The 230,686-nt window shown below is 60.2% G+C and carries 201 protein-coding genes, 2 tRNA genes, 1 other RNA gene and 1 pseudogene (2 of these 205 only partly in view); 99 read left to right on the forward strand and 106 right to left on the reverse strand.

Annotation, left to right across the window (positions count from 1 at the left end):
- The 10 genes from AB7933_RS28790 to AB7933_RS28835 all read left to right on the forward strand — a co-directional run.
- A protein-coding gene (locus AB7933_RS28790) for a sigma-54-dependent transcriptional regulator (protein WP_024077422.1) crosses the window boundary here: on the forward strand, positions 1-1,422 show its 3' portion. It extends 18 nt beyond the left edge of the window; only the last 1,422 of its 1,440 coding nucleotides appear in the window; its start codon lies off the left edge, out of view; the stop codon is at positions 1,420-1,422.
- Between the two features lie 696 nt (positions 1,423-2,118).
- Positions 2,119-3,522: a polynucleotide adenylyltransferase PcnB gene (locus tag AB7933_RS28795; RefSeq protein ID WP_024077423.1), complete on the forward strand. Its 1,404-nt coding sequence runs from the start codon at positions 2,119-2,121 to the stop codon at positions 3,520-3,522.
- 2 nt (positions 3,523-3,524) lie between these two features.
- The gene (gene folK, locus AB7933_RS28800; protein ID WP_024077424.1) at positions 3,525-4,007 is read left to right on the forward strand and encodes a 2-amino-4-hydroxy-6-hydroxymethyldihydropteridine diphosphokinase; all 483 of its coding nucleotides are present in this window, start codon (positions 3,525-3,527) and stop codon (positions 4,005-4,007) included.
- 322 nt (positions 4,008-4,329) lie between these two features.
- On the forward strand, positions 4,330-5,130 hold the full coding sequence (gene panB / locus AB7933_RS28805; protein WP_024077425.1) for a 3-methyl-2-oxobutanoate hydroxymethyltransferase: 801 nt from the start codon (positions 4,330-4,332) through the stop codon (positions 5,128-5,130).
- The gene (gene panC, locus AB7933_RS28810) at positions 5,127-5,978 is read left to right on the forward strand and encodes a pantoate--beta-alanine ligase (RefSeq protein ID WP_024077426.1); all 852 of its coding nucleotides are present in this window, start codon (positions 5,127-5,129) and stop codon (positions 5,976-5,978) included. Before panB ends, panC begins: the two co-directional genes overlap by 4 nt.
- 224 nt (positions 5,979-6,202) lie before the next feature.
- Positions 6,203-7,867, forward strand: coding sequence for a glucose-6-phosphate isomerase (pgi, locus tag AB7933_RS28815; protein ID WP_024077427.1), 1,665 nt, complete (start codon positions 6,203-6,205; stop codon positions 7,865-7,867).
- Positions 7,868-7,972: 105 nt separating this feature from the next.
- Positions 7,973-9,910, forward strand: coding sequence for an acetate--CoA ligase (gene acs, locus AB7933_RS28820; RefSeq protein WP_024077428.1), 1,938 nt, complete (start codon positions 7,973-7,975; stop codon positions 9,908-9,910).
- Between the two features lie 15 nt (positions 9,911-9,925).
- On the forward strand, positions 9,926-10,795 hold the full coding sequence (locus tag AB7933_RS28825; RefSeq protein WP_024077429.1) for an oxygenase MpaB family protein: 870 nt from the start codon (positions 9,926-9,928) through the stop codon (positions 10,793-10,795).
- 68 nt (positions 10,796-10,863) lie between these two features.
- Positions 10,864-11,880, forward strand: a complete 1,017-nt coding sequence (locus tag AB7933_RS28830) for a class I SAM-dependent rRNA methyltransferase (protein WP_024077430.1) — start codon at positions 10,864-10,866, stop codon at positions 11,878-11,880.
- An 89-nt stretch (positions 11,881-11,969) separates the two neighbouring features.
- A complete protein-coding gene (locus tag AB7933_RS28835; protein ID WP_024077431.1) occupies positions 11,970-14,903 on the forward strand; it encodes a DUF748 domain-containing protein in 2,934 nt (977 codons plus the stop codon).
- Positions 14,904-15,052: 149 nt separating this feature from the next.
- Here the strand turns inward: AB7933_RS28835 and AB7933_RS28840 are convergent, their stop codons facing one another.
- The 16 genes from AB7933_RS28840 to rlmE all read right to left on the reverse strand — a co-directional run bounded on the left by AB7933_RS28840 (position 15,053) and on the right by rlmE (position 31,276).
- The gene (locus tag AB7933_RS28840; RefSeq protein ID WP_024077432.1) at positions 15,053-15,670 is read right to left on the reverse strand and encodes a BON domain-containing protein; all 618 of its coding nucleotides are present in this window, start codon (positions 15,668-15,670) and stop codon (positions 15,053-15,055) included.
- A 296-nt stretch (positions 15,671-15,966) separates the two neighbouring features.
- Entirely contained in the window at positions 15,967-18,072 is a 2,106-nt protein-coding gene (gene pnp, locus AB7933_RS28845) for a polyribonucleotide nucleotidyltransferase (protein WP_024077433.1), read from the reverse strand.
- Positions 18,073-18,267: 195 nt separating this feature from the next.
- Positions 18,268-18,537 carry a 30S ribosomal protein S15 gene (gene rpsO, locus AB7933_RS28850; RefSeq protein ID WP_003176135.1) on the reverse strand — a complete coding sequence of 90 codons (270 nt, stop codon included), beginning with the start codon at positions 18,535-18,537 and terminating at the stop codon, positions 18,268-18,270.
- A gap of 115 nt (positions 18,538-18,652) precedes the next feature.
- Positions 18,653-19,570: a tRNA pseudouridine(55) synthase TruB gene (gene truB / locus AB7933_RS28855; protein ID WP_010562682.1), complete on the reverse strand. Its 918-nt coding sequence runs from the start codon at positions 19,568-19,570 to the stop codon at positions 18,653-18,655.
- 3 nt (positions 19,571-19,573) lie between these two features.
- Entirely contained in the window at positions 19,574-19,969 is a 396-nt protein-coding gene (gene rbfA, locus AB7933_RS28860; protein WP_024077434.1) for a 30S ribosome-binding factor RbfA, read from the reverse strand.
- Between the two features lie 159 nt (positions 19,970-20,128).
- Complete coding sequence (infB, locus tag AB7933_RS28865) at positions 20,129-22,654, reverse strand: translation initiation factor IF-2 (protein ID WP_024077435.1); 2,526 nt, start codon at positions 22,652-22,654, stop codon at positions 20,129-20,131.
- A 27-nt stretch (positions 22,655-22,681) separates the two neighbouring features.
- Positions 22,682-24,163, reverse strand: coding sequence for a transcription termination factor NusA (gene nusA / locus AB7933_RS28870; protein ID WP_008057419.1), 1,482 nt, complete (start codon positions 24,161-24,163; stop codon positions 22,682-22,684).
- Between the two features lie 47 nt (positions 24,164-24,210).
- A complete protein-coding gene (gene rimP, locus AB7933_RS28875; RefSeq protein ID WP_032865935.1) occupies positions 24,211-24,669 on the reverse strand; it encodes a ribosome maturation factor RimP in 459 nt (152 codons plus the stop codon).
- Positions 24,670-24,809: 140 nt separating this feature from the next.
- Positions 24,810-24,886, reverse strand: a tRNA-Met gene (locus AB7933_RS28880).
- A gap of 96 nt (positions 24,887-24,982) precedes the next feature.
- Positions 24,983-25,068 (reverse strand) — tRNA-Leu (locus tag AB7933_RS28885).
- Between the two features lie 22 nt (positions 25,069-25,090).
- Positions 25,091-25,474 (reverse strand): preprotein translocase subunit SecG, encoded by a 384-nt coding sequence (secG, locus tag AB7933_RS28890; protein WP_010206600.1) that lies wholly within the window; start codon positions 25,472-25,474, stop codon positions 25,091-25,093.
- Between the two features lie 4 nt (positions 25,475-25,478).
- The gene (gene tpiA / locus AB7933_RS28895) at positions 25,479-26,234 is read right to left on the reverse strand and encodes a triose-phosphate isomerase (RefSeq protein ID WP_024077436.1); all 756 of its coding nucleotides are present in this window, start codon (positions 26,232-26,234) and stop codon (positions 25,479-25,481) included.
- A 66-nt stretch (positions 26,235-26,300) separates the two neighbouring features.
- On the reverse strand, positions 26,301-27,638 hold the full coding sequence (gene glmM, locus AB7933_RS28900) for a phosphoglucosamine mutase (RefSeq protein WP_024077437.1): 1,338 nt from the start codon (positions 27,636-27,638) through the stop codon (positions 26,301-26,303).
- Positions 27,639-27,654: 16 nt separating this feature from the next.
- Complete coding sequence (gene folP, locus AB7933_RS28905; protein WP_024077438.1) at positions 27,655-28,506, reverse strand: dihydropteroate synthase; 852 nt, start codon at positions 28,504-28,506, stop codon at positions 27,655-27,657.
- Between the two features lie 8 nt (positions 28,507-28,514).
- The gene (ftsH, locus tag AB7933_RS28910) at positions 28,515-30,425 is read right to left on the reverse strand and encodes an ATP-dependent zinc metalloprotease FtsH (protein WP_032803717.1); all 1,911 of its coding nucleotides are present in this window, start codon (positions 30,423-30,425) and stop codon (positions 28,515-28,517) included.
- 200 nt (positions 30,426-30,625) lie between these two features.
- Positions 30,626-31,276, reverse strand: coding sequence for a 23S rRNA (uridine(2552)-2'-O)-methyltransferase RlmE (rlmE, locus tag AB7933_RS28915; RefSeq protein WP_015885924.1), 651 nt, complete (start codon positions 31,274-31,276; stop codon positions 30,626-30,628).
- Positions 31,277-31,381: 105 nt separating this feature from the next.
- Between rlmE and AB7933_RS28920 the strand changes: the two genes are divergently transcribed.
- Entirely contained in the window at positions 31,382-31,690 is a 309-nt protein-coding gene (locus AB7933_RS28920; RefSeq protein ID WP_024077439.1) for a YhbY family RNA-binding protein, read from the forward strand.
- A 9-nt stretch (positions 31,691-31,699) separates the two neighbouring features.
- On the opposite strand, the gene AB7933_RS28925 is transcribed toward AB7933_RS28920, so the two are convergent.
- From AB7933_RS28925 to grpE, 8 genes are all read right to left on the reverse strand, one after another.
- Complete coding sequence (locus AB7933_RS28925; RefSeq protein ID WP_041161027.1) at positions 31,700-32,104, reverse strand: hypothetical protein; 405 nt, start codon at positions 32,102-32,104, stop codon at positions 31,700-31,702.
- A gap of 28 nt (positions 32,105-32,132) precedes the next feature.
- On the reverse strand, positions 32,133-32,609 hold the full coding sequence (gene greA, locus AB7933_RS28930; RefSeq protein WP_024077441.1) for a transcription elongation factor GreA: 477 nt from the start codon (positions 32,607-32,609) through the stop codon (positions 32,133-32,135).
- Positions 32,606-35,827 carry a carbamoyl-phosphate synthase large subunit gene (gene carB, locus AB7933_RS28935; RefSeq protein ID WP_024077442.1) on the reverse strand — a complete coding sequence of 1,074 codons (3,222 nt, stop codon included), beginning with the start codon at positions 35,825-35,827 and terminating at the stop codon, positions 32,606-32,608. The genes greA and carB overlap by 4 nt, the downstream gene beginning before the upstream one ends.
- A 105-nt stretch (positions 35,828-35,932) precedes the next feature.
- Positions 35,933-37,069, reverse strand: a complete 1,137-nt coding sequence (gene carA, locus AB7933_RS28940; RefSeq protein ID WP_024077443.1) for a glutamine-hydrolyzing carbamoyl-phosphate synthase small subunit — start codon at positions 37,067-37,069, stop codon at positions 35,933-35,935.
- A gap of 258 nt (positions 37,070-37,327) precedes the next feature.
- A complete protein-coding gene (dapB, locus tag AB7933_RS28945) occupies positions 37,328-38,134 on the reverse strand; it encodes a 4-hydroxy-tetrahydrodipicolinate reductase (protein ID WP_024077444.1) in 807 nt (268 codons plus the stop codon).
- A gap of 10 nt (positions 38,135-38,144) precedes the next feature.
- Positions 38,145-39,269, reverse strand: a complete 1,125-nt coding sequence (gene dnaJ, locus AB7933_RS28950; RefSeq protein WP_024077445.1) for a molecular chaperone DnaJ — start codon at positions 39,267-39,269, stop codon at positions 38,145-38,147.
- Between the two features lie 317 nt (positions 39,270-39,586).
- On the reverse strand, positions 39,587-41,503 hold the full coding sequence (gene dnaK / locus AB7933_RS28955; protein WP_024077446.1) for a molecular chaperone DnaK: 1,917 nt from the start codon (positions 41,501-41,503) through the stop codon (positions 39,587-39,589).
- 102 nt (positions 41,504-41,605) lie between these two features.
- Positions 41,606-42,166: a nucleotide exchange factor GrpE gene (grpE, locus tag AB7933_RS28960; protein WP_024077447.1), complete on the reverse strand. Its 561-nt coding sequence runs from the start codon at positions 42,164-42,166 to the stop codon at positions 41,606-41,608.
- A 254-nt stretch (positions 42,167-42,420) separates the two neighbouring features.
- Between grpE and recN the strand changes: the two genes are divergently transcribed.
- Complete coding sequence (gene recN / locus AB7933_RS28965) at positions 42,421-44,094, forward strand: DNA repair protein RecN (protein WP_024077448.1); 1,674 nt, start codon at positions 42,421-42,423, stop codon at positions 44,092-44,094.
- Positions 44,095-44,178: 84 nt separating this feature from the next.
- On the opposite strand, the gene fur is transcribed toward recN, so the two are convergent.
- Positions 44,179-44,583, reverse strand: coding sequence for a ferric iron uptake transcriptional regulator (gene fur / locus AB7933_RS28970; protein WP_024077449.1), 405 nt, complete (start codon positions 44,581-44,583; stop codon positions 44,179-44,181).
- Positions 44,584-44,681: 98 nt separating this feature from the next.
- Here fur and AB7933_RS28975 point away from each other — a divergent pair, with 98 nt between their 5' ends.
- Positions 44,682-45,209, forward strand: coding sequence for an outer membrane protein assembly factor BamE (locus tag AB7933_RS28975; RefSeq protein WP_024077450.1), 528 nt, complete (start codon positions 44,682-44,684; stop codon positions 45,207-45,209).
- 66 nt (positions 45,210-45,275) lie between these two features.
- On the opposite strand, the gene AB7933_RS28980 is transcribed toward AB7933_RS28975, so the two are convergent.
- Entirely contained in the window at positions 45,276-45,578 is a 303-nt protein-coding gene (locus AB7933_RS28980; protein ID WP_024077451.1) for an RnfH family protein, read from the reverse strand.
- Positions 45,571-46,005 (reverse strand): type II toxin-antitoxin system RatA family toxin, encoded by a 435-nt coding sequence (locus AB7933_RS28985; protein WP_024077452.1) that lies wholly within the window; start codon positions 46,003-46,005, stop codon positions 45,571-45,573. Before AB7933_RS28985 ends, AB7933_RS28980 begins: the two co-directional genes overlap by 8 nt.
- A 168-nt stretch (positions 46,006-46,173) precedes the next feature.
- Here AB7933_RS28985 and smpB point away from each other — a divergent pair, with 168 nt between their 5' ends.
- Complete coding sequence (gene smpB / locus AB7933_RS28990; RefSeq protein WP_024077453.1) at positions 46,174-46,656, forward strand: SsrA-binding protein SmpB; 483 nt, start codon at positions 46,174-46,176, stop codon at positions 46,654-46,656.
- A gap of 36 nt (positions 46,657-46,692) precedes the next feature.
- Here the strand turns inward: smpB and AB7933_RS28995 are convergent, their stop codons facing one another.
- Complete coding sequence (locus AB7933_RS28995; RefSeq protein WP_024077454.1) at positions 46,693-47,460, reverse strand: FCD domain-containing protein; 768 nt, start codon at positions 47,458-47,460, stop codon at positions 46,693-46,695.
- Between the two features lie 259 nt (positions 47,461-47,719).
- Here AB7933_RS28995 and AB7933_RS29000 point away from each other — a divergent pair, with 259 nt between their 5' ends.
- From AB7933_RS29000 to ssrA, 7 genes are all read left to right on the forward strand, one after another.
- Positions 47,720-49,414: a lactate permease LctP family transporter gene (locus AB7933_RS29000; protein WP_024077455.1), complete on the forward strand. Its 1,695-nt coding sequence runs from the start codon at positions 47,720-47,722 to the stop codon at positions 49,412-49,414.
- Positions 49,415-49,548: 134 nt separating this feature from the next.
- Positions 49,549-50,373: a (Fe-S)-binding protein gene (locus AB7933_RS29005; protein ID WP_041161298.1), complete on the forward strand. Its 825-nt coding sequence runs from the start codon at positions 49,549-49,551 to the stop codon at positions 50,371-50,373.
- Positions 50,370-51,824 carry a LutB/LldF family L-lactate oxidation iron-sulfur protein gene (locus AB7933_RS29010; RefSeq protein WP_024077457.1) on the forward strand — a complete coding sequence of 485 codons (1,455 nt, stop codon included), beginning with the start codon at positions 50,370-50,372 and terminating at the stop codon, positions 51,822-51,824. Before AB7933_RS29005 ends, AB7933_RS29010 begins: the two co-directional genes overlap by 4 nt.
- Positions 51,824-52,495, forward strand: coding sequence for a LutC/YkgG family protein (locus tag AB7933_RS29015; protein ID WP_024077458.1), 672 nt, complete (start codon positions 51,824-51,826; stop codon positions 52,493-52,495). The genes AB7933_RS29010 and AB7933_RS29015 overlap by 1 nt, the downstream gene beginning before the upstream one ends.
- Complete coding sequence (locus AB7933_RS29020) at positions 52,492-55,302, forward strand: FAD-binding and (Fe-S)-binding domain-containing protein (protein ID WP_024077459.1); 2,811 nt, start codon at positions 52,492-52,494, stop codon at positions 55,300-55,302. The genes AB7933_RS29015 and AB7933_RS29020 overlap by 4 nt, the downstream gene beginning before the upstream one ends.
- Positions 55,303-55,438: 136 nt before the next feature.
- Entirely contained in the window at positions 55,439-55,717 is a 279-nt protein-coding gene (locus AB7933_RS29025; RefSeq protein ID WP_024077460.1) for a hypothetical protein, read from the forward strand.
- Between the two features lie 103 nt (positions 55,718-55,820).
- Positions 55,821-56,214: a transfer-messenger RNA gene (gene ssrA, locus AB7933_RS29030) on the forward strand.
- A 458-nt stretch (positions 56,215-56,672) separates the two neighbouring features.
- On the opposite strand, the gene AB7933_RS29035 is transcribed toward ssrA, so the two are convergent.
- The 3 genes from AB7933_RS29035 to AB7933_RS29045 are packed head-to-tail and all read right to left on the reverse strand — an operon-like array spanning position 56,673 to position 60,163.
- Positions 56,673-57,842, reverse strand: coding sequence for an MFS transporter (locus AB7933_RS29035; RefSeq protein WP_024077461.1), 1,170 nt, complete (start codon positions 57,840-57,842; stop codon positions 56,673-56,675).
- Positions 57,843-57,858: 16 nt separating this feature from the next.
- Complete coding sequence (locus AB7933_RS29040) at positions 57,859-59,274, reverse strand: saccharopine dehydrogenase C-terminal domain-containing protein (RefSeq protein WP_024077462.1); 1,416 nt, start codon at positions 59,272-59,274, stop codon at positions 57,859-57,861.
- 1 nt (position 59,275) lies between these two features.
- Positions 59,276-60,163 carry a hypothetical protein gene (locus tag AB7933_RS29045; protein ID WP_024077463.1) on the reverse strand — a complete coding sequence of 296 codons (888 nt, stop codon included), beginning with the start codon at positions 60,161-60,163 and terminating at the stop codon, positions 59,276-59,278.
- Positions 60,164-60,537: 374 nt separating this feature from the next.
- Between AB7933_RS29045 and AB7933_RS29050 the strand changes: the two genes are divergently transcribed.
- Positions 60,538-61,500: an IS30-like element ISPpu17 family transposase gene (locus AB7933_RS29050; RefSeq protein WP_004577240.1), complete on the forward strand. Its 963-nt coding sequence runs from the start codon at positions 60,538-60,540 to the stop codon at positions 61,498-61,500.
- Positions 61,501-61,804: 304 nt separating this feature from the next.
- Here AB7933_RS29050 and AB7933_RS29055 read toward each other — a convergent pair whose 3' ends face one another.
- Positions 61,805-62,722, reverse strand: a complete 918-nt coding sequence (locus AB7933_RS29055) for a LysR substrate-binding domain-containing protein (RefSeq protein WP_024077465.1) — start codon at positions 62,720-62,722, stop codon at positions 61,805-61,807.
- A gap of 185 nt (positions 62,723-62,907) precedes the next feature.
- Between AB7933_RS29055 and AB7933_RS29060 the strand changes: the two genes are divergently transcribed.
- The 7 genes from AB7933_RS29060 (at position 62,908) to AB7933_RS29090 (ending at position 70,970) form a co-directional block, all read left to right on the forward strand.
- Positions 62,908-64,428 (forward strand): ABC transporter substrate-binding protein, encoded by a 1,521-nt coding sequence (locus tag AB7933_RS29060; protein ID WP_024077466.1) that lies wholly within the window; start codon positions 62,908-62,910, stop codon positions 64,426-64,428.
- Positions 64,429-64,533: 105 nt separating this feature from the next.
- A complete protein-coding gene (locus AB7933_RS29065; RefSeq protein WP_024077467.1) occupies positions 64,534-65,451 on the forward strand; it encodes an ABC transporter permease in 918 nt (305 codons plus the stop codon).
- Positions 65,452-65,460: 9 nt separating this feature from the next.
- Positions 65,461-66,363 (forward strand): ABC transporter permease, encoded by a 903-nt coding sequence (locus tag AB7933_RS29070; protein ID WP_024077468.1) that lies wholly within the window; start codon positions 65,461-65,463, stop codon positions 66,361-66,363.
- A 32-nt stretch (positions 66,364-66,395) separates the two neighbouring features.
- The gene (locus tag AB7933_RS29075) at positions 66,396-67,412 is read left to right on the forward strand and encodes an ABC transporter ATP-binding protein (protein ID WP_024077469.1); all 1,017 of its coding nucleotides are present in this window, start codon (positions 66,396-66,398) and stop codon (positions 67,410-67,412) included.
- On the forward strand, positions 67,409-68,398 hold the full coding sequence (locus AB7933_RS29080) for an ABC transporter ATP-binding protein (RefSeq protein ID WP_024077470.1): 990 nt from the start codon (positions 67,409-67,411) through the stop codon (positions 68,396-68,398). Before AB7933_RS29075 ends, AB7933_RS29080 begins: the two co-directional genes overlap by 4 nt.
- Positions 68,395-69,819 (forward strand): M20 family metallopeptidase, encoded by a 1,425-nt coding sequence (locus AB7933_RS29085; protein WP_024077471.1) that lies wholly within the window; start codon positions 68,395-68,397, stop codon positions 69,817-69,819. Before AB7933_RS29080 ends, AB7933_RS29085 begins: the two co-directional genes overlap by 4 nt.
- Positions 69,816-70,970 (forward strand): M20 family metallopeptidase, encoded by a 1,155-nt coding sequence (locus AB7933_RS29090; protein WP_024077472.1) that lies wholly within the window; start codon positions 69,816-69,818, stop codon positions 70,968-70,970. Before AB7933_RS29085 ends, AB7933_RS29090 begins: the two co-directional genes overlap by 4 nt.
- A 46-nt stretch (positions 70,971-71,016) precedes the next feature.
- Here the strand turns inward: AB7933_RS29090 and AB7933_RS29095 are convergent, their stop codons facing one another.
- The 3 genes from AB7933_RS29095 to AB7933_RS29105 all read right to left on the reverse strand — a co-directional run bounded on the left by AB7933_RS29095 (position 71,017) and on the right by AB7933_RS29105 (position 73,099).
- Positions 71,017-71,439: a hypothetical protein gene (locus AB7933_RS29095; RefSeq protein ID WP_024077473.1), complete on the reverse strand. Its 423-nt coding sequence runs from the start codon at positions 71,437-71,439 to the stop codon at positions 71,017-71,019.
- A 53-nt stretch (positions 71,440-71,492) separates the two neighbouring features.
- Positions 71,493-71,945 carry a hypothetical protein gene (locus AB7933_RS29100; protein WP_024077474.1) on the reverse strand — a complete coding sequence of 151 codons (453 nt, stop codon included), beginning with the start codon at positions 71,943-71,945 and terminating at the stop codon, positions 71,493-71,495.
- Positions 71,946-72,082: 137 nt separating this feature from the next.
- Positions 72,083-73,099, reverse strand: a complete 1,017-nt coding sequence (locus AB7933_RS29105; protein WP_024077475.1) for a 1-aminocyclopropane-1-carboxylate deaminase — start codon at positions 73,097-73,099, stop codon at positions 72,083-72,085.
- A gap of 201 nt (positions 73,100-73,300) precedes the next feature.
- On the opposite strand from AB7933_RS29105, the gene AB7933_RS29110 reads away from it, so the two are divergent.
- The 8 genes from AB7933_RS29110 (at position 73,301) to AB7933_RS29145 (ending at position 82,854) form a co-directional block, all read left to right on the forward strand.
- Positions 73,301-73,810 carry an Lrp/AsnC family transcriptional regulator gene (locus AB7933_RS29110; protein WP_024077477.1) on the forward strand — a complete coding sequence of 170 codons (510 nt, stop codon included), beginning with the start codon at positions 73,301-73,303 and terminating at the stop codon, positions 73,808-73,810.
- 724 nt (positions 73,811-74,534) lie between these two features.
- Positions 74,535-75,401: a transporter gene (locus AB7933_RS29115; RefSeq protein WP_024077478.1), complete on the forward strand. Its 867-nt coding sequence runs from the start codon at positions 74,535-74,537 to the stop codon at positions 75,399-75,401.
- Positions 75,402-75,565: 164 nt separating this feature from the next.
- Complete coding sequence (locus tag AB7933_RS29120; RefSeq protein WP_024077479.1) at positions 75,566-76,090, forward strand: group I truncated hemoglobin; 525 nt, start codon at positions 75,566-75,568, stop codon at positions 76,088-76,090.
- 231 nt (positions 76,091-76,321) lie between these two features.
- Positions 76,322-76,558, forward strand: coding sequence for a nucleotidyltransferase family protein (locus AB7933_RS29125; protein WP_093235754.1), 237 nt, complete (start codon positions 76,322-76,324; stop codon positions 76,556-76,558).
- 255 nt (positions 76,559-76,813) lie between these two features.
- A complete protein-coding gene (locus tag AB7933_RS29130) occupies positions 76,814-77,746 on the forward strand; it encodes a chemotaxis protein CheV (RefSeq protein ID WP_024077482.1) in 933 nt (310 codons plus the stop codon).
- 75 nt (positions 77,747-77,821) lie between these two features.
- Positions 77,822-78,973 carry an HD-GYP domain-containing protein gene (locus AB7933_RS29135; RefSeq protein ID WP_024077483.1) on the forward strand — a complete coding sequence of 384 codons (1,152 nt, stop codon included), beginning with the start codon at positions 77,822-77,824 and terminating at the stop codon, positions 78,971-78,973.
- 131 nt (positions 78,974-79,104) lie between these two features.
- On the forward strand, positions 79,105-81,267 hold the full coding sequence (locus tag AB7933_RS29140; protein ID WP_024077484.1) for a methyl-accepting chemotaxis protein: 2,163 nt from the start codon (positions 79,105-79,107) through the stop codon (positions 81,265-81,267).
- A 147-nt stretch (positions 81,268-81,414) separates the two neighbouring features.
- The gene (locus tag AB7933_RS29145) at positions 81,415-82,854 is read left to right on the forward strand and encodes an ArnT family glycosyltransferase (RefSeq protein WP_024077485.1); all 1,440 of its coding nucleotides are present in this window, start codon (positions 81,415-81,417) and stop codon (positions 82,852-82,854) included.
- Between the two features lie 15 nt (positions 82,855-82,869).
- Here the strand turns inward: AB7933_RS29145 and AB7933_RS29150 are convergent, their stop codons facing one another.
- Positions 82,870-83,358 (reverse strand): TIGR00645 family protein, encoded by a 489-nt coding sequence (locus AB7933_RS29150; protein WP_024077486.1) that lies wholly within the window; start codon positions 83,356-83,358, stop codon positions 82,870-82,872.
- Between the two features lie 163 nt (positions 83,359-83,521).
- Here AB7933_RS29150 and AB7933_RS29155 point away from each other — a divergent pair, with 163 nt between their 5' ends.
- Positions 83,522-85,345, forward strand: a complete 1,824-nt coding sequence (locus tag AB7933_RS29155) for a hypothetical protein (RefSeq protein ID WP_024077487.1) — start codon at positions 83,522-83,524, stop codon at positions 85,343-85,345.
- Between the two features lie 6 nt (positions 85,346-85,351).
- Here AB7933_RS29155 and AB7933_RS29160 read toward each other — a convergent pair whose 3' ends face one another.
- Entirely contained in the window at positions 85,352-85,669 is a 318-nt protein-coding gene (locus AB7933_RS29160) for a hypothetical protein (RefSeq protein WP_041161302.1), read from the reverse strand.
- Between the two features lie 552 nt (positions 85,670-86,221).
- The gene (locus tag AB7933_RS29165) at positions 86,222-88,660 is read right to left on the reverse strand and encodes a Lon protease family protein (protein ID WP_024077489.1); all 2,439 of its coding nucleotides are present in this window, start codon (positions 88,658-88,660) and stop codon (positions 86,222-86,224) included.
- Positions 88,661-88,928: 268 nt separating this feature from the next.
- Here AB7933_RS29165 and AB7933_RS29170 point away from each other — a divergent pair, with 268 nt between their 5' ends.
- The 5 genes from AB7933_RS29170 to AB7933_RS29190 all read left to right on the forward strand — a co-directional run bounded on the left by AB7933_RS29170 (position 88,929) and on the right by AB7933_RS29190 (position 93,052).
- Complete coding sequence (locus AB7933_RS29170; RefSeq protein ID WP_016973832.1) at positions 88,929-89,417, forward strand: DUF3015 domain-containing protein; 489 nt, start codon at positions 88,929-88,931, stop codon at positions 89,415-89,417.
- A gap of 92 nt (positions 89,418-89,509) precedes the next feature.
- Complete coding sequence (locus AB7933_RS29175) at positions 89,510-91,363, forward strand: DUF4105 domain-containing protein (RefSeq protein WP_024077490.1); 1,854 nt, start codon at positions 89,510-89,512, stop codon at positions 91,361-91,363.
- A gap of 91 nt (positions 91,364-91,454) precedes the next feature.
- On the forward strand, positions 91,455-91,766 hold the full coding sequence (locus tag AB7933_RS29180) for a chorismate mutase (RefSeq protein ID WP_024077491.1): 312 nt from the start codon (positions 91,455-91,457) through the stop codon (positions 91,764-91,766).
- A 361-nt stretch (positions 91,767-92,127) separates the two neighbouring features.
- A complete protein-coding gene (locus AB7933_RS29185) occupies positions 92,128-92,484 on the forward strand; it encodes a hypothetical protein (RefSeq protein ID WP_024077492.1) in 357 nt (118 codons plus the stop codon).
- A 70-nt stretch (positions 92,485-92,554) separates the two neighbouring features.
- Positions 92,555-93,052: a GreA/GreB family elongation factor gene (locus AB7933_RS29190; RefSeq protein ID WP_024077493.1), complete on the forward strand. Its 498-nt coding sequence runs from the start codon at positions 92,555-92,557 to the stop codon at positions 93,050-93,052.
- Here AB7933_RS29190 and gdhA read toward each other — a convergent pair.
- Both gdhA and ettA read right to left on the reverse strand, forming a co-directional pair.
- Positions 93,049-94,386 carry an NADP-specific glutamate dehydrogenase gene (gene gdhA / locus AB7933_RS29195; RefSeq protein ID WP_024077494.1) on the reverse strand — a complete coding sequence of 446 codons (1,338 nt, stop codon included), beginning with the start codon at positions 94,384-94,386 and terminating at the stop codon, positions 93,049-93,051. The genes AB7933_RS29190 and gdhA overlap by 4 nt on opposite strands.
- A gap of 458 nt (positions 94,387-94,844) precedes the next feature.
- A complete protein-coding gene (gene ettA / locus AB7933_RS29200) occupies positions 94,845-96,509 on the reverse strand; it encodes an energy-dependent translational throttle protein EttA (RefSeq protein WP_024077495.1) in 1,665 nt (554 codons plus the stop codon).
- Between the two features lie 285 nt (positions 96,510-96,794).
- Here ettA and AB7933_RS29205 point away from each other — a divergent pair, with 285 nt between their 5' ends.
- The 3 genes from AB7933_RS29205 (at position 96,795) to AB7933_RS29215 (ending at position 103,358) form a co-directional block, all read left to right on the forward strand.
- A complete protein-coding gene (locus AB7933_RS29205) occupies positions 96,795-100,646 on the forward strand; it encodes a sensor domain-containing protein (RefSeq protein WP_024077496.1) in 3,852 nt (1,283 codons plus the stop codon).
- Positions 100,647-100,870: 224 nt separating this feature from the next.
- Positions 100,871-102,124, forward strand: coding sequence for a serine hydroxymethyltransferase (gene glyA, locus AB7933_RS29210; protein WP_024077497.1), 1,254 nt, complete (start codon positions 100,871-100,873; stop codon positions 102,122-102,124).
- Between the two features lie 208 nt (positions 102,125-102,332).
- Entirely contained in the window at positions 102,333-103,358 is a 1,026-nt protein-coding gene (locus AB7933_RS29215; protein WP_024074122.1) for an IS110 family transposase, read from the forward strand.
- A gap of 260 nt (positions 103,359-103,618) precedes the next feature.
- On the opposite strand, the gene yjiA is transcribed toward AB7933_RS29215, so the two are convergent.
- The 3 genes from yjiA to AB7933_RS29230 all read right to left on the reverse strand — a co-directional run bounded on the left by yjiA (position 103,619) and on the right by AB7933_RS29230 (position 106,993).
- Positions 103,619-104,578 carry a GTPase gene (yjiA, locus tag AB7933_RS29220; RefSeq protein ID WP_024077498.1) on the reverse strand — a complete coding sequence of 320 codons (960 nt, stop codon included), beginning with the start codon at positions 104,576-104,578 and terminating at the stop codon, positions 103,619-103,621.
- Positions 104,579-104,713: 135 nt separating this feature from the next.
- Positions 104,714-104,911 (reverse strand): YbdD/YjiX family protein, encoded by a 198-nt coding sequence (locus tag AB7933_RS29225; protein ID WP_003176208.1) that lies wholly within the window; start codon positions 104,909-104,911, stop codon positions 104,714-104,716.
- Positions 104,912-104,926: 15 nt separating this feature from the next.
- A complete protein-coding gene (locus tag AB7933_RS29230) occupies positions 104,927-106,993 on the reverse strand; it encodes a carbon starvation CstA family protein (RefSeq protein ID WP_024077499.1) in 2,067 nt (688 codons plus the stop codon).
- A gap of 173 nt (positions 106,994-107,166) precedes the next feature.
- Here AB7933_RS29230 and AB7933_RS29235 point away from each other — a divergent pair, with 173 nt between their 5' ends.
- A complete protein-coding gene (locus tag AB7933_RS29235) occupies positions 107,167-107,535 on the forward strand; it encodes a PilZ domain-containing protein (RefSeq protein WP_024077500.1) in 369 nt (122 codons plus the stop codon).
- A 4-nt stretch (positions 107,536-107,539) separates the two neighbouring features.
- Here AB7933_RS29235 and AB7933_RS29240 read toward each other — a convergent pair whose 3' ends face one another.
- From AB7933_RS29240 to katB, 4 genes are read right to left on the reverse strand one after another with little or no spacing between them, the layout of a single operon-like run.
- The gene (locus AB7933_RS29240; protein WP_041161303.1) at positions 107,540-108,265 is read right to left on the reverse strand and encodes a hypothetical protein; all 726 of its coding nucleotides are present in this window, start codon (positions 108,263-108,265) and stop codon (positions 107,540-107,542) included.
- A 16-nt stretch (positions 108,266-108,281) separates the two neighbouring features.
- The gene (gene radA, locus AB7933_RS29245) at positions 108,282-109,649 is read right to left on the reverse strand and encodes a DNA repair protein RadA (RefSeq protein WP_024077502.1); all 1,368 of its coding nucleotides are present in this window, start codon (positions 109,647-109,649) and stop codon (positions 108,282-108,284) included.
- Positions 109,650-109,684: 35 nt separating this feature from the next.
- Positions 109,685-110,224: an ankyrin repeat domain-containing protein gene (locus AB7933_RS29250; protein ID WP_024077503.1), complete on the reverse strand. Its 540-nt coding sequence runs from the start codon at positions 110,222-110,224 to the stop codon at positions 109,685-109,687.
- A gap of 54 nt (positions 110,225-110,278) precedes the next feature.
- Positions 110,279-111,820 (reverse strand): catalase KatB, encoded by a 1,542-nt coding sequence (gene katB / locus AB7933_RS29255; protein ID WP_024077504.1) that lies wholly within the window; start codon positions 111,818-111,820, stop codon positions 110,279-110,281.
- Between the two features lie 287 nt (positions 111,821-112,107).
- On the opposite strand from katB, the gene mscL reads away from it, so the two are divergent.
- Positions 112,108-112,524, forward strand: coding sequence for a large-conductance mechanosensitive channel protein MscL (gene mscL / locus AB7933_RS29260; RefSeq protein WP_017737414.1), 417 nt, complete (start codon positions 112,108-112,110; stop codon positions 112,522-112,524).
- 44 nt (positions 112,525-112,568) lie between these two features.
- Here mscL and AB7933_RS29265 read toward each other — a convergent pair whose 3' ends face one another.
- Positions 112,569-113,345, reverse strand: coding sequence for a ferredoxin--NADP reductase (locus AB7933_RS29265; RefSeq protein WP_024077505.1), 777 nt, complete (start codon positions 113,343-113,345; stop codon positions 112,569-112,571).
- Between the two features lie 405 nt (positions 113,346-113,750).
- Between AB7933_RS29265 and AB7933_RS29270 the strand changes: the two genes are divergently transcribed.
- Complete coding sequence (locus tag AB7933_RS29270) at positions 113,751-114,461, forward strand: helix-turn-helix transcriptional regulator (protein WP_024077506.1); 711 nt, start codon at positions 113,751-113,753, stop codon at positions 114,459-114,461.
- 173 nt (positions 114,462-114,634) lie between these two features.
- Positions 114,635-115,759 carry a methyltransferase gene (locus AB7933_RS29275; RefSeq protein ID WP_024077507.1) on the forward strand — a complete coding sequence of 375 codons (1,125 nt, stop codon included), beginning with the start codon at positions 114,635-114,637 and terminating at the stop codon, positions 115,757-115,759.
- Between the two features lie 70 nt (positions 115,760-115,829).
- Here the strand turns inward: AB7933_RS29275 and AB7933_RS29280 are convergent, their stop codons facing one another.
- Genes AB7933_RS29280 through AB7933_RS29290 form a run of 3 tightly spaced genes read right to left on the reverse strand, consistent with a single transcriptional unit; the run spans position 115,830 to position 118,458 of the window.
- The gene (locus tag AB7933_RS29280; protein ID WP_024077508.1) at positions 115,830-115,997 is read right to left on the reverse strand and encodes a DUF2474 domain-containing protein; all 168 of its coding nucleotides are present in this window, start codon (positions 115,995-115,997) and stop codon (positions 115,830-115,832) included.
- Between the two features lie 12 nt (positions 115,998-116,009).
- Positions 116,010-117,017 (reverse strand): cytochrome d ubiquinol oxidase subunit II, encoded by a 1,008-nt coding sequence (cydB, locus tag AB7933_RS29285; RefSeq protein ID WP_024077509.1) that lies wholly within the window; start codon positions 117,015-117,017, stop codon positions 116,010-116,012.
- A gap of 1 nt (position 117,018) precedes the next feature.
- Entirely contained in the window at positions 117,019-118,458 is a 1,440-nt protein-coding gene (locus AB7933_RS29290; protein WP_024077510.1) for a cytochrome ubiquinol oxidase subunit I, read from the reverse strand.
- A gap of 318 nt (positions 118,459-118,776) precedes the next feature.
- Here AB7933_RS29290 and AB7933_RS29295 point away from each other — a divergent pair, with 318 nt between their 5' ends.
- Positions 118,777-120,027 carry an MFS transporter gene (locus AB7933_RS29295; protein ID WP_024077511.1) on the forward strand — a complete coding sequence of 417 codons (1,251 nt, stop codon included), beginning with the start codon at positions 118,777-118,779 and terminating at the stop codon, positions 120,025-120,027.
- 174 nt (positions 120,028-120,201) lie between these two features.
- On the opposite strand, the gene AB7933_RS29300 is transcribed toward AB7933_RS29295, so the two are convergent.
- The 4 genes from AB7933_RS29300 to AB7933_RS29315 form a co-directional block, all read right to left on the reverse strand.
- Positions 120,202-122,385 carry a xanthine dehydrogenase family protein molybdopterin-binding subunit gene (locus AB7933_RS29300; RefSeq protein ID WP_024077512.1) on the reverse strand — a complete coding sequence of 728 codons (2,184 nt, stop codon included), beginning with the start codon at positions 122,383-122,385 and terminating at the stop codon, positions 120,202-120,204.
- A complete protein-coding gene (locus AB7933_RS29305; protein ID WP_024077513.1) occupies positions 122,382-123,371 on the reverse strand; it encodes an FAD binding domain-containing protein in 990 nt (329 codons plus the stop codon). The genes AB7933_RS29300 and AB7933_RS29305 overlap by 4 nt, the downstream gene beginning before the upstream one ends.
- Positions 123,368-123,892, reverse strand: a complete 525-nt coding sequence (locus AB7933_RS29310; protein ID WP_024077514.1) for a (2Fe-2S)-binding protein — start codon at positions 123,890-123,892, stop codon at positions 123,368-123,370. The genes AB7933_RS29305 and AB7933_RS29310 overlap by 4 nt, the downstream gene beginning before the upstream one ends.
- 96 nt (positions 123,893-123,988) lie before the next feature.
- Entirely contained in the window at positions 123,989-124,435 is a 447-nt protein-coding gene (locus AB7933_RS29315; RefSeq protein ID WP_024077515.1) for a DUF4879 domain-containing protein, read from the reverse strand.
- 188 nt (positions 124,436-124,623) lie between these two features.
- Between AB7933_RS29315 and AB7933_RS29320 the strand changes: the two genes are divergently transcribed.
- Positions 124,624-125,919: an NCS2 family permease gene (locus AB7933_RS29320; RefSeq protein WP_024077516.1), complete on the forward strand. Its 1,296-nt coding sequence runs from the start codon at positions 124,624-124,626 to the stop codon at positions 125,917-125,919.
- Positions 125,916-126,995, forward strand: coding sequence for a tRNA (uridine(54)-C5)-methyltransferase TrmA (gene trmA / locus AB7933_RS29325; RefSeq protein WP_024077517.1), 1,080 nt, complete (start codon positions 125,916-125,918; stop codon positions 126,993-126,995). The genes AB7933_RS29320 and trmA overlap by 4 nt, the downstream gene beginning before the upstream one ends.
- A 690-nt stretch (positions 126,996-127,685) precedes the next feature.
- Here trmA and AB7933_RS29330 read toward each other — a convergent pair.
- From AB7933_RS29330 to AB7933_RS29360, 7 genes are all read right to left on the reverse strand, one after another.
- Positions 127,686-129,002: a TolC family outer membrane protein gene (locus AB7933_RS29330; protein ID WP_024077518.1), complete on the reverse strand. Its 1,317-nt coding sequence runs from the start codon at positions 129,000-129,002 to the stop codon at positions 127,686-127,688.
- Positions 128,999-130,324 (reverse strand): HlyD family type I secretion periplasmic adaptor subunit, encoded by a 1,326-nt coding sequence (locus AB7933_RS29335; RefSeq protein WP_024077519.1) that lies wholly within the window; start codon positions 130,322-130,324, stop codon positions 128,999-129,001. Before AB7933_RS29335 ends, AB7933_RS29330 begins: the two co-directional genes overlap by 4 nt.
- On the reverse strand, positions 130,321-132,057 hold the full coding sequence (locus tag AB7933_RS29340; protein WP_024077520.1) for a type I secretion system permease/ATPase: 1,737 nt from the start codon (positions 132,055-132,057) through the stop codon (positions 130,321-130,323). The genes AB7933_RS29335 and AB7933_RS29340 overlap by 4 nt, the downstream gene beginning before the upstream one ends.
- A 162-nt stretch (positions 132,058-132,219) precedes the next feature.
- On the reverse strand, positions 132,220-132,840 hold the full coding sequence (locus tag AB7933_RS29345; RefSeq protein ID WP_024077521.1) for a heme acquisition protein HasA: 621 nt from the start codon (positions 132,838-132,840) through the stop codon (positions 132,220-132,222).
- An 81-nt stretch (positions 132,841-132,921) separates the two neighbouring features.
- Entirely contained in the window at positions 132,922-135,579 is a 2,658-nt protein-coding gene (locus AB7933_RS29350; protein ID WP_024077522.1) for a TonB-dependent receptor, read from the reverse strand.
- A gap of 207 nt (positions 135,580-135,786) precedes the next feature.
- Positions 135,787-136,785 (reverse strand): FecR family protein, encoded by a 999-nt coding sequence (locus AB7933_RS29355; protein WP_024077523.1) that lies wholly within the window; start codon positions 136,783-136,785, stop codon positions 135,787-135,789.
- Positions 136,786-136,848: 63 nt separating this feature from the next.
- Positions 136,849-137,370, reverse strand: a complete 522-nt coding sequence (locus AB7933_RS29360) for an RNA polymerase sigma factor (protein WP_024077524.1) — start codon at positions 137,368-137,370, stop codon at positions 136,849-136,851.
- A gap of 206 nt (positions 137,371-137,576) precedes the next feature.
- Between AB7933_RS29360 and aroQ the strand changes: the two genes are divergently transcribed.
- Both aroQ and AB7933_RS29370 read left to right on the forward strand, forming a co-directional pair.
- A complete protein-coding gene (gene aroQ / locus AB7933_RS29365) occupies positions 137,577-138,026 on the forward strand; it encodes a type II 3-dehydroquinate dehydratase (RefSeq protein ID WP_024077525.1) in 450 nt (149 codons plus the stop codon).
- A complete protein-coding gene (locus AB7933_RS29370; RefSeq protein ID WP_024077526.1) occupies positions 138,023-138,889 on the forward strand; it encodes a shikimate dehydrogenase in 867 nt (288 codons plus the stop codon). Before aroQ ends, AB7933_RS29370 begins: the two co-directional genes overlap by 4 nt.
- 175 nt (positions 138,890-139,064) lie before the next feature.
- Here the strand turns inward: AB7933_RS29370 and AB7933_RS29375 are convergent, their stop codons facing one another.
- The gene (locus AB7933_RS29375; protein WP_041161028.1) at positions 139,065-139,730 is read right to left on the reverse strand and encodes a TetR/AcrR family transcriptional regulator; all 666 of its coding nucleotides are present in this window, start codon (positions 139,728-139,730) and stop codon (positions 139,065-139,067) included.
- Between the two features lie 80 nt (positions 139,731-139,810).
- A complete protein-coding gene (gene quiC, locus AB7933_RS29380; RefSeq protein ID WP_024077528.1) occupies positions 139,811-141,712 on the reverse strand; it encodes a 3-dehydroshikimate dehydratase QuiC in 1,902 nt (633 codons plus the stop codon).
- Positions 141,713-141,934: 222 nt separating this feature from the next.
- Between quiC and AB7933_RS29385 the strand changes: the two genes are divergently transcribed.
- A complete protein-coding gene (locus AB7933_RS29385) occupies positions 141,935-143,269 on the forward strand; it encodes an MFS transporter (protein ID WP_024077529.1) in 1,335 nt (444 codons plus the stop codon).
- Here the strand turns inward: AB7933_RS29385 and AB7933_RS29390 are convergent, their stop codons facing one another.
- Positions 143,270-144,148, reverse strand: coding sequence for a DMT family transporter (locus AB7933_RS29390; protein WP_024077530.1), 879 nt, complete (start codon positions 144,146-144,148; stop codon positions 143,270-143,272).
- A gap of 199 nt (positions 144,149-144,347) precedes the next feature.
- On the opposite strand from AB7933_RS29390, the gene AB7933_RS29395 reads away from it, so the two are divergent.
- From AB7933_RS29395 to AB7933_RS29405, 3 genes are all read left to right on the forward strand, one after another.
- Positions 144,348-144,761 carry a lipoprotein gene (locus AB7933_RS29395; RefSeq protein WP_024077531.1) on the forward strand — a complete coding sequence of 138 codons (414 nt, stop codon included), beginning with the start codon at positions 144,348-144,350 and terminating at the stop codon, positions 144,759-144,761.
- A 154-nt stretch (positions 144,762-144,915) separates the two neighbouring features.
- The gene (gene ypfJ, locus AB7933_RS29400; protein ID WP_024077532.1) at positions 144,916-145,803 is read left to right on the forward strand and encodes a KPN_02809 family neutral zinc metallopeptidase; all 888 of its coding nucleotides are present in this window, start codon (positions 144,916-144,918) and stop codon (positions 145,801-145,803) included.
- On the forward strand, positions 145,804-146,790 hold the full coding sequence (locus tag AB7933_RS29405; protein ID WP_024077533.1) for a hypothetical protein: 987 nt from the start codon (positions 145,804-145,806) through the stop codon (positions 146,788-146,790). It abuts the gene before it with no gap.
- 147 nt (positions 146,791-146,937) lie between these two features.
- On the opposite strand, the gene AB7933_RS29410 is transcribed toward AB7933_RS29405, so the two are convergent.
- The 3 genes from AB7933_RS29410 to AB7933_RS29420 form a co-directional block, all read right to left on the reverse strand.
- Complete coding sequence (locus tag AB7933_RS29410) at positions 146,938-147,525, reverse strand: HAD family hydrolase (RefSeq protein ID WP_024077534.1); 588 nt, start codon at positions 147,523-147,525, stop codon at positions 146,938-146,940.
- Positions 147,522-148,391, reverse strand: a complete 870-nt coding sequence (tesB, locus tag AB7933_RS29415; protein ID WP_024077535.1) for an acyl-CoA thioesterase II — start codon at positions 148,389-148,391, stop codon at positions 147,522-147,524. The genes AB7933_RS29410 and tesB overlap by 4 nt, the downstream gene beginning before the upstream one ends.
- A 160-nt stretch (positions 148,392-148,551) precedes the next feature.
- Positions 148,552-149,121 (reverse strand): GNAT family N-acetyltransferase, encoded by a 570-nt coding sequence (locus AB7933_RS29420; protein ID WP_024077536.1) that lies wholly within the window; start codon positions 149,119-149,121, stop codon positions 148,552-148,554.
- 76 nt (positions 149,122-149,197) lie between these two features.
- On the opposite strand from AB7933_RS29420, the gene AB7933_RS29425 reads away from it, so the two are divergent.
- Together AB7933_RS29425 and AB7933_RS29430 are read left to right on the forward strand one after the other, a co-directional pair.
- Positions 149,198-150,118 carry a histone deacetylase family protein gene (locus AB7933_RS29425; protein ID WP_024077537.1) on the forward strand — a complete coding sequence of 307 codons (921 nt, stop codon included), beginning with the start codon at positions 149,198-149,200 and terminating at the stop codon, positions 150,116-150,118.
- 171 nt (positions 150,119-150,289) lie between these two features.
- Positions 150,290-151,516, forward strand: coding sequence for a TIGR03862 family flavoprotein (locus AB7933_RS29430; protein ID WP_024077538.1), 1,227 nt, complete (start codon positions 150,290-150,292; stop codon positions 151,514-151,516).
- 122 nt (positions 151,517-151,638) lie between these two features.
- Here the strand turns inward: AB7933_RS29430 and AB7933_RS29435 are convergent, their stop codons facing one another.
- Together AB7933_RS29435 and yedA are read right to left on the reverse strand one after the other, a co-directional pair.
- On the reverse strand, positions 151,639-152,976 hold the full coding sequence (locus tag AB7933_RS29435; RefSeq protein WP_024077539.1) for a DEAD/DEAH box helicase: 1,338 nt from the start codon (positions 152,974-152,976) through the stop codon (positions 151,639-151,641).
- A 48-nt stretch (positions 152,977-153,024) separates the two neighbouring features.
- The gene (gene yedA / locus AB7933_RS29440; RefSeq protein WP_024077540.1) at positions 153,025-153,921 is read right to left on the reverse strand and encodes a drug/metabolite exporter YedA; all 897 of its coding nucleotides are present in this window, start codon (positions 153,919-153,921) and stop codon (positions 153,025-153,027) included.
- Between the two features lie 161 nt (positions 153,922-154,082).
- On the opposite strand from yedA, the gene AB7933_RS29445 reads away from it, so the two are divergent.
- Together AB7933_RS29445 and AB7933_RS29450 are read left to right on the forward strand one after the other, a co-directional pair.
- Positions 154,083-154,538, forward strand: a complete 456-nt coding sequence (locus AB7933_RS29445) for an Lrp/AsnC family transcriptional regulator (RefSeq protein WP_024077541.1) — start codon at positions 154,083-154,085, stop codon at positions 154,536-154,538.
- Positions 154,531-155,226, forward strand: a complete 696-nt coding sequence (locus tag AB7933_RS29450; protein ID WP_024077542.1) for a cyclase family protein — start codon at positions 154,531-154,533, stop codon at positions 155,224-155,226. The genes AB7933_RS29445 and AB7933_RS29450 overlap by 8 nt, the downstream gene beginning before the upstream one ends.
- Positions 155,227-155,433: 207 nt before the next feature.
- Here the strand turns inward: AB7933_RS29450 and AB7933_RS29455 are convergent, their stop codons facing one another.
- The 3 genes from AB7933_RS29455 to AB7933_RS29465 form a co-directional block, all read right to left on the reverse strand.
- Positions 155,434-156,045 (reverse strand): 3'-5' exonuclease, encoded by a 612-nt coding sequence (locus AB7933_RS29455; protein ID WP_024077543.1) that lies wholly within the window; start codon positions 156,043-156,045, stop codon positions 155,434-155,436.
- A 46-nt stretch (positions 156,046-156,091) separates the two neighbouring features.
- Positions 156,092-156,568, reverse strand: coding sequence for an NYN domain-containing protein (locus AB7933_RS29460; protein ID WP_024077544.1), 477 nt, complete (start codon positions 156,566-156,568; stop codon positions 156,092-156,094).
- Positions 156,569-156,696: 128 nt separating this feature from the next.
- On the reverse strand, positions 156,697-157,458 hold the full coding sequence (locus tag AB7933_RS29465; protein ID WP_024077545.1) for a DUF2076 domain-containing protein: 762 nt from the start codon (positions 157,456-157,458) through the stop codon (positions 156,697-156,699).
- Positions 157,459-157,639: 181 nt separating this feature from the next.
- On the opposite strand from AB7933_RS29465, the gene AB7933_RS29470 reads away from it, so the two are divergent.
- The 3 genes and pseudogenes from AB7933_RS29470 (at position 157,640) to AB7933_RS29480 (ending at position 160,263) form a co-directional block, all read left to right on the forward strand.
- Complete coding sequence (locus tag AB7933_RS29470) at positions 157,640-158,299, forward strand: YciC family protein (protein WP_024077546.1); 660 nt, start codon at positions 157,640-157,642, stop codon at positions 158,297-158,299.
- A gap of 39 nt (positions 158,300-158,338) precedes the next feature.
- Positions 158,339-159,427, forward strand: coding sequence for an endonuclease/exonuclease/phosphatase family protein (locus AB7933_RS29475; protein ID WP_024077547.1), 1,089 nt, complete (start codon positions 158,339-158,341; stop codon positions 159,425-159,427).
- A 530-nt stretch (positions 159,428-159,957) separates the two neighbouring features.
- Positions 159,958-160,263: pseudogene (locus tag AB7933_RS29480) on the forward strand (hypothetical protein).
- Here AB7933_RS29480 and AB7933_RS29485 read toward each other — a convergent pair.
- Positions 160,205-160,753 (reverse strand): antitoxin Xre/MbcA/ParS toxin-binding domain-containing protein, encoded by a 549-nt coding sequence (locus tag AB7933_RS29485; RefSeq protein WP_017849609.1) that lies wholly within the window; start codon positions 160,751-160,753, stop codon positions 160,205-160,207. The pseudogene AB7933_RS29480 and the gene AB7933_RS29485 overlap by 59 nt on opposite strands.
- Positions 160,754-161,143: 390 nt before the next feature.
- Here AB7933_RS29485 and AB7933_RS29490 point away from each other — a divergent pair, with 390 nt between their 5' ends.
- Positions 161,144-162,124, forward strand: coding sequence for an IS5-like element IS1384 family transposase (locus AB7933_RS29490; protein WP_010466230.1), 981 nt, complete (start codon positions 161,144-161,146; stop codon positions 162,122-162,124).
- Positions 162,125-162,258: 134 nt separating this feature from the next.
- On the opposite strand, the gene AB7933_RS29495 is transcribed toward AB7933_RS29490, so the two are convergent.
- The 3 genes from AB7933_RS29495 to hrpB are packed head-to-tail and all read right to left on the reverse strand — an operon-like array spanning position 162,259 to position 167,150.
- A complete protein-coding gene (locus AB7933_RS29495) occupies positions 162,259-163,122 on the reverse strand; it encodes a hypothetical protein (protein ID WP_305452482.1) in 864 nt (287 codons plus the stop codon).
- Positions 163,115-164,590 (reverse strand): site-specific integrase, encoded by a 1,476-nt coding sequence (locus AB7933_RS29500; protein ID WP_057977874.1) that lies wholly within the window; start codon positions 164,588-164,590, stop codon positions 163,115-163,117. The genes AB7933_RS29495 and AB7933_RS29500 overlap by 8 nt, the downstream gene beginning before the upstream one ends.
- 49 nt (positions 164,591-164,639) lie before the next feature.
- Positions 164,640-167,150 carry an ATP-dependent helicase HrpB gene (hrpB, locus tag AB7933_RS29505; RefSeq protein ID WP_375156302.1) on the reverse strand — a complete coding sequence of 837 codons (2,511 nt, stop codon included), beginning with the start codon at positions 167,148-167,150 and terminating at the stop codon, positions 164,640-164,642.
- Positions 167,151-167,333: 183 nt separating this feature from the next.
- Between hrpB and AB7933_RS29510 the strand changes: the two genes are divergently transcribed.
- Both AB7933_RS29510 and AB7933_RS29515 read left to right on the forward strand, forming a co-directional pair.
- Positions 167,334-167,753, forward strand: coding sequence for a hypothetical protein (locus AB7933_RS29510; protein ID WP_024077549.1), 420 nt, complete (start codon positions 167,334-167,336; stop codon positions 167,751-167,753).
- 15 nt (positions 167,754-167,768) lie between these two features.
- Positions 167,769-168,662: a cation diffusion facilitator family transporter gene (locus AB7933_RS29515; protein WP_024077550.1), complete on the forward strand. Its 894-nt coding sequence runs from the start codon at positions 167,769-167,771 to the stop codon at positions 168,660-168,662.
- On the opposite strand, the gene AB7933_RS29520 is transcribed toward AB7933_RS29515, so the two are convergent.
- The gene (locus AB7933_RS29520; protein ID WP_024077551.1) at positions 168,659-169,747 is read right to left on the reverse strand and encodes a DUF6515 family protein; all 1,089 of its coding nucleotides are present in this window, start codon (positions 169,745-169,747) and stop codon (positions 168,659-168,661) included. The genes AB7933_RS29515 and AB7933_RS29520 overlap by 4 nt on opposite strands.
- A gap of 430 nt (positions 169,748-170,177) precedes the next feature.
- Here AB7933_RS29520 and AB7933_RS29525 point away from each other — a divergent pair, with 430 nt between their 5' ends.
- Together AB7933_RS29525 and AB7933_RS29530 are read left to right on the forward strand one after the other, a co-directional pair.
- The gene (locus AB7933_RS29525) at positions 170,178-170,657 is read left to right on the forward strand and encodes an Lrp/AsnC family transcriptional regulator (RefSeq protein ID WP_003194418.1); all 480 of its coding nucleotides are present in this window, start codon (positions 170,178-170,180) and stop codon (positions 170,655-170,657) included.
- 223 nt (positions 170,658-170,880) lie between these two features.
- Positions 170,881-171,090: a DUF2788 domain-containing protein gene (locus AB7933_RS29530; RefSeq protein ID WP_025858220.1), complete on the forward strand. Its 210-nt coding sequence runs from the start codon at positions 170,881-170,883 to the stop codon at positions 171,088-171,090.
- Here AB7933_RS29530 and AB7933_RS29535 read toward each other — a convergent pair.
- The 4 genes from AB7933_RS29535 to AB7933_RS29550 form a co-directional block, all read right to left on the reverse strand.
- Positions 171,085-171,720 (reverse strand): pseudouridine synthase, encoded by a 636-nt coding sequence (locus tag AB7933_RS29535; RefSeq protein ID WP_024077552.1) that lies wholly within the window; start codon positions 171,718-171,720, stop codon positions 171,085-171,087. The two genes, AB7933_RS29530 and AB7933_RS29535, sit on opposite strands and share 6 nt — an antisense overlap.
- Before the next feature lie 71 nt (positions 171,721-171,791).
- A complete protein-coding gene (amn, locus tag AB7933_RS29540; protein WP_024077553.1) occupies positions 171,792-173,264 on the reverse strand; it encodes an AMP nucleosidase in 1,473 nt (490 codons plus the stop codon).
- A gap of 397 nt (positions 173,265-173,661) precedes the next feature.
- A complete protein-coding gene (locus AB7933_RS29545) occupies positions 173,662-175,317 on the reverse strand; it encodes an acyl-CoA dehydrogenase family protein (RefSeq protein ID WP_024077554.1) in 1,656 nt (551 codons plus the stop codon).
- Positions 175,318-175,506: 189 nt separating this feature from the next.
- On the reverse strand, positions 175,507-177,906 hold the full coding sequence (locus AB7933_RS29550; RefSeq protein WP_024077556.1) for a hybrid sensor histidine kinase/response regulator: 2,400 nt from the start codon (positions 177,904-177,906) through the stop codon (positions 175,507-175,509).
- 288 nt (positions 177,907-178,194) lie between these two features.
- Here AB7933_RS29550 and AB7933_RS29555 point away from each other — a divergent pair, with 288 nt between their 5' ends.
- The 4 genes from AB7933_RS29555 (at position 178,195) to AB7933_RS29570 (ending at position 181,714) form a co-directional block, all read left to right on the forward strand.
- Positions 178,195-178,992 carry a hydroxymethylpyrimidine/phosphomethylpyrimidine kinase gene (locus AB7933_RS29555; RefSeq protein ID WP_024077557.1) on the forward strand — a complete coding sequence of 266 codons (798 nt, stop codon included), beginning with the start codon at positions 178,195-178,197 and terminating at the stop codon, positions 178,990-178,992.
- Positions 178,993-179,010: 18 nt separating this feature from the next.
- Positions 179,011-179,640: a thiamine phosphate synthase gene (thiE, locus tag AB7933_RS29560; protein ID WP_024077558.1), complete on the forward strand. Its 630-nt coding sequence runs from the start codon at positions 179,011-179,013 to the stop codon at positions 179,638-179,640.
- 11 nt (positions 179,641-179,651) lie between these two features.
- Complete coding sequence (gene hemL, locus AB7933_RS29565; protein WP_024077559.1) at positions 179,652-180,935, forward strand: glutamate-1-semialdehyde 2,1-aminomutase; 1,284 nt, start codon at positions 179,652-179,654, stop codon at positions 180,933-180,935.
- A gap of 224 nt (positions 180,936-181,159) precedes the next feature.
- On the forward strand, positions 181,160-181,714 hold the full coding sequence (locus AB7933_RS29570; protein ID WP_024077560.1) for a tetratricopeptide repeat protein: 555 nt from the start codon (positions 181,160-181,162) through the stop codon (positions 181,712-181,714).
- Positions 181,715-181,858: 144 nt separating this feature from the next.
- Here the strand turns inward: AB7933_RS29570 and AB7933_RS29575 are convergent, their stop codons facing one another.
- Complete coding sequence (locus AB7933_RS29575; protein ID WP_003194436.1) at positions 181,859-182,185, reverse strand: DUF1820 family protein; 327 nt, start codon at positions 182,183-182,185, stop codon at positions 181,859-181,861.
- Positions 182,186-182,316: 131 nt separating this feature from the next.
- Between AB7933_RS29575 and miaB the strand changes: the two genes are divergently transcribed.
- The 5 genes from miaB (at position 182,317) to lnt (ending at position 187,731) form a co-directional block, all read left to right on the forward strand.
- Positions 182,317-183,645 (forward strand): tRNA (N6-isopentenyl adenosine(37)-C2)-methylthiotransferase MiaB, encoded by a 1,329-nt coding sequence (gene miaB, locus AB7933_RS29580; protein WP_024077561.1) that lies wholly within the window; start codon positions 182,317-182,319, stop codon positions 183,643-183,645.
- 216 nt (positions 183,646-183,861) lie between these two features.
- The gene (locus AB7933_RS29585) at positions 183,862-184,866 is read left to right on the forward strand and encodes a PhoH family protein (protein WP_024077562.1); all 1,005 of its coding nucleotides are present in this window, start codon (positions 183,862-183,864) and stop codon (positions 184,864-184,866) included.
- Entirely contained in the window at positions 184,859-185,317 is a 459-nt protein-coding gene (ybeY, locus tag AB7933_RS29590) for an rRNA maturation RNase YbeY (RefSeq protein WP_024077563.1), read from the forward strand. The genes AB7933_RS29585 and ybeY overlap by 8 nt, the downstream gene beginning before the upstream one ends.
- A 42-nt stretch (positions 185,318-185,359) precedes the next feature.
- Positions 185,360-186,199, forward strand: a complete 840-nt coding sequence (locus tag AB7933_RS29595) for an HlyC/CorC family transporter (RefSeq protein WP_010206772.1) — start codon at positions 185,360-185,362, stop codon at positions 186,197-186,199.
- 8 nt (positions 186,200-186,207) lie between these two features.
- Entirely contained in the window at positions 186,208-187,731 is a 1,524-nt protein-coding gene (gene lnt, locus AB7933_RS29600) for an apolipoprotein N-acyltransferase (RefSeq protein ID WP_024077564.1), read from the forward strand.
- Between the two features lie 122 nt (positions 187,732-187,853).
- Here lnt and AB7933_RS29605 read toward each other — a convergent pair whose 3' ends face one another.
- Both AB7933_RS29605 and AB7933_RS29610 read right to left on the reverse strand, forming a co-directional pair.
- Positions 187,854-188,615: a YdcF family protein gene (locus AB7933_RS29605; RefSeq protein ID WP_024077565.1), complete on the reverse strand. Its 762-nt coding sequence runs from the start codon at positions 188,613-188,615 to the stop codon at positions 187,854-187,856.
- Positions 188,616-188,722: 107 nt separating this feature from the next.
- The gene (locus tag AB7933_RS29610; protein ID WP_024077566.1) at positions 188,723-189,040 is read right to left on the reverse strand and encodes a hypothetical protein; all 318 of its coding nucleotides are present in this window, start codon (positions 189,038-189,040) and stop codon (positions 188,723-188,725) included.
- 262 nt (positions 189,041-189,302) lie between these two features.
- Here AB7933_RS29610 and leuS point away from each other — a divergent pair, with 262 nt between their 5' ends.
- The 5 genes from leuS (at position 189,303) to AB7933_RS29635 (ending at position 195,459) form a co-directional block, all read left to right on the forward strand.
- Complete coding sequence (gene leuS / locus AB7933_RS29615; protein ID WP_024077568.1) at positions 189,303-191,909, forward strand: leucine--tRNA ligase; 2,607 nt, start codon at positions 189,303-189,305, stop codon at positions 191,907-191,909.
- Positions 191,910-191,998: 89 nt separating this feature from the next.
- Positions 191,999-192,604: an LPS assembly lipoprotein LptE gene (gene lptE, locus AB7933_RS29620; protein ID WP_024077569.1), complete on the forward strand. Its 606-nt coding sequence runs from the start codon at positions 191,999-192,001 to the stop codon at positions 192,602-192,604.
- A gap of 39 nt (positions 192,605-192,643) precedes the next feature.
- Positions 192,644-193,681, forward strand: coding sequence for a DNA polymerase III subunit delta (gene holA / locus AB7933_RS29625; protein WP_024077570.1), 1,038 nt, complete (start codon positions 192,644-192,646; stop codon positions 193,679-193,681).
- Positions 193,682-193,907: 226 nt separating this feature from the next.
- Positions 193,908-194,072, forward strand: coding sequence for an alternative ribosome rescue factor ArfA (gene arfA, locus AB7933_RS29630; RefSeq protein WP_003176285.1), 165 nt, complete (start codon positions 193,908-193,910; stop codon positions 194,070-194,072).
- A gap of 61 nt (positions 194,073-194,133) precedes the next feature.
- Positions 194,134-195,459, forward strand: a complete 1,326-nt coding sequence (locus tag AB7933_RS29635; RefSeq protein WP_024077571.1) for a lytic murein transglycosylase — start codon at positions 194,134-194,136, stop codon at positions 195,457-195,459.
- Positions 195,460-195,527: 68 nt separating this feature from the next.
- Here the strand turns inward: AB7933_RS29635 and AB7933_RS29640 are convergent, their stop codons facing one another.
- From AB7933_RS29640 to AB7933_RS29700, 13 genes are all read right to left on the reverse strand, one after another.
- The gene (locus AB7933_RS29640) at positions 195,528-196,448 is read right to left on the reverse strand and encodes a S66 peptidase family protein (RefSeq protein WP_024077572.1); all 921 of its coding nucleotides are present in this window, start codon (positions 196,446-196,448) and stop codon (positions 195,528-195,530) included.
- Between the two features lie 139 nt (positions 196,449-196,587).
- Positions 196,588-197,589 carry a lipoyl synthase gene (lipA, locus tag AB7933_RS29645; RefSeq protein ID WP_162163623.1) on the reverse strand — a complete coding sequence of 334 codons (1,002 nt, stop codon included), beginning with the start codon at positions 197,587-197,589 and terminating at the stop codon, positions 196,588-196,590.
- 26 nt (positions 197,590-197,615) lie between these two features.
- Positions 197,616-198,263, reverse strand: a complete 648-nt coding sequence (gene lipB, locus AB7933_RS29650) for a lipoyl(octanoyl) transferase LipB (protein WP_024077574.1) — start codon at positions 198,261-198,263, stop codon at positions 197,616-197,618.
- The gene (locus AB7933_RS29655) at positions 198,263-198,538 is read right to left on the reverse strand and encodes a DUF493 domain-containing protein (RefSeq protein ID WP_024077575.1); all 276 of its coding nucleotides are present in this window, start codon (positions 198,536-198,538) and stop codon (positions 198,263-198,265) included. Before AB7933_RS29655 ends, lipB begins: the two co-directional genes overlap by 1 nt.
- An 85-nt stretch (positions 198,539-198,623) precedes the next feature.
- Positions 198,624-199,781: a D-alanyl-D-alanine carboxypeptidase family protein gene (locus AB7933_RS29660; RefSeq protein ID WP_010562459.1), complete on the reverse strand. Its 1,158-nt coding sequence runs from the start codon at positions 199,779-199,781 to the stop codon at positions 198,624-198,626.
- Positions 199,782-199,964: 183 nt separating this feature from the next.
- Complete coding sequence (locus tag AB7933_RS29665; protein WP_024077576.1) at positions 199,965-200,963, reverse strand: septal ring lytic transglycosylase RlpA family protein; 999 nt, start codon at positions 200,961-200,963, stop codon at positions 199,965-199,967.
- Entirely contained in the window at positions 200,963-201,973 is a 1,011-nt protein-coding gene (mltB, locus tag AB7933_RS29670) for a lytic murein transglycosylase B (RefSeq protein WP_024077577.1), read from the reverse strand. The genes AB7933_RS29665 and mltB overlap by 1 nt, the downstream gene beginning before the upstream one ends.
- 17 nt (positions 201,974-201,990) lie before the next feature.
- A complete protein-coding gene (rodA, locus tag AB7933_RS29675; protein WP_051448934.1) occupies positions 201,991-203,094 on the reverse strand; it encodes a rod shape-determining protein RodA in 1,104 nt (367 codons plus the stop codon).
- 31 nt (positions 203,095-203,125) lie between these two features.
- On the reverse strand, positions 203,126-205,024 hold the full coding sequence (gene mrdA / locus AB7933_RS29680) for a penicillin-binding protein 2 (protein ID WP_024077579.1): 1,899 nt from the start codon (positions 205,022-205,024) through the stop codon (positions 203,126-203,128).
- Between the two features lie 15 nt (positions 205,025-205,039).
- Positions 205,040-205,507: a 23S rRNA (pseudouridine(1915)-N(3))-methyltransferase RlmH gene (rlmH, locus tag AB7933_RS29685; RefSeq protein ID WP_003176297.1), complete on the reverse strand. Its 468-nt coding sequence runs from the start codon at positions 205,505-205,507 to the stop codon at positions 205,040-205,042.
- A 9-nt stretch (positions 205,508-205,516) separates the two neighbouring features.
- Positions 205,517-206,011, reverse strand: coding sequence for a ribosome silencing factor (gene rsfS, locus AB7933_RS29690; RefSeq protein WP_003176298.1), 495 nt, complete (start codon positions 206,009-206,011; stop codon positions 205,517-205,519).
- A gap of 69 nt (positions 206,012-206,080) precedes the next feature.
- Positions 206,081-206,725, reverse strand: a complete 645-nt coding sequence (gene nadD, locus AB7933_RS29695) for a nicotinate-nucleotide adenylyltransferase (RefSeq protein ID WP_041161029.1) — start codon at positions 206,723-206,725, stop codon at positions 206,081-206,083.
- The gene (locus AB7933_RS29700; protein WP_024077581.1) at positions 206,725-207,990 is read right to left on the reverse strand and encodes a glutamate-5-semialdehyde dehydrogenase; all 1,266 of its coding nucleotides are present in this window, start codon (positions 207,988-207,990) and stop codon (positions 206,725-206,727) included. Before AB7933_RS29700 ends, nadD begins: the two co-directional genes overlap by 1 nt.
- Positions 207,991-208,164: 174 nt before the next feature.
- Here AB7933_RS29700 and AB7933_RS29705 point away from each other — a divergent pair, with 174 nt between their 5' ends.
- Both AB7933_RS29705 and AB7933_RS29710 read left to right on the forward strand, forming a co-directional pair.
- Positions 208,165-208,848: a DNA-3-methyladenine glycosylase gene (locus AB7933_RS29705; RefSeq protein WP_024077582.1), complete on the forward strand. Its 684-nt coding sequence runs from the start codon at positions 208,165-208,167 to the stop codon at positions 208,846-208,848.
- A gap of 134 nt (positions 208,849-208,982) precedes the next feature.
- A complete protein-coding gene (locus AB7933_RS29710; RefSeq protein ID WP_024077583.1) occupies positions 208,983-210,299 on the forward strand; it encodes a bifunctional DedA family/phosphatase PAP2 family protein in 1,317 nt (438 codons plus the stop codon).
- On the opposite strand, the gene AB7933_RS29715 is transcribed toward AB7933_RS29710, so the two are convergent.
- Genes AB7933_RS29715 through AB7933_RS29725 form a run of 3 tightly spaced genes read right to left on the reverse strand, consistent with a single transcriptional unit; the run spans position 210,293 to position 211,983 of the window.
- Complete coding sequence (locus tag AB7933_RS29715) at positions 210,293-210,886, reverse strand: LON peptidase substrate-binding domain-containing protein (RefSeq protein ID WP_024077584.1); 594 nt, start codon at positions 210,884-210,886, stop codon at positions 210,293-210,295. The two genes, AB7933_RS29710 and AB7933_RS29715, sit on opposite strands and share 7 nt — an antisense overlap.
- Before the next feature lie 21 nt (positions 210,887-210,907).
- The gene (locus AB7933_RS29720; RefSeq protein WP_024077585.1) at positions 210,908-211,624 is read right to left on the reverse strand and encodes an LrgB family protein; all 717 of its coding nucleotides are present in this window, start codon (positions 211,622-211,624) and stop codon (positions 210,908-210,910) included.
- Complete coding sequence (locus AB7933_RS29725) at positions 211,621-211,983, reverse strand: CidA/LrgA family protein (protein ID WP_024077586.1); 363 nt, start codon at positions 211,981-211,983, stop codon at positions 211,621-211,623. The genes AB7933_RS29720 and AB7933_RS29725 overlap by 4 nt, the downstream gene beginning before the upstream one ends.
- 287 nt (positions 211,984-212,270) lie before the next feature.
- On the opposite strand from AB7933_RS29725, the gene AB7933_RS29730 reads away from it, so the two are divergent.
- The 3 genes from AB7933_RS29730 to AB7933_RS29740 all read left to right on the forward strand — a co-directional run bounded on the left by AB7933_RS29730 (position 212,271) and on the right by AB7933_RS29740 (position 215,223).
- On the forward strand, positions 212,271-212,726 hold the full coding sequence (locus tag AB7933_RS29730) for a MaoC family dehydratase (protein WP_024077587.1): 456 nt from the start codon (positions 212,271-212,273) through the stop codon (positions 212,724-212,726).
- A 105-nt stretch (positions 212,727-212,831) separates the two neighbouring features.
- Positions 212,832-214,550, forward strand: a complete 1,719-nt coding sequence (locus AB7933_RS29735; protein WP_024077588.1) for a C13 family peptidase — start codon at positions 212,832-212,834, stop codon at positions 214,548-214,550.
- A 31-nt stretch (positions 214,551-214,581) separates the two neighbouring features.
- A complete protein-coding gene (locus AB7933_RS29740; protein WP_024077589.1) occupies positions 214,582-215,223 on the forward strand; it encodes an oxidoreductase in 642 nt (213 codons plus the stop codon).
- 143 nt (positions 215,224-215,366) lie between these two features.
- Here the strand turns inward: AB7933_RS29740 and AB7933_RS29745 are convergent, their stop codons facing one another.
- From AB7933_RS29745 to AB7933_RS29760, 4 genes are all read right to left on the reverse strand, one after another.
- A complete protein-coding gene (locus AB7933_RS29745; protein ID WP_024077590.1) occupies positions 215,367-215,651 on the reverse strand; it encodes a YceK/YidQ family lipoprotein in 285 nt (94 codons plus the stop codon).
- Positions 215,644-216,273 carry a flavin prenyltransferase UbiX gene (ubiX, locus tag AB7933_RS29750; protein ID WP_010206807.1) on the reverse strand — a complete coding sequence of 210 codons (630 nt, stop codon included), beginning with the start codon at positions 216,271-216,273 and terminating at the stop codon, positions 215,644-215,646. Before ubiX ends, AB7933_RS29745 begins: the two co-directional genes overlap by 8 nt.
- Complete coding sequence (mpl, locus tag AB7933_RS29755) at positions 216,270-217,619, reverse strand: UDP-N-acetylmuramate:L-alanyl-gamma-D-glutamyl-meso-diaminopimelate ligase (protein WP_024077591.1); 1,350 nt, start codon at positions 217,617-217,619, stop codon at positions 216,270-216,272. Before mpl ends, ubiX begins: the two co-directional genes overlap by 4 nt.
- Before the next feature lie 74 nt (positions 217,620-217,693).
- On the reverse strand, positions 217,694-219,598 hold the full coding sequence (locus AB7933_RS29760; RefSeq protein ID WP_024077592.1) for a sigma-54-dependent Fis family transcriptional regulator: 1,905 nt from the start codon (positions 219,596-219,598) through the stop codon (positions 217,694-217,696).
- A 273-nt stretch (positions 219,599-219,871) separates the two neighbouring features.
- Here AB7933_RS29760 and AB7933_RS29765 point away from each other — a divergent pair, with 273 nt between their 5' ends.
- From AB7933_RS29765 to AB7933_RS29805, 9 genes are all read left to right on the forward strand, one after another.
- Positions 219,872-221,392: an aldehyde dehydrogenase family protein gene (locus AB7933_RS29765; protein WP_024077593.1), complete on the forward strand. Its 1,521-nt coding sequence runs from the start codon at positions 219,872-219,874 to the stop codon at positions 221,390-221,392.
- Positions 221,393-221,537: 145 nt separating this feature from the next.
- Positions 221,538-222,971, forward strand: a complete 1,434-nt coding sequence (eat, locus tag AB7933_RS29770; RefSeq protein WP_024077594.1) for an ethanolamine permease — start codon at positions 221,538-221,540, stop codon at positions 222,969-222,971.
- 52 nt (positions 222,972-223,023) lie between these two features.
- Positions 223,024-224,418 carry an ethanolamine ammonia-lyase subunit EutB gene (locus AB7933_RS29775; RefSeq protein ID WP_024077595.1) on the forward strand — a complete coding sequence of 465 codons (1,395 nt, stop codon included), beginning with the start codon at positions 223,024-223,026 and terminating at the stop codon, positions 224,416-224,418.
- On the forward strand, positions 224,415-225,248 hold the full coding sequence (gene eutC / locus AB7933_RS29780; protein WP_024077596.1) for an ethanolamine ammonia-lyase subunit EutC: 834 nt from the start codon (positions 224,415-224,417) through the stop codon (positions 225,246-225,248). Before AB7933_RS29775 ends, eutC begins: the two co-directional genes overlap by 4 nt.
- A gap of 90 nt (positions 225,249-225,338) precedes the next feature.
- The gene (locus AB7933_RS29785; RefSeq protein ID WP_024077597.1) at positions 225,339-225,797 is read left to right on the forward strand and encodes a GNAT family N-acetyltransferase; all 459 of its coding nucleotides are present in this window, start codon (positions 225,339-225,341) and stop codon (positions 225,795-225,797) included.
- A 294-nt stretch (positions 225,798-226,091) separates the two neighbouring features.
- Positions 226,092-226,751 carry a DedA family protein gene (locus AB7933_RS29790; protein ID WP_024077598.1) on the forward strand — a complete coding sequence of 220 codons (660 nt, stop codon included), beginning with the start codon at positions 226,092-226,094 and terminating at the stop codon, positions 226,749-226,751.
- A 6-nt stretch (positions 226,752-226,757) separates the two neighbouring features.
- Positions 226,758-227,573: a zinc-dependent peptidase gene (locus tag AB7933_RS29795; RefSeq protein WP_024077599.1), complete on the forward strand. Its 816-nt coding sequence runs from the start codon at positions 226,758-226,760 to the stop codon at positions 227,571-227,573.
- A gap of 108 nt (positions 227,574-227,681) precedes the next feature.
- Positions 227,682-228,209 (forward strand): inorganic diphosphatase, encoded by a 528-nt coding sequence (ppa, locus tag AB7933_RS29800; RefSeq protein WP_003176323.1) that lies wholly within the window; start codon positions 227,682-227,684, stop codon positions 228,207-228,209.
- Between the two features lie 214 nt (positions 228,210-228,423).
- Positions 228,424-229,197, forward strand: coding sequence for a LexA family transcriptional regulator (locus AB7933_RS29805; RefSeq protein WP_024077600.1), 774 nt, complete (start codon positions 228,424-228,426; stop codon positions 229,195-229,197).
- A gap of 484 nt (positions 229,198-229,681) precedes the next feature.
- On the opposite strand, the gene AB7933_RS29810 is transcribed toward AB7933_RS29805, so the two are convergent.
- Positions 229,682-230,686, reverse strand: partial view of a glutathionylspermidine synthase family protein gene (locus AB7933_RS29810; RefSeq protein WP_024077624.1) — the 3' portion only. Its footprint extends 153 nt past the window's final position; 1,005 of the gene's 1,158 nt are visible here — the last part of the coding sequence; the start codon falls outside the window, past its right edge — the gene reads right to left on this strand; it ends in the stop codon at positions 229,682-229,684.

Genomic DNA, 230,686 nt, shown 5'->3' on the forward strand with positions numbered 1-230,686 from the left:
GTCGAAGACGAAACCATTATCCGCTCTGCCTTGCGTCGCCTGCTTGAACGTAATCAGTACCAAGTCAGCGAAGCCGGCTCGGTGCAGGAAGCCCAAGAGCGGTTCAGCATTCCCACGTTCGACCTGATTGTCAGCGACCTGCGCCTGCCCGGCGCGCCCGGTACAGAGCTGATCAAGCTTGGCCAGGGCACCCCGGTGCTGATCATGACCAGCTATGCCAGCCTGCGCTCGGCAGTGGATTCCATGAAAATGGGCGCGGTGGACTACATCGCCAAGCCTTTCGACCATGATGAGATGCTCCAGGCCGTGGCGCGCATCCTGCGTGACCGGCAGTCGGCCAGCAGCGCACCGACCGAGCAGCGCCCCACCGGCAAGGCCGGCGGCGGTGCCGACAAGCCAGGCATCGATAACAGCAATGGCGAGATCGGCATCATCGGCTCCTGCCCACCGATGCAGGACCTGTACAGCAAGATCCGCAAAGTGGCGCCTACCGACTCCAATGTTTTGATCCAGGGGGAGTCGGGTACCGGTAAGGAACTGGTGGCCCGCGCCCTGCACAACCTCTCCAAGCGCGCCAAGGCACCGATGATTTCGGTGAACTGCGCAGCGATCCCCGAATCGCTGATCGAATCCGAACTGTTCGGCCACGAGAAAGGCGCCTTCACGGGCGCCAGCGCCGGGCGTGCGGGCCTGGTGGAAGCGGCGGACGGCGGCACACTGTTCCTCGACGAAATCGGCGAACTGCCCCTGGAAGCCCAGGCGCGTTTACTGCGCGTGCTACAGGAAGGCGAAATCCGCCGCGTCGGCTCGGTACAGTCGCAGAAGGTCGACGTGCGCCTGATCGCGGCAACCCACCGCGACCTGAAGAGCCTGGCCAAGATCGGCCAGTTCCGCGAAGACTTGTATTACCGCCTGCACGTCATCGCTCTCAAGCTGCCACCGCTGCGTGAGCGTGGTGCCGACGTCAACGAGATCGCCAATGCGTTCCTGCTACGCCAGAGCGCGCGAATCAACCGTACGGACCTGAAGTTTGCCCCGGACGCCGAGCAAGCGATCCGTCATTACTCGTGGCCGGGCAACGTACGTGAGCTGGAAAATGCGGTTGAGCGTGCGGTGATCCTGTCGGAGAGCCCGGAAATTTCCGCCGAGCTGCTGGGCATCGACATCGAACTGAGCGATCTGGACGATGACGACTTCATTGGCCTGGCCCCGCAACAGGGCGGTGGTGGCAATACCAGCCATGAGCCGACTGAAGATTTGTCACTGGAAGATTACTTCCAGCACTTTGTCCTGGAGCATCAGGACCACATGACCGAGACCGAACTGGCCCGCAAATTGGGCGTAAGCCGCAAGTGCCTGTGGGAACGGCGCCAGCGCCTGGGCATTCCACGGCGCAAGACCGGCGTAGCCAGCGAGAGTTGAGGGTGCGCGCCCACAGGTAACACCCTCAGATGTGAAAAAACTGTTACCGCGGATTTTTTGCGTAACAAAAGCCGGGGCTTACGGTAACGAAGCCCCGGCTTTTTTTTGCCCGCAGAAATCAAAAATCAGCTCAACCCCCCGGTTTTGCTGGTCGGCGCAAAAGTTGGCACGCACCCTGCTATATGTTTAGTACAAAAACAATAACAAGCTTTGTACAAGACAATAAAAATAAGACGAATCGACTCACGCACAATAAAAACAACACGGCGGAGGCGCAGCTAACTGATTCTTTTGGAGAGGCGTTGCATTGGGGCTTGCCCCGCAACCAGGCCGAGAACAACAAAAACTGCCCTAAGGCAGAGCCTGAACTGGTTGGATCGTAGATCAGCAACACAGCGACCAAAGCAATCCGTTTGCTCTTGACTCCCGATTGGGAGTGTCATGAAGGTGAAGCTTCATGGCGAGGGCGATCAACAAAAACAAGAAGCCCGAAATCAATAATAAAAATAGAGCACGCAACTACTTCTGGGGGAGCTTCGGCTCCCCTTGTAGTTTCTGGCATTTGGCATTTTCAAGGCTTATGGCGCAAGGCCTGTAGCTTGTTCCTACACCATCCCCTGACTAAATGCTAGAATCCCCGCCCATCATGCGGTCATTCTTCGTTATGGCCGAACATTCCTTCAAACAGTGCATCCCATGCTGAAGAAGTTGTTCCAGTCATTCCGTTCTCCCTTGCGTCGTACGCAACACAAACGCAGCACGCCTGAAGTGCTCAACAGCAGCCAACATTCGCTGCAACGCGCTCAGTTCAGCCGTTATGCAGTGAACATCGTCGAACGTTTGCAGAACGCCGGCTACCAGGCTTATCTGGTGGGCGGGTGCGTACGCGACATGTTGCTCAACATCACGCCCAAGGATTTCGACGTCGCCACCAGTGCCACGCCAGAGCAAGTGCGCGCCGAGTTTCGCAATGCGCGCATCATCGGCCGCCGTTTCAAGTTGGTGCACATCCACTTTGGTCGCGAAATCATCGAGGTCGCGACCTTCCGTGCAGGCCATCCGCAAAACGATGAAGAGGAGGACACCAATCAGTCTTCCCGCAACGAGAGCGGGCGCATCCTGCGCGACAACGTCTATGGCACCTTGGAAGAAGACGCGCAGCGTCGCGACTTCACCATCAACGCCCTCTATTACGACCCGGTCAGTGAGCGCATTCTTGATTACGCCAACGGCGTACACGACATCCGTAACAACCTGGTCCGCCTGATCGGCGACCCGGTGCAGCGCTACCAGGAGGACCCGGTTCGTATGCTGCGGGCCGTGCGCTTTGCGGCCAAGCTGAACTTCGGTATCGAGCGACACACCGCTGCGCCGATTCGTGAACTGGCCCCCATGCTGCAGGAGATTCCCTCGGCGCGCCTGTTCGAAGAAGTGCTCAAGCTGTTCCTCTCGGGCTACGCCGCCGACACCTTCGAAATGCTCGTCGACCTGCAGTTGTTCGACCCCTTGTTCCCGGCCAGCGCCGAGGCCCTGGAATACAACCCGACGTATACCCACACATTGATCAGCGAAGCGTTGATCAATACCGATCTGCGCATCAAACAGAACAAACCGGTAACCCCGGCGTTCCTGTTTGCTGCCCTGCTGTGGCCGGCCCTGCCAAAACGCGTACTGCGCCTGCAAGAACGTGGCATGCCGCCGATTCCAGCCATGCAGGAAGCCGCTCACGAACTGATCACCGAGCAATGCCAGCGCATCGCCATCCCGAAACGTTTCACCATGCCGATCCGCGAAATCTGGGATATGCAGGAGCGCCTGCCCCGCCGCAGCGGTAAGCGTGCCGACCTGTTGCTGGACAACCCGCGCTTCCGCGCTGGCTACGACTTCCTGCTGCTGCGTGAAAGCGCTGGCGAGCAGACCGACGGCCTGGGCGAATGGTGGACCGACTACCAGGACGCCAATGACAGCGAACGCCGCGAGATGATTCGTGAGCTCGGCAGCAAAGGCGAAGGCGCCAGCGAGGGGCCCAAGAAGCGTCGTCGCAGCGGCACCAAGCGTAAACGCAGCGCCGCCGATGCCTCGGGCGCCGCGGGCGAATAAACGTGGAACGCATCTACATCGGCATGGGCAGCAACCTGGCCGCCCCGGATCAGCAATTGCGCAGCGCTATCGAGGCGCTGGCACAATTGCCCGGCACCCGCCTCGTCGGTGTGTCCTCCTTCTATCAAAGTGATTCCCTACTCCCGGGCCAACCGCGCTATACCAACGCGGTTGCGGCCCTGGACAGCAGCCTTGCACCGCTGGACCTGCTTGACGCACTGCAAGCCATCGAGAATGACCAGGGCCGCGAGCGCCTCGAGCGTTGGGGGCCGCGCACGCTTGACCTGGATATCCTGCTGTTTGGTGATCGCCTGATCGACGAACCACGCCTCAAGGTGCCGCACTACCAGATGCACGTGCGCGCGTTTGTGTTGTACCCCTTGGCCGAACTGGCCCCTGCCGACCTGCAACTGCCTGACGGCCAAACACTCAGCAAACTGCTGGCGGCCTGCCCGTTTGTCGGCTTGGAACGCTTACCTTTGTAGGCGCGGGCTTGCTCGCGAAAATCGTCAACGATAACGCGCACGCCCTGATTAAACGTGGTGCCTGCGTGTTCTTCACGAGCACCCTCGCACCTGCAATCGCGTCAGTAACAGCGGTAACATCGCGGTCGTAACAATGCGGTAACACATCCAATTGACTTCCCGTGTCCTCCTCACGACTATAGGCGTCCCGCTGCCGCCAACCCGGCGCTAAAGGGCGCAATCCAGGCCATATAAGCACTGCTTTCAAGACAGTGCGCCTGTATAAACAAAGACTCACGCGCGTTACTCGCTGTTTCCAAGCGCCTGAACGAGGACCCTTTTCATGCCAGACATTACCCTGACCACCTTGCAGAGCCTCAAGCTCAAAGGTGAAAAAATCACCATGCTGACCTGCTACGACGCTACCTTCGCCCACGCCAGCTGCCAGGCAGGTGTCGAAGTGTTATTGGTGGGCGACTCCCTGGGCATGGTTCTTCAAGGGAATGACAGCACCCTGCCCGTTACCACCGATGAGCTCGCCTACCACACCGCCAGCGTCAAGCGCGGTAACGACGGCGCCTTCATCATCGCCGACCTGCCGTTCATGGGTTACGCCACCCTCGAACAGACCTTCCAGAACGCCGGCAAACTGATGCAAGCCGGCGCGCACATGATCAAGGTGGAAGGGGCCGTCTGGCTCGCCGAATCGATCCGCCTGCTGGCTGAACGGGGTGTTCCTGTGTGCGCACACATGGGCCTGACGCCGCAGTCCGTGAATATCCTGGGTGGCTATAAGGTACAAGGCCGCAATGAGGCCCAGGCGCGCCAGATGCGTGCCGATGCCATCGCCCTGGAGCAGGCCGGCGCCGCAATGATCCTGCTCGAATGCGTTCCCAGTGAGTTGGCGGCGGAAATCACCCACGCCGTTAAAGTCCCGGTGATCGGCATTGGTGCCGGTTCCGCCACCGACGGCCAGGTCCTGGTGCTGCACGACATGCTCGGCCTGTCGATGACTGGCCGTGTGCCGAAGTTCGTGAAGAACTTCATGATTGGCCAGGACAGTATCCACGCCGCTTTGAGCGCCTACGTCGCTGAAGTCAAGGGCGTGACCTTCCCAGGTGCCGAACACGGGTTTTCTGCATGAACACGGTAAAAACCATACGTGAACTGCGGGCCGCCGTGGCCCATGCCCGCAACGCCGGCAAACGCATCGGCTTCGTGCCCACCATGGGCAACCTGCACAGCGGCCACGCCACCCTGGTGGCCAAGGCCGCCCAGCAGGCGGACTTCGTGGTCGCCAGCATCTTCGTCAACCCGCTGCAGTTCGGCGCCGGCGAAGACCTCGACAAGTACCCGCGCACCCTCGCCGCAGACCAGGAAAAGCTCCTGCAAGCCGGCTGCAACCTGCTGTTCGCCCCCACTGTCGAGGAAATGTACCCCGACGGCATGGCCGGCCAGACCCGCGTCAGTGTCCCGCAACTGTCTGAAGGCCTGTGCGGTGCCAGCCGTCCCGGTCACTTTGAAGGAGTGGCCACGGTAGTCAGCAAGCTGTTCAACATGGTCCAGCCGGACATGGCTGTGTTCGGGCAGAAGGACTATCAGCAACTGGCCGTGATCCGCGCCATGGTCCATGATCTGAACATGCCGATCCAGATCATCGGCGAGCCTACCGTCCGCGCCGAAGATGGCCTGGCGCTGTCCTCGCGCAACGGCTACCTCACCGAAGCCCAACGCGCGGTCGCGCCGGTGTTGTACCGCAGCCTCAGCCAGATTGCCGCCGCCATCAAAGGCGGTGACCGCGACTTCGCCAAACTGCGTGCCGAACAGGTCCAGCAGATCGAAGCCGCCGGGTTGCGCCTGGATTACCTCGAAGTGCGCCAAGGCGTGAACCTGCGCCCGGCCACGGCCGAAGATCGCGACGTGGTGATCCTGGTGGCAGCTTATCTGGGGGCCACGCGCCTCATCGATAACCTGCACCTGAACCTCGCCTGACCCCCTCTCGACACCCCGCCTGCGACCCTGCCTGATGTGCCGGTATAAAAAAGTACCGGCCACAGCGCAGACAAAGCCAAGACATATCGACACGCTAGGTTTAATGTAATCGCCCTGCGCTATGGTTAGCGCTGTCCGGCACCCAGCCCTTGATAAAAGACTGGACGTTCCGGGCTTTGAAATGTCCTAAAGGCAGTCCCCGTAATAAAAGGAAACCCGCAGCGATGGCGTACTACCGCACTCCTCATGACGTTACCGCTCTGCCCGCCTGGCAAGCGCTCAATCAACACCGCCAAGCCATGCAGGATTTCAGCATGCGCGAAGCGTTCAATGCCGATCCTCAGCGTTTTTCCCAGTTCACCTTGAGCAGCTGCGGACTTTTCCTCGATTACTCGAAAAACCTGATCACCAGCGAAACCCGCGACCTGCTCGTGGCACTGGCCAAGGAAGTCGACCTCAAGGCCGCCATTGACGCGCTGTACGCTGGCGAGCCGGTCAACTCCTCGGAAGGTCGCCCTGCCCTGCACACGGCACTGCGCCGCCCGGTGGGTGACAAGTTGTCGGTCAACGGTGTGAACATCATGCCGGACGTGCACAAGGTGCTGAACCAGATCACTGACCTGGTTGGCCGCATCCATGACGGCCTATGGCGTGGCTACACCGAGAAGCCGATCACCGACGTGGTGAACATCGGCATCGGCGGCTCCTTCCTCGGCCCGGAGCTGGTCTCCGAGGCACTGTTGTCCTACGCCCATAAAGGCGTGCGCTGCCATTACCTGGCGAACATCGACGGCAGCGAGTTCCATGAACTGACCATGAAGCTGCGCGCCGAGACCACGTTGTTCATCGTCTCGTCGAAATCGTTCAACACCCTGGAAACCCTGAAGAACGCCCAGGCCGCCCGTGCCTGGTACCTGGCCCAGGGTGGCTCGGAAGCGGAGCTGTACCGCCACTTTATCGCCGTATCAAGCAACAACGCGGCAGCCGTGGCCTTCGGTATCCGCGAAGAAAACATCTTCCCGATGTGGGACTGGGTCGGCGGTCGCTACTCGCTGTGGTCGGCCATCGGCTTGCCAATCGCATTGGCCATCGGCATGTCCAACTTCAAAGAGCTGCTGTCCGGTGCCTACACCATGGACCAGCATTTCCAGAACGCGCCGTTCGAGGCCAACATGCCAGTGCTGCTGGGCTTGCTCGGCGTGTGGTATGGCAACTTCTGGGGTGCGCAGAGCCATGCGATCCTGCCGTACGACCATTACCTGCGCAATATCACCAAACACTTGCAACAGTTGGACATGGAATCCAACGGCAAGAGCGTGCGCCAGGACGGCACGCCCGTGTCCACCGATACCGGCCCCGTCATCTGGGGCGGCGTCGGCTGCAACGGTCAGCACGCCTATCACCAGTTGCTGCACCAAGGGACCCAACTAATCCCGGCCGACTTCATCGTGCCGATCGTCAGCTTCAACCCTGTGTCCGACCACCATCAGTGGCTGTATGCCAACTGCCTGTCCCAGAGCCAGGCGCTGATGCTCGGCAAGACCCGCAGCGAAGCCGAAGCCGAGCTGCGCGACAAGGGCATCCCGGAAGACGACGTGCAGAAGCTGGCCCCGCACAAGGTGATCCCCGGGAACCGTCCGAGCAACACCTTGGTCGTCGAGCGCATTAGCCCCCGTCGCTTGGGCGCGCTGGTGGCGATGTATGAACACAAGGTGTTCGTGCAGAGCGTGATCTGGGGCATCAACGCCTTTGACCAATGGGGCGTTGAGCTGGGCAAGGAGCTGGGCAAAGGCGTCTACAACCGCCTGACCGGTGCCGAAGAAACCAGCGCCGAAGATGCTTCGACCCAGGGCCTGATCAACTATTTCCGCGGTCGTCACCGCGGCTGATACCGGTACGACAGGGTCAACGTCCGTTTGGACGTTGGCCTTGAACCCTCCCCCCACAGGGTGCATCTTTATGACTTGTCGCCAAAACAAGAATAAGGAGCGCTCATGTTCGATATCAGCACCTTTCCCAGCGCCGATGCCGTCCGCCGGGCTGCGCAACTCAGTCAAGAGGACTACCAACGCCTCTATCGCCAATCCATCGAACAGCCAGACACCTTCTGGGCCGAGCAGGCCAAGGCGTTTCTTGACTGGATGAAGCCGTGGCACACGGTCCAGCACTGCGATATCAACACCGGCGCCGCCCAATGGTTTGCCGGCGGCCAACTGAACGTGAGCTATAACTGCATCGACCGTCACTTGGCGCAACGCGCCGAGCAGCCCGCCTTTATCTGGGAAGGCGATGACCCGACCAAGTCCGTCAAGATCACCTACCGTCAACTGCATCAACACGTCTGCCGCCTGGCCAATGTGCTGAAAAGCCGTGGCGTGAAGAAAGGCGACCGCGTGTGCATCTACATGCCCATGATTCCGGAAGCGGCCTACGCCATGCTGGCCTGTACGCGCATCGGGGCGGTGCATTCGGTGGTGTTTGGTGGTTTCTCGCCGGATGCCCTGCGCGACCGTATTCTCGACGCCGATTGCCGCACGGTCATCACCGCCGATGAAGGCGTGCGCGGCGGCAAGCCCGTGGCACTGAAACAGAATGTCGACAAAGCCCTGGCCAATTGCCCGAATGTCAGCACGGTACTGGTGGTGGAGCGTACCGGGGCTGCCGTGAACTGGAGCGAAGGCCGCGACCTCAAGTACCGGCAGGCCCTGGACACCGCGAGCGATGATTGCCCGCCCGAGCCGATGGACGCCGAGGCCCCGCTGTTTATCCTCTACACCTCCGGCAGCACCGGCAAACCCAAGGGCGTGCTGCACACCACCGGCGGCTACCTGCTGCAAGCGGCAATGACCTTCAAGTACGTGCTCGATTATCGCGATGGCGAGGTGTTCTGGTGCACCGCGGATGTGGGCTGGGTCACCGGTCATAGCTACATCGTGTATGGCCCGTTGGCCAATGGCGCCACCTCGCTGATGTTCGAAGGTGTGCCGAGTTACCCGGACAGCTCGCGCTTCTGGCAGGTGATCGACAAACACCAGGTCAATATCTTCTACACCGCGCCAACCGCGCTGCGCGCCTTGATGCGTGAAGGCCATGGCCCGCTTGAGAATACCTCCCGCGCCAGCCTGCGCCTGTTGGGCAGCGTCGGGGAACCGATCAACCCGGAAGCCTGGGACTGGTACTTCAATGCAGTCGGCGAGCAGCGCTGCCCCATTGTGGATACCTGGTGGCAGACCGAAACCGGCGGCATCATGCTCAGCCCGTTGGTCAGCGCCCAGCGGATCAAACCCGGGTGTGCCACCCAGCCGATGTTTGGCGTACAACCCGTGCTGCTCGATGAACAAGGCAAGGCATTCAGCGGTGCCGGCAGCGGCGTGCTCGCGATCAAGGCCAGTTGGCCGGGGCAGATTCGCAGTGTCTACGGTGACCCACAGCGCATGATCGACACTTATTTCAAACCCTACCCCGGCTATTACTTCACCGGTGATGGCGCACGCCGCGATGAAGACGGTGACTACTGGATCACCGGACGCATCGACGACGTGATCAACGTCTCCGGCCACCGCATCGGCACAGCCGAAGTAGAAAGCGCGCTGGTGCTGCATGACCAGGTCGCCGAAGCGGCCGTGGTGGGCTACCCACATGACGTCAAAGGCCAAGGTATCTATGCCTTTGTGACCCCGATGAATGGTGTCGAACCCAGCGATGCGCTGAAAAAGCACCTGCTGGACCTGGTCAGCAAAGAAATCGGCAGCTTTGCCAAACCAGAGCTGATCCAATGGGCGCCTGCCCTGCCGAAAACCCGTTCCGGCAAGATCATGCGGCGGATTCTGCGTAAGATCGCCTGCAATGAACTGGACAGCCTGGGCGATACATCGACCCTGGCCGACCCGAGCGTGGTCGACGGTTTGATCGACAAACGCCTGAACCGCTAGGAAATCCGAGTCGCCATGGAATTTATCCGCAGCCGTATAGAAACCCAGTTGATGAGCCTCACCGGCTTGTCGCTGGGCCAACTGGACCTGGAAAACCCCAAGGGCGATCCCGGCCTGTTCGGCCCGGACTCGGTCAGTTGGCAAGTCCATGGCGACTTCAGCAGCATGCTCATCGGCGGCATCAGCGCCTTGATGCTGCAAGCCCTGCACCCCCTGGCCCTGGCCGGCGTGTGGGACCATTCGAATTTTCGCCAGGACATGCTCGGGCGTTTACGCCGTACTTCGCAATTCATCTCCGGCACCACATTCGGCTCGCGCAAAGACGCCGAGTGGCTGATTGAGAAAGTGCGCACCATTCACCTGCAGGTCGTCGGGCACGCCCCGGACGGACGGCCGTACGCGGCCAGCGATCCGGAGTTGCTGACCTGGGTACACGTAGCGGAAGTCAGCAACTTTCTCGCCGCCCACTTGCGGTATCGCAATCCGCAGCTGTCGGGGCGGGACCAGGATCGCTACTACAGCGAAATCGCCCTGGTGGCCGAACGCCTGGGGGCCCGGCAGGTTCCGCGCTCCCGGCAGGAAGTTTCGGATTATCTGGCACGTGTTCGCCCACAACTGCTGTGCGACGAGCGCAGCCGCGAAGTGCTGCGCCTGCTGCTCAATGCGCCCGCCCCCAGCCACCTGGCCAAACCCTTTGGCGCGTTGATGATGCAGGCCGGGATCGACCTGTTGCCGGACTGGGCCAGCGCCATGCTCGAGCACCACCAAAGTCCGCTGCAGCGCCAGATGATCCGCGCCGGGGTCAAGCGTAGCGCGCCCTTGTTGCGTTGGGCGATGCGCAATGGTTCGGTCCAACGCGCCCATCGGCGGATGGGGCTGATGTAGCCCGCGGCCCATAGCTGTTAGACTCCGCGCCCTCATTGCCCACAACTACCTAAAGCAAGGCGCGCTCCATGTCTCCCCTGAACCAGGCGCTGCGCGCCGCCCTCGATCGACGCCAGGACCTGATCAACGAACTGCATGCCCAGGGCACCGATTGCTATCGGCTGTTCCATGGTAGCCAGGAAGGCGCCGGCGGCCTGACGATCGACCGCTACGGCCCGCAGTTGCTGGTACAAAGCTTCCACCAGGCGCTGGACACCCACGAGCTGCTGGACCTGCACCGGCTGATCAACCAGTACATGGGCCTGGAATTGCTGCTGGTGTACAACGACCGCTCGCGTGGCAACTCGCGCATCGACCGCGAAGACACGGTATACCGCGCCGAGCCTGCGGCGCTGGAAGACCTGGTCGGCCACGAATGGGGCCTCAACTACCGCGTGCGCGGGCGCCATGTCGGGCAGGACCCGCTGCTGTTCCTCGACCTGCGCAACACTCGCGGTTGGGTCAAGGCCCACAGCGCCGGCAAAAGTGTACTGAACCTGTTTGCCTATACGTGTGGGGTCGGCCTGAGTGCCGCCGCCGGTGGCGCACGTGAGGTGTGCAACCTGGACTTTGCCGAAGGTAACCTGGCGGTCGGTCGTGAGAACGGCCTGTTGAATCCGCAATTACCCACCATGGAATTTGTGCAGTCCGATTACTTCCCGGCGATTCGCCAACTGGCCGGCCTGCCGATCGCTCAGCGTCGCGGGCAAAAGCTGCCGAGCTATCCGCGCCTGGAGCAACGTCAATACGACCTGGTGTTACTCGACCCGCCCGCCTGGGCCAAGAGCGCCTTCGGCACCGTCGACCTGCTGCGTGACTACCAGAGTCTGCTCAAGCCGGCATTGCTGGCAACCGCCGACAACGGCGTACTGATCTGCTGTAACAACCTGGCAAAAGTGAGCATGGACGATTGGCGTGACCAGGTACTGCGTTGCGCCGAGAAAGCGGGGCGCCCGGTACGCGACTGGCGCATCATGGCGCCCGGCGCCGATTTTCCTTCGCAAGACCAACAGCCACCGCTGAAGACAATGATCCTGCAGTTATAGGACTTATCTCAAAAGGACTGGCTCTTCGGAACCGAAAACCCGTGCCATACTCCAAGGCACTCCTGTTCGACATAGATGGCGCCGCCCCCATGCCCAAAGGATTGATTCGCGCCGCTGGCGCCTTGTTGACTGCCGTAGCCCTGTACAGCTTGCTGGGCTTTCTGATTTTGCCCGGCATCGCCCTCCGCATAGCCAATCAACAACTGGCCAACTACGCCACGGTGCCAGCCCGCATCGAACGCATCGAGCTCAACCCGTTCAGCCTGGAGCTGACCGTGTGGGGCCTGCAAATCGGCGATCCAGGCAAGGAACAGGTCGGTTTCGAGCGGCTGTATGCCAACCTGCAGCTCGACAGCCTGTGGACCCGCGCCGTGCACTTGGCGGATGTGCAACTCGACAAGCCCAAGACCGAGCTGCTGTTCGACAAATCCGGCCAACTGAACCTCGCGCAACTGTTCAAGTTGCCGCCCAGCGAGCCAACCCCGGCCGATCCCAACGCCAAACCATTCCCGTTGCGTATCGACAACATCAAGCTGGCCGGCGGCTATTTACATTTCGAAGACCTACGCCCCAGCGAGCCCATCGAGTTCCTCTATGACAAACTCGACTTCGAGCTGAAAAACCTCAGCACGCTGCCGGAAGACAACGCCGACATGACCCTCGTGGCCGCGGGCCCCCAGGGTGGGCAGATCGACTGGAAAGGCAATTTCAGCCTGGTGCCGATCACCTCCAAAGGCACATTGAAGGTCACCGACGGCAAGATGAAAGCCTGGTGGCCGTATGTGCGGGATGCACTGCCACTGGTGCTTGAGGACGGTGTGCTCAACTTCAGTACCGACTACACATTCAGCCTGGCCAATGAGACTGCGCTGAACCTGAACAACACCGCCGCGAGCATCGCGCCCTTTGCCATCAAGGCGCCGGATGGCCGCCCACTGGTACGCTTGGAGCGCCTGGACATCAGCGAAACAACAGTGGACCTGGCCAAGCAGCAAGTGGTGGTCGGCAAGATCCGCAGCAACAAGCTGGAAACCTGGGCCGCCCGCGAAGCCGATGGGCAATTGGACTGGCAAAAACTATTCGCCAGCAAGCCAGGCAAACCGGCCAAGGCACCGGAACCGGCCAGCGCACCGGCCACTGCCGACTCGCCAAAACCTGCACCGGCAGCGCCCAGCAAACCCTGGCAAGTGCTGCTCAAGGATGTGCAACTGCGCAACTACCAGGTGCACCTGGCTGACCGGCAGGCTAAACCGGTCGTCGCGCTGGAGCTGGGGCCATTGAATGTCGATATGCAGAACTTCGATAGCCTCAACCAAAGCCCCTTCACCCTCAAGATCGACAGCGGCCTGGGCAAACAGGGCAAGATCCAGGCAACCGGCGAGGTCAACCTCAACCCCGTCAGTGCCAAGCTGAAAGTGAATACCCAGGACATCGACCTGCGGGTCGCCCAATCCTATATCAGCCCGTTTATTCGTCTGGAACTGCGTAGCGGCATGCTCGGCAGTAACCTGGATGTGAACCTCAAAAGCACAGACCCACTTAAGCTCCAGGTAACCGGCCGGGCCCAGGTGGACCAGTTGCACACCCTGGACACCCTCAAGACCCGTGACTTCCTCAAGTGGCAACGCCTGGTGCTGGAAGGCCTGAACTACCAGCATGGCGACAGCCTGTCGATCGACAAGGTCAACCTGCAGCAGCCGTATGCACGCTTCATGATCAACGATGACCGCACCACCAACGTGGACGACCTGTTGATTCCACAGCCAGCCGACAGCGGCGCCAAAGCGGCGGCCAAGCCTGCGGCCAGCCAAGATAAGCCCCTGGGTATCCATATCGGGCAGATTGCGATCAACGACGGCTCGGCCAACTTCGCCGACTTCAGCCTCACGCCCAACTTTGCGACCGCAATACAACAGCTCAACGGGCAGATCGGCACCATCGACAGTCGCCAGGCCAAACCGGCCAACGTCGACATCAAGGGCAAGGTGGACCGCTACGCGCCAGTGACCATCAAAGGCAGCGTGAACCCATTCGACCCCATGGCAGCGCTGGATATCGCCACCAGTTTCAAACGTGTCGAGCTGACCACCCTGACCCCCTACTCGGGCAAGTTCGCCGGTTTCCGTATCCGCAAGGGCCGTCTCAACCTCGACCTGCATTACGTGATCACCAAGGGCCAGTTGAAGGCCGAGAACAAAGTGGTGGTCGAGCAATTGCAGTTGGGTGAAAAGGTCGACAGCGCCGATGCCGTGGATTTGCCGATTCGCCTGGCGATTGCCTTGCTTAAAGACAGCGATGGCAAGATCTCCATCGAACTGCCCATCAGTGGCGACTTGAACAACCCGCAATTCAGCGTGATGCCGATCGTGTGGCAGACCCTGCGTAACCTGGTGGTGCGCGCGGCGAGTGCACCGTTCAAATTCATCGGCGGATTGATTACCGGTGGAGGTTCGGAAGACTTGGGTAACGTGTCGTTCGCCGCCGGCTCGAGTGAATTGAGCAAAGAGGCTGAGGGCGCATTGGACAATCTGGCCAAGGCGCTGAAGGAACGCCCAGCCCTGCGCCTGGAAATCGAAGGCACAGCGGCGGCCAGCAGTGACGGCCCCTTACTGGCCCAGGAGCGACTGGAACGTGAATACCAGTACAACTACTACAAGATGCTGCAGCGTCGCGGCGAGAAGGTTCCAGCCCAGGCCTCCCTGCTGGAGGTTCCGGAAAGCGAGAAAGCCCCGCTGCTCGAAGGTATCTATCGCACTCGCTTGAAACAGCAGCCACCTGCGGAATGGAAAGACCTCAGCCGCGATGAGCGCACGGCAAAGCTGAAGGACGGCTTGATCAAGTTCTGGAGCGGCAGTGATGTATTGCTACGTCAGCTGGGCCAGGACCGGGCCAGCACCATCAAGGATTACCTGGTAGACAAAGGGCAACTGGAAGATGACCGGGTGTACTTCATCGACGCCAATCTGGGCCAGGCCGAGAAAGACGGTCGAGTGATCACACCAATGCATCTGGATGCCGAGTAACCCTCCACAATAGAACAGGCCCCGACACGAATGCCGGGGCCTGTAATGACCACTTCCTTGTGGCCGGTCGCATGAACACGTGAGGTGCATTGAGTGGATAACTGGCTCACTCGTTGCCGCCGCGCCTAGTTCAGGCGATGGGTTGAGCGTTACTCGGCTTTCAAGCCATCAGCCGATACTGCTTTAACGCCTTTGATTTTCTTGGTGATCGCAACAGCAGTGGCTTTCTGCGATTCAGTCACAGCAGTCGTCGAAGACAGGGAAACCACGCCTTTGTTGGTTTCGACTTTGATGTCTGTGCCAGGAATGCCTTTCTCAGTAACCAGGTCAGCCTTCACTTTGGTGGTGATCCAAGTGTCGCTGGTTGCGCCTTTGGCATCAGCGGCTGCGCCCTTGGTTTTGTCGATATTGTCTGCTTTGGTAGCGCCGCCGGCCAACAGGCCATCAGCCGAAACAGCAGTTACGCCTTTGATTTTCTTGGTGATCGCTACAGCGGTCGCTTTCTGAGAGTCAGAGATGGCAACGGTCGACGACAGGGAAACCACACCTTTGTTGGTCTCAACCTTGATGTCCGAACCTGGGATGCCTTTTTCGGTCAGCAGGTCAGCTTTAACTTTGGTGGTGATCCAGGTATCCGAGGTGGACTCCTTGGCCTTAGTCACTTCGCCAGCAGCCAGTGTCATCGGCGCTTGAGACGTTTGAGCGAAAGCAACGTTGGTCATAGCCAGTGTCAAAGCGGTAGCAGTAGCGAGAGCGAACTTCTTCATACGAGTAACTCCTGTTTTATTAAAAGTCTGCAGCGTGTGGACCTTGATGCTGCAGCGTTAACAGGGATATTGCAGGCACTGTGCCAAGTCGAAATCCAGATAAAAACCCTTTAAAAACAATGCATTAACAAATACCCATCTTTTCGGAATCGTGCAACTTGCATGAACCGCGTCGTGCCTGCGTGCAAGTTGCGGTTTTTTGGCTTGGATTAAACAACTGATTTTTCGGGCTTTTTCCGCCGCCATAAAAAAAGGACTCCGAAGAGTCCCTTTTTCAGCGTGAAACCTGCGGGTGATTAAACGCCCGAAGCCTTGGCTGCTGCTACATCCTTGATGGACAGCTTGATACGGCCGCGGTTGTCCACGTCCAGTACCAGCACTTCCACTTCCTGGCCTTCTTTCAGAATGTCGGTCACTTTCTCAACACGAGCGTCGCTCAGCATGGAGATGTGAACCAGACCGTCTTTGCCCGGCAGGATGTTGACGAATGCGCCGAAGTCGACGATGCGTTCAACTTTACCGACATAGATCTTGCCGATCTCGGCTTCCGCGGTGATGCCCAGAACGCGCTGACGCGCGGCCTCTGCAGCTTCCTTGGTTTCGCCGAAGATCTTGATCGAGCCGTCGTCTTCGATGTCGATCGAAGCCTTGGTCTCTTCACAGATCGCACGGATGGTCGCGCCGCCTTTACCGATAACATCACGGATTTTGTCGGTGTCGATTTTCATCGCGATCATGGTCGGAGCGTTTTCCGACAGCTCGGTACGGGACTGACCAATGATCTGGTTCATCTGACCGAGGATATTCAGGCGCGCTTCCAGGGCTTGGCCCAGGGCGATCTCCATGATCTCTTCGGTGATGCCCTTGATCTTGATGTCCATCTGCAGCGCGGTAACACCTTTAGCGGTACCAGCGACTTTGAAGTCCATGTCGCCCAGGTGGTCTTCGTCACCCAGGATGTCGGTCAGGATGGCGAACTTCTCGCCTTCTTTAACCAGGCCCATGGCGATACCGGCAACCGGTGCCTTCATCGGCACACCAGCGTCCATCAGCGCCAGGGAAGCACCGCAAACGGAAGCCATGGAGCTGGAACCGTTGGACTCGGTGATTTCCGACACCACACGGATGGTGTACGGGAACACGTCAGCAGCAGGCAGCATGGCCTGAACCGAACGGCGGGCCAGACGGCCGTGACCGATTTCGCGACGACCAGCACCGCCCATGCGACCACACTCGCCCACCGAGAACGGAGGGAAGTTGTAGTGCAGCATGAACGGGTCTTTTTTCTCGCCTTCCAGGGTGTCCAGCAGCTGTGCGTCACGGGCAGTACCCAGGGTCGCAACAACCAGCGCTTGGGTTTCACCACGAGTGAACAACGCCGAACCGTGAGTCTTCGGCAGAACGCCGACTTCGATGTTCAGCGGACGCACGGTGCGAGTGTCACGGCCGTCGATACGTGGCTTGCCGTTAACGATGTTCTCGCGAACGGTGCGGTATTCGATTTCACCGAATGCAGCCTTGACGTCGCTGGCGGAAGGCTGGCCTTCTTCGCCGGACAGCTTGGCAACAACCTGATCCTTCAGCTCACCCAGGCGAGCGTAACGGTCGGCCTTGATGGTGATGGTGTAGGCCTGGGAGATCGCTTCGCCGAACTCGGCACGGATAGCGCCCAGCAGTTCGGTGGCTTCCGGGGCAGCAGCCCAGGTCCAGGTTGGCTTGGCAGCTTCAGCGGCCAGTTCTTTAACGGCGTTGATCACGACCTGGAACTCGTCGTGAGCAAACAGTACCGCGCCCAGCATCTGGTCTTCGGTCAGCTCTTTGGCTTCCGATTCAACCATCAACACGGCTTCCGAAGTACCGGCAACGACCATGTCCAGGCTCGAAGCTTTCAGTTGCTCGTAAGTCGGGTTCAGCAGGTAGCCGGTGCTTTCGTGGAAGGCAACGCGGGCAGCGCCGATCGGGCCATCGAAAGGAATACCGGAGATGGCCAGGGCAGCCGAAGTACCGATCATCGCAGCGATGTCCGGATCGGTTTTCTTGCTGGTGGAAACGACGGTGCAGACAACCTGCACTTCGTTCATGAAGCCTTCTGGGAACAGCGGACGGATCGGACGGTCGATCAGTCGGGAAGTCAGGGTTTCTTTCTCGGAAGGACGGCCTTCGCGCTTGAAGAAACCGCCAGGGATCTTACCGGCAGCGTAAGTCTTTTCCTGGTAGTGGACAGACAGAGGGAAGAAACCCTTGCCTGGATCGGCTTGCTTGGCACCTACAACGGTCACCAATACGGTGACGTCGTCGTCAACGGTAACCAGCACTGCGCCGGAAGCTTGACGGGCGATACGGCCTGTCTCGAGGGTAACGGTCGACTGACCGAACTGGAATTTTTTGATAACCGGGTTCACGGTGTCCTACCTTCTTTGTGGCTCTTGGGGAACTTGTCTTCTTACGAAATTCTTGGGCAATGTCGGGAGTCGGCCCAACCGTTGTCCAGGGGTAAAACGTGTATCCAGATAAAACTTGAGGCTGGGAGCCTGCCATGAGCCAGCGGGAATCCCACTGACACACGGCAGACAACCAACCTCTAGCGCAATCGCTGATTAGCGACGCAGACCCAGGCGACCGATCAGAGCCTGATAACGACCCAGATCCTTGCCTTTCAGGTAGTCCAGCAGCTTACGGCGCTGGTTTACCATGCGGATCAGACCACGACGGGAGTGGTGATCTTTACCGTTGGCCTTGAAGTGACCTTGCAGCTTGTTGATGTTGTGGGTCAGCAGTGCAACTTGCACTTCTGGCGAACCAGTGTCACCAACAGCTTGCTGATAGTCAGCTACGATTTGTGCTTTTTCTTGAACGTCGAGAGCCATGAGGCAATCCTTTTTTCAGGAAACTGCCCAAAGGGCAGTTTCAACAGGCCAGGGACAAATCCCTGTATCTAAAAATGAGTGTTGACCGTGCCTGTTAACAGCCACACTCGTTCGGTCATTCTGACCGAATCAGTCGACGCGGCGCGATGCGCCCGTCTTCGCTCACTTCACCGATACCGATAAAGCGACCGTTATGATCCTGTACTCGCACCATGCCAAATTTCGGGGCATCCGGGGCACGTACCGGCTGGCCATTGAGCCAATAGAACGCGCTGTGCTCCGAGAAGTGCAGCAATGGCCAATCAAGCAAACCGCTGTCCGATGGCATCAGGAAGCGATCAACCGCCTCGTTGCCGCCTTCGGCATGCACCGCCTCCAACTCTTCCAGCGTGACCGTTTGGGCCAGGCTGAAAGGTCCGGCCTGTGTGCGTCGCAGCTCTGCAACGTACGCGCCGCAACCGAGCTTCTCACCAATATCTTCCACCAGGGTCCGGATATAGGTGCCTTTGCTGCAGTCCACCGCCAAGCGGGCGGTGTCGCCTTCACAGGCGAGCAATTCCAAGCGCGCAATAGTAACAGAACGCGGTTCGCGCTCCACTACTTCGCCCGCACGTGCCAGCTTGTAAAGAGGCTGCCCATCCCGCTTGAGAGCCGAGTACATCGGCGGTATCTGACTGATTTGCCCGCGAAAAGCGGGTAAAACAGCTTCGATATCAGCACGACCAACGGTCACGTCGCGAACCTGCAGAACATCACCTTCGGCATCGGCCGTGGTAGTGGTCTTGCCCAGTTGCATCAGGGTTTCGTAACCCTTGTCGGAGTCGAGCAGGTATTGCGAGAACTTGGTGGCCTCGCCAAAGCACAACGGCAGCACGCCGGTGGCCAGGGGATCGAGGCTGCCCGTGTGCCCGGCCTTTTCGGCATTGAGCAGCCAGCGGACCTTCTGCAACGCGGCATTGGAGGTAAAGCCAATGGGTTTGTCGAGCAGAATGATGCCACTGACATTGCGACGGATACGTTTAACCTGAGCCACCGCTTACTCCTTGGCGTCTTCAGGTGTGGACGGGTGCTGATTATCTTCAGCCACTGCGCGCTCGATCAGTGCCGACAGGTGCGCACCCCGCACGACGCTTTCGTCGTAGTGGAAGTGCAACTGAGGCACGCTGCGCAGCTTCATCTCACGGGCAAGCTGCATACGCAGGAAGCCGGCGGCAGCGTTGAGCACCTTGATGCTTTGCGCGATTTCTTCGCTGCTGTCCTGGCCCATCACGGTGATGAAGATCTTGGCGTGACCCACGTCACGGCTCACTTCAACGGCAGTGATAGTGACCAGGCCAACGCGCGGGTCTTTAACTTCGCGACGGATCAGTTGAGCCAGCTCGCGCTGCATCTGATCGCCGATACGTTGGGTACGGCTGTATTCTTTTGCCATGTCTTGTTACCTGTTACTGCCACACGGTGAAATCCGTGGGGTCTGAAAGCGGCAAACGCCCGGCCTGACAAAAGCCAGACCGGGCGTTGCGTTTAGAGTCCGGACGCGGCGCGGGGCATTTGCATGCCCACACGCGGCGTGGCCCTTGAAGTGCGCGAGTTAGAGGCTGCGAGCAACCTGAACCTTCTCGAAAACTTCGATCTTGTCGCCAACCTTGACGTCGTTATAGCTCTTGACGCCGATACCGCACTCCATGCCGGCACGTACTTCAGAAGCGTCATCCTTGAAGCGGCGCAGGGATTCCAGCTCGCCTTCGAAGATAACGATGTCTTCACGCAGTACACGGATTGGACGGTTACGGTAAACGGTGCCTTCGATAACCATACAGCCGGCGATCGCGCCAAATTTCGGCGAACGGAACACGTCACGTACTTCGGCAACACCCAGGATATTTTCCCGGACGTCGCTGCCAAGCATGCCGGTAAGGGCTTTCTTGACGTCTTCGATGATGTCGTAGATGACGTTGTAGTAACGCATGTCCAGGCCTTCCTGCTCGACGATCTTGCGAGCGCCAGCATCGGCACGCACGTTGAAGCCGAACAGTACAGCGTTGGAAGCCAGTGCCAGGTTAGCGTCGGACTCGGTGATACCACCAACACCGCCACCAACAACACGCACTTGCACTTCGTCGTTACCCAGGCCGTTCAAGGCGCCGTTCAACGCTTCGAGGGAACCACGAACGTCAGATTTGAGGACGATGTTAAGCGTCTTCTTCTCTTCCTGCCCCATGTTCTCGAAGATGTTTTCCAGCTTGCCGGCGTGAGCACGGGCCAACTTGACTTCGCGGAACTTGCCTTGGCGGAACAAAGCCACTTCACGGGCTTTCTTCTCGTCGGCAACCACGCTCATCTCGTCGCCAGCGTCCGGGGTACCGTCCAGGCCGAGAATCTCGACAGGGATGGCCGGACCAGCTTCCTTGATGGACTTGCCGTTCTCGTCAAGCATGGCACGTACACGGCCGTAGTTCGAACCGACCAGCACCATGTCGCCTTGGCGCAGGGTACCGTCTTGAACCAGGACGGTCGCAACCGGGCCACGGCCCTTGTCGAGGCGAGACTCAACCACGACACCGCGGCCAGGAGCCGATGGAGTAGCGGTCAGTTCCAGAACTTCGGCTTGCAACAGAACGGCTTCAAGCAATTCGTCAACGCCAGTACCCATCTTCGCGGAGACCGGTACGAATGGAGTGTCACCACCCCACTCTTCAGAAGTCACGCCGTGAACCGACAATTCGCTACGGATGCGATCGAGATCAGCGCCCGGCTTGTCGATTTTGTTCACTGCCACCACCAACGGTACGCCAGCTGCCTTGGCATGCTGAACGGCTTCGATGGTTTGTGGCATCACGCCGTCGTCCGCTGCGACCACCAGGATCACGATGTCGGTCGCCTTGGCACCACGGGCACGCATCGCGGTAAACGCGGCGTGACCTGGGGTGTCGAGGAACGTCACCATGCCGCGATCGGTTTCAACGTGGTAGGCGCCGATGTGCTGGGTAATACCGCCAGCCTCACCTGCTGCAACCTTGGCACGACGAATGTAGTCGAGCAGGGAAGTTTTACCGTGGTCAACGTGGCCCATTACGGTCACGACTGGTGCACGGGAAACGGCTTCACCTTCAAACTTCAGGGACTCGGCCAGGGAATCTTCCAGGGCTGTGTCGCTGACCAGGGTCACTTTGTGGCCCAGCTCTTCCGCAACCAGTTGGGCAGTTTCCTGGTCCAGTACCTGGTTGATGGTGGCCGGGGTGCCCAGCTTGAACATGAACTTGATGATTTCAGCTGCCTTGACCGACATCTGCTGGGCGAGGTCGCCTACAGTGATGGTCTCGCCGATCTTCACTTCACGCACGACAGGGCCGGTTGGGCTCTGGAAACCGTGGGCGTTGCGTTTTTTCAGCTTGGCCTTGCCGCGACCACCACGACGGAAGCCATCGCTTTCTTCGTCGGTAGTCCGTGGCGCAACGCGTGGCGCAGGCGCTTTCTCTTTGACCGAGGCGCGATGCGGAGCGTTTTTGCGCTCGCCATCACCACCACCACCGCGACGATTGTTATCGTCGGCACGTGGCTTGTCCGGACGACGAGGTTCGTCGCGTTTACGAGCGTCAGCAGCAGGTGCTGGTGCAGCGGCAACCGGAGCGGCCTCACGCACAGCTTCTACAGGCGCAGCAGGGGCCGCGACTGCATCAGTGGCAGCAGGTTGCGCAGCAGCAGGCTGGCGACGCGCTTCTTCTTCGGCGCGACGCTTGGCTTCTTCTTCAGCCTTCTGGCGAGCAGCATTTTCTACTGCACGACGTTCTTCCAGTTCGCGTTTACGCTCGGCTTCGATTTCTTCCGGGCTGCGCTGCACGAAGACTTTCTTCTTGCGCACTTCAACGCTAATGCTCTTGCTACCAGCAACACGCAGGGTGCTGGTGGTTTTGCGCTGCAATGTAATCTTGCGCGGTTCTTCCACTTTCGCCTTGTGGCTGCTCTTCAAGTGAGTCAGCAAAGACTGCTTCTCACTATCGCTCACACCTTCATCGGCGGCGGTGTGCGGCAGACCTGCCTCACGCATCTGCTGCAACAGGCGCTCTACCGGTGTTTTGACCTCATCGGCCAGTTGTTTCACCGTGACTTGCGTCATGCACTTCTCTCCTCAGGCCGCGCCTAATTACTCGAACCAATGGGCTCGGGCGGCCATGATCAACTTGCCGGCACGATCATCGTCAATGCCGTCGATGTCGAGCAGATCGTCAATAGACTGCTCGGCCAGGTCTTCGCGGGTAATTACGCCGCGCACCGCCAGTTCCATCGCCAAATCCTTGTCCATACCCTCAAGCGAGAGCAGGTCTTCGGCCGGATGGGCGTCTGCCAGCTTTTCCTCAGTAGCGATGGCTTTAGTCAACAAACGATCCTTGGCCCGAGCGCGAAGCTCGTTGACGGTGTCTTCGTCAAAGCCGTCGATGTTGAGCATTTCTTCCAACGGTACGTAGGCAATCTCTTCCAGGCTGGTGAAGCCTTCATCTACCAGCACCTGCGCCAGATCTTCGTCGACTTCCAACTCGTCGATAAAGTTGCGCAGGATGTCACCGGTTTCAGCTTGCTGCTTAGCCTGGATGTCCGATTCGGTCATCACGTTCAGGGTCCAGCCGGTCAGTTGGCTGGCCAGACGCACGTTCTGACCACCACGACCAATGGCCTGAGCCAGATTGTCTGCGCCAACGGCGATGTCCATTGCATGGGCATCTTCGTCAACGATAATTGCCGCCACTTCAGCCGGCGACATGGCGTTGATCACGAACTGCGCCGGGTTATCGTCCCACAGGACGATGTCCACACGCTCACCGCCCAATTCGCCCGACACTGCCTGGACGCGCGAACCGCGCATACCAATGCAAGCGCCCTGCGGGTCGATGCGTTTGTCCTTGGAGCGGACCGCGATCTTGGCGCGCGAACCCGGGTCCCGGGACGCAGCCATGACTTCGATCAGGCCTTCGGCGATTTCCGGCACTTCGATACGGAACAGTTCGATCAGCATTTCCGGCGCGGTACGCGACAGGATCAGCTGAGGGCCGCGGTTCTCGGTGCGGATTTCCTTGAGCAGCGCACGCAGACGCACGCCGACACGGAAGGTTTCGCGAGAGATGATGTCTTCACGGGCCAGCAATGCTTCGGCGTTGTTGCCCAGGTCGACGATCACGTTGTCGCGGGTAACTTTTTTCACAGTACCCGAGATGATTTCTCCCAGGCGCTCGCGATAGGCGTCAACGACTTGAGCGCGCTCGGCTTCGCGAACCTTCTGCACGATGACCTGCTTGGCGGTCTGTGCAGCAATACGGCCGAACTCGATCGATTCGATCTTTTCTTCGACAACATCACCCACCTTGGCACCAGGATGCGTTTCAGCAACCTTGCTTGGCCAGGTTTCAATGGCCGGATCATCAAGATCGGCTTCTTCGACGACCGTCCAGCGACGGAAAGTCTCATAGGCACCGGTGTGGCGGTTGATTTCCACACGCAGATCAACTTCGTCTTCAAAACGCTTTTTGGTAGCAGTGGCCAGGGCCAACTCCAGCGCTTCAAAAATCACGTTTGCCGGTACGCCCTTTTCATTGGATACCGACTCAACAACCAGCAGTACTTCTTTGCTCATCGTACGCCTCGCCTTTCGCAAGCCATTGGATCCGCGGGATCCGCGTCTCAGTCAAAACTGGGAATAATGTTGGCCTTGTCGATCATATCGATCGGCAACAGGAACTCATGGTCTTCTACCTGCACCACGACGTCCTGCTCTTCTACACCGCGCAGAAGGCCCTGAAAATTGCGTCGCCCTTCAAAGGGAGATCGCAGCTTGATCTTCACTTGTTCACCGGCAAATTTTGCAAACTGATCAATAGTGAACAGTGGGCGTTCCATGCCTGGCGAGGAAACTTCGAGGGTGTATTCAACGGCGATTGGATCTTCAACATCCAGGACACCGCTGATCTGACGACTGACAATGGCACAATCGTCCACCAGCACGCCGCCCTCTTTATCGATATAAACGCGCAACATTGAGTGGCGACCTTGAGCCGAAAACTCAATACCCCAGCATTCATAGCCTAGGGCCACGACCACCGGGGCCAGCAAGGCCTGCAACTCTTCTAGCTTGCTCGACACCTGAACCCCCTCGTGCATGTATGTGCATGCTGTGCAAAATAAAAAAATGGGCGAAACGCCCATCCTTGAAACGCCGTCGAATAGCGGCGTTGAAAGTGTCCAGCTAACAAAAAGCCCCTTAAAAGGGGCTCCGCTAAAACTGGTTGCGGGGGCCGGATTTGAACCGACGACCTTCGGGTTATGAGCCCGACGAGCTACCAGACTGCTCCACCCCGCGACAAAGCTGGGGCGGAAGTATACGACCGATCCCTTACAGGGTCAATGTAACCTTCCACCTACAAGAAAGCCCGCAACAGCGGGCTCTCCTGATAATTGGTACCGAGAAGGGGACTCGAACCCCTACACCCTATGGGCACAACCACCTCAAGGTTGCGTGTCTACCAATTCCACCACCTCGGCAATACAGCGTTTACAACCCTTCTTACTTCTGCTCTTGAGCTGGAGGTACGTCAGTCGCTGGAGTAGCCGACTTTTGCTCTTGAAGCACCGGGACATCATCAGAAGCCGGTTTTGCTTTTGGCACTTCCAACACTGCTGGGTTTGGGAGACCTACTTGAGTCAGCACATGAGCTTTCTCTTTAGCAAAGTAACCTAACCCCAAGCTGGTTATGAAGAAACCGGCGGCAAGTATAGCAGTAAACTTACTAAGAAAGGTAGAGGAACCTTGGCTTCCGAATACAGTATTTGAAGCACCTGCACCGAAAGACGCACCAGCATCCGCACCTTTACCCTGTTGCAACAAAACCAGGGCAACTACGCCCAGGGCAGCCAACAGATGAAAAACGACTACGACTGTTTCCAGCATTTTTTCAGTTTCCCGCGGCGCGACAAATCGCACCGAACTCATCTGCATTCAGGGAGGCTCCACCAATGAGCCCCCCATCGATATCCGGCATGCCGAACAGTTCGACCGCATTGGCCGCCTTCACGCTGCCGCCGTATAGAAGACGCACACCTTGTGCGACTTCAGAATTCTCTGCCGCCAACTGCGCGCGGATGGCTGCGTGCACATCCTGCGCCTGTTGCGGTGTAGCAGTCAGCCCGGTACCAATGGCCCAGACCGGCTCGTAAGCAATTACTGCCTTTGCAAATGCACCAACACCCAACTCTTCAATGATGCTGCCCAGCTGACGCGAGACAACCTCAAGAGTCTTACCCGACTCACGCTGCTCAAGGGTCTCCCCTATGCACAACACTGGAATCAGGCCACAAGCCTGTGCTGCCGCGAACTTGCGGTTGAGCGTTCCATCACGCTCACCCATCATCTGACGGCGCTCGGAGTGCCCGACAAGCACGTAGGAACAACCCGCATCGACCAACTGACTTGGTGCAGTTTCACCCGTCAGAGCACCTTGCATGGCTTCCACTGCAGAATTCTGCGCGCCGACCTGAATCGACTTACCTTTCAAGCCATCAACCACTTGGGTGATATGCAGGCAAGGCGGGAAAACCGCAATATCAACACCGCTAGGCAAGGCCAAGTGACGAAGGCCATTGATCAGCTCAGCGACACTGGCGCGGGTACCGTGCATCTTCCAGTTACCAGCTACCATAGTGCGACGCATGCTGTACCTCGTCGGTCAAAGTGGGCGCAGATGTTACCCAACCACATCATCACTGGCAAGCCGAATTCAGGCGCAAACTTCAGTTACCAGTTTTGCCAGGTCTTCGGCGTGCCCCCGAACCTGTGTTTCATCCTCGCCTTCGACCATAACGCGCACCAAAGGCTCCGTACCGGACTTGCGTAGCAATACGCGACCACGTCCCGCCATCGCCAGGGTCACGCGCTCGCAGGCCTCTTTGACAGCAGGGTGCTCGATCGGATTATCGCCACCGGCAAATCGCACATTGAGCAACACTTGCGGACATTTGCGCAGGGCTTGACGCGCCTGGGCAAGACTCTCGTCGCGTCGACGCAATGCCAGCAGCACTTGTAGCGCGGCAATAATGGCGTCGCCCGTAGTCGTGTGCTGGAAGCACACCACGTGCCCCGAGTTCTCGCCACCCACCTGCCAATTACGCTCCTGCAGTTCGGCGATCACATAACGGTCACCCACATTGGCACGAACAAACGGAACCCCCAGCTCGGCCAAGGCCAGCTCAAGCCCGAGATTACTCATCAGCGTGCCAACGACGCCGCCTTGCAGCTTGTTACGTTCATGCAGATCGCGAGCGATGATGAACAGCAGGTCATCGCCATCAACCACGGTACCGGTGTGATCAACCATCAGGACACGATCACCGTCGCCATCAAACGCGATACCCAGGTCGGCATGCTCAGCCAGAACGGCTGCCTGCAGTTGCTCCATATGGGTCGAGCCGCAGTTTTCATTGATGTTCAGCCCGTTAGGCTGAGCCGACAGCACGGTAACCTGCGCGCCCAATTCCTTGAATACACTTGGCGCCACCTTGTAGGTCGCACCATGGGCGCAGTCGACGACAATCTTCAACCCCGCAAAATTGGTACTACTTGGCACACTGCTCTTGCAGAATTCGATATAACGGCCAGACGCGTCATTGATTCTCGACACCTTGCCCAACTTACTGGATTCGACCACCGTCATCGGCGCATCCAGAAGCTCTTCGATCATCAACTCGATCTCGTCAGGCAGCTTGGTGCCCTGCCCCGAGAAAAACTTGATGCCATTATCGTCATGGGGATTGTGCGAAGCACTGATCACGATACCGGCTTCAGCGTGGAAAGTACGCGTCAGGTATGCGATCGCCGGGGTCGGCATCGGCCCCAGCAGCATAACGTCAGCACCGGCAGCGGACAGACCCGCCTCCAGTGCCGATTCAAACATATAACCCGAGATACGGGTGTCCTTGCCCACCAGGATGCGGCATGCGCCCATGCTACGGAAAGCCATACCGGCCGCCCAACCCAGCTTGAGCATGAAATCAGGAGTAATCGGATATTCGCCGACCCGACCACGGATACCGTCGGTGCCAAAGTATTTTTTAGTCATAAGTGCTCCATCATTCTTATTCGGCTGATTCTACAGCGGCGATCATTCGCACCACATCGACGGTCTCGGCGACATCATGCACGCGCAAGATACGCGCGCCCTTGGTTACCGCAAGCGCCGCAAGTGCAAGGCCACCGTACAACCGCTCACCCACCGGACGATTCAAGGCGAGCCCTATCATGCTCTTGCGCGAAACCCCAACCAACAGGGGCCGACCAAGGGCATGCAAAGCTTCCATATGCTTGAACAGGCTTAAATTGTGCTGCAAGGTCTTGGCGAACCCGAACCCGGGATCAAGGATGATCTTCTCAGGCGGGATACCAACAGTGGCGCACTGGGCGATCCGTGCAGCAAGGAACCCACTCACTTCACCCACCAGGTCGTCATAGTGAGGGCAGTCCTGCATGTTGCCGGGCTCGCCCAACATATGCATCAGGCACACTGGAAGGCCGGACGCCGCCGCCGCATCCAAGGCACCGTCACGCTGCAGCGAACGCACGTCATTGATGAGTCCCGCGCCCAGGCGCGCTGCCTCACGCATCACCGCTGGCGTGGATGTATCAACCGATATGATGACATCCAGTTCACGAGCAATGCGCTCGACAACCGGCGCCACGCGCTCCAGTTCCTCCAATGGAGAAACAAAGCGAGCGCCAGGCCGAGTGGACTCACCACCGACATCAATCAGGGTCGCTCCTGCAGCCACCATCGACTCAGCATGACGCAACGCTGCGTCCAGCTGGCTGAAGCGGCCGCCGTCAGAAAAGGAATCAGGGGTGACATTAAGAATGCCCATGACATGTGTCTGGGCCAAATCAAGAACCCGGTTGCCGCAAGGCAACCGGGTAGAGGACAACGCAAAAGTCATTTCAAACCTTAGTGGTCAGCTGCGGGGCCGCCGATCGGGGTTTCAGGGCGTTCATTCTGCACCACTGGCGGAGTACCCGAGGTACCTGAACCACCTTCCCAATCGCGAGGCTCACGCGGTGTACGGCCAGCCATGATGTCGTCGATCTGATCGGCATCGATGGTTTCGTACTTCATCAGCGCATCAGCCATCGCATCCAATTTGTCGCGATTGTCGGTCAGGATCTGCTTGGCCGTACCGTAGCACTGGTCAATGATGCTGCGCACTTCGGAGTCGATCAGCTTGGCTGTCTCACCAGAGAAGCTGGCGCTCTGACCGCCACCACCACGCCCCAGGAATACTTCACCCTCTTCCTCGGCATACATCAACGGACCGAGTTTTTCCGACAACCCCCACTTGGTCACCATGTTCCGTGCAATCTGGCTGGCACGCATGATGTCGTTGGAGGCACCGGTGGTCACCCCGTCGAAGCCCAAGGTCATCTCTTCAGCGATACGACCGCCGTACAGCGAACAGATCTGGCTGATCAGCGCACGCTTGGAGAGGCTGTAGCGATCCTCCTCCGGCAGGAACATGGTGACACCCAGCGCCCGACCACGAGGAATGATCGAAACTTTATAGACAGGGTCATGCTCAGGCACCACACGCCCTACAATGGCGTGGCCAGCTTCGTGATAAGCGGTGTTTTGCTTCTCTTTCTCGGACATGACCATGGATTTGCGCTCAGCGCCCATCATGATCTTGTCTTTCGCCAGCTCGAATTCTTTCATTTCAACGATGCGCTTGCCGGTACGGGCCGCAAACAGCGAAGCCTCGTTTACCAAGTTGGCCAGGTCAGCACCCGAGAAACCTGGGGTACCACGGGCGATCACGGCCGGAGCCACGTCGTCACCCATCGGCACTTTACGCATGTGGACTTTCAGGATCTGTTCGCGACCACGGATATCCGGCAAGCCAACCACCACCTGGCGGTCGAAACGACCTGGACGCAGCAGCGCAGGGTCCAGCACGTCCGGACGGTTGGTCGCGGCGATTACGATGATGCCATCGTTCATCTCGAAACCATCCATCTCAACCAGCAACTGGTTGAGGGTCTGCTCACGCTCATCATGACCGCCGCCCATGCCAGCGCCACGATGACGACCTACGGCATCGATTTCGTCGATGAAAATGATGCACGGTGCGTGCTTCTTGGCCTGCTCGAACATATCGCGAACACGGCTGGCACCGACGCCGACAAACATCTCGACAAAGTCAGAACCGGAAATGGTGAAGAATGGCACTTTGGCTTCACCGGCAATCGCCTTGGCGAGCAAGGTTTTACCGGTACCTGGAGGACCAACCATCAGCACCCCGCGAGGAATACGGCCGCCCAGGCGCTGGAACTTGCCTGGGTCGCGCAGGAACTCTACAAGTTCACCGACTTCTTCCTTGGCTTCGTCGCAACCAGCAACGTCAGCCAGGGTGGTTTTCACCTGGTCTTCGGAGAGCAGGCGCGCCTTGCTCTTGCCGAAGCTCATCGGCCCGCCCTTGCCTCCCGCACCACCTTGCATCTGGCGCATGAAAAACATGAACACGGCGATAATCACCAGGATCGGGAAGCTGGCGACCAGCAACTGGGTCCAGATGCTCTGCTGCTCAGGCTGCTTGCCTTCAACAACCACGTGGTTATCCACCAGGTCGCCGATCAAACCGTTGTCCTGAATTGCCGGACGAATGGTCTTGAAGCTGTCGCCATCGTTGCGTTTGCCGGTGATCACGTAGCCATCAACCGCTACGCGCTCGACCTTGCCATCCTTAACTTGCTGGATGAAGTCGGAATAGTTGAGGGTCTGCGGCTCGTTAGGGCTGGAGAAGTTGTTCATCACCGTCACGAGGACAGCCGCGATGATCAACCACAGGATCAGATTCTTTGCCATATCGTTCAATTAACTACCCTCTGAAGCAAGCTCCGCTACTGGCGCGCGCTTCGCATGATATTCACCGGCCTAACTTACTACATTACCTACAACTCTGGCAGGCGCCGTCTGTAACCCTTTGTGAAACTTTGACTACACAATATTCGTAAAGCTTCGTGACGAAAGCGATATAAAAAAACCTATCGCCCTCCTCGAATTCCTCAAAAACGCTCTTCACTCGCCGCGCCTTCGACACCACGGAAGCCGCGGCACAGCAAGTATTGCTCTCTGGACCTGTCTCGGGAAGAGTCAGGCTTACGCGTCTGCACCTTGTCGAACAACTTGCGGATGTTCTTGTGGTACTCGTCAAAACCTTCTCCCTGGAACACCTTCACCAGGAAATCGCCACCAGGACGCAACACCCGACCCGCCAGATCCAGCGCCAATTCGCAAAGGAACATGGCCCGCGGCATATCAACGGCCGGTAATCCACTCATATTGGGGGCCATGTCGGAAATCACAAGGTCTACCTGCGAATTTCCCACAGCCTCGAGGATCTGGGCGAGCACGGTGTCCTGGGTAAAGTCCCCATGAACGAAGGTCACGTCCGGGATGCTGTCCATTTCGAGGATGTCGGAAGCGATCAGGCGACCTTGACCACCAATCAGACGACTGGTCACCTGGGACCACCCACCAGGGGCCGCACCAAGATCGATAACGCTCATGCCTGGACGAATCAACTTGTCCTTGTCCTGGATCTCCAACAGCTTGTAGCTGGCCCGGGAACGATAGCCATCCTTTTGCGCCTTTTTGACGTAAGGATCGTTGAAATGCTCTTGCAGCCACTTAAGGCTAGTTTTGGAACGGGCCACGGGCCACCTCGAAAATAAAACGGGTCGTGATTAACTGGGCGGTCCCGGACTCGCTCGGGTAAACTGGCCGCCGCTTTTTACAAGATCAGACGCAGGGGTCAGATTATGCCGCTCACTCAAGAGCAGAAGAAACAGTACAAATCCATTGGCCACCATCTGAAACCAGTTTTGATTGTGGCAGACAACGGTTTGACTGAAGGTGTGTTAGCCGAACTTGAACGCGCACTGGGCGATCACGAACTGATCAAGATCAAGGTCAACATCCTTGACCGCGAAGCGCGCCTGACCGCCATTGCAGAACTGTGCAAGGTGGGCAAGGCGGACCTGGTTCAGGTCATCGGCAAGATGGCGCTGCTGTATCGCAAGAACTTCAGCGTCAACAAGCAACTGTCGAACGTTCATCGCTTCAAATGACAACAAGGGTCACGGGCGCGCCTCGCGCGCCCCGCCACTCCACCCGGGCGCCGGCTGCATGACCAGCACCAGGCCGGAAAACCCTAGCACAAGATAGCTGAATAACTGCCAGCGCAACGCTTCCGGCAGCCATACATGCACCACGCAAAACATCGCGCATGCATACAGCGCCATCAACAGCAGTTGCCCGCGAATATCCCGCCACAAACTCCCCAAGCCTTCGGCCTTGATCAGCACCAGCGCCTGAAGCGTCACGCATGCCGCTGCGAAACTCACCAGCAACGCGCTCAATAATCCATCGATTTCATCGATCAGCAACGGCGCCAGACCAATCAGGCCCAGCGCCGGTACCACGCCAATGTGCAACAGCCACAGGCCACCCACCCAAAGCATCTGGGCAAGCTGCCAAAGCATAGCGCCCGCACGAAGCGGGCGCCGCCGTTCAGATATGGCGGACTTCAACAATCTCGTACTCGATCACGCCGCCAGGCGTCTTGACCGCCACCACATCACCCTCTTCCTTGGCAATCAAGGCGCGAGCCAGTGGAGAACCAACGGAGATCTTGCCGAGTTTGAAGTCAGCTTCGTCCTCACCCACGATGTGGTAGACCACGCTTTCGTCAGTCTCGACGTTAGCGATTTCCACTGTTGTGCCGAAAATCACTTTGCCGGTATGCGGGATGGTCGTGACGTCAATGATCACCGCATTCTGCATACGGCCTTCGATGTCACGGATCCGCGCCTCGACCATACCCTGCTGCTCACGAGCAGCGTGGTATTCGGCGTTTTCCTTCAAGTCACCCAGCTCGCGGGCCGTACCGATGTCCTGGCTCAGCTTTGGACGTACGACCTTGGTCAGATGGGCGTGCTCCTCTTCCAAGGCCTTCGCGCCTTGGACGGTCATTGGGTATTTGGTCATGCCTTCAATCCTGCGTGTAGATCCTGCAAGCGACGCACGGTCTTTTCCGGACCGAACTTGAGCGCTTCGCAGATAGCTTCGCCAGCAGCAATGGTAGTGGTGCAGTAGATCTTATGCTGCAAGGCGTTACGACGAATGGAGTAAGAGTCCGCAATCGACTGGCGACCTTCGGTGGTGTTGATGATCAGGGTGACTTCGTCATTCTTGATCATGTCGACCACGTGCGGACGGCCTTCCGTCACCTTGTTCACGCGACGCACTTTCAGGCCGGCAGCTTCGATCAGCTTGGCGGTCCCGGCGGTGGCCACGATTTCGAACCCCAAGTTGATCAGATCACGGGCCACGCCTGCAACCAGTGGCTTGTCATCATCACGCACGCTGATGAAAGCAGTACCGCCAGTTGGCAACACTTCGCTGGCGCCCATTTGAGCCTTGGCGAAAGCTTCGCCGAAGGTATCGCCCACACCCATCACTTCACCGGTGGACTTCATCTCTGGGCCCAGGATCGGGTCCACGCCAGGGAATTTGGCGAATGGGAACACCGCCTCTTTCACGCTGTAGAAGTTCGGAATGATTTCCTTGGTGAACCCGATTTCCTTCAGGGTCTTACCTGCCATCACACGCGCAGCGATCATGGCCAGGGACACGCCGATGCACTTGGACACAAACGGCACGGTACGCGAGGCACGCGGGTTGACTTCGATGACGTAGATGTCTTCGCCCTGCAGCGCCAACTGTACGTTCATCAGGCCGACCACGCCCAACTCCAGGGCCATTTTCTTGACCTGTTCGCGCATCTCGTCCTGGATGTGCGCTGGCAACGAGTAAGGCGGCAGCGAGCATGCGGAGTCACCGGAGTGAACGCCCGCCTGCTCGATGTGCTGCATGATTGCGCCGATGACCACGTCGGTACCGTCGCAAACAGCATCCACGTCCATCTCGATGGCGCAGTTGAGGAAGTGATCCAGCAGCACCGGGCTGTCGTTGGATACTTTCACCGCATCACGCAGGTAACGCTTGAGTTCTTCTTCTTCGTAGACGATTTCCATCGCACGGCCGCCCAGCACGTAGGAAGGACGCACCACCAACGGGTAGCCGATCTTGCTGGCTGCACGGATGGCTTCGTCTTCGCTGCGTACAGTGGCGTTTGGCGGCTGACGCAGGTTCAGGCGCTCAACCATTTGCTGGAAGCGCTCGCGGTCTTCTGCACGGTCGATAGCGTCCGGGCTGGTGCCGATGATCGGCACGCCGGCAGCTTCAAGGGCACGTGCCAGTTTCAGCGGGGTTTGGCCGCCGTACTGGACGATCACGCCTTTTGGCTTCTCGACGCGCACGATTTCCAACACGTCTTCCAGGGTCACTGGCTCGAAGTACAGACGATCGGAGGTGTCGTAGTCAGTGGAAACGGTTTCCGGGTTGCAGTTGACCATGATGGTCTCGTACCCGTCTTCGCGCAGGGCGAGAGCGGCGTGTACGCAGCAGTAGTCGAACTCGATACCTTGGCCGATACGGTTTGGACCGCCGCCCAAGATCATGATCTTGTCGCGACCCGACGGCGCCGCTTCGCACTCTTCCTCGTAAGTGGAGTACAGGTAGGCAGTGTCGGTGGAGAACTCGGCCGCGCAGGTGTCAACGCGCTTGTAGACCGGGAAGATTTCCAGTTTGTGGCGGTACGTGCGCAGGTTTTTCTCAGTCACACCCAGCAGCTTGGCCAGGCGCTGGTCGGAGAAGCCCTTGCGCTTGAGGCGGAACATCATGTCGCGATCGATGCTGGCCAGGCCCAGGGTCTTGACCTTCTCTTCTTCCTTGATCAGATCTTCGATCTGCACCAGGAACCACGGGTCGATCATGTTCATGCCGAAGATGTCTTCGACGGTCATGCCGGCGCGGAAGGCGTCAGCGACGTACCAGATACGCTCGGCCCCAGGCACAGTCAGCTCGCGCTTGAGCACACTCATGCTTTCCGGGTTGCTCAGGTCAAGTTTTTCGTCCAGGCCGCAAACACCCACTTCCAGGCCACGAAGGGCTTTCTGCAGGGATTCCTGGAAGGTCCGGCCGATGGCCATGACTTCACCCACCGACTTCATCTGGGTGGTCAGGCGCGCGTCAGCCTTGGCGAATTTCTCGAAGGCAAAACGTGGCAGCTTGGTCACGACGTAGTCGATGGACGGCTCGAAGGACGCCGGGGTCTTGCCGCCGGTGATGTCGTTCGACAGTTCGTCCAGGGTGTAACCCACGGCCAGTTTGGCCGCGACCTTGGCGATCGGGAAACCGGTAGCCTTCGAGGCCAGGGCCGACGAACGGGACACACGCGGGTTCATTTCGATAACGACCATGCGACCGGTGGTCGGGCAGATGCCGAACTGCACGTTAGAACCGCCAGTTTCCACACCGATCTCACGCAGCACCGCCAGGGACGCGTTACGCAGGATCTGGTATTCCTTGTCGGTCAGGGTCTGTGCTGGAGCCACGGTGATCGAGTCACCGGTGTGCACGCCCATCGGGTCGAAGTTTTCGATGGAGCAGACGATGATGCAGTTGTCCTTCTTATCGCGGACAACCTCCATCTCATATTCTTTCCAGCCGATCAGGGATTCGTCGATCAGCAGCTCTTTGGTCGGAGACAGGTCCAGGCCACGGGCGCAGATTTCTTCGAACTCTTCACGGTTGTAAGCGATACCGCCGCCGGTGCCGCCCATGGTGAAGGAAGGACGGATGATGCACGGAAAGCCCAGGGTCTCGAGGACCGCGTTAGCTTCTTCCATGCTGTGAGCGATACCGGAACGTGGGCACGCCAGGCCGATGGACTTCATGGCCTTGTCGAAGCGGGAACGGTCTTCAGCCTTGTCGATAGTGTCGGCATTGGCGCCGATCATCTCTACGCCGAATTTCTCCAGGACGCCTTCGCGCTCCAAGTCCAGGGCGCAGTTCAGGGCGGTCTGGCCGCCCATGGTTGGCAACAGTGCGTCCGGACGCTCTTTCTCGATGATCTTGGCAACGGTCTGCCACTTGATCGGCTCGATGTAGGTGGCGTCGGCCATGGCCGGGTCAGTCATGATAGTGGCTGGGTTGGAGTTCACCAGGATGACGCGGTAGCCCTCCTCGCGCAGCGCCTTACAAGCCTGGGCGCCGGAGTAGTCGAATTCGCAGGCCTGGCCGATTACGATCGGGCCAGCGCCGAGAATCAGGATGCTTTTTATGTCAGTACGTTTTGGCATGGGTTTGTCACTCAAATCCGCAGGTCAGTCGGCAAGCCGTCTTGAACAATCCTTGAAGAGCCTGCGGGGGCCACCGACATTCGGGGCCGCCCGCAAGCCACTCAGTCAGCGTCGCTTGGCCATCTCATTGATGAAACGGTCGAACAGCGGCGCTACGTCGTTCGGGCCCGGGCTCGCTTCAGGGTGGCCCTGGAAGCTGAACGCACTCTTGTCGGTGCGCTCGATGCCTTGCAGGGAGCCGTCGAACAGCGACTTGTGAATCGCGCGGACATTACCCGGCAAAGTCGCTTCGTCCACCGCGAAACCGTGGTTCTGGCTGGTGATCATCACAACGCCAGTATCCAGGTCTTGTACGGGGTGGTTGGCGCCGTGATGGCCATGCCCCATTTTCAAGGTCTTGGCGCCAGAGGCCAGGGCCAGCAGTTGATGCCCCAGGCAGATACCGAACACCGGAATGTCGGTCTCCAGAACGTCCTTGATGGCCTTGATGGCATAGTCGCATGGCTCAGGGTCACCGGGGCCGTTGGACAGGAACACACCATCCGGTTGCAGGGCCAGCACGTCACTGGCCGGGGTTTGCGCCGGCACCACGGTCACGCGGCAACCACGCTCGACCAGCATGCGCAGGATGTTGTACTTGATGCCGTAGTCATAGGCGACCACGTGATACGACAGATCAGCCGCGTCGATGGTCGCGTGGCTGTCGGTCTTCAAGTCCCAGACAGTGGAGCGCCACTCGTACTGTTCCTTGGTGCTGACGACTTTCGCCAGGTCCATGCCCTTGAGGCCAGGGAAACCTTGCGCTGCGGCGATCGCTGCTTCTTCGGAAATATTGTCACCGGCCATGATGCAGCCGTTCTGCGAACCTTTTTCACGCAGGATGCGTGTCAGACGGCGCGTATCGATACCGGCGATCGCCACAACATTGTTGGCTTTCAGGTAATCGGATAGCGACATCGTATTACGCCAGTTGCTCGCAACCAGAGGCAGGTCACGAATCACCAGGCCCGCCGACCAGACACGATCAGACTCGACGTCTTCCGGTGTAGTACCGGTGTTGCCGATGTGCGGATAGGTCAGGGTCACGATCTGTTGGGCGTAGGAAGGATCGGTAAGGATTTCCTGATAGCCGGTCATGGCAGTGTTAAACACTACCTCTCCAACGGTTTGACCGTCGGCTCCAATGGCTTCGCCGCGAAAAATGCTGCCATCAGCAAGGGCGAGTATGGCTGGCTTAGTCAAGAAGACCTCCCGTAAATAAAGCCTGAAAGGGCGATCGCAGGTTGTAAAAAAGCGGAGTGACGTATGGACACGTCACCCCGCTTCTTCACTGAATTATTCTGCGCGCTTTTAGTGGACACACTAAAGCTGTAGCTTACAGAAAAAGGCTTTTTTGGTCCACCGCTAATGAGCCTTAAAGGCAGGAGAATGCGACAGGACGTCGCTTAGCGGGTAAAACGGGGCCTCAGGATAATCCTGAAGCCCCGTTTTAGCTATCGATTAGTGCAGATCCAGCACATCGCGCATGTCGTAAAGCCCCGGCTCGCGACCGTCCAACCAGAGCGCAGCACGTACGGCCCCCTTGGCAAACGTCATGCGACTGGACGCCTTATGCGTGATTTCAAGGCGCTCGCCTTCGGATGCGAACAACACAGTGTGATCGCCAACTACATCACCACCGCGAACGGTAGCGAAGCCGATGGTGTCACGCGCACGCTCGCCGGTATGACCTTCACGGCCGTATACCGCCACTTTCGACAGGTCGCGACCTAACGCATCGGCAATAGCCTCCCCCATACGCAACGCGGTGCCCGAGGGCGCATCGATCTTGTGCCGGTGATGGGTCTCGATGATTTCGATATCCGCCTCATCCCCCAGCACGCGCGCTGCGAGATCAAGCAGCTTGAGCGAAAGGTTCACACCCACACTGAAGTTAGCGGCAAACACGATCGGAATATCCTTGCCCGCCGCCACCAGCAACTGCTTCTGCTCGGCACTCAAGCCCGTCGTACCGATCACCATGGCCTTGCCTGCCTTGCGACAGAACGCCAGGTTCTTCAGCATCACGTCCGGCAGGGTGAAGTCGATCAGTACGTCGAACTCATCAGCCACCTGCTCCAGATTGCCGGACAACGACACACCAATGCGCCCCAACGAGGCCAATTCACCCGCATCCGCACCAATCAGCGTGCTGCCAGGACGAACGATCGCCGCCGTCAACCCGGAGGCCGGCGAGCGCTGCTGCACCGCCTCGACCAGCGTCTTGCCCATGCGCCCGGCAGCGCCCATTACGGCTATACGTCGCATACTCAACTCCTTACAGGTCGCCGAAGAAGCGCTTCACGCCATCGAAGAAGCCCGTGGTCTTCGGCGAATGGGAGTCATCACCTTCCAACGAACTGCGAAACTCTTCCAGCAACTCTCGCTGACGACGACCCAGGTTGACCGGAGTTTCCACCGCCACACGGCACATCAAGTCACCGGCACCACCACCACGCACCGGCGCAACGCCCTTGCCACGGATACGGAACTGCTTACCGGTCTGCGTCCCCTCAGGAATCTTGAGCTTGACCCGACCATCCAGCGTCGGAATCTCCAACTCACCGCCCAGGGCTGCATCGACAAAGCTGATCGGCACTTCGCAGAACAGGTGCTTGCCGTCGCGCTGGAAGATCGAGTGCTCGCGCACATTGATCACCACATACAGGTCGCCCGTCGGACCACCCTGCGTCCCCGCCTCGCCTTCGCCCGACAGACGAATGCGATCGCCGGTATCCACGCCTGCAGGTACCTTCACCGACAGCGTCTTGTACTCTTCGACGCGGCCTTCGCCGTGACAGGAGTCGCACGGATCGGAAATGATCTTGCCCTGCCCATGGCAACGCGGGCAGGTCTGCTGCACCGAGAAGAAGCCCTGCTGCATGCGCACCTGACCGATACCGCCACAGGTCGGGCAGGTGATCGGCGAGGAGCCTTTCTTAGCCCCCGAACCGTCGCACGGCTTGCAGTTGACCAGCGTCGGCACGCGGATATTGACGCTGGTGCCGCGCACGGCTTCTTCCAGGTTCAGCTCCAGGGTGTAGCGCAGGTCGCTGCCCCGCTGGGCACCACCCCGCTGGCCACCGCGGCCGCCGCCGAAGAAGTCACTGAACACATCGCCGAAAATATCGGAGAAGTTCTGACCGCCGAAGCCGGCTCCGCCGCCACCCATGCTCGGGTCGACGCCGGCGTGACCATACTGGTCGTAGGCCGCACGCTTGTTGGGATCACACAGGCATTCGTAGGCCTCGTTGGCCTCTTTGAACATTTCTTCGGATTCTTTGTTATCCGGATTACGGTCCGGGTGGTGCTTCATCGCCAGGCGACGGTAAGCCTTTTTCAGGTCCGCCTCGCTGGAGCCACGCTCCACACCCAATACTTCGTAATAGTCACGCTTTGCCATAAGTCTTTGCACTCTTAAGGACGTTCGGCCAGACCCTCCTGAGCCCTGCCAAACTCGTTGAGCCCCAATACAGGCCCGGACCCAACTCACGTCAATTCAACGATCCTGGTCATAACTGCTTTCAGCCAGGGACCCGGCCAAAAACGCGGTGACTGTCGCCCAGGAAGCAGGAGCATTCCCGATCACACCGCCAGCATCCGAACGTTGTCGCATGCTGTAAAAATTCGCATACCCCAGACACACCAACGCGGGAGCAAGCTCCCGCGCGGCGACATCCTACCAGTCACCGCTTGATAGCGGTCAACCGGCCAAGCAGATTACTTCTGCTCTTTGACTTCTTCGAACTCGGCATCGACAACGTCGTCGTGCTTGGCTTCAGGCTCTGCGTGTTGCGCAGCGCCTTCAGCTGGCTGGCCTTGCTCGGCGTACATTTTCTGGGCAACTGGCGCGGAAACTTTCGACAGTTCCTCAACCTTGGCTTCAATGGCAGCCTTGTCGTCACCTTTAACGGCGGCTTCCAGGGCAACCACGGCAGCTTCGATCGCAGCCTTCTCTTCGGCAGTTACTTTATCGCCAGCATCAGCGACCATTTTGCGTGTCGAGTGAACCAGGGCATCACCCTGGTTACGCGCAGCGGCCAGCTCTTCGAACTTGCGATCTTCTTCGGAGTTGGCTTCAGCATCGCGAATCATCTGCTGAATTTCTTCCTCGGACAGGCCGGAGTTGGCCTTGATCACGATCGATTGAGTCTTGCCGGTGGCCTTGTCCTTGGCGCCTACGTGCAGAATGCCGTTGGCGTCGATGTCGAAGGTCACTTCGATTTGTGGCACGCCACGTGGCGCTGGTGGAATCTCGGCCAGGTCGAACTTGCCCAGGGACTTGTTCTGCGCAGCCTGCTTACGCTCACCTTGCAACACATGGATGGTCACGGCGCCCTGGTTGTCATCGGCAGTCGAGAACACTTGCGATTTCTTGGTCGGAATCGTGGTGTTTTTCTCGATCAGCGCCGTCATCACGCCACCCATGGTTTCAATACCCAGGGTCAGCGGGCTCACGTCCAGCAGCAGCACGTCTTTCACGTCACCGGCCAATACCGCACCTTGGATCGCAGCACCCATGGCAACCGCTTCGTCCGGGTTCACGTCTTTACGTGCTTCCTTGCCGAAGAACTCGGTAACCAGCTTCTGAACCAGTGGCATACGGGTCTGACCGCCAACCAGGATCACGTCGTTGATCGCGCCAACGTCGATACCGGAGTCTTTCAGCGCGATACGGCAAGGCTCGATGGTGCGCTGAACCAGGTCTTCAACCAGCGCTTCCAGCTTGGCGCGCGAGATCTTCACGTTCAAGTGCTTAGGACCGGTAGCATCTGCAGTGATGTACGGCAGGTTAACGTCGGTCGACTGAGCGGAAGACAGCTCGATCTTGGCTTTCTCAGCGGCTTCTTTCAGGCGCTGCATGGCCAGCGGGTCACCCTTGAGGTTCATGCCGCTTTCTTTCTTGAATTCGTCAACGAGGTAGTCGATCAGACGAATGTCAAAGTCTTCACCACCGAGGAAGGTGTCACCATTGGTGGCCAACACTTCGAACTGGTGCTCGCCGTCAACTTCAGCGATCTCAATAACGGAAACGTCGAAGGTACCGCCACCCAGGTCATAAACGATGACAGTGTGATCGCCCTTGGCCTTATCCATGCCGTAAGCCAGTGCAGCGGCAGTGGGTTCGTTGATGATACGTTTAACGTCCAGGCCCGCGATGCGGCCGGCATCCTTGGTCGCCTGGCGCTGGCTGTCGTTGAAGTAGGCCGGAACGGTGATCACCGCTTCGGTCACGGCTTCACCGAGGTAGTCTTCGGCAGTTTTCTTCATCTTTTTCAAGATTTCAGCCGAGATTTGCGGCGGCGACATTTTCTGGCCGTTTACTTCAACCCAGGCGTCACCGTTATCGGCCTTGGCGATTTTGTAAGGGACCATCTTGATGTCTTTCTGTACGACTTCTTCTTCGAACTTACGACCGATCAGACGCTTCACCGCGTACAGGGTGTTATGCGGATTGGTCACAGCCTGACGTTTGGCCGACTGACCAACGAGGATTTCACCGTCGTTGGCGTAAGCAATGATCGACGGCGTGGTACGCGCGCCTTCGGCGTTTTCGATAACTTTTGCAACGCCGTTTTCCAGCACAGAGACGCAGGAGTTGGTGGTCCCCAGGTCGATACCGATAATTTTGCCCATGATTTACTCTCCCGAAACTTGAATTTGGATGCCGCAGCAGTGGTAGCTAACTGCGGTAGCACTTAATCGCTTGACTTATAGATGGGGGCCTTACGGCAAATTTCAAGCCTGCTCATCAATAGAAGGTGCAACAGGTGCTGGCGCCTTGCTCACCACCACCATTGCCGGGCGCAACAGGCGACCATTGAGCTGGTAACCCTTCTGGAACACTTTCAACACGCTGTTAGGCTCCAGGTCATGGCTTTCCTGCATGGCCATGGCTTGGTGATGCTCGGCGCTGAACGGCTCGCCGCCTTGTGGATCGATAGCTTCCAACTGATAACGCTTCAGGGTGTCCTGGAACATTTTCAGGGTCAGCTCAATCCCTTCGCGCATCGGACGGATGTTTTCGTCATCCGGGTTGGACAACTCCAGCCCACGCTCCAGGCTGTCGATGATCGGCAACAGATCACCGGCGAATTTTTCCAGCGCAAATTTATGAGCCTTCTCCACGTCCTGCTCGGCACGACGGCGGACGTTCTGCAGATCGGCGGCAACACGCAAAGACTGATCCTGCGCAGCGGCCAATTGCTCTTCGAGCACTTGTACACGGGTCGCCAGCTCATCACCGGCCGCCGGATTGGCGTCTGGAGTTTGCGTATCCTGCGTCTGTTCGTCAGCCATAGATTTCTCCTTTCAAAATCATGCGCGAACTCAACTCGCGCTTCTGTTCCGGTATATGGGGCCACAATTTCCAGGTTCAAGGGCGCAAGCCTTACCAAAAGTCTTTCAATTGCTCCAGATCAACTCCTGCACGCTCATTCCCCATCGCACTAAAAAAATCCCACATTCAAGCAAATCGAGCTAAGCGTCAGGATTGTCAGCCCAGAACAAAACACTGTATAAATAACCAGACCTAAAGCCTGGGAGCGGCCGTCATGCTCGTGCACCTGTCCGTACATAACTACGCCATCGTTGAACATCTGGATCTCGAACTGGATCGCGGGATGAGCGTAATCACAGGCGAAACCGGCGCCGGCAAGTCGATCATGCTCGACGCCCTGGGCCTGGCCCTCGGCGACCGTGCCGACAGCGGCGTAGTGCGCCCCGGTGCGGACAAGGCCGACATCCTGGCCACCTTCGACCTGGCGGACATCCCCGAGGCGGAAGCCTGGCTCGCCGAACGCGACCTTAATAATGAAGGCCCCTGCATTTTGCGCCGAGTCATCACGGCCGAAGGGCGCTCCCGCGGCTATATCAACGGCACCCCCTGCCCCCTTGGCGACCTGAAGGCCCTGGGTGAGCTGCTGATCGATATCCACAGCCAGCACGAACACCAATCCTTGCTGAAAACCGACACCCATCGCCGCCTGCTCGATGAATACGCCGGCGCCACAGACCTCGCCCGCCAGGTTCTCCTGGCCGCCCAACGCTGGCGCCAGACCCGCCTGGAACTGGAGCGACTCTCCAACTCCGGCGACGAACAACGCGCGCGCCATCAACTGCTCAGCTATCAGCTCGAAGAACTCGAAAGCCTGGGCCTTGGCGAAACCGAGCTGGAACAGCTCGAACAGGAACACAAGAACCTCACCAACGCCGAAACGCTACTGGCTATTTGCAGGCAAGTCGTAGAGCAATGCAGTGAAAGTGATTCGGGCAATGTACTCAACGCGCTGACGGCCAGCCTCAATCGGCTATCCAGCGTGAACAATGCGTCCGGCTCGCTGAACGAGGCCACCACCCTGCTGACCAGTGCGCAGATCCAGGTCGAGGAGGCCGTGGGCGAACTCAACCGCTTCCTTGATCACTTCGACGCAGACCCAGCACGCTTGCAGGAAATAGAAGAACGCCTGGACACCATCTACACCCTGGCGCGCAAACATAGAATCCAGCCTACCGAATTGGCGGCCATGCAGCAGAAACTGCTGGATGAAATCGAAACCCTGAACGCGAACGACGAATCCATTGAGCGGCTGGGCGACGAACTCGCCTCCTTCGCTCGCCATTACCAGGAGAAGGCTCGCGAATTGAGCGATCTTCGCCAGCAGGCAGCGACCAGCCTGGCCAGTGCTGTAGAGCAGGAAATCCAGCGCCTCGGCATGCCGGGTGGGCGCTTCAGCATTGAGCTGCACACCAATACCAGCGATGAACTGCAACCCCACGGCCTTGAGCAGGTGGAACTGTTGGTCAGCGCCAACCCTGGACAACCACTCAAAGCGTTGGCAAAAGTGGCCTCGGGGGGTGAGCTTTCGCGGATTAGCCTCGCGATCCAGGTGATTACGGCCCAGACTTCACGCGTCCCGACGCTGGTATTCGATGAGGTGGACGTCGGCATTGGCGGGCCGACCGCCGAAATCGTGGGTCAATTGCTCCGTCGCCTGGGGGATCGCGGCCAGGTGCTGACGGTGACCCACTTGCCGCAAGTGGCCGCCCAAGGGCATCAGCACTTGTTTGTGCATAAAGTGCGAGGCAACGATAAGACCCATACCGCTGTGTCCAAGCTGAACAAGTCAGAGCGAGTGGAAGAAGTGGCGCGCATGCTGGGCGGTATCGACTTGACCAAGGAGTCCTTGGCTCACGCGAAAAAAATGGTCGTGGCTGCGAAAGCCTAAGCCGAACATTTCCTTTCTTAAGACAGCACGAAGGCGACCCTAGGGTCGCCTTCATTCGTTTGCAGAACACGTCTGCGTCGAATTTTACTTTTTCTTACGGATGTACAGCACCAGATTGTGGTCCACCAAATCGAAACCATGCTCTTCGGCGATAGCCTTCTGGAGCTTCTCGATTTCCGGACTGGTGAACTCGATAACCTCATTGGTATCCAGGTCAACCATGTGGTCGTGATGACCACCGTCAGCCAATTCGAACACCGCATGACCGCCGTCGAAATTATGACGAACCACCAGCCCTGCGGCTTCAAACTGGGTCAGCACACGGTAAACCGTGGCCAGGCCAACGTCCTCATTAGACTCCATCAGCGCCTTGTAAACATCTTCGGCACTCATGTGGCGCTGCTCAGCAGAATCGAGCATTTGTAGAATCTTGACTCGTGGCAGAGTCACTTTAAGACCGGCTTTGCGTAGTTCGCTATTTTCAACCATGGTTAGCTTTCTCGCGGATGCTGCTTCGCAGCTTCTCTTAATACGGGTATGATCGGCGTTTACGTTGTCCCAGCCAAGATAGTGGAAGTCGCCCACCGATGCAAAACACCAAGCTCTTGCTAACCAGTTTCACCTTTGTGGGACTGCTCGCACTCGCCGGTTGTTCATTCCCCGGGGTTTACAAAATCGACATCCAGCAGGGCAATGTCGTCACGCAGGACATGATAGACCAGTTACGTCCGGGAATGACCCGACGGCAAGTACGGTTTATCATGGGTAATCCCCTGCTGACTGACACTTTCCATGCCGATCGCTGGGATTATCTCTACAGCATCCAGCCTGGTGGCGGTGAACGCCAGCAGGAGCGCGTCAGCGTCATCTTCAATGGCAATGACCAGCTCGTCAGCCTGTCCGGTGACTTCATGCCCGGTGTAAGCCGTGATGAAGCCTTGCTGGGCAAAGACAACGGCACCAACGTGACTGCGCCTGCGCAGGAAAGCGAGAAGCCGAAGTCCGAGGTACCGGCCAAGCCTGGCTCCTTGCTCGACAAGATCCAGAAGGACGTCGACGGCGTGCAAACTGTTCCAGTCCCGACGCCACAGCCTCTGGATACCAGCCCGCAGTAAGTTTGCGGCGCTCAACAAAAAGCCCGGCGTGCCGGGCTTTTTGTTGCCTATCAGTAATCGGCAAGCCTACGCCCCCTGCTTCCTGGCCAGCGCTGCCTTGGCCGCACGCAGCCGGCGCACCTCTTTAGGGTCGGCCAGCAAGGGGCGGTAAATCTCGATACGGTCACCCGGCTGAACGGCGCGCGCATCGGCGTCCGCCACGACCTTACCGAATATACCCAATGGGCAACCAGCAAGGTCCAACCCAGGAAACTGCAATCCGATCCCCGACGCCTGGACCGCCGCTCGCAGACCAGTCCCCGCCGGCACCTTCACCGTCAGCAACACCTGGCGATCCACGGCGGCATGCACCACCTCAATCTCAACCATGCAGTTGCTTGGCCCGCTCACAGAACGCGTCCACCAGAGTATTGGCCGCCTGATTGAACAGAGGCCCCAGCGTTGCCCGCACAATGGGGCCAGCGTAATCAAACGACAGATCAAGGCTGATCTTGCAGGCTTTCTCGGTCAGGGCCTTGAATACCCATACACCATGTAATTGGGTGAAGGGCCCCTCCTGCAGGTTCATCTCGATGGATTTTCCCGGAACCAACACATTACGCGTAACAAAGTGCTGACTGAGCCCCCCCTTGGCCACGCCAACACTGGCAACCATGTGCTCGTCACTGCTCTCCTTCACCTCAGCGGTCGAGCACCAGGGCAGGAATTCCGGGTAACGCGCCACGTCGTTGACCAGGTCATAAAGCGCCTGAGCCGGATAAGGCAGCAGGGCCGAACGTTGAATATGCGTCGTCATGTGAGCGTTACTTCCACAGCTGAGCGGCAAACATCGCGAAAGAACAGCCCGATCCGCGAGAGAAAAAAACCAAAGAACTGCCGGCATTGTCCGGGATTCGTCCAACACGCTCAAGCACACAGGTTGACCGTAGCCGACACGCTCGCAACTCCCTATAATGCCGCCCCTATGGCTAAACAAAAGAAACACCCCACAGGGACCATCGCGCAAAATAAAAAGGCGCGACACGATTACTTCATCGAACATAGGTTCGAGGCTGGTCTGGTCCTGGCCGGCTGGGAAGTAAAAAGTCTGCGCGCCAGCAAGCTGCAACTGGTCGACAGTTATGTGCTGCTCAAGGATGGCGAGGCATGGCTGCTGGGCAGTCATATCACCCCGCTGACTACCGCGAGCACTCACGTGATTGCCGACCCGGTACGCACACGCAAGCTGCTGCTCAATGCCCGCGAACTCGACAAGCTGGCTGCCGCCGTACAGCAGAAAGGCTATGCCTGCGTCTGCCTGTCCTGGTACTGGAGCAAGCACCTGGTCAAGTGCGAGATCGCCCTGGGCAAGGGTAAGAAGGAATACGACAAGCGTGACACCGAGCGCGAACGCGATTCCAATCGCGAACTGCATCGCGCCGTGCGCAACAAGGGCAAGGAAGAATAATCCTGGTGACGCCGTAGCTTGGGTGCCTCACCCAAGCTACATGCCCTTGCGTCGCTCCGCCCGGGCCATACGCTGAACTTCCTGACGCACTTCCTCCAACACCTCCTGCACATACAGCAGGTGACGGGTTGAGACCTCGCGCGCCTGCTCGGCCCGCCCTTCGATAATCGCCAGGTACAGATCCCGGTGCTGACTGATCAGCATGTCGCGGGTTTCCGTGCGCTGCTGGTACATCCCGCCGATATTGGTGACCACGTTACGCTTGAGCAGATCGAACAAACCACGAATGGTGTGCAACAAGACAGCATTGTGGCTCGCCTCGGCAATGGCCAGATGGAACCTCGCATCAGCAGCCCCCTCCTCGGCCCGGCTCACTTTATCGTCGCGCGCATAACAATCCTGCAGCGCTTCAAAAGCAGCCGTCAGCCGCTCACGGTCGACCTCGGTAGCACGTAACGCCGCGTAGTAAGCGCAAGAGGCTTCAAGGGTCTGGCGAAACTCCAGCAGATCACGCTGAGCCTCGGGGTTGTTCTCCAGCAGATGCAGCAGCGGATCGCTGAACGTCGAGCCCAAGGACTCAGCCACATAATTGCCACCACCCTGGCGGCTGACCAACAACCCCTTGGCCGCCAGCTTCTGAATCGCCTCGCGCAGCGACGGGCGCGAAACCCCAAACTGCTCAGCCAAAGCGCGCTCGGCCGGCAACCGCTCGCCCGACTTGAGCGTGCCCTCAAGGATCATGCCCTCAAGCTGCTCGACAATATCGTCAGACAAACGGCGCTGACGCACCTGATCAAACCCCATAACTCACTCTCCACGATCCCGACCACTCGCCGGGGCCTCTATTCTGGCCTATCGCCGCACTTGCGGCACCTATCAGAGTGCTCTCGATTCATCCGATCAGAGCACCGGCACGCGCCCCTACGACCAAAGTTTCGCAGGCGGCAAATTGACACACCGCTATCCAGGCTTTTACTCTAGCCAACAGCGGCTGTAAATTGGTCTTACCAATTATCCACGCCGACTAAAGTGCCTGACCAACAACAATTAGGGGCCACCCCATATGCAAACCTGGCAACAGCTCTACAGCCCGCTCGGCAGCCTCGGCCTGTCCGCACTGGCAGCCGTCATTCCCATCGTATTCTTCTTCCTGGCCCTGGCCGTGTTCCGCCTCAAAGGCCACGTCGCCGGCAGCATTACCCTGGCGTTGTCGATCCTGGTGGCGATCTTTGCCTTCCAGATGCCGGTGGATATGGCCTTGGCCGCAGCTGGCTACGGCTTCGCCTACGGCCTGTGGCCCATCGCATGGATCATCGTGGCCGCGGTATTCCTCTACAAACTGACCGTCAAGAGCGGCCAGTTCGAGATCATCCGCAGCTCAGTGCTGTCGATCACCGACGACCAACGCCTGCAAGTCCTGCTGATTGGCTTCTGCTTCGGCGCGTTCCTCGAAGGTGCCGCCGGCTTCGGTGCGCCCGTGGCAATTACTGCCGCGCTGCTGGTCGGCCTGGGCTTCAACCCACTGTACGCCGCAGGCCTGTGCCTGATTGCCAACACCGCACCCGTAGCCTTCGGCGCACTCGGTATTCCGATTATCGTCGCCGGGCAAGTCACGGGCATCGATGCATTCAAGATCGGCGCCATGACCGGCCGCCAACTGCCGTTGCTGTCCCTGTTCGTGCCGTTCTGGCTGGTATTCATGATGGACGGCCTGCGCGGCGTGCGCGAAACCTGGCCCGCAGCGCTGGTTGCAGGCTTGAGCTTCGCCGTCACCCAGTATTTCACCTCCAACTTCATCGGGCCGGAACTGCCGGACATCACCTCGGCGCTCGCCAGCCTGGTGTCTCTGACCCTGTTCCTGAAGGTCTGGCAGCCCAAGCGTACTGCTGGCGCACAGATTGCCGGCGCTACCTCCAGCGCAGCGGTCACCGCCAGTGCCGGCGGCTTCGGCCTGCCGCGCAGCACAGTCGCCTCGCCGTTTAGCCTGGGCCAGATCTTCAAGGCCTGGTCGCCGTTCCTGATTCTGACCGTGCTGGTAACCATCTGGACCCTCAAGCCCTTCAAGGCGATGTTCGCCGCGGGCGGCTCGATGTACAGCTGGGTGTTCAACTTTGCGATCCCGCACCTGGACCAACTGGTCGTCAAGGTTGCGCCCATCGTGACCAACCCGACAGCCATCCCGGCGGTGTTCAAACTGGACCCGATTTCGGCGACCGGCACGGCGATTTTCTTCTCCGCGCTGATCTCGATGCTGGTACTCAAGATTGACATCAAGACTGGTCTTACCACTTTAAAAGAGACCTTCTACGAACTGCGCTGGCCTATCCTGTCCATCGGCATGGTTCTGGCCTTCGCCTTCGTCACCAACTACTCCGGCATGTCCTCGACCATGGCCCTGGTACTGGCGGGCACGGGTGCGGCCTTCCCCTTCTTCTCGCCATTCCTCGGCTGGCTGGGGGTTTTCCTGACGGGCTCCGACACCTCGTCCAACGCCCTGTTCAGCTCGTTGCAAGCCACCACCGCCCACCAGATCGGCGTCAACGACGTCTTGCTGGTAGCGGCAAACACCAGCGGCGGCGTAACCGGCAAGATGATTTCGCCACAATCGATCGCGGTGGCCTGCGCCGCCACTGGCCTGGTCGGCAAGGAATCCGACCTGTTCCGCTTCACCCTCAAGCACAGCCTGTTCTTCGCCACCATCGTCGGGCTGATCACCTTGGCCCAGGCCTACTGGTTCACCGGCATGCTGGTGCATTGAGACCACACGCAATAGGGTAAAAACCGACGCCGAACAACGATTTCGGCGTCAGCTTTCCACAACCTGTCTGCAGGGTCGTAGAGCAAAGCGACCCTGGCGGACAGATAACCGGGACCACCCGGAGAATGCGCCTGATGAGCGAGCTTTTTTACAACGCTGTGCCGAACGCCACCCGTGTCGCAGCGCCTCTGGCCCCGCCACGTGAATACCCCAGCGTAAAACCACCGAAGGTCTACCTGTTCGGCACCTGCGTGGTGGACTTGTTCTACCCCGAAGCCGGCATGGACGCGATTCACCTGCTGGAGCGCGAAGGGATCCGCGTGGACTATCCGCAAGGGCAAAGTTGCTGCGGGCAGCCGGCCTACACCTCAGGCTACACCGAGCAAGCCCGGCAAGTGGCGCGCGCCCAACTGGCACTGTTCACCGACAATTACCCGGTAGTGGTGCCCTCCGGCTCTTGCGCGGGGATGTTGCGCGAGCACTATGCCGACCTGTTCAAGGATGAGCCTGAAACGCTGCAACACGTGCGGGCCCTGGCCGCGCGGACCTATGAGTTGGCCGAGTTCCTGTTGTTCGTATGCAAGGTGCAACTCAACGACAGCGGCGCCCCCATTAAAGTCGCCCTGCACACCTCATGCTCCGCACGTCGAGAAATGAACACCCACCTCCATGGCCGCGAACTGCTGGGCCAACTGCGCAATGTCGAGCGCGTCGACCACAGCCATGAAAGCGAATGCTGTGGCTTTGGTGGGACGTTCAGCGTGCGCATGCCAGACATTTCCGGTGCGATGGTGGCCGACAAGACCCGGGCCTTGCAGGAGTCCGGCGCCCATCAGGTACTGAGTGCCGATTGCGGGTGCCTGATGAACATCAACGGCGCCCTGGAGAAACAGCACGCGGCCTTGCGCGGTCAACACCTGGCCAGCTTCCTGTGGCAACGCACCGGAGGTGGACGATGAACCCTGCCGCGCTGATTCCGACCGTCGAGGTGTCAGAAGACTTCCGCACCCGCGCCCACCAGGCATTGGGCGACGCGCAACTGCGAAACAACTTTCGCAAGGCAATGGATTCCCTGATGACCAAACGGGCAACGTCCTTCAACGATGCCCACGAACGTGAACACCTGCGCGCCCTCGGCAACGCGGTGCGTGCCCGCGCGCTGTCCAAGTTGCCGGACCTGCTGGAGCAATTGGAAGCCAACCTGACCCGTAACGGCGTCACCGTACACTGGGCGCAGACGACAGCAGAAGCCAACGCGATCGTGCTGTCGATCATTCGCAAGCGCGAAGCCACGCAAGTGATCAAAGGCAAGTCCATGGTCAGCGAAGAAATGGACATGAACCACGTGCTCGCCGCCCAAGGCATCGAATGCCTGGAGTCGGACATGGGTGAGTTCATTGTTCAGCTCGACCATGAGAAACCGTCCCACATCATCATGCCGGCGATCCACAAGAACGCCAGCCAGGTCGCGTCGCTGTTCCACGACAAACTCGGCGTGGAGTACACCCAGGATGTCGACCAACTGATTCAGATCGGTCGCCGCGTGCTGCGGGAAAAGTTCTTCGAAGCCGATATTGGCGTCTCGGGCGTCAACTTTGCCGTGGCTGAAACCGGCACATTGCTATTGGTGGAAAACGAAGGCAATGGCCGCATGTCGACCACGGTGCCCCCGGTGCATATCGCCGTGACGGGCATCGAGAAGGTCGTTGAAAACCTGCGTGACGTGGTGCCGTTGCTATCGCTGCTGACCCGCTCGGCGCTGGGCCAGCCGATCACCACCTACGTCAATATGATCTCCGGCCCGCGCAAGGCCGATGAACTCGACGGCCCGCAAGAAGTGCACCTGGTGCTACTGGATAACGGCCGCAGCCAGGCGTTTGCCGACAGCGAATTGCGCCAGACACTCAACTGCATTCGCTGCGGTGCCTGCATGAATCATTGCCCGGTCTATACCCGAATCGGTGGTCACACCTATGGCGAGGTGTACCCCGGCCCTATCGGAAAAATCATCACGCCGCACATGGTCGGCCTGGCGAAAGTGCCGGATCACCCCAGTGCCTCCTCGCTGTGTGGTGCCTGTGGTGAAGTGTGCCCGGTGAAGATCCCGATTCCGGCATTGCTGCGCCGCCTGCGCGAAGAAAATGTAAAAGCACCGAATAGCCCACACCCCGTGATGCGCGGCCAAGGCAGCAAGTATTCACGCAAAGAACGATTTATCTGGAACACCTGGGCCCTGCTCAATCGCTCACCGAGGCTGTACCGGTTGTTCACCCTGGCCGCGACTCGCCTGCGCGCTCTGGCACCGAACAATGTCGGGCCCTGGACGCAAAACCATAGCGCGCCGAAACCCGCCGCCCGTTCGCTGCATGACCTGGCACGCGAGCATCTGGCCAAACAGGGAGAACGTTGATGAGCGCCAAGCAGAATATCCTCGACAAATTGCGCCAAAGCCTGACAGGCACTACACCGGTGCCCGACGATTTTGACGAAGCCCTGGTAACCGAGATCTATACCTACCCGCCCGAGCAGCGCATCGCGCAACTGCGCAAGCTGATGGAAGCGGTGCACACGGAGATCCACCTCACCCACAGCGCCGACTGGCCAGCCTTGCTCGCACAACTGCTGCAAGCACGCGACCTGCCCAGCTTGCTGATTGCACCAACAACGCCCCACGGGCGCCGCATCACCGAACATTGGGCGAACAATCCACAACTGCCGGTGCTCAAAGCCTACGACCGGCCGGTGGAAGAATGGAAAGCAGAACTGTTTAACGAGACACCGGCCAGCCTGACCACTACCCTCGGAGCGATTGCCGCCACGGGCAGCCTGATTCTTTGGCCGACGCGGGAAGAACCGCGCCTGATGAGCCTGGTTCCGCCGGTGCACTTTGCGCTGCTCAAGGCCAGTGAGATTTACGACAACTTTTATCAGGTCCAACGCCAATTCGCCTGGGCCCAAGGCATGCCCACCAATGCCCTGCTGGTGTCCGGCCCGTCGAAGACCGCCGACATCGAACAAGTACTGGCTTATGGCGCCCACGGTCCGAAAGACCTGGTGGTGCTGATCCTGGAGGACCAATGAGTCTGCCTGCTGCTTTTCTCACTGACGTCGCACAGCTGATCCCGAGCAATCGACGCTTCGACGACCCACTTTCCACCCTGGCATTCGGTACCGATGCCAGTTTTTACCGACTGATCCCACAACTGGTGATCCGCGTGGAGTCGGAAGACGAAGTCGTGGCGCTGCTGCAACTGGCTCAGCGTGATCATGTGCCAGTGACGTTCCGCGCGGCAGGCACCAGCCTCTCCGGGCAGGCCATCAGCGATTCGGTGCTGATCGTACTGGGAGACAACTGGAACGGCCGTGAGATTCGTGGGCAAGGCACGCAAATCCGCCTGCAACCCGGCGTGATTGGCGCCCAAGCCAACGCCTGGCTGGCGCCGTTCGGGCGCAAGATCGGGCCGGATCCGGCGTCGATCAACGCGTGCAAAATCGGCGGCATCGTTGCCAACAATGCCAGCGGCATGTGCTGCGGTACGGCGCAAAACACCTACCACACCCTGGCCGGCATCCGCCTGGTATTGGCGGACGGCAGCCGCCTGGACACTGAAGATCCGGCCAGTGTCGCGACCTTTCGCACACAGCATGGTGCGCTGCTGGAACGCCTGGCGAGCCTCGGTCGAGAGACGCGGGCAAACGCCGAATTGGCTGCAAAGATCCGCCACAAATATCGTCTGAAAAACACCACCGGTTTGTCACTCAACGCCCTGGTGGATTTCGATGAACCGCTGGATATCCTCAGCCATCTCCTGGTGGGCTCCGAAGGCACGCTGGGCTTTATCAGCGCGGTCACCTACGACACCGTGATTGATCATCCGCACAAGGCGTCAGCGCTGATCGTATTCCCGGATGTCGAGACCTGCTGCAACGCCGTAACAGTCCTGAAAACCCAGCCAGTCTCAGCCGTTGAGCTGCTGGATCGACGCAGCATGCGCTCAGTGCAGGACAAACCCGGCATGCCCGCGTTCGTACAGCAGTTGTCGGAAAACGCCTGCGCACTGTTGATTGAATCCCGCGCCGCATCATCCTCTTTGCTCCACGAACAACTGGCGCTGATCATGGCGTCCCTGGCCGCTTTCCCGATGGAAAAACAGGTCGACTTCAGCGAAGACCCCGTGGAAAACGCCCGCCTGTGGGCGATTCGCAAAGACACCTTCCCTGCCGTCGGCGCCGTGCGAAAAACCGGCACCACGGTGATCATCGAAGACGTGACCTTCCCGGTCGAGCAACTGGCCATCGGCGTCAACCGCTTGATCGAGCTGTTCGACAAACATCACTACGACGAAGCCATCCTTTTCGGACACGCCCTGGAAGGCAATCTGCACTTTGTGTTCACCCAAGGCTTCAACAGCGCCGAGGAAGTCACACGCTACCAGGCGTTCATGGATGACGTCGCGCAACTGGTCGCGGTGGAGTTTGGCGGCTCGCTGAAAGCCGAGCATGGTACCGGTCGCAACATGGCACCGTTCGTCGAGCTGGAATGGGGCAGCGACGCCTATCAATTGATGTGGCAACTCAAGCGCCTGCTCGACCCCAACGGCATTCTCAACCCCGACGTGGTGCTCAGCAACGACCCGCAAATCCATCTCAAGCACCTCAAGCCGCTGCCCGCCGCCGACGAGCTTGTGGATAAGTGCATCGAGTGCGGTTTCTGCGAGCCCGTGTGCCCGTCGAAAGGGCTGACCCTGAGCCCGCGCCAACGCATCGTGATCTGGCGTGACATCCAGGCGAAAAAACGCGCCGGCGTCGACACCACCGAATTGGAAACGGCCTACCACTATCAGGGCATCGATACCTGCGCGGCCACCGGCTTATGCGCCCAACGCTGCCCCGTAGGAATCAATACCGGCGACCTGGTGAAAAAGCTTCGCGCCCGCGACGCCGACCATACGAAAACCGCCGAATGGCTCGCCAGCCATTTCGCCACGGCATTGCAAGGCGCGCGCTTTACCCTGCACGTCGCCAATGGCGCCCGCATGCTGCTGGGCGCCCCGCGCCTGGCGAGGCTGTCGGCCAAAGTGACTCAACTGTCCAAGGGGCAAATCCCGCAATGGACCAACGCCATGCCGCAGCCGGAAAAAGCCATACGCTTCAGCCCTCCGGTCACGGACGAACGACCACGGGTGGTCTATCTCGCCGCGTGCGTCTCGCGCGCCATGGGCCCTGCGGCTGGGGATAAAGAGCAAATGTCGCTGTATGACAAAACCCGTGGCCTGCTGGAAAAAGCCGGTTACCAAGTCGTGCTCCCCGACAACCAAGACAGCCTGTGCTGCGGCCAGCCTTTTGCCTCCAAGGGCTACGCCGAACAGGCCGAACACAAGCGCCAGGAACTGATCGGCGCCCTGCTCCACGCCAGCCGTGGCGGTCTTGACCCGATCTACTGCGACACCAGCCCCTGCACCCTGCGCCTGGTGCAAGACCTGGGCGAGACCCGCCTGGATCTCTACGACCCCGTGCGTTTTATCCGAACCCACCTGATGGACCGCCTCGACTTCACACCGCAGGAAGCGCCGATCGCGGTACACGTCACCTGCAGCACCCAACACCTGGGAGAAAGCCAGGCACTGATCGACCTGGCGCGACGCTGCTCGAAAAACGTGGTGATCCCGGAAGGCATCCATTGCTGTGGTTTCGCTGGCGACAAAGGCTTTACCACACCGGAACTCAACGCCCATTCCCTGCGAACGCTCAAGGAGGCGGTGCAATACTGCAGCGAAGGTATCTCCACCAGCCGCACCTGCGAGATCGGCCTGAGCCAACATGGCGGCATCGATTACCACGGTTTGGTGTACCTCGTGGACCGGGTCACCCAGGCACGGGCGCATTAATCCGGCAAAAAAACAGAACCCCTGCGCACCGGCGTAGTCATCTGCATAGGCCTCGGCGACCGAGGCTCATCAGTGATGTCGCTGGCAGCCCATGACGGCCAGCAGCGTCGAGCCCTATTTCGCAAGGAGATTCCCTATGAAGCGTTCCGCTCTTGCTGGCTTGTTCATTACTGCTGCGATGCTGGCGTCACCTGTTTTCGCAGCCGGCGAGCCCGACCTGTGCAAGATCAACCTGGACAAAATCAACAACGGCAAAGCGCTGCTAGCCACCGACACCAGTGGCAAAAGCGGCGAGATCGATACCGCCGTGTCCCAGGCCAAGGCAGCCCACGCGGCAGGTGATGACAAAAGATGCATCGAAATCACCTCCAAAGCGTTGCAGGACCTGCAAGACAGCGACAAAGGCGGCAAATAGTCCATCGGATGCTCAAGGCCAACCTTCGGGTTGGCCTTCTGTGACCGTTTGACGTACACTGCACAGGCTTGTCACTCACTAAGAAACAACGAGTTACAAGCACGGGGCCGTTTAGGATTCGACGCCGGTCGCGAAACTTTAGGTGCATGCCGAGTTGGTAACAGAACTCGTAAATCCACTGTTGCAACTTTCTATAGTTGCCAATGACGAAACCTACGGGGAATACGCTCTCGCTGCGTAAGCAGCCTTAGCCCTTCCCTCCTGGTACCTTCGGGTCCAGCAATCATCAGGGGATGTCTGTAAACCCAAAGTGATTGTCATATAGAACAGAATCGCCGTGCAGTACGTTGTGGACGAAGCGGCTAAAACTTACACAACTCGCCCAAAGCACCCTGCCCGTCGGGTCGCTGAGGGTTAACTTAATAGACACGGCTACGCATGTAGTACCGACAGCGGAGTACTGGCGGACGGGGGTTCAAATCCCCCCGGCTCCACCACTTCAACATCTAAAGACGTCCACGGACGTCTTTTTTTGTGCCTGAAATCCAGTGAATACGGCGGTTTCAGGGCTATTGGGGCTTTCGAAGTTTTTTCGAGTTCCAGGCGGTTTGATATTCCCAACGGTATTCCCAACTCCCCAGCGCAAATGCTGGGAATACCAAAAGGTGTCAAGGACTACCTCTCATGTACGCCCCCTCCGTCCGCCGCTCACGGCAGTCAAACCAAAAGACCAGGACTACGCCCTCACCGATGGCAACGGGCTCCAACTGCGAGCCAGGGTCAATCGCTCGATAGGCAGACATCGACGTCAACAAACGCATCTGGACCATCCCTGCGGAGAGAATGAAAAAGCGTCGTCTGCATACCATCCCGTTGACCGAACATGCACTCTCGCTATTGGAAACGCCTAAGCCCCTGCCCGCCTATGCCCTTCAAACAAAGCCCCTGGCGCAATTCACTCTTGTACGGGGGCTCTGCGCAAAACCAACATCGCAATGAAAACCGCACCGACGCCCCCCACCGTGATCATCAATCCATGCTCGCTGATGTAGGACACTGTGGCCCCCGTGGCAATGGGCCCCAACACGCTGCCCAAGGTATAGAACATCGCAATGGCCGTCATGGCGGTGGACACTTGATGTTCTCCAACCCGGTCTCCCGCCTCGATCACTGCCAGGGTGTTCATGCCGCCAATGGCGCCTCCCCACAGGAACACGATAATCGTCGCCAACCAAGGAAGCGGCTGGCTGAACGGAATGGCCAGGGTGCCCAACAACAGTATCAAGCCGCAGACTAATTGGCCGACTTTGTACGAACTGCGGTCGGCCATCCAGCCGATCGGCAGTTGCAGGACGGTGCCGCCAATGCCGAACACCGATATCAGCAAGGTGGCGGCGGTCAACAGATAACCGGCCGAGAGGCTGTAGCCTGCCAGGAACGATACGGATGAGGTTTCCGAAAAGCCTGCGATAAACGCGCCACACAACGCCGTGAGGATGACGCTGAACAACTTGCCATGGCGTTTTTCCGCCGGGGTTTGCGGTCGCGTATCGTAGCCCCTGAGGGTAAAGGCCAGCGCACCGGATAACAACACGATCACGGCACAGGCGTAGTAAGGCGCGGCGCTGCCGACGCCGAACACAACCAACAGCAGCGGGCCAACCGCAATACCCAGGCCCATCAAGGTCTCATGCACGCCGATCGCCCGGCCGCGCTCGTCTTTCGAGGCGACCGCGACGATCCACGTATCGCAGGCAATCCAGCGCAGGATCAAGCCAATACCGAGCACGAAGTTCAGCAAAAAAATCAGTACCAAATGGGTAGTCAAGGTCATGCCGATCAGCGCAGCAATCGTCAGCGCTGCGCTGAGGATATTCGTCTTGATGAGCCCCAGATGGGCCAGCAAACGCGGAACCCATTTGTAGAGCAACAGGATCGCCAACCATGAGGCACTGACAATCACCCCGATCTTTGCCGGCTCGACGCCTTGCTGTTCCAGCGAAAGCGAGAGCAGCGGAGTGACGGTACCAATCTGCACGATCTGCGACAGGGCCGAGAGGGTGTTTATCTTGGTGAGCGCAAACCAGCGTTGTTTGTCGGTGTACTCAATACTGGCATTTTCCATTCGTGACCGACCTTGGCTAGACAGCGGTAAAGTGTTCGAACTGCCACGGGCAGAGCTCACCTTCGGGCTTGTGGAATAGAGCATTAATGGTGTCCAGAGGCGTCCAGTCGGTCTGGATGCCTTCGAGACTTCCGAGGAAGGGTAGAGCAATTTCCAGCACCCGACGATGATCCATCTGTTCCGGCTCGACGATCCCGCGGTCGGGGTTTTCGATGGCCCAGAGGATGCCTGAATACACACCGGCAGCCACTTGCAGGCTGGTGGCCGTGTTGAACGGGGCAATCTGCCGTGCCTCGTCGATGCTCAGGATCGAACCGTACCAATAGGCGTTCAGGGCATGGCCCATGAGCAGCACGCCAAGCGCGTCGACACCACCTGGGGCAATCTCATCGTTCAAAATCCGTTTACTGTCCTGGAGCTTCCAACCCCTTCCGACATATTCGTGCACCGACAGCAGTGCATCGTCGCAAGGGTGGTAGGCGTAATGCACCGTTGGCCGGTACAGCAGCACGCTGCCATCCTTAACCGTCAAAAAGTCGGGAAGCGAAATGGCTTCGTTGTGGGTGATCAACAGACCCGTGCAGGGACCACCGTTGGGAGTCCAGGTTTTCACTGGCACCGAGGCACCGGGGCGCTCGAGGTAGATTGCATTATTTGAACCGAACGGGTGATGGCGAGCGAAGGGTGGCCAGGTTTTCTCATGGGACCCCCAGCCCAGTTCGGCGGGCTGTCCGGCTTCGCTGACGAACCCGTCGACTGACCAGGTGTTGACGAACTCGTCATCTGACTTGATGCGTGACGAGCGTTGAGTGTCGCGTTCAGCGATGTGTATCACCTTTACGTTCAGCGCCATCGCCAGTTCGCCCCAAGCCAAGCGCCCCTCGGCCTCAGGCACAGCCACGCCGAGTTTCGCGGCGAGCTGCAGTAATGCCGCTTTGACGAAGTGCGAGACCAGGCCCGGGTTCGCACCGTGAGTCACGACCGCAGTAGGACCCGGCCCGAGCTCATCTCCAAGGGCCAGCAACTGGTCGCGCAACGCGTAATTGGAACGCTGCGAGGTGGTCAGAGTGGGTTCGTTGTACATGCCCTCCCAGGGTTCGATGCAGGTATCGAGATACAGCGCGCCTTGAGCATGGGCAAACCTAATCAAATCAGCACTGCTCACATTGACCGATAGGTTGACGATGAAATCACCACGCTGGACCACATCGCGCAACACGTGCCCAAGATTCTCGGGCGTCAACGCCACGTCGATAAAACTTACCCCCAGTTCGACGAACGGCTGGTGTTGCTCTATCTGCGGAGCGATGACCACAACCGATGAGAGGTCGAATGTGTGCGCGCGGACCAGCAGCCCGATGGTCGCTTTGGTGATCGAGCCGAAGCCGATAAACACCCATTTTTTGCCGGAAAAACTCGCTTCCTTGCTCATTTCAAATGGCCTCTAGAGTGGACTCGGTTGCGTCCAGGTGTTGGCTGCCTGGGGTGGCGGTCTCGCTGAAATCCGGTAGGCGTCCGGTTGCGAAAAACTGCTCCCATTCGCAAAATATCTTGGGCACGTAAATCAACGGCATATCGTGTCGATACAATGCCTTTACCGACTCTGCAAACGCCGGATCCTGATGATTGGCGAACCAGTATCGATTGTTGTCATGCAAGTAGACTGGACACTTTTCAACGTTAGTCATATTGATGTAATTGCCCAGTGTCTTCTCAGCGATACGCTGCCAACCCTGTAACACCCACTCGTAGAGCTGACCGCGCTCTGCCGAGGTCAACTCGTACACCTCGCGCTTGAACTTCTGCACGCTCATGTCGCGACAGAACATTGAAAAGGCATACACATCAGAGTTGAAGTTGACCGCTGGAATCGGCGCTGACATCAAAGGGTCATAAAGTTCGTCATCCAGATCATCTGATTGCGGACAAAACGCCACCGCATCAAAGTCTTCGAACAACACTTTAACATTGGTAACCGGGCACGTTAGATAGAGCTTTTTGTTTAGAGCGTGGCCCGTAGCCAACGCTTCGGCAGAGAACTCACTGAGCGGACTGAAGAGCGTAGACAGCCGTCGAACTTCTTGAGCCACGCTGTACGTGTTCTGCTCTACGCTGGTGGTCGGGCAGATGATTAGACAAGCTACTGCTTCTCTGGCCTCGAGCGCTCGCACATAAGTCTCAAAGCTAGCCCTGGCCTCTTGCGCGGTTCGAGCAATAGCCAGCATATAGCGATTCTTACTGAACTCTCGTCTACCCGCCGCGCATCCCAAGCAACTGATGAACCAATCTTTTATTTCATCCAAAATTTTCTGATCGTCCATGGATCACCGTCCTGATCGCTTTCCAGGTTTTGTGACAAACAGGTATGAGAACGGCCTTAATCGCTCTGGATTCGGCCTGATTACGAAGCGATTAGTACAATGCAGACATTCTAAAAACCAATACTTTTAAGAAATAAGGTTATAAAAATCTTTAACACGAAATGGACGGTTTCTGAAAGATCATGTTGCACCGGCTTACGCACGCAACTCGCCAATTATTCATCGGATGCATACTTGCTCTTCGCGTGAGGGGTCAATCGTGCTGTTAACTCAAAGTACCTGAATTCATAGAATAAGCGCAACGCTTGAAACGAGAGGCAGAGAGCCAGCCACCGGTAGAATCCAGGCTCTCACACCGAAGGATTCAAGCGCAGATGACTACGCATTACCGGCAGCTGACTCAGGGACAACGTTACCAGATTGAGGCTGGCTTGAGCGCCGCAGAGAGCCAGGCGAGCATTGCAAAGCGGGTCGGCGTGCATCCCTCGACGATCAGTCGCGAGGTTCGCCGCAACAGCACCCAGAATATCTACAAGGCTGTTTCTGCGGCCCATGAAAGTGATGCTCGTCGAGCGGGTGCGCGCAAGTTTTGCAAGCCGGCGACATGGCTCAGCCATCATCTCCCGGTGTGGCTCAAGCATGGCATGAGTCCGGAGCAGATCGCCCAGCGGTTGAAGCAGGAGCAGCCAAGCCGGGCGGTCAGCCATGAGTGGATTTATCGGTTCATTGCCGCCGAACAGCGCGCCGGTGGTGAGCTTTATACCTATCTGCGACATCGCCGAAAGCGCTACCGGAAACGCTATGGAAGCCACGATCGGCGCGGGCAGCTGCGTAATCGCGTGTCAATCAGTGAACGCCCAGCCGAGGTCGAAAGCCGCGAGCGCCTGGGGGACTGGGAGGGCGATACGGTACATGGACTGGGCGGTAACCTGGTGACCCTGGTTGATCGCAAAAGCGGCTATCTGAGCGCCTATCCGGTCAAGCGCAGAACGCGCCGGCAGGTAACGCGGGCGATCAATCTGATGCTTCAGGGCCATGCCGCTCACACGCTGACGCTGGATAACGGAAGGGAGTTTGCCGGGCATGAACGCATCGCGCTACGGAGCCAGTGCCAGGTCTTTTTTGCAGACCCCTATTCATCCTGGCAACGTGGCACCAATGAAAACACCAACGGTCTGCTCCGCCAGTATTTCCCCAAGGGCAGCGACTTCAGCAAGCTGACCGTCGAAGCCGTCAATCGGACAGTAGCGAGGATCAATCTACGCCCGCGCAAGCGCTTGGGCTGGAAGACGCCGTACGAAGTGCATACAGGGGTGAGCGTTGCACTTATGTGTTGAATTCAGGGTAGTAAAGAGTCAATGGTGCGGAGCCGCTCAGGTAATGATTCAGAAACCATCTCACATGTTTTTCTCGCGGGGACCAGGGAGTCACGCAACCCCAGCGCTCAGGAATTGCCTCGCGCAATTGCTGCATCAGTACCCGGCCTTTTCCAAGGTCGCCACCCTGTGTGGTTCTGCGTACCTGCTGTATATCGCCTACAGCATCATCAAAAGCGTGCTGGCAAAAAAAACCGCCACTCATAGCGTTTGATTTGGGCGCCAGAGCGACCACAAGGCGCAAGCGTCGAGTCACCATGTCGTTTCAACGACGCTTCGCCTTCGCCAGCTCAGCGATCAGAAAATCCCTGAACGCAGAAACTGCCGCCGGTAAATTGCGTCCAGCCATGCTTTGCAGTTCGATGCGCCGTGCCTGCATGCCTTCATCAAGGATCGGCAAGCATTGCAACTGCTTGTCCGCTACCTGTTTGTGCAAGGTCATTTCGCTGGCCAGACTGATGCCTCCCTCTTCACGAACGAAACTGTAGAGCGCGGCAACGTAATTAGTGGTCAAGACCGGATCGAACAACAACCCCTGTACACCGCAACAGATGTCGAACAGTTGCCGTATCGTGGTATCGGCCTTAGGCAACGCAATGGGCCAGGGTTGCAACTCGGCGAGGCTGACTGCTTCACGCCCGGCCAAGGGATGAGAATTGGAGACCACGGCAAAAATCGCCCCGCTCAAGACATGTTCGACCTTGATTTCCTTTTGCGGGGTCAGGCTGAAAGTCATCGCCAGATCGGCTTCACCGGAGCGAACCTTCTCGGTCGCTTCAGCGGGTGCACAGACCTCCAACGTGAAATGAATGCCCTGGTACTCACGCCTGAACGCGCTGATGCTCGTGGGCATGTATTCCAGTGCAAATCCTTCCGAGCAGGCAACATGCACATGACCCCGTTGCAAGCCATGCAGCTCGGTAATTTCCAGCACCACCTGCTCGGCCTCAAGCTGCGACTTGCGTGCATAAACCGCGAGTCGCGCGCCCGCCTCGCTGAGCACCATGCCTCGGGCACGACGCTCAAACAGGCTGGCATCCAGGGCCAACTCAAGCTTGGAAATTTGTCGACTCACCGCTGACGCCGCAACATTCAGCCGCAGTGAGGCCTCGCTGATCGATCCGCATCGCGCGACTTCAAGAAAATAGCGCAGTGCCGTGGACTGCACGCCATACAGCTGCATCGGTGCCCCCAAGGATTGCCTTTTCGGCAAAGGAAGTATCGAAATATTGTGCTTGTGGCATTGATAGCCCTTCCCTACATTCGTGTCCAGACCAAAAAAACAGTGCCTGACCTTTTCATCCTCCTTTACGCATTTGCGATTCGCTGCCCTTTGATTCAACCACTCTCGCCAACGGAGACGACGGCATGGGCATCAAAGGTTTCGCTTGCAGTATTGCGCTGATGGGCCTTATCAGCAGCTTTCCGGCACATGCCGGCAAAGCCAACGACACCCTGGTTTACGCTTCCGACAGCGAGCCTGAAAACATCAGCCCCTATCACAACGATTTACGCGAAGGCGTGATTCTCGGCCGGCTGATCTGGGACAACCTGATCTACCGCGATCCCAACAGCGGCGAATACAAACCCATGCTGGCCACCAGCTGGAAGCAGGTCGACGACACCACCATCGACTTTGAGCTGCGCAAAGGCGTCAAATTTCACAACGGCGACGCCTTCACCGCCGACGACGTGGTGTTCACCCTCAACTACGTGGTGTCGCCCGAAGCGAAAGTCGTTACCGTGCAAAACGTAGACTGGATCAAGAGCGCCGAAAAAACCGGTGACTACAGTGTCCGCCTGTACTTGAAGAAGCCTTTCCCGCCGGCACTGGAATACCTGTCCAACGCCGTTCCGATGTTCCCCAAGCAATACTTCGAGAAGGTCGGCCTGGCCGAATTCAGTCGCAAGCCAATGGGGACCGGGCCGTATAAAGCCGTGTCGGTGGTGGCCGGCGAAGGCGTGACCATGGAGATCAACAAGGACTACTTCCCGGATAGCCCACAAGGCCAACCACATATCAGCCACCTCAAGTTCCGCGTGATCCCGGATGCAGAAACCCGCCTGGCCGAGTTGATGACCGATGGTGTCGACTGGACCTGGCGTGTCACCTCGGACCAGGCGGTCGACCTCAAAGGTATGCCGAACCTGACCGTGACCAGTGGGGAAACCATGCGCATCGGTTTCCTGATTCTTGATGCCCGGGGCACCTCCACCGAAAACTCTCCGATGAAGAACCTCAAGGTGCGTCAGGCCATCAACCATGCGATCAACCGCAATGCGCTGGCCACGCAATTGGTGGGTGGCGAAGCCAAACCCTTGCAGGTTGCCTGTTATCCAGGCCAGTTCGGCTGCGATACCACCGCGGCCACGGTCTACAACTATGACCCGGCCAAGGCCAAGGCGCTGCTCGCCGAAGCCGGTTACCCGAATGGCTTCGAGACAGAAATCTTCGCTTACCGCGACCGTGATTACGTCGAAGCCATCATCGGCAACCTGCGCGCCGTGGGTATTAACGCCAAGCTGCGCTTCCTGAAGTACGCCGCCCTGCGCGATCAGCAGCGTGGCGGCAAGGTGCCGATGTCGTTTCAGGCCTGGGGCTCGTTCTCGATCCTCGACACCTCGGCGTCGGCCGGTACCTGGTTCAAGGGCAATCCGGACGACAACATCAAGGACCCACAAGTCCAGGGCTGGTTGCAGACCGCCGACAATGCCCTCGACCCGCAAGTGCGCAAGGACAACTACCGCAAGGCCTTGCAGCGCATCAGCGAACAGGCCTACTGGGCGCCGCTGTTCAACTACTCGATGAACTACGCCTACACCTCCGAACTCGCGTTCACGCCGTACCCGGATGAGCTGCCGCGTTTCGTTCAGTCCAGTTGGAAGTAACCCGCAACCGAGCGGATTGATCGAGAGGTGCCGTGGCTTGCGGACCAACCCGCAGCACGGACACGTCCTCACACCTGTCATCCATTGGATATGAGGAAACTTGCCATGCTTGGATTCCTTTTGCGCCGCCTGGGCATCGCTATTTGCGTTGCGATTACCGTGTCGGTGATCAGCTTTTCTCTTTTGCATCTGTCCGGCGACCTGGCCACGGCCATTGGCGGGCCGGAAGCCACCAGCGAACAGATCGAACAGATCCGCGTGCAGTACGGCTTGAACAAACCACTACCGACCCAGTACTTCAACTGGCTGGGCGATTTGCTACGCCTGGACCTGGGCAACTCGTTTTTCTTTCAGGAATCGGTCTACAACCTCGTCGCCAGCCGCTTGCCCATTACCCTGGGGTTAGGGGCCATGGCGCTGGGTATCGCCTTGCTGGTAGCGATTCCACTCGGCGTGCTGGCCGCGGTCAAACGCGACACCTGGGTTGACCGACTGGCCTTGAGCATCGCGGTGCTGGGCCAGGCAATGCCAAGTTTCTGGTTTGCGCTGATGTTGATCGTGGTGTTCGCGGTGACGCTCAAGTGGCTGCCGGTGTCCGGCAACTCGACCCTGCTGCACTTCGTCATGCCGGCCATTGCCCTGGGCTACTACGCGACGCCGGCAATCATGCGCCTGACCCGCGCCGGCATGCTTGATGTGCTCAGTTCCGATTACATCCGCACCGCCCGCGCCAAGGGCCTGCGCCCTGCCCGCGTGTTGTTCAAGCACGCACTGCGCAACGCCTTGATTCCGGTGGTCGCGCTGGCGGCGGTGGAGTTCGGCTTCATGCTCGGCGGTTCGGTGGTGATCGAAACCGTGTTCTCCCTGCAGGGCATCGGTCAACTTGCCTGGGACGCCATCGCCCGTGACGACTTTCCGGTGGTACAGGCCGTGGTCCTGCTGATTGCGGTGATCTACATCATCCTCACCTTGCTGGCCGATGTGCTCAACGCACTGCTCGACCCGCGCATTCGCGTGCGCTAGGAGGCTTACATGAACACCTCTACTACCCTCGCGATCAATGACTACCTGCCACCGCCGAGCAGCCTGAGCCGAATACTTGGCAAGAGCTTTCGTCATCGTGGTTTCGCCATCGGCGCGGTGTTGCTGCTGATCATCTTCGCCGGTGCCCTGTTTGCGCCATGGCTGGCACCTTACGACCCTTATGCGCAAGACGTGATGCTGCGCATGAAACCGCCGGTATGGATGGCCCACGGCACCTGGGAATACGTGCTCGGCACCGACAAGCTGGGCCGTGACTACCTGTCGAGGCTGCTCTACGGCGCACGTATTTCGCTGTTCATCGGCATTGCGGCGGCGCTGATTTCCGGCTTTATCGGCACCGTCATGGGGCTGTTGGCGGGCTACTACGGCGGCAAGGTCGATGCGTTGATCAGCTATCTGATCACCACCCGGCTGGCCATGCCGGTCGTGATGGTCGCGCTGGCCTCGGCCTCGCTGATGGGCGGCTCACTGAAAGTGGTGATCGTGCTGCTCGGCTGCCTGTTATGGGATCGCTTCGCGGTGGTGGTCAGGGCCTCGGTGCAACAGATTCGCGATGCTGAATATGTGGCGTCGGCCCAGGCGCTTGGCTGCTCGACCCTGCGCATTCTGGTCAGTGAAATCCTGCCCAATCTGGTCGGCGCGCTGATCGTCGTCGCGACGCTGGAAATGGCGCACGCGATCCTGCTGGAGTCGGCACTCTCGTTCCTCGGGGTCGGCGTGCAGCCGCCGACGCCGTCCTGGGGTTTGATGATCGCTGAAGGCAAACCCTACATGTTCTTTTCCCCATGGGTCATCGCCATTCCCGGCGTTGCCCTGATGATTCTGGTGCTGGGCATCAACCTGGTCGGTGATGGCCTGCGCGATCTGATCCTGCCCGACGGCCGTAACTGATAGACCGCCGTAACTGATAGAGGGTACCGAACATGGCACTACTCCATGTGGAAAACCTGCGCGTGGACATCCCCATGGGCAACAGCCCGACGCCGGATGACATGCTGCATGCCGTGCGCGGCCTGGATTTTGAAGTCGAGCGCGGTGAAATGCTGTGCATCGTCGGCGAATCCGGCTGCGGCAAATCCCTGACCTCGCTGGCGCTGATGGACCTGTTGCCACGCAAGGCAAAACGCACCGCGGCCCGGCTGACGCTGGACGGCATCGACATGCTCGGCCAGAGCGAGCGGCGCATGTGCGACCTGCGCGGTAACCGTCTGGCAATGATCTTCCAGGAGCCGATGACCTCGCTGAACCCGGCCTACAGCATTGGCGATCAGCTCAGCGAAGTGCTGACTCAGCATCGCAAGGTGTCACGCAAGGATGCCCTGGCTCGCGCCGCGCAGATGCTGGAGAAAGTCGGTATCAGCAATGCCACCGAGCGCTTGCGTCAGTATCCGCATCAGCTTTCCGGCGGGCTGCGCCAGCGGGTGATCATCGCCATGGCGTTGATGTGCGAACCGGACCTGATCATCGCTGATGAGCCCACCACGGCACTGGACGTGACCATTCAAGCGCAGATCCTGCGCTTGATCCGCGACATTCAGAAAGAACTCGGCCTGGCGGTGATTTTCATCACCCACGACCTTGGACTGGTAGCACGAATCGCCGATCGGGTCGCCGTGATGTATGCCGGGGAAATCGTCGAAACCGCCCCTGCCCTGCAACTGTTCGAGAACCCGCAGCATCCGTACACCCGGGGTCTGCTGGCCAGTATTCCAATCCCTGGCCGGACCAAACCGGGTGAGGCGCTGGGTTCGATTCCAGGCCTGGTGCCGAGCCTGGTCGGCGAACAGCAAGGGTGTGCGTTCCGCAATCGTTGCGGGCAAGCGATACCGGCCTGCGCGCAAAACATCCCCGAAGTCGAACAGGACGGGCACATGGCGCGTTGTCTGTTCGCCGCACCGGCCCCAGCACCGATTCGCCTTCAGGAGCGTGCAAGGTCATGAAAAAAGACATCGCTTTGGAGCTGTGCGACATCCGCCGCGAGTTTCGGATCAACCAGGGCTTTTTCAAACCCGCCGCGACCCTGAAGGCTGTCGATGGCGTTTCCCTGCGCCTGATGCGTGGCGAGACCCTCGGCCTGGTGGGCGAGTCCGGTTGCGGCAAAAGTACCCTGGCCAAGATGCTGCTCGGTCTGTTGCCGCCTACCAGCGGCGATGTGCTGGTCAATGGCAAACACCTGGCGGCGACGGATCGCAAGGAAATGTCCCGGCACATTCAGCCGATATTCCAGGACCCGTACTCCTCGCTGAACCCACGCAAGACCCTGCGCGAAATCGTGACCCTGCCGCTGATCGTGCATGACATCGGCAGCACCGTCGAGCGGCGCAAGAAGACCGAAGAGATGCTTGATGTGGTCGGCCTGCCCAAACGGGTGATCGACAGCTACCCGAGCCAGCTGTCCGGCGGGCAACGCCAGCGGGTGGCGATTGCACGGGCGCTGATCATGCGCCCTGACGTGTTGATCTGCGACGAACCCACCTCGGCGTTGGACGTTTCGGTGCAGGCGCAGATTCTCAATCTGCTGCAAGACCTCAAGCGCGAATTCGGCCTGACCTATCTGCTGATCAGCCATAACCTGGCGGTCATCGAACACCTCGCCGACCGGGTCGCGGTGATGTATCTGGGGCGCATCGTCGAAGAACGCACGCGCGAAGCGTTGTTCGCCAAACCCGGCCACCCTTATACCCGCGCCTTGCTGGATTCGGTGCTCACGCCCGATCCGCACCTGGGCATTCCCGACATCGGCCTGCACGGCACCTTCCCCAACCCCATGTCACCGCCGTCCGGCTGCGCCTTCCATCCGCGCTGCCCGAGCTGCTTCGCCCCCTGCAAAACGGCCTATCCGGCCAATGGTCCGCTTACCGGCGGCAACGTGCGTTGCCACCTTCACGACACGTCTGCCCAAACACTGGAGCTTGTCCACTCATGAGTCGTTCACTAGCCATCAGCAACACCACAGAGCAATTCGACAACGGCGATTTTTTCAATCTGCTCGAACGTAGCGTCGCCTTGCACACCGAAAGCCAGGCAGCGGACAGCCAGCCCGAGCTGTATCGCTACCTCAATGACTTCATCACCCCACATGTCGAGGCGATGGGCTTCAGCGTCAAGATCTATGACAACCCGGTGGCAGAGCGAGGCCCCTTCATGATCGCCACGCGCATTGAACATCCGGACCTGCCGACCGTGCTCAGCTACGGCCACGGTGATGTGGTGCGCGGCTATGAGGCGCAGTGGCGTGAAGGCCTGTCGCCGTGGCAAGTCACTGTCGAAGGCGATCGCTGGTACGGCCGCGGCACGGCAGATAACAAAGGCCAGCACTTGATCAACCTGACCGCGCTGGAGCAAACGCTCAAGGCTCGCGACGGCAAGCTGGGTTTCAACGTCAAACTGCTGCTGGAAATGGGCGAAGAAGAAGGCTCGCCGGGCTTGAATGCATTCTGTGCCGCGCACAGTAACGAGCTCGCCGCGGATATCTTCATCGCCTCGGACGGCCCGCGCCTGGCGGCATCACGACCGACGATTTTTCTTGGCTCGCGCGGGGTGTTCAACTTCGAACTGGTGGTCAATTTGCGCGAAGGCGCTCATCACTCTGGCAACTGGGGCGGGTTGCTGGCTAACCCTGGCATCATCCTGGCCAATGCCATCGCAAGCATGGTCGATGAACACGGCCGGGTGAAAGTTGCGGGCCTGATGCCCGAGACACTGCCGGAGCCGGTTCGGCAGGCACTGGCCGATATTAACGTCGGTGGCGGGCCGGGCGATCCGGAAATCGACGCCAACTGGGGTAACCCGGAGCTCTCGCTGAGCGAAAAGGTATTCGGCTGGAACACCCTCGACGTTATCGCCTTCAAGACCGGCAACCCTGACGCTCCCGTGCATGCAATCCCCGGCAAGGCCAACGCCCACTGCCATATCCGCTTCGTGGTGAACAGCGACTACACGACCTTTATCCCGGCTGTGCGCGCCCACCTGGATGCGCATGGCTTCAGCAATGTCGAGGTCAAGCAAAGCCGCATTGATGTGATGCATGCCACTCGGCTGGACCCGCAGAGCCCTTGGGTCAATTGGGCGCTCAGTTCCCTGGCACAAACCACCGGCAAAAAGCCTGCGCTGCTGCCAAACCTCGGTGGCTCGCTGCCCAACGACGTGTTCGCGGACGTGCTCGGCCTGCCAACATTGTGGGTGCCGCACTCGTACCCGGCCTGTTCACAACATGCGCCGAACGAGCACTTGCTGGCACCGGTGGTCAAGGAAAGCCTGCAAATCATGGCGGGTCTGTTCTGGGACCTGGGCAACGACGCAGCCCGCCTGACTCAGGAACATCAGTTACGGGAGCAGGCGCAATGAGCGCCACTCCACAACAGGCCCTGGACTGGCTCGCCGACCAGCGCCAAGCCATGGAAGCACTGCTGCAGCGTATCGTCGACACCGACTCCAACAGCTATGACAAGGCGGGCGTCGACGCCGTGGGCGCGCTGCTCGCGGCTGAACTGGAAGCCGACGGCATCCTGCTCAAGCGCATACCGGTCGATGGTTTTGGCGACGTGATACTCGCCGAAGTGCCAGGCGAACCGGGAAAACCGGTGCTGTTGCTCGGCCATCGCGACACGGTGTTCCCCAAAGGCACCACCACGACGCGCGGCTATAGTCGCGACGCCAACCTCGCCTATGGCCCCGGCGTCGCCGACATGAAAGGCGGCTTGGTGCTCAATTGCTTCGCCCTCATGGCACTCAAGCGCGCCGGCCGGTTGCCCTATCCGGTGCAGGTTCTGTACACCGGTGATGAAGAGATCGGTTCCGGCAGCGCCAGACCCCATATCGAAAACGCCGCCCGTGCCGCCCGCGCCGTACTCAATACCGAACCCGGCCGGGCCAGCGGCAACGTGGTCAAAGCACGCAAAGGCGGAGCCACGCTGATCATCGAAGTCAGCGGCCGCGCGGCGCATGCCGGGGTCAGCCATGCTGACGGAGCCAGCGCCATCGAAGCCCTGGCACGCAAGATCGTCAAGCTGCATGCCTTGACCGATTACCCGGCAGGCATCACCACTAACGTTGGCCTGATATCCGGTGGCACGTCCAGCAACACCGTCGCGCCCAGCGCCTGCGCCCGGCTGGACGTGCGCTTCATCGAACTCAAGCATTGGGATCAAATCTTCAGCGCAATCCAGGCCATCGTCGCCGAAGAAGAACTGATCGGCACCCGCGCCATCCTCAAGGAAGCGACGACTTTTCTACCGATGGAAGCCCATCACAGCGAACGGCTGCTGCACATCTACCAACAAAAAGCGCGTGCGCTGGGTTTCAGCGTCGAAGGCGAATTCACCGGCGGTTGCGCCGACTCCGGATTCACCGCCAGCCTGGGCATTCCAACCCTGTGTGGCCTCGGGCCGGTGGGTGGCAAGGTTCACACCGATCGTGAATATCTGGAGCTGGACACGCTGGTGCCTCGCGCGCAGGCGTTGGTGGCGACCATTCTGGCGGTCGGCGACAGCGTTTGAGGTCATGGGTTTCTACGCGTCACCGAGGCCAGGGTATCCGACAGGTTCACAGGCAGCTCCCGCCGCTGTCGGGTATCACTTCAAGGTGGCGCGAATGGCTTACTCGGGCGAGGCTTTTCACCTGTTCTACTGCGGCAATGACCGAACGTTCGGCCGCCCCGTCTGAAGCAATCGGGTAGACGCAGGGCTGACCAATGGAAAGGCCGTGCAATAAACGCTCATCCAGTTCACCGAGCACGACAAAACAGCAGTCACCCTTGGCCACTCGTACCTCAGCGAGCTGGCCAGGCACCGTGTTCACAGCATCGACATGGATCAGCGCCACATTGTCAAAACAGCTGAAACCCTGATGGATCAAATCAATATGATTGCTATCAAGCCCGCACGCGATGACCACGATACGTGTGCAATTTGAAGGCTCGCGCATCCACTTCAGGGCATGGGTACGACAATCGGCAGCTTGGCTCATAGGCGTTGCCTTTGTTTGGGGGGATTCAACAAGCGAATGGGGGCGGACACTGGCTAAATCACGCCGCGCGCCTGCAGCACGCTTTTCGCCAGACCGCGGGTCGCCGAAAGCACTTGTTCTACCTGTTGATCCATCGCTGCGGTGGATGAGGCTATCGTTCCCAGTTCGACGACGCGCAACGGGTGACCGTGCACGGACCCCAGCCAGGTCAAGCCAGGAACCGTGCCGACTTCGACATCCAGTAAAAAACTTCCGTGGGAGACGCCGCGCAACAGTTGGCTGGCATGGCACGTGTAGGCTCCAGCAGATTGCTCCGCCCGCAACCAGTCGACCATCAACGCCTCGGATTGCTTGACGGCCAGATAAGCCACCTGGTCCCAGTCATCTATCGCCACGTGCAGCTTGTCGATCATGTATTTGGGCAACGTAGCGCTGGTCACGATGACCACTCCGGCATCCGCCGAAGGTTCCTTGATCCAGACTGCGGATTGCGATATCGCATGCATGGCGGTACTCCCGGCAGTTTGGTAGGAGCAGCTTGCTCCGGTCGGCGATCCGACGATGAGGCCGTGACATTCAATATTGATGCCGACTCACCCACCGCTTCATGAGCAAGCGCCCTCCCACAGGTTATTGGCGTTAATCAGCCGTTGCGGAACAGGAAGCTGTAGGCGTTCAGCGCAGGTGCCCCACCCAGGTGCGCGTAAAGCACTTTCGAGCCTTCGGGGAACTCGCCACGGCGGACCATTTCGATCATCCCGTGCATGGATTTGCCTTCATACACTGGGTCGGTCAACACACCTTCAAGGCTGCCGCACAGGCGAATGGCTTCCAGCGTACCTTCGTTGGGCAAACCATATTCCGGGTAGGCGAAGCGTGTATCGAGCACCACGTCGTCTTCGGTGATCTCACGCCCCAGTTCCACCAGCTCGGCGGTGTGCCGGGCGATACGCAGGATCTGTGCCTTGGTCTTCTCGGGCTTGGCCGAGGCATCAATGCCGATAACGTTCTTCGAACGGCCGTCCGCGGCAAAACCGACGACCATGCCGGCCTGGGTACTGCCGGTCACGGAGCAGACCACGATGTAGTCGAACTTGAACCCCAGTTGTTTTTCCTGTTCCCGCACTTCCTCGGCAAAGCCGACGAACCCAAGCCCGCCGTAGGGATGTTCGGAACAACCCGCCGGTATCGGGAACGGCTTGCCACCCCGTTCCACCACGTCGTTCATGGCCTTCTCCCAACTGGGCCGAATACCGATGTCGAACCCTGCAGCGTCCAGTCGTACGTCAGCCCCCATGATGCGGGACATCTCGATATTGCCGACCCGGTCATACACGGCGTCGGAGTAGTTCACCCAGTTTTCCTGGACCAGCACACACTTCATACCGAGGTGGGCAGCGACAGCGGCGACCTGGCGGGTCTGGTTCGACTGGATCCCGCCGATGGACACCAAGGTGTCGCAGCCCTGTTCGAGCGCCTCGGGAATCAGGTATTCGAGCTTGCGCGTCTTGTTGCCGCCAAAGGCCAGGCCACTGTTGCAGTCTTCACGTTTGGCATACAACTCGACCTTACCGCCCAGGTGTTCGCTGAGGCGTTTCAAGGGCGTGATCGGAGAAGGACCGAAGGTCAGCGGATAACGTTTAAAACGATTCAGGTTCATGACTCTGCTCCTTGTTTATTGGACATCCAAGCGCCAGACCCAAAGGCAAAAAAGGCTGCGTTCCAGGTGCTTTCAGAGGGGCTTCGATGAGTTCAATATTAAGAACAAAGCCAAAAATATGTGTTGCAAGTTTCAATCCATTAAAGAAATATAAATCAACCAATACAACTTAAAACCTATTTTTACTGCGTAAAAATCCATATGAACGCAACAAATACCCACAAGAAACTCGGCACATCCGGCTCGGAGCCGCATCCGCTGGACCGGACCGACCGCGCCATTCTCAAGACCCTGCAGCGAGACGCCTCGATCTCCAATGTGGCACTCGCCGAGAAGGTCAAACTGAGCGCGCCGGCCTGCCTGCGACGAGTCGAACGCCTCAAGCAGGCGGGCCTGATCAAGGGCATTGTCGCGTTGCTGGACAATCAAGCGCTCGATGCAGGGATGGTGGTGTTGATCGGCGTGGTGCTGGACCGCTCGACACCGGAATCCTTCGCAGCTTTCGAAGCTGCGGCGCAAAAGGTGTCCGGCTGCATGGAATGCCATGTGGTGACGGGGGAATTCGACTACTTCATGTTGATACGAACCAAGGACAGCAACAGTTTCAACCGGCTCCACGCGGAGCAACTGCTTTACCTCCCCGGGGTTCGCCAGATTCGCTCGTTCATGGGGTTACGCCAGGTCTTGTCGACAACCCACATCCCCCTTTGAGGCTCAAATCAGCCCGATGCCAGGTTGTATCGACCCGCAAGGGCAGGCATTGATTTCGACAAACGCATTTGGACCCTCCCTCCAGAGCGCATGAAAAAGCATCGCCGTAATAACTACGCCATGGATGTTTGCGGGCGTTGACCTCTGTGGCCCGTGGCTACGACTTAGTTACGCCAACTCCCGCTGTTAAATACCGCCAACGCCCGTCCCCATTTCAGAGCAGAAACTCTCGCTGCTGCTGTGCGACGCACCCACGCGAATCGTGCACAAGCAGGTGTTTGTGCACTGTCTTTTCCAACCAAACGGTTGTCCTTTCGAACAAAGCGACGCTATTCCGTTCTGCCTAACTTTGACCTTACGGCATATCCAGCAAACTGCGCCGATGAGGTAGCCCATGCATCTTGAACAACAGCAAGTGACCGACGACTTCAGGTTGCTGCATATGCGCGACCTGGCACCTGAAGAGTTCGTTTCGTGGCTGATCGAGTGGGGGGCATGTGCACTTCGGGCTCGGCAGGCGAGTGCCGCAGGTAAACCTGAGCGTGTGCCTGATCCCAAAATAAAGTGTTCGAATACATCAACTTCCATCAGCAGACAGGGATGTTTCGCGACGCACTACCGGCACGAAGCTGAAAGTAACCTGCACCCACTTCATCACATTCAATAAGCCGCAGCCTGTGACCCGAAAAGTTCGCACAGCCGCCCTATGCAAAGGAACTCCATAATGAAAAAGGTACGTCTGCTGACACTCACCACTGTATTACCGGCACTTCAAGCACAAGCTATCGAAGTGGCTCCTGGAGACTACGAGCAATATCCGGTAGGTGCCACCATCGGCGTCATTTACTACCAACACTCCACGACAGACTCGGCGTATGCAAACGGTCACAAAGTCAGTTCGGACTTCAAACTGACCTCCGACGTCGGCATCCTGCGTTTGCTGCATGTGTACGGGTTGACCGACACCGTCACAATCGATCCGCAATTCCTGCTGCCATTCGGGCACGTTTCCAGCGGCGGAGATGCTTCAACGCTTGGCAATACGAATGGCGTTGGCGACCTAACGCTGGCAGCCCCGGTCAGGTTAAGACTCAACGACGCCCGTGACACTCTTAGCTTCACACCCTACCTGTTCGTACCCACTGGCAACTACGACAAAGACGATCCGCTGAACATCGGTGAGAACCGCTGGAAATTCGAACTACAAGGCGCTTACGTCAAACACTTCACTCAACAATGGGCCATTGACCTGGTTGGCGGAGCTACCTGGTATGGCGATAACAATGACTATGGCGCCAACGCAGACCGGCTCAAGCAGAAGGTTTCTTACGCTACACAGGTGATGGGGCGCTATATGCCCGATGCCACAACGGCGTTCGCCTTAGGCTTCGGGCATCTCTGGGGCGGGGAAACCCGCGTCGATCAAGTCAACCAGAATAACGAAATCGGAACCACAAACTTCCGTGTGACAGCAACTAAGTTCTTCACCGCTAAAGACCAAATCCAACTGCAACTGGGCAAGGACCTCTCCGTAGATAACGGGACCAAGGAAGACTTTCGAATGAACTTGCGTTACGCGCACGTTTTTTAAGCGCCTGTCCCTCTAGACCAAAGGGTTGGCGTTGCTAACCAAGCGTGTGCCCGACGGCAGACCTAACCTCGATACTTCGTAAGCCCTTGCAACTTTATCAACCGCGCCGAATCCGGCATTGAGCCAACAAGAATCGCCCTCACACGAAACGGAGAAATCGCATCATGACCGATCAGCAACCATCTATTGAACAACAACCCTCCCTCTATACACGTCTTGGTGGTTATGACGTTATTTATCAGTTCGCGGGCGCAGTTTTGAGGAAAACAATGGCACATCCTGTCATTGGCCACATTTGGGCGCATATGTCCGAGTCGACTTTCCAAAAGGAACATATCAACTTTGTCGACTTTCTTTCCCAACACTGGGGGGGCAGCGCCAAGTACCGCGGGAGAGACATGGTTACCGCCCATCGTGGCATGGGACTTACCGAGGAGCACTGGCAAGCCACGCTCGATTGTCTGGAGGAGTGCTACAACGACTACGACCTGGCGCCGGAGCTACGCAAGGAGGTCAACGACTTTTTGGTCAAGTTCAAACCCGCCGTGATCGGCAGCCCGTCCTATCGAGACGTGGTTCTCGCTCACCCTGAAATGGACCCGGCCAAGGGCATGAAAAGCGTTGGCGTTATCTGGCCCAAACACGGCAAGTCCGCTGAACAGGAAACCGTCCCCAAGTTGGAACAGTAAGCCTGCTCGGCCACATGAGCATCGATACCCCCTGGGGCGAAGCAGTCCTGCTCAACCAAGTGCCGCTCGGTCACTGGCGCCAGCTTAGGACCAGGCCCCGCAGCGGCGAGCCTCTCGAACAGTCAAATGATCAGAAAAAGACGTCCACGGGCGTCTTTTTTTGCCTGAAATCCAATAAATACGGGGGTTCAGGGCTACTGGGGCTTTTCAGATTTTTTGAGTTCCAGGCTGATGGCCGTGTTGAACGGGGCAATCTGCCGCGCCTCGTCGATGCGTAAGCCACTCGCAGCTCACGAAAGCCTTTCAATCCATTGTCTCGGTGCCCGTACGGCCGAAGACCTGCGCGAGATGGCCGCGCCGTGGCGGATGGAGGACCTGTTCAACCTCACGCTTCGGCTGACTCATCGATTCATCCAGGATAAGCAGGCGATTTTCCGCGAGCGGATCGCTTCTAAAGGCTGGCTCTAGCGCGGACTTTGTTGTGCCTCGCTTAACCCGACAGGCCGTGTAAAATTGTTTTTCTAAATCATTCTCAACAATAAAAATAGCAAGTTAGCCAACTAACTACTTTCAAACACTCGTCCAAATAGACAATCATTCCGTCCCCATCGCTTAAACAGCAAACCCACCCACAATTTTATTTTCACATATATTTTACATTCCCCTACATATGCTAATGTCATTACGACATCAACGCTGTTCAGCCAGGTTCAAGGAGTGTGTATGACCGGCGTATTGGCATCCGTTAACAGCCGCACCCAGCTGGTCGGTCAGAACCGACTTGAACTGCTGCTATTCCGTTTCAACAATCACCAGCTGTATGGGATCAACGTATTTAAAGTCCGGGAAGTTATACGCTGCCCGAAGTTATCATCGATACCAAAGTCTAATAGCAACATTTGTGGCGTCGCCAACATCCGAGGTGTCTGCATTCCTATTCTTGACCTGGCCATGGCCACTGGGTTGCCCGGCGTCGAGGATCAGGAAAGCGCTTTTATAATACTTACGGAGTACAACAACCGCGTTCAGGGTTTTCTGGTCTATGCGGTCGAGCACATCGTCAATTTGAACTGGGAAGACATCCATCCGCCCCCCAAGGGCAGCGGTGAGAACAATTACCTGACTGCCGTTACACGCACGGATGATCGCCTGGTCGAGATCATCGATGTGGAAAAGGTGCTGACAGAAATCTCGCCATCCTCCGAGGAAATCTCCAGCGGCGTGGTGGAACACGAGGTCAGCCAGCGGGCTAAGCACCTGCGGGTGCTGACCGTGGATGACTCGATGGTCGCGCGTAAGCAAGTGACCCGCTGCCTGGAGACCGTGGGCGTCGAGGTGGTGGCCTTGAACGATGGGCGCCAGGCGCTTGATTACCTGCGGGCCATGCTCGACGAGGGGCGCAAGCCGGAGGAGGAGTTCCTGATGATGATCTCCGACATCGAAATGCCAGAGATGGACGGTTACACCCTGACCGCTGAAATCCGCCACGACCCGCGCATGGCCAAGCTACACATCGTGCTGCACACATCACTCTCGGGCGGGTTCAACCAGGCGATGGTCAAGAAAGTCGGCGCCGATGACTTCCTCGCCAAGTTCCGCCCCGATGACTTGGCCGGCCGCGTGGTCTCACGAATCAAGGCGGCCACCCCGAACTGACGCTTTACGACAACAACACTCAAGCCAAGGAGGCTGTAGGGAAACGAATAAGAACAAAATGACAGAGGGCTAATCATGTTGAAATGCAATGAGCTCTACCACCTGACCACCGGCAGTGAAGAAAGACCGTTCTGGAAGGACCGCGCGAATGACGCTCAGCCTGATATCCAGTGCGCTATGGGCTGTGGCGCGCAACCTTCCGATCCGGGGCCGCAACCAGACTCAGGCCTGCCGCAAGAAACGCTGACCGCAGCGATTTCGACCACCCCCACCAGCATGAAAGACGAGCTGGCCGCCGCCCAGGAAATCTGTTCTCGGGCCAAGACCGCCGTTGTCGAGATGTTCAGCCACGCCCGCATGGGCCGCTCCCTGGAGCTCGAACAGGTCGGCGCGCTGGTCGACGACATTTCTGCTTCGATCGCACGCCACCCCAATGCCTTTATCAGCCTCGCACGCCTTAAAAGCATCGACGATTACACCTATATGCACTCGGTCGCCGTGTGTGCCCTGATGATTGCCCTGGGTAATCAATTGGCCCTGCCGGCGCCATTGATTCGCCGGGCGGGGCTGGCCGGGCTGCTGCACGACATCGGCAAAATGGCCATCCCGGGCGCCATCCTCAACAAGCCGGGGCGCTTGAGCGGCGACGAATTGCAGCTGGTTCGCACCCATCCGCTGGAAGGTGAGAAAACCCTGGTGGCGACAGCGCAGATGTGCGAAATGGTCGTGGACGTGTGCCTGCATCATCACGAAAAAGTCGACGGCACGGGCTACCCCCATCAACTGGCGGGAGAACAAATCAGTCTTTTTTCTCGAATGGCCGCGGTGTGTGACGTCTATGACGCGATCACCTCGGACCGTTCCTATAACCAGGGTTGGGACCCTGCGGTCGCCATCCAGCAAATGTCGACCTGGGACGGGCATTTCGATGATGAGGTATTCCGGGCATTCCTGAAGTCCGTGGGTATCTACCCCGTCGGCTCTATCGTGCAATTGAAAAGCGGCAGTATTGGCGTCGTCATCGAACAACATGCCGACTCATTATTGACGCCAAAAATAAAGTTATTCTTTCTTCCGGTTTTAAATATTTACATAACCCCCCGAATAATCGACTTGAGTGATCCGGCACAAACCGACCGAATCATTGCGCGGGTGCCCCCGCAGCGCTATGGCTTTAAAAATACCGAGCGTTTATGGCTCGACGATACCGCTCACGAACAGCACTGAACCAATAAGCTGTACCGCATATATCTATGCGTAAGCAGCCCATGATTAAGCGTTAAGCCTTGCGTGCAAAACAACACTCGAATACCGACATCCCATTATGTTGGTAACTACTAGCACGGGCAGGAAATACCATGAAATTCAACTCATTGCAGACGCGCATATGCTTCACCGCCGGACTCTGCCTGTTTATCTCGTGCGCGAGTCTGGTCTTATATGGGCTTTATTCCTCGAATGCCAACCAGGCCTATGTGGGCACTGAAGTTTCCGCATTGATTGAAAGCGCCACCATCCGTGAAGTGCAAAACCTCGCGGAGTCCCGCGCCAACGTCATTAAGGCAAAGTTGCAGAATGCCTTGAATGCCGCGCGCGCACTGGCTGATGTGCTGGGGGCCAGCAAGGCTGCACAAAGCCCGCTGACGCTGGGCCGGGATCAAATCAATACGATGCTACTGAGCGTGCTCAAGGACAACCCCGACTTCAACGGCACCTATTCGTGCTGGGAACCGGATGCGTTGGACGGCCAGGATCAGGCATTTCGTAACAACGAGGGCGGTAACAACCCGTTGACCGGCCGTTTCACTCCTTATTGGACGCGCAGTTCGGATGGCCACATTGCCGTGCAGCCACTGGTCGAGTATGACTCCGATGCCCGTCATCCCAACGGCGTGCCCAAGGGCGGCTGGTACTCGGGCCCTCGGGATACCCAGAGGGAAAGCGTGCTGGACCCGATCCCCTATGTGGTGCAAGGCAAGAATGTATGGCTGACAACCCTCTCGGTGCCGATTACCGCGAACGGCAAGTTTTACGGGGTGGTGGGTGCTGACTTCGATATCTCGTTCATCCAGAAACTCAGCGAGCAGATGTCCGCCGACCTGTATGGCGGCAACGGCTCCGTATCGATCCTGAGCCATCAAGGGTTGGTGGTGGCTGACAGTAAACGGCCGGAACTGATCGGCCAACCGCTGAAGACGCTGCTGCCCGACACTTGGGACAAGGTGCTGGCCAATGTGCAGAAAGGCCAGGGGGACAGCCGACTCAACCAGGACTCCCAGGAAATCGAAGTGCAGATGCCCATCACCCTGGGCCGCAGCGAAAAACCTTGGGCCATCCTGATCCACTTGCCCAAGGCAGTGGTCATGAGCCAGGCCATAGCCCTGGAAAAGGAACTGCAATCACGCGGCGTCAAGAGCAGCATCTGGCAGGTGTCGGTTGGCGTGGCCATTTCCCTGCTGGCGCTGCTTGCACTGTGGTTTGCCACTGCGAAAATCGTCGGGCCGATTCGTGAAGCCGCCGCCTTGGCCGCCAACATCAGCCTGGGGGACTTCTCGCGTCGTCTGGTGCAAAAATCCGAAGATGAAGTCGGCCAATTGTCCTTTGCCTTGAACGATATGTCGGAAAGCCTGCAACGCCAGGTGCGGGTGGCCGAACGCATCTCCGAAGGAGACCTGGACCTGGAAGTGCGCCTGTCCTCGCCCAACGACACCTTGGGCAAATCCCTGGAGAAAATGGTCGGCAACTTGAACGCCTTGATCTCCCAGGTGCAGGCCAGCGCCACGCAAATCACCGGCAGCTCGGCGCAGGTCACCGAATTGAGCCAGTCACTCTCCGACGGGGCCTCCAACTCGGCGTCATCCATCACCGAAATCAGTGCGGTCATGACCCAAATGGCAGCGCAGACCAGCGACAACGCCGCCAACGCCAAAAAGGCCGATGAGCAATCCCAGGCGTCGCGTGCCGACGCGGGGGAAAGTGACAAGCTGATGAGTGAATTGATTGCAGCCATGGCCGAGATCGACAATTCGGGCAAGGACATCACCGCCATCATCACCACCATCGACAACATCGCCGCCCAGACCAACCTGTTGGCCCTGAACGCTGCGATCGAGGCGGCACGCGCCGGGGAACTGGGCCGCGGTTTCGCCGTGGTCGCCGACGAGGTCAGGAGCCTGGCCGCCCGTAGCGCGGAAGCAGCCCAGCAAACAGCCGCGCTGATTGCCGACTCGTCGACCAAGACCCAGCGCGGCATGGTGATTGCCGGTCGTACCGCCGACTCGCTGAGGAACATTGTCAGCGGTACCAGTGCTGTCTCAAGCCTGGTGTCGCTGATCTACCAAGCCTCCAGCGAACAGGCGTCCGGTTTGCAACAGGCCAGTATCGGCCTGGAGCAGATCGATGAAGTCACCCAGCAGAACCAGGTCAATTCCCAGCAATGCGCGGTGGCTGCCAGGAACCTGTCAGAACGGGCCAACTCCATGCAGCAAGGGTTGAGCCGCTTTAAAGTCAAAGCCTCGTAGCACCTGCAACGGCGCCAGGGGGGCACTGTTCCCCTGGCCCGATACAAGAAACTCCGTCCCTATTCATGAAATATTAAGATTTGCCTCCCTATACTCACCGATTGCGCGCCGTTCCCCCGAACGGCCACTGCTCCGGTAGCCCGCCCCATGACGCGTCCCGTTCCTCTGCTACTCCTGCTGGCTGGTCTGTTGTTCTTCTTTGCGCTGGGTAACCATGAATTGCAAGGCTCCACCGAAGCCCGCGTCGCCGGGATCGCCATGGCCATGCATTTGGACAATGATTGGGTGGTGCCCCGACTGTTTCGCGAGCCCTTCCTGGAAAAACCACCCCTGAGCCTTTGGCTGGACGCCGGGGCGATTCGCCTGTTCGGCGGCACGCCTGGGGCGGTGCGCCTGGCGTCCGCGTTTGCCGGATTGTTCAGCGTGATGTTGCTCTATGGAATGCTGCGCAAGTTCGGGCGGCCGAAAACACTGGCGTTCTGCGCGGCGTTGATCCTGGCGACCATGGCCAGTTACTGGAGCAATGTGCGTGGGGTGGGTGAGGATGCCTTGCTCAGCCTGGGCGTGACCACCGCACTGCTGGCGTTCTACCAGGCGATGCGCCCCGAATCCGAGCGGCCAGGCTCCACAGCCTGGGCTTGGGCGTTGTTTACCGTTGGGATGGCAATCGCCACCCTGAGCAAAGGCGTGCTGGGCCTGGCGATGCCCGGCATTGTGATTTTTGTCTACCTGGCCAGCACCAGCCTGATGGACAAACGCCTGCGCATCGGTGATTGGCTCCGCCCGGCGCTGTTCACCTTGCTGGCATTGGTACCGTTGCTGATCTGGCTGGGCTTCCTGTTCCAGCGCGGCGGCATGCAGGCCGTGGGCGAAGTGCTGTGGACCAACAGCGTCGGGCGGTTCAGCGGCTCGTTCGTCGAAGCCGGGCACTACGAACCCTTCTACTACTACCTGGTGAAACTGCCGGAAGCGTTTTTGCCGTGGAATATCCTGGTGTACCTGGGCCTGTGGCACTTTCGTAAAAGCCTGGTGCGCAACCGTTACCGCCTGTTCTTCAGCGTGTGGCTGGTGGCGCAATTCACGCTGCTGACCCTGGCCTCAAGCAAACGCACGGTTTACCTGATGGCGTTGACGCCGGCCGCCGCGGTGCTGGCGGCGGAATATGCGCGAGTGCTGCTCGAATGGCTGAAGGCTAACAAGCCGGCGCTGTACCAACACCATCGGCGCGTGGTTGGCGGTGCCTTCACGTTGCTCATCGCCTGCTACCTGGGCGCTGCATTCTGGTACGCGCCCAAGGCTGACGAGCGCCAGTCATTCGTGCCGGTGATCAGTCAGATCCAGGCACTGCAAGCCGAGGGTAAAGAGGTGGTGTTGTTCCAGCCCAACGAGCGAATCGACGGGGCGAGTGTGTTCTACCTGCAGGCTTACTTGCCGATCCTGCAAACCGAGCCGCAGCTGCGCAGTTACCTGGCCGCCAAACCCGGCAACGTTGCGTTGCTGGATCGCACCGAGCAACTGAGCGGCAAGGTGACGGTGATCAAGGAGATGGCAATCAATCGCCAGCCTTACTACTTCATCGAGCAGTAAGGCCGGCACGGGGCATCAGTGCTTGGTGAGTTTGTCCAGGTAACCCATGGCAAACGCCGAGACCACGAAGGTCATGTGGATGATCACGTACCACATCAGGTGCTGCGGATCGACGTTCTTGGCGTCCATGAAGATGCGCAGCAAGTGGATGGAGGAAATCGCCACGATGGAAGCCGCCACTTTCATCTTCAGCGACGAAGAGTCCATGGTGCCCAACCAGTTGAGCTTTTCCTTGTTGTCATCGATATCCAGCTGCGAGACGAAGTTCTCGTAGCCGGAGATCATCACCATCACCAGCAAGCCGCCGACCAGGGCCATGTCGATCAACGACAGCAGCACCAGGATCAGTTCGGACTCGGCCATCGAGAACACGCTCGGCAGCAGGTGAATCACTTCCTGGAAGAATTTCAGCGCCAGCGCCAGCAACCCCAGGGACAAGCCGAAATAGATCGGCGCCAGCAGCCAACGCGAGGCGTACATAGCATTTTCGATAAAGCGTTCCATTGGTTCTCACACAGCTTGGCTAGAAATGGCGGCGAGTATACCAGCCGCCACCAAGCACCTGTAACCGCGAGAAAACTGACCTGGGCGGCATCTGTAAGAGAATTTTTCTGCTAGTGTCGAGCCCATCAACTCGGCTTCGATGATGTCGGACAGGAAAATTCAAATGATGGATGTGCGATCCCCTTTGGCCCGTTTTGGCCTGTGTGCGGCGTTGCTGATGATCGGCGGCTGCTCACCCAGTGATGAGCAGAAGCAGGCCACCCTCGAAGAGAAAACCGCAAAGTTCGAACAGTCGCTCGACAGTATCCAGGACCCCAAGCTGCGCGACGCCATCGCCGACCTCGGCGGCTCGCTGCTGTTGCTCGAACGGGCGCGCGCCAAGCTCGCCAGCAAGCCCATCGAGACCGAATACGGCGAAGACAGCCTCGCCCTGCTCAAGCACTACCCCACGCCCCAGGCCCTGGTCGACACCTATATCAACGGCTTGTTCGTGCTGCGCAAGACCTCCCACTCCGACTACCTGACCGATCTGCAGCCGATCTTCCCGTTCAATTTCAATACACCGGACCAGTTCCCGTTTCCTCACGGCCTGGAGTGGCAGTCCGTCACCTTGAGCAACAACAAAGTCATCCCGTTCCAGCCGGAATGGTCGGAGACCGATCCCGGCATCCAGTTGAGCCCCAGCAGTTCCAACCTGACCAACCCCGATGACCTGACGGTGACCTACCCGTTCATCGATGGCATCGAGACCGAAAACAAGAGCCAGCCGCAGCCCGTCCGCCTCAAGGGCACGGTGGAAGTGATCGCGCCGGGCAAGGTGTTGACGTTCGATTTGTCGAAGCAGGACGTGGGCCACAAGCGCACTGAAGGCAATATCACCGTCAACCTGATGTTGCTTGAGAAGAACTACGCCGAGATCGAACTGACCAACAGCGAACCGCTGGCGCCACAGGTCGGTGAGGATTCCCCCAACCCCTTGCTGGTGCAAGCACGTGACAGCACCGGGCAATTTCTCACCCGTTCCGGCTCGATCAATGAAAGCAACGCGCAGGTGGCCTTCTACGAGAAACAATTGGCGCAGATGCAAAAGCAGAAGGTCTGGTCGGATGCGTTTGAAAAGCAGCTGACCGAGGAGCAGAAAGCCTTCGAACACAAGCAGAGCAGTCATTACGCCAAGGTGTATTTCAATGGCCTGATCGACAACCTGCAAATCAACGTGCTGGATTTCTCCACCGCCACCGTCACCCGCAAGGACCTCGACCTGCCGGTACTGCGCTTCGACAAGAACAGCCTGCAACAAACCGTACAGGCCCTGCCGATGCCGGTCACCGTGTATGACGACGGCGCCGCCGCCTGGCTCAAAGGCGCGACGATGACCGAGGAGCAACTGAAAAACAGCGTCACCATCAGCCAGTCCGTCGACGACGCCAGTGCCGCGCATATCGTGTTCGATCACCCGTTCACCTTTAATGACGAACTGGTGGGCAACGAGCGCAATAGCAGCGAGTCGCCAGTGACGTTCTTCGCCGCCGATGAGAAAGGCGAACGTGGGGAGCCCATCGAGTTGCCGACCGAAGCGTATGAATTGAACCCGGCGCGCGGCACGCTCACCTACGACCTTAACCTGTTCCCGGAAAACCCGGCCTATGTGGTGGGTTCGATCCCGCTGTTCCTGGCAACGATCGAGAAAGGCGAGATCGATGTGACCAAGCTGCCCAAGGGCCTCTCTCTGAAGGACAACGCGCTGGTTGTCGACCAGAAAGAATTCCCCGCCGACAGCTGGCGTTTCTACGCCAAGGACGCCAGCGGCAATTACCTCAAGGAAATTCTCGGCGTGAGCCACCGCGCCGAGGAATACGGCACGGCGTTGTTCGATGTGCATTACTTCTATGGCCAGCCGACCGCACTGGAAAGCTATCAACGCACTGACCTGAGCACCGTGCAATACGGTTTCGAGGTCAAGCTGGACAAGCCCGAGGGCAAATGACCGAGCTTACAGGGCCAGACACTCCTGGCTGCCATTGAGCTGGCGTAAATGAGCCTGCATATGCAGACACCATATTTGCGGATCTGGCACCAGCTCATAGCCATGCAGGGTGAGGCTATCCACAATCGATTGCAGCATGTTTTCTGCCACGAAGGGCCCATGGAACGGGCCCTGGGACTTGATGGTGGAAGGCTGCTCGCCGGTCATTCCGGCGGCAAATAGCAAGGTCCACATCCCGTTATCCCCCGCGAGAGGGCGAATGGAACATTCAATACGGGTAACCAGGCCCAGGCACTGGCGGGTAAGGCAAAGGTTGCGCGGCATGGCGGCGACCCTCGGTAGATCGGTGTTCAGCCCCGATGACACGGCGAGACTGTCTCTATCCTGCGACTCCTGTGGAGATCCCTAAGCTCAGAATAGAAGAAAACCACGACAAACCAAGGTTGTAGGGACCAACGGCGTTGCGCTCTCAGGCGGGAGTCAATTTAGTGACGAACCTGCTTAACCCGTGGCGAGCGGGCCTGCTGTGGCAAACAGGCTTGTTGCGGCGGTTTTTTGTGGAGGCTTTTTGTGGCGAGCGGGCTTGCCCTAATGCCGTTCAGTTAAGGCTTTTTTGTAGGAGCGAGCTTGCTCGCGAAGAACTTACAGGCGCCGCGTTCATTCAGGAAACACGCGTTATCGTTGACGTTTTTCGCGAGCAAGCTCGCTCCTACAGAAGGCGATGTACGCTTAACTGAATGGCATTAGGGCTTGCCCCGCGTTGGGCTGCGCAGCAGCCCCAGTAAAACCGCCGCGGTGTGCCAGTCAGGTTGCGTCGTTTGGTTTTGGGGCTGCTGCGCAGCCCAACGGGGCAAGCCCGCTCGCCACAACAGCCCATTAAGTCGGCTTGGCTTCCGCCAGTGCATGCTGCGCCAGCTCTTTCTCAGCCTCCTTCAAGTCCTCCTCGCTGATCATCTCGGCAATCGCACGCAAACGCTCGACCACCCGCGCATTCACCGAGCCCTCGGGGAATTGCCCTTCAGCGTCCGGCTCGCCTGCCGGCTCGCCCACCAGCAGGCTCAAGGCCTCATCCGCCTGACGCACCGCGTAGATGTGGAATTGCCCGGCACGCACGGCCTGCAACACCTTCTCATCGAGCATCAGCGTGGCGACGTTGGCCTGTGGAATGATCGCCCCTTGCTCGCCGGTCAAACCGCGTGCCTCACACAGGCGGAAGAAACCTTCGATCTTCTCGTTGACACCGCCCACCGCCTGCACTTCACCAAACTGGTTGATCGAGCCGGTGATGGCAAAGCACTGTTTGAGCGGCGTCTTCGACAGCGCCGAGATCAAGGTGCACGCCTCGCCCAGGGACGCACTGTCGCCGTCCACGTAACCGTAGGACTGCTCCAGCGCGATACTCGCGGAAATCGCCAGCGGGAATTCCTGCGCATAACGGCTGCCCAGGTACCCGGTCAGGATCATCACGCCCTTGGAGTGAATCGGCTGGCCGAGGTTAACTTCACGCTCGATGTCGACAATGCCGCTGCCGCCTGGGTAGACCGTGGCGGAAATCCGCGCCGGCACGCCAAACGCCGAATCACCGACCTCCAGCACCGTCAACCCGTTGCACTTGCCGACGGCCGCGCCGGCGGTGTCGATCAGGATCACCCCGGCGAGCATGTCGTCGAGAATCCGCGCCGACACCCGCCCGGTGCGCGTGGCCTTGGCCTTCAGCGCGCGTTCGATATGGCCGGCATCAGTCATCTCGTCACCCGCCAGGTGACGAATGAAATCCGCCTCGCTCACCAACTGGAACAAGTCACCAATGCGCGCCGACAAGCGCCCCTGATGCTCCGCCAGCCGAGCACTGTAGGTAGCCAGCCGCGCCACCGCGTCCGACGTCAAAGGCGCCATGCCTTCTTCCGAAGTACGGGTTTTGAGCAACTGGGCGAACTGCTCAAGGCTTTCGTCGACCATCGGGATGTCTTCATCGAAATCCACCAGGACGCGGAACATCTCCTGGAAGTCCGGATCGGCGTCCTGCAACGCGTAGTACAGCTGGCGTGAACCGATGATAATCACCTTGACCTGCAACGGGATCATCTGCGGGTTAAGGGTCACGGTCGCCAGGCGGCCCAGCTCACCCAGGGGCGACTCCATCTTCAACTTGCGCGACTGCAGGGAACGCTTGAGGGCGTCCCACACAAACGGCTCGCTGAGCATTTTCTCGGCTTCCAGGATCAGGAACCCGCCGTTGGCCCGATGCAAGGCACCCGGGCGCAACTGGCGATAGGTGGTGTAGAGCGCGCCCTGGTCGGTGCTGTATTCGATACGGCCGAACAGGTTGTCGTAGGTCGGGTGCGGTTCGAACACCACCGGCGCGCCGCCATTGACCGGATGCCCCACCACCAGGCTCGGGCAGTACTGCTCTTCGAGCAGCTTGCGGGCCTGGGCGTCGGTCTTGGCGTCGTCCACCAATTGCTCGACCACGGTCTTCAACAAGTACACCTGCATGGCTTGCAGGTAGCCGCACACAGCGGCGTTCTCCGCGTACTTTTCCGACAACGGCGACAGCAACGGCTGGAGGGCCAGGGTGATGGTTTCTTCGTTGAACTGACGCAGTTGGTTGTTGGACTCGCGCTTCCATTGCGGCAGGCTGGCCAACTCTTCGTTGAGGCGTTCTTCCAGTTCGGAAATATCGGTGTGGAAACGCTCGCGATCGACTTCCGGCAGCTGCGAGAACTCGGCCTCGTCCAGCGCCTTGCCGTCGAGCATCGGGGTGAAGGCGATGTTGGAGCTGTCGCGGTACAGCGCCACGTCTTTTTCCAGGGCCAGGCGTTCAATCACGTCCAGGGCCTTGTCGTAGCGCTGGTTGAAGGCACGGTCGATCGCGCTTTTGCGCTGCTGGTACGTCGGGTGCTCAAAGACCGCCGGGAAGGTCGCCACCAGGTTGTCGATCAAGCCGTTGATATCGCTGATGAACGCCGCCGCGCCGCCCGCAGGCAGTTCCAGCGCACGCGGTTCGCGGGGCTCATCGAAGTTGTTCACGTAGACCCAGTCTGCCGGGGTCTGCAGGCGTTTGCCTTCGGCCTTCAGGTAGCGTTTGACGAACGAAAAGCGGCCGGTGCCCGGCTCGCCCATGACAAACACGTTGTAACCGGGGCGTGGCATGGCCACGCCAAATTGCAAGGCTTCAACCGCACGTTCCTGGCCAAGCACACCGCGAAAGGGCTCCAAGTCATTGGTGGTGGAGAAGCTGAACTGTTCAGCGGAGAAAGGGCGAGTCAGCGCTTCGGGCGCTAGACGCAGGCTGGCAGCAACAGGATCAGGCATCGGGCTTCCTTACATCAGGCGGGGCAGATGACGGCATTCTGGCTCCCGGTTGCGCGCTCTGGCAAGGCGCGCTTTTTGTGAAAGCCTGGACACGGCATGCGCCCTACAAAAAAAACGCGACAACTCTGATTGTTTTATAAAAAATCACGGAACCCCTGGAACCTGCCTAAACTCCAAACTGCGCGGGCCGGACTAATAACTGGCCCCTAAGGCGCTATGAAGTGCCTGAACCCTTGTCCATTGGTTTGCACACAAAGAGAAAAAAGCTATGAAACGGATCCTTCTCGGTACTCTCTTCACCGTCGTCTCCCTCAATGCAATGGCTGAAGCACCAGGCGGCCCGAACTGCGGTTGGGGCAACATGCTGTTTGAAGGCCAGCGCGGTACTCCAGCGCACTTCCTGGCGTCCACCACCAACGGTACGTCGGGTAACGCCACCTTCGGCATGACCTCGGGCACCAACGGTTGCAGCACCAACAGCGCCCTGACCTACGGCGGCAAGTCCTGGATTGCCATGAATGGCATGATGAACGAGCTGTCCGAAGACATGGCCAAGGGCAATGGTGAAGCACTGACCACCTACGCCGTGGTACTGGGCGTTGCCCCAGAAGATCGCGAACACTTCGCGGCCGTGACCCACGAGCACTTCCAGCAAATCTTCAGCAAGGCTGACGTCACCGCTGACGACGTGCACAACAACACCCTGGCTGTACTGAAAAGTGATGCCCGTCTGGCGAAATACGCTACCCAGGCTTAAGCTCGACCTGCCCGCGCCCTCCAAGGCGCGGGTTTTAATTTTGGACCCGCCCCCCCCCTTGGGTCTTACTTTTCCCGACTTAAGTTGCCCCTATGCTCAAACGCTTTGCCTGGATGGCACTCTTCACCTGCGCCCCGCTGTACGCGGCCCCGCACATTGATGACCAACGTTTGCAGCAACTGGCCAATGATCCGTTCTGGTTGTCCCTGGGCCATTACGAAGCCGGCAAGATCAGCGGCTGGCGCAGCTATGTCAGCGACAAGAAATTCTTCCTCGCATCCGACGGCGCCCACCACCCAGACGCCGAACTCAAGGCCACCGTTGAAGCGCTGTACGCTCCTGCCAGCCTGGGTGAAAAACACGCCCAATGCGTTTACCCCGCTCGTACCCGCTGGCTCAAGGATCAGTTGCAACTGACCGACCTGCCCGCGCTGGACTGCACCGAATTCAAGCAATGGTTCAAGGATGTCGCCCCCCACAGCGCGGTGATGATCTTCCCGGCGGCCTACCTCAACAGCCCGTCCTCCATGTTCGGCCACACCTTGCTGCGCATCGACCAGGCGGATGTACAAAGCAACAACACCGCCCTGCTCAGCTACGCGATCAACTTCGGCGCCTATATCGAAGGCTCGGACAACAGCATCCTCTATGCCTGGAAGGGCCTGATGGGCGGCTACCCAGGCCTGTTCGCACTGGTGCCCTACCAGGAAAAACTCTCCGAATACCGCAGCCTGGAAAACCGTGACCTGTGGGAGTACCGCCTGAACCTCACTGAAGTCGAGACCAAGCGCATGGTCGAACACGTGTGGGAACTCAAGCAGATCCAGTTCGACTACTTCTTCTTCGACGAAAACTGCTCTTATCGCCTGCTCGAACTGCTGCAAGTGGCCCGACCCGGCCTGCGCCTGACTGAACAGTTCCCGCTCACCGCGATCCCGACCGACACGGTCAAGGCGGTGAAAGAGGCCGGGTTGGTCGAGAAAATCGACTACCGGCCGTCCCGTGAGCGCGAGCTGCTGGAACGCGCCAAGCCGCTGGACAGCGATGAACAGCAATGGGTACTGAAAGTCAGCGATGACCAGAAGCAATTGCAGGAGCCTGCGTTCAAAGCCCTGCCCCGCGAACGCCAGGCCCTGATCATCGACGCCGCCTACCGCCTTGGCCGCTACCGCGCCAACGGCCTGGAGCGCGACACCGAACGCTCCCAGCGCAGCTTCGAATTGCTGCGCGCGATCAACCAGAACCCCGCGCCCGACCTGAAGGTCGAGCGCCCCGGCCTGCCCGAGAACGGCCACGAGTCGCGCACCTGGCAGGCCGGCATCGGTACCCGGGGTGACAAGACCTTCGGCGAATACGGCCTGCGCATGGCCTACCACGACCTCAACGACAACGCAGAAGGTTTCCCTCTCGGCGCGCAGATTGAAATCCTGCAAATGAAACTGCGCCAGTACGAAGGCAACCACTGGCAACTGCAGCAACTGGACCTGGCCACCATCCGCTCGCTGACGCCTCGCAACGCGTTGCTGCAACCGTGGTCATGGCAAGTCACCGGCGGCCTGGAGCGCGTACCGGGCAAACACGACGACGAAACCCTCGTGGCCCACGTCAACGGTGGCGCCGGTGGCACCTGGCAACTGAGCGATGACATGCTCGGCTTTGCCCTTGGCACCGTGCGCGTGGAAAACAACAACGACTTCAGCGAAGCCATCTCCCCCGCTGCCGGCTTCAATACTGGCGTGCTGTGGAAAAACCCGCTGGGCAACCTGAGCCTGGAAGCCAAGGGTGATTTCTTCACCAATGGCGAAGTGCGCCGCAGCCTCAGCTTGAACCAACAGTGGGAACTGTCACGCAACCTCGGCCTGCGCCTGAGTGCCCAGCGTGAGTACAGCCACTTATCGACGCCGGTGAATGAAGTGATGCTTGAGGTGAAGTGGTATCACTACTGATTAAAGCCTGGCGATGCTCAAAAATGTGGCAGGGGATTGGCCCCCAGATTTTTTTGTTAGCATTGCCCGCACAATCAGGAGTTCACTCAACATGGCCGTTACCTGCACCACCCTTGAACAAGTCCGCGACAACATCGACCGCCTCGACCAGCAAATCGTCACCCTGCTGGCCGAGCGCGGCCGCTACGTCTCCCAGGCCGCACGCTTCAAAAAAGACACCGATGGCGTCAAGGCCCCGCAGCGGGTGGAACAGGTGATCGCCAAGGTGCGGGACCTGGCGCAGACCGTGGACGCCAATCCCGAGGTGACCGAACAGGTCTATCGCGCGATGATCGCGGCGTTTATACAGCAGGAATTGGCGGAACATGCGGTCCTGACAAAAGCGGCAGAGCCGCACAGCTAATCCAGTCAGTTAAGGCGGAACACTGAAACTGTGGCGAGCGGGCTTGCCCCGCGTTGGGCTGCGAAGCAGCCCCAATAAGGCCACCGCGCTTATCCAGGCATATTAAATCGCCAGGTTTTGGGGCTGCTGCGCAGCCCAACGCGGGGCAAGCCCGCTCGCCACAGGTTACTTAGTGTTTGCTCGTTCTATCTCTTAACTGACAGGCATTAGGGCTTGCCACACGGGCAGCGCTTCTCGTTGCCATCGCTTGGGTGACGTCATCCCCTACCGCCAACACATTTCTCACCGCCCTTTCACACCGCCCCGACAAATCCCTATCTAGACTTCCCGTATCAGCCGTGAAACGGCCAGGGAGCAAGCGATGTGGCGGTATGCAGTGATGCTGTGTGCAGTGGTGGTGATGTCGGGTTGCCAATCAACCCATCAAGAGTTGCTGGCCAAGGGGTATCCACCGGCATTTGCCGATGGTTTTGATGACGGTTGCAGCAGCGGTCGCCAGGCTGCCGGGGTGATCACCGGGGAATTTCGCAAGAACGTGCCGCGCTATTTGAAAGACCGTCTGTATGCAGAAGGCTGGGAAGATGGTTTCCGCCAGTGCAAGGCCATGCGCGAAAACGAAGAGTTACGTGACTACAAGGACAATCACTGGGATGACCGCGAGCGCGCCTGGCAGCAGGAGAAAGACCGCGACGCGGGCAGGGCTTATCGCTCGCAATAGGTCGCTTTCAGATATCCATCGAAACTAAAGCGCGGCGACCATGGCCCAAGCTCCATAGAGGGAGAACGTCATGAGCCGAGCTTTTGTAAACGAAGACAACGCAGCCGCCCAGGCCGATCTGCCGGTAGAACGCCAGGTCAGCGCGCAACCCAACCGCCTCACCGCGCAAGGGTTGGCGCAGTTGCAGACCAAGGTCGCGCAGTTGCAGCAGGCATACAGCATCGAATCCGCCAAGGGCGAACAGGCCGACAAGCAGCGCCAGGCTGACCTTGAGAGGGATTTGCGTTATTTCAACCAGCGGGTGCAGAGCGCCCAAGTGGTTGCGCCGGCCACCTCCACCGACAAGGTGCAGATCGGCAGCTGGGTCACCTTCGCCAATGAACAGGACCAACAACAACGCATCCAGCTGGTGGGCGAAGACCAGGCCGATGCCCACGCTGGCTTGATCAACTGGGGTTCGCCCCTGGGCCGCGCCTTGCTCGGCGCCCAGGTGGGCGACGAGGTACTGTGGCAGCGCCCCGTCGGCGACCAGTTGATCGAAGTAGTGCTTATCGAGCCCGAAGCCTAGACGATGCCCTGCGCCAGCATCGCGTCGGCAACTTTCACGAAGCCCGCGATGTTTGCACCCTTCACGTAGTTGACTCGGCCGTTCTCCTCACCGTAATGCACGCAGGCGTGGTGGATCGACTGCATGATGTTGTGCAGCTTGCTGTCCACTTCGCCAGCGGTCCATAGCAGGCGCATGGCATTCTGCGACATTTCCAGGCCACTCACCGCCACGCCACCGGCATTGGACGCCTTGCCAGGGGCGAACAGGATGCCCGCCTCGATAAAGATATCCACAGCCTCCAACGTCGCCGGCATATTGGCGCCTTCGGCCACGCAGATGCAGCCGTTGCGCAGCAGGGTGCGGGCCGCTTCGGCGTCGAGTTCGTTCTGGGTGGCACAAGGCAACGCGATATCGCAGGCCAGTTCCCAAGGGGTTTTGCCTTTGCGGAATTCCAGGCCAAAGCGTTCGGCCAGTTCACTGATACGACCGCGCTGGACGTTTTTCACTTCCAGCAGCGCCAACCATTGTTCCTCGGTCAAACCGCTTTCGGCGTACAGGGTGCCTTCGGAGTCAGACAGGGAAATCACCTTGCCGCCCAGGTCCATGACCTTGCGCGCCGCGTATTGCGCCACGTTGCCAGAGCCAGACACCGCCACACGCTTGCCTTCAACCCGCAGGCCGTCGCGCTTGAGCATTTCTTCAGCAAAGTACACACAACCAAAACCGGTGGCTTCAGGGCGAATAAGACTGCCACCGTAGGTCATGCCCTTGCCGGTCAGCACCGAGGTGAACTGGTTGCTCAGGCGTTTGTACTGGCCGAACAGGAAACCAATCTCGCGAGCGCCCACACCGATGTCGCCAGCCGGAACGTCCACATCCGCGCCGATATGGCGGTACAGCTCGCTCATGAACGCCTGGCAGAAACGCATGACCTCAGCGTCGCTCTTGCCCTTGGGGTCGAAGTCCGAGCCACCTTTACCGCCGCCCATGGGCAACGAGGTCAGGGAATTCTTGAAGGTCTGCTCAAAGGCGAGGAACTTCAGCACGCCCAGGTTTACCGATGGGTGGAAGCGCAGGCCGCCCTTGTAGGGGCCGATGGCGCTGTTCATCTGGATGCGGAATCCGCGGTTGACCTGGACCTTGCCGTGATCATCCACCCACGAAACCCGAAAGGTAATCGCACGCTCCGGCTCGCAGATGCGCTCCAGGATGCCCGAAGCCAGGTAGTGAGGATTGGCTTCGAGAAACGGCCACAGGCTGCGCAGGACTTCTTCTACCGCCTGGTGGAATTCCGGCTGGTCGGGGTCGCGTTTTTTGAGGCGGGCAAGGAAGGATTCGACGGATTCGATCATGAAAAGTCTCGGCAAATTGATTGTTTTTGAATGAGATTGAGCCGGACTTTATCAATTCATGTCGCACCGCGACAGGGCAAAATGTCGCCTTTGTGAATTTAAATGGTGCATTAGATATAAATAAACCGCGAAAACGGGGATTTTTCGCACTTAAAAAGGGATTTAAAAGTCCGGTTATGCACCAACAGGAAAACAGCTATCGGGTGGAGGCGTGCCCTAACGCCGGTAGGAGCGAGCTTGCTCGCGAAAAACGTCAACGATAACGCGTACTTCCTGAATCAACGCGGCGCCTGTGCGTTTTTCGCGAGCAAGAACTAGGCGTCCCCCTCGCTCCTACAAAAAAGCCTTAACGGACTGGCACCAGGGCAAGCCCCTGCCACATTTGATCGGTGTGGGTCAGGAAAAATGCGCAAAAAAAAGCGGAGCCCGAGGGCTCCGCTTTTTTCAGACCAGCCGGATCAGGCCAGTTTTTTGTGCCGTACACGGTGCGGCTGGGCAGCAGCTTCACCCAAACGCTTTTTACGGTCCGCTTCGTACTCGGTGTAGTTGCCTTCGAAGAACACTGCTTGCGAGTCGTCTTCGTACGCCAGGATGTGGGTCGCGACGCGGTCAAGGAACCACCGATCGTGAGAGATCACAATGGCGGCGCCTGGGAAGTCCAGCAGGGCTTCTTCCAGGGAACGCAGGGTTTCAACGTCGAGGTCGTTGGACGGTTCGTCGAGCAGCAGCACGTTGCCGCCCTCTTTCAAGGTCAGGGCCAGGTGCAAGCGACCGCGCTCACCACCGGACAGGTCCTTGACGAACTTCTGCTGGTCGCCGCCCTTGAAGTTGAAACGGCCAACATAGGTACGCGACGGAATTTCATAGTTGCCGATGCGGATCTGGTCGGAACCATCGGAGATTTGCTGGAACACCGTCTTGCTGCCATCCAGGTCTTCACGGCTCTGGTCGACACACGCCAGTTGCACCGTTTCGCCGACTTCGATGGTGCCCGAATCCGGAGTCTCCTTGCCCATCAGCATGCGGAACAGCGTGGATTTACCCGCACCGTTACCACCAATAACGCCGACGATCGCGCCTTTTGGCATAGAGAACGACAGATTGTCGATCAGCACGCGGTCGCCATAGCCTTTGGAAACGTTCTTGAATTCGATGACCTTGTCACCCAGGCGCGGGCCGGCCGGGATGTAGATCTCGTTGGTTTCGCTGCGCTTCTGGAATTCCTGCGACTGCATTTCTTCGAAGCGTTGCAGACGGGCCTTGGATTTGGACTGGCGGGCCTTGGCGCCTTTGCGCACCCACTCCAGTTCTTCCTTCATGGCTTTTTCGTGGGCCGATTGCTGCTTGGATTCGGCGGCCAGACGGTCGGACTTGGCTTCCAGCCAACCGGAATAGTTGCCCTCGTAAGGGATACCGGCGCCACGGTCGAGCTCGAGGATCCAGCCGGCCACGTTGTCCAGGAAGTACCGGTCGTGCGTGATCGCAACCACGGTGCCGGGGAAGTCATGGAGGAAGTGTTCCAGCCAGGCAACAGAATCGGCGTCCAAGTGGTTGGTCGGTTCGTCGAGCAGCAGCATGTCGGGGGCCGACAGCAGCAGTCGGCATAGGGCCACGCGACGTTTTTCACCGCCGGACAGGTGCTCGACCTTGGCGTCCCACGCCGGCAGGCGCAGCGCATCGGCGGCGACTTCCAGCTGGCGCTCCAAATTGTGACCGTCGCCCGCCTGCAGGATGGCTTCGAGCTTGGCCTGTTCGGCAGCCAGCTTGTCGAAGTCGGCATCCGGTTCGGCGTAGGCGGCGTAGACCTCGTCCAGGCGAGCCTGGGCGTCCTTGATCACGCTGACGGCTTCTTCAACCACTTCACGCACGGTCTTGGTCGGGTCCAGGATCGGCTCTTGCGGCAGGTAGCCGATGTTCAGGTCGGGCATCGGGCGGGCTTCGCCCTCGAACTCGGTGTCGACGCCAGCCATGATTTTCAGCAGGGTGGACTTACCCGAACCGTTGAGGCCGAGCACGCCGATCTTGGCGCCGGGGAAAAAGGACAGCGAAATATTTTTCAGGATTTCCCGCTTCGGAGGGACAACTTTGCCCAGCCGATGCATGGTGAAGACGTATTGAGCCATGGTGAACCTAGCGTCAGTGACTGATGAATTGAGCGGGCGAAGCCCGTGCCAGGCCATGCGCCGCGCGGGCCGTTGACTATCATCAATGCCAGCGAGCGGAAAAAGCCTGAATATCTGGGGCTGGAACGCCCCCGCGTAACCGGCAAAGCTACCTGAATGCGTCTGGCCAGTCCAGCCAGGCGGGGCTGGCACTTTGCCACAACTCAAGGCATGCTAGCCGCCCTCCGGGCGTCCGGCTTATAGTGCACGTCGCGCGCCAGTCCAGCCAAACCGCAGGATCACAGCTTGTCCAAAGTCACGCCGCCCACTCCTCTGCGCGCCGCTCATATAGCGCCGGGAGCGCCCCTGCACGGCACCCTCAAAGGCGCTTTGGCGACGCTCGTCCTCATGCTGCTTGCGCTATTGTTCTGGCAACTGCTCGACCAACTGCAGCAAAACCAGAAAAACCAGCAGCAATACACCATCGACTACAGTGCCGACCTGGCTGAACAGATCAGCCTGAACATGGCCCTGAGCGCAAAGATCGCCTTGAACCTGCTGCCGATGGTCGAGCCGCCGCGTGACAGCGAACAGCAACAGGTGCTGATGCGCACCTTGCAGCGCTCGTTGCCGGAATTGCGCAGCATCGCCCTCCTCGCCCCCAGCGGTGCACTGATCAGCGACAGTGCCACGGATAGCCAGGACAGCGCCTGGCTGGAGGAACTGGTGCAACGCAGCCACGCCCAGTCCTACTATTTGAGCAACAACAACGACGGCACCCTCATCTATCTGTTGCTGCATCAGCCCAGCGGCGGCTCGAGGATGTACTGGGTCCTGCGCCTGGACCCCAGCTACCTGGTCAACCTGACCCGCCAGGACGGCCAAGGCCAGCGCCCCATGTGGGTCATCGAGAACCGCCTGAACCACCGCGTGGTCGGTCGCGACAGCGGCATGCCGACACAATGGGCCAGCACCCTGACGCCGGATGAGTTGAATAAAAGCGTGCTGGTCACGCCCCTGAGCAAAAGCGACTGGCAATTACGTGGCCTGTTCGACCGCAACGCGGTGCTGGAACAACTGCTGCCCGCGTTTATCGGCAAGTGCCTGCTGGGCCTGGCCTTCTCGCTGGTGCCGGTGATCGTGCTGCTGAACATGCGTCGTCGTCAGCGCCAGGTGCATGAGGGCCGGCGGCGCTACCAGGATATTTTCGAAGGCACCGGCGTGGCCCTGTGCGTGCTCGACTTGTCGGGCCTCTACACGTTTTTTGACAAGGCCAGCGTGCACACCCGCGAGCAGTTGCACGCCTGGCTGCGCGACCATCCCGAGGAGCGCCGGCAACTGCTCAAGGAGCTGCGTATCACCGAGGTCAACCAGGTCGCCGTGCGTCTGCTGAACGTGACCTCGTGCGAGCAAGCCTGGGAACGCCTGATTGACGACTGCCCGCGTAACGCCACGGCCATCGGTTACCAGGTGCTCGAAGCGGTCCTGACCCAGCAAAACCAGCTGGAGCTGGAGATCCAGCTCAGTGATGTCGCAGGCAATGAGCAATACCTGTGGCTGGTGATGCGCTTGCCGGAGCAGCAGGACGACTTCAAGGCGGTGATCCTCAGCATCAGTGATATCACCAGCCGAAAGCTGATCGAATTGTCGTTGGTGGAGCGTGAAAGCTTCTGGTCGGACGTGGTGCGCACCGTGCCGGATCACCTGTATGTGCAGGACGTGATCAGCCAGCGCATGATTTTCAGCAACCACCACTTGGGCCACACCCTCGGCTACAACAAAGCCGAATTGCAGCAAATGGGTGAGTACTTCTGGGAAATCCTGCTGAACCCCGAAGATGCCGAGCATTACCATGACTTGCGCCAACAGCAGCGCCAGGCCGGCTATTCAACGCAGTTGCAATGCCAGCTGCGCTTCCGTCACCGCAATAACCAATGGCGGCGTTTCGATATACGTGAACAAGCCTTGGCGCGTGACAAATCCGCACAAGTCACGCGCATCATCGGCGTGGCCAAGGACATCACCGACCAGATCGAAGCCAGCGAATCCCTGCGTGACAGCGAACAGCGCTACCGCATGCTGGCTGAAAGCATCAGCGACGTGATCTGCTCCACCGACAGCCAATTGGCGCTCAACTACATCAGCCCCTCGGTCAATGCCGTTCTGGGCTATGACGTGGACTGGGTGTTCAAGAACGGCTGGCAGTCGATCATCGCCAACCCGCAGCAACTGGCCGGCATCTATAGCCTGGTCGAACAGGTCAGCCGTGCCTTGGGCGACGCCGAGGCGCTGACCCGCTTGCGTGACGACGTGCAGACCCAACTGTTCCTGTTCGACTGCCTGCGCGCCGATGGGCGCAAAGTGCCCATCGAACTGCGCCTGGTGCTGGTGTGGGACGACCACGGTGCGTTCGAGGGCATCCTCGGCGTGGGCCGTGATATCAGCCAGCAACGCCGCGCCGAGAAAGACCTGCGCATGGCGGCCACGGTCTTCGAGCACTCCACGTCGGCGATCCTGATCACCGATCCGGCAGGCTACATCGTGCAAGCCAACGAGGCATTCAGCCGAGTCAGCGGTTATGAGGTGGCGGATGTGCTCGATCAACTGCCGAACATGCTCACCGTCGACGAACAACAGGAAGCGCACCTGCGCTACGTGCTCAAGCAACTGCACCAGCACAGCACCTGGGAAGGCGAGGTGTGGCTCAAGCGCCGCAACGGCGAGCATTACCCGGCCTGGGTGGGCATTACCGCCGTGTTCGACGATGAAGGCGACCTGGCCAGCTATGTGTGCTTCTTCAGCGATATCAGCGAGCGCAAGGCCAGCGAACAACGCATCCACCGCCTGGCGTACTACGACGCCCTGACCCACCTGCCCAACCGCACCCTGTTCCAGGACCGCCTGCACACCGCGCTGCAGTCGGCGGAACGGCAAAAGTCGTGGGTGGTGCTGATGTTCCTCGACCTCGACCGTTTCAAGCCGATCAACGACTCCCTGGGCCATGCCGCTGGCGACCGCATGCTCAAGGAAATGGCCACCCGCCTGCTTGGCTGCGTCGCCGAAGACGACACCGTGGCGCGCATGGGCGGCGACGAGTTCACCTTGCTCCTGCAACCGCGGGTCAGCCGTGAAATGGCGCTGAACCGCGCCATCCATGTCGCCGAACAGATCCTCGCCAGCCTGGTGAAGCCATTTGTGCTGGAGGGTCGCGAGTTCTTTGTGACCGCCAGCATCGGCATCGCCCTCAGCCCCCAGGACGGCAACGAGCTGAGCCAGCTGATGAAAAACGCCGACACCGCGATGTATCACGCCAAGGAACGTGGCAAGAACAACTTCCAGTTCTACCAGGCCGACATGAACGCCAGCGCCCTGGAACGCCTGGAGCTGGAAAGCGACCTGCGCCACGCCCTGGACCAAAACGAATTCGTGCTCTATTACCAGCCGCAGTTCAGCGGCGACGGCAAACGCCTGACCGGGGCCGAAGCCCTGCTGCGTTGGCGCCACCCGCGCCGTGGCCTGGTGCCGCCAGGGGACTTCATTCCGGTGCTCGAAGAGTTGGGCCTGGTAGTGGACGTGGGGGACTGGGTGATCAGCGAAGCCTGTCGCCAGCTCAAGACCTGGCACCAGAACAAGGTGCGCGTGCCGAAAGTCTCGGTGAACATCTCCGCGCGGCAGTTCTCCGACGGCCAACTGGGCACGCGCATCGCCACCATCCTCAAGGACACCGGCCTGCCGCCGGCATGCCTGGAGCTGGAGCTGACCGAGAGTATCCTGATGCGCGAAGTCAACGAAGCCATGCACATCCTCGACAGCCTGAAAAACCTGGGGCTGAGCATTGCGGTGGACGACTTCGGCACCGGTTATTCGTCACTCAACTACCTCAAGCAATTCCCCATCGATGTGCTGAAAATCGACCGCACCTTCGTCGACGGCCTGCCGTCCGGCGAGCAGGATGCGCAAATCGCCCGGGCAATCATCGCCATGGCCCACAGCCTCAACCTGGCGGTAATCGCCGAGGGCGTGGAAACCCATGAGCAGCTGGACTTCCTGCGTGAGCACGGTTGCGACGAGGTGCAGGGTTACCTGTTCGGGCGGCCGATGCCGGCGAATCGGTTCGAGGCACAGTTCAGCAACGACGCGCTGTTCATGTTCGACTGAAATTTTGTGGTGAAGCCACTGGCCTCATCGGGGTGTAGCCCCCTCCCACAGGGGAATGCGCTCCAGATGTGGGACGGGGCTTGCCCTCGATGAGGCCGGCAATGACACCGCTCATCCCTAAGTGAATCCCACTTGTCCGCGACATGATGTCCTTTCATATGCCATCTAAAACCCATTGGGTTAGAATGCCCTCCTTTTCTGCCCCCCGATCCTTGAGGACCGCCATGTTCAGCCGTGATTTGACTATTGCCAAGTACGACGCCGATCTCTTCGCCGCCATGGAGCAAGAAGCCGTGCGCCAGGAAGAGCACATTGAGCTGATCGCTTCGGAAAACTACACCAGCCCTGCGGTGATGGAGGCTCAAGGTTCGGTTCTGACCAACAAGTACGCCGAAGGCTACCCAGGCAAGCGCTACTACGGTGGCTGCGAGTACGTCGACGTGGTTGAGCAACTGGCCATCGACCGTGCCAAAGAACTGTTCGGCGCCGATTACGCCAACGTCCAGCCACACGCCGGCTCCCAAGCCAACAGCGCCGTGTACCTGGCCCTGCTGCAAGGCGGCGACACTATCCTGGGCATGAGCCTGGCCCACGGCGGTCACCTGACCCACGGCGCCAGCGTTTCCTCCTCCGGCAAGCTGTACAACGCCGTTCAATACGGTATCGATGCCAACGGCCTGATCGACTACGACGAAGTCGAGCGCCTGGCGATCGAGCACAAGCCAAAAATGATCGTCGCCGGTTTCTCTGCTTACTCGCAGATCCTCGACTTCCCACGCTTCCGCGCCATCGCTGACAAAGTCGGCGCGTACCTGTTCGTCGACATGGCCCACGTGGCCGGTCTGGTCGCCGCGGGCGTCTACCCGAACCCGGTACCCTTTGCTGACGTGGTCACCACCACCACCCACAAGACCCTGCGCGGTCCACGTGGCGGCCTGATCCTGGCACGCGCCAACGCCGAGATCGAGAAGAAGCTGAACTCCGCCGTATTCCCAGGCGCCCAGGGTGGCCCGCTGGAGCACGTGATCGCCGCCAAGGCCATCTGCTTCAAGGAAGCGCTGCAGCCTGAGTTCAAGGTCTACCAGCAACAAGTGGTGAAAAACGCCAAGGCCATGGCCGACGTGTTTATCGCACGCGGTTTTGACGTGGTATCCGGCGGTACGGAAAACCACCTGTTCCTGCTGTCGCTGATCAAGCAGGACATTTCCGGTAAAGATGCTGACGCTGCCCTGGGCAAAGCCTTCATCACCGTGAACAAGAACTCCGTGCCGAACGATCCACGTTCGCCGTTCGTCACCTCCGGCCTGCGCTTCGGCACCCCGGCTGTGACCACTCGTGGCTTCAAGGAAGCAGAGTGCAAGGAACTGGCGGGCTGGATCTGCGACATCCTGGCAGACCTGAACAACGAAGCCGTGATCGACGCGGTTCGTGAGAAGGTCAAGGCCATCTGCAAGAAGCTGCCGGTGTACGGCGCTTGATTGCAGTTGCTTGACTGAGAAGCCCGCTGTAGGAGCGAGCTTGCTCGCGAAAAACGTCAACGATAACGCGTGCATCCTGGATACACGCGGTGCCTATAAGTTCTTCGCGAGCAAGCTCGCTCCTACAAGCGGGCTAATGAGATGGTCACCCCCACACCCTGCGAGGGCTACGCTTTCGCAGGGTGTTTTGTTTTTGGAGGCCATCATCATGAGCGAGTCAGCACTGATCGGGATCGATCTCGGCAAACATAATTTCCACCTTCTGGGCCAAGACAAATCGGGCCGCGAGGTGTTTCGCAAAAAGCTCTCGCGAGCGCAGATGATGCGGTTCTTCGGCAACTTGCCGAGCTGCGTCGTGGTAACGGAAGCCTGTGCCGGCTCTCACTTCATCGCCCGTCAGCTTGCGGCGATGGGGCATACGACCAAGTTGATTTCACCGCAGTTTGTCCGCCCTTTCGTCAAGGGCAACAAAAATGACTTTATCGACGCAGAGGCCATTTGCGAGGCGGCTTCCCGTCCGTCCATGCGCTTCGTTACGCCTAAAACCGAGTCTCAGCAAACCCTGTCTGTCCTGCATCGCATGCGCGAGTCGTTGGTGCATGACCGCACCAAGACAGCCAATCAGATGCACGGTTTCCTGCTGGAATTTGGCATCAGCCTGCCCAAAGGCTCAGCCATCATGAAGCGTTTGGCAGCTGTTTTGGCCGAGCATGAGCTGCCTGTGCGGCTGACAGTGCTGTTGCAACGCCTGCACGATCACTTCGTTTACCTGGATGAACAGATCAAGGAACTGGACAAACAACTGGCTTGCCAGCTGGCCGACGATGATCTGGGGAGCCGTTTGCTTAGCATGCCGTGTGTCGGTCCGATCACCGCCAGCCTTCTGGCTGTAGAAATGGGCGATGGCAAGCAATACCGATGCAGTCGCGATTTTGCGGCTTCAGTGGGCTTGGTGCCGCGACAGTACAGCACGGGCGGCAAAGCCAATTTGTTGGGGATCAGCAAGCGGGGTGACAAGCACCTGCGGCAACTGCTGGTGCAATGCTCCAGGGTTTACATGCAGAGGCTGGATCATCAGAAGGGGGCTTTGGCCGACTGGGTGCGAGCGCTGCTGCGCCGACGACACTCGAATGTGGTGGCCTGTGCCCTGGCCAACAAACTGGCGCGTATCGCTTGGGCGATAGCGGCTCACCATGCGCAATATGAAGCAGGGCCAGACGCCTTGAACGCCTGACCCTGCGGTTGTTGCAGTACCACAATTCACCCTTCAGGTTTTGCGATAGCTGAACAACGGATGACGTGAACGGCCTACCGGCCTGGCGAAGATCCTGACATAAAAATCGGCTTCAGAAGCCGACGGGCTTTTAAGGATCGTCAGGCGCGACTCTCATCGTGGCGCTGGGGCAAGCCCCAAACAGACGCCGGATAGATTTAAGCAAGCCAACCACATCGCCCGTTAATCAGTATTGCAAAAATGGGGGGACCATAGATTTTTTACGCCTGGTAAACCCGCTTAAAGCCTTCGCGGATTTTGTCTTCCGGCAACTCATCGGCAATAAACACAATCACACTCTCCCGCGCCTCACCCTCGGCCCATTCGGTGTCCCAATCGAACCCGTAGAGCTTGAGCACGCCCTGGAACACCATGCGCCGATCCTCCCCGGCGATGTTGAGCACGCCCTTGTAGCGCAGCAGTTGCTTGCCATGGTCTTCCAGCAGTTCGTTCATGAACTCACTGAGGCGGTCGATATCCAGCGGCTGGTCAGTACGCAGTACCAGGCTGGAAATACGGTCGCTGGACGGCGCCTTGCTCACCGGGCGCAAGCTCATACCGGCGTTAAGGTTGAAGCCGCGCACATCGAGCAGTTCGGCTAACTCAATCTTGCCGTGCTCGACCACACGGATCGGCGCGCGGCGGTTGATGCGTGTGAGGCGTTCACTGAGAGCCTCGAAGGTGGCGTCGTCCACCAGGTCACGCTTGCTCACCAGCAGGCGGTCGGCGAAACCGATCTGCGCCTGGGCGATGGTCTGGGTCAGGTGGTGCTCGGCGTGGGCCGCGTCCACGAGGGTGATGATGCCGTCAAGGATGTAGCGCTCGCGCAGTTCCTCATCGATGAAAAAGGTTTGGGCCACCGGCGCAGGGTCGGCGAGGCCGGTGCACTCGATCACCAGGCGGTCGAAGGCGATCTCGCCGCTGTCCAGGCGTTCGAGCAGCAGGTAGAGGGCCTTGGTCAGGTCGGTGTGGATAGTGCAGCACACGCAGCCGTTGGACAGGGTCATGACTTGCACCGGTTCTTCGCCCAACAGCTGGGTGTCGATACCGGCATCGCTGAATTCATTTTCGATCACGGCGATTTTCAAGCCGTGCTCGGCCTTGAGCAGGTGGCGCAGCAAGGTGGTCTTGCCGGCGCCGAGGAAGCCGCTGAGGACGGTCACTGGAATGGGAGAGGACAAAAAATTCTCCTTGAAGGAACACTGAAACAAATGTGGGAGGGGGCTCGCCCCCGATAGCAGTGTGTCAGGCACTTATCTGTCACTGACGCACCACTATCGGGGGCAAGCCCCCTCCCACAGGAGAGTTACGTTAAATCAACAGCACTTGGGCCCACCCTTGCCACCGTAACGGGCTTCCTGGCGCTCTCGGAAGAACGCCTTGTAGTCCATCATCGGTTTGTCCGGGTGTTTGGTTTGCATATGCTCGACGTAGGTGTCGTAGTCGGGCATGCCGACCATCAGGCGCGCGGCCTGACCGAGGTATTTACCGAGGCGACTGATGTCATTGAACATGGCTGCAATCCTCGATCAAGCGTCCGGTACAGCCTGGAACGGGGCTTCTTTATCCGTACGTTCTTTGTTGCCCCAAGCGGCGACACCGACCTTGAGCGCATAGAACAGGATGCTGAACACCACGAACAGGAACAGCGCCGTCAGCGTTGCGTTGGTGTAGGCGTTCCAGATCACGTGTTGCATCTGGTCGATGCTCTTGGCCGGGGCCAGGATCTGGCCGTTGGCCAGGGCATCGCTGTATTTCTTCGCCAGCGACAGGAAGCCGATCGCCGGGTTGGCGTCGAACAGCTTGATGAAGCCTGCGGTGGTGGTGCAGATCAGCAGCCAGACAGCCGGCAGCATGGTCACCCAGATGTAGCGTTGGCGTTTCATTTTGATCAGCACAACGGTCGCCAGCATCAGCGCGATACCCGCCAGCATCTGGTTGGAGATACCAAACAGCGGCCACAAGGTGTTGATCCCGCCCAGTGGGTCGATCACGCCTTGGTACAGCAGGTAGCCCCACATGGCCACGCAACCGGCAGTCGCGATCAGGTTGGCGGTCCACGATTCGGTGCGTTTGAGCGCCGGTACGAAGGAGCCCAGCAAGTCTTGCAGCATGAAGCGCCCGGCACGGGTACCGGCGTCGACAGCAGTCAGGATGAACAGCGCTTCGAACAGGATCGCAAAGTGGTACCAGAACGCCATGGTGTTTTCACCAGGCAGCACACTGTGCAGGATCTGTGCGATCCCCACCGCGAGAGTCGGCGCACCACCGGCACGGGCCAGGATGGTGGTTTCACCGATGTCATGGGCGACAGCCGACAACGCCTCGGGGGTAATTGCAAAGCCCCAGCTGCTGACGGTTTGCGCCACGGTGACCACGTCGGTGCCGACAATCGCCGCCGGGCTGTTCATGGCGAAATACACGCCAGGCTCGATCACCGAAGCGGCAACCATCGCCATGATGGCCACGAACGACTCCATCAACATGCCGCCATAACCGATGTAGCGGGCGTGGCTTTCACTGGCAAGCAGCTTGGGCGTAGTGCCCGAGGAGATCAGCGCGTGGAAGCCGGAAACCGCACCGCAGGCAATGGTGATGAACAGGAACGGGAACAGGCCGCCCTTCCATACCGGGCCGGTGCCATCGATGAACTGGGTCAGCGCGGGCATTTTCAGGTCGGGCATGGTCACCAGGATGCCGATCGCCAGGGCGATGATGGTGCCGATTTTCAGGAAGGTGGAGAGGTAGTCACGTGGCGCCAGGATCAGCCACACCGGCAGTACCGCGGCGACGAAACCGTAGCCGATCAGCATCCAGGTGATCTGGATCCCGGTGAAGGTGAAGGCCTTGGCCCAGACCGGGTCAGCGGCAATCTGCCCGCCCAGCCAGATCGAACCCAGCAGCAGCAACACGCCGAGGATCGAAATTTCACCGATGCGGCCCGGGCGGATGTAGCGCATGTAGATGCCCATGAACATCGCGATCGGGATGGTCGCCATCACCGTGAAGATACCCCACGGGCTCTCGGCCAGGGCCTTGACCACGATCAGCGCCAGCACCGCGAGGATGATGATCATGATCAGGAAGCAGCCGAACAGCGCGATGGTCCCGGGAATGCGGCCCATCTCTTCGCGAACCATATCTCCCAGGGAACGGCCGTTGCGACGGGTGGACAGGAACAGAACCATGAAGTCCTGCACCGCACCGGCCAGCACCACACCGGCAATCAGCCACAAGGTGCCTGGCAGGTAGCCCATTTGCGCCGCCAATACCGGACCGACCAACGGGCCTGCACCGGCAATCGCCGCAAAGTGGTGACCGAAAAGGATGTGTTTGTTGGTCGGCACATAGTCCAGACCGTCGTTGTTGACCACTGCGGGGGTGGCCCGCCGAGGATCGAGCTGCATCACATTGTTAGCGATGAACAGACTGTAGTAACGGTAAGCAACCAGATAAATGGCCACAGCGGCGACCACGATCCACAAGGCGTTTATCGCCTCGCCGCGGCGCAAGGCCACTACGCCCAGGGCGCACGCTCCTACGATTGCCAGCACCAGCCAGGGTAAGTGGCGTAGCAGGCTATTATTATTTTTCATTTTTATATTCCAGCCAGGGTGGACAGAAAGGACAGCCACCCGGAGTTTAGCGCTACTGGCCTTAAAGGCCACCCCCCTACGTTGGTCTAGAGCCTTCCCAAGGCAAAAAAGCAGAAAAAACAGCCCAGTGATGGCGTACGGCTACAATCCTTCTATCCACAGAGGGTTTCACCATGACCGAGCAAGCGTCTGATCGCCGCCGTTTTCGCCGGATCGCCTTTGATGCCAAGACCAAACTTCAGCAAAACGGCCATGAATGGCCGGTGCAATTGGTGGATTTGTCGCTAAAGGGCCTGTTGGCGCAACGGCCTGAAGATTGGAAGGGAAATATAAAGCTGCCGTTCACCGTCGACATACGCCTGGATCCCGAGGCTCATATAAAGATGCAAGTAGAACTGACCCACGAAGCAAAAGGCCAACTGGGATTTGTGTGCACAAACATCGACCTGGACTCGATCAAACACTTGCGGAGGCTGATCGAGCTGAACCTGGGCGACCAGGAAGAACTTGAGCGGGAGCTGGGCGCGTTGCTGGAAGTGTGATGGCTCAGGGAAACGCCGTACGTGCGGGAAATGCGCTTTCCATGTCCCAGTAGCCCTTTTTCTGACTTGAGGCGCCGTGCCACTGTCCGTCAACAAACCGATAAGTCTGATAACGCGTGGCAAAGTCATCCTCACCGTCGCCCTCCATGAAGGACGACACCTGCAGCAGCTCATCCGCGCCGCCACTGGCTGGCGTCGCTATCATCCACGCAGCCTTGCCCGTCTGTGCCAGGGTCAACGCCTGGGCTTTGCCGTCGGTGCCCTGGTAACTCAGCGGTTTGAGTTGCTGTTTGTCAGGCAGCAACAGTTGCGTGGCGGGCCCGCTGTAACTGCCCATGGGGGCGGTCTGATCGATGGTCAAAAAATACACAGGTTCGGGCAGCCCTTTGAGCGGGGCTTTCTCGACCTGGGCCAACGGGTAGCCGAGGTCTTCGTGAGCTATCACCTCGCCAGAGGCTGATACCAACCGCACCTGGGCTTCGCGCAGCGGGCTGTCGACCAAATCGCCAGGCTCGTCGAACGAGTCTTCATCCAACCCATTGCCCCAACTGTCGCTGTGCAGTTGGGCGCTGATGCGCTGGTCTTCCAGCACCTGCAGCACACTGCCGTCGGGTGTCACCAGTTTCTGCGCCAGCCGATAACCGGTTGGCAGCTCAGCCCACGCCATGGCGGACGAGCCGGCCAGGGCGATAAACAGGGCTACCGCGCCCCAGCGATTCGATCGTTGCATCGCGTCCATCCCTGAGTTATTCGAAAAGTGCATCCAATGCCTGTTCCAGGCGCGTTACTCCGATCACCTGCAACCCTGGCGGCATTTCCTTCGGCGCATTGCCCTTCGGCACAATCGCGCGTTTGAAGCCGTGCTTGGCGGCTTCCTTGAGGCGCTCTTGGCCACTGGGCACCGGGCGCACTTCGCCCGACAGGCCGACTTCGCCAAACACCAGCAAGTCATGGGGCAGCGGCCGGTTGCGCAGGCTGGACATCACCGCCGCCATCAACGCCAGGTCGGATGCGGTTTCCAGCACCTTGACCCCGCCCACCACGTTGAGGAACACGTCCTGGTCATGGGTCGGAATGCCACCATGGCGGTGCAATACCGCCAGCAACATCGCCAGGCGGTTCTGATCCAGGCCCAGGGTGACTCGACGCGGGTTGGCCAAATGGCTGTCATCCACCAGCGCCTGGACTTCCACCAGCATCGGCCGAGTGCCTTCCCACGTCGCCATCACCACACTGCCGGGGACTTCTTCCTGGGCACGGGTGAGAAAAATCGCCGATGGATTGGAGACTTCTTTCAGCCCCCGGTCGGTCATGGCGAACACACCCAGCTCGTTCACCGCGCCAAAGCGGTTCTTCACCGCGCGCAGCAAACGCAGGCGGCCATCGGATTCACCTTCGAAATACAGCACGGTGTCGACCATATGCTCCAGCACGCGTGGCCCGGCCAATGCACCTTCCTTGGTCACGTGGCCAACCAGGAAGATCGCCGTGCCACTCTGCTTGGCATAACGCACCAGCAGCGCCGCACTTTCGCGCACCTGGGACACGCCACCCGGCGCCGATTGCAGTTGTTCGGTGAAAATCGTCTGGATCGAATCGATCACCATGACCTTGGGTTTTTCGATACGGGCCGTGGCGATGATGCTTTCGATGCAGGTTTCCGTCATGACCCGCAGTTGATCCTGGGGCAGGCCCAAACGACGGGCGCGCATGGCCACTTGCTGCTGGGATTCTTCACCCGTGACGTACAGCGCCGGCATGCGGCTGGCGATGCTGCACAGGGTTTGCAGCAGGATCGTCGACTTGCCGATGCCCGGGTCGCCGCCGATCAGCACCACCGAACCATCCACCAGGCCGCCGCCGAGCACACGGTCCAGCTCGCCGGACGCGGTGGAGAAACGCGGAATCTCTTCGACACTGACTTCAGCCAGGGTCTTGATCTGCGCCTGTTGCCCGGTCCAGCCGGCGCGGCCGGTAGGGGCCGAGGCGCCGCCACTTTCGATCATGGTTTCCGTGAGGGTATTCCACGCACCGCACTCGGTGCATTGGCCGGCCCACTTGGGAAAGGTCGCGCCGCACTCCGTGCAGCCGTACATGCGCTTGGCCTTTGCCATTCGAGAACCTCCAACCGAAAAACCGCGATGATAGCTCAGCGCGACGCCGGGGTCCGGATTTCACCGCTGGCCAACCGTGAAGCACTGTTGCCGACCGGGTCTTCGGCGTTGAGATCGGCACCCTTGGCTTTGAGTGCGTCGAGCAACTCGATCCGTTTGAACAGGCCGGCGTACATGGCTGCCGTCTGCCCGGCGCCGTTACGTTGGTCGGGGTTGCAGTCGGTGGCCAGCAGGCGCTGGGCGATTTTCAATTCACCCTTGAAGATCGCCCCCATCAACGCGGTGTTGCCGCGCTTGTCCTGCACACAGGCGTCGGCGCCGGCGGCGAGCAAGCGCTCCACGTAGGCGCTCTCGCCGTGGTAGGCGGCGAGGATCAGCGCGGTGTAGCCCTTGTCGTCCTGGGTGTTGAGGGGGAAACCGGCGTCGATAAAGGTGTTGAGCATGTCGAGGTCGCCACGGCGAGCGGCGTCGAAGTAGTAATCCTGAAGCTGTGCCTTGAGCGCGACCGGGTCGGGGGACTCGGCATGGGCGAAAAAGGCCAGCATGGCCATCAGTAAGCCGATAGAAACACGCATGGGTTCTCTCCTGCCAGAGGTCGACGCCCACAAGGACGTCGACCGAAACCAACGTCAGTCGGTGAGTTTTTCGGCCAGCGCCTTCACGCGAGCCAGGTCACCCTTGGCGACCTTGGCCACGCCGGTACCATATTCCGGGTCGGCTTTGTAGAGGAACGACAGGATGATGTGCTTGCTCTCGTCATCGGTAGTGGCCAGGGAGCCGCCGAAGTTGTCGATCAAGTCCTGACGCTCTTTCTTGCTGTAGGAGCGATACAGGTCACCCGCTTGTTTGAAGTTCTGCTCACGCTGGATCTTCGCCTGCTGGGTGCTGCCCGACAGTGCCGTCTGGCTGTAGCGCGCGGTTTGCGGCTCTTCACGGTTTTCCAGGCGGCTTGGCTGGTAGTTCACGCCGCTGGTGGTTTTGCCGAAGTTCAGCGCGCCGTCCTGGTTCCCGTTGTTGACGGTGACCCGTGGGGCGTTGATCGGCAATTGCAGCGCATTAGCGCCCAGGCGATACATTTGCGTGTCCGCATACGAGAACACCCGGCCTTGCAGCAGGCGGTCTTCCGACGGTTCGATGCCCGGTACCAGGTTGGCCGGGGCCATGGCGACTTGCTCGGTTTCCTGGAAGACATTCGCCGGGTTGCGGTTCAGTACCATCTGCCCGACTTTACGCTCGGGCACATTCGGCCAGATCTTGGTGGCGTCCAGTGGGTCGAAATCAAACTTGGCCAACTCTTCCGGCTTGAGTACCTGCACATACAGGTCCCACTTGGGGAAATCGCCCTTATTGATGTGGGTAACCAAGTCATTGGTCATATGACTGTAGTCACGTCCCTGCACCTCGGTAACTTGCTTGGGATCGAGGTTCTTAATGCCCTGCAGGCTCTTCCAGTGGAACTTGACGTAGTGCACTTCGCCCTTGGCGTTAATCAACTTGTAGGCATGTACGCCATTGCCATCCATTTCCCGATAACTTGCCGGGGTACCGGAGTCGGAATACAACTCGGTGAGTGTACGAGTGGCCTCGGGAACATGGGAGAAGAAGTCGAAACGACGGGAGTCATCGTCCAGGTTAGTGCGTGGGTCCGGCTTGAAGGCGTGGACCATGTCGGGGAACTTGATGGCGTCGCGGATAAAGAACGTCGGGAAGTTGTTGCCCACCAGGTCCCAGTTGCCATCAGCGGTGTAGAACTTGGTGGCGAAACCGCGCGGGTCACGCAAGGTTTCCGGGGAGTGGTTGCCGTGCACCACGGCCGAGAAGCGCACGAACACCGGGGTGGCTTCGCCTGCCGCAAAGACCTTGGCCTTGGTCAGGTCGCTGAGGGTGTCGGTGACGGTAAACGTGCCGTGGGCACCAGTGCCACGGGCATGCACCACGCGCTCGGGGATGCGCTCTCGATCGAAACGCTGCAGCTTCTGGATCAGTTGCACGTCTTGCAGCAGCACTGGGCCATTGGCACCTGCGGTTTGCGAGTTCTGGTTGTCGCCGACGGCGGCGCCGTTATCGCGGGTCAGGTTGGCGGCTTGCACAGAAAGGGAAAGCAGGCTGGCGGTCGCCAGTACCACTGCATGTCGCGCCAGGCCTGGGCCGCGCTTAATGGGGTTCTTCATCGAGGTTTCCTCTGGTTTTTTTAGCGCACATTCAGTTGTGCTTGCCAGAGGCTAGTGACCCGCGAGTCAGAAGATAAATAGAAAAACACCACTAGGGCGATTAAGAAATTAATGTGGTAAGCCACTGAAATGGCGCGTATTTCGCGCGCGATTGGTGGCACTTTGCAAACTATTTGCGTTTTAATGTGTCGATAAAAACCAAGAGTGTGAACAGTTGTGTCAGGCAAGCCCTCCACGACTGACTTACACTGAGCAGCACCCTTCTAATCTGTAACAAGGAATAACCTATGGGCGTGATCAGTGAGTTCAAGGCCTTCGCGGTCAAAGGTAATGTGGTCGACATGGCCGTCGGTATCATCATCGGCGCCGCCTTCGGCAAAATTGTTTCCTCGTTCGTAGGCGACGTGGTGATGCCGCCCATTGGTCTGTTGATCGGTGGCGTAGACTTCGGCGACCTGGCGATAACGCTCAAAGCCGCGCAGGGTGACGTGCCCGCGGTTGTGCTGGCGTACGGCAAGTTCATTCAGAGCGTGATCGACTTTGTGATCGTCGCGTTTGCGATCTTCATGGGTGTGAAGGCCATCAACCGCCTCAAGCGCGAAGAAGCCGTGGCGCCGAGCCTGCCACCGACGCCAACCAAGGAAGAAGTGTTGCTGGGTGAGATCCGTGATCTGCTCAAGGCACAGAACGACAAGCCGCTGTAACCCCATCGACTTGCAGAAAGGCGCCTCGAGGGGCGCCTTTTTTGTTACCAGTAATTCTCCACGGCCACCTGGCCAGGGCGCCGGGACAGGCTCAATTGCATGTCGCGCTGTTTGAGCAATTGGCGGGTGTCGTCGATCATCTGGGGGTTGCCGCAAATCATCACGCGCGAATGCTCCGGGCTCAGCTCGACGCCGGCCGCGCGCTCCAACTCGCCATTCTCGATCAAGGTGGTGATACGCCCATTCAACGCGCCCGGATGCTGCTCACGCGTGACGAGCGGCAGGTAGGTCAGTTTGTGCGCATATTCAGCCAGGTACTCGCGCTCGCCCAAGCCCTGGATAAGCGACTGATAGGCCAGCTCCCTGGCTTCCCGCGCGCTGTACACCAGGATGATGCGCTCGAATTTTTCCCACACCTCGAAGTCCTGCAGGATCGACAGGAACGGCGCCACCCCGGTGCCAGTGCCCAGCAGCCAAAGGTCGCGGCCATCGACGAAACGGTTCAGGGTGAGGAACCCCGTAGCCTGGCGCTCGACCAACAGCGTGTCGCCCACACGCAGGCGACTCAGTTCGCTGGTGAACTCGCCGCCGGGCACAACAATCGAGAAAAAATCCAAGTGCTCATCGAACGGTGAAGACACCACAGAGTAAGCGCGCCATACGGTGCTGCCATCCGCCTTGGTGACCCCCAGGCGCACGAACTGGCCGGCGACAAACCGAAAGCCGGGGTCGCGGGTGGTCCGCAAGGTGAAGAGGCTGGGGGTCAGCGATTGCACGTCGAGCAAGGTCTGGCGGGTAAATTTCTCAGCACTGGCCGTCATGGGGAACTCCGTTCTACAGGTGCCCTAGTGTCCCTCAAAGTCACGCGCGGAAACACCTGCAGTCGGTAGTGACATCCTGAATGCCCCTTGGGGGACCAAAGCTAATGGCACTTTAATTGCTCGTCTAATTATTTCGCTATAACACAACACCGCGCCATTACATTGAAGCGCGGCCCATTTGTTAGTTGGGTGTTACAGGTAGTGCACTGCCCTCGTGAAATGGAAGGGGCAACCTCCATCGAACGCTTGATGGCAAATTAATATTACTGCTGAAACTATCTTTCCCCTCTCCCTACCAAGAAAGAAATTTCCGACATTGATGTAGATCATGTCCTACACTCATTTGCGTGCAGCACTGGGGCTCAGGATGTACCCATGCCGCCGACACGTTATGGAGAGTTACCAATGGTTAACTGGCGAAATACACGGATTCCCAAACTGGAAGGCGAGGACAAGATCACCAGCGTATTTGAAATGGTTATCAACAGAACCCTTGAACTCGGCTTCCAATTCTGTTCCTTCACCATGAGTTCTCAACTACCGACAAACTCAACCAAACCGATTCATCTCAACAACTATCCGAATGAATGGAACCTGCAGTATGACCAGGCCCACTACTTCGAAGTAGACCCGGTCGTCAACCATTGCAAACATTGCGTATTACCCATTGTCAGGGAGGAAAAACTCTTCACCGCCGTGCCAAGCCTGTGGGAACTGGCCCGGTCACAGGGTGTGCATCTGGGGTGGACCCAATCGGTCCACGACTTCCAGGGTGTGTTCAGCATGCTGTCCCTGGGACGCAGCGAGGGCGCAGTCAGCCCGGAAGAACTGTATGAAAAGGCCGGCCATGTCTTGTGGCTCTGCCATGCGATGCACGCGGTTGTCGCACAAAAATTTGCCGACAACCCAAGCATTACCCCGCCCTGCAAATTGACCGAGCGGGAAACGGAAGTCCTCAGATGGTCAGCCCTGGGCAAGACCGCCGCCGACATTGCCGGCATCCTCTGCCTGTCGGAGCGTACGGTGGGTTTTCATATCAGCCGTACGTTCAAGAAACTGGGGGTCAATAACAAGATTGCCGCTGTACTGAGGGCATCAAAAGCCGGGCTGTTTTAACCGCCCCGGAAACGCTGCATGTAATCCTTGCAAAAAATAAGTAACATTTACGACCAACTCTGAGTGTTGATGCCGCCGCCAAGGCGTCGCCTCGCAGTTCACTCAGACGGTTCGACCAGCGCGCCTCACGCCCCCTGCCGAACACCCATCGATTACCCAGAGCCTCCCCTGCCATGCCCCTGCTCGACAGTCCATTCGCCCAGCTCGATCTGATCCGCCAGCCAGAGCAACACAATGATCCGCTGCAGGCCTTCGACGCCGCCGACGAGTACCTGCTCAGTCACTTGGCTGAGCAACAGCCGGGCGCAACGACCCGCGTGCTGGTACTCAACGACAGTTTTGGCGCCCTGGCGGCCAGCCTCGAAGGCCGGGTGCAGGTGACGTCCAGTGGTGATTCGTTTCTTGCCGCCCAGGGCCTGGAGAAAAACCTGGTGCGCAACGGCAAGGCGTTCGACACAGTGAGTTTTGTCCCGGCCAGCCAGGTGCCCATCGGGCCATTCGACCGGGTGCTGATACGCGTCCCGAAAACCCTGGCCTTGCTGGAAGAACAGCTGATTCGCCTGCAAGGCCAACTGGCCCCGGGCGCCGAAGTGGTCGCGGGGGCGATGATCAAGCATCTGCCACGGGCCGCCGGTGAATTGCTGGAACGCTATATCGGACCGATGCACGCTTCACTGGCGGTAAAAAAGGCACGTTTGCTGATCGCAACATTGGCAGACCGCCCGGCAGCGGTGTCGCCCTACCCGACACGCTATACCCTGGAAACACCGCCCATCGAGCTGCTCAACCATGCCAACGTGTTCTGCCGCGAAGGACTGGACATCGGCACCCGTGCGTTCCTGCCCCACTTGCCCAAGGGCCTGGGCGCCGCGCGCGTCGCGGACCTTGGATGCGGCAACGGCGTATTGGCGATTGCCAGCGCCCTGCAAAACCCGCAGGCGCAGTACACCTTGGTGGACGAGTCCTACATGGCCGTGCAATCAGCCGCCGAGAATTGGCAAGCGGCCCTCGGCGCGCGCGCGGTGAGTGTCCATGCCGGCGACGGCCTGGCAGGCCAGGCGCCGGAGTCCCTCGACGTGGTGCTGTGCAACCCGCCGTTCCACCAGCAACAGGTGGTCGGCGACTTCCTCGCCTGGCGCATGTTCCAACAGGCGCGCGAAGCCTTGGTGGCAGGCGGCGCCCTCTATATCGTCGGCAACCGCCATCTGGGCTATCACAGCAAGTTGGCGCGGCTGTTCCGAGGCGTCGAGCAAGTCGCCGCCACACCGAAGTTCGTGATCCTCAAAGCGCGCAAATAAAAAAAGACCCCGCCCCTCCAAAGAGGGAACAGGGTCAAAAAACCGTGCCGCAAGGCAACGGGATGGGATGTCAGTGAGTGGTCAGGCCGGCCGCGCTCATGAACATGCGCATCAGGGTGGCCACGATGAACAGGGCCAGCACGCTGGCGCTCCAGATCATCGCCAACCACCCCAGGCGCCGCCACAACGGCTGTTTCTCGGCCTGTTCAATCTCGTGCAACGAAGGTTTGCCAGACATGGAACGACCCTCCTAGTGATAGCCGTCTTCGTGGGTGACCTTGCCGCGGAACACGTAGTAGCTCCAGAAGGTGTAGCCCAGGATGAACGGAATGATGAACAGCGTACCCACCAGCATGAAGCCCTGGCTTTGCGGCGGTGCAGCCGCATCCCAGATCGATACCGAGGGCGGGATGATATTGGGCCACAGGCTGATCCCCAGGCCGCTGTAGCCAAGGAAGATCAGCACCAGCGTCAGCAGGAACGGCGTGTAGTGCGCATTACGCGCCACGGCGCGGATCAACCCGTACATGGTCACCAGCACCAGGATCGGTACCGGCAGGAACCAGAACAGGTTCGGCAGGGTGAACCAGCGCGAGGCGATTTCCGGGTGCGCCAGCGGCGTCCACAGGCTGACGATCCCAATCACCGCCAGCACCACAAAGGCCAATGGCTGCGCCAGGTTGTGCATCTTCTCCTGCAACGGGCCTTCGGTTTTCATGATCAGCCAGGTGCAGCCGAGCAACGCATAGGCCACGATCAGCGCCACCCCGCAGAACATCGTGAACGGCGTGAGCCAATCCAGCGAGCCGCCGGCAAATTGGCGATTGACCACCGGGATGCCGTCGATAAACGCCCCCAGCGCCACGCCCTGGAAGAAGGTCGCCGCCAGTGAGCCGCCGATAAACGCCTTGTCCCACAGGTGACGCTTGTGGTCCTTGGCCTTGAAGCGAAACTCGAAGGCCACGCCGCGAAAGATCAGCCCGATCAGCATCAGCATCAACGGCAGGTACAGGGCCGACAACACCACCGAGTAGGCCAGCGGGAAGGCGCCGAACAACGCCGCGCCCCCCAGCACCAGCCAGGTTTCGTTACCGTCCCAGACCGGGGCGACGGTGTTCATCATCACGTCACGGTCGGTCTTGCCCGGAATAAACGGGAAGAGGATGCCGATGCCCAGGTCGAAGCCGTCCATGACCACGTACATCATGATGCCGAAGATGATGATCACGGCCCAGATCAGCGGAAGATCAATACCCATCTCAATTCCCCTTGTGCTGGATGTGGGCGTGGTCGTCATCGCCGCCATCATCGGCGGCGGACAATGGACGGGCCGGTGTGCGTTTCTGGCCAGGGCCACCGTGGGTCGGCTCGGTGCTTTCGTGGGTCACAGGGCCTTTGCGTACCAGGCGCATCATGTAGCCCAGGCCTGCGCCGAACAGCGCGAAGTACACCACCACGAACAGCACCAGGGTGATGGTCATCTGCGCCAGGCTATGCCCGGAGGACGCATCCGCCGTGCGCATCAACCCGTAGACGACCCACGGCTGGCGACCGATTTCGGTGGTGAACCAGCCCGCGAGGATCGCGATCAGGCCGGACGGGCCCATCCACAGGGCCAGGTACAGGAACGGCCTGGAGGTGTACATCTTGCCGCCCCGGCGCAGCCAGAGGCTGAACAGCCCGGTGAAGATCATCAGCAAGCCCAGGCCGACCATGACCCGGAACGACCAGAACACAATGGTCGAGTTGGGGCGGTCTTCAGGCGCAAACTCCTTGAGCGCCGGCACCTGTTTGTCCAGGGAGTGGGTCAGGATCAGGCTGCCCAGGTAGGGAATTTCCACCGCGTATTTGGTTTTTTCGGCTTTCATGTCCGGCCAGCCAAACAGGATCAACGGCGTCGGCTCATTGCCGATATTTTCCCAGTGGCCTTCAATCGCGGCGATTTTCGCCGGCTGATGCTTGAGCGTGTTGAGGCCGTGGAAGTCACCGATCACCGCCTGGATAGGCGCCACGATCAGGGCCATCCACATCGCCATCGACAACATGGTGCGGATCGCGGGGGTGTCCTTGCCACGCAACAAATGCCAGGCCGCCGAGGAGCCGACGAAGAAGGCCGTGGCGACAAACGCGGCCGTGGCCATGTGCATCAGGCGGTAGGGGAACGACGGGTTGAAGATCACCGCCAGCCAGTCGGTGGGAATCACGCGGCCGTCGATGATTTCAAAGCCCTGGGGCGTCTGCATCCAGCTGTTGGACGCCAGGATCCAGAAGGTGGAGATCAACGTACCGACCGCCACCATTACCGTGGCGAAGAAGTGCAGCTTGCGCCCCACCTTGTTCCAGCCGAACAGCATCACGCCGAGGAAACCGGCCTCGAGGAAGAAGGCCGTGAGCACTTCGTACGTGAGCAGCGGCCCGGTGACGGAGCCGGCGAAGTCCGAGAAGCGGCTCCAGTTGGTACCGAACTGGTAGGCCATGACCAAGCCGGAGACCACGCCCATGCCGAAGTTGACGGCAAAGATCTTCGACCAGAAGTGGTAGAGGTCACGGTAGGTGTCGTTATGGGTCTTGAGCCACAGACCTTCCAGCACCGCAAGGTAACTGGCCAGGCCAATGGTGATCGCCGGGAACAGGATGTGAAACGAGATGGTGAACGCAAATTGAATTCGGGCGAGATCTAGCGCCTCCAAACCGAACATAAGTCTTCCTCTGTCAGGTAATACCGAATGCTGGCTGGAGGCCGCATCCACTGCCCCCACGGATATGGAGTGTGGCGAATTTCAATTCGTTTCTTTTTTTAACCAACCACGCAGGGATCCTGGCCTTGCGGCCGCCAGAACAAATTCTGAAATGACTTTGATCTGGATCAATCACAGTCAAAAGAGTAGTCCCATTTTCGCGATTGGCCTGTGTGGTCTTTTGCCGCGTGACAGCTTGCCTCAGCCCTCTTCTCGCAACTAATTGTTACAGCTTGATGCTAATCTCACCCTTCCCTCCGGCCTTGACCAGAATTTCCGATGCCCAGTGAACCCGCGTTGCTGTTACGTCACCACCGCCCTTTCATCGCGTTCTGGCTGGCGCGGATCTTCACCGCCAGCGGCTTCCAGATGCTTACCGTGGCCATCGGCTGGAACCTCTACCAACTGACCGGCAACGTACTCGACCTGGGCCTGGTCGGCCTGGTGGAATTCGTCCCACGCGTGCTGTTCATGCTGCACACCGGGCATGTGGCCGACCGCTATGAGCGGCGTAAAGTCGCGGCCATCTGCCAGACCGTGCAGGCGCTGATCGCCTTGTCCCTGGCCATCGGTGGCCTGACTGGCAACGTAACCCGCGAGATGATCTTTATCCTCGCCTTCGTGCTGGGTGCCGCGCGGTCCTTCGAGATGCCCACCACCCAGGCGCTGCTGCCGAGCATCGTGCCCAGCGCGCTGTTTCCGCGCGCCGTGGCTTCGTCACAATCGGCCCAGCAACTGGCGACTATCGTCGCGCCGGCCCTCGGTGGGTTGCTCTACGCCTTTGGCAGCGTGTGGGTGTATGGCCCGACCGTGGTGCTGTACCTGATTGCCTGCGTCTTGACCCTCAACCTGCCCGCCCGCCAGACCCCGCTCAATACAGGCAAGGCAACGTTGGATTCGCTGCTCGCCGGCATCCGCTTTATCCGCAGCCGCCCGGACATCCTCGGCGCGATTTCCCTCGACCTGTTCGCCGTGCTGCTCGGCGGCGCCACTGCGTTGCTGCCGGTGTTTGCCAAGGACATCCTGCTGACCGGCGCCTGGGGCCTGGGCCTGCTACGCTCGGCCCCCGCTGTCGGTGCCTTGCTGATGTCGCTGTGGTTGGCACGGTTTGCGGTGGACCGACAGGTCGGCCGGGTCATGTTTACCGCCGTCGGGGTGTTTGGCGTGGCGACCATTGCCTTCGGCCTCTCCACTTCGTTCTGGTTTTCCCTGGCCGTGCTGGTGGTGCTGGGCGCGGCGGACATGATCAGCATGGTGATCCGCGCCTCCTTTGTGCAACTGGAAACCCCGGATGAAATGCGCGGGCGGGTCAGTGCGGTCAATGGCCTGTTTATTGGCGCCTCGAATCAATTGGGCGAGTTCGAATCCGGGATTACCGCCCACTGGTTCGGCACTGTGCCGGCGGTGGTGATGGGCGGTATCGGCACGTTGGTGGTGACGGGGGTGTGGATCAAACTGTTCCCGACCCTGGCCAATCGCGACCGTATGCATGTGCCGGTGGAAGAGCCCGCTCAAAAAACTACCGCATAACCCATGTGGGAGGGGGCATGGGTATCTACACAACGTTGGCTCAATACTGAGCACCCGACAGACAGGGCAGTTGTGGGTGATTTGTCAGGGGCTGAACAGTCGTGCAGATACCCATGGCTGCCGGGGGCAAGCCCCCTGCCACATCTGGATCGCCATGGGTTTGAAAGAACTGCGTTAGAGCACCTTATCCAGGGTGATCGGAAACTCCCGCACCCGCTTGCCGGTGGCGTGATAAATCGCATTGGCCACTGCCGCCGCCACTCCGACAATGCCAATCTCGCCCACGCCCTTGGACCCGAGGGCGTTGACGATCTCGTCGTGCTCTTCGACAAACAGCACGTCAATCTCGCCAATATCGGCATTCACCGGGATGTGGTACTCCGCCAGGCTGTGGTTCATGCCGCGCCCCAGTTGATGGTCGACCTGGGTCTCTTCATGCAGGGCCATGCCGATGCCCCATACCACCCCGCCGAGGATCTGGCTGCGCGCCATCTTCGGATTGACCACACGCCCAGCGGCAATCGCGCTGACGACACGGCTGACCTTGATCGTGCCCAGGTCCTCATCCACACGCACTTCAACGAACACCGCTGAATGGGTGGCGGTAGCGTAGCCCTCACGTTTTTTATCCGGTTCGCTGTCGACCTGCACCTCCAATGCGTCTTCGCCGCTGTCCTTGACCAACTGCGCCAACGTCACACTCACGTCACCGGTGTGCAACTGGCCGTCTTCAAAGCGTACGGATTCGGCCTGCTTGAATACCGGGTAAGTCTGCCGGGCAATGCTCAGCAACTTGCTCGTCAACGCTTCGCAGGCCTGCTGCACGGCGGTGCCGACGGACGAGACGGTAAACGAGCCGCCCTGCAATGGCGCGGTGGGTAACGAAGAGTCGCCGAGCAGAAAACGCACATCCTCCACCGCCACACCGCTGGCCTGCGCCGCGATCTGGGTCATCACCGTGTAAGTCCCGGTGCCGATATCGGTGGTGGCACTGCTCACGGTCAGCTTGCCATCGGCGTCGATCCGCGCCTTGGCGCTGGCCTTCATCTGCATGGCTTCCCATACCCCGCCGGCCATGCCCCAGCCGATCAATTGACGGCCGTCGCGCATGCTGCGCGGTTCCGGGTTGCGCTCGCGCCAGCCGAAGCGCTCGGCGCCGTCGCGGTAGCACTCGCGCAGGGCTTTGCTCGACCAGGGTTTGTCTTCGTTCTGGTTGCGCTCGGCGTAGTTGATCAAGCGCAGTTGCACCGGGTCCATGCCTAAGGCGCAGGCGAGTTCGTCCATGGCGCACTCCAGGCCGATCACGCCGAGGGCAGCGCCCGGTGCGCGCATGTCCAAGGGGGTGAACACGTCCAGGGGCACCAATTGGTAGGTCAGTTGGACGTTGTCGCAGTGGTAGAGCATGCCGCTCCACTCCACCACATGCTCGCTGAAGTCCTCGAAGCGCGAGGTCTGGCCAATCGCGGTGTGCCCCAGGGCCAGCAGGCGACCGTTGGCCGCGGCGCCCATCTGCAAACGCTGCAAGGTGCGCGGGCGGTAACCGAAGGTGAACATCTGTTGCCGGGTCAGGGTGACACGTACCGAACGCTTGAGCGCCAGGGAGGCCATCACCGCCAACGGCAATTGGTATTGCGGGCGCAGGCCCGAGCCGAAAGCGCCGCCGACGAAGGCGGCAAAGATGCGCACCTGGCTTTTATCCAAGCAGAACACTTTTTGCACATAGGCTTGGCAGTTCTGCGGCCCCTGGGTCTTGTCATGGATATGCAGGGTGCCATCCGGCTGATACAGCACGGTACTGGCGTGGGGCTCCATGGGGTTGTGGTGTTCGATGGGAGTGCTGTAGTGCAGGTCGAGGCTGACGGCGGCGGCGCTCCATTGGGCCTGAAAGTTGCCGCGCGGCTCGGGCGGGGTCTGCGGCGAAGGATAAGCGTGTTCCTGCCGGGCCAGCAGGTCGGTGTCGAAGGGTTCGGTTTCGTACTCGATTTCGACCAGGGAACCGGCATGCCGCGCCAGTTCCAGGTTGTCGGCGATCACCAGGGCCAGGGGCTGGCCGCTGTAGAGCACGCGGTCGTTGTACAGCGGGCGAAACGGCGAGCCATCCGCCGCGTCGGCATCGGCGAAGGCGTCATCGTAGCTGGCGATTGTCGGCCGGTTGAGGTGATCGAGCACCCTGACCACGCCCGGCAGCGCCAGGGCTTTGGTCGCATCGATCTTGATGACGCGCCCTTTGGCGATGGTGCTGGAGACCACGCTGCCATGAAGCAGGCCGTCCTCGGGAAACTCACCGGCATATCGTGCCTGGCCGGTGACTTTGAGCAGACCGTCGACACGGTCCAGGGGTTTGCCGATAGCCGTCATGGGCGTTCTCCTGCGACAGCGGCATCACTCAGTGCGCGAATGATTGCGCGGCGCGCCAGTTTGATCTTGAAGCCGTTGTGTTGCAGCGGCTCGGCGTCTTGCAGCAAAGCGTCGGCAGCGTTGCTGAAGGTTTCGCGGCTGACCGCCTGGCCGATCAGCGCGGTTTCCACCGCGCGATCACGCCAGGGTTTATGGGCCACGCCGCCCAGGGCCAGGCGGGCGTCGACGATGCGATCGCCGTCCAGTTCCAAGGCCGCAGCGACGGAGACCAGGGCAAAGGCGTACGACGCGCGGTCGCGAATTTTCAGGTAGTGGCTGTGGCGTGCCAGGTGGTCGGCGGGCAACTCGATAGCGGTGATCAGTTCATCGTCGGCCAGCAGGTTGTCGCGCTGCGGCGTATCGCCGGGCAAGCGATGGAAGTCGGCAAACTCGATGACGCGCGCGCCGCCGCGCCCTTGCACATGCACCCGCGCCGCCAGGGCGGCGAGGGCCACGCACATGTCCGACGGATGGGTGGCCACGCATTGCTCGCTGGCACCGAGGATCGCATGGATGCGGTTCAACCCGGTGCGCGCCGGGCAACCGCTGCCAGGCAGTCGTTTATTGCAGGGCACGGCGGCGTCATAGAAGTAGTAGCAACGGGTGCGCTGCAACAGGTTGCCGCCGGTGCTGGCCATATTGCGCAATTGCGGCGAAGCACCGGCGAGGATGGCCTGGGACAGCAGCGGGTAGCGCTGCTCGATCAAGGGGTGCCAGGCCAGGTCGGCATTGCTGACCAGCGCACCGATCCGCACGCCACCCTCGGCCGTTTCTTCAACCGCGTGCAGCGGCAGCCCGGTGATATCGATCAGGTGCTCGGGCCGGCTGATGTTTTCTTTCATCAGGTCGAGCAGGTTGGTACCACCGGCAATAAAGCGCGACGCCGCGCTGCTCAGGTGCACCGCCTCATGCACATTGGCCGGCTTGCTGTAGTGGAAGGGATTCATCGCTGACCTCCCCGGGCACGGCAGGCCGGCAGTGCGTCTTCGATGGCTGCGCGGATGTTGGTATAGGCACCGCAACGGCACAGGTTGCCGCTCATCAGCTCCTGGATCTGCGCGCTGTCGTGGGCGCGGCCTTCATTGGCCAGGCCAACCGCGGAACAAATCTGGCCAGGGGTGCAGTAACCGCACTGGAAGGCATCGTGGGTGATAAAGGCTTGCTGCATCGGGTGCAGTTGCTCCCCGTCGGCCAGGCCCTCGATGGTGGTCAACTCGGCGCCGTCGCACATCACGGCCAGGGTCAGGCAGGCGTTGACGCGCTTGCCGTCGCGCAACACCGTGCAGGCGCCGCATTGGCCGTGGTCGCAGCCTTTTTTGCTGCCGACCAGGTCCAGTTGTTCGCGCAGCAGGTCCAGCAGCGTGGTCCAGGGCAACACGTCCAGTTGGCGAGCCTGGCCGTTCAGGGTCAAGCGTATCGAGTGGGCGACGAACGGTTGGGTCGCCGCGCCATTGGGGGTCGCGCTCATAAACACCTCACGGGTTGGTGGACATCCGCGGCGTTCAGGAAAGTCGCCGTCTCAGGGGTACGACTTCCCGGGGTTTTGAGCGTTCAAGCTGATTGATCAGCGGATATTGAGCTGTGTCTTCAGGGTGTTCTGCGGGCCGTTGATCGAGGAATTGCTGTATTCGAACCAGCCTTGGGCTTCGACATTCAGGTCAAATACATAGATGTAGCCCATCAGGGTGCCTGCCCCGTTGCAGGCTTGGCTGATGTTGCCGACCTGGCACACGGGCGTACGTTGCCCGTCCAGCTCGGCACCATTGAAGCGGCCCATGGGGTTGTGGCCCAGGCCGACTTCCATCACCGACACCTTGGTAGGCCCACGATGCGTGCACATCTGCGTACTTTGCGCGCGCTCCGGGATGGTTTCGCTGCAACCCGCCGACTCAACCTTGAACACGCGCACCTCGCTCAAGGGCGGTGCAGTCGCGCCCCACACCGGTGCCGCGCCCAACCACAGGCCGAGACAAGTGATCAGGGCTAGACTCCACGCGTTGGCTTTTTTCATGCTGTCGATGACCCGCTATTGAACGTCGCCGCAGTATGCCTCAAGGCCATGCGCCACACAGCCTCGGCTGCTGGTATGATGCGCCGCTTTTTCCGATCCTCTCTGGAACCACAAGCGCTTGGCGCAGTTTGTGCTTTGACTTAGAGGTCAACAAATAACGACGCAACATAGCGTCACAGGGAGCAGGCATGCTGGAAAAGCTGTTTCAACTCAAGGCACACAACACCAACGTGCGCACCGAGATTCTCGCGGGCATCACGACATTCCTGGCCATGGCCTACATCTTGTTCGTGAACCCGAGCATCCTCGGCGAGACCGGCATGGACAAGGGCGCCGTCTTCGTTGCGACCTGCCTGGCCGCCGCCATCGGTTCGACCGTCATGGGCCTGATCGCCAACTACCCGATCGCCCTGGCGCCGGGCATGGGCCTCAACGCCTTCTTCACCTACACCGTGGTCCTGCACATGGGCCATACCTGGCAAGTGGCGCTGGGTGCGGTGTTTATTTCGGCGGTGTTGTTCTTCCTGCTGTCGATCTTCCGCATCCGTGAATGGATCATCAACAGCATCCCCCTGCCCCTGCGCTCGGCGATTGCCGCCGGTATCGGCCTGTTCCTGGCGCTGATCGCCCTGCACAACGCCGGGATCGTGGTCAGCAACCCGGCCACCATGGTGGGCCTGGGCGACTTGAAACAACCGGCACCGATTCTCGCCACCCTCGGTTTCGTGCTGATCGTGGCCCTTGAAGCCCTGGCCGTGCGCGGCGCGGTGCTGATCGGCATCCTGGCGGTGACCGTCGTCTCCATCCTGTTGGGTGTCACGCCCTTTGGCGGCGTAACGTCGATGCCACCGTCCCTGGCCCCGACCTTCCTGCAGCTGGATATCAAGGGCGCGCTGGATATCGGCCTGGTCAGCGTGATCTTCGCCTTCCTGTTCGTCGACCTGTTCGACAACTCCGGCACCCTGATCGGCGTGGCCAAGCGCGCCGGCCTGATGGGCAAGGACGGCCACATGCCGAAAATGGGCCGTGCGCTGATCGCCGACAGCACCGCGGCGATGGCCGGTTCGCTGCTCGGCACCTCGACCACCACCAGCTACATCGAATCCGCCGCCGGCGTGAGTGCCGGTGGCCGTACCGGCTTGACCGCCATCGTGGTGGCAATCCTGTTCCTGCTGGCGCTGTTCTTCTCGCCACTGGCCGCCAGCGTTCCGGCCTTCGCCACCGCACCGGCGCTGCTGTTCGTCGCGGTGCTGATGACATCGGGCCTGGCGGAAATCGACTGGGAAGACATTACTGTTGCAGCGCCAGTGGTGATTACCGCCCTGGCGATGCCCTTCACTTACTCCATCGCCAACGGCATTGCCTTCGGTTTCATCGCCTGGACCGCCATCAAGCTGCTTTCGGGCCGCTACCGTGAGCTGAACCCGGCACTGGTGATTCTGTCGATTCTGTTTGTGATCAAGCTGGGCTGGTTCAACGCATGACTTTTGATGCCGCACGCTACACCGTTCAACTGCAAGACAAGGTCACGCGCTTGCGTGACCTGCTGGCACCGTTCGACGCCCCCGAGCCGCAGGTCTTCGACTCGCCGCTGCAGCACTTTCGCCTGCGCGCGGAGTTTCGCCTGTGGCGCGAGGGTGGCGAGCGCCACTATGCGATGTTCTCCCAGGATGACAAACGCACGCCGATCCTGATCGAAGAATTTCCCATCGCCAGCCAGCGCATCAACCAGCTGATGCCCCAGCTCAAGGCCGCCTGGCAAGCCAGCGCCGCCCTGAGCCACAAGCTGTTCCAGGTGGAATTCCTCACCACCCTGGCGGGCGACGCGATGATCACCCTGTGCTATCACCGCCCGCTGGACGAGCATTGGCACACGGCCGCGAACCAACTGGCTGCGGATCTGAACGTGAGCATCATCGGCCGCTCCAAGGGCAAGCGCGATGTGATCGGCCATGACTACGTGGTGGAAAAACTCGACGTCGGCGGCCGCACGTTCAGCTACCGCCAACCCGAAGGTGCGTTCACCCAGCCCAACGGCACGGTGAACCAGAAGATGCTCAATTGGGCGTACGAAGCCCTGGGCGATCGCGCCGATGATTTGCTGGAGCTGTATTGCGGCAACGGCAACTTCACCCTGCCGCTGGCTACCCGCGTGCGTAAAGTGCTGGCTACCGAGATCAGCAAGACCTCGGTGAATGCCGCGTTGAGCAACCTCGATGAAAACGCGGTGGATAACGTCACCCTGGTGCGCCTCTCCGCCGAAGAACTCACCGAAGCACTGAACGAAGTGCGCCCGTTCCGTCGCTTGCAGGGCATCGACCTGAAAAGCTACGAATTCGGCAGCGTCTTCGTCGACCCGCCCCGCGCCGGCATGGACCCGGACACCTGCGAACTGACCCGGCGCTTCGAGAACATCCTGTACATCTCCTGCAACCCGGAGACGCTGGCGGCGAACATTGCGCAACTGCATGACACGCACCGCATTACACAGTGCGCGATGTTTGATCAGTTTCCATGGACCCATCATATGGAGTCCGGGGTGTTGCTGACCCGGCGATAAATCTGCCAGACACCACAGATTCCCTGTAGGAGCTGGCTTGCCAGCGATGACCATGGGTATCTACACAACTGTGTAGCAACCAACGCTAACCAAGATGCGAAGCGAGCCGCTCTTGATCTTGCTTTAGATCTTGATCTCAGGCGCCCCGTTAAACCACGCTGGCCGCAATTCGACAGTGATTTGGGGGGTAAACCGGCAGGGATGCCGGTTTAGCCGCCCCGCGCCATGGATGGCGCGTGGCGGCGGCCCCCCAAATCACTGTCGGATTGCGGGCACACCGAGCCTGGGCGAGGTGCCGAGTGGTGGGGCAAGAGCCCTTTGCTTACTTTGGGGCTTTTCCAAAGTGAGCCGCCGTAAGGGCGGAACCCTAAGTGGCCGTTACCGCAGCAACGGATATGTACCCGGTCCAAACCAAAAAAATAGTCGGCCCAGAGGCCGCCATCGGGGGCAAGTCGAATCGTCGCACCGCCCGCTCCCACATTTAGGTCGCGATGCATCAGTTAGATAGTCGTCGGCTCCCGAGCCGTCACGGGAGCAAGCTCCCTCGCCACAGGTTCAGGGCCATGCCAAAGTTGTGTAGATACCCATGCAGCGAAGACGGTGCATCAGTCAGCACATGTGTTAACTGAACCACCACCCTCGCCGCTAAGCCGCCCCCTACGGGGGCCTGTGTATTGGCAAAGACCCTACTCATGCCGACGGCTGGAAATACCGCGCCAACGCGCGCAAATCCTGCTCGCTCAGCACCCCCGCGTAATACTTCAACTGAATCCTCGCCAGCAGATACGCATGCCGCGCATTCGCCAGGTCGCGGCGAGCGGTGAACAGTTGTTGCTCGGCGTCGAGCACGTCGAGGTTGACCCGCTCACCGCCGGCAACACTTTTTTTCGTCGCAGTAACCAGCGCAGTGGCAGAGCTGACCGCCATTTCATAAGCACGCACTTTGGCCGCGCCGCTGGTATTGAGGTTGAACTGCTTACGCAACTCCACCAGCGTGGCCGAGGTTTGCGCATCCAGTTCGTATTGGGCCTGGGACAGTTGATTGGCCGCCTGGCGCGTAGAGGCCGATACTCCGCCGCCAGCGAACAGCGGCAGGCTGACCTGGATGCCGACCGTGTTGGTGTCGTACTTCTGGTTGTAGCTGCTTTCCGAGTCGGAGTTGGTCTGGCGGCTGGTGGCGTACAGGCTGACCTTGGGCATGTGCCCGGCGCGCTTGCGCTCCACTTCATAGGACGCCACGTCCAAGGCATGGTGCTGGGACTGGAGCTCCGGGTTGTTGGCCATGGCCAGTTCGCGCCAGGTTTCGAAACGGTTGGGTTCCAGCGGCGGGATCTCGAATTGGCGCGTCAACGGCGCCAGTTCTTCGATCTGCAGCGGTTGGCCGACGATGGCTTCCAACTCACGCAGGGCGCTGTCCTGGGCATCCAGGGATTCGATTTCTTCGGCCTGGGCCAGGCTCAGGCGTGCCTGGGTTTCCAGCACATCGGTGCGCGTGCCTTCGCCACCTTTGAGCAGGCGATCATTGAGTTGCAGGCGCTCGGCGTACGCACGTTTCTGCGCACGGCTCAGCTCGATGCGCTCTTGGGCCAACAAGGCCTGGCTGTAGGCGTTGAGAACCCGCACCGCCAGTTCCTGGCTCTTGCCGCGAAAGCGTTCATCGGCCATCAAGGCCTGGGCAGTGCCCTGGCGAAAGCGCGCGTAGGCTTCATAATCCAGCAGCGGTTGTTGCAAGGTCAGGGTCGACGCATAACTGCGGTAGTCACGGTTGCTGGTGACATCACCCACCGTCACTTCGGACTCATTGCGCGAGTTGTTGTAACTCCACGACAAGTTCGGCAACAACGCCGCTCGGCCGATCAGGCGGTTTTCTTCACCGCCTTCACGCGCCTGAATGGCTGCCTGAAAGGTCGGATCATTGCGCAGGGCCAAGTCGTAGGCATCCAGCAAACCCAAGGCCTGGGCCGCCGAGGAACACGCGAAACACAGGGTAAACAACAGCGCCTTCATTCTTCCACCAGGGCCATGTGGGTGCGATCCATCAGGGGTTTGAACAGGTAGTTGAGCATTGAGCGCTCACCGGTCTTGACGAAGGTTTCCACCGGCATGCCTGGGCGGATCTGCACGCCGTCCAGTTGCTGCACGCCCGCCGCACTGACCTGGGCACGCAGCGTGTAATACGGCTCGTCGGTGCGCTCATCGACCTGGCGGTCCGCCGAGACCAGCGTCACCTCGCCGGCGACCCGTGGCGTGGTGGATTGGTTGAACGCCGAGAACATCAATTCCACCGGCAAGCCCGGGTGCACTTTGTCGACCATCTGCACCGGGACCCGCGCTTCAACCAGCAAGGGCTCGCCCTGAGGCACGATATCCATCAACGCCTGGCCGGGCTTGATGACGCCGCCTTCGGTGTACACGTCCAGCCCCACCACCACGCCCGACACCGGCGCTCGCACCAGGCTATTGGCCAGTTCGAACTCGGCCGAGGCCAGCCGATTGCGCAGGTCGTCGCTGCGGGTGCGGGTCTCTGCCAACTGGCCGCGCAGGTCTGTCTGGAAATCTTCGCCAAGCTGGCGGATGCGCAGGCGCAGTTCGAGAACCTGGCGCTGCAATTGGCCGATGCGGCCGTAGTCCTCGGCGATGGCGCCGTCGATCTGTGAATACAGGCGCTCGCTGTCGAGCAGGCGATTGCGCGGGATGTAACCGTCACGAGCCAACTCGCGCAGGCCTTGCAGTTGCTCATTCAACGCCGCGCGCTGCTGGACTTTGCTCGCTTGCGAATCCCGTGTGCCACGCAACTGCGCCTCGGCCCCGGCGATGGTTTCGCGCAGGCCTTGTTGCTCCGTGGCCAGTGCCTGGGCGCGACTCTTGAACAATTGCCGTTGCAGGTCCAGGGTGCCCGCCGCCTCAGGATCGTTGAGCAGTTCAGGACCGAAGTTGATCACCGCTAAACCTTCGCTTTCGGCGCTCAAGCGCGCCTCGCTGGCCAGGGACGCCAGGTACTGGCTGCGCAGGGACTGCATCTGCCCGCGCAACGGGGTTTCCTTCAAGCGCAGCAGCACCTGGCCGGCGTTGACCACATCACCGTCGCGCACCTCGATACGCTCGACGATGCCCCCGGCCGGGTTCTGCACGGTCTTGCGATGGCCCGAGACCATGACCTTGCCCGGCACCGCCACGCCCTTGTCCAGTGGCGCCAACGCTGCCCAGCCGAGGAACCCGGCAAAGCCACCGAGCACCAACAGCCAGCCCAGGCGCGAATACTTTTTGTCATCCAGCGCCAGCACATTGTTCGGCGCATCACTGATCAGCACGGGTTTGCTCTGGCTCATGCCTGCTTTCCTTCACCGAGGCGGTAACTCATGCTCATGGTCGATACCGGCTTGGCCGCAGCCGGTTTCTGCCGCGCTTCCAACACGCGCGCGGTTGGGCCGAAGGCCTGCAACTGGCCTTCCCTGAGGATCAGCAGTTGGTCAGTCAGGGTCAGCAGATTGGGCTTGTGGGTGATCAGGATCACCGTGCGGCGCTGTTGCTTGAGCTGGGTGATGGCCTGGAGCAGAGCCTGCTCGCCCACTTCATCGAGGTTGGCGTTGGGCTCATCCAGCACGATCAGCGCGGGCACGCCGTACAGCGCACGCGCCAGGGCGACACGCTGTTTCTGGCCGCCGGACAACCCGGCGCCGCCCTCCCCCAACTGCGTGTCGTAGCCCTGGGGCAGTTGCAGGATCAACTCATGGACGCCGGCCATTTGTGCGGCGGCGAGGACTTTGTCCGCGTCGACCTCGACAAACCGTGCGATGTTATCCGCGATGCTGCCGGCGAACAGTTGAATGTCTTGCGGCAGGTAGCCGATGTGTGGGCCCAATTGCTGTTTGTCCCACAGGGCCAGGTCGGCACCGTCCAGCCGCACCTTGCCGGCCAAGGGCGCCCAGGCACCTACCAGTATTCGAGCCAGGGTGGATTTGCCGCAGCCCGACGGCCCGATCACCCCCAGCACCTCACCCGCGGCCAGAGTAAACCCAAGGTTGGCCAGCGCCGGCCGACGGCTGCCGGGAGCACAGGCACTGATTTGCTCGACGCTCAGTTGGCCTTTGGGCACCGGCAGGCTCATCCTTTCGGGCCGCGCCGGGTTGGCCTCCAGCATCTGTGACAAGCGATCAAACGCCAGGCGCGCCGAGCCCCACTGTTTCCACACGCCGATCAACTGGTCGATCGGGCTGAGCACGCGGCCCATGAGGATCGAGCCGGCAATCATCATCCCCGGCGTGATATCGCCCTGCACCGCGAGTAACGCACCCAGGCCCAGCACCAGCGACTGCAACGCCAGGCGCACACCCTTGGACCAGGCGGTGACGGTCGCAGTCTTTTCACTCGCCAGGTTCTGCTGTGCCAGAAAGGCCTGGTGCTGGCCGAACCAACGCGCACGCAAGGTGGCGAGCATGCCCATGGCTTCGATGGCGTCGGCATTGCGCAGGTTGGCCGTGGCCTGCTGGCTGGCGCTGATGGACAGTTGGCTGGCCAGGGACATCGGGACCTGGCTGACGTGATGGTTGACCCACGCCAGCACGATCAGCAGCACTGCGCCAATCAGGGCCAGCAGCCCGAGCCAAGGGTGGAACAGGAAGATCACCAACCGGTACACCGGAAACCATGGCGCGTCGAAGAACGCGAACAACGCCTGCCCGGTGGCGAACTGGCGCAGGGTGGTCAGGTCATGCAGCGCCTGGCCGGCCGCCTGGATGCCGCCCTTGAGTTGCGCTTCGAACGCAGCGTCGTACACCCGCTGGTTCAGGCGCATGTCCATCTGCGTGCCGAGGCGGATCACCACCTGGCTGCGCACCCACTCCAATGCACCCATCAGGCCGAACAGGCCGAGGATCATCAGCGTCAGCATGAGCAGGGTCATCTGGTTGCCCGAGGCCAGCACCCGGTCGTACACCTGCAGCATGTATAGCGCCGGGGCCAGCATCAGCAGGTTGATCACCGCCGAGAACAGGCCGATGTTGAAGAAGCCACTTTTATAAGCCGTGAGGGCGGCCAGGGTTTCGTTGCCGGCGTGGCGCATCTGGGGATTCTCAAAGGGTTGAGCGGGCAGCGTCGTTGCGTTGACAGGCTGTACGACGCTGCGCAGAATTCGGCACCGCCGTCGCTGAAGAAGTAGAAGGCTTGGGCGACGGCGGTGTGTCACGCGGCGAATGGGAGAGCGATCTTCCATTCGCTTTTTTGCTTAGGCGGCCAGGGCGAAGTCCTGGGGCACGTCTTGCACGCCAACCAGCGCCACATCGGAGGCTGCGACCGAAGCCGAGTCCACATGCGCCACACCGGCAGCGGCCAGTTGGTCGAACGTCGAGTTGATCGACAGGCTTGGGTCAATGTCCTTGAGCAAGGAGTCGATCGCCGAAGCCAGCGCCGAGCTGTCGCCACTCATCAAGCCGTAGACGATTTTGTGCACCTGGCCGTCGCGGCCTTCGGACTGCAGGCTCGACAGGCCCAGGTTGGTGAAGCTGACTTCCTGGCTGGCAATGGTGTAGCCACCGCTGGCTGCGCCACCGGCAAGGGTATCGCCAAAGGTCAGTGCGTCGAGCGAACCCCAGAGCGTATGCGAAGGCGGATTGAACAAGGTGTAATGCAAGCTGCCCTCGGCCACTACCGCTGCATCGCTGACGGTGCTTGATACGCCATATTGAGTGCCGTCGAACGGCCCAGGATTGAAACCACCGGTGTTCACACCCTCTTTGACCGACCCTTCACGGTGGTTCAGGTCACCAAAGTAAGCCGACCAGTCGCTCAAGTACTGGGCAACGGTGTTCGTGGCGTAGCTCGTGCTGTATGAAATAGAAATGCTCATGCAAAACTCCAAGTCATGGGGTGGTAACTCCGCAGCAAGCCGGTGCCCGCTGTGGTTTTGCCCGTCACTGGGCAAAATCGGTCAGAACTGATATTCAACGGTGCCCTGCAAGGTGCGCCCACGGCCCAGGGTGAAGGCCAGCACATCGCCCAGGGGCACCAGGTAGGCGCGGTCGGTGACGTTCTCCATGGCCAGGCGCAAGGTCAATTGGTCGGTAGCGCGGTAGCTGCTGTACAGGTCATAGACGGTGTAAGGCTTCCAGTCGGCGGGGTAGACGCCGGTCTGTGAAGTGGTCACGCCGACGCCGCCTTTCACGTAATAACCAGCGCTATAACGGGCGCGAACCCCCACATCCAACTTGCGCTCCAAGAAACGCGCCCCCAGGGTCGCGGTGCCGCGATCCATCGGCATGTGCTCGGAGGAGCCGAGGATGGCATTGCAGCCCACGGCGGCATTGGCCGCGTCGTCCGGCACCATCGCGTCCACCGGCGTGCGGTTGCCCGGCCGCTTCTGGGTCTTGGTAACGCCCCCCAACCACGCAGTCTTGCTGCAGAACTTGTTGCTGCCGAGCATGCGCGTGTAGTTGACCTGGCCGTAGGCGAAACCCGCGTCGTAATCCAACTGGTATTCGAGGCCGCGAAAACGCGTGGTCTCCAGGTTGTTGACGTAAGCCGCATTGCCGATATTGGCAATGCCATAACCGGGTGGCTGCACGCCCAGGGCCATGTAGGAAAAATCATCGACGCGGGTATTGAAGTAGGACACCTTCATGCCCGCCCGGTCTTCCGCGAACAGCAGGTCTTCCTTGAGCACATTGAAGCCCACCTCCCACGCCGTGGACGTCTCGGGTTTCAAGTAGGGGTTAGGAAGAATCGACTCCGAACCGCCTCCATGGGGCCGGCCGCTGACCAGGCTTTCGGTGACTGCCGGCGGTCGCCAGCCCTTGCCGTACGTGGCGAACAGTTGCAGCCAATCCACGCCTGGCTTGACCGACAGACCGAAGGTGGGCGAAAAATGCCCTTCTTCCCGATCCACGTCATAGGTCATGGGCAAGCCGATTTGCCGCGTAGTGCCGATGATGAAGGTGCGCGTGTTCAAGCCCGTTTCGCCGCGTAGCCGATAGCGGTCGTAGCGCAACCCGGCATTGAGGTTCAGCCAGTTGTCGTAGTCGTAATCCAGGCGCGCGAACAGGCTGCCCATCGCCCGATCCCCCCTGGGCGTGATGCTTTCCGCCGCCGAGGCCGTCACCGCCGAATCGGCGGCCACCATCTGGTTGGAGTCCGGCCGCACCTTGTCGTAGAAAAACTCCAGCCCATAGTTGGCCTTGATCACGGACAGCTCGCTCAAGGCAAAGGTCGAGATGTTCTGCGCCTGGAAACCATAGGTGTTGGTCTGATAGGTAACGTCGTAGCCCTTGCTGCTGCCACGGGTCAGCGTGGTTTGGTCATTGCGGGTATCGACGTAGTAAAGCTTGGCCTTGAAATCGATCAGCGGGTTGTCCGGCGTGTAGCTGTAGTCCAGTGCGAAGTTCTGCGCCGTGACGTTGCTGCTGCCGAGTTTTTCCCATAGCTGGGCTTTTTCGGCGGTCATCATGTTGACGTCGTCGTAGTCGACTTCGGTGGTCAGGTAGCTCAGTTGCAGACGCTGATCCACCGGCAGGTTGATACCGAGCTTGAGCAGGCGCGAGCGCATCACCGAGCCGGTGTACTCGACGGTGGAGTTCTTGATCCGATCCTCGCTGGCCGGCAGGAAGGAACTGCCGGTGCGCAGTTCACCGATGCTGCCTTTAGTCCCGGGTTTGTAATCACCGAGATGACGCTCACTGGCGGCCACCAGCATGTCCCACACGTCCGTCCCCACGGCAAACGCCGAACTGCCAATAAAATGCGTGCCGTTGCTGCGCCCGCCCAGCCCCGTGGTCAAGCGGATGCGCCCGCCGATTTCCTTACCGCCCTTGAGCAGGTCGGCCGCTTCCACGGTGCGAAAATTGGCCACCCCGCCGATCACCCCGGCGCCGCCCATCGTGGAAGTGGCGCCCTTCTCGATCACCACCTCCGACAGCAATTCCGGGTCGACATACAGCGTACCATTGCGTTGCTGATGACCACTTTGCTGGTAGTTCTGGCGCATGCCGTCCACCGACATATTGACCCGGCCGTAGTCCTGGATACCGCGAATATTCACCGACAGCCCAGGGTCTTGCTGGCTGACCGCCGAGTAGACGCCCGGCGCCTCCTCGAGCATCTCAGCGGCATGCCGTGGCGGGTTGCGATCCAATTGCTCACGCCCCACCACACTCACCGAACGTGGCGATGAATACACCCAGTCGTTGGGGTGCAGGCCGGTGATTGTGGTGGTCGCCAGCGCCAAAGCGGCGCCGCTCTGCTCTACGCGGGTCAGGGTGACTTGGCGCTCGCCATTGAAGCGATACTCCACGGGCGCATTCCCCAGCAAATACGCCAGGCCTTCCTGCACGCCGTACTGCCCCTTCACCGTAGTGCTTTGCAAACCCGCCAGGCGCTGGCTGTCGAATAGCACTTGCAGACCGGCCTGGTCGGCGAACGCCAGCACCGCACTGCCCAGGGATTGTGCAGGGATATCCAGCATCAGCACCGCCGGTTGCGCAGCACTCGCCTGAGACTGAGCGGCGAATACTGGAGCCACTGCGGCGAACAGGCCCACGTGGATGGCCAGGGCTAACCGGCTTGCGGTGATACGCCCCTTGTTGAGTGCTGACATTTCTGTTGTTCCCTGCGCTGAGCGTTTTTGTTTATGCGAATGCTTCTCACCTAGCAAGACGTGCGACGCGCAGGAAGTCAGTAAGACTTTTTCAAAAGTTTCTAAAGGGCGGGTTTCAAGGCGAGGTATGTGTAGGAGCCGGCTTGCGGGCGATGACGTCAGAAAGACCACCGCACATCGCTCGGCAAACCGGCTCCTACAGGGCAATCAATAGATCAGGCTGAGGCCTGCCAGGTCAAAGCGTTGCACTTGAAGTTCCTGGGTGAGGGTGCCGAGGGCGGTGTCGAGCATGTCGAGGCGGAACACGCCGCTGACTTCGCGATCGCCCAGTGCCGAGTCTGTCAACACCACACGCCCGGGGCGGTAGAGGTTGAGTTGCTCGATGACTTTGGCCAGGGGCTGGCGATCGAAGATCAGTACGCCGCGTCGCCAGCTGGTGGCGCGTTCCACATCGAAGGGGTCCATGGCCACGATGCCTTCCTGGAGGTTGTAGCGTGCGGCCAGGCCTTCCTTGACCACCCTGTCGGCCGGGCCTTTTATCGGGATGGCTTGCAGGGAAACCTCGACACTGTGCTCCAGCACGCCGACCCACGCCTGGCTGTCGCTCTCGCGTGCCACCACAAACCGCGTGCCCAGCGCCCGGGTTTGCCCCCCGGCGCTCTGCACCACAAAAGGCCGGGTTTCCTCGCCCACCATCGGCGCCACGTCGAAGATCGCCGAGCCCTGGAGCAGGCGGATACGGCGTTGCACACCGTCGTAATCCAGGCGAATGGCACTGCCGGAGTCCAGCTCGACCTTGCTGCCATCGGCCAGTTGCACGGTGCGCACCTCGCCTTTCTCGGTGAGGTAATCCGCTTGCATGCGCAGCAACACCTCTGGCCCGCGCCCCCAGCCGACACCGGCCACCACCACGACCAGCGCGACGGCCGCCGCACGTTGCCAAGACCTGCGCCGTTTGGCCCGGCGCACGGGCATCGTCGTCGCTGATGAGCGCTGGCGGCTCACCGGCGGTTCCTTGTACACGTCGCCCAGTGCCGCCCACGTCTGTTCGGCAAAGCGCAATGCCGCTTCATGACGGCTGTCGCAGGCAATCCAATGCTGCAGTTCGGCCTGCTCCTGATCGGTCAGGGCACCGGCGTGCAGGCGCACCGCCCACTCGGCGGCCGCCTCGGTAATGCTGTGCTGTTGCGGACCCTGGCTATTCACGTGTGAATCTCGAATTTTTCGTTATGTAACGCTGTGACGTCTGACGTGGCGCATTTCGGTAACTCATTCGTCGGATGGCGCCCTCTCGCCTTCCTGCAAGCGTTGCATCACGTAGGCCAACGCTTTGGCCAGGTGCTTTTGTACGGAACTGTCAGAGATGTCCAGGTGCCTCGCGACCTGAGCGTGGGTCATGCCTTCGATGCGGTTGAGACGGAAAATCTGCTGGGTGCGCTCCGGCAACTCCGCCAGTGCCTGCTTCAATGCCTGTCGCTGTTGCTGCGCCATTGCCTGAGCCTCCAACCCGGCCACTTCATCTTCAATCTCGGCCAACGCCTCATGGGGCACGGAGTCTGTCTTGCGCCGCGCTTCCTGGCGAATATGGTCGATCAGCAGATTGCTCGCCGTTCGATAGAGATAGCCCTGGGAGTTGTCGATGCGCTCGCCGGCCGGCTTTTCCGCCAGGCGCAGGAAGCTCTCCTGCACCAGATCTGCGGCCAACTGCGGGTCCCGTACCTTGCGCGCCAGATACCCGCGCAAGGTATCGGCATGCTTGAGAAACAGGCCTTTGAGATCCACGTCCGACAAACCGACTCCCTGGAATGTTAAGGAAACAGGCAAGCATCTTAAGCGTTGTCGAGAATGATTTTCAATTGATATCTAATCTGATCCAGCCAGGTGAAGGGTCGGATTAACTGTTCGATAATCGAACACATCCTCTGCCGCCAATTGACCAAATTAACCATTCAGTACATTTTATCTCCACAACCAACAATAACTGTGGAGAGACCCTTATGCCGCCCATCGTGCTGGTGCTCAACGGCCCCAACCTCAACCTGCTCGGCACCCGCGAGCCCGCGACCTACGGCCATGAAACCCTGGCCGACGTGGCCGCCCTGTGTGGTCGCAGCGCCGAGCAACTGGGATTGAAAATCGAGTTTCGCCAGACCAACCACGAAGGTGAATTGCTCGACTGGATCCACGGCGCCCGCACCCGTTGCGCCGGTATCGTGATCAACCCGGCGGCCTGGACCCACACTTCAGTGGCGATTCGTGACGCTCTGGTGGCCAGTGAAGTGCCGGTGATCGAAGTGCACCTCTCCAACGTGCATGGCCGTGAAGCCTTCCGTCATCATTCCTTTGTGTCGCCCATCGCCAAGGCGGTGCTCGCGGGTTTCGGCAGCCATGGCTATCACCTGGCCCTGGAACATTTCAGCCAGTTGCTCAAGGGGGCGGCTCGATGAAACCGCGCGTCCTCGCTGGCCTGATCGGCGCCGGTATCCAGGCTTCCCGCACGCCAGCCCTGCATGAACAGGAAGGCGATGCCCAGGGCTTGCGCTACCTCTATCGACTGATCGATCTGGAACCGCTGCAACTGACTCTCGACGCCCTGCCCGACCTGCTGGACGCCGCCGAGCGGATGCACTTCACCGGTTTGAACATTACCTACCCATGCAAGCAAGCGATCCTGCCGCTGCTTGATGAATTGTCTGACGAAGCGCGGGGCATTGGCGCAGTCAATACCGTGGTGTTCAAGGCTGGCAAACGTATTGGCCACAACACGGATTGCCTGGGGTTTGCCGAGGGCTTTCGCCGTAACCTCAACGATGTGCCGCGTCAGCGCGTGGTGCAGATGGGAGCCGGTGGCGCTGGCGCAGCAGTGGCGCACGCGTTGCTGGCCGAGGGTGTCGAGCAATTGAGTGTGTTCGATGTGGACGCCAGCCGCGCCCGGGACCTTGTGGATAACCTGGCGCAACATTTTGGCAGCGGTCGCGCCCAGGTGGGCAGTGACCTGCAAAACGCCATGGCCGAGGCCGACGGCTTGGTCAACACCACGCCAATGGGCATGGCCAAGCTGCCCGGCACGCCGGTGCCCGCTGCCCTGCTGAGAGCCGAACTGTGGGTGGCTGAAATCGTGTATTTCCCGCTGGAAACCGAACTGCTGCGTGATGCCCGCGCCTTGGGCTGCCGCACCCTGGATGGCGGCAATATGGCGGTGTTTCAGGCGGTAAAAGCGTTTGAGCTGTTCAGTGGTGAGGTGGCGGATGCGCAGCGGATGCTGGCGCACTTCCAAAGCATGAATGGCTCAATGAGTGGACTGAACTAACCCCTGTAGGAGCGAGCTTGCTCGCGAAAAACGTCAACGATAACGCGTGCTTCCTGAATCAACGCGGCGCCTGTGAGTTCTTCGCGAGCAAGAACTAGGCGTCCCCCTCGCTCCTACAAAAAAAGCCTTAATTGAACGGCATTTAGGGCAAGCCACAACGATTTCTGCGCTGACTTCAGGCCTGCAGGTAACGCAGCACCGAATCACAAATCATGTCCCGATGCCGCTGCTTAACCGCCTCATCCGACAGGTCGATCTGAAAAATCTCACTGAACGTATGGCGGTTGGACACCCGGTAAAAGCTGAATGAGTTGATCAGCAGGTGCACGTCCAGCGGCTCCAACCCGGCCCGGAACACCCCCATCTCAGCCCCACGGCGCAACGTCGCACCCAGCGCTTCCAGGATGTTGCTGTTCATCGCCTTGATCGAGTCGGAACGCTTCACGTACTCGGCATTGTGGATATTTTCGATGCTGACGATGCGCACGAAATCCACGTTCTGGTCATGGTGATCAAAGGTGAACTCCACCAGCCGCCGGATCGCCTCACGGGGTTCCAGGGCGGTGAGGTTCATGCGGGTTTCGGTGTTGCGGATATCACCGTAGAGCTTCTCCAGCACCTCGACGTACAACTGCTCCTTGCTGCCGAAGTAGTAATAGATCATGCGCTTGGAGGTATGGATGCGCTCGGCGATGGCATCCACGCGAGCGCCGGACAGACCCTGCTGAACAAACTCGACAACGGCTTCCTGGAGAATGTTCTCGCGGGTCTTTTCCGGATTGTTCTTGCGACTCTTGCGCGGTGCATCTGACACAGCGGAGAGATCGGGAGTCAGGGTCATGGTGCGCTCACGGCCGGTTTTATTGTGCAGGCCGCGATTATGGGCCGAGGCGCTCCCCGAAGGAAGCACCTGGCCACCGGTTACAACCGAGCCTGGCGTACCGCGCCGCTGCGCGACTTGGCCATCGCCGCCAGGCGCACCGCCACGTTGGCCGCACCGTAGCCGGCATAGCCGTTCTTACGCTGGATGATTTCGAAGAAGAACCGCCCTTCGAACGGCTCGGTGTACACATGAAACAACTCACCGCCCTGGGCATCGCGGTCATACAGCACGTTGTAGTACGCCAACTCGCTGAGGAACTCATCGTCGAAGTCGAAGCGCGCCGCCAGGTCGTCGTAGTAGTTGAGCGGGATATCCAGCAACGGCACGCCCGCCTCCTTGGCGCGGCGTACCTCGGCGAAAATATCCGCGCAGTCGAAGGCAATGTGATGCACACCCGAGCCGCGATAGCTCGACAGTGCGTGGGAAATGGCGGTGTTGCGATTCTCGGAGATATTGAGCGGCAGGCGAATCGAGCTGCAGCGGCTGCGCAACGCGCGGCTTTTCACCAGGCCGTAAGGGTCGGGCAACACCACTTCATCATCGGCTTCGAAATCCAGCAGGCTCTTGTAGAACAGCACCCAGCTGTCGAGGCTGTCGGCGGGCAAAGCCATGGCCATGTGGTCGATACGCAGCAGGCCACCGCTGGAGGCGCTGACCGGTTGCAGGTTGAAATCGGTGTCGTACAACCCGCCTTCGCTGGGGTCTACCAGGTAGATCAGGCTGCCGTCCGGCGCACGGACCGCCGCCAGTTCCAGCTCATTGGGGCCCACCAGGCCGCGATAAGGTTGGCCCTTGTAGGCCACCGCGCGCTGCAATGCCTTGGCGCTGTCCTTGACCCGAATCGCGGTGGCGCACAACGACGGGCCATGGGCCTCGAAGAAGTTGTGGGCAAAGGAATAGGGTTCGCAATTGAGGATCAGGTTGATATCGCCCTGGCGCAACAGGCTGACGCTCTTGGAGCGGTGCTGGCCAGCCTTGACGAAGCCCAGGCGCTCCAGCCATTGGGTCAGCTTGGCGCCGAGGCTTTCATCCACCGCAAATTCGAGGAACTCGATACCGTCGTACTCGCTGGCGGCAGGGGTTTCGAACAAGATATCGACCGGCGCGGCGGGTTGTTCCCGCGCCAGGCGCTGGCGGGTTTTCTCCTCCAGGTACAGCAACGAGCGCAGGCCATCGGCAGCATTCGCCCGGGTCGGTGCCGCGCGGAATCCGTCGTTGAAAATCTCCAGGGACAGCGGCCCGGTGTAGCCGCTCTGGATGATCGGTGCCAGAAAACCCGCCAGGTCGAATTCACCCTGGCCGGGGAAGCAGCGAAAATGCCGGCTCCACTCCAGAACATCCATGGCCAGGATCGGCGCGTCGGCCATTTGCACAAAGAAGATCTTGTCGCCGGGAATCTCGGCGATGCCGCTGGGGTCGCCCTTGAGCGACAAGGTGTGGAAGCTGTCGAGCAGCACGCCGAGGCTCGGATGATCGACCTGGCGCACCAGGTTCCATACCTGCTGCCAGGTGTTCACGTGCTTGCCCCAGGCCAGCGCTTCATAACCGATACGCAGGCCACGGCGGCCGGCGTGCTCGGCCAGAAGGCTCAGGTCATCCAGCAAAATCCGTTCATCGCCTACGCAGTCGGCCGAGGCATTGCTGCACACCAGCACCAGGCCGGTGCCCAGTTCCTGCATGAGGTCGAACTTACGTTCGGCGCGCTCCAGGTTGCGGGCCAGGCGGTCACGGCGGCAACCTTCAAAGTCACGAAACGGCTGAAACAAGGTGATGGCAATGCCCAGGTCGGCACACATTTGCCTGACTTCTCGCGGGCTGCCGTCGTAATACAGCAGATCGTTTTCGAAGATTTCAACGCCATCAAACCCGGCAGCCGCGATGGCTTCGAGTTTTTCCGGCAGGGTTCCGCTCAAGGAAACAGTGGCAATAGAGCGTTGCATGGGGCGACTCCCGGCATTTGAGGCTCGTCTTATTTAGGGCAAATTATTGGCTGCTAAACTGCTCACAGCAATTGAAATGTACGAACCGGTTAGTTTTTAGGGCGATTATCGAACACAATGGTGGTTGGCGAATTGACGATTTTTTAGCCACTGCGCACCATCGATCACGCAACAAGACCCAGACCACACCATAAAAATTTCAAAAAAAACGGGTACTCCCTCATGCCTTCGCAAAACTCCGTCCTGGCCGCGCGCCCGGCCACCCCGCACGCCGGTATCGGCGATAAGATCCGCGGCGCACTGGCCGTCGGTAAAACCCGCTGGGGCATGCTGGCCCTGGTGTTCTTCGCCACCACCCTGAACTACATCGACCGCGCCGCCCTTGGCGTGATGCAACCGATCCTGGCCAAAGAGATGAGCTGGACGGCGATGGACTACGCCAACATCAACTTCTGGTTCCAGGTCGGTTATGCGATTGGCTTTGTGCTGCAAGGCCGTCTGATCGACCGCGTCGGCGTCAAGCGCGTGTTCTTCTGCGCGGTACTGTTGTGGAGCCTGGCCACCGGTGCCCACGGCCTGGCCACCTCGGCGCTGGGCTTTATGGTCTGCCGCTTTATCCTCGGGCTGACCGAAGCCGCCAACTACCCGGCCTGCGTCAAGACCACCCGCCTGTGGTTCCCGGCCGGCGAACGCGCAGTAGCCACCGGCATCTTCAACGCCGGCACCAACGTCGGCGCGATGATGACGCCAATGTTGCTGCCATTGATCCTGCACGTGTGGGGCTGGCAGGCGGCGTTCCTGTGCATGTCGGCACTGGGCGCCATCTGGCTGCTGTTCTGGGGCTTGAAGTACTTCAACCCGGAAGACCATCCAACGGTCAAGCAATCCGAATTGGACTACGTGCAACAGGAAGTCGAACCGGAACAACCCCGCGTGCCCTTCAGCCGTATCCTGCGCATGCGCGGCACCTGGGCCTTCGCCCTCGCCTACGCGCTGACGGCGCCGGTGTTCTGGTTCTACTTGTATTGGCTGCCGCCGTTCTTGAACCAGCAATACAACCTGGGCATCAACGTGACCCAGATGGGCATTCCGCTGATCATCATCTACCTGACCGCCGACTTCGGCAGCGTAGGGGGCGGGATTCTGTCGTCGTTCCTGATCGGCCGTGGGATGAACTCGATCAAGGCGCGGCTGCTGTCGATGCTGCTGTTCGCCTGCTGCATCGTCGGCGTGATCATGGCGGCCGGTTCCAGCCAGCTGTGGGTCGCGGTGTTCGCCATCTCCCTGGCCATCGGCGCGCACCAGGCCTGGACCGCGAATATCTGGAGCCTGGTGATGGACTACACGCCCAAGCACATGATGAGCACGGTGTTCGGTTTCGGCGGCATGTGCGCGGCCATCGGCGGTATGTTCATGACCCAGATCGTCGGCCACATCCTGACTGTGACCAACAACAACTACACCGTGTTGTTCACCCTGATCCCGGCGATGTACTTCATCGCGCTGACCTGGATGTACTTCATGGCACCGCGCAAGATTCCTACCGTCGCCGTGTAATCAACGCCGCCGCTGCTGCCAGGCAGCGGCCAACCCGCTCATGCAGATCACCCCGATGCCGACCACCGTGGTCATATCGGGGGTATGGTTGAACACCAGCCACCCCAACAACCCCGCGAAGACGATCTGGCAATAGCCGAACGGCGCCAGCAAGGCCGGTGCCGCAAAGCGGAACGCCTGGGTCAGCATCAAGTGTGCAGTCATCCCGCAGGTACCCAGTGCCAGCATCAACGCGCCGTGCCACAGGCTCGGCACCTGCCAGAAGAACGGCACCATCGCACTCATCACCAAGGTATTGCACAGCCCGGCGAAGAAGTTGCTGGTGGTCGGCGTGTCGTATTGGCTGAGAATGCGCGTCAGCAGTTGGTAGAAACAGAAGAACAGCGCCGAGCACAACGGCAGCAGCACCGCAGGCGTGAACAACTCACCGCCGGGGTGGATGATCACCAGCACGCCGACAAACCCGCAGACCACCGCCAGCCATTGGCCGCGTGTCACGTGTTCACCCAGCAGCGGCACCGAGAGCGCGGTCACCAGGATCGGCGCGAGGAAGTTCACGGCCGTGGCTTCGGCCAATGGGATGAAATGCAGCGCCGAGGTGAAAAACAGGCTGGTGCCCAGCAGGCACAAGGCCCTGACGACCTGCATCCCCGGGCGTTTACTGCGCAGCACGCGTAGCCCCGATTGCGGCAGGAAAATCCCGGCCATCAGCAAGGTGTGCACCAGGTAGCGCGCCCACACCACCATCACGATCGGGTAGAACCCGGCCAGGTATTTGGACAGGGCGTCATGGCTGGAGAACAGAAACGTCGCCAGCACAATCAGCAGGATGCCTTTGAAGGGATGGTTGACGCCGGAAAGCGGGGTACTGACAGTCATTGAATTCTCTGGCTTGGCGAGCGGAACGCTGAGCACTGAACGAAGTGGCGCTCAACCCGGTAATCTAGCAGCCGGGCGGGAGTCTGCCCCAAGAGCATAACCAAACAACGTGCGAACAGCGCACTAAATCACGGGAATCGAGTCCAACGCTGCACGCTCGCTCCCGCGTTGCACACTTTTTAACCAAGGCCCTGCCGTCATGAAAAAAACCCTCTTTCTTCTCTGCGCCGTTGCGCTGCTCGCCGCTTGCAACCAGGAAGCCAAGGACGCCCCCAAACCTGCCCCGGCCTCCGTGCAGGCCACCCTGGTGCCGCAAACCCCGCCCACTGACCAGTGGGTCGGCAAGTGGATCGGGGTGGAAGGCTTGAACCTGACCATCGCCAAAGACGACAGCATCGGCCGAGGCCACTACGTTCTAACCATGCAATACGGCCTTGACGCTGGCGACTCCGGCACCTTTAAAGGGGAAGCGGCCGACGGCGGTATTGCCTTCACCCGCCCGGATGGCCCGCAACTGCTGCGCGCCGGAGATGGCGAAGCGACCGGGCTGAAATGGCTGGCGGATAAAAAGGACTGCCTGATCGTCGCCACCGGCGAAGGCTATTGCCGTTAATACCGACCATAATCAGACACTAAATTAGTGTAGGAGCGAGCTTGCTCGCGAAATTCGTTAACGATAACGCGGGCAATCTGGTTAAACGCGGTGTTTGTGCGTTTTTCGCGAGCAAGCTCGCGCCTACAGCAGGTTTATCAAGAGGATTGCTCCCATGCTATGGAAAAAAGGCCGACGCAGCGACAACGTGGTGGACGCCCGCGACGACAGTGGCGGCGGCGGTGGGGGCATGCGTTTTGGCGGCGGCAAGGGCCTGAGCCTCACGGCGATTGTGCTGATCGTCGGCATCGGTTGGCTGACCGGCCAGGACCCGCTGCAGATCCTTGGCCAGTTGACCGGCCAAATGGACCAGGCCCCCTCGGTGAGTACACAGTCGCGCCAGGCGCCACCGGCCAATGACGAGCAAGCCGATTTTGTAAGGGCCGTACTGGGCGATACCGAAGACACCTGGGGCCAGGTGTTCCAGGAAAACGGCCTGGCCTACAAGAACCCGAAATTGATTCTGTTCCGTGGCCGGGTCAATTCCGCCTGCGGTGGGGCGACCTCGGCCAGCGGCCCGTTCTATTGCCCGGCCGACCAGCAGGTGTACCTCGACCTCGACTTCTTCCGGGAGATGTCGCAACGCTTCCAGGCCGCGGGTGATTTCGCCCAGGCCTATGTGATTGCCCATGAAGTCGGGCACCACGTGCAGACCTTGCTCGGCATCTCGGCGAAGATCCAGGCTGCACGCCAGCAAGGCCGACAGATGCAAGGCGACGGTGGCCTGCTGGTCCGCCAGGAACTGCAAGCCGACTGCTTTGCCGGGGTATGGGCCAACCGTGCGCAAAAGCGCCTGAACTGGTTGGAGCCCGGCGATATTGAAGAAGCATTGAATGCGGCCAACGCCATCGGCGATGACCGTTTGCAGCAACAGGGTCAAGGGCGCGTGGTGCCGGACTCGTTTACCCACGGCACCTCGGCACAGCGGGTTCGCTGGTTCAAGACCGGCTTCGCCCAGGGCCAGATCACTCAATGCGACACGTTTACGGCCAAGAGTCTTTAGATGAATAACCGATTGGGATTGCTGCTGGGCGTATGGCTGACCTGCTCCACCACCACTTGGGCGGCCGAGAAAGAGCATGGCGTCAAGGTGGTCAGTCCCGATCGTTTTCACCTGCCGGCCGGCGACCTCAGCCTGGGCCTGAGCCAGGACTGGGCCAGCCCCCTGCCCCAGGTCACCCGAGCCCTGATCATCGTGCATGGTCGGCTGCGCAATGCGCAGACCTACCTGCAAAGTGGCGAAGACGCCGCTGAACACGCCGGGGTTGGAGCCACGACGCTGGTGATCGCGCCGCAGTTTCTCAATGATTCAGACGTAAAACGCAACCATCTGGACAATCAGGTCCTGCGCTGGAGGGGCAACGACTGGATGGCTGGCGAGCCCTCGGTGGGGCCGGGCGCTGTCAGCTCCTTCGGCGCCCTGGACCAGATCATCAAGCACCTGGGCAACCGCACACTGTTCCCGGCGCTCAAAGAGATCGTGGTAGCCGGCCATTCCGGCGGAGGCCAGGTGGTACAGCGCTTCGCCCTCACCGGCCACGACCACCCGGCCCTGCACACCGAAGGCATCCGCCTGCGGTATGTGGTGGCTAACCCGTCGTCCTACGCCTACTTCAGCCCGCAACGCCCGGTGAAATTCAACGTGGCCGACTGCCCTGGATTCAACGACTGGAAATACGGCATGCAACACCTGCCCGCCTATGCTGAAGGCCAAGGCGTCGAGCAGCTTGAGCGGGCCTACGTGTCACGCGACATTACCTACCTGTTGGGCCAGCAGGACACCGACCCGAACCACCCGGCACTGGATAAAAGCTGCGAAGCCGAGACCCAGGGCGCGTATCGGCTGATTCGTGGGCACAACTATTTTGACTACCTCAAGCAACGCCATCCGCAGTTGAGCCAGACGCTGGTGGAAGTGCCGGGGGTTGGGCATGACGGGGATGGGATGTTTACTTCGCCAGAAGGCCAGAAAGTACTGTTTGCCCAGTAATTACTGAAGAAATCGGCCCAACATGTGGGAGGGGGCTTGCCCCCGATAGCGGTGGATCAGTTACAGATGCTGAGACTGACACACCGCTATCGGGGGCAAGTCGAATCGTCGCACCGCCCCTCCCACATTTGATATTCGTCGCTTGGGCTAGATCATCCGGCGCAATGCCGCACAATCCTGCGCATGCCAATCCGCCAACCCGGGCCACGGGTTCTCCGGCAGGTTGACCAACACCGTTCGGGTCCCCGCCGCTCGGCCGCAGTCGAGGTCGAAGCGGTAATCCCCGACCATCACCATCTCGCTCGGCGATACATCCCACGCCGCCGCCAATTTCAATAACCCACCCGGATCCGGCTTGGGCGGCGCATCGTCACGTCCCAGCACATCCTCGACCGCAAAGCAGTCCGCCAGGCCAATAGCCTCCAGGGTGATATGCGCCAATTCCCGCGCATTGCGGGTCAGGATCCCCAGGCGATAACCCCGCCCGGCCAGCTCGCGCACCAGCTCCACCGCACCGTCCGCCGCGACGGAACCCAGCGCCAGCTCGCGCTCATGTTCCAGCAACCAGGCATGTTTGGCTGCGGCGATGTCCGCCGGCAAAGCGGCGAGATGGGTGAGGATGTCATCCTCGGGTGGAATCTCCAGGGCCACGCGAATAGCCGCAAAGTCATGCACGGCCACCGTGAGGGTGCCGTCCATGTCGAACACCCAATGCTTAACGTCGGCCAGGCTCATGCCCAGTCCTTGCGGTGGCGAATCAGGCCTTCCTGGGTCACCGACGCCACCAGTTGCCCGGCGCGGTTGTACACACTGCCCCGGGAGAAACCACGGGAGTTGCCGGCCCATGGGCTGTCCATGGCGTAGAGCAACCAGTCATCGGCGCGCAGGTCGGCGTGGAACCACAGCGCATGGTCAAGGCTGGCGACCTGCATGTCTTTCTGCCACACCGTCTTGCCATGGGGCAGCAGCGAGGTGGTCAGCAGGCCGAAGTCCGACGCGTAGGCCAGCAGGTATTTATGCAGCGCCGGCGCGTCGGCGAGCGCACCGTCGGCGCGGAACCACACGTACTTGACCGGGTCCGACGGCTGCGGGTTGAACGGGTCTTTTTCGGTCACCGGGCGCACTTCGATCGGTTTGGGGCACAGCAACTTTTCGCGCATGTGTTCGGGGATCAGGTGCGCACGCTGCTTGGTCAGCTCCAGCTCCGACGGCAAGTTCTCCGGGCCGACCACCACCGGCATGGTGGTCTGGTGCTCGAAGCCTTCTTCGTCGTACTGGAACGAAGCGCTGCAGGTGAAAATCGGGTGGCCCTTCTGGATCGCCGTGACCCGACGCGTGCTGAAACTGCCGCCATCACGCACGCGGTCCACCGAATACACCACCGGCAAGGACGCGTCGCCAGGGCGCAGGAAATAACCGTGCAGGGAATGCACGTGGCGCGCTTCTTCTACGGTCTGGCTGGCGGCCGACAGCGACTGGCCGAGCACCTGGCCACCGAACAGTTGGCGAAAACCCAGGTCCTGGCTGCGGCCGCGAAAGAGGTTTTCCTCGATCGGTTCCAGGGTCAGCAAGTCCACCAGATCTTCCAATACTTGGCTCATTCAAACTCTCCTCAGAGCAAAACGGTATCTACCTGTAGGCGCGAGCTTGCTCGCGAAGGTGGTTAACGATAACGCCGCGCTTCTGGTCTACCGCAGCGCTCTTGGGTTCTTCGCGAGCAAGCTCGCGCCTACAGGGGGTCTATTGGGCATTCCGGGCTGCTTATCCGTGCAGCGTGTCCAACCATTGGGCGCGGGTGATGCGGTACAAAACATGATGGCGCAGCGTGTTATCGGCTGCGACCTTGGGGTGTTCGAAATCCGCCTGGGGATCGTAATGCATCCCGATGGCCTGCATGACTTTTTGTGATGGCAGATTGGCTTCGGTGGTGAACGCGACGATTTCATCCAGCTGCAAGCGGTCGAAACCACAGCGCAGCGCCGTCCAGGCCGCTTCACTGGCGTAGCCCAGGCCCCAATGCTCGCGGGCCAGGCGCCAGCCGATTTCCACGGCGGGGGTAAAACCGGCTTCGAAACTGACATTCTGCAACCCGGTCAGGCCGATGAATTCGCCACTGTCCTTGCGCTGCAAGGCCCACAGGCCAAAGCCGTATTCAGCGAAGTGCCCACGAATCCGGCCGATCAGCGCGGCGCTTTCCAGGCGGTCCAGCAGGCCGGGAAAATAGCGCATCACCTGCGGGTCGGCGCACATTTGCGCAAACGCCGGCAGGTCGCTGTCACGCCATTGGCGCAGCACCAGGCGCGCGCTTTCCAATTCCAGTATCGGCTCCACGGGTCCCCTCCCCTTGCCATGTGCGTGAGTGTACAGCGCTGTTAAGATCCCTCGCAGGTTCCCGTCAGAAAATCCCATGCCTTTGCCATTGATCTACCACGATGACTACAGCCCTGAGTTCCCCGCGGATCACCGCTTTCCCATGGACAAGTTCCGCCTGTTACGCGACCACCTGGTGGCCAGCGGCCTGACCGAAGACCGCCAGTTGCTGCGCCCGCAACTGTGCCCGCCAGAGATTCTGGGCCTGGCCCATGAACCTGGGTATATCGAACGCTACATGAGCGGCAAGTTGTCCCGAGAAGACCAACGGCGACTCGGCCTGCCCTGGAGCGAAGCGCTGGCCCGGCGTACCGTGCGCGCGGTCGGCGGCTCGATACTCGCGGCAGAACAGGCGCTGGAACACGGCCTGGCCTGCCACCTGGCGGGGGGTACCCATCACGCCCATTATGATTATCCGGCCGGCTTTTGCATCTTCAACGACCTGGCGGTGATCAGCCATTACCTGCTGGCCAGCGGGCGGGTCAACCGCGTGCTGATCTTCGACTGCGACGTGCACCAGGGCGACGGCACCGCGCGCATCCTCCACGACACGCCGGACGCAATCACCGTGTCGCTGCACTGCGAGAAGAACTTCCCGGCCCGCAAGGCCCAGAGCGACTGGGATATCCCGCTGCCCATGGGCATGGGCGATGCCGAGTACCTCAAGGTGGTGGACGATGCACTGAACTACCTGCTGCCGTTGTACCAGCCGGACCTGGTGCTATACGACGCCGGCGTCGATGTACACAAGGACGACGCCCTCGGTTACCTCAAGCTGACCGACGAAGGCGTCGCCGCCCGCGATGAAAGCGTGATGCGCCATTGCCTGGGTCGCGACATCCCGGTGATGGGAGTGATCGGCGGCGGCTACAGCAAGGATCGCCCAGCCCTGGCGCGCCGTCATGGCATCCTGCACCACAGCGCGCAACGGGTGTGGACGTCATCAGGTTGTCATTGAACCCTGGGCGTTACCCACAATGCCTGTGGAACGGGCTGTGGATAACTTGAGCGTAAGGGGCTGAAAGCGAGTAGCCGCATGGCCTGTAGGAAAGTGTACGTTTTTTGATCAGGCAGCCACGCTGTCGTCGGGTAGAATGCTCGGCCTATTCAAGCGACCGTAGCCCTGCCCATGCCTCAGACCTCTCCTCAACACGTCACCATCATCGGCGGCGGCCCCGCCGGGCTGATGGCCGCTGAAGTCTTGAGCCAGGCGGGGGTGCGGGTCGACCTGTACGACGGCATGCCGTCGGTGGGGCGCAAATTCCTGCTGGCAGGCGTGGGCGGCATGAACATCACCCATTCCGAAGCCTACCCGGCTTTCCTCTCGCGCTATGCCGAACGGGCCCCCCACCTGGCGCCGTTATTGCGGGCATTTGGCGCTGAAGCACTGTGCGAATGGATTCATGGCCTGGGCATCGAGACCTTTGTCGGTACTTCCGGCCGCGTATTTCCCACCGACATGAAAGCCGCCCCGTTGCTGCGTGCCTGGCTCAAGCGCCTGCGCGACCAAGGTGTGGTTATCCACACCCGGCATCGTTGGCAGGGCTGGAATGCGCAGGGGGATCTACTTATCCACAGCCCGGACGGGGAAAAAACCATCCACAGTGCTGCCGTGTTGCTGGCGCTGGGCGGCGGCAGCTGGTCGCGCTTGGGTTCTGACGGCGCCTGGCTCAAATTGCTGGAAGATAAAGGCATGCCCTGCGCCAGGTTGCAACCGAGCAACTGCGGCTTCGAGGTGTCGGCCTGGAGCGAATTGATGGTCAGCAAATTCGCCGGCGCACCGTTGAAAAATGTCGCCATCGGCCTGGGCGATGACAAACCCCGCCTCGGCGAATGCGTGGTCACCGCCAGCGGTATCGAGGGCAGCTTGATCTACGCGCTGTCGGCGCCGATTCGTGAGGCGATCAACCGGAAAGGTTCGGCCACGGTGCATATCGATTTGCTGCCCAGCAAGCCGTTGGACAAGGTCCATGCCGCGTTGGCCAAGCCACGTGGTTCGCGCTCGATGAGCAAGCACTTGCACAGTCAGTTGGGGTTGGATGGGGTCAAGGCGGCGTTGTTGCGCGAGTTGGCACCCGCCGAACACTTCAATGATCCGGCGCAGTTGGCGGCGGCTATCAAGGCGCTGCCGCTGACCTTGGTGAAGACACGGCCGATGGATGAAGCCATCAGCACGGCCGGTGGTGTGCCGTTTGAAGCGTTGGATGAGCGGTTGATGCTCAAGCAATTGCCAGGGGTGTTTTGTGCGGGGGAGATGCTGGACTGGGAAGCGCCGACCGGCGGGTATTTGCTGACGGGGTGTTTTGCCAGTGGCAGGGCGGCTGGGCGGGGGATGTTGGAGTGGCTTAACCGCTGATATTTGTGGTGAATTCAAAGCCGCCATCGGGGGCAAGCCCCCTCCCACGGTTTGAATGTATTCACAAATCAAAATGTGGGAGGGGGCTTGCCCCCGATGAGGCCATCAGCCACACCGCAAAATCACTTTTTCTTACGCGGCCCAGTATTGAACACCGGCACTTTACGCACCGGCTTGATCGAAGGCTCCGACGGCGCCACTTCGCCACTGTCCACCCACTTGCCCAGGTTGCGCTTACCACCGCCACCACCTGACGCCTTGGGCTTCTTCGGTTTTTTCGGTTTCTTCACCACCTGGCCGCTGGCATCGGTGTCGGGCACGCGGTGTTCCGGTTCGAAATCCGGCTCCATCTTGCGGGTCAACGTCTGGCGGGTCAGCATCTCGATGGCCGACAGCATGTTCACTTCATCGGCGCACACCAGGGAAATCGCCTCGCCGGTGTTGCCCGCGCGACCGGTACGGCCGATACGGTGGATGTAGTCCTCGGCCACGATCGGCAGGTCAAAGTTGACCACCAGCGGCAGGTCTTCAATGTCCAGGCCGCGGGCCGCCACATCAGTGGCCACCAGGATCTGCACATCGCTCGATTTGAAACGATCCAGCGCACGTTGGCGCGTGGCCTGCGGCTTGTCGCCGTGGATGCCATCGGCATTGATGCCCAGGCCCTGCAACTTATCCACCAGCGCATCCACGCCGTTACGGGTCTTGGCGAATACCAGTACCTGCTTCCAGCGGCCCTTGCGCATCAGGTGCACAAACAACTCCGCCTTGCGCTTCTTGTCCACCGGCACCACCCATTGCTTGACGGTGTTGGCGGCCACGTTGCGCGGGCTGACTTCGATGCTCAGCGGGTCGTTGAGCATCTGCCCGGCGAGCAGGCGGATGTCATCGGAGAAGGTCGCGGAGAACAGCAGGGTCTGACGCTTTTTCGGCAGCATGCGGTAGATGTTCGCCAGTTCTTCGGAGAAGCCCAGGTCGAGCATACGGTCGGCCTCATCCAGCACCAGGGTTTGCAGCTGATTGAGTTTCAGCGCGTTCTGGCGGAACAGGTCGATCAGCCGGCCAGGGGTGGCGACCAGCACGTCGACCCCCTTGCGCAGCTTCATCATCTGCGGGTTGATGCTCACGCCGCCGTACACCGCGTAGGTGGTGAGCGGCAGGTTCTGGGCGTATTCGGCAACGCTGGCGTGAACCTGCTCGGCCAGTTCGCGGGTCGGGCACAGGATCAGCGCGCGCACCGAGTTAGCGGCGACTTTCGGTCCTTCCATGGTCAGCAGTTGCAACAGCGGCACGGCGAAACCGGCAGTCTTGCCGGTGCCGGTCTGGGCCGCCGCCATCAGGTCGCGGCCAGCCAGCACCGCCGGAATCGCTTGCGCCTGCACCGGCGTCGGGGTCTGGTAGCCAAGCGTCTCAAGGGCGCGCAGCAAGGGTTCGATCAGGCCAAGGGTGGCGAAAGTCATGTAGTTACCGTAGGAAAAATTCAGCGCAAGGGCGTAATGCGCGGCAGTTTACCTTATTTCCGGCTTGGGCTTGCGCCACTGGGGCAGGCTGATCAATAGCACGGCACTGATGATCACCAACATCGCCAAGGCTTCTTCCAGGCCGATGGTCTCGCCGACGAACACAATCCCCAACAACACCGCCACCGCAGGGTTCACATAGGCATAGCTGGTCGCCGCAGCCGGGCGGACGTGCTTGAGCAGGTACATATAGGCGTTGAAGGCGATGATCGAGCCGAACACCGTCAGGTAGGCCAACGCCAGCCAACCCTCCAGTGGCGGCATGGCCTGCAGGTGCTCACCGGAAAGCGCGCTGCCGATCAACAGGGTCACGCCCGCCACCAGCATTTCCGCAGCACTGGCCATGGCGCCCTGGGGCAGCGACAACTGCCGACTCCACACCGACCCGAATGCCCACGATGCCGCCGCGAACAGCAACAAGGCGGCGCCCACCGGGCTCGATTGCAGGGTGCTGCCCATGTTGAGCATGGCGATGCCGACAATCCCCAGGATCACCCCGGCCCATTCCAGCCGCGTATTGCGCGCGCCCCAGAAATACCCGCACAGCAAGGTGAACAGCGGCACGGTCGCCACCGCCAGGGCAGCCACCCCGGACGACACGCCCGCGTGTTCGGCCAACGTGACGCCGCCATTACCGAAGGTGAGCAGCAAAATGCCGATCATCCCGGCGGCCTTCCATTGTGGCCATGTCGGCGCCGGCACCCCGCGCCATCTGAGGTAGCCATACATCAGCGCACCCGCCGTGCAGAACCGAATCCCCGCCAGCAACAATGGCGGCCAGTAGTCCACGCCGATGCGAATCACCAGGTAGGTAGACCCCCAAATCACATACAGCGCAAAAAAGGCGGCGATCAACGGTAAGGAAAAGCGACGTGGGCCAGGCATTGGGCGGCTCGAAGGCAGATATAAGAGATGCTTATTCTAAAAAGGCATGTGCTTAAACATAAGTTACAAAACCTGTTTAAACCGCCCATACACTTTTCAAAGCATGGTTATGAGGGCTATAAACCATGCTTTCGAAAGCCACCTGGCGTTGGAGCCTTTTCATGGACAAATATGACCGCATGCTCCTCAGCGCCCTGCTCGAAGACGGCCGTGCCTCTTACGCGCAACTGGCCCGCACAGTAAACCTCTCCGCCCCCGCCGTGGCCGAACGCGTGGCCAAGCTTGAGGCCAGCGGCGTGATCACCGGTTATCAGGCCAAGGTAGACCTGTCCAAAGTGGGTTTGCCGATTCAGTGTGTGATCGAACTGCGGCTGACCAACCATGGCAGCCAGAAGGTTTACGACGCCCTGGCGGAAATTCCCGAACTGACCGAGTGCCACCGCGTCACGGGCGATCCGTGCGTGATCATGCAAGCGGCGGTGGGGTCGATGCCGGAGCTGGAGAACCTGATCAACCGGATAGCGAAGTTCGGGTTCAGCAAGACCTCGATTATTTTGTCGAGCGCGATAGAGCGGCGAGTGCCGCTGGCGCAGTTGGAGGGCAAAAACGGTGGTTAAACATAGCCAGGTCGTCAGCCTCAGCCACCCGATCAGCCGGCGTATTCCGCTGTGGCCGGGCGATCCCCCCGTGGTGTTTGAAGACGTCGCGTCGCTGGATAAGGACGGCTATTTCCTGAGGCGTTTCAGCCTGGGCGAACATAGCGCCACCCATATGAATGCGCCGAACAGTTTTTATGCCGGCGGGATGGGAATTGATGGTTATCAACCCGAAGACTTGGTGCGGCCCGCGGTAGTGATCGATGTGCACGGTAAAACCCGGAGCAATCCAGATTACGAAATCAGCCCACAGGATATTGAAGCGTGGGAACGTCAACACGGTCTTATCGAACCTGGCTCGGTGGTGCTGATGTACACCGGCTGGCAACACCTCTGGAACGATCCGATAGCGTTTTTTGGACAGGACGCGCAAGGCTCACACTTCCCTGGGATTGGTGAAGCGGCGATTCGGTTTTTGCTTGAACAGCGCCAGATTGCCGGGGTTGGCATTGATACCCACGGGGTTGATCCAGGGCAAAGCACCGCCTTCGCGACAAACCATGCGGTATTGGCCGGAAATGGGATTGTGCTGGAATGCCTGACCCACCTCGACCGGCTACCGGCCAAGGGCGCCACGTTAGTGATAGGGGTACTAGGGCTGGAAGGCGGTTCGGGATCACCCGCATCGGTAATGGCATTTATTCCCTGACTTGCAGGCAGGCCCTGCCGACGCCATCGCAGGCAAGCCAGCTCCCACAATAGACCGCATGCAGTACGGGCTACTCGGTCAACTGTGGGAGGGGGCTTGCTCCCGATAGCGGAGTGTCAGTCACCAGATGTACCGGCTGACCCGCTGCATCGGGGGCAAGCCCCCTCCCACACTTGGAACTTCGGTGTTCTTGGAGTTGTGGCTGGCTCAAAACCCGCGATGCTTCTTCAAATGCTCATTGATCTTCGCCGCCGGCACTTTCTGCAGGGTGCACAGCAGGTCGTGGGACAGTTCGCGCAAGCCATGGGTGCGCCGCAGTTCCTGGGCCAGGTGCGCCGTGAGGTTGGCGGCCATTTCCGCATCCGCCAGCGCTCGGTGAGCCTGGCCGGTGTGGGGCAGTTGGGCGTAGGCGTTGAGGGTGCCGAGCTTGTGGTTGGGCGCAGACGGCATCAGGCGGCGGGCCAGCAGCAGGGAGCAGGCGAATTTTTGCAGGCGGGTGCGGCGGATCAGGCCGAGTTCGAAGTCCCAGAACTTCTGGTCGAACGCAGCGTTGTGCGCCATCAGCGGCGTGGTACCGACGAACTCGTTGACTTCGTTCATCACCCGCTCGGCCGGCGGGGCACTGCGCAGCATGGCGTTGCTGATGCCGGTCAGTTGTTCGATAAAGCCCGGCACTCTGACGCCGGCGTTCATCAGGCTCTGGTAGCGGTCCACGATCTGCCCGCGCTCGAGGATAACCACCGCGATTTCCGTGGCCCGGCAGTGGCTGCTCGGGGTGATGCCAGTGGTTTCAAAGTCGATGACCGCTATACGTTCCAAACCTGTTCCAACTCCGTCTAACTATTCATTTATTGAGCCGCAGCGCTTATTTGAGCAGCAGCGCGCCTTCGATCGGCACGTAGCGGCTGGCGGCGCGTATCAATGAGTTGGCCGTCAGCCCCGGTACGCCATAGGCCACGGCTTCGACGCCGTGCTTGTGGATGATGCGGTCGAGCAGCATGTCGAAATCACCGTCGCCGGAGGCCAGTACGATTTCGTCGACGTGGTCGGCGGCGTCCATGATGTCGATGGTAATGCCCACGTCCCAGTCGCCCTTGGCCGAGCCGTCGCTGCGCTGGATATACGGCTTGAGCTTTACGGTAAAGCCGAGGTTGCGCAGGATCTGCTGGAACTGCTGCTGTTTGCTGTCGCCACGGTCGATGGCATAGGCGTACGCCTCGACAATCTGCCCGCGAGAGCTGATGTCCGCCCACAAGGCGGCGTAGTTGAAGTGGCAGCCGTACGCCTGGCGCACGGTGTAGTAGAGGTTTTGTACATCGGCGAACACTGCAATTTTCTTCACCGCACTTCCCCATGACTGCCACTTGGACCCCGGACCCAAAGGCCCGGAAAGGTTGCCAGTATGCCAGCCACAGGAAAGTTTCCGGGAAAAATCAGACCGGGATGTTCAAGCACCCCGGTCTGGTTGCGTCAGACAAAGGAATCGTCGTCGCCGAAGGAGGAGTCGTCGTCGGAATAATCGTTGTCGGCGAAGCTGTCGGAGTTTCCGCCGCCCCAGCTGTCATTGCCGGCGAACTTCTGGTCATCGTTGCCCCAGTTGCTGTTATCGCTGGCCGGTGCCGGCTCTTCACGGATAATTTCTTCCACGACTTGCGGCTGTTGCGAGTTGTGGTTGAACAGGCTGCTGATCCCTTCGGCCAACATCACACCACCGGCCACGCCTGCGGCGGTTTTCAGCGCGCCACCGAGAAAACCACTGCCAATCGGCGCGGCAGGCTGTTGAGGCTGCTGATAGTTCTGCTGCGGTGCGCCGTAGTTCTGTTGTGGTGCAGGCTGGCCAAACGAAGGCCGTGCCGGTTCACGCCAGCCGCCGCCCGAAGACGCCGGGGCGCTCGGGGCCGGTTGTGCATCCCGGGAACCGCCGCCAAAGATGCTCGACAGGAAGCCACCGCTGCTCGGGGCCGGCTGCGCGGCCTGGGACTTGGCGCGCTGCAACTCATCCTGCAGTTGCTGGATCTGCTGTGCCTGCTGCTTGTTCTGCTCGTCGAGACTCTTGAGTGCGTGTTCCTGTACCAGGATCGACTGGGTCATGTAATACCCGGCGGCCGGTTGGCGAGTCATGTGCTCCTTGATCCGCGCTTCGGCCTGGGCGTCGCGGGGGGCTGAGTCCGTTTCGGCTTGCTGCAACCGTGAAAACAGTCCATCGATCAGGGTTTGCTCTTCGCTATTCATGGCGACCTCGTTAGATTGCCGGTAAAAAACAGGGGCCGGCCTATGATCGGGCCGGTGTATGTCAGTTATGGGGGTGTTACCAGTTGTTTCAATGATCTTTACTCAAGGTTTACGTTTGCTTGCCTACGGCACCTATCGGTTAAAGTGTGCCCCTGCTTTTTTTCGGCCTGTGATGACTCTGATGAATCCGTTAGACGTACTGCGCGACTCTTTCCGTTTTACCCAGCGCAACCTGGGTGCCATCGTCCAACTGTGCCTGCCGTTGGTGATCCTCGAAGCCCTGTTGCAACAGGTACTCGACCACACGCTCGGCCCGGATGCCTTCCCCGGCTATAGCGTGGTGGTGGGGTTACTGGTGTACCCGCTCTACACCGGCGCGCTGATCCTGTTCCTCGACGCCCGCACCCGTGGCGAGTCGCCGCGCACCAAGGATGTATGGGCCATGGCCCTGACCCTGTGGCCGCGCTTCGCCTTGCTGACGGCGATGAGCACCCTGCTGATCTTGCTCGGGCTGTCACTGTATTTCCTGCCGGGCCTGTGGCTGATGGTGGTGCTGGCGTTTGCCGAGTACCTGCTGGTGCTGCGCGGTATGTCGGCGCTGGAGGCGATGAAGGAAAGTTTCCGCCTGACCCGTGGGCATTTCTGGCGAATCCTGGTGTGCCTGCTGTGCGTCATGACGCCACTGTGGCTGCTCAAGGGCGCCAGCGTGGCGGCGTATCCCGAGCCCGCGCCGTTGCTGGGCCTGCTGATCGACAGTGCCCATAGCTTCCTGCAATTGTTTACCAGTGTGGTGCTGTTCCGTTTATTCATGCTGATCGGTGGCGATGCCGACGCGCGGTGATATGCTCCGTTCACCCCTGAAACGCTATAAGCCGAGCCGATGACCCGTTTATTGCGCATCACCCTGCTGAGCCTGCTGATCCTTGCGGGCCTGCTGACGGCCCTGATCTACAGCCTGACCTGGCGCCCCGCCGACAAGGAAATCCTGCCCGTAAGCTGTGTCGCGCCCCGTGCGCCGACCCTGCTGCCGGGGCAGGCGCTCAAGGTCATGACCTGGAACGTGCAATACCTGGCCGGCAAGAACTACGTGTTCTGGTACGACACCGCTGACGGCAGCGGACCGGACGAGCGCCCCACCGTCGAAGACATGGCTTTCAGCCTCGACGAAGTGGCGCGGGTCATCCGCGACGAGCAACCCGACATCCTGTTGTTGCAGGAACTTGACGAAGGCGCCAAGCCCTCCCACTACCAGGACCAGGTGGCGCTGCTGCAAGAGCGACTCGTCGACCTCTACCCGTGCAGTGCCCAGGCCTTCGACTGGAAAGCCGACTTTATCCCCAACCTGCATATCTTCGGCAGCGTCGGCCGCAAGCTGGTGACATTGAGCCGCTACCAGATCGAACACGCCGAGCGCCTGCAATTGCCGGTACCGCCCGCCAATATCATCAGCCGGCAGTTCCAACCCAAGCCGGCGTTGCTGCTGACCTACCTGCCGCTGAGTGATGGCGGCCAACTGGCGGTACTCAATACCCGCCTGGATGGCGACGCCCCGGGGCGTTCAGCCGTGCTGGAGCAAGTGCAGGCAACGGTGAAGCTGCTGGATAAGTTCGAAAGCCGTGGCACGCCGTGGTTGATTGGTGGGGATTTCAACCTGCTGCCGCTGGGGCAGTTCCTGCGCCTGGACGCCGGCAAGCGCGGCCAGTATTCGCCGGACAGTGAGCTGCATTTGCTGTGGGATAAGTACCCGATGATCCCAAGCAACAGCGAATCCAGCGGGATTGATCGTGAGAAATGGCTGACGCATTTTCCCAATGACCCGAATATCGATGGCCCGGATCGCACCCTGGATTACCTGTTCTACAGCTCGCGGATCAAGCGAGTGGAGGCCAAGGTACGGCAGGAGGATACGTTGCGTATTTCCAACCATCTGCCGGTGATTGCACGGTTCTTGCTGCCGGCCGCGCAATAGTCAATGTGGGGGGGTGGTGCGACGGTTCGCACTTGCCCCCGATGGTGGCGTGTCAGTCAGCTCATCTGTAACCGATCCACCGCTATCGGGGGCAAGCCCCCTCCCACATTTTGATCTTTGGCATTACGACTTTCGGGGTTTGATCCGCGCGGTCGGCTCGGCTATCAGCGGGTCGTCCGGCCAGTAATCACCCGTATCAGCTACGTCTCTAACCATTGACACTTCAGTAGGCCAGCAAGATTGGGCTTTACCACTGAGTCAGTGAACTGCTCATTGACAGTCAATGTTTGCGCCTGATATTGACGCATCAGGAACGCCAAAAGTGGAGGATTGACAGAGGCATCCGGGCTCAGATTCTTAACGCCTCCAAACATTGACAGTTTTATTTGAGTGAATGCAAACGTGCCTTTGAAAAGGCAGTGCCGAAGCCGATGAGAATTACGACAATTTGCGGCCGAGCCAAGCACTAGCGGCGAGTTCAAACCTACGCCGAGGCTATATACAAAAATCACGACCTCACTGAAGCAGATATGCGCCGAGCGCTGTTTGGCGGTGCAGCCACTTGCGCAGACTCATGCCTTACATGAACATGACAATCTTTCGGATAACTCGAACATCCAGCCAGTGAAGGCTGCGGAGAAAAAGAAGATCGATGAAAGCGTTCACCCCCCGTGTTAAGGGTCACGCTGCGGGTCGGTAATGAGTTTGAGGGTAGGAAGCACACAATGGTCCATGAGGAGGATACGCTCAGTACGCGTCTCGCAGAACAGGAAGCGATCAAAGCGGCCAGGAAGAATTACCGCCTTGTAGAGTTGGTTTCTGTAAAACCGATGTAGCGTGGCTCATCGACTTGCCACCAAAGATCAGTGCACCCGTTATAAGACCATCCCCTCGGCAAACCTGAATCAGCAGTTTCTCGACCATCCGAGTGCCCTGGGTAGTGGATAACAGTGCGAGAGGCTGTTCCTTGGCAAAACGTTGCTTAGGCTTGCTCAGCCAGCGCTGGGCTTTTTTGACGTCTCCGAACAGCGCCTCTGCCATTGCTGTCACATGTGCAAGTCGGAACAACCGATCACTCTCGTCCAGATTTAAGCGTTGTCGGCGAGCCAATCGGGCGTTAAGGGTCCCAACCGGCATAATCTTTTCAAGGGCGACTGCGTCGTACACGCCAGATTCGCTAAGCAATTTGAATCTCTCGGCTGCGAATCCTGCCGCGATAATCTCGTGGTTCTCTTGCTCTGATGCCCCTACGCCAATTTGAAGTGAAACTCCAAGATGACGTCGGTAGTGACGGTACACCGGTTTAGGCAGCAATTCAGCCAACATAGGTCGCTTCTTGACCGGCCATGTTCCACGACGGGTGACGTTCTTATAGGAAAGATGGGCTGGTAGTACAGCCCTGTCAACGTCGGCATCTGACAACAAAAATTCCCCGGGAAGAAAATGTTGCTGCTCAAGACTTCAACTGACGCGTCCACACGAGCATGCAGGTTCTCCTCACGTATTCACATGCCCGGCCGATAACCACTATGCCCTGCTGGGCACTGGATAACGGAATTAGGGATGAACCGGATGATGTTTCGCAACGCTCTCGCATTTACGCTGGCATTAGTGGCCTGTAACTCAATAGCAGCAAGCTTTGATTGTTCTAAGGAAACTCTGAAAAAGACTTTCTGATTTGGCAAAATACCGCGACCCCACCCACCGAGTTTCCCGATGAAGCAGATGACCTTCGCCGACGCCGAGTACGCTGGCAAGCGCAAGCAAACCCGCAAGGAGTTGTTCCTGATCGAGATGGATCGGGTGGTGCCGTGGAAGGGCTTGATTGCTTTGATCGAGCCACATTATCCGAAAGGTGAAGGTGGCCGTCCGGCCTACCCGTTGATGGCGATGCTGCGTGTGCATCTGCTGCAGAACTGGTTCGGCTACAGCGATCCAGCGATGGAGGAAGCGCTGTACGAAACCACGATCCTGCGCCAGTTTGCCGGGCTGAACCTGGAGCGCATCCCCGACGAAACCACCATTCTCAACTTCCGCCGCTTGCTGGAGAAACACGAGCTGGCGGCCGGCATCCTCGCTGTCATCAATGGCTATCTGGGCGACCGCGGCCTGTCGCTGCGCCAGGGCACCATCGTCGATGCAACGCTGATCAATGCGCCCAGTTCGACCAAGAACAAGGACGGCAAGCGCGACCCGGAAATGCACCAGACCAAGAAGGGAAACCAGTATTATTTTGGCATGAAGGCCCACATCGGCGCCGATGACGAATCGGGTCTGGTGCACAGCGTAGTGGGCACGGCGGCCAATGTGGCGGATGTCACCCAGGTGGACAAATTGCTGCATGGCGACGAAAACGTGGTCTGCGCCGATGCAGGCTACACCGGTGTCGAAAAGCGGCCCGAGCATGAAGGACGTGAAGTTATCTGGCAGGTGGCGGCACGCCGCAGCACCTACAAAAAACTCGATAAGCGCAGCGTGCTGTACAAAGCCAAGCGCAAGATTGAAAAGGCCAAGGCTCAGGTGCGCGCCAAGGTCGAGCATCCGTTCCGGGTAATCAAGCGCCAGTTCGGTTACACCAAGGTGCGCTTTCGCGGCTTGGCCAAAAACACGGCGCAACTGGTGACACTGTTCGCTCTGTCGAACCTGTGGATGGCGCGCCGACATTTACTGACGAATGCAGGAGAGGTGCGCCTGTAATGCGGGAAATGGCCACCGGAGTGGGGTCCGGGTGGCGAAAACGTAAGAAATACTCGTCGAATTGATTGTTTTTTGATCATTTGGCGAGTTTAAAAGTTGCGCTAGGTGGTATGCCGGGGAAATACATGGCTACTTCAGACCATCCCTATAGCACGCTCTGCTTCACAAAGCCTAATTGTCTGACCTCTTCCAGCATACTTGGACATGTATTCTTCGACTGTTGCAACACGTCTTTCTGCCACATTATAACAATCATACCCCTGTCGAAAAGGACTATTCATTCCACCATTAGAAGGAAACTTAACAACTTCATAATTTCTTATCCGGACTACGCATGGAAATGGCTCTTGCTCAAGAATAAAATTACTGTAATCACGCGCAATGGCAATACATACGTCCGTAAAAAAGTGTACATCGGATTCTCTAGGCGGCTTTATTGCTTTTCTTTGCCTAGCAATTGGCACGGCACTACGAACTACATAATCCACTACCGATGAAAACTGGAGTCCAATTATGAACTGTAAGGTCTTCTGACATTTAGCGGCATGCTGAGGAGCAAAATCCCCTTTTCTAATTGAATCATTAAGATAAGATGTGTAGTCAGCGTATGCTCTAGATGCACAACTCACATCAGTAAAAACCTCCACATAACCATTGGCATTTAACCAATTCACGACAATGTGCAACACTCTAAACTGGGTTACTATCGAATTATCGCGCAAACCTATTAGAGAATCGAGGAGCTTCACCACTAGCTCGCGCCTACTTTCCACAAGAGATGACTCGACAACCGATATAGTACCGGCATTGTCAAACTCCCTCGATCTAGCTTCGCCTCGCGTTGCATATGCGATACTCCCAATATCGATAGGCGACTTATACCCCTTTGCATTGGCAAGCTTTAGACGCAAGCGCTCCGGAAACACATGCTCCTGACTGATTTCATCTACCGTGATGACTTTTGTTTCACGAAATGACCAATCAACATGACTATTCATCTTGAGCACTCAGTATAAAACTTGAATAATTACCTGAAAATAGACTAGCCTCAAACTTTTCCTGCGCGACAGTTTTCTGAGGAAGCATCTTGAACAGTTGAAGGTAATGCTCTGTCATCTCTCGTGTGGCGTGGTGCATTCGCTCCATTATAAAATCAATATCATCTCCTGGACGCATAAGCCCCACAACAATAAGGGCCTGCAATCTTTGATAGAGCTGAAACCCAAAAGTCGCACGCAACCAGTGATACGAAAAGTCCTGAGGGTACTTATCAGATGTCTTTTGCAATATTTTTCGCTTTATTGTGTCTGTGACTTGGCCAGTGGGTCTAGATTTGACAATAGGGTAGCGCGGATCATCTTTTGCCATGTAATAACACCCTCCCTGATCAGATAAAAAAACGTACATATCCTCGTCTTTTATCTGTATATTTGGGTAATATAAAGACAGAGCGGCTCTAAACTTAACTCGCCGCTGCCTCATCATCGGACTATCTCCAAGCACCCGTAACTCCTTAGCAAGTTGCTTTGGCACGTGCAAACGTTGGCTACGGTCTTTCTTGGTATCCATCCCTGTGCCTGGACCGGCATGTAACAGATAGGTGCCATCTGCCTGCAGCCTTTCTGAAATGAACCCTTTTAGATGCTTTAACCGCATCGTAAGCACGGTCTGCTTACGGGCGCCAGTCATCAAAGCCGTCAACAGTATAAGACGTTCTAGTGCTGACCACTCCTCACCTTCAATAACCTTCAAAAACTCAGCCAGCTCAACATTAGACAAAGGACGAAGATCTTCGTTGTCCTCTCGCACATACCCTATTGATACCAGCCTTCCTGGAACCGTTGATTTAGTTTGACTACGCTTTTCAGCCGTAATCACCCTAGCGGCCCCGTAAGCATTTTTAATTAAAAATTTTACCTCCTTGACTGTATCTACTCGCTGCAAGTCAATGTCATGCCAATTGGCACAAACAAATCTATAGAAATCAAATACCACGCCTGTGTATTGATTTACGACTGCCGAACTACGCCCACTATGATTTATCAAATGAGCAAAATACTTATATGTAGGTCTCAACACAGGGCGACGCCCCGAAAAGTCGAGCCAGTTAAGTCCTTCGCTTTCACAGTAGATCAAGTAGTCTAATAATTTGCTGGCTCGACGGCGCAGATCATCGGTAGGCCTATTGCTTAACGTTTTATTTTCAATCAAGGATAAAAGGTATGAATTGGCTTCATGCCAAGGCTCACCTTCCTTATGAAACAGAAACGGGAGATTGTAGATATCTCCCGAGGTAAACGAAGAACCGATTTCCTCAACCTGGTAGAGCTGTTTGGTTTCAGCCCCTTCAAGTACCGATTTAATTGAGTCAACGGGCTGGATACCGACATGCAGGGTCGCGAAGGCGCTCTGCGCGTGAGGGATGAGAACGAGGCGACCTTCGTAACGCCGATTTGAGTAGGACATGACTCACCCTCAAAGGACTGAGTCAACCCTAGATGTTAAGCGCTAAAAATCAAGGCTTCTTGTCAATGTCTTTCTTGTTAAGCGATTCGACCCAAGGGTCTAACTTATGGAATAGCTTGGGATAGCGCCCCTTCAGATCCTTCTTCACGTCGGCGTAGGTACTGCGCCAGAAGTTCGCCAGATCCTGGGTCACCTGCACCGGCCTGCGCGCTGGGGACAATAGGTGCAACTTCACCGCCTGCCGGCCACCGGCGATGCGCGGCGTGTCCGCCAGCCCGAACAGTTCCTGCAAACGCACCGCCAGGATCGGCGGCTGTTCGCTGTAGTCCAAACGCACCGATGAGCCCGACGGCACTTTCACATGCTGCGGCGCCAGTTCGTCCAGGCGTTGGGGTAGCGGCCAAGGCAACAGGTTGTGCAGGTAGCTGGAGATATCCAGGTTGGCGAAATGGCTCAGGCGCGAGACTTTGCCCAGGTAGGGCATGAGCCAGTGCTCCAGGCTGGCCAGCAGGGCGCTGTCGCTGACGTCGGGCCATTCGCTGGTTTTGCCGGCGTCGAGCTGGCGCAGCAACAGGACGCGGGCCTGCCATTGACGCAATTCCGGGGTCCAGGGCAACAGCTCCAGGCCCTTGCGGCGCACCAGGTTGACCAGCGCCTGGTTGCGTGCGGCTTCATCCAGGCCCGTCAGGGGTTCGCGGCTGAGCACCAGCTCGCCGACTTTGCGCTGGCGTTCGGCGCGCAACACGCCTTCGCGCTCATCCCAGTCCAGTTGGTCCACGTTGCGCACTTGCTCGGCGAGCACTGTCTCGAACAGCGCCGGATCAAAGTCGGCCGCCAGGTAGATGCGTTCTTCGCGCTGGCCCTGGCGGCTGCCCAGGTCAGCGATCACCAGCCAGGGTTGTTTCATCAGGCTGTCAGCCTCGGCGAACAAGGCCGCACGGCCGTTGGCCAGGCGGTATTCAGCGCCACCGGGGCGACGTTGTTGGGCGACGCGGTCGGGGTAGGCCAACGCCAGCAAGGCACCGAGCCAACGCGGGTGGTCGGGATCGGCCACCGGTTGGGTCGCCTGGCCACGTAAATAGCCGCGGTATTGCCGAGCCAGTTGCTTGGCGCGCTGCACCCCGCCTTGGGTACCCCGCGCACGTTCTTCGCCAGACATTAATGCCAGGCGACTGTGCAAATCGGCGCCGCCACCGCGCAGGATATCGCGCTCGCCTAACAGCGCGGCGACGTCACACGCAGTGGCCGCCAACCCCAAATCCTGACCGCGCAACAGCAGATGGGCGATCCGTGGATGGGCGGGCAACTCGGCCATTTTCTGGCCATGGGCGCTCAGCTTTTCGTCATTCAAGGCGCCCAGCCGTTGCAGCAGGTCCTGGGCCTGGGCATAGGCCGCGGACGGCGGCACATCCAGCCACACCAACTGCGTGGGCGTGACGCCCCAGCGCGCCAGTTGCAGAGCCAGGCCAGCGAGGTCGGCCGCGAGGATTTCCGCACTGCCATAGGCGGCCAGGCCGTCGTGCTGGTCTTCGGACCACAAGCGATAGCACACGCCCGGTTCCAGGCGCCCGGCCCGGCCCGCGCGCTGGGTCGCGCTGGCGCGGGAAATGCGCTGGGTATCGAGACGGGTCATGCCGCTGCCGGGGTCAAAGCGTGGGACCCGCGCCAACCCGGCATCGATCACCACGCGCACGCCGTTGATGGTCAGGCTGGTCTCGGCGATGTTGGTGGCCAGCACCACTTTGCGCTTGCCCGTGGGCGCCGGGTCGATGGCCGCGCGTTGGGCGTTGAGGTCGAGTTCGCCATGCAGCGGGCACAGCAGCACGTCACTGCGCTCCCCCAGGGCGTCGGCCAGTTGCTGGTTGACCCGGCGAATCTCCGCCTGCCCCGGCAGAAACACCAGCACGCTGCCGGTTTCGTCATGCAGGGCGTCGAGGATGGTTTGCACCACACGCGGCTCGATAAACTCGCCGGCCTGGTACGGCCGCCCCCAGCGCATCTGCACCGGGAACATGCGCCCTTCGCTGCGCAGGATGGGGGCGTTGTCCAACAAGTCGGCCAGGCGCTCGCCTTCGAGGGTCGCGGACATCAGCAGGATTTTCAGCGGCTGCTCGTCGCGAAACAGATCGCGGCCGTTCAGGCTCAAGGCCAGCGCCAAGTCGGCGTCGAGGCTGCGCTCGTGGAATTCATCGAAGATCAGCAAACCCACGCCGTCCAGCGCCGGGTCGTCCTGCAGGCGGCGGGTGAGGATGCCTTCGGTGACGACTTCAATGCGGGTGTTGGGGCCGACCTTACTGTCGAGACGGATGCGGTAGCCGACCGTTTCGCCGACTTTTTCCCCCAATTCGCTCGCCAGGCGTTCGGCCGCGGCACGGGCCGCGAGGCGCCGAGGTTCGAGCATCAGGATGGTTTGCCCGGCAAGCCACGGCTCATTCAATAAGGCCAAGGGCACGCGGGTGGTTTTACCGGCGCCGGGGGGCGCTTCCAGCACGGCTTCATGGCGATTCGCCAAGGCGTCACGCAGGGCGGGTAAAACATCATCGATCGGCAACGAATTCATACTGGCTCCAAAGCAGAGCGGCGAGTATAACGGCGAACTGCCGGGTGCCGGTGGTGGTCTCCTATAGGCGCGAGCTTGCTCGCGAAAAACCACAGCGCACCACACACATTCACGCAGTACGCGTTATCGTTAACGTCTTTCGCGAGCACGCTCGCGCCTACAGTGACTGACAGGAGATTTTCCATGCGTATCGCTTCCCGTGTTATCGGCGGTGTCCTCGCCGTCACCCTGCTGAGCCAACTGACGGCCTGCGGCTCGATTTTCTACCCCGACCGCCGTGGCCAGATCGACGGCAAGATCGACCCGACCATCGCCGTACTCGATGCCGTGGGCTTGCTGTTCTATGTCATCCCTGGCCTGATCGCCTTCGGCGTCGACTTTGCCACCGGCGCGATCTACTTCGAACCGGGCAAGACCGCCCAGGTTGCCCCGGAAAAACTGCGCGAAGCCATCGGCGCGGACGGCAAGGTCGACAACGCCAAGTTGCAAACCATCATCCAGAAAGAAACCGGCCGCACCCTGCCGCTGGACGACCCGCGCATGATCCAGTTCAAGGGCAGCGTGCAGCAGTTGGCCGCCCTCGGCCTGCAACCGTCCGCCTAAGGATTTGACCCACCTATGACCAGCAATCCCGAACACGCCCGGCTGTTGCGCCTGGCCACCCGCGCCTCCGTCGGCGTGGCCAGTGTGCTGATTATCACCAAGGCTATTGCCTGGTGGCTCAGCGGCTCGGTGAGCATGCTCGCCGGCTTGACCGACTCGTTGCTCGATGGGGTGACCTCGCTGCTCAATTTGCTGGCGGTGCACTACGCCCTGCGCCCGGCCGATGACGATCACCGTTACGGCCACGGCAAGGCGGAGTCCCTGGCGGGCATGGCGCAAGCGTTGTTTATCGCCGGCAGTGCGGTGCTGATTGCGTTGCAGGCATTTGAACGGATCAAGCATCCCGAACCGGTGGGCGCGCCGTGGCTGAGCATCGGGGTGATTATTTTGTCCCTGGCGCTGACCGTGGCCCTGCTGATCCTGCAACACCGCGTGGTGCGGGAGACCGGGTCCAGTGCCGTGCGTGCCGACTCGCTGCACTACCGCTCGGACCTGCTGCTCAATGGCAGCATCTTGATTGCGTTGGTGTTGGCCGGCTTCGGCTTTCATCAGGTCGACGCCTGGTTCGGCCTGGGCATTGCGGCCTACATTCTGTGGAGCGCGATCCAGATCGCTCGGGAAAGCTTTGCGGTGCTGATGGATGAAGAGCTGCCGCCAGATGTCAGCCAGCACATGCTGGAACTGGCCCGTGGCGTGCCCGGTGTGCTGGGCGCCCACGACCTGCGCACACGTATCTCTGGCAACCACTGGTTTGTGCAATTGCACCTGGAGTTACCGGGGGAGTTGACCCTGACCGTGGCCCATGGCATCAGCGACCAGGCCGCCGATGCCATTCACCAGGCCTACCCGCGCGCCGAAGTGCTGGTGCACGCCGACCCGCTGGAAGTGGTGACCGGCGCCAAGGCCTAGTACTGCACCTGGTAGCCGCGACTGCTCAGGCAGTTGCCCTGGGCCTGGCGGTAGGTCTGCACCACCGCCGGGTCGGGGGCGTACGTAACGGCTTGCGGATCGAAACCGCTTTGTTGCACCGCCCAGCGATAACAGTCGTAGCCGTCCTGTTGCACTTGGGCCGGCGACTGCCCGTTCGCCGGGTAAGCCACCACGTCATAGCCATTACCCTGCGGTGCCGGTGGAGGCGTGGGCACGGCGGTCGGCGGTTCCACCACCACGTACTGCTGGGTGCTGGTTTCGTAGGTGTAGTAGGCACCGGCAGCGAGGAAGAACAGCGCGCCGCCCACCCACACTTCCCGTGCGTAATCCGGCAGGTAATGCACGCGGATGCCGTACGGCGGCGTCACCACGACGTAGCGTGGGCCTTGCGGGCGGTACCAGTAGCCACCCGAAAAGAAGTAGTCCTGGCCACGGTAAGGCACGCGGTAGTTGCGGTCGGGGAAACGGTCAACGGTGTAGCCGGGGCGGTACTGTGGGCCCGGGCCCCAACCATTGCCGTGCCCATCGGGACGGCCCGGCCAGCGGATGTCATTGGGATGGCCATTATTGAAGCCACCGCCCGGACGTGGGCCGGGACCATTGCCGGCCTGCCAGTGCGGATTGCCATCGTTGCGGCGTGGGATGTCCTGATAATAGCCTTGGCGCGGTTCCTGGGTCTGGCGGACGGTGTCCGGACGGCCCTGGATCGGCAGGTTATTCGCCGGCTGCGGCTGCGGTGCTGGCCGAGGCTCTTCAGCCCCTTGTGGGCGACCTTGCCACTGCCCACCACCGTGCTGCTGTTGCTCGGCGCGATCAAAATGCTGGTTCTGTGGACGGGGTTGATTGTTTTCTGGCCGAGGCTGGTTGTTTTCCGGCCGTGGTTGATTGTTCTGCGGGCGCGGTTGGTTATTTTGCGGGCGCGGCTGTTCATTACCTTGCCGTCCGCCCTCAGGCCCTCTTTCATGCTGGCCGCCGCCTTCGGGACGCGGGTCTTCTGCCATTACTTGCGTGCCGACGGTCACCATCAGCAAACCTACACCTGCCATACGCCAGATGCGCTTCATGCTATTCCTCACTGCGGATAAGGGCCTGGAACATGCGGCCTCATAGATAAGACTGGAAAAGCCTCGCCCGGTTCTGAGACAGGTTATCAGTCACGAGAACAATTTTCGCAGACAAAGAAAAAGGGGCGACCCGTCGGCCACCCCTTGAGAATTTCGTCCTGGCTCAACGCTTATGACGTTGGCTCACCTCACGCCGTCTTGTGGACAGTGTGCAGCCTGGAGGCCGGCTCAACCCTGCTGGGGTGGCGGCCGCAACGGGCCTGATTGGGCTCGCTGCAGTGGACTGTTGTCCAGGCGGTGATTCTGTTGGTAATCATAGGCGCGCCGCCCCGACAGATGATTGCGAAGATTGCGTCAATAAACAGTGCTTGCGCAATTTTTAACCCTTCATGGATAATTCACCGCAATAGTTACGACAAAGGCTAACCCAATGAGCAAGCTTGACCGATACGACCTGAGTATTTTGGCGGAATTGCAGCGCGACGCGAGGATCTCCAACCAGGAGTTGGCCGAGCGTATCGGCCTGTCGCCTTCGCCCTGCTCACGCCGGGTCAAGCAATTGGAAGATGACGGCTACATCGCCCGCCAGGTCGCCTTGCTCGACCGCAAGATGCTGGGCCTGAGCCTCACGGCGTATGTGCTGATCGGCATGGATCGCCACACCCCTGAGCGTTTCGAGAACTTCGAAGCGGCGATCCGCACCCTGCCACAGGTATTGGAATGCAGCCTGGTCACCGGGATGGATGCGGACTATCAGTTGAAAGTGGTGGTGCCGGACATGGACCACTATCAGAAACTGCTGCTGGGCCACCTCACCCGTATCGAAGGCGTGACCAGCGTGCGGTCGAGCTTTGTGCTCAACCAGGTGCTCAACAGCACCGAATTGCCGCTGACCCACCTGCGTACTTAAGATCAATGAAGGTCAACTGTGGGAGGGGGCTTGCCCCGATAGCAGTGTGTCAGCCACAGATTAGCTGACTGACCCACCGCCTTCGGGGGCAAGCCCCTTCCCACATGGGGTCTGTGTTTCACCCACGAAGTCTGCCTGCGACGCACCGACGCAGGTCAATGTTGCGCCTGTGGCACTGCCGTATACTTGCCGCCTGCCCCCGTCGGAAGAATCCATGAACAACATCGACCCCGCCCTCTTTGAAGAATGGATGATGACCGGCCTGGTCACCCTCCTGATTATTTTCATGGGCTTTATCGTCTGGGACCTGGCGAAGAAGTCCAAGGCTGGGCGCTTTGGCTCGTTCATCCTGTTTTTCGTGCTCGGCCTGGGCGTGGCCGCGTTCATCATCAAGAGCGTGGTGATCGGCCTGATCGAGTCCGGCGCCTTATAAGCGCGCCGGCACTTCCTTCCATTGGCCCTGGTCCAGGCCATCGATCGACCACTCGCCAATGCGCACACGCACCAGGCGTAAGGTCGGCAGCCCCACCGCCGCGGTCATGCGCCGCACCTGGCGGTTTCGCCCCTCACGAATGACCAGCTCCAGCCAGTAAGTCGGCACGCTCTTGCGAAAGCGGACCGGCGGGTTACGCGGCCACAGCTCGGGCTCGTCCAGTTGCCGCGCTTGGGCCGGCAAGGTCTTGCCGTCGTTCAGTTCGACACCCTCACGCAGACGTTGCAGCAGCTCTTCAGTCGGTTCGCCTTCCACCTGTACCCAATAGGTTTTCGCCAGCTTGTGCTTGGGGTCGGCAATTCGCGCCTGCAACTGGCCATCGTTGGTCAGCAGCAACAAGCCTTCACTGTCGCGATCAAGGCGGCCTGCCGGGTAGATGCCGGGAATGTCGATAAAATCCTTGAGCGTCGCCCGCCCGCCTTCGTCGCTGAACTGGGTCAGCACATCGAAGGGTTTATTGAACAGGATCAACTTCGGCTCGGCCGGTGGCGCCTTGGCAACACGGCGCGCGGCAGAATACGGAGGTTTCGCGCCAGGGCGACGCGAATCGGGACGGTTGGGACGGGACATGGCGAAGGAACATCTAACGGTCAGGACCGACAATGCTAGTGGCCTGACCGCCAAATGACCATCCCAACCGCTTAGCGGAACGGCGGCTCGTCGAAGCTGCGCAGTTTGCGCGAGTGCAGCGAGTTGAGTTCGGTGCGCAACAGGTCGACCGCCTCGATGCCGATCTTCAAGTGCTGGCTGACCGCACGCTCATAGAACGCATTGGCCGAACCCGGCAACTTGATTTCGCTGTGCAGGGGTTTGTCCGACACGCACAGCAAGGTGCCGTACGGCACACGCAAGCGGTAGCCCTGGGCGGCGATGGTGCCGCTCTCCATGTCCACGGCCACGGCGCGGGACAGGTTGATCAGCGGGCGCTCCTGGGCCCAGCGCAGCTCCCAGTTGCGGTCGTCGTAGGTCAGCACGGTGCCGGTGCGCAGGCGTTTTTTCAGCTCTTCGCCCTTTTCGCCGGTGACGTTGGCCGCCGCCTGCTGCAAGGCCATCTGCACTTCGGCCAGGGCTGGAATCGGAATGTTTGGCGGCACTACACGGTCGAGAATCCCGTCGCGACGCATATAAGCGTGGGCCAGTACGTAGTCGCCGATGGTCTGGGATTGGCGCAGGCCGCCACAGTGGCCAATCATCAGCCAGCAATGCGGGCGCAGCACGGCCAAGTGGTCGGTGATGTTCTTGGCGTTGGACGGGCCGACGCCGATGTTGACCAAGGTCACGCCGTGGCCGTCGCTGGCCTGCAGGTGATAGGCCGGCATCTGGTAACGGTGCCAGACCACGCCTGCGGCAATTGCCGACGCTTCGCCGTGGTCCATGCTCTTGTCGATGATCACGTTGCCCGGCAGCACCATGCGGATAAAGCGCGGGTCGCTGCGCAATTGCTCCAGGCCATGCAGGATGAACTGGTCAACGTAGCGGTGGTAGTTGGTCAGCAGGATCCACGGCTGCACATGACGCCAGTCGCTGCCGGTGTAGTGCACCAGGCGGCGCAAGGAAAAGTCCACGCGGGCCGCGTCGAACAAGGCCAGGGGCAACGGGTCGGTGTTTTCCCAATCATAGAGGCCGTCGGCGATACCATCGGTGGCGGCCGACAGGTCGGTGCTGGGGAACACACGGGCCAGGGTCGCGGCGGTCACGCCGGAGCCGGCCAGCTCGTCGCCCTGCTCCACCACGTATGGGTACGGGATGTTCTGTTGGCTGACGCCGACTTCGACCGTCACGGTGAAGTCGTGCATCAACGGCACCAGCTGCTCCAGCAAATACTTACGGAAGGCGGCGGGATGGGTGACGGTCACGCTGTAGGTCCCTGGCAACTGGACCTTGGCATACGCCCGGGTGGTCTGTGGGACTTCGCCGTGGCAGTGGTAGGTCAGGCGCAGTTCCGGGTAGCGAAACAGGGCACGTTGCTCGGCGTCCGGTTCGACGCGGTCCTTGAGGTATTGCTTGAGGGCTTGGTTGAGCGCGCCGGTAGCACGCTCATGCAGAGCCGCCAGCCGGTCCACGGCTTCTTCGGCGGTTTGAACGACAACAAAAGCTTCGGTCACGGTAAGCATCCTGTGTGCTGACTTGCAGGCCTTTATCTTGCCTGTATCCCGGCCTCACTGAAACAGTGGAGTTGGAATGCACTCAATAATGTGGGAGGCCCCCCTACCTCTTCGACGTAGTGCTGTCGCACATCAAACTGGAACCCCTGTGGCAAGCAGACTTGTTGTGGCGAGCGGGCTTGCCCCGCGTTGGGCTGCGAAGCAGCCCCAATCAATCGGAATGCGGAGTATCAGGCACTCCTCTGCGGCTGGTTCTGGGGCTGCTGCGCAGCCAACGCGGGGCAAGCCCGCTCGCCACAACAGCCCGATCGCCACAAAAATCCGGTCGCTTAATAAAAAATAAATCCTTATTAATCGCTAAGTTATTTTATTTTTGGGGCTCGCCCCTCCCACACCTGGACCGCGTTCACAGAGATGAATACGGAGTTGAGCGAGCGACGATCGCTCCAACATCCACCCCACGCGGCAAGGTGCCATACACCCGACACGACGACTCGCCCAACCGGCTGGCGATAAACCCATCGCTGACCGCCGCATTGCCGGCTTCCAGCAGCAACTTGGCCTGCAACGCCACGGCGATGTCCTCGGTCAGTTGCCGCGCGCGGTATTGAATATCCTGGGTATCCATAAACGCCGACTTCAACTGTTCGATATGCCGCGCCAACTGCCGGTCGCCATGCCCATCGCCCAATTCGACAAACAGCGTCTCGAGCACACCCGGCTCCTTCGACAGGGCGCGCAGCACGTCCAGGCACTGCACGTTGCCGGAACCTTCCCACGTCGAATTCACCGGTGCCTCACGGTATAGACGCGGCAGGATGCTGTCCTCCACGTAGCCGGCACCGCCCATGCACTCGGCGGCTTCGTTGATCATCGCTGGGGCACGCTTGCAGATCCAATACTTGCCCACCGCCGTCACCAGCCGTGCGAACTTGGCTTCGCGCTCATCGCCCAGATGATCCAGGGCGTGGCCCATACGCAGGCTCAGCGCCAACGAGGCTTCGCTTTCCAGGGCCAGGTCGGCCAGGACGTTTTGCATCAGCGGCTGTTCGCTGAGCACGCGCCCCCCTACCAGGCGGTGGGCGCAGTGATGGCTGGCCTGGGTCAGCGCCTGGCGCATCAAGGCGCTGGAACCAACCATGCAGTCGAAGCGGGTCATGGCGACCATTTCGATGATGGTCGGGACACCACGGCCTTCTTCGCCGACCATCCAGGCCAGGGCGCCACGAAACTCGACTTCGCTGGACGCGTTGGAGCAGTTGCCCAGCTTGTTTTTCAAGCGCTGGATATAGAACTCATTGCGCGTGTCATCCGGGCGATGCCGGGGTAGCAGGAAACAGGTGAGGCCCTTGTCGGTCTGGGCCAGCGTGAGGAAGGCGTCGCACATCGGCGCCGAACAGAACCACTTATGCCCGACCAACTCATAGGCTTGCCCAGGGCCACCGGCCCCTACGGGGTAAGCGCGGGTGGTGTTGGCGCGCACGTCAGTGCCGCCCTGTTTCTCGGTCATGGCCATGCCGATGGTGGCGCCGGCCTTGTGGGCGATGCCGACGTTGCGGGGATCGTATTGGGTGTTGAGGATTTTTGGCAGCCAGGCCTGCGCCAGGTCCGGTTGCAGGCGCAACGCGGGCACACAGGCGAAGGTCATGGTGAGCGGACAACCCGTGCCCGCTTCGGCCTGGCTGTGCAGGTAAGTCATGGCCGCACGGGCCACATGCGCGCCAGCTTGCGGATGAGCCCAAGGCAGCGAGGGCAGGCCGTGTTCGACGGCGGTGCGCATCAGTTCGTGGTAGGCCGGGTGAAACTCCACCAGGTCGATGCGATGGCCATAACGGTCATGGCTGTTGAACACCGGCTTGTTCTGGTTCGCCAGGAACCCGGCCTCCATCAGCGGCCCACCGGCCAACGCGCCGTAGGCATCGATGCGCGCCTCTGCCCAGCCCGCGTCAAAGCGACGCGACCAGTCTTGCAGGGGCAGGTCGATGCGATACAGGTTGGCACCGTCCAGGGACGGGGGCTGGTTGGTGACGTCGTGGGTTTCGGCGAACTGATGCAGGTTCATGGTGGCCTCCAGGAAAAAGGCCACGTCGATTGTTGCTGTTTGTAGGTGGGCTTGCTCGCGAAGAACGTCAACGATAACGCGTGCATCCTGGATAAACGCGTTGCTCTCAGGTTTTTCGCGAGCAAGCTCGCTCCTACAGGGTACGAATCGATTGAGGCCGGTTTTTTCAGTTAAGCACCGTCAACCGCCTTAAAAAAGTGGCATACGCGCCGAATGTCCGGCGCTTTCGCCCTCTTGCGGGCATAACACGCGACGTTCCAGCACCGCTTGCAACGCCTCGAAACGCACAGGCTTGGCCAGGCGATCAGTGATACCAATGCCATGGCAGCGCTCACGCTCCGACGCATTGAGCGACGAACTCAAGGCGATCACCGGCAACTCACCACAGCCCGGCAACGCCCGTATCTGACAACACAACGAGAACCCACCTTCAGGCACGTCCAGCAAGACCGCGTCGAAGGTGCCCGCCTGCAAGGCCGCCAATGCGGTCGGGCCGCTGTCCACGGTTTTCACCCGATAGCCCAGTTTGAGCAACATGCCGCGTACCACCAACTGGCCGACGCTGTTGTCATCCACCAACAACACCGCACAATCCTGCGGCGCGCGTCGCTGCTCAGGCGCCGGGCTCGTGACTTTGGGCGCGGGCGGTACGGCATCGACGTCCATCTCCAACTGGAAGCGGCTGCCCTTGTGCGGCTCGGAATGGTGGGTGAGACGCCCGCCCAGCAGCTCGATCAATTGCCGGCAAATCGCCAGGCCGATACCCAGGCCGCCGTATTCGCGGGTGGTCGAACCATCAAGTTGGAAGAAGCGCTGGTACAGAGTGGCCTCGTCAAGGAAGGCGAAACCAATGCCCGTGTCAGTGACGATAAAGCTCAGGTGCAGGCCACCGTCGCTGCGGGGTACGCCCACCACGCGCAGGCGCACCGTGCCTTGGTGGGTAAACTTGAAGGCGTTGTCCAGCAGGCAATCCAGGCACTGAAGCAGTTTGTCGGCATCGCCGATCACGCGGTCGGGCAGTTCATCGGCCACGTCGATGGAAAACCCCAGGCCCTTGTTCTGCGCACTGGCGCTGAACTGCTGGCGCAAGGCGTCGAGCACGCTGCGCAGGCTGAACACCTCGGGCTTGGCACTCAGGCGTCCGGCCTGCAACTCGGTGAGGGTGAGGATGCCGTTGACCATGCGCATCATGTCTCGCGCCGAGCCAGCGGCCGTTTGCTGGTACTGCGCCAGGTCGCCGTCCAGAGGCACGGTTTGCATCAGTTCCAGGGAGCCGATCACCCCATTCATCGGGGTGCGCAGTTCGTGGGTCAGGGTGGCGAGGAATTCGTCCTTGAGCCGGTTGCTGCGGGCCAACTGCTGGTTGAGCACTTCCAGCTTCTGGCTGGCGTCGAACAGGATTTGCGCCTGTTGCTCGCGCATGCCGTTGATGCGGTCCGCCAGGGCCAGGGACAACAGCGCCACCTCAATGGCCGAGCCAATCTGGCTGGCGTACATGGTGAGGAATACGTTGGGCAAGTAGCCCAGCACCATCATGGTATTGACCACCCCGCCCAGCAGGAACGCGGTCCAGGCAATGATGAAATACCGCGCCATGCGCTGCCCGCAGCACCAGGCCTTGATGGCGGCGACGAAGATGGTCACGGTGAACACCAGCGCCAGGCCGGTGGCCAGGCGCAAGGCCAGCGCGTAACTGGTCATCAGCGAGAGCAGCATCACCACCGCCCCGCAGGCCACCAGTGCCAGCAACAGACGATTGATCCAGCGACTGTGTTGGGCAGTGTGCAGGAAGCTGCGGGCGAACAGGCTGCCAAACAGCGCCGCCGAGCCAATCAGGAACGGCACCGCCGCGTTGGTCCACCACGGGTTGTCCGGCCACAAATATTCCGCCGCCACCCCATTGACCGACAATTGGTACAGGCCGAACGAGGCGATGTAGAGGATGTAATACAGGTAACTGGTGTCACGCACGCTCAGGTAGATGAACAGGTTGTAGATCAACATCCCCAGCAATACGCCGTAAATCGCCCCCAGTACATACAGGCGCAAGGGTTGTTCTTCCAGGTAGGCGGTGCCGGACCACAGCGTCAACGGGGCCTGGATCGAGCCTTGGCTTTGCAGGCGCAGGTAGAGGGTTTCCTGTTGATTGGGCACAAAATTGAGCTTGAACAGGTAATTGCTCTGGCGCACCTCCCGGCTGGAAAAAGGCAGCGCGCTGCCGGTGCGCGCGGTGAGGCGGTAGTTGCCGGTGGGGTCGCGCTGGTACAGGTCCAGGTGGTTCAGTGGCGGGTAGGCCAGCTCCAGGAACCAGGTACGTGGGGAACGGGGGTCTTGGGCCAGGTAATGCAGGTCGACCTTGAGCCAGAACACCGAGCGCGAATAGCCGGCATTGAGGGTGGCTTTGTCATGGGGCTTGAACTGTGCGGCGTAGGCGGGGGAACTCACATCGGCGATGGTCAGGGCGTCGGTCGGGTCTTCGAGCACCTGCATGGCGCGGCCCAGTGGCAAGCTTCGCGTGTCCTGAGTGAACTCGATGGCGCTGGCGAACATAGGCAGTCCGCACAACAATAAAATCAGCAAATAGCGCATAGAGCCCCAGCGTGACCTGTCCGGTTATGTCAAAAAGCCCCCCATTCCTTTTGAGAAGACGAATACCGGCGATACAGTAAGTTGTTTGGATCCACTCTAGCATAGCCGCTAGAGGCCATTAGACACCATTGAAATAATTTTTTGAAAGGCTCTAGGACGCGGCTTACAGGGGGTTTTGCAACCTGTAACGGATACTAGCAAACAGCCATAAATACCCCTGTATCCGGGCAAAATTCTGCCAGCGCCAGACGGCCACGCCAAAAGCGTTTGGTGGTAAGCTCGCGCTCCATGAATATCTACAGCTCTCGCCCTGTTGTCCTCTGTCTCTCCGGCCATGATCCCAGTGGGGGCGCCGGCTTGCAGGCAGATATCGAAGCCCTGCTCGCCCAGGGCTGCCATGCGGCTCCGACCGTCACCGCCCTGACCGTGCAGAACACCGTCAATGTCAGCGACTTTCGCGTACTCGATCGCGAGTGGGTAATGGCCCAGGCCAATGCCGTGCTCAGCGACTCCGAAGTCGCCGCGGTCAAGCTGGGCATGCTGGGCTCTACCGCGATGGTCGACACCGTGGTCGAACTGCTGCAGGCGCATCCGCACCTGCCGGTGGTGTGCGACCCGGTGCTGCGTGCCGGCGGCGGTGGCAGCCTGGGCAAGGATGAAGTCGGCTACGCGATGCGCGAGCGGCTGTTTCCACTGTCGCTGATCGCCACACCCAACCTGCCCGAAGCCCGCATCCTTGCAGAACTGCCCGACGGCACCGCGGACGAATGCGCCGAAAAGCTGCTGCCCTATATCAAGCACCTGCTGATCACGGGCGGCCATGGCGACGAACACGAAGTGCACAACCGCCTGTACAGCCGCGACGGCACGCGCCAGACCTTCACCTGCCAGCGCCTGCCCGGCAACTATCACGGATCGGGTTGCACCCTGGCCAGTGCACTGGCCGGGCGGATCGCCCAGGGCGAGGGCCTGGTGAGCGCCGTACAGTCTGCCCTCAACTACACTTGGCGTACCCTGCGTGACGCCGAACAACTCGGCCAGGGCCAGTTCGTGCCTCGCCGACTGCCGCTGGATTTCTGCTCGTAAGACCAAGAGGCCTGCCCGATGAAATTACGTGGCCTTTACGCCATTACCGACGGCCAACTGTTGGCCGGCAAATTCCTCGCCTATGTCGAAGCGGCATTGGACGGTGGCGTGACCTTGTTGCAGTACCGCGATAAAAGCACCGACGAAGCCCGGCGCCTGCGCGAAGCCGAAAAGCTGCGGGAGTTGTGCTCTCGCTACAAGACCCAATTGATCATCAACGACGATGCCGAATTGGCTGCGCGCCTCGGCGTCGGCGTACACCTGGGCCAGACCGACGGCCCACTGACCCCGGCGCGTGCCTTGCTGGGTTCCAAGGCGATCATCGGCGCCACCTGCCACAGCCAGATCGAACTGGCCGAGCAGGCCGCGAAGGAAGGCGCCAGCTATGTCGCCTTCGGCCGCTTCTTCAATTCCAACACCAAGCCTGGCGCGCCCGCCGCCACTGTCGAGATGCTGGCCCAGGCCCGCAAGCGCCTGCAATTGCCGATCTGCGTGATCGGCGGCATCACCCTGGAGAACGCCGAACCGCTGGTGGCCCACGGTGCTGACCTGCTGGCCGTGGTGCATGGCCTGTTCGGCGCCGAGAGCACCCAGGAAGTCACGCGCCGCGCCCGCGCCTTTAACGATCTTCTTAAATATTCCGTTTAGAGAGCCCGACCATGTCCCGTTCCGAAAGCCTGTTTGCCAATGCCCAGAAACACATCCCCGGCGGTGTGAACTCCCCCGTGCGTGCGTTCAAGAGCGTCGGCGGCACGCCATTGTTCTTCAAGCATGCCGAAGGCGCCTACGTCACCGACGAAGATGACAAGCGCTACGTCGACTACGTTGGTTCCTGGGGTCCAATGATCCTCGGCCACAGCCATCCTGAAGTCCTCGACGCCGTCCGCCAGCAATTGCAGCACGGCCTGTCCTACGGCGCGCCGACCGCCATGGAAACCGAGATGGCCGACCTGGTCTGCTCGATCGTGCCGTCGATGGAGATGGTGCGCATGGTCAGTTCCGGCACCGAAGCCACTATGAGCGCAATCCGCCTGGCCCGTGGTTTCACCGGCCGCGACAGCATCATCAAATTCGAAGGCTGCTACCACGGCCACTCCGACAGCCTGCTGGTCAAGGCCGGTTCCGGCGCACTGACCCAGGGCGTTCCGAGTTCGGCCGGCGTACCCGCCGCGTTCGCCAAACACACGCTGACCCTGCCGTTCAACGACATTGCCGCGGTCGAGCAGATGCTCAGCGAAGTCGGCCAGGACGTGGCTTGCATCATCGTCGAGCCGGTCGCTGGCAACATGAACTGCGTACCGCCGGCCCCGGGCTTCCTCGAAGGCTTGCGCGAGCAGTGCGACAAACACGGCGTGGTACTGATTTTCGACGAAGTGATGACCGGTTTCCGTGTCGCCCTCGGCGGCGCCCAGGCGCACTATGGCGTCACGCCAGACCTGAGCACCTTTGGCAAGATCATCGGCGGCGGCATGCCGGTGGGCTGCTTTGGCGGCAAGCGTGAAATCATGCAGCAGATCGCGCCGCTGGGCCCGGTGTACCAGGCGGGCACCCTGTCCGGTAACCCACTGGCCATGGCGGCCGGCCTGACCACCCTGCGCCTGATCAGCCGCCCGGGTTTCCACGCCGAGCTGACCGACTACACCACTCGCCTGCTGGACGGCCTGCAACAGCGCGCCGATGCCGCCGGTATCCCGTTTGTCACCACCCAGGCCGGAGGCATGTTCGGCCTGTATTTCAGCGGTGCCGACGATATCGTCACGTTCGAGGACGTGATGGGCAGCGATGCCGACCTCTTCAAGCGCTTCTTCCACCTGATGCTTGAAGGCGGCGTGTACCTGGCGCCGAGCGCCTTCGAGGCGGGCTTCACCTCGATCGCCCACGGCGACGCCGAGCTGAAACTGACCCTTGACGCCGCCGAGCGCGCCTTCGCCGCCCTGAAATAAACAGGTGCACACTCTGATGCTGCCCTCGGCAGCGTCAGATTTTCTACTTTGCCTACAGCGTTTTCCTTATTTTTTCGAGAATTCACCTGCAATCCGGCAGATAACTTGCCCAACCAGCAGAAAAACGAGTAAAGACTTTGTAAGCAGAGGCCTGCTTATTTCATAATGCGCGCTTATTGGACCCCCGAGGGTCCGCGTGCCCCGTCAGAGGTAAGTCGATTCCCATGAAACGCACCGGCCGCACCCTGGTCCTGGGCTGCCTGTTGCTCCTTCAGCCGCTGCTGGCACATGCACAAGCAGGCGGCAACTCGTTGTTAATCCCAGCGATGGGTCGTTGCACCCTCAATACCCAGCCAGACAGCCAGGCCGAAGCCCTGAGCGCGTGCCAGAAGCAGGCCGACGGCGGGGATGCGCAGGCGCAATACGAGTTGGGCGAGTTCTTCTACGACAGCAAAAACCCCGCCCGCGACCTCAACAAGGCCTTGAACTACTTCGAGAAAGCCTCGTTGCAGGGCCACGCCCAGGCGCAATTCCAACTGGGCACCATGTTCTTCCACGGTGAAGGCGTGCCGGCCAATAACGTCCAGGCGTATATCGTGCTGAAAATGGCTGCGGTCAATGGCGCCGAAGACGCGCTGGACACCGCCGACGAAGTGGCCGAGCACATGCAGCGCGATGAGCTGGAAGTGGCGACCCAGGTGCTGGGGCAGATTTTCCGCAATTACCTCCAGGAACTGCAGAGTGCCGATGGGCGTTCGCCGTTCTCACCCCTGCCCTGATCGATCTGCGGCGAGGGCGCGTGCTCCTCGCCAGGCTGCGAAGCGGGTTCACAACCCTTCACTGACTTCTATCTGACGCACCTGTAAATTGCATTGGGGCCGCTTCAAGCCCCGGCGGGAGTAAGCGTCCTCGTCACAAACGTCTTACTTTTCGGGCATCGGCATCGGAAACGGCATCACATTGCTGGTGCCACGGGCTTCGCTGATCTTCGGTGTTCCCAGGCGCTCGACTTCATCGATGCGCACAATCGAATGCATCGGCACAAAACTACGCACCACGCCTTCGAACTGGGCCTTGAGTTTCTCTTCGCCCGGGTCGACGACCAACTGGGTGCGCTCGCCAAAGACGAACTCTTCCACCTCCAGGAAGCCCCACAGATCGCTCTGATAGATCTGCTTGGCGTACATTTCGAACACCTGGCCCTGGTTCAGGAAAATCACCTTGTAGATTGGAGCTTCACGTTTGGTCATGGTGGGCGAACAACACATCGGGGATATAAAAGAGGGCGCGAACTATAGCATGGCACCCGATGCACAACGCTAGGAACCAATGGACATGCCCCCTATAATGCGCGGTTCTTTACCACCAGTTGACGATTCCCATGGCCAAGAAGCTTTATATCGAAACCCACGGTTGCCAGATGAACGAGTACGACAGCTCGCGCATGGTCGATCTGCTGGGTGAACACCAGGCCCTGGAAGTCACCGCCCGCGCCGAAGATGCCGACGTGATCCTGCTCAATACCTGCTCGATCCGCGAACGGGCCCAGGACCGCGTGTACTCGCAACTGGGCCGCTGGCGCGAACTGAAACTGGCCAACCCGGACATGGTGATCGCCGTCGGCGGTTGCGTGGCCAGCCAGGAAGGCGCCGCCATCCGCGACCGCGCGCCCTATGTCGACGTGGTGTTCGGCCCACAGACCCTGCACCGCCTGCCGGAAATGATCGACGCTGCGCGCCTCACCAGGCTGCCCCAGGTCGACGTCTCGTTCCCGGAAATCGAAAAATTCGACCATTTGCCCGAGCCACGCATCGACGGGCCGAGCGCCTATGTGTCGGTGATGGAAGGCTGCAGCAAGTACTGCACCTTCTGCGTGGTGCCTTACACCCGTGGCGAAGAAGTCAGCCGGCCGTTTGACGATGTGCTGTCGGAAATCATCCACCTGGCCGAACACGGCGTGCGCGAAGTGACCCTCCTCGGCCAGAACGTCAACGGCTATCGCGGCCAGACCCACGATGGCCGCCTGGCGGACCTGGCGGAGCTGATCCGCGTGGTCGCCGCCGTCGATGGCATCGAGCGCATTCGCTACACCACCTCGCACCCGTTGGAGTTTTCCGACAGCCTGATCCAGGCCCACGCCGAAGTGCCGGAGCTGGTCAAGCACCTGCATTTGCCGGTGCAGTCGGGCTCGGACCGCATCCTGGCGGCCATGAAGCGCAACCACACCGCCCTGGAATACAAATCCAAACTGCGCAAATTGCGCGCGGCGGTGCCGGGTATCTGCATCAGCTCGGACTTTATCGTCGGTTTTCCCGGCGAAACCGAGAAAGACTTCCAGCAGACCATGAAGCTGATCGAAGACGTCGGTTTTGACTTCTCCTATTCGTTTGTCTACAGCCAGCGTCCGGGCACCCCGGCCGCCGACCTGCTGGACGAAACCCCGGAAGAACTGAAAAAAGAGCGCTTGAACGCCCTGCAACATCGCCTGAACCAGCAGGGTTTCGAGATCAGCCGACAAATGGTCGGGTCCACCCAACGCATCCTGGTCACCGACTACTCGAAAAAAGACCCGGGCGAATTGCAGGGGCGCACCGAGAACAACCGCATCGTCAACTTCCGTTGCGACAATCCGACCTTGATCGGCCAGTTTGCCGATGTGCACATCGATGCGGCGCAACCGCATTCGTTGCGCGGGTCTCTGGTGCAATAACCCTCAAATCACCACGGCTCAAAATGTGGGAGGGGGATTGCCCCCGATGACGGCGTGTCAGACACAGATGTTTTATCTTCACCTGCGTTATCGGGGGCAAGCCCCCTCCCACATTTGAATTGCATGGCATCAGGGTTAGATAAATGCTTTCGTACCCGAGCCACTGGCGCTATTCTCTCTTTCACCTCCACAGCCAAAGGGCGGCTAAAAGCAACCTTGAACGCACCCATAGCAGAACCCCATCGTTTCCTCCTCGAGCCGTTTGAGGCTCGCCGTTTCGCCAATCTGTGCGGACAGTTCGACGAGCACCTGCGCCTGATCGAACAACGCCTGAGCATCGAGATCCGCAACCGCGGCAATCAATTCGAGCTTATTGGCGAACCCCAGCACACCACGTCTGCAGAAAACCTGCTCCGCCGCCTCTACCGCGAAACCAAGGGTAGTGAGCTGTCGCCGGAAACGGTGCACCTGTACCTGCAGGAATCCGCCGTGGAAGACCTGGCCAACAACCCGGTGGCCGAAGCCAGCGTGGCCCTGCGCACCAAAAAAGGCATGATTCGCCCACGCGGCTTGAATCAGCAGCGCTACGTCAAAGAAATTCTCGGCAACGATATCAACTTCGGCATCGGCCCCGCCGGTACCGGCAAGACCTACCTGGCCGTGGCCTGCGCGGTCGACGCCTTGGAGCGCGAGCAAGTGCGCCGCATCCTGTTGGTGCGCCCAGCGGTCGAGGCGGGTGAAAAACTCGGCTTCCTGCCCGGCGACCTGGCCCAGAAGATCGATCCGTACCTGCGCCCGCTCTACGACGCGCTCTACGAAATGCTCGGCTTTGAATACGTGGCCAAGCTGATCGAACGCCAAGTGATCGAAATCGCCCCGCTGGCCTACATGCGTGGCCGTACGCTGAACAACAGCTTCATCATCCTCGACGAAAGCCAGAACACCACTGTCGAGCAGATGAAGATGTTCCTCACCCGTATCGGTTTCGGCTCCACCGCCGTGATCACCGGTGACGTCACCCAGGTCGACCTGCCCAAGGGCACCAAATCCGGCCTGGCCCAGGTGATCGAGGTGCTCAAGGACGTGCCGGGTATCAGCTTCACGCACTTCATGCCCAAGGACGTGGTCCGCCACCCGCTGGTGCAGCGCATTGTCGAGGCCTACGAGCGCTTCGACCATCGCGACGACGCACCGACCCAGGATGCGCGCCGCGATGCTTGAGCTTGACCTGCAACTGGCCACCGACGCGCCCGCTCCCAGCGAAGAGCAGTTCCGTCAATGGTGCACCCTGGCCCTGCGCCAGCGCACCGCTGACTCGGAACTGACCATTCGCCTGGTGGACGAGCCCGAGGGCCGCGAACTGAATCACACCTGGCGCCAGAAGGATTACGCGACCAACGTGCTGTCCTTTCCCGCCGACGTACCCGACGAGTTGCTGGATATCCCGCTGCTGGGCGACCTGGTGATCTGCGTCGAAGTGGTCGAACGCGAAGCTCGGGAGCAAGGCAAGGTTCTTGAGGCCCATTGGGCCCATCTGGTCATCCACGGCTGCTTGCATCTGCTGGGCTACGACCATATAGACGATGACGAAGCCGAAGAGATGGAAGCGCTGGAACGAACGTTGCTTGCAGAATTGGGTCATCGCGATCCGTATGCAGACGACGAAAACTGATCGACACTTAACTGAAACAACAAAGGATTTAGAGTAATCGCTATGAGCGAAGACCGATCGAGCAACGGGCAAAAGTCATGGCTGGGTAAACTGACCCAGGCTTTTGCCCACGAGCCGAAAAACCGCCAGGAGCTGCTGGAGCTGCTGCGCGAAGCCCACCAGAACAAGTTGCTGGACAGCGAAGCGCTGGCCATCGTCGAAGGCGCCATCCAGGTGGCTGACCTGCAGGTTCGCGACATCATGGTCCCGCGCTCGCAGATGATCAGCATCAAGGCGACCCAGACCCCACGGGAATTCCTCCCGGCCGTGATCGATTCGGCGCACTCGCGCTACCCGGTGATCGGTGAAAGCCATGACGACGTCATGGGTGTCCTGCTGGCCAAGGACCTGCTGCCACTGATCCTCAAGGAGAACGGCGACAGCTTCAACATCAAGGACCTGCTGCGTCCCGCCACGTTCGTCCCGGAATCCAAGCGCCTGAATGTGCTGCTGCGTGAATTCCGCGCCAACCACAATCACATGGCCATCGTGATCGACGAATACGGCGGCGTGGCTGGCCTGGTAACCATCGAGGACGTGCTGGAACAAATCGTCGGCGATATCGAAGATGAGCACGACGTCGAAGAAGACAGCTACATCAAGCCACTGCCCAGCGGTGACTTCCTGATCAAGGCGCTGACACCGATCGAGAACTTCAACGAGTTCTTCGACAGCGAGTTCTCCGACGATGAGTTCGATACCGTCGGCGGCCTGGTGATGAGTGCATTTGGTCATTTGCCCAAGCGCAATGAAACCACCGAGATCGGTGCGTATCGCTTCCGCATCCTGAATGCCGACAGCCGTCGCATCCACCTGATCCGTCTGACACCTATTGCCCGCTAAGGACTGACATGCGCCGTTTCATCGCTCCCGGCTGGCCCGGTAACCTGCTGGCCGTGGTGGCCGGCGCCATCACCACCCTGGCGCTGGCGCCGTTCGACCTGTGGCCGTTTGCGCTGCTGGCGGTCGGACTGTTTTATGTCGGGCTGCGGGAATTGTCCCCACGCCAGGCCATGGGCCGTGGCTGGTGTTTCGGTTTCGGTCTGTTTGGCGCTGGCACCAGTTGGATCTACTACAGCATCCACCACTTCGGCGGCGCCTCGGTGCTGCTGGCCGGGCTGCTGATGCTGGCATTCACCGCCGCCATTGCCCTGTTCTTCGCCTTACCCGCGTGGCTGTGGGCGCGCTGGCTGCGCCGCAATGAAGCGCCGCTGGCCGACGCCCTGACCTTTGCCGCATTGTGGGTCGGCCAGGAAGCCTTTCGTGGCTGGTTCCTCACCGGTTTCCCCTGGTTGTACTCCGGTTACAGTCAACTCGACGGCCCCCTCACCGGCCTCGCGCCAGTGGGTGGCATGTGGCTGATTTCCTTTGCGCTGGCGCTGACCGCAGCCTTGCTGTGCAACCTGCCACGCCTGCTCGCAACCCGGCGCAACGCCTTTATCGGCACTGGCCTGCTGTTGCTGGTGGCGCCTTGGGCAATCGGCCTGGCCCTCAAGCATCACGACTGGACCTCGCCTTCCGGCGCACCGTTAAGCGTGGCGGCGATCCAGGGCAACGTCGAACAAAGCATGAAGTGGGACCCCGAGCAGCTCAATGCGCAACTGGCGCTGTACCGCGACATGAGCTTCAGCTCCAAGCGCGTCGACCTGCTGGTATGGCCCGAAACAGCGGTGCCGGTGCTCAAGGAATCGGTCGAGGGTTATCTGGGGATGATGGGCAAGTTCGCCGCCGAGCGTCATACCGCCCTGATCACCGGTGTGCCGATTCGCCAGGAAGTGCATCATCACAAGCGCTACTTCAACGGCATCACCGTAGTGGGTGAAGGGGACGGCACTTACCTGAAGCAGAAACTGGTGCCCTTCGGCGAGTACGTGCCACTGCAAGACATGTTGCGCGGCTTGATTGCCTTCTTCGACCTGCCCATGTCGGACTTCGCCCGTGGCCCGTCCGACCAGGCAATGCTGCAAGCCAAGGGCTATCAGATTGCACCGTTCATTTGCTATGAAGTGGTGTACCCGGAATTCGCCGCTGGCCTGTCGGCCCAGAGCGACCTGCTGCTGACCATCAGCAACGACACCTGGTTCGGCACCTCCATCGGCCCCTTGCAGCATCTGCAAATGGCGCAAATGCGTGCGCTGGAAGCCGGCCGCTGGATGATCCGCGCCACCAACAATGGCGTGACCGGCCTGATCAACCCGTATGGTCAGATCACCGCGCAAATCCCGCAGTTCGAGCGCGGCATTCTCTACGGCGACGTGGTGCCGATGCACAACCTGACACCGTATCTGCAATGGCGCTCATGGCCGTTGATCATCCTGTGCCTGGGGCTGTTTGGCTGGGCACTGCTGGCGGGCCGGATGTCCAAAACCGTCTGACCAGGCAACACCAAACCAATGTGGGAGGGCGCGCGCGCCGATGGCAATTGTTCAGACACAGATGTTTTGACTGAAATGCCGCTATCGGGGGCAAGCCCCCTCCCACATTTTGATTTGCGGTGCTATCGATAGAACAACCGATACCCCACCTGCCCCACCGCCTCGTTGAGCAACTGCCCGCTCTGCCACACTGACTTGAACTCCGGCATCCAGCCGCCCAGTGGCCGGGCGTTGTCCACGCCCAGGAAACCGACAGGCGCCGGCACCACGGTAAAGCCGGCCTTTTCAAAGCTCCAGACCGAACGCGGCATATGCCAGGCCTGGGTCACCAGCACCACGCGCTTGATGCCCTCGGGTAACAGAATCCCGGCGCTCATCTGCGCGTTTTCCCACGTGGTACGGCTGCGCTCTTCCTTCCAGCGCACCATGACGCCAAAGTCATCTTGCATCGACACCGCCATCAACTCAGCCTCGCTGGGCGGCGTCCCGTAGTGCAAACCACCGCTGGTCAACACCGGCAACCCGGATGCCTTGGCCAAACGCGCGGCATAGCGCTGGCGCTCAAGCCCGATTCCCGTGGGCTGGTCCGAACCCCAGGCCGGATCGCCACGCTCTCGGCCCGAACCCAATATCACAATGGCATCAGCGCGCTCGGCCAGGGTCGACCAGTCCTCGCGGGCCAAGGGCGGTTGCGTCTCCAGGGCCCGCGCGCCCCACTCCACCACGACCGGCAAGCTCATCAGCCACATGCCCCCCAGCCCAAGGGCAAAACAGCATCCTGCCAGGCGCGGACGGCTGCGACGAAACCACCAGGCAAGCGCGAGCAACAGCAAAAGAATGCCAGGCGGCAGTAACAGTTGTTTGATGAAGTAACGAATAGGCATCGGGCATCTCCATAGATGCCCGAAGCCTAAGGTGTAACGGGGGTTGAGCGACACTATTTAAGAGCAAAGCTGTGGTTGCGATGATCAGGCAGCAACAGGAGGGTGCATTACTTGAACCGTACGGCCCGACGTTTTTCCGGGCCGCGACCAGCCAACACATCCTTGAGCCACACCACCTTGGCCGACCGCGGGGGTTCACTGTATGGCGGGGAAGCCACACCGCTCGACACCGCGCGTCCATTCCTTTCCAGGTAAGCCGTGATCAGTTCCAACTCTGCGCGGCTCAAGCCTCGCAGTTCCAACTCCACAGGCCGTTCATCACGCAATCGGTCCGCAGTACTTGCCGCATCCAGTGCCCGACCCAAGCGGTCGATCAGTCCTTGGTATACATCCGATTTAGATAACATTCGCTGCGATTCCACCATCCCCTCACCTCATTGAAGATAAGACTCACTCCCCAATAAACAGCGTAGCCCCCATGGCTGCGCCTGCCCGGTGCCGCGACAGACGGCCTCGGTGGCGCAATCAGGGTTTCCCTCGATAGAGTGGGGTCATGTATGCTACGGCGCTTCCTGTAACTCCACTTCCCGCAGGGTTTGGGCACGGACGCGCCGCTTTTTGGTGTCGATCAACCCGGACAGTGCACCGAAGAGGATTAGGCCACCCCTATCCAGTTCAAAAGTAGCCATGCACGAACAATATCAGCCCCGTGAAATAGAAAATGCCGCCCAAACCTTCTGGGACGAGCAAAAGTCCTTTGAAGTCAGTGAACAGCCAGGCAAGGAGACTTTCTACTGCCTATCGATGTTCCCTTACCCCAGCGGCAAGCTACACATGGGGCATGTGCGTAACTACACCATCGGCGACGTGATTTCCCGCTACCAGCGCATGCAAGGCAAGAACGTCCTGCAACCCATGGGTTGGGACGCCTTCGGCATGCCGGCGGAAAACGCCGCGATGAAAAACAACGTGGCTCCCGCCAAGTGGACCTACGAAAACATCGCCTACATGAAGTCCCAGCTGCGCAGCCTGGGCCTGGCGGTGGACTGGTCTCGCGAAGTGACCACCTGCAAGCCGGACTACTACCGCTGGGAACAATGGCTGTTCACTCGCCTGTTCGAAAAAGGCGTGATCTACAAAAAAAGCGGCACCGTGAACTGGGACCCGATCGACCAGACCGTACTGGCCAACGAGCAGGTCATCGACGGTCGCGGCTGGCGCTCCGGCGCGCTGATCGAAAAGCGCGAAATCCCGATGTACTACTTCAAGATCACCGCCTACGCGGACGAACTCTTGTCGAGCCTCGACGATTTGCCGGGCTGGCCTGAACAGGTCAAGACCATGCAACGCAACTGGATCGGCAAGTCCAAGGGCATGGAAGTTCAGTTCCCGTACAACGTCGACTCCATCGGCGAAGCCGGCGCACTCAAAGTCTTCACCACCCGTCCAGACACCCTGATGGGCGCGACCTACGTCGCCGTGGCTGCCGAGCACCCATTGGCCACCCAGGCTGCCCGCAACAACCCTGAACTGCAGGCGTTCATTGCCGAATGCAAAGGCGGCAGCGTGGCCGAGGCCGACGTCGCCACCCAGGAGAAAAAGGGCCTGCCGACCGGGTTGTTCGTCGAGCACCCGCTGACCGGCGAAAAGCTGCCGGTCTGGGTCGCCAACTACGTGCTGATGCACTACGGCGATGGCGCAGTAATGGCTGTGCCGGCCCACGACGAGCGCGATTTCGAATTCGCCACCAAATACAGCCTGCCGATCAAGTCAGTGGTGCGCACCAGCTCGGGCGACACCAACCCGGCCCCGTGGCAAGACGCCTACGGTGAGCACGGTGAGCTGATCAACTCCGGCGAGTTCGACGGCCTGGACTTCGCCGGCGCCTTCGACGCCATCGAAGTCGCACTGATCAAGAAAAACCTCGGCGCCTCGCGCACCCAGTTCCGCCTGCGCGACTGGGGCATCAGCCGCCAACGCTATTGGGGCTGCCCGATCCCGATCATCCATTGCGAAAGCTGTGGCGACGTGCCGGTGCCGGAAGACCAACTGCCGGTCATCCTGCCGGAAGACGTGGTGCCGGACGGCGCCGGTTCGCCGCTGGCGCGCATGCCCGAGTTCTACGAGTGCAACTGCCCGAAATGCGGCCAGCCTGCCAAGCGTGAAACCGACACCATGGACACCTTCGTCGAGTCCTCGTGGTACTACGCCCGCTACGCCTCGCCGCACTATGAAGGCGGCCTGGTGGAAAAATCCGCGGCCGACCACTGGCTGCCGGTGGATCAGTACATCGGCGGTATCGAACACGCCATTCTCCACCTGCTGTACGCGCGCTTCTTCCACAAGCTGATGCGCGACGAAGGCCTGGTGAGTTCCAATGAACCGTTCAAGAACCTGCTGACCCAGGGCATGGTCGTCGCCGAGACTTACTATCGCCGCGAGGCCAATGGCGCCTACACCTGGTTCAACCCGGCGGACGTCGAACTGGAGCGCGACAGCAAGGCCAAGGTCATCAGCGCCAAGCTGATCGCCGACGGCCTGCCGGTGGAAATCGGCGGCACCGAGAAGATGGCCAAGTCGAAGAACAACGGCGTCGACCCACAGTCGATGATCGACCAGTTCGGCGCAGACACCTGCCGCCTGTTCATGATGTTCGCCTCGCCGCCTGACATGAGCGCCGAATGGTCCGACTCCGGCGTCGAAGGTTCGCACCGTTTCCTCAAGCGCGTCTGGCGCCTGGCCCATGCCCATGTCAGCCAGGGCCTGCCTGGCAAGCTGGATGTAGCGGGCTTGAATGATGAGCAGAAAGCCATTCGCCGCAGTACCCACCTGGCCATCAAGCAAGCGAGCCAGGATGTGGGTCAGCACCACAAGTTCAACACCGCCATCGCCCAGGTGATGACCCTGATGAACGTGCTGGAGAAAGCACCACACGCCACCGAACAGGACCGTGCGCTGGTTCAGGAAGGCCTGGAAACGGTCACCTTGCTGCTGGCCCCGATCACGCCGCACATCAGCCACGAACTGTGGAGCCGCCTGGGCCACAGCGACGCGGTCATCGATGCCCGCTGGCCGGTGCAGGATGACAGCGCGCTGGTACAGGACACGTTGCAACTGGTGATCCAGGTCAACGGTAAACTGCGCGGGCACATCGACATGCCTGCCAGCGCCAGCCGTGAAGACGTCGAAGCGGCCGCACGCATCAATGAGAACGTGCTGCGCTTTACCGAAGGCCTGACGATCCGCAAAGTGATCGTGGTGCCCGGCAAGCTGGTCAATATCGTCGCGAGCTAAATCGGATCGGGCGCAGGGCTTGGGCCCTGCGCCGAACAAAACCTCCAGGGCCTCGATAAGGCCCACATGGTTTCAAGGGGAGCAACAAAATGATCAAACGCAATTTGCTGGTGATGGGCCTTGCCGTGCTGCTGAGCGCTTGCGGCTTCCAGCTGCGCGGTACTGGCACCAATGAACTGGCGATCAAGGAACTGGACGTCAGCGCCCGCGACGCCTACGGCAATACTGTGACCCAGTTGCGCCAGGTACTGGAAAACAGCGGTGTGCACGTCTACACCGGCGCGCCCTATAAGCTGGTCCTGATAAACGAGAAAGAAACCCAGCGTAACCTCAGCTACGCCAGTGCCGGCCGCGCCTCGGACATCGAACTGAGCAGTGAGCTCAACTTCGAAATCCAAGGCCGCGAACACCTGCCATTGATGGGTGACAAGGTCCAGGTGCAGAAAATCGTCAGCCACGACGGCAACAACCTGGTGGGTTCGGACTCGGAAAGCATCCAGGTGCGCAAGGAAATGCGTCGTGAATTGGTGCAACGCATGGTCGTGCGCCTGCAGATGCTGACCCCACAACAACTCGACACCTTGCAGCAAAACGCCGACAACAAGGCCAAGGCTGACGCCGACGCCCTGAAAGCCGCGCAAGAGTACGAAAACAACACGCCGAAACAATCGCCTGTTGAAGTCCCTGTCGAGTAAGCCAGACGGGGCGCCCCAGGCGCCCCGTTCGCCCAGCCTATGAAACTCGCCCCCGCCCAACTCGCCAAACACCTGCAAGGTGGCCTCGCGCCGGTGTATATCGTCAGCGGTGATGACCCGCTGCTGTGCCAGGAAGCGGCGGACGCCATCCGCACTGCCGCACGCCAGCACGGCTTCGATGAGCGACAGGTGTTCAGCGCCGACGCCAGTTTCGACTGGGGCACGCTGCTGCAAGCCGGCGCCAGCATGTCGCTGTTTGCGGAAAAACGCCTGCTGGAACTGCGCTTGCCGTCGGGCAAGCCCGGAGACAAAGGCGCAGCCGCCTTCATCGAGTACTGTTCACGACCTGCCGAAGACACAGTGCTGCTGATCAGCCTGCCCAAGCTCGACGGCAGTGCGCAGAAAACCAAGTGGGGCAAGGCGCTGGTGGAAGGGGCGCAGACCCAGTTCATCCAGATCTGGCCGGTGGATAGCAGCCAGTTGCCGCAATGGATTCGTCAGCGCCTGTCACAATCGGGGCTATCGGCGACGCAAGATGCGGTCGAGCTGATCGCCGCCCGGGTCGAAGGCAACTTGCTTGCCGCCGCCCAGGAGATCGAAAAGCTCAAGCTGATGGCTGAAGACGGGCAGATCACCGTCGAGACCGTGCAAGGCGCAGTAGCCGACAGTGCGCGGTTTGACGTGTTCGGGCTGGTGGACGCGATCCTCAATGGCGAACCGGCCCACGCCCTGCGCATGCTCGAAGGGTTACGCGGCGAAGGCGTGGAACCGCCGGTGATCCTCTGGGCCCTGGCCCGGGAACTGCGGGTGCTGGCCAATATCGCGCTGCAATACAGCCAGGGCACGCCGCTCGACAAATGCTTCAGCCAGGCCCGGCCGCCCGTGTGGGACAAACGCAAGCCCCTGATGAGCAAAGCCCTGCAACGGCACTCGGCGCAACGCTGGGCGCAATTGCTGCTGGAAGCGCAGCGCATCGATGCGCAGATCAAGGGCCAGGCTGCCGGTTCGCCGTGGATGAGCTTGAGTCGTTTGTCGCTGTTGATGTCCGGACAGCGCCTGACACTCCCCGCCGAATAGCCCCCTCTTAAAAACACCGCAAAACCAATGTGGGAGGGGGCTTGCCCCCGATAGCGGCGTGTCAGCCACTGCATCTTTAGCTGATCCACCACGATCGGGAGCAAGTCGAATCATCGCACCGCCCTTCCCACATTTTTGACTGCGTTTACAATTCATGGGCTTTACAGCAGCCTGGCTTCGGCAGATGATTTGCACCGCTGCATCCCACCTGAAGAGAGCATCAACCATGAGCAAAAAGCCATCCAAGCATGGCCCCAACAAGGCCAAATCCATCATCGCCCAGCCACTGTTCCGCAGCCGTCAGGAACGCGCCGGCAAGGGCAAAGGCAGCTACCGCCGCGAAGCCTTCCAGTCTAATAGCTGGGAGGCTTCTTACTTTCTGGCTGCCTGAAGGCAAGCGCCCCTCCGGCATGATAAGGTCTGCACCTGATTTGTAATCCCTGGACCTGTGCATGCCCTCTAGTCTTTCCCGTCGTTGGCACCTTCGCCAATTGATCGCTGCCTCCAGCCTCATACTGCTTGTCGCCTGCGCGGAAAAGCCCACCGCCGCGGACGCTCAACCCCTGCCGACATTGCAGACCGCCCCCGTCGCAGCGCCCGCTGTCGTGGCCCCGCTGGCCGTGGACAATCTCGACATCCAGCCCACCCAGACCTTTGCCGAATGGCAGGCCGGTTTCCGCGAGCAAGCCTTGAAGGCCGGGATTACACCCGCCGTCTTCGATAATGCATTTGCCGGTGTTACCCCCGACATGGCGGTGATCCGCGCTGACCGCAGCCAGCCGGAGTTTTCCCGCCCGGTGTGGGAATACCTCGATGGCGCCCTGTCGCCGGTGCGCGTGCGTAACGGCCAGTCAATGCTGATCAAGTACGCCGATATCCTGCAAAGCATCGAGCAACGGTATGGCGTCGACCGCCAGGCACTGGTCTCGGTCTGGGGCATGGAAAGCAACTTCGGCCAGTTCCAAGGCAATAACTCGGTGATCCGCTCCTTGGCGACCCTGGCCTACGAAGGCCGTCGCCCGGCCTTTGCCCAGGCGCAATTGCTCGCCGCACTGCAGATCATCCAGCATGGCGATATCCAGGCCGACCAGATGAAAGGCTCCTGGGCCGGCGCCATGGGCCAGACCCAATTTATCCCGACCACCTACAATACCCACGCCGTGGACTTCGATGGCGACGGTCGCCGCGATATATGGAACAGCCCGGCCGACGCCCTCGCCTCCACCGCTCACTACCTGCAAAGCTCCGGCTGGCAGAAAGGCCAACCGTGGGGCTTCGAGGTGCAACAACTGCCGGCGAACTTCGATTACGCCCTGGCCGACGGCGGTATACGCAAGACCGTGGCCGAATGGCTGAAACTGGGTATCCAGTTGCCACCGGGGGCCAGCATGCCGGCCAACGTTGGGCAACTGTCCGCCGCGCTGCTGCTGCCAGCCGGCTACCGTGGCCCGGCGTTCCTGGTGCTGGATAATTTCCGCGCGATCCTCAAGTACAACAACTCATCGTCCTACGCGCTGGCCGTGGGCCTGCTGTCGGAACGGTTTGGTGGAGGCGGTGTGATCCGTGGGGATTGGCCGAAGGATGAGCTGCCGCTGAGCCGTTCACAGCGCATCGACCTGCAGACGGCGTTGAGCGCCAATGGTTATGACGCGGGCAACCCGGACGGAATTATCGGCGCGAACACGCGCAAGGCGATTCGGGCGGCGCAGCAATCGTTGGGCTGGCCAGCGGATGGGTATCCGACCGTGAAGTTGCTGGAGTCGTTGCAGAACCGTTAGATCTGCTTATGGCGACGACCACTATCGGGGGCAAGCCCTCGATAGCGGTTTAGCAAACGCCAATAGATTCAGGGCCGGACAACCACATCCTGCTCCAACACCACCCGCTGCTCCCCCGCATCCAACCGCACCAACGCGCCCATCGGCAGCGTCAGGTTCGGATCGCAATGCCCGCTGCGCCAGCCGGCCAGCACCGGTATGCACAACGGCTCGAACGTCTGCTTCAGCAGGCGCTCCAGCGCAACGTTATCCACCCCCGCCACATCCCCTACCAGCACACCGGCGACCTGAGCCAACTTGCCCGCCAGACGCAGGTGCGTCAGCAGACGGTCGATGCGGTAGATCGGCTCGTTGACGTCTTCGATAAACAGGATGATGCCCTCGGCATCGATTTCGTAGGGCGTCCCCATCACCGCCGCGATCATTGACAGGTTGCCCCCCAATAAGCGCCCACAGGCGATACCAGGCTCGATCGTAGTCAACGGGTAGGCCACCGGGTGCACCAACACACTGCCTGCGCCCAGCTGGCCTCGCAGCAGGTTGAACAGTGATGACTCGGTGGGGGGTTGCTTGCCGCCAAGCAAGTCGGCATTCAGCATCGGGCCGTGGAAGGTCACAAAGCCCGCATAGTGGCTGATCGCAAGGTGCAAAGCGGTGATGTCGCTGTAGCCCACAAAGGGTTTGGGGTTGGCGCGCAGCAGGTCGAAGTCCAGCGCGTCGAGCAGCCGCGGCGTGCCGTAACCACCACGCAAACAGAAGATAGCGTCGATTTCCGGATCGGCAAAAGCGGCGTGCAGGTCACGCAGACGTACTGCATCACTGCCGGCGAGGTAGCCGTCGCGTTCATAGACACCGGGGGAAATTCGCAGATCGTAGCCGCGCGTGCGCATCCATTGGCCAGCCTTTTCAACGTCCAGCACGGCAGGGCCGGCGGGAGCGATCAGGGCGATGGTGCCTTCAGAGCGAAGGGCTGGAACGGCTGCAGTCATACACAACTCTCCCTAACTAACGCGGAACGAAATGTGGGAGGGGGCTTGCCCCCGAAAGCGGTGGATCAGCCAGCACATGGAGTGACTGACATACCGCAATCGGGGGCAAGCCCCCTCCCACACTGGATCTCAACCCCTATCAGGAAACCAGGCTAGCCTTGACCAGCTTGGCTTGCTCATCGGCGTGGTACGAGGAACGTACCAGCGGGCCCGACGCGACGTTCTTGAAGCCCATCTTGTAGCCTTCCTCGGCGAACCAGGCGAAGGTGTCCGGGTGTACGAAGCGCTGTACCGGCAAGTGGCTGCGGGACGGTTGCAGGTACTGGCCCAGGGTCAGCATGTCGATGTCGTGTTCGCGCATGCGCTTCATGACTTCGATCACTTCTTCGTCGGTTTCGCCCAGGCCCAGCATCAAGCCGGATTTGGTCGGAATATGCGGCATCATCTGCTTGAACTTCTGCAGCAGGGTCAGCGACCACTGGTAGTCCGAACCCGGGCGCGCGGCCTTGTACAGGCGCGGCACGGTTTCCAGGTTGTGGTTGAACACATCTGGCGGCTCGGCGGCGGTGATTTCCAGCGCCACGTCCATACGGCCACGGTAGTCCGGGACCAGGGTTTCGAGCATCACGTTCGGTGACAGCTTGCGGATTTCGCGGATGCAGTCGGCGAAATGCTGGGCGCCGCCGTCGCGCAGGTCGTCACGGTCTACCGAGGTGATCACCACGTACTTGAGTTTCAGGTCGGCGATGGCGATGGCCAGGCTTTCCGGTTCGTTGACGTCCAGTGGCTTCGGCCGGCCGTGGCCGACGTCGCAGAACGGGCAACGACGGGTGCAGATGTCACCCATGATCATGAAGGTGGCGGTGCCGCCGGAGAAGCACTCGCCCAGGTTCGGGCACGATGCTTCTTCGCACACGCTGTGCAGCTTGTGCTTGCGCAGCAGGGCCTTGATCCGGTCGACTTCCGGCGAGACCGGAATACGCACGCGAATCCAGTCAGGCTTTTTCGGCAGTTCGGTCGTCGGGATGATCTTGACCGGGATGCGTGCAACCTTTTCGGCGCCGCGCAGCTTGACGCCGGCTTCCACCTTGGCACGCGGGGCCGGGGCCGGACGCTCGGTAACGTCCAGCGTCGGGATCATGGTTTGCACTGCATCAGTAGTCATAATCAGTCGATTCCGCCCGTGAGGGTCGTCTGCTCAGCATAGTCGAGGTGTTTGACGAGCTGCGCACGCAGCCGGGCACTTACCTCGGCAAATTTAATCGGTGTGGCGTGGTCGCTCAGTTGGGTCATCGCCAGCCCGGCATAACCGCACGGGTTGATGCGCCGGAACGGTGCCAGGTCCATGTCCACGTTCAGGGCCAGGCCATGAAAGGAACAACCGTGGCGAATCCGCAAACCGAGGGACGCGATTTTCGCGCCGTCCACATACACACCGGGTGCATCGGGCTTGGCCGCGGCGCTCACGCCATAACTGGCCAACAGCTCGATCAGGCAAGCCTCCATGCGGCTTACCAGGTCGCGCACGCCAAAACCCAGCTTGCGCACGTCCAGCAGCAGGTAAGCCACCAGTTGACCGGGCCCATGGTAAGTCACTTGCCCCCCTCGGTCGACCTGCACCACCGGAATATCCCCCGGCAGCAGCAGATGTTCGGCCTTGCCGGCCTGGCCCTGGGTGAACACCGGCGGGTGCTCCACCAGCCAGATTTCATCGGGCGCCGAAGTGCCGCGCTCATTCGTGAACCGCTGCATGGCGTGCCAGACGGGCTCGTAGTCCATCCGGCCGAGCTCGCGAAAGCCCAGGACCTGTGGCATCACAGCACCATGTGCACGAAGCCGGTGGCCCGCAGTTCGCTGTTGATGTCGTAGAGCTGGTCTTGACCGGTCGCAACGATGTGCAACTGGATCGTGGTGTATTTACCGTTGGAGCTCAAACGCTCGTCCACCCGGTTGTCATTGATCGTCGCGTGTTTACGCACGATCTGAAGAATCGTGTCTTTGTTGCCTACACCGGTATCGCTGATCACCTTGACGGGATAATCCACGTTTGGGAATTCGATCTTTGGCGCCTTTACTTCTTTATCGGTCATGGCGTAACGGCCTCGTAAGCGTAAGCCGTGGCGACGGGCAAAGCCCCGTGTCGGATCAACACGGGGCTTTGCAGGTGCACACTTATCAGTTGAACAAGCTGTAGAAGAATAGACGGATGCTATCCCACACGCGGCGGAAGATACCACCTTCGTCGACGGCGTCCAGGGCGATCAGGTCGGCGCTGTGCACCACCTTGTCGTCCAGCTTCACTTCGACTTTACCGATCACATCACCCTTGGCGATTGGTGCAACCAGATGCGGGTTCATGGTCATGCTGGCAGCGAGCTTTTTCAGCTGGCCTTTAGGCATGGTCAGGGTCAGGTCTTCAGCCAGGCCAGCCTTGACTTGCGAGGTCGCGCCTTTCCAAACCGGCGCGGTCGCCAGTTCAGCACCCTTCTGGTAGAAGGTCTGGGTTTCGAAGAAGCGGAAGCCGTAGGTCAGCAGTTTTTGCGTCTCGGCGGCACGCGCCTGCTCGCTGTTGGTGCCGAAGACCACGGCGATCAGGCGCTGGCCGTCACGCACGGCGGACGACACCATGCAGTAGCCGGCTTCTTCAGTGTGGCCGGTCTTCAGACCGTCGACAGTCTTGTCGCGCCACAGCAGCAGGTTGCGGTTAGGCTGCTTGATGTTGTTCCAGAAGAATTCCTTCTGGGAGTAGATCGCGTAGTGCACCGGGTCGACACGAATGATCGCGCGCGCCAGGATCGCCATGTCATGTGCCGACGAGTAGTGCTCAGGGTTCGGCAGACCGGTCGGGTTCATGAAGTGGCTATTGGTCATGCCCAGGTCGGCCACGGTTTTGTTCATCATGTCGGCGAACGCGTCTTCGCTGCCGGCGATGTGCTCGGCCAGGGCGACGCTGGCGTCGTTACCGGACTGGATGATGATGCCGTGCAGCAGGTCGCTCACCGTTACTTGGGAGCCAACCTTGATGAACATGCGCGAACCGCCGGTACGCCAGGCGTTTTCGCTGACGGTCACCGGGTCGTTCTCGCCGATCTGGCCGCGACGGATTTCCAGGGTCGCGATGTAGGCAGTCATCAGTTTGGTCAGGCTGGCCGGCGGCAGGCGCTGGTCACCGTTGTTCTCGACCAGCACGTTGCCGCTGGCGGCATCCATGAGGACCCAGGCCTTGGCGGCCAGTTGCGGTGAAGCCGGCACCATTTCAACCGCCCAGGCGGCCGGGGTGATGATCAGCGAGATAAGCAGGCACGTGCGTTTGGCTAAGGTGGTGATGTTCATCCGTCTCTCGAAATTACTTATGGAAACTTGCCCTCGCGGGCAAAACTCATTCAGACAGCCCGTTGCCAGACTGTCACGTGTTCGGTTGCCCGCTCACCCCTTGCCCCTGGGTTTTATTGTTCAACGAGCCAACAACCAGGGTTCGGCCCCGCGCACGGGCCCGAACCATCTATCTTTTGGTACTTATTCGGCGGTGACCACACTGGGTTGCCCCAGGTTGGCCAGGCGCACGCTGTTCTGCACTTGCGCAACCTCGCTCGGCGAGCCGATCGGGCCCATGCGCACGCGGTGCAGCGTTTGCTGGTTACGCACGATGGAGCTGATGAACACCGGCGCGTTGACCATGCTGCTCAACTTGGACCTTAACAGTTCTGCCGCGTCCGGGTTGGCGAAAGCGCCCACTTGCAGGTATTGGCCGCCGGCGGTAGAAGCCCCCGGCGCGGCATGCGGCACGACGACAGTATCTGGGGCGTGCTGTGCCGGTGGTGGCGTCCACTGCTCGATCTTGCCGGCCGAAGCGGTCACCTGCGGTTGCGGCGTCTGCGGCTCATTGAGCATCAACGGTGCGGGCTTGCCACGCTGGGCCCAGTACTGCGCCGGGTCGATGCCTTCGACCTTGACCCGCGCGGTGCCGGTTTCGGCATAGCCGAGTTTCTTCGCGGCAGCGTAGGACAAGTCGATGATCCGGTCTGAATAGAATGGTCCACGATCGTTGACCCGCAGGATCACCGTACGGTTGTTGTCCAGGTTGGTCACGCGTACATAGCTGGGCAGCGGCAGCGTCTTGTGGGCCGCGCTCATGCCATACAGGTCATACACTTCGCCGTTGGCGGTGTTCTGGCCGTGAAACTTGGTGCCGTACCACGACGCCGTGCCCGACTGCACGTAGGTCTTGGAGTCCTGCAGCGGGAAGTAGGTCTTGCCCAGCACGGTATACGGGTTGGCCTTGTAGGCGCCGGTATGCAGGGTGGGCGTGGCATCCGGGATTTTCGACACGTCGACATCCCACCACGGCGCGCCATCTTTGTGCGCGCGGTTGATGTCCAGGCCCGGCTGGGAACGAATCGCGCTGCCGCCCGACTTCTGCGCCGGACCGCGACTGGTGGAGCAACTGACAACCAGCAAGGACAACGCGGTGAACGCCACCAGCTTGAGCGGTTTATTGAACAGCGATGCCCGCATTACTTGTTGCCCCGTGCTTGGACCAGCATGTCTGACAGCTGATGTACGGCCATGGCGTACATCACACTGCGGTTATAACGCGTGATTGCGTAGAAATTCTTCAGGCCCATCCAGTATTCCGGGCCGTTTTCGCCTTCCAGGCGGAAGGCCGTCACCGGCATGTCATCACGTGGCGCATTCTGACTCGACCAGCCCAGCGCCCGCAACTCCCCGACGGTCTTGACCGGTTCGATCCCCTGGGTCAAGCCTTCATCGGCCCGCTCCCCGCTGACCTCGGCGCGAACCACCACGGGTTCGCCCCCGACCCAGCCATGGCGCTTGAAGTAGCTGGCCACGCTGCCAATGGCGTCGTCCGGGTTGCTCCAGATATTGATATGCCCGTCGCCGTCAAAATCCACTGCGTAGGCGCGGAAACTGCTCGGCATGAATTGCGGCAGGCCCATGGCCCCGGCGTAGGACCCCTTGAGGGTCAGCGGGTCGACTTGCTCTTCGCGGGCCAGCAGCAGGAATTCGCGCAGTTCCTTGCGGAAGAACTCGGCGCGGGGCGGGTAATCGAAGCCCAGGGTCGACAAGGCGTCGATCACCCGGTAGCTGCCAGTATTGCGCCCGTAGAAGGTTTCAATGCCGATGATCGCCACGATGACCTGGGCCGGCACGCCATATTCCTGCTCGGCGCGGGCCAGCACGGCCTCATGCTGGCGCCAGAAGTCCACGCCGCGGGCCACGCGGGCGTCGGTGAGGAACATCGGGCGATAGTCCTTCCATTGCTTCACGCGTTCGGCGGGGCGGGAGATGGCGTCGAGGATCGCCTGCTTGCGCTGGGCTTCGCGGAACACGCCCATCAGCTGTTCACCGGCAAAACCGTAGTCGCGGGTCATTTCACCGACAAATTCGGCGACCTGGGGTGAACCATCGTAGTCACCGGCCTGCGCCTCTTGCGTTGCCCCCAGCAGCCCAATCAGGCTCATCCAGGACGCATGCCGAGTCGCCCAGCCGCGCATTACTTGCATTGACATCTTCACCTTATTCAAACCTGAGCGATCCACTTGCGATGCGTATGAATCGACATCAAAACCCCAAACGCTGACAGCAATGTCACCAGCGAAGTTCCGCCGTAGCTAATAAACGGCAATGGCACCCCAACCACCGGCAGCAGGCCACTGACCATACCGATGTTGACGAAAACGTAAACAAAAAAAGTCATGGTCAGGCTGCCGGCAAGCAATTTGCCGAACAGTGTCTGCGCCTGGGCGGTAATCACCAGGCCGCGACCAATCAGCAACAGGTAGATCAGCAACAGGGCGCAAATGCCGACCAGGCCAAACTCCTCGCCCATCACCGCAATAATGAAGTCGGTGTGGCTCTCAGGCAAAAAGTCCAGGTGCGACTGCGTGCCCAGCAGCCAACCCTTGCCAAATACGCCGCCGGAACCGATGGCGGCTTTCGACTGGATAATGTTCCAGCCGGTGCCCAGCGGGTCGCTCTCCGGGTCGAGGAAGGTCAGGATCCGCTGCTTCTGGTAGTCGTGCATAAAGAAGAACCACATGGCCACCGCCACCGGGATGGCAGCCGCCAGCACGCTGAGGATCCAGCGCCAGCGCAACCCCCCCATGAACAGCACGAACGCACCGCCGGCCAGGATCAGCAGCGATGTGCCGAGGTCCGGCTGGCGCACGATCAGGACAAACGGCACGCCGATCAGGATCAGGCTGATCCCCACGTGCTTGAGCTGCGGCGGCAAGGTGCGCTTGGACAGGTACCAGGCGATGGTCGCCGGCATCAGGATCTTCATGAATTCCGACGGCTGGAAGCGAATCACCCCCGGAATGTTGATCCAGCGGGTCGCGCCCATGGCGTTGTGGCCCATCACGTCCACCACCACCAGCAGCAATACGCCAGCGACGTAGCCCAGCGGCACCCAGCGCGCCATGAAACGCGGCTCAAGCTGGGCGATCACCACCATCGACAACAGGCCCAGGCCGAACGAGGATGCCTGCTTGATCAGCAGGTCCCAGTTCTTGCCACTGGCCGAATACAGCACGAACAGGCTGCCGGCGGCCAGGGTCAGCAGCAGAATCAACAGCGGGCCATCAATGTGCATGCGTTGCAGCAACGTCGCGCGACGACGCATCACATCCTCGCTGGAGAGGATGCGATCAAAATTACTCTTCACTGGCCGTAACCTCGGTGCTTGAAGGGGGGCCGCCATATTCCGGCTTGAGCTTGCCGTCGTCGGCCAGTAACCAGGCATCCATGATCTGCCGCACCACAGGCGCGGCGACACCGGAGCCGGACTCGCCGTTCTCGACCATCACCGCCACCACGATCTTCGGGTCGTCAGCCGGGGCGAAACCCACAAACAAGGCGTGGTCGCGGTGGCGCTCCTGGACCTTGGAGCGGTCATATTTCTCACCCTGCTTGATTGCCACGACCTGGGCGGTACCGCTCTTGCCGGCAATGCGGTATTGCGCACCGAGGGCCGCCTTGCGTGCGGTCCCCCGGGCGCCGTGCATCACTTGCTGCATGCCGTGGTTGACCTTGGTCCAGTCGGACGGGTCGCGCAGCACAATATCCGGGATCGGGTTTTCATCCACCGGCTTCTCGCCTTCGATGGTCTTGGCCAGGTGCGGACGGTTCCAGATGCCTTTGTTGGCCACCAGCGCGGTGGCTTGGGCCAACTGCAAAGGCGTGGCCTGCATATAGCCCTGGCCGATACCGAGGATCAAGGTTTCGCCAGGGAACCACGCCTGGCGGCGGGTCGCGCGCTTCCATTCCCGCGACGGCATCAGGCCGGGGGACTCTTCAAACATGTCCAGGGAGACTTTCTGACCCAGGCCGAACTTGCCCATGTAGGCGGACAAACGGTCGATCCCCAGCTTATGGGCCAGGTCGTAGAAATAGGTGTCGTTGGAGCGCATGATCGCGGTATCCAAATCGACATAGCCGTCACCGGTGCGGTTCCAGTTACGGTATTTGTGATCGTAGTTGGGCAGCATGTAGTAGCCGGGGTCGAACACGCGGCTCGACGCCGTCACCACGCCTGCATCCAGGCCGGCAATCGCCACCGCCGGTTTGATGGTCGAACCCGGTGGGTACAGGCCACGCAGCACACGGTTGAACAGTGGACGGTCAATGGAGTCACGCAGTTCGGCGTAGGCCTTGAAGCTGATGCCGGTCACAAACAGGTTGGGGTCGAAACTCGGCTGGCTGACCATGGCCAGCACTTCGCCCGTCCTCGGATCCAGTGCCACCACCGCACCACGACGGCCGCCAAGCGCCATCTCGGCCGCCTCCTGCAACTTGATGTCCAGGCTCAGCACGATGTCCTTGCCCGGTACCGGATCGGTGCGTTTGAGCACCCGCAGCACGCGGCCGCGGGCGTTGGTCTCGACTTCTTCGTAACCCACCTGGCCGTGCAGCTCGGGCTCGTAGAACCGCTCGATACCGGTCTTGCCAATGTGGTGGGTGCCGCTGTAATTGACCGGATCGAGGCTTTTCAGCTCTTTCTCGTTGATCCGCCCCATGTAGCCGACGGAGTGCGCAAAGTGCGGCCCTTGCGGGTAATGCCGCACCAACTGCGCCACCACCTCCACACCCGGCAGGCGGAACTGGTTCACCGCGATGCGCGCAATCTGCTCTTCGGTCAGCTCGAACAGGATCGGCACCGGCTCGAACGGCCGACGCCCCTGCTTCATGCGCTTCTCAAAGATCACCCGGTCTTCCGGGGTCAGTTGCAGTACTTCGACGATAACGTCGAGGACCTGCTGCCAATCGCCGGAACGCTCGCGGGTCATGCTCAGGCTGAAGCTGGGCCGGTTATCCGCTACCACCACGCCATTGCGGTCGAAGATCAGGCCACGGGTCGGTGGAATCGGTTGCACGTGCACCCGGTTGTTTTCCGACAATGTGGAGTGATAGTCGTACTGGATCACCTGCAGGAAATACAGACGAGCGATCAGCACCCCAATCAGCGTCACCACCATGATCGCGCCAAACACCACGCGCGCGCGTACCAGACGTGCGTCTTTCTCGTGGTCCTTGATGCGGATCGGCTGGGTCATCGGGAGGGGCGCAGATTATTTGTGATAAGGGTGCCCGGACAGGACTGTCCAGGCGCGATACAGCTGTTCACCGATCAGAATCCTTACCAACGGGTGCGGCAGCGTCAGCGCCGACAGCGACCAGCGCTGGTCCGCCCGCGCGCAGACTTCCGGCGCCAGCCCTTCGGGGCCACCGACCATGAAGTTGACGGTGCGCGAGTCCAGGCGCCAGCGATCCAGTTCCACCGCCAACTGCTCGGTGCTCCAGGGTTTGCCGTGCACTTCGAGGGTGACGATGCGCTCGTTGGGGCCGACCTTGGCCAGCATGGCTTCGCCTTCCTGACGGATAAAGCGCGCCACATCGGCATTCTTGCCCCGGGTATTGAGCGGTATTTCCACCAGCTCCAGCGACAGCTCGGCGGGCAGACGCTTGGCATACTCGTGCCAGCCTTCCTCCACCCACTTGGGCATGCGTGAACCGACAGCAATCAGACGCAGGCGCACAGCCGTTCCTTATTCCTGGTCTTTGTTGAGCTTGTCGAAGTGCGCGTGGCCCACTTCCGGGCTGTGGTGCTTGCCATCAGCGGCGCGGCTCTGCTCGGCGCCTTTCCACAGACGTTCCAGGTCGTAGAACTGACGGGCGTTGGACGTCATCATGTGAACGATCACGTCGTCCATGTCCAGCAGCACCCAGTCGCTGTCGCCCTTGCCTTCTTCACCCAGCGGCTTGACGCCTTGGGCCTTCACGGCTTCGCGAACCTTGTCGAGCATCGCGCCGATCTGGCGGTTGGAGGTACCCGTGGCGATGATCATGAAGTCGGTGATGCTCTGCTTGTCGCGCACGTCCAGGACCTGGATGTCCTGGGCCTTCACGTCTTCCAGGGCGGCAACGGCGACTTTTACCAGTTCTTCGCCAGCCAGCTCCGGGCCAACATGGGCTTCAACCGGCAGCGGCGCGCTTTTGAACGTGCCTTTGCGTTTTACTTTGCTTACGTCTTTGTTCGTCATAAAAAACTCGTTTTGCTCGTATGTTCGGGCGCTTGCTGCACGACTGTTCGTGCGTTCAAGCGCGCCTTTTCAGTTCGACGCACGGTAAAGCCCGTGCGCATCGATGTAGGCCAGGACCGCGTCAGGCACCAGGAAACGTACCGACTTCCCGCTGGCCAGCAGTTGACGGATCTGGGTGGCAGACACCGCAAGCGGGGTCTGCCAGACGAATGCAATATTCCCGTTCGGCCCGGTCAGGGCCAAGGGGTCACTTACCGACCGCGCGGCCAGCAGGTTGCGCAAGGCATCCGGCGGTTCGCTGTCGGCATCCGGGCGTTGCAGCACCAGGATGTGGCAATGCTGGAGGAGTTCCTCCCAACGATGCCAAGAGGGCAGGCCGCAAAATGCGTCCCAGCCCAAAAGCAGAAACAACTGGTCATCTGCCGCCAGTTCAGCGCGCATCAGTTCCAGGGTGTCGACAGTGTAGGACGGTTTATCGCGCTTGAGCTCACGATCGTCCACCACCAGCGGCGGTATACCGGCAACGGCCAGGCGTACCATCTCCAGGCGTTGCTGCGCAGACACCTGCGGCGTATCGCGATGCGGCGGCCGGGCATTGGGCGCCAGGCGCAGCTCATCCAGCGCGAGGGCATCCGCGACTTCCAGGGCGCTGCGCAAATGGCCGATGTGTACGGGGTCGAAGGTACCGCCGAGCAGCCCGATGCGTTTAGCCATCAAGTGCGCACATGACCGTCGCCGAACACTACGTACTTCTCGCTGGTCAGGCCTTCCAGGCCAACCGGGCCGCGTGCGTGGAGCTTATCGGTGGAAATACCGATCTCAGCCCCCAGGCCATACTCGAAGCCGTCGGCAAAACGCGTCGAGGCGTTGACCATCACCGAAGCGGAATCCACTTCGTTGAGGAAACGCCGGGCATCGCTGAAATGCTCGGTAACAATGGCGTCGGTATGCTTGGAGCCGTATTGGTTGATGTGTTCGATGGCCTGGTCCAGGTCGTCAACGATGCGGATCGACAGGATCGGCGCCGTGTACTCGGTGTACCAGTCTTGTTCAGTCGCTTCGATCACGTCGCTGCCGAGCAGCGCACGGGTACGCTCGCAGCCGCGCAGCTCCACGCCCTTGTCACGGTAGATGGCAGCCAGTGGCGGTAGCACGCGCTCGGCAATGCCGGCGTGCACCAGCAGGGTTTCCATGGTGTTGCACGGGGCGTAGCGGTGGGTCTTGGCGTTATCGGCGATGCGGATTGCCTTGTCGATATCGGCGGCAACGTCGATGAACACGTGGCACACGCCATCCAGGTGCTTGATGACCGGCACCTTGGCATCGCGGCTGACGCGCTCGATCAGGCTCTTGCCACCGCGCGGCACGATCACGTCGACGAATTCCGGCATGGTGATCAGCGCGCCAACCGCTGCGCGGTCGGTGGTTTCCACCACTTGCACCACTTCGGCCGGCAGTTCGGCCACGGCCAGGCCCTGCTGGATGCAGGCCGCGATGGCGCGGTTGGAATGGATCGCCTCGGAACCGCCACGCAGGATGGTGGCATTGCCAGACTTGAGGCACAGGCTCGCGGCGTCGATGGTCACGTTCGGGCGCGACTCATAAATGATGCCGATCACGCCCAGGGGCACGCGCATCTTGCCGACCTGGATGCCGGACGGCAGGTAACGCATATCACGGATTTCACCGATGGGATCAGGCAGCTTGGCCACCTGACGCAAGCCTTCGATCATGTCGTCAATACGCGCCGGGGTCAGTGCCAGGCGATCCAGCAGGGCCGGCTCCAGGCCATTGGCGCGGCCGTTGGCCAGGTCCAGTTCGTTGGCGGCGGTCAGCTCGGAGCGCGAGGCATCCAGAGCATCGGCGGCGGCCAGCAGGGCACGGTTCTTCTGCGCGGTGCTCGCACGGGCGATCAACCGCGAGGCCTGACGGGCAGCGCGACCCAGGCGGGTCATGTAGTCAAGAACGGACTCAGTCATGGTCAGGGAGTCTTGGCAAAGAGGAAAGCGGCAGATTATAGCTGTGACGCCGCCCGACTGACAGCGGTGTGGGGCGGATGGTCGAAATGAACTGTAAAAACCTGGGGTTCAGCCGTAATTAAGGTGGGAGTTGTTATTATTCCGTCACATTTAGCCGTAATAACCCTGAACGCCATGTCCAGTTTTACCCCCCAACTCCCCGCCAGCGCCCTGCCCGACGGCTTCTTCGACCGCGATGCACAACTGCTTGCACGGGAATTGCTCGGAAAAATCATTCGCCACCGCGTCGGCGATATCTGGCTTTCAGCGCGAATTATTGAAACCGAAGCGTATTACGTGGCCGAAAAAGGCAGCCACGCCTCCCTCGGCTACACAGAAAAGCGTAAGGCTTTGTTTCTGGATGGCGGGCATATCTACATGTACTACGCCCGTGGCGGTGATTCGCTGAACTTCAGCGCCCAGGGACCGGGCAATGCCGTGCTGATCAAGTCGGCCTATCCCTGGATTGACGAACTCTCAGGTCCCGCCAGCCTGGCGCAGATGCTGTTGAACAACCCGAATGCCGACGGCAGCCCCCGCCCCTCGCAGAAGCTTTGCGCGGGCCAGACCTTGTTGTGCAAGGCGCTGGGTTTGAAAGTCCCGATGTGGGATGCCAAGCGCTTCGATCAGGAACAGCTCTATGTAGAAGACATAGGCCAGGTGCCGACGCAGATTATCCAGACCACCCGCCTGGGCATTCCCAGCGGCCGCGATGAACACCTGATGTATCGCTTCGTCGATGCCGGCTATGCGCCCTACTGCACACGGAACCCGCTGCGTCGCGGCCAGGTCGAAGGCCGCGACTACTTTCTGGTTTGAACACTAGCGCCGCAACACAGCGGTGGGTCAGCGACACATCTGCGGCCTGTTACACCGTTATCGGGAGCAAGCCCCCTCCCACATTAAATCTTCAGCGTTTCGCGTTATGTATGACATAGAGGGAGTGACGTTTTATGGGCCAATGGCTCGATAGCATTACCGGCTGGCTGACCCTGAACCCGCAATGGCTGGCGGCGGCGGTGCTTATCGTGGCGTGCGTGGAATGCCTGGCCATTGCCGGGCTGATCGTGCCGGGCACCGTATTGTTGTTTGCCATTGCGGTGCTGGCCGGCAGCGGGGCGCTGTCGTTGAGTGAAACCTTGCTGATGGGCTTCCTCGGCGGACTACTGGGCGATGGGGTTTCCTACTACCTGGGGCGACATTTCCACCAGAACATTCGCCGCCTGCCCGGCCTGCGCCATCATCCGGAATGGATGAACGGTGCCGAGACCTACTTCCACAAGTACGGCATCGCCAGCCTGTTGGTCGGCCGTTTCATCGGCCCGCTGCGGCCGATGCTGCCAATGGTCGCCGGCATGTGCGACATGCCGTTCCCACGTTTCGCCGCCGTGAGCATTCTGGCGGCGGCGGGTTGGTCGGTGGCCTACCTGATACCCGGCTGGGCGACCGGTGCCGCGTTCCGCCTACCCTTGCCGGAAGGGTTCTGGCCAGAGGCGGGCGTGGTCACGGCCTGCCTGGCGGTATTGATCGGGCTGTGCTTGAACAGCAGCCTGCGAGGCCATCGTCGGGCAACCTTGTGGATTGGGTGTGCCAGCCTGACGTTGTTGATCGCGCTGTTCATCGGCTACCCCCACCTCAACGATTTCGACCAGGGCCTGAGCGCACTGGTGCAGGAGCACCGCAGCCCATGGCTGGACGAGGTGATGGTGCGCATCACCCAACTGGGTGAGTTCAAGAAGATGTTCGTCGCCAGCGCCGTGTTCACCGGCCTGCTGTTACTGGCGCGACAATGGCGGCATGCGGTGTTTGTCGGTGTCACGCTGGCAGGGGCGGCGCTGATCAATACTGCGACCAAGCTGTTCTTTGCCCGTGGCCGACCGGAAATCCTGACCGACCCACTGACCAGCTTCAGCATGCCCAGCGGCCATGCCTCCGGTGCGTTCGCCTTCTTCCTGGCGCTGGCAGTATTGGCCGGTCGCGGGCAACCCACGCGGATGCGCCTGACCTGGATGCTGCTGGGGTGTATCCCCGCCGCCTTCATTGCGCTGTCACGGGTCTATTTGGGCGCCCATTGGCCCACCGACATCCTGGCCGGTACGTTGCTGGCGATGACAGTGTGTGCCTTCAGCCTGAACGCCAGCCAGTACCGCAGCCCGTTGCCGGCGATGCCCCAAAAAACCTGGTGGCTGCTGCTGCCGGCGCTGGTGGCGGTGCTGAGTTTTATCGCGCTTGCCGGCATGTCCCATGCGCTGCTGCGCTATGCCTATTGAGTGAATAGTTCGCCCTGCAACTCGTCGAGCAGCATCTGGATCGCATCCAGCCGCTGCTGTGGGTCGTCGAGTTGCAGCAGGTCGATCTTGTCGGCCTCGGTGAACGGCAGCAGGTACGCCAGCTGATTGCCCAGCGCCTGCTGGCCATCGGCGTGGGTGCCCATGTCCAGCGAGGCGACCATCGGGTGTTCGGCCAGGGCCTGGAGCAAGGCCAGCAGGTCGGCGTCCTCTTCTTCCAGCGCCTGGTCCGGCAGTTCTTCCAGCCATTGCACCTCGGCCACCAGCAACTGGTCCTTCTGCACCCCGGCGTCACGCACACGGAAACGGCGACCGCCTTCGACACGAATTCCCAGCAGGCCGTTATCCTGCTGCTTGAAGTCGCGGATCAGCGCTTCACAGCCGATCAGCGCGTAGCCATCCGGGGCCATGCCGACTTCCTGGCCGTCGAGGATGCACACCACGCCGAAGCTTTCGCCCTTTTTCATGCAACGGCTGATCATGTCCAGATAACGCGCCTCGAACAGTTGCAAGTCGAGGGTGCAGCCGGGGAACAGCACGGTATTGAGCGGGAACAGCGCCAGACTCATAAAGGTTTCCTTAAACCCGGTTTAAACAATTACCGACACCGCCAACGGCAGGAACACCGCCGTGGCCACGCCCATCAGACTCATGGCGAGCGCCGCAAAGGCGCCGCACTCTTCGCTTTCCTGCAAGGCCACCGAGGTGCCGACCGCATGCGCGGTCATGCCCAGGGCCATGCCGCGTGCCTCGGGGCTGTGTACGCCCAGTCGCGACAGGTATGCCGGACCGATCATCGCACCGATGACCCCGGTGATCAGCACAAACACCGCGGCCAATGCGGCGACACCGCCGATCTGCTCAGCCACCAGCATGGCGATCGGCGAAGTCACCGATTTGGGCGCCATGGTCATCAGCATCATGTGTTCGGCACCAAACCACCAGCCCAGCAGCACACACAGGCCAGTGGCCAATACGCCACCTATCACCAGCGTAGTAAAAATCGGCCAGAACAACTGCCGAATCCGCCGCAGGTTCAAATAGAGCGGCACTGCCAGGGCCACCGTCGCCGGGCCGAGCAGGATGCCCATGATCTCGGTGCTCTTGCGGTATTCGGCGTAGCTCAAGCCGCAACTGAGCAACACGCCAATCACCAGCAGCATGGAGACCAGCACCGGTTGCAGGAAAATCCAGCGAGTTTTCTCAAAGCCCGCCAGCACCAGTTGATAGGCGCCGAGGGTGATACCGATGCCGAACAGAGGGTGATGAATCACCGCCGCCCACGCGCCCTGCCAGTCGAAGGTCATTGTTCCTCCTCCTGTTGCGCCTGGCGCTTGACCAGCTTTTGCATCAGCAGGCCGACAAAGCCCATGGCGATCACCAGCGACAGCACCAGTGCGCCGACAATGGCCCAGAAGTCTGCGGCGATGTCCTTGGCATACACCATCACCCCCACCGCCGGCGGCACCAGCAGCAACGGCAGGTAACGCAACAGGCTGCTGGCCGCCAGGCTCAACGGTTCACCGACTTCGCCGCGCCATACCAGGTAGCCCAGCATCAGCAACAGGCCAATGATCGGCCCCGGCAGTACCGGCACCAGCAAATGATTGATCGCGGTGCCGATCAATTGAAACAGCACCAGCCATGTCAGACCGCGTAACAGCATCCGTTCTCCCCCCTCAAGGCTCGCCCGCATTATAAGCATGCCCGCTCTATGCTCCGGCATTCGCCATAAGCATGGTGGGTTGACCGGGCGGGTAGCCCATGATGATCTACATTGGTTCTCTGTAACCCCAAAAAAACAGCAACTGCCTCCCTCAGGAGCGAGATTGCTCGCGAAAAACTCGAGTGCGCCGCGCCGAACCAGAAAAGCCGGCGTTATCGTTAACGACCTTCGTGAGCAAGCTCGCGCCTGCAGCGGAGGGACAAACCGATGAACCAAGGAGAGACGCAATGCCCTATGTACCCGTAGCGCAGCTCAAAGATTATGTCGGCAAGGAACTGGGACGTTCCGAATGGCTCACCATCGACCAGGCCCGAATCAACCTGTTCGCCGAAGCCACTGGCGACCATCAGTTCATCCACGTCGACCCGGTCAAGGCCGCGCAAACGCCGTTCGGCAGCACCATCGCCCACGGGTTCCTGTCGCTGTCGCTGATGCCCAAGCTGTTGGAAGACATCCTGATCATGCCCGAGGGCCTGAAGATGGCGGTCAACTATGGCCTGGACAGCGTGCGCTTTATCCAGCCAGTGAAGGTCAACTCCAAGGTGCGCCTGAACGTCACCCTCACGGACGTCACCGAGAAAAAACCGGGCCAATGGCTGTTCAAGGCCACCGCCACCCTGGAAATCGAAGGCCAGGAAAAACCCGCTTACATCGCCGAGTCGTTGTCGCTCTGCTTCGTGTAAGCCCTTCCCTGTGGTGAGGCACTGAAACTCGCCACAGGGTATGTAAATTTATGTAAGAAACTCGCAGCTACGGCATACTCGGCGCTCAATTATCCGGATCCCGCTATGCGCCCACTTGCTCCCCTTGCCCTTGCCCTGTTGCTCACCGCTTGCGGAGACGGCGAATCGCTGTTGCCGCCCGATGCGCGCCTGCCCGACGGCGGCCGCTACCGGGGTGATGTGGTCAATGGTTTGCTGCAAGGCCAGGGCCGCGTGGACTACCCCAACGGCAGCTGGTACGCCGGCCAGTTCGACCAAGGCCAGTGGCACGGCCAGGGCGAATGGCACGGCAGCAACGGCGAAGTCTATAAAGGCCAGTTCAAGCAAGGCCTGTTCGATGGCCAGGGCAGCTTGAGCACGGCGGGCAGCCACTATGTGGGCGGCTTCAAGAACGGTCGACGCAACGGCGAAGGCACCCTCAAAGAGGGGCAAATGACCTATCGCGGCGAATTCAAAGACGACCAGTACTCCGGCCTCGGTCGCCTGGAGCTGGCCGACGGCAGCCAATACCAGGGCCAGTTCGCCCACGGCAAACCAAATGGCGAAGGCCAGCGCAACGACGACAGCGGCAACCAGTTCAGCGGCCACTTCGTCGATGGCCAACTGGAAGGCAACGGCACGTTCAACAGCGCTGACGGCGACATTTATGTCGGCCAGTTCAAGCAGAACCAGCTCAATGGCAAGGGCCGTTATGAAAACGCCGACGGCGACGTGTGGATCGGCCAGTTCAAGGAAGGCGCCCTGAGCGGCAAGGGCGAATTGATTGGTGTGGACGGTAGCCATTATGTCGGCGAGTTCGCCGACTGGCGCTTCAGCGGCGAAGGCCGCCTGAACCTGACCGATGGCAGCTTCTATATCGGCGGCTTCGACAGCGACAACTACCAGGGGCGTGGCACCCTGGTGCTCACCGACGGCACCGTGCAGGCCGGCACCTGGGTCAATGGCATGCGCGTGCGGGATGCCGACGGCAAGTTGCTACCCGACCCGCTGGAAATTGGCGTGCTCGCCCAGGGCCGCTTGCTCGAAGCCGCCCTCGCCGCCGTACCCGCCTCCACCCCGGCCGTGGAGCTGTACACCCTGGCCGTGGCCGGTGACGGTAAACAAAGCGTGTTCCTGCGCGAAGCGGACTACGTCAGCAATATGCTCGCCACCCGCTTCGGTGCCCGGGGGCAGATCCGCCTGGTCAACCACCGCGACCATATTGCCGACCGCCCCCTGGCCACCCGCGAAAGCCTGCGCCGCGCGGTGCAGACCCTCGCCGAACGCAGCGGGCCGGAAGACCTGGTGTTTATCTACCTGACAAGCCACGGCACCCACGAACATGAACTGGTGCTGGACCAGCCGCGCATGGAGCTGGCCGACCTGCCTGCCGATGAGCTGGCCGCCGTGCTCGCGCCGCTGAAGAACCGCGACAAGATCATCGTGATCTCCGCCTGCTACTCCGGCGGTTTCATCCCGGCACTGAAAGACGAACACACCCTGATCATGACCGCCTCCCGCGCCGACCGTGTGTCGTTCGGGTGCTCCGAGGAAGCCGATTTCACCTACTTCGGCGACGCCCTCTTCGCCCAGGCCTTCAACCAGACCGACGATTTGCAACAAGCTTTCAAACTGGCGCAACTGCACGTGAGCGAACGCGAACAGGCGGACAACTTCGAGCCTTCCGAACCGCAGATGTGGGCCCCCAAAGGCGTGATCGCCCATTGGCAATTATTACGCAAACAGCAGGCACGAAAGGCGCTCGAAAGCGTCTCAATGAATAGCAAGGAAGCCAAAGGCAACTAAGCTGAACTGTGTAACAAGGGGGGGAAACACCATGTACCTGACACCTCAGCATATCCTGCTCGCGGGCGCCTCCGGGCTTACCGGCGAGCACCTGCTTGACCGCCTGCTCAACGAACCCACCGTGACCCGTGTGCTGGCGCCCAGCCGCAAACCGCTGGCTGAACACCCGCGCCTGGAAAACCCGGTAGGCGACCCGGCGGTGCTCCTGCCGCAACTGAGCGGCCAGGTGGATATTGCCTTCTGCTGCCTGGGCACCACCATCAAGAAAGCCGGATCGGAAGAGGCCTTCCGTGCCGTTGACCTGGATATGGTCGTGGCCTTCGCCAAGCGCGCCCGGGAAATGGGCGCGCGGCACTTGATCGTGATCAGTGCGATTGGCGCCGACCCGAAATCCTCGGTGTTCTACAACCGGGTCAAAGGGGAAATGGAACAGGCGCTCAAGGCCCAGGACTGGCCGCAACTGACCATCGTGCGGCCTTCGCTGCTACTGGGGGAACGTGTTGAGCCGCGCCTGGCCGAGCAATTGGCCGGGCCGTTGTCACGCCTGATTCCAGGCAAGTACCACGGCATTGAAGTGTGCGAACTGGCCCGCGCCATGTGGCGCCTGGCGCTGGAAGAGCAGGACGGCGTGCGGGTGGTGGAGTCGGATGAGTTGCGCAAGCTCGGTAAATAAAGCCGGACACACAGCAAAATGTGGGAGGGGGCAAGCCCCAATGCCCGTCAGTTAAGGAAGAACACTGTAACTGTGGCGAGCTCGTTCTATCCCTATAACTAGCCCCCTCCCACATTGGTTTTGGGGTGCCTTTAAAATCCAGGCTAGAGCCCGCCCGTGGCGTTAAACCCCACACCGAGCACCGTCAACACCGACAGCGGCAACAGCAGCGTATCAAGCAATGCACTGGCTGGCAGGTCGACACCGGGATAGCTCGGCGCCTGCGCACCAAACCGGTCCATGGCGCAGCAGCCGCCATTCATCGCATACAAATCCAGCCGCGTGCCGGCATACACCACCGGCGCGCCGGGCTTGGCCGCATCCAGCGTACGCGCGGTGGCGCAGCCGGCCAGTTGCAACGCCAGGATGACCAGCAGGGCCTTATTCATCGCTGCTCAAATGATGCTCACCCCAGCGCGGCAACATGTCCTGGGGAATATTCAGCAGGTTGAGAATCCGGGCCACCACGAAGTCCACCAGGTCATCGATGGTCTGCGGCTGGTGATAGAAACCAGGCGATGCCGGCAAGATGGTCACGCCCATGTTCGACAACTTGAGCATGTGCTCCAGGTGAATGCTCGAATACGGCGCTTCGCGTGGCACCAGGATCAACTGGCGGCGCTCTTTGAGCGTCACATCCGCCGCGCGTTCGATCAGGTTGTTGCAGGCGCCCGTGGCAATCGCCGACAAGGTCCCGGTGGAACACGGCACCACCACCATCGCCGCTGGCGCGCCGGAGCCCGAGGCGACCGGCGACATCCAATCTTCCTTGCCATAGACCTTGATCTGCCCTGCCGCCGCACCGGTGTACTCGGTGAGGAAGGCTTGCATCATCTGCACCTTGGGCGGCAGCGCCACGTCCGTCTCGGTGGCCATCACCAGTTGCGCGGCCTTGGAAATCAGGAAGTGGACCTCACGTTCTTCGCGCACCAGGCAGTCCAGCAGGCGCAGGCCATAGGGCGCGCCGGACGCGCCGGTCATCGCCAGGGTAACGCGTTCCGGGCCGCTCATTTCAGCGCCTCGGCCAACTTGCCATGCAAGCCGCCAAAGCCGCCGTTGCTCATGACCACCACGTGGGTGCCAGGCTTGGCCTGTTGCTTGACGAATTCGATGATGCCTTCAATGGAATCGCAGACCTTCGACGGCACGCTGCAAAGCGCCGCAATCGCGGGCAGGTCCCAACCGAGGTTGGCCGGTGCATACCACACCACCTGGTCGGCGTCGTTGACACTTTCCGGCAAGCCGTCGCGGTGCGCGCCGAGTTTCATGGAGTTGGAGCGCGGCTCGACAATGGCGATGATCGGCGCATCCCCAACCCGCTTGCGCAGGCCATCAAGGGTGGTGGCAATCGCCGTCGGGTGGTGGGCAAAGTCGTCGTAGATGGTAATCCCATTCACGTCGGCGACCTTCTCCATGCGGCGCTTCACGCTTTTGAATGCGCTCAACGCGGCAATGCCCATCGACGGCACCACGCCCACATGGCGCGCGGCTGCCAGGGTCACCAGGGCGTTGGCTACGTTGTGCTGGCCGGTCATATCCCATTCGACGGTGCCCTGGGCCTGGCCTTCGAACAGCACTTCAAAGCGTGAGCCGTCCTCGCTGAGCAACTTGACCTGCCACTGCCCGCCCGCACCGGTGGTTTGCACCGGGGTCCAGCAGCCCATGTCGATCACGCGCTGCAAGGCCGGCTCGGTAGTCGGGTGGATCACCAGGCCTTCGCTTGGAATCGTGCGCACCAAGTGGTGGAACTGCCGCTCGATGGCCTGCAAATCGGGGAAGATGTCCGCGTGATCAAACTCAAGGTTATTGAGGATCGCAGTGCGCGGGCGGTAGTGGACGAACTTGGAACGTTTGTCGAAGAAGGCGCTGTCGTACTCATCGGCCTCGATCACGAAGAACGGCGTATCACCCAGGCGCGCCGACACCGAGAAGTTCTGCGGCACGCCGCCGATCAGGAAGCCCGGGCTCATGCCCGCATGCTCCAGGACCCAGGCCAGCATGCTGCTGGTGGTGGTCTTGCCATGGGTGCCGGCGACCGCCAATACCCAGCGGCCTTGCAGCACGTGATCAGCCAGCCATTGCGGGCCGGAGACATAGGGCAAGCCTTTGTTCAGGACGTACTCGACCGCCGGGTTGCCACGAGACATGGCGTTGCCGATCACCACCAGGTCGGGGACCGGATCGAATTGGGATGGGTCGTAGCCCTGCGTCAGCTCAATGCCCTGGGCCTGCAACTGTGTGCTCATGGGCGGGTAAACATTGGCGTCGGAGCCGGTAACGTGATGGCCCAACTCTTTGGCCAGAACCGCCATCGAGCCCATGAACGTGCCGCAGATACCAAGAATATGAATGTGCATAGTCGACCTCGTAAAACATCGAGGCAGGTTAGCGCAGGGGGGCAAAAATCGCACCTTTTAGCTGTAGGACCCGATCATAGGGAGGCGCGGGCAATACCGTGCCGGCGCAGCTTTCTATAGAGGGTGTTGCGGCTGACCCCCAGCTGTTCCGCCGTGTGGCTCATGTGCCAGCGCTGTTGCTCCAGCGCCGTGAGCAACGCCAGGCGCTCGGCGTCCTCCAGAGGCGACTCCATGGACAGGGCCTCGGCCACCGGTTGCGCCTGGGCCTGGCGGATCTGCGCGGGCAGGTCCTCAAGGCCGACTCGCCCGTCGTCACACAGCGCCGCCAGCGTACGCAGCACGGTACGCATCTGCCGGACATTGCCGGGCCAGGCAAAGCGAAGCAGCGCCGAACGCGCCGCCAGCTCAAGCAACACGGCCTGCCCGCCCGCCTCTTCTGCCAGCAGGAAATCCAGCAATTGAGATTTATCACTGCGCTCACGCAACGGCGGCAACCCGACTTCCAGGCCGTTGAGCCGGTAATACAGATCTTCGCGGAAACTGCCGTCCGCCACACGCCCGAGCAAATCCCTGTGGGTCGCGCTGATGATCCTGACATCGATCGCCTGGGGCTCACCGCCCAGAGGCACGACCATGCGGTCCTCCAGCACCCTTAATAGCCGCGTCTGCAACGCCAGGGGCATATCGCCGATTTCATCGAGGAACAGCGTACCGCCATCAGCCTGTTGCAACTTGCCCTGCATGCCGTCCTTGCGCGCGCCGGTAAAGCTGCCGCCGCGGTAGCCGAACAGTTCGCTTTCGATCAGGCTTTCCGGGATAGCCGCGCAGTTGAGCGCAACAAAGGCTTTGTCGGCGCGCTGGCTGGCATGGTGCACCGCCTTTGCGAACGCCTCCTTGCCGGAGCCGGTCTCGCCATTGATCAGCAACGGCACGTCGCGCTCGAATACCCGCAACGCCTTACGGAAATCGTTTTGCAAGGCCGGGTCACCCAGGCAGATACCGGGCAGCCGTGGTGGCTCCGGCAACTTGGCAATGGGGGCGGGTACCCCTACGCCGCGAGGCTGACCGCGCAGGGCCGCGAACAAATGCCGGCCATCCCGGGTACGCAACGGCCAACTGGCGGTGGCATTTGCGCTGGCGCGACCGAGCAGCTGATCCAGCGAACACTCGAACAACGCCTCCACCGGCTGCCCGAGCAAGCCGCCGCGAACCTGCCCCAGCAGGTTCAACGCGCTCTGGTTGACCGCACAGATACGCCCTTCGCCGTCGAACGCGAGCAACCCCTCGCTGAACAGGCCCACCGATTCCGCCTGTAAATGAAAGCGCAGCAACCATTGGTTCTCGAAATGCCGCAGGAAGTAACAACTCTCGATCATCTTCGCCGAGAGATTGACCAAGGCCATGGTGTGAAACTGGCTCTGGCGCGACACCGCTTCCCTGGCCGAGGACACATCCAGCACCGCCAGTAATTCGCCATGAGGGTCGAACACCGGGCTGGCCGAGCAGGTCAGCCCGGTATGCCGGCCACGGAAGTGTTCATCACGATGAATCGTCAACGACTGGCGCTCCACCAGGCAGGTGCCGATGCCGTTGGTGCCTTCGCAGGCCTCGCTCCAGTCCGCGCCCAGCCACAGCCCGGCGCGCTCGAAAATCTTGCGCTCACTCGACGCGGTGACACAGTTGAGGATCACCCCGCGCGCATCGGTCAACAACACTGCATGGCCGGCGCCCGAGAGCTGTTGATGCAGGCTGTTCATCTCGCTGCCGGCGATGTGCAGCACCTGTTGCAGGCGCTCGCGGCTTTCCAGCAGGCGGCCATGTTCGAGCACGGTAGGGGCGATGGTTTGCGCAGGGTCGAGGTGGTAGTCCTCCAGGCACCTCAGCCAGGAGCGGGCGATGGACGGGTCGCTGGACGGGTCGCGCCCTTGGGCCACGGTGAGGACTTGCTGGGCATGGCGACTGAAATGATCGTTCTGCATGTTCTTATTATTCTCTCTACGTGAGAGCCCCCAGCATCCCCCAGCCATCCGACCTTTGCAATCCCGAGCCGACCCACTGGTCACAGGCTGTACCGTTTATGGCACAAACTGTCACTGCGCCTGTACCACGGCTGCCACAGCAACGCTTTGCAACAACGACCAAGCCCTTGATTTACCTGGCCCGCAAAGCAGTGGCCCAACCTTTGCTCTACGCTTTAACAAGCGCTTGCCGCGCTGCACTCCAATAAACATAAAAGCCAGGAGATACCCATCATGCGTTACGCACACCCCGGTACTGAAGGCGCGATCGTTTCGTTCAAGGCCAAGTACGGCAACTACATCGGGGGCGAATTCGTTGCGCCGGTCGATGGCAACTATTTCACCAACACCTCGCCGGTCAACGGCAAGCCCATCGCCGAGTTCCCCCGCTCCACTGCCAAAGACATCGACAAAGCGCTGGACGCCGCCCATGCCGCCGCTGACGCCTGGGGCAAGACCTCGGCCCAGGACCGCGCGCTGGTACTGCTGAAAATCGCCGACCGCATCGAACAGAACCTCGAACTGCTGGCCATCACCGAAACCTGGGACAACGGCAAGGCCGTGCGTGAAACCCTCAACGCCGACATTCCGCTGGCCGCCGACCACTTCCGCTACTTCGCCGGCTGCATCCGTGCCCAGGAAGGCAGCACTGCCGAAATCAACGAGCACACCGCCGCCTACCACTTCCATGAGCCCCTGGGCGTGGTTGGCCAGATCATCCCGTGGAACTTCCCGCTGCTGATGGCCGCCTGGAAACTCGCCCCGGCCCTGGCCGCCGGCAACTGCGTGGTGCTCAAGCCCGCCGAGCAAACCCCACTGGGCATCAACGTGCTGATGGAAGTCATTGGCGACCTGCTGCCACCCGGCGTGCTCAACGTGGTGCACGGCTTCGGCAAAGAAGCGGGCGAAGCCCTGGCCACCAGCAAGCGCATCGCCAAGATCGCCTTCACCGGCTCCACCCCGGTGGGCGCGCACATCATGCATTGCGCGGCCGAGAACATCATTCCGTCGACCGTGGAACTGGGCGGCAAGTCGCCGAACATCTTCTTCGCCGACATCATGAAAGCCGAACCGCAGTTCATCGAAAAGGCCGCCGAAGGCCTGGTACTGGCCTTCTTCAACCAGGGCGAAGTGTGCACCTGCCCATCGCGCGCACTGGTGGAAGAGTCGATCTACGACGACTTCATGAAGGTGGTGATGAAGAAGGTTGAGTCGATCAAGCGTGGCGACCCACTCGACACCGACACCATGGTCGGCGCCCAGGCGTCCGAGCAGCAGTTCGACAAGATCCTGTCCTACCTGGAAATCGCCAAGGGCGAAGGCGCCGAGCTGCTGACCGGCGGCAAGGTGGAGAAGCTGACCGGCGATCTGGCCACCGGCTATTACATCCAGCCGACCCTGCTCAAGGGCACCAACAAGATGCGCGTGTTCCAGGAAGAAATCTTTGGCCCGGTGGTGAGCATCACCACCTTCAAGGACGAAGCCGAAGCCCTGGCGATTGCCAACGACACTGAGTTCGGCCTGGGTGCCGGCCTGTGGACCCGCGACATCAACCGCGCTTACCGCATGGGCCGCGCGATCAAGGCCGGCCGCGTATGGACCAACTGCTACCACCTGTACCCGGCGCATGCCGCGTTTGGCGGTTACAAGAAGTCCGGTGTGGGCCGCGAGACGCACAAGATGATGTTGGATCATTACCAGCAGACCAAGAACTTGCTGGTGAGCTACGACATTAATCCGCTGGGCTTCTTCTAACTAACCCCTCCTCCCACATTTGAAATGCAATCAAGTGTGGGAGGGGTACCGCCCCTCCCACACTTAGCTCTCCACAAGTACTTGCCAATTGCATTCGGCACACAGAGGCCGAGTTAAAAACAATAACAATGAAAGGTACTTCTTCATGCCTAGCGAACCGACTGGATCTTCCGTCGACTTCGAAAAAGTCGACTCCCAATATTTCCAACAACGCGAACTCAAAAAAGGCGCCGCTGGCTGGGTGCTGTTAGTTGGCCTTGGCGTTGCCTACGTGATCTCCGGCGACTACGCCGGCTGGAACTTCGGCCTGGCCCAGGGTGGCTGGGGCGGCATGTTCCTCGCCACATTGCTGATGGCCACCATGTACCTGTGCATGTGCTTTTCCCTGGCTGAACTGTCTTCCATGATTCCCACTGCCGGCGGTGGCTACGGTTTTGCCCGCAGCGCCTTCGGCCCCTGGGGCGGGTTCCTGACGGGCACCGCGATCCTGATCGAATACGCCATCGCGCCCGCCGCCATCGCGGTGTTTATCGGCGCTTATTGCGAGTCGCTGTTCGGCATTGGCGGCTGGATGATCTACCTGGCGTTCTACATCATCTTTATTGGCATCCACATCTTTGGCGTGGGTGAAGCCTTGAAGCTGATGTTCGTGATCACCGCCATCGCCGCGATTGCCCTGGGCGTGTTTCTGGTGTCGATGGTGCCGCACTTCAATGTCGCCAACCTGCTGGATATCCCGGTGACCGAAGCCAAGGGCGCCAGCACCTTCCTGCCCTTCGGCTATGTCGGCGTGTGGGCGGCGATCCCTTATGCGATCTGGTTTTTCCTTGCCGTCGAGGGCGTGCCCCTGGCCGCTGAAGAAACCAAGAACCCCAAACGCGACCTGCCCCGCGGCCTGATCGGCGCCATTGTGGTGCTGACCAGTTTTGCCCTGCTGATCCTGGTGATCGCACCGGGTGGCGCCGGCACCTATGCGCTGGTCAAGTCCGGCAACCCGTTGGTGGAAGCGCTGGCGTTGTCCTATGGCGGCTCGACCTGGATGGGCAGCTTCGTCAACCTGGTCGGCCTGGCCGGCTTGATCGCCAGCTTTTTCTCGATTATCTACGCCTATTCGCGGCAGATCTTCGCCTTGTCCCGCGCCGGCTACCTGCCGCGCAAGCTGTCCCAGACCAACAAGAGCAAGGCGCCGGTCCTGGCGCTGGTGATCCCCGGCATTATCGGTTTTGGCCTGTCGCTGACCGGCCAGGGTGACTTGTTGATCCTGGTGGCGGTGTTCGGCGCGACCATTTCCTACGTGCTAATGATGGCCGCGCACATCACGCTGCGCATCCGTCGCCCCAAAATGGACCGTCCGTACCGCACGCCGGGCGGCATCTTCACGTCCGGTGTCGCCCTGGTACTGGCCTGTGTGGCCGTCGTTGCGGGCTTTCTGGTGGATCCAAGGGTGGTGATTGGCGCCGCGATCATCTATGGAGTATTAATTGCTTACTTTGCTTTCTACAGCCGGCATCACTTGGTAGCGGGCACGCCGGAAGAGGAATTCGCGGCGATCCAGGCCGCAGAGGCCGCCCTGCACTAACTGCCGTAAACCTCGACGCGGGTTCCTGCCCGCGTCGTCAAGGAGACACTGTATGGCAAGCTTTTCCCATGCGGTGGGTGCACAAACCTACCGCTTCGACAGCCTCAAGGACGTGATGGCCAAGGCCAGCCCCGCACGCTCCGGGGACTTTCTCGCCGGCGTCGCCGCGCAGAACGACGGCGAGCGGGTGGCGGCGCAAATGGCCTTGGCCAATATCCCGCTGACGCACTTTCTGCAAGAGGCGCTGATCCCCTATGAAAGCGATGAAGTCACCCGACTGATCATCGACACCCATGATAAACAGGCGTTTGCCCCGGTCAGCCACCTGACCGTCGGCGGCCTGCGCGACTGGCTGCTCAGCGATGCGGCCGATGAACAATCCCTACGCGCATTGGCGCCAGGGCTGACACCCGAAATGGCCGCCGCCGTCTCCAAGATCATGCGCGTGCAAGACCTGGTGCTGGTGGCGCAGAAGATCCGCGTGGTCACCCAGTTTCGCGGCACCATGGGCCTGCGCGGGCGCTTATCGACCCGCCTGCAACCCAACCACCCCACGGATGAACCGGCCGGTATCGCGGCCAGCATTCTCGACGGCCTGCTCTACGGCAACGGCGACGCCATGATCGGTATCAACCCGGCCACCGACAGCATCGCCTCGATCTGCGCCATGCTGGAAATGCTCGACGCAATCATCCAGCGCTACGACATTCCCACCCAGGCCTGCGTGCTGACCCACGTCACCACCTCCATCGAAGCCATCAACCGTGGCGTGCCGCTGGACCTGGTATTCCAATCAATTGCCGGTACCGAGGCGGCCAACGCCAGTTTCGGCATAAGCCTGAGTGTGTTGCAGGAAGGCTACGAGGCGGGCTTGAGCCTGAACCGTGGCACCCTGGGCCAGAACCTGATGTATTTCGAAACCGGCCAGGGCAGCGCCTTGTCGGCCAATGCGCACTTTGGCGTCGACCAGCAAACCTGCGAAACCCGCGCCTATGCGGTGGCCCGGCACTTCAAGCCGTTCCTGGTGAATACCGTGGTTGGCTTTATCGGCCCCGAATACCTGTACAACGGCAAGCAGATCATTCGCGCAGGCCTTGAAGACCACTTCTGCGGCAAGCTGCTGGGGGTGCCGATGGGTTGCGACATCTGCTACACCAACCACGCCGAAGCCGACCAGGACGACATGGACACCCTGCTGACCCTGCTCGGCGTGGCCGGCATCAACTTCATCATGGGCATCCCCGGCTCCGACGACATCATGCTCAACTACCAGACCACCTCATTCCATGACGCCCTGTACGCCCGCCAAACCCTGGGTTTAAAGCCGGCACCGGAATTTGAACAGTGGCTGGCGAAGATGGGCATCTTCACGCAAGCCGACGGCAAGGTGCGCTTCGGCAACAGCCTGCCCCCGGCATTTCGCCACGCCTTGGCGCAATTGGGATGAAGGAGCCACCCGTGCAACTCGACCTTCCTGAAAACCCGTGGCTGGAGCTACGCCGCCTGACCCCGGCGCGCATTGCCCTGGGCCGTACCGGCACGAGCATCCCGACCAGCGCACAGTTGGACTTCCAGTTCGCCCATGCCCAGGCGCGGGACGCAGTGCACCTGCCCTTCGACCATGGGGGCCTCAGCAGCCAACTGGCCGAACGCGGGCGTGACAGCCTATTGCTGCACAGTGCGGCCGTCGATCGGCATAGCTACCTGCAACGCCCCGACCTGGGGCGGCGCTTGAGTGATGAATCGGCCCAGCGCCTGCGCGACTATGCGACGGCCAATCCTGGCGGTGTGGGCCTGGCGGTGGTGGTGGCCGATGGCCTGTCGGCGCTGGCCGTGCATAAACACACCTTGCCGTTTCTCGCACGCATGGAGGAACAGACTCACGCCGAGGGGTGGTCCTTGTCGCCAGTGATCCTGGTGGAACAGGGCCGCGTGGCGGTGGCGGATGAGATCGGGCAATTGCTGGGGGCCAAGATGGTGGTGATCCTGATCGGCGAACGGCCGGGACTCAGTTCGCCGGACAGCCTGGGGCTGTATTTCACCTACAACCCCAAGGTCGGCCTGACCGATGCCTACCGCAACTGCATCTCCAACGTGCGCTTGGAAGGCTTGAGTTATGGCATGGCGGCCCACCGCCTGCTGTACTTGATGCGAGAGGCGTGTCGCCGGCAGTTGTCGGGGGTCAACCTCAAGGATGAGGCGCAGGTGCAGACCATTGAGTCCGACGACCCGGACCTGATGAAAGGCAACTTCCTGCTCAGCCCGCCGTTGGACTGATCGCGGCACGATTGCGCTTTTTTGCGTCTTTAGGCAGCATCGAGTCACGGCCGCTCGCGTGGTCATACCCTTTGGAAGTTGAGGCCTGGCATGCGGATCACTCAAGCGACCCTGGAACACCTGGACCTGTTGACCCCCTTGTTCGTCAAATACCGCGAGTTCTACGGGGCGCTGCCGTTCCCGGATTCGTCGCGGGCCTTCCTGGAAAAGCGCCTGCGCCGCAAGGAGTCGGTGATCTACCTGGCCCTGCCCGACGATGACGACAAGCGGCTGCTGGGGTTCTGTCAGCTGTACCCAAGCTTTTCGTCGTTGTCGCTCAAACGCGTGTGGATACTCAACGACATCTATGTGGCCGAAGACGCCCGTCGGCAACTGGTGGCGGATAACCTGATGCGTACGGCGAAGAAGATGGCCAAGGAGACTCATGCGGTGCGACTGCGGGTGTCGACCAGCAGTAACAATCAAGTGGCACAGAAGACCTACGAGTCGATCGGGTTTCGCGAGGACACCGAGTTCAAGAACTACACCCTGCCGATCAGCGAAGACTGACGCGCTGACACCTTGTGGGAAGGGGCTTGCCCCCCCGATAGCGGCTTTTCAGTCAGACTATTTATAACTGACCGAGTGCTTTCGCGAGGAAACTCGCTCCCACAATGCATTTCTGGCGATCTGTGGACCGTGCATCGCGACATCCCCCGCTACAAAACCAACACGATTTTCACCTCTCAATCCGTATAATGCGGACCTTTCAGGGTTGTAAGAAACACTACATACACTTGTAGCCTTATTACCCGAGCTTCCGCACAGGCCTGCCGAGTCGGGCCGTCCACACAGGTGCCATCCATGGATTTCAACCCGCTAGACCTTATCCTGCATCTCGACGTCTACCTCGACCTGCTGGTTACCAATTACGGTCCGTGGATCTACGCCATTCTGTTCCTCGTCATCTTTTGCGAAACCGGCCTGGTGGTCATGCCGTTCCTGCCGGGTGATTCGTTGCTGTTTATCGCCGGCGCCGTCGCAGCGGGCGGTGGCATGGACCCGGTATTGCTCGGCGGCCTGTTGATGCTGGCGGCGATCCTCGGTGACAGCACCAACTACGTGATCGGGCGAACGGCCGGGGAACGCCTGTTCAGCAACCCGAACTCGAAAATCTTCCGCCGCGACTACCTGCAAAAAACCCACGATTTCTACGACAAGCACGGCGGCAAAACCGTGACCCTGGCGCGCTTCCTGCCAATCCTGCGGACCTTTGCACCGTTCGTCGCCGGTATCGCGAAAATGCCCTACGCGCGTTTCTTCGGTTTCAGCGTGCTGGGCACCGTCTTCTGGGTCGGCGGCCTGGTGACGCTGGGCTACTTCTTCGGCAACGTACCGTTCATCAAGAAAAACCTGTCGTTGCTGGTGGTGTTCATCATTCTGCTGTCGCTGGTACCGATGATCATTGGTGTAGTCCGCAGCCGCTTTGGTGGTCGCACCTCTTCCGAAGCCAAGCCGCACTGACCGGCCATGTGGTCCCTCAGCGCCTGGCGTCGCCGGCGCCTGCTGGCCAAGCACCCGATTGCCGATGACACCTGGCAACGGGTGCGCCACCACCTGACCTTCCTCGACGGCCTCAGCGCCGAACAGGACCAGTGGCTGCGCGAAGCCTGCGTGGTATTCCTCGCCGAGAAACACCTCACCGCCCTGCCCGGCGTCGACCTGCATCAGGAACAACGCCTGCTGCTCGCCGCCCAGGCGCAACTGCCCTTGATGAACCTCGGCGACCTCGACTGGTACCAGGGCTTCCACGAAATCGTGCTGTACCCAGACGACTTCCTCAGCCCGCAACGCCATCGCGACGCCAGCGGCGTCGAGCATGAGTGGGACGGCGAACACAGCGGCGAAGCCTGGCAGCAGGGCCCGGTGATCCTCGCCTGGCCCGGCGTACTGGCCAGCGGCAACTGGGAAGGCTACAACCTGGTCATCCACGAACTGGCGCACAAACTCGACATGCTCAATGGCGATGCCAACGGCCTGCCGCCGCTGCACCACGACATGCGCGTGCAGGAATGGGCCAGCGTGATGCAAAGCGCGTTTGACGACCTCAACCGCCAACTCGATGCCAACCCCGACGCCGAGACGGCCATCGACCCTTACGCCGCCGAAAACCCGGCGGAATTCTTTGCCGTCACCAGCGAATATTTTTTCAGCGCGCCGGATTTACTGACGGAAAGTTATCCACAGGTGTATGCGCAACTGAGCCGCTTTTATCGCCAGGATCCCCTGGCCCGCCTGAACCAACTGCAAGCCAGCGACCCGCGTTATCAGCCACAAGGCGAATGACCGTACGACGTCTGGCGCATGGCATCGGCGTCAGAATATGCCTATAATCGCCGCCACTTTTAGGCCAATCCGGCCATGTTCCATGGCCAACTACGGGGGCAACGCCCAATGAGCTACAGCAAGATTCCGGCTGGCAAAGACCTGCCGAACGACATCTACGTCGCCATCGAAATTCCGGCCAACCACGCGCCGATCAAATACGAAATCGACAAAGACAGCGACTGCCTGTTCGTTGACCGTTTCATGGCCACCCCGATGTTCTACCCGGCCAACTACGGTTTCATCCCCAACACCCTGGCTGACGACGGCGACCCCCTCGACGTGCTGGTTGTAACCCCTTACCCGGTTACCCCAGGTTCGGTCATCCGCGCACGCCCGGTCGGCATCCTGAACATGACTGACGACGGCGGCGGCGATGCCAAAGTGATCGCAGTGCCACACGACAAGCTGTCCCAGCTGTACGTCGACGTGAAGGAATACACCGACCTGCCCCCACTGCTGCTGGAACAGATCAAACACTTCTTCGAGAACTACAAAGACCTCGAAAAAGGCAAATGGGTGAAGATCGACGGTTGGGGCAACGCAGACGCCGCCCGTGCCGAGATCATGAAGTCGGTCGCGGCCTACAAAGGCTGATACCCGCTCCTCATTGCCCCGGCAATTAAAAAAGCCCCGATTATTCGGGGCTTTTTTTGTGGGGAAAATTAAACATCAAGTTCAATGTTTAACTCACAGCGTTCAACTAACCAGCAAGTCCGAAAGATAAAGCCACAACTAAGCAAAATCCTACTCGCGCGATTCAACGCATGGTTTATTTGATCTGTTTTTCCGGCCAGTAAACTCTGCGTTTATGAATACATCAGGTGATCGCTTAAAAGCGCTATTACGGGAAGTTAATCTTTCCGCCTCCGACTTCGCCAAGAACCGCGGCGTCACGCCTCAACACGTGAACAACTGGTTCAAACGCGGCGTCCCCATGGGCCGACTCAACGAGATCGCAGAGCTGCTGTGCGTCTCCAGCCGCTGGCTACACGCCGGCCTGGGCCCCAAACATCCGCCGGCCAACTTCCTGCTGGACGGCCCCACTGCAAGGAAAGCACTCCCCTCCCGCGAAGAGAGCGGCAAATATCTCACAGGCCCAGCCTGCCCCCCGGAAAAAATCGACGTGGAGATCCCCCTCCACCCGTCATTCACCTCCACCGAGCGCATCCGCGTCTCCCTGCACACCCTCGAAACCCTCACCGTCAACCCCGACCGCGCGGTAGGCGCCTATATGGTCGACAACAGCATGATCGACATCATCCAACAAGGCGCCACCCTCGCCATCGACCGCGGCCGCACCCAAATCATCGACGGCGAAATCTACGCCGTCGAACACGACGGCATGCTGCGCATCAAATACCTCTACAACCGCCCGGGCGGCGGCCTGCGCATGCGCAGCCACAACGCCAACGAGCACCCGGACGAACACCTCACCTACGAGGAACGCTTCGAACAAAACTTCCAGGTCGTGGGCTGGGTATTCTGGTGGTCCACCCTCAACAACCGCCGCCCACCGGTGCCACTGGATGAACACCTGCTGGGCTGGGAAGGCTCTAAATCGGATCCGGAGGTGGGCATTTGAAGTGAATGTGGGTATCATGCGCCGCACATTTGGCAGGGGGTGGTCTTAGGCTATCCACCTTGCCTGGCGAAGCGGAGACGTTCCCGCGGATGCCCCTACTATTCAGCCAGACGCAATGTTGGCTGAGCGATTTGAAGGCTGGTGAGGTTTGTCAAAAACAAGCTGAGGCGGTCCCCGAGAAGCCGGCCACAAGCCGGCTTTTTAATGCCCACAAGAATCACAAACCCAAATTGTCCAACAGCTGTTGGACGATTGAATAGCTAACGCGGGCAGATTATCGCCTCATATGCCTCTCAGCAGCATTATCTAGGCTGTATGCCCCCAAGAGCGCGATCCGCCACCATCTTCGCGATCTCCACCCAATGCATCACCGCCGTTTGCGGCGCAGCCAGTGACTCACCGAGCACTTGCGAAGTCGCCACCGCCCACTTCAGCAACTCAGCCACGCGCACCCGAGCATCTTTGGCCCCTTTAAGCTCCAGCCTCAATCCAATATCAAATGCGGCAAAAACCGGCTCGAATCCTTGGTAATCAAACTATTATCCTCCCGCACCCCAATCCCCGCCGCCTGGTCCCCAATCACCCAGGACCCAATCAACGTATAGCTGTCCCCAAACCGCGGTAGCGGTGCGAATTCCTGAAGGATAAACGGCGCGTCCGTGTAGGGGCCGTCTTCTTTCACGATCAGTCCGTCAGCAGTTTGCAGCTCGATGTTGGCCCCTTCCCGCGAGAAGAACGGCTTGCGCACCCAGCCCTTTGGCACGGCTTTACCTGGGTCGGTATCCAGGTGGGCCGCAAGCAAATTGGGGTGGCCTTTGTTGAATTCCCACAGCAGCGGCAAGACGCCTTTGTTGGAGAGGATGGCCTTCCAGGCGGGTTCGAAGAACTGCGTGTCACTCTCGGCGATCGCAGCGCCGAAGGGTTCGTGGAAGATGAATTCCCAGGCGTGCAGTTTGAACAGGTGGGGAATCCAGCGATCTTCAAGGTCAACGAAGCGACCTTCTGCGGTCAGGCCGATGTCTTCGATGTCGATGTGGCGCGATTCGATGCCGACTTTTTCTGCGACCAGGCGCAGGTAGTCGGTGGTGCCTTTGTCTTCGACCGAGTCTTTCATGGAGGCGAAGTAGAACGGCTGGTTGACCTGCAGTTGAGCGAAAGCCTGGTGGAGTTTGGTGTCGATGCTGTTGAACTGGTCGGCATGCTTGGGCAGCAAGCCGCGTTCGATGCATTGCTCCAGCCAGCCCCACTGGAATGCCGCGGCCTCGTAGAGGCTGGTCGGTGTGTCGTAGTTGAGTTCCAGCAGCTTGGCGGGCCCGGTGCCGTTGTAGGAGAAGTCCATGCGTCCATACAGGTGCGGGTGGCCTTCGAGCCATGAGGTTTTGATCATGTCGAAGAAGGGCGCGGGAATGCTCAGGCGTTCGAGCAGTTCTTCGCTCTGGACCACGCGGGCCACGAGGTCCATGCACATGTCATGGATCTCGGTGGTCGG

The sequence above is a fragment of the Pseudomonas gorinensis genome (assembly GCF_042015035.1).
Classification (GTDB): Bacteria; Pseudomonadota; Gammaproteobacteria; order Pseudomonadales; family Pseudomonadaceae; genus Aquipseudomonas; species Aquipseudomonas gorinensis.

Coding starts and splice junctions, on each gene's coding strand:
- AB7933_RS29705 (WP_024077582.1), top strand. CDS start 208,165: ATGTCCAGTTTTACCCCCCAACTCCCCGCCAGCGCCCTGCCCGACGGC.
- AB7933_RS28920 (WP_024077439.1), top strand. CDS start 31,382: ATGCCGCTCACTCAAGAGCAGAAGAAACAGTACAAATCCATTGGCCAC.
- AB7933_RS29230 (WP_024077499.1), bottom strand. CDS start 106,993: ATGAAAAATAATAATAGCCTGCTACGCCACTTACCCTGGCTGGTGCTG.
- infB (WP_024077435.1), bottom strand. CDS start 22,654: ATGACGCAAGTCACGGTGAAACAACTGGCCGATGAGGTCAAAACACCG.
- AB7933_RS29805 (WP_024077600.1), top strand. CDS start 228,424: ATGAATACATCAGGTGATCGCTTAAAAGCGCTATTACGGGAAGTTAAT.
- AB7933_RS29375 (WP_041161028.1), bottom strand. CDS start 139,730: ATGACCCTGACTCCCGATCTCTCCGCTGTGTCAGATGCACCGCGCAAG.
- AB7933_RS29795 (WP_024077599.1), top strand. CDS start 226,758: ATGTGGTCCCTCAGCGCCTGGCGTCGCCGGCGCCTGCTGGCCAAGCAC.
- AB7933_RS29055 (WP_024077465.1), bottom strand. CDS start 62,722: ATGCAGCTGTATGGCGTGCAGTCCACGGCACTGCGCTATTTTCTTGAA.
- fur (WP_024077449.1), bottom strand. CDS start 44,583: ATGGTTGAAAATAGCGAACTACGCAAAGCCGGTCTTAAAGTGACTCTG.
- AB7933_RS29760 (WP_024077592.1), bottom strand. CDS start 219,598: ATGCAGAACGATCATTTCAGTCGCCATGCCCAGCAAGTCCTCACCGTG.
- lnt (WP_024077564.1), top strand. CDS start 186,208: ATGCGCCGTTTCATCGCTCCCGGCTGGCCCGGTAACCTGCTGGCCGTG.
- AB7933_RS29340 (WP_024077520.1), bottom strand. CDS start 132,057: ATGCGCCACGCCGGCAACGAAACCCTGGCCGCCCTCACGGCTTATAAA.
- rodA (WP_051448934.1), bottom strand. CDS start 203,094: ATGCGTCGTCGCGCGACGTTGCTGCAACGCATGCACATTGATGGCCCG.
- AB7933_RS29105 (WP_024077475.1), bottom strand. CDS start 73,099: ATGAACCTGAATCGTTTTAAACGTTATCCGCTGACCTTCGGTCCTTCT.
- AB7933_RS29710 (WP_024077583.1), top strand. CDS start 208,983: ATGGGCCAATGGCTCGATAGCATTACCGGCTGGCTGACCCTGAACCCG.
- AB7933_RS29235 (WP_024077500.1), top strand. CDS start 107,167: ATGACCGAGCAAGCGTCTGATCGCCGCCGTTTTCGCCGGATCGCCTTT.
- nusA (WP_008057419.1), bottom strand. CDS start 24,163: ATGAGCAAAGAAGTACTGCTGGTTGTTGAGTCGGTATCCAATGAAAAG.
- AB7933_RS29000 (WP_024077455.1), top strand. CDS start 47,720: ATGCAAACCTGGCAACAGCTCTACAGCCCGCTCGGCAGCCTCGGCCTG.
- grpE (WP_024077447.1), bottom strand. CDS start 42,166: ATGGCTGACGAACAGACGCAGGATACGCAAACTCCAGACGCCAATCCG.
- AB7933_RS29075 (WP_024077469.1), top strand. CDS start 66,396: ATGGCACTACTCCATGTGGAAAACCTGCGCGTGGACATCCCCATGGGC.
- AB7933_RS29050 (WP_004577240.1), top strand. CDS start 60,538: ATGACTACGCATTACCGGCAGCTGACTCAGGGACAACGTTACCAGATT.
- AB7933_RS29040 (WP_024077462.1), bottom strand. CDS start 59,274: ATGAGCAAGGAAGCGAGTTTTTCCGGCAAAAAATGGGTGTTTATCGGC.
- AB7933_RS29370 (WP_024077526.1), top strand. CDS start 138,023: ATGAAACCGCGCGTCCTCGCTGGCCTGATCGGCGCCGGTATCCAGGCT.
- AB7933_RS28830 (WP_024077430.1), top strand. CDS start 10,864: ATGTCTCCCCTGAACCAGGCGCTGCGCGCCGCCCTCGATCGACGCCAG.
- acs (WP_024077428.1), top strand. CDS start 7,973: ATGTTCGATATCAGCACCTTTCCCAGCGCCGATGCCGTCCGCCGGGCT.
- AB7933_RS29495 (WP_305452482.1), bottom strand. CDS start 163,122: ATGAATAGTCATGTTGATTGGTCATTTCGTGAAACAAAAGTCATCACG.
- leuS (WP_024077568.1), top strand. CDS start 189,303: ATGCACGAACAATATCAGCCCCGTGAAATAGAAAATGCCGCCCAAACC.
- tpiA (WP_024077436.1), bottom strand. CDS start 26,234: ATGCGTCGCACTATGGTAGCTGGTAACTGGAAGATGCACGGTACCCGC.
- AB7933_RS29290 (WP_024077510.1), bottom strand. CDS start 118,458: ATGTTCGGTTTGGAGGCGCTAGATCTCGCCCGAATTCAATTTGCGTTC.
- quiC (WP_024077528.1), bottom strand. CDS start 141,712: ATGCAACGCTCTATTGCCACTGTTTCCTTGAGCGGAACCCTGCCGGAA.
- AB7933_RS28925 (WP_041161027.1), bottom strand. CDS start 32,104: ATGCTTTGGCAGCTTGCCCAGATGCTTTGGGTGGGTGGCCTGTGGCTG.
- AB7933_RS28825 (WP_024077429.1), top strand. CDS start 9,926: ATGGAATTTATCCGCAGCCGTATAGAAACCCAGTTGATGAGCCTCACC.
- AB7933_RS29345 (WP_024077521.1), bottom strand. CDS start 132,840: ATGAGCATTTCTATTTCATACAGCACGAGCTACGCCACGAACACCGTT.
- AB7933_RS29015 (WP_024077458.1), top strand. CDS start 51,824: ATGAGCGCCAAGCAGAATATCCTCGACAAATTGCGCCAAAGCCTGACA.
- AB7933_RS29550 (WP_024077556.1), bottom strand. CDS start 177,906: ATGCGCTATTTGCTGATTTTATTGTTGTGCGGACTGCCTATGTTCGCC.
- AB7933_RS29700 (WP_024077581.1), bottom strand. CDS start 207,990: ATGACTGAGTCCGTTCTTGACTACATGACCCGCCTGGGTCGCGCTGCC.
- AB7933_RS29070 (WP_024077468.1), top strand. CDS start 65,461: ATGAACACCTCTACTACCCTCGCGATCAATGACTACCTGCCACCGCCG.
- AB7933_RS29125 (WP_093235754.1), top strand. CDS start 76,322: ATGGCCGTGTTGAACGGGGCAATCTGCCGCGCCTCGTCGATGCGTAAG.
- AB7933_RS29150 (WP_024077486.1), bottom strand. CDS start 83,358: ATGGAACGCTTTATCGAAAATGCTATGTACGCCTCGCGTTGGCTGCTG.
- AB7933_RS29475 (WP_024077547.1), top strand. CDS start 158,339: ATGACCCGTTTATTGCGCATCACCCTGCTGAGCCTGCTGATCCTTGCG.
- AB7933_RS29085 (WP_024077471.1), top strand. CDS start 68,395: ATGAGTCGTTCACTAGCCATCAGCAACACCACAGAGCAATTCGACAAC.
- eutC (WP_024077596.1), top strand. CDS start 224,415: ATGAAGGAGCCACCCGTGCAACTCGACCTTCCTGAAAACCCGTGGCTG.
- dnaK (WP_024077446.1), bottom strand. CDS start 41,503: ATGGGCAAAATTATCGGTATCGACCTGGGGACCACCAACTCCTGCGTC.
- AB7933_RS29485 (WP_017849609.1), bottom strand. CDS start 160,753: ATGTTGGCTGAATTGCTGCCTAAACCGGTGTACCGTCACTACCGACGT.
- mltB (WP_024077577.1), bottom strand. CDS start 201,973: ATGCAAGTAATGCGCGGCTGGGCGACTCGGCATGCGTCCTGGATGAGC.
- rbfA (WP_024077434.1), bottom strand. CDS start 19,969: ATGGCAAAAGAATACAGCCGTACCCAACGTATCGGCGATCAGATGCAG.
- AB7933_RS29115 (WP_024077478.1), top strand. CDS start 74,535: ATGAAAAAGGTACGTCTGCTGACACTCACCACTGTATTACCGGCACTT.
- AB7933_RS29605 (WP_024077565.1), bottom strand. CDS start 188,615: ATGCCTATTCGTTACTTCATCAAACAACTGTTACTGCCGCCTGGCATT.
- AB7933_RS29165 (WP_024077489.1), bottom strand. CDS start 88,660: ATGCCTGATCCTGTTGCTGCCAGCCTGCGTCTAGCGCCCGAAGCGCTG.
- AB7933_RS28795 (WP_024077423.1), top strand. CDS start 2,119: ATGCTGAAGAAGTTGTTCCAGTCATTCCGTTCTCCCTTGCGTCGTACG.
- rpsO (WP_003176135.1), bottom strand. CDS start 18,537: ATGGCTCTCGACGTTCAAGAAAAAGCACAAATCGTAGCTGACTATCAG.
- AB7933_RS29720 (WP_024077585.1), bottom strand. CDS start 211,624: ATGACCTTCGACTGGCAGGGCGCGTGGGCGGCGGTGATTCATCACCCT.
- eat (WP_024077594.1), top strand. CDS start 221,538: ATGCCTAGCGAACCGACTGGATCTTCCGTCGACTTCGAAAAAGTCGAC.
- AB7933_RS29175 (WP_024077490.1), top strand. CDS start 89,510: ATGCTCAAACGCTTTGCCTGGATGGCACTCTTCACCTGCGCCCCGCTG.
- AB7933_RS29660 (WP_010562459.1), bottom strand. CDS start 199,781: ATGAACATCACCACCTTAGCCAAACGCACGTGCCTGCTTATCTCGCTG.
- AB7933_RS29570 (WP_024077560.1), top strand. CDS start 181,160: ATGAAACGCACCGGCCGCACCCTGGTCCTGGGCTGCCTGTTGCTCCTT.
- lptE (WP_024077569.1), top strand. CDS start 191,999: ATGATCAAACGCAATTTGCTGGTGATGGGCCTTGCCGTGCTGCTGAGC.
- AB7933_RS29065 (WP_024077467.1), top strand. CDS start 64,534: ATGCTTGGATTCCTTTTGCGCCGCCTGGGCATCGCTATTTGCGTTGCG.
- AB7933_RS29315 (WP_024077515.1), bottom strand. CDS start 124,435: ATGAAAAAAGCCAACGCGTGGAGTCTAGCCCTGATCACTTGTCTCGGC.
- glmM (WP_024077437.1), bottom strand. CDS start 27,638: ATGACTAAAAAATACTTTGGCACCGACGGTATCCGTGGTCGGGTCGGC.
- ypfJ (WP_024077532.1), top strand. CDS start 144,916: ATGCTATGGAAAAAAGGCCGACGCAGCGACAACGTGGTGGACGCCCGC.
- gdhA (WP_024077494.1), bottom strand. CDS start 94,386: ATGATCGAATCCGTCGAATCCTTCCTTGCCCGCCTCAAAAAACGCGAC.
- AB7933_RS29240 (WP_041161303.1), bottom strand. CDS start 108,265: ATGCAACGATCGAATCGCTGGGGCGCGGTAGCCCTGTTTATCGCCCTG.
- AB7933_RS29635 (WP_024077571.1), top strand. CDS start 194,134: ATGCCCTCTAGTCTTTCCCGTCGTTGGCACCTTCGCCAATTGATCGCT.
- mscL (WP_017737414.1), top strand. CDS start 112,108: ATGGGCGTGATCAGTGAGTTCAAGGCCTTCGCGGTCAAAGGTAATGTG.
- AB7933_RS29140 (WP_024077484.1), top strand. CDS start 79,105: ATGAAATTCAACTCATTGCAGACGCGCATATGCTTCACCGCCGGACTC.
- AB7933_RS29390 (WP_024077530.1), bottom strand. CDS start 144,148: ATGACTGTCAGTACCCCGCTTTCCGGCGTCAACCATCCCTTCAAAGGC.
- AB7933_RS29160 (WP_041161302.1), bottom strand. CDS start 85,669: ATGCCGCGCAACCTTTGCCTTACCCGCCAGTGCCTGGGCCTGGTTACC.
- panC (WP_024077426.1), top strand. CDS start 5,127: ATGAACACGGTAAAAACCATACGTGAACTGCGGGCCGCCGTGGCCCAT.
- AB7933_RS29185 (WP_024077492.1), top strand. CDS start 92,128: ATGTGGCGGTATGCAGTGATGCTGTGTGCAGTGGTGGTGATGTCGGGT.
- AB7933_RS29610 (WP_024077566.1), bottom strand. CDS start 189,040: ATGGTGGAATCGCAGCGAATGTTATCTAAATCGGATGTATACCAAGGA.
- mpl (WP_024077591.1), bottom strand. CDS start 217,619: ATGCACATTCATATTCTTGGTATCTGCGGCACGTTCATGGGCTCGATG.
- AB7933_RS29005 (WP_041161298.1), top strand. CDS start 49,549: ATGAGCGAGCTTTTTTACAACGCTGTGCCGAACGCCACCCGTGTCGCA.
- ppa (WP_003176323.1), top strand. CDS start 227,682: ATGAGCTACAGCAAGATTCCGGCTGGCAAAGACCTGCCGAACGACATC.
- pgi (WP_024077427.1), top strand. CDS start 6,203: ATGGCGTACTACCGCACTCCTCATGACGTTACCGCTCTGCCCGCCTGG.
- AB7933_RS28835 (WP_024077431.1), top strand. CDS start 11,970: ATGCCCAAAGGATTGATTCGCGCCGCTGGCGCCTTGTTGACTGCCGTA.
- ettA (WP_024077495.1), bottom strand. CDS start 96,509: ATGGCTCAATACGTCTTCACCATGCATCGGCTGGGCAAAGTTGTCCCT.
- AB7933_RS29465 (WP_024077545.1), bottom strand. CDS start 157,458: ATGAATAGCGAAGAGCAAACCCTGATCGATGGACTGTTTTCACGGTTG.
- radA (WP_024077502.1), bottom strand. CDS start 109,649: ATGGCAAAGGCCAAGCGCATGTACGGCTGCACGGAGTGCGGCGCGACC.
- tesB (WP_024077535.1), bottom strand. CDS start 148,391: ATGAGCCAAGTATTGGAAGATCTGGTGGACTTGCTGACCCTGGAACCG.
- glyA (WP_024077497.1), top strand. CDS start 100,871: ATGTTCAGCCGTGATTTGACTATTGCCAAGTACGACGCCGATCTCTTC.
- AB7933_RS29120 (WP_024077479.1), top strand. CDS start 75,566: ATGACCGATCAGCAACCATCTATTGAACAACAACCCTCCCTCTATACA.
- AB7933_RS29445 (WP_024077541.1), top strand. CDS start 154,083: ATGGACAAATATGACCGCATGCTCCTCAGCGCCCTGCTCGAAGACGGC.
- hemL (WP_024077559.1), top strand. CDS start 179,652: ATGTCCCGTTCCGAAAGCCTGTTTGCCAATGCCCAGAAACACATCCCC.
- mrdA (WP_024077579.1), bottom strand. CDS start 205,024: ATGACCCAGCCGATCCGCATCAAGGACCACGAGAAAGACGCACGTCTG.
- hrpB (WP_375156302.1), bottom strand. CDS start 167,150: ATGAATTCGTTGCCGATCGATGATGTTTTACCCGCCCTGCGTGACGCC.
- AB7933_RS29320 (WP_024077516.1), top strand. CDS start 124,624: ATGCTGGAAAAGCTGTTTCAACTCAAGGCACACAACACCAACGTGCGC.
- AB7933_RS29035 (WP_024077461.1), bottom strand. CDS start 57,842: ATGGAAAATGCCAGTATTGAGTACACCGACAAACAACGCTGGTTTGCG.
- AB7933_RS29435 (WP_024077539.1), bottom strand. CDS start 152,976: ATGACTTTCGCCACCCTTGGCCTGATCGAACCCTTGCTGCGCGCCCTT.
- AB7933_RS29425 (WP_024077537.1), top strand. CDS start 149,198: ATGCCTTTGCCATTGATCTACCACGATGACTACAGCCCTGAGTTCCCC.
- AB7933_RS29155 (WP_024077487.1), top strand. CDS start 83,522: ATGATGGATGTGCGATCCCCTTTGGCCCGTTTTGGCCTGTGTGCGGCG.
- AB7933_RS29295 (WP_024077511.1), top strand. CDS start 118,777: ATGCCCAGTGAACCCGCGTTGCTGTTACGTCACCACCGCCCTTTCATC.
- AB7933_RS29170 (WP_016973832.1), top strand. CDS start 88,929: ATGAAACGGATCCTTCTCGGTACTCTCTTCACCGTCGTCTCCCTCAAT.
- AB7933_RS29715 (WP_024077584.1), bottom strand. CDS start 210,886: ATGAGTCTGGCGCTGTTCCCGCTCAATACCGTGCTGTTCCCCGGCTGC.
- AB7933_RS29665 (WP_024077576.1), bottom strand. CDS start 200,963: ATGCGGGCATCGCTGTTCAATAAACCGCTCAAGCTGGTGGCGTTCACC.
- holA (WP_024077570.1), top strand. CDS start 192,644: ATGAAACTCGCCCCCGCCCAACTCGCCAAACACCTGCAAGGTGGCCTC.
- AB7933_RS28975 (WP_024077450.1), top strand. CDS start 44,682: ATGCAAAACACCAAGCTCTTGCTAACCAGTTTCACCTTTGTGGGACTG.
- AB7933_RS28980 (WP_024077451.1), bottom strand. CDS start 45,578: ATGGTTGAGATTGAGGTGGTGCATGCCGCCGTGGATCGCCAGGTGTTG.
- thiE (WP_024077558.1), top strand. CDS start 179,011: ATGAAATTACGTGGCCTTTACGCCATTACCGACGGCCAACTGTTGGCC.
- AB7933_RS29555 (WP_024077557.1), top strand. CDS start 178,195: ATGAATATCTACAGCTCTCGCCCTGTTGTCCTCTGTCTCTCCGGCCAT.
- AB7933_RS29335 (WP_024077519.1), bottom strand. CDS start 130,324: ATGAGCCAGAGCAAACCCGTGCTGATCAGTGATGCGCCGAACAATGTG.
- AB7933_RS29330 (WP_024077518.1), bottom strand. CDS start 129,002: ATGAAGGCGCTGTTGTTTACCCTGTGTTTCGCGTGTTCCTCGGCGGCC.
- AB7933_RS29100 (WP_024077474.1), bottom strand. CDS start 71,945: ATGCATGCGATATCGCAATCCGCAGTCTGGATCAAGGAACCTTCGGCG.
- AB7933_RS29735 (WP_024077588.1), top strand. CDS start 212,832: ATGCGCCCACTTGCTCCCCTTGCCCTTGCCCTGTTGCTCACCGCTTGC.
- arfA (WP_003176285.1), top strand. CDS start 193,908: ATGAGCAAAAAGCCATCCAAGCATGGCCCCAACAAGGCCAAATCCATC.
- AB7933_RS29010 (WP_024077457.1), top strand. CDS start 50,370: ATGAACCCTGCCGCGCTGATTCCGACCGTCGAGGTGTCAGAAGACTTC.
- AB7933_RS29275 (WP_024077507.1), top strand. CDS start 114,635: ATGCCCCTGCTCGACAGTCCATTCGCCCAGCTCGATCTGATCCGCCAG.
- AB7933_RS29595 (WP_010206772.1), top strand. CDS start 185,360: ATGAGCGAAGACCGATCGAGCAACGGGCAAAAGTCATGGCTGGGTAAA.
- AB7933_RS29045 (WP_024077463.1), bottom strand. CDS start 60,163: ATGGACGATCAGAAAATTTTGGATGAAATAAAAGATTGGTTCATCAGT.
- AB7933_RS28840 (WP_024077432.1), bottom strand. CDS start 15,670: ATGAAGAAGTTCGCTCTCGCTACTGCTACCGCTTTGACACTGGCTATG.
- AB7933_RS29410 (WP_024077534.1), bottom strand. CDS start 147,525: ATGAGCCTGGCCGACGTTAAGCATTGGGTGTTCGACATGGACGGCACC.
- yedA (WP_024077540.1), bottom strand. CDS start 153,921: ATGCCTGGCCCACGTCGCTTTTCCTTACCGTTGATCGCCGCCTTTTTT.
- AB7933_RS29180 (WP_024077491.1), top strand. CDS start 91,455: ATGGCCGTTACCTGCACCACCCTTGAACAAGTCCGCGACAACATCGAC.
- trmA (WP_024077517.1), top strand. CDS start 125,916: ATGACTTTTGATGCCGCACGCTACACCGTTCAACTGCAAGACAAGGTC.
- AB7933_RS29215 (WP_024074122.1), top strand. CDS start 102,333: ATGAGCGAGTCAGCACTGATCGGGATCGATCTCGGCAAACATAATTTC.
- AB7933_RS29395 (WP_024077531.1), top strand. CDS start 144,348: ATGAAAAAAACCCTCTTTCTTCTCTGCGCCGTTGCGCTGCTCGCCGCT.
- ubiX (WP_010206807.1), bottom strand. CDS start 216,273: ATGAGCGGCCCGGAACGCGTTACCCTGGCGATGACCGGCGCGTCCGGC.
- AB7933_RS29080 (WP_024077470.1), top strand. CDS start 67,409: ATGAAAAAAGACATCGCTTTGGAGCTGTGCGACATCCGCCGCGAGTTT.
- AB7933_RS29310 (WP_024077514.1), bottom strand. CDS start 123,892: ATGAGCGCGACCCCCAATGGCGCGGCGACCCAACCGTTCGTCGCCCAC.
- AB7933_RS29385 (WP_024077529.1), top strand. CDS start 141,935: ATGCCTTCGCAAAACTCCGTCCTGGCCGCGCGCCCGGCCACCCCGCAC.
- AB7933_RS29470 (WP_024077546.1), top strand. CDS start 157,640: ATGAATCCGTTAGACGTACTGCGCGACTCTTTCCGTTTTACCCAGCGC.
- smpB (WP_024077453.1), top strand. CDS start 46,174: ATGGCTAAACAAAAGAAACACCCCACAGGGACCATCGCGCAAAATAAA.
- AB7933_RS29300 (WP_024077512.1), bottom strand. CDS start 122,385: ATGACGGCTATCGGCAAACCCCTGGACCGTGTCGACGGTCTGCTCAAA.
- AB7933_RS29535 (WP_024077552.1), bottom strand. CDS start 171,720: ATGTCCCGTCCCAACCGTCCCGATTCGCGTCGCCCTGGCGCGAAACCT.
- AB7933_RS29060 (WP_024077466.1), top strand. CDS start 62,908: ATGGGCATCAAAGGTTTCGCTTGCAGTATTGCGCTGATGGGCCTTATC.
- AB7933_RS29790 (WP_024077598.1), top strand. CDS start 226,092: ATGGATTTCAACCCGCTAGACCTTATCCTGCATCTCGACGTCTACCTC.
- AB7933_RS29135 (WP_024077483.1), top strand. CDS start 77,822: ATGTTGAAATGCAATGAGCTCTACCACCTGACCACCGGCAGTGAAGAA.
- AB7933_RS29025 (WP_024077460.1), top strand. CDS start 55,439: ATGAAGCGTTCCGCTCTTGCTGGCTTGTTCATTACTGCTGCGATGCTG.
- AB7933_RS29020 (WP_024077459.1), top strand. CDS start 52,492: ATGAGTCTGCCTGCTGCTTTTCTCACTGACGTCGCACAGCTGATCCCG.
- AB7933_RS29520 (WP_024077551.1), bottom strand. CDS start 169,747: ATGAAGCGCATCTGGCGTATGGCAGGTGTAGGTTTGCTGATGGTGACC.
- rsfS (WP_003176298.1), bottom strand. CDS start 206,011: ATGACGAACAAAGACGTAAGCAAAGTAAAACGCAAAGGCACGTTCAAA.
- lipA (WP_162163623.1), bottom strand. CDS start 197,589: ATGATCCCGACGCTGGACGTTACCGAGCGTCCGGCCCCGGCCCCGCGT.
- AB7933_RS29430 (WP_024077538.1), top strand. CDS start 150,290: ATGCCTCAGACCTCTCCTCAACACGTCACCATCATCGGCGGCGGCCCC.
- amn (WP_024077553.1), bottom strand. CDS start 173,264: ATGCTTACCGTGACCGAAGCTTTTGTTGTCGTTCAAACCGCCGAAGAA.
- lipB (WP_024077574.1), bottom strand. CDS start 198,263: ATGCCACAGGTCCTGGGCTTTCGCGAGCTCGGCCGGATGGACTACGAG.
- AB7933_RS29130 (WP_024077482.1), top strand. CDS start 76,814: ATGACCGGCGTATTGGCATCCGTTAACAGCCGCACCCAGCTGGTCGGT.
- AB7933_RS29730 (WP_024077587.1), top strand. CDS start 212,271: ATGCCCTATGTACCCGTAGCGCAGCTCAAAGATTATGTCGGCAAGGAA.
- ybeY (WP_024077563.1), top strand. CDS start 184,859: ATGCTTGAGCTTGACCTGCAACTGGCCACCGACGCGCCCGCTCCCAGC.
- aroQ (WP_024077525.1), top strand. CDS start 137,577: ATGCCGCCCATCGTGCTGGTGCTCAACGGCCCCAACCTCAACCTGCTC.
- ftsH (WP_032803717.1), bottom strand. CDS start 30,425: ATGGCAAAGAATCTGATCCTGTGGTTGATCATCGCGGCTGTCCTCGTG.
- AB7933_RS29280 (WP_024077508.1), bottom strand. CDS start 115,997: ATGTCTGGCAAACCTTCGTTGCACGAGATTGAACAGGCCGAGAAACAG.
- AB7933_RS29545 (WP_024077554.1), bottom strand. CDS start 175,317: ATGAACCTGCATCAGTTCGCCGAAACCCACGACGTCACCAACCAGCCC.
- AB7933_RS29090 (WP_024077472.1), top strand. CDS start 69,816: ATGAGCGCCACTCCACAACAGGCCCTGGACTGGCTCGCCGACCAGCGC.
- AB7933_RS29190 (WP_024077493.1), top strand. CDS start 92,555: ATGAGCCGAGCTTTTGTAAACGAAGACAACGCAGCCGCCCAGGCCGAT.
- AB7933_RS29640 (WP_024077572.1), bottom strand. CDS start 196,448: ATGACTGCAGCCGTTCCAGCCCTTCGCTCTGAAGGCACCATCGCCCTG.
- AB7933_RS29265 (WP_024077505.1), bottom strand. CDS start 113,345: ATGACGGCCAGTGCTGAGAAATTTACCCGCCAGACCTTGCTCGACGTG.
- katB (WP_024077504.1), bottom strand. CDS start 111,820: ATGAAGAACCCCATTAAGCGCGGCCCAGGCCTGGCGCGACATGCAGTG.
- AB7933_RS29515 (WP_024077550.1), top strand. CDS start 167,769: ATGACCAGCAATCCCGAACACGCCCGGCTGTTGCGCCTGGCCACCCGC.
- AB7933_RS29350 (WP_024077522.1), bottom strand. CDS start 135,579: ATGTCAGCACTCAACAAGGGGCGTATCACCGCAAGCCGGTTAGCCCTG.
- nadD (WP_041161029.1), bottom strand. CDS start 206,725: ATGGCTAAACGCATCGGGCTGCTCGGCGGTACCTTCGACCCCGTACAC.
- AB7933_RS29745 (WP_024077590.1), bottom strand. CDS start 215,651: ATGAATAAGGCCCTGCTGGTCATCCTGGCGTTGCAACTGGCCGGCTGC.
- AB7933_RS29225 (WP_003176208.1), bottom strand. CDS start 104,911: ATGTTCAATGACATCAGTCGCCTCGGTAAATACCTCGGTCAGGCCGCG.
- AB7933_RS29270 (WP_024077506.1), top strand. CDS start 113,751: ATGGTTAACTGGCGAAATACACGGATTCCCAAACTGGAAGGCGAGGAC.
- AB7933_RS29510 (WP_024077549.1), top strand. CDS start 167,334: ATGCGTATCGCTTCCCGTGTTATCGGCGGTGTCCTCGCCGTCACCCTG.
- miaB (WP_024077561.1), top strand. CDS start 182,317: ATGGCCAAGAAGCTTTATATCGAAACCCACGGTTGCCAGATGAACGAG.
- AB7933_RS29500 (WP_057977874.1), bottom strand. CDS start 164,590: ATGTCCTACTCAAATCGGCGTTACGAAGGTCGCCTCGTTCTCATCCCT.
- AB7933_RS29775 (WP_024077595.1), top strand. CDS start 223,024: ATGGCAAGCTTTTCCCATGCGGTGGGTGCACAAACCTACCGCTTCGAC.
- AB7933_RS29145 (WP_024077485.1), top strand. CDS start 81,415: ATGACGCGTCCCGTTCCTCTGCTACTCCTGCTGGCTGGTCTGTTGTTC.
- AB7933_RS29490 (WP_010466230.1), top strand. CDS start 161,144: ATGAAGCAGATGACCTTCGCCGACGCCGAGTACGCTGGCAAGCGCAAG.
- AB7933_RS28985 (WP_024077452.1), bottom strand. CDS start 46,005: ATGACGACGCATATTCAACGTTCGGCCCTGCTGCCTTATCCGGCTCAG.
- AB7933_RS29095 (WP_024077473.1), bottom strand. CDS start 71,439: ATGAGCCAAGCTGCCGATTGTCGTACCCATGCCCTGAAGTGGATGCGC.
- greA (WP_024077441.1), bottom strand. CDS start 32,609: ATGACCAAATACCCAATGACCGTCCAAGGCGCGAAGGCCTTGGAAGAG.
- AB7933_RS29785 (WP_024077597.1), top strand. CDS start 225,339: ATGCGGATCACTCAAGCGACCCTGGAACACCTGGACCTGTTGACCCCC.
- AB7933_RS29250 (WP_024077503.1), bottom strand. CDS start 110,224: ATGCGTGTTTCTATCGGCTTACTGATGGCCATGCTGGCCTTTTTCGCC.
- AB7933_RS29305 (WP_024077513.1), bottom strand. CDS start 123,371: ATGAATCCCTTCCACTACAGCAAGCCGGCCAATGTGCATGAGGCGGTG.
- secG (WP_010206600.1), bottom strand. CDS start 25,474: ATGCTGGAAACAGTCGTAGTCGTTTTTCATCTGTTGGCTGCCCTGGGC.
- cydB (WP_024077509.1), bottom strand. CDS start 117,017: ATGGGTATTGATCTTCCGCTGATCTGGGCCGTGATCATCATCTTCGGC.
- dnaJ (WP_024077445.1), bottom strand. CDS start 39,269: ATGGCAAAGCGTGACTATTACGAAGTATTGGGTGTGGAGCGTGGCTCC.
- AB7933_RS29405 (WP_024077533.1), top strand. CDS start 145,804: ATGAATAACCGATTGGGATTGCTGCTGGGCGTATGGCTGACCTGCTCC.
- AB7933_RS29740 (WP_024077589.1), top strand. CDS start 214,582: ATGTACCTGACACCTCAGCATATCCTGCTCGCGGGCGCCTCCGGGCTT.
- AB7933_RS29655 (WP_024077575.1), bottom strand. CDS start 198,538: ATGACCGATAAAGAAGTAAAGGCGCCAAAGATCGAATTCCCAAACGTG.
- carB (WP_024077442.1), bottom strand. CDS start 35,827: ATGCCAAAACGTACTGACATAAAAAGCATCCTGATTCTCGGCGCTGGC.
- AB7933_RS29725 (WP_024077586.1), bottom strand. CDS start 211,983: ATGCTGTTACGCGGTCTGACATGGCTGGTGCTGTTTCAATTGATCGGC.
- folP (WP_024077438.1), bottom strand. CDS start 28,506: ATGACTTTTGCGTTGTCCTCTACCCGGTTGCCTTGCGGCAACCGGGTT.
- recN (WP_024077448.1), top strand. CDS start 42,421: ATGCTCGTGCACCTGTCCGTACATAACTACGCCATCGTTGAACATCTG.
- AB7933_RS29765 (WP_024077593.1), top strand. CDS start 219,872: ATGCGTTACGCACACCCCGGTACTGAAGGCGCGATCGTTTCGTTCAAG.
- AB7933_RS29575 (WP_003194436.1), bottom strand. CDS start 182,185: ATGACCAAACGTGAAGCTCCAATCTACAAGGTGATTTTCCTGAACCAG.
- AB7933_RS29525 (WP_003194418.1), top strand. CDS start 170,178: ATGAGCAAGCTTGACCGATACGACCTGAGTATTTTGGCGGAATTGCAG.
- dapB (WP_024077444.1), bottom strand. CDS start 38,134: ATGCGACGTATAGCCGTAATGGGCGCTGCCGGGCGCATGGGCAAGACG.
- panB (WP_024077425.1), top strand. CDS start 4,330: ATGCCAGACATTACCCTGACCACCTTGCAGAGCCTCAAGCTCAAAGGT.
- AB7933_RS28995 (WP_024077454.1), bottom strand. CDS start 47,460: ATGGGGTTTGATCAGGTGCGTCAGCGCCGTTTGTCTGACGATATTGTC.
- AB7933_RS29110 (WP_024077477.1), top strand. CDS start 73,301: ATGAACGCAACAAATACCCACAAGAAACTCGGCACATCCGGCTCGGAG.